204 protein-coding genes, 6 tRNA genes, 1 other RNA gene and 1 pseudogene are annotated in these 209,785 nt (G+C 65.4%); 113 read left to right on the plus strand and 99 right to left on the minus strand.

Annotated elements, in window-relative coordinates:
• The first annotated feature begins 69 nt into the window (after window positions 1–69).
• The 4 genes from bamA to rpmE all read left to right on the plus strand — a co-directional run bounded on the left by bamA (window position 70) and on the right by rpmE (window position 4,204).
• Complete coding sequence (gene bamA / locus SPHI_RS01000) at window positions 70–2,745, plus strand: outer membrane protein assembly factor BamA (protein WP_198927792.1); 2,676 nt, start codon at window positions 70–72, stop codon at window positions 2,743–2,745.
• Window positions 2,745–3,389 (plus strand): OmpH family outer membrane protein, encoded by a 645-nt coding sequence (locus tag SPHI_RS01005; protein WP_076743026.1) that lies wholly within the window; start codon window positions 2,745–2,747, stop codon window positions 3,387–3,389. Before bamA ends, SPHI_RS01005 begins: the two co-directional genes overlap by 1 nt.
• 11 nt (window positions 3,390–3,400) lie before the next feature.
• Complete coding sequence (gene fabZ / locus SPHI_RS01010) at window positions 3,401–3,877, plus strand: 3-hydroxyacyl-ACP dehydratase FabZ (protein ID WP_076743027.1); 477 nt, start codon at window positions 3,401–3,403, stop codon at window positions 3,875–3,877.
• Window positions 3,878–3,976: 99 nt separating this feature from the next.
• Window positions 3,977–4,204 carry a 50S ribosomal protein L31 gene (gene rpmE / locus SPHI_RS01015; protein ID WP_076743028.1) on the plus strand — a complete coding sequence of 76 codons (228 nt, stop codon included), beginning with the start codon at window positions 3,977–3,979 and terminating at the stop codon, window positions 4,202–4,204.
• A gap of 349 nt (window positions 4,205–4,553) precedes the next feature.
• On the opposite strand, the gene SPHI_RS01025 is transcribed toward rpmE, so the two are convergent.
• Window positions 4,554–4,643 (minus strand) — tRNA-Ser (locus tag SPHI_RS01025).
• A gap of 96 nt (window positions 4,644–4,739) precedes the next feature.
• On the opposite strand from SPHI_RS01025, the gene SPHI_RS01030 reads away from it, so the two are divergent.
• The 10 genes from SPHI_RS01030 to mazG all read left to right on the plus strand — a co-directional run bounded on the left by SPHI_RS01030 (window position 4,740) and on the right by mazG (window position 14,032).
• The gene (locus SPHI_RS01030; protein ID WP_076743030.1) at window positions 4,740–5,786 is read left to right on the plus strand and encodes a lytic murein transglycosylase; all 1,047 of its coding nucleotides are present in this window, start codon (window positions 4,740–4,742) and stop codon (window positions 5,784–5,786) included.
• On the plus strand, window positions 5,770–6,633 hold the full coding sequence (locus SPHI_RS01035; RefSeq protein WP_076743031.1) for a septal ring lytic transglycosylase RlpA family protein: 864 nt from the start codon (window positions 5,770–5,772) through the stop codon (window positions 6,631–6,633). The genes SPHI_RS01030 and SPHI_RS01035 overlap by 17 nt, the downstream gene beginning before the upstream one ends.
• Complete coding sequence (locus SPHI_RS01040; RefSeq protein WP_076743032.1) at window positions 6,630–7,805, plus strand: D-alanyl-D-alanine carboxypeptidase family protein; 1,176 nt, start codon at window positions 6,630–6,632, stop codon at window positions 7,803–7,805. Before SPHI_RS01035 ends, SPHI_RS01040 begins: the two co-directional genes overlap by 4 nt.
• Entirely contained in the window at window positions 7,802–8,428 is a 627-nt protein-coding gene (tmk, locus tag SPHI_RS01045; protein WP_076743033.1) for a dTMP kinase, read from the plus strand. Before SPHI_RS01040 ends, tmk begins: the two co-directional genes overlap by 4 nt.
• Complete coding sequence (locus tag SPHI_RS01050) at window positions 8,425–9,372, plus strand: AAA family ATPase (protein ID WP_076743034.1); 948 nt, start codon at window positions 8,425–8,427, stop codon at window positions 9,370–9,372. Before tmk ends, SPHI_RS01050 begins: the two co-directional genes overlap by 4 nt.
• 15 nt (window positions 9,373–9,387) lie before the next feature.
• Window positions 9,388–10,935 (plus strand): methionine--tRNA ligase, encoded by a 1,548-nt coding sequence (gene metG / locus SPHI_RS01055; protein WP_076743035.1) that lies wholly within the window; start codon window positions 9,388–9,390, stop codon window positions 10,933–10,935.
• Entirely contained in the window at window positions 10,935–11,711 is a 777-nt protein-coding gene (locus tag SPHI_RS01060) for a TatD family hydrolase (protein ID WP_076743036.1), read from the plus strand. The genes metG and SPHI_RS01060 overlap by 1 nt, the downstream gene beginning before the upstream one ends.
• Window positions 11,708–12,472: an MBL fold metallo-hydrolase gene (locus SPHI_RS01065; protein WP_076743037.1), complete on the plus strand. Its 765-nt coding sequence runs from the start codon at window positions 11,708–11,710 to the stop codon at window positions 12,470–12,472. Before SPHI_RS01060 ends, SPHI_RS01065 begins: the two co-directional genes overlap by 4 nt.
• Entirely contained in the window at window positions 12,469–12,975 is a 507-nt protein-coding gene (locus SPHI_RS01070) for a retroviral-like aspartic protease family protein (RefSeq protein ID WP_083719566.1), read from the plus strand. Before SPHI_RS01065 ends, SPHI_RS01070 begins: the two co-directional genes overlap by 4 nt.
• A gap of 313 nt (window positions 12,976–13,288) precedes the next feature.
• Complete coding sequence (mazG, locus tag SPHI_RS01075; RefSeq protein WP_198927798.1) at window positions 13,289–14,032, plus strand: nucleoside triphosphate pyrophosphohydrolase; 744 nt, start codon at window positions 13,289–13,291, stop codon at window positions 14,030–14,032.
• Window positions 14,033–14,046: 14 nt separating this feature from the next.
• Here the strand turns inward: mazG and hflX are convergent, their stop codons facing one another.
• The 7 genes from hflX to dusB all read right to left on the minus strand — a co-directional run bounded on the left by hflX (window position 14,047) and on the right by dusB (window position 23,133).
• Window positions 14,047–15,357, minus strand: a complete 1,311-nt coding sequence (hflX, locus tag SPHI_RS01080; protein ID WP_076743039.1) for a GTPase HflX — start codon at window positions 15,355–15,357, stop codon at window positions 14,047–14,049.
• Complete coding sequence (hfq, locus tag SPHI_RS01085; protein WP_408640467.1) at window positions 15,354–15,887, minus strand: RNA chaperone Hfq; 534 nt, start codon at window positions 15,885–15,887, stop codon at window positions 15,354–15,356. The genes hflX and hfq overlap by 4 nt, the downstream gene beginning before the upstream one ends.
• An 83-nt stretch (window positions 15,888–15,970) precedes the next feature.
• Window positions 15,971–17,341, minus strand: coding sequence for a nitrogen assimilation response regulator NtrX (gene ntrX, locus SPHI_RS01090; protein WP_076743041.1), 1,371 nt, complete (start codon window positions 17,339–17,341; stop codon window positions 15,971–15,973).
• Between the two features lie 3 nt (window positions 17,342–17,344).
• On the minus strand, window positions 17,345–19,582 hold the full coding sequence (locus tag SPHI_RS01095) for a sensor histidine kinase (RefSeq protein ID WP_076743042.1): 2,238 nt from the start codon (window positions 19,580–19,582) through the stop codon (window positions 17,345–17,347).
• Window positions 19,583–19,634: 52 nt separating this feature from the next.
• Entirely contained in the window at window positions 19,635–21,077 is a 1,443-nt protein-coding gene (gene ntrC, locus SPHI_RS01100; RefSeq protein WP_076743043.1) for a nitrogen regulation protein NR(I), read from the minus strand.
• Window positions 21,077–22,135 carry a two-component system sensor histidine kinase NtrB gene (locus SPHI_RS01105; protein WP_076743044.1) on the minus strand — a complete coding sequence of 353 codons (1,059 nt, stop codon included), beginning with the start codon at window positions 22,133–22,135 and terminating at the stop codon, window positions 21,077–21,079. The genes ntrC and SPHI_RS01105 overlap by 1 nt, the downstream gene beginning before the upstream one ends.
• Entirely contained in the window at window positions 22,135–23,133 is a 999-nt protein-coding gene (dusB, locus tag SPHI_RS01110; RefSeq protein ID WP_076743045.1) for a tRNA dihydrouridine synthase DusB, read from the minus strand. The genes SPHI_RS01105 and dusB overlap by 1 nt, the downstream gene beginning before the upstream one ends.
• Before the next feature lie 85 nt (window positions 23,134–23,218).
• Between dusB and SPHI_RS01115 the strand changes: the two genes are divergently transcribed.
• Genes SPHI_RS01115 through SPHI_RS01125 form a run of 3 tightly spaced genes read left to right on the plus strand, consistent with a single transcriptional unit; the run spans window position 23,219 to window position 25,406 of the window.
• Window positions 23,219–24,343 (plus strand): bifunctional 2-C-methyl-D-erythritol 4-phosphate cytidylyltransferase/2-C-methyl-D-erythritol 2,4-cyclodiphosphate synthase, encoded by a 1,125-nt coding sequence (locus SPHI_RS01115; RefSeq protein ID WP_076743046.1) that lies wholly within the window; start codon window positions 23,219–23,221, stop codon window positions 24,341–24,343.
• Window positions 24,340–24,870: a hypothetical protein gene (locus SPHI_RS01120; RefSeq protein WP_076743047.1), complete on the plus strand. Its 531-nt coding sequence runs from the start codon at window positions 24,340–24,342 to the stop codon at window positions 24,868–24,870. The genes SPHI_RS01115 and SPHI_RS01120 overlap by 4 nt, the downstream gene beginning before the upstream one ends.
• Window positions 24,867–25,406, plus strand: coding sequence for a CinA family protein (locus tag SPHI_RS01125; RefSeq protein WP_076743048.1), 540 nt, complete (start codon window positions 24,867–24,869; stop codon window positions 25,404–25,406). Before SPHI_RS01120 ends, SPHI_RS01125 begins: the two co-directional genes overlap by 4 nt.
• Here the strand turns inward: SPHI_RS01125 and SPHI_RS01130 are convergent.
• Entirely contained in the window at window positions 25,331–25,825 is a 495-nt protein-coding gene (locus SPHI_RS01130) for a type II toxin-antitoxin system RatA family toxin (protein WP_076743049.1), read from the minus strand. The two genes, SPHI_RS01125 and SPHI_RS01130, sit on opposite strands and share 76 nt — an antisense overlap.
• Window positions 25,812–26,732, minus strand: coding sequence for a lipoyl synthase (lipA, locus tag SPHI_RS01135; RefSeq protein WP_076743228.1), 921 nt, complete (start codon window positions 26,730–26,732; stop codon window positions 25,812–25,814). Before lipA ends, SPHI_RS01130 begins: the two co-directional genes overlap by 14 nt.
• A 57-nt stretch (window positions 26,733–26,789) precedes the next feature.
• Here lipA and SPHI_RS01140 point away from each other — a divergent pair, with 57 nt between their 5' ends.
• Complete coding sequence (locus SPHI_RS01140) at window positions 26,790–27,422, plus strand: carbonic anhydrase (protein ID WP_076743050.1); 633 nt, start codon at window positions 26,790–26,792, stop codon at window positions 27,420–27,422.
• A 125-nt stretch (window positions 27,423–27,547) separates the two neighbouring features.
• Here SPHI_RS01140 and SPHI_RS01145 read toward each other — a convergent pair whose 3' ends face one another.
• Window positions 27,548–29,011 carry a glycosyltransferase family 39 protein gene (locus tag SPHI_RS01145; RefSeq protein WP_076743051.1) on the minus strand — a complete coding sequence of 488 codons (1,464 nt, stop codon included), beginning with the start codon at window positions 29,009–29,011 and terminating at the stop codon, window positions 27,548–27,550.
• 193 nt (window positions 29,012–29,204) lie between these two features.
• Between SPHI_RS01145 and SPHI_RS01150 the strand changes: the two genes are divergently transcribed.
• The 4 genes from SPHI_RS01150 to rplI all read left to right on the plus strand — a co-directional run bounded on the left by SPHI_RS01150 (window position 29,205) and on the right by rplI (window position 30,920).
• A complete protein-coding gene (locus tag SPHI_RS01150; protein WP_076743052.1) occupies window positions 29,205–29,567 on the plus strand; it encodes an RcnB family protein in 363 nt (120 codons plus the stop codon).
• Between the two features lie 145 nt (window positions 29,568–29,712).
• Window positions 29,713–30,081: a 30S ribosomal protein S6 gene (gene rpsF / locus SPHI_RS01155; RefSeq protein WP_076743053.1), complete on the plus strand. Its 369-nt coding sequence runs from the start codon at window positions 29,713–29,715 to the stop codon at window positions 30,079–30,081.
• Window positions 30,081–30,305 carry a 30S ribosomal protein S18 gene (gene rpsR / locus SPHI_RS01160; protein ID WP_007403456.1) on the plus strand — a complete coding sequence of 75 codons (225 nt, stop codon included), beginning with the start codon at window positions 30,081–30,083 and terminating at the stop codon, window positions 30,303–30,305. Before rpsF ends, rpsR begins: the two co-directional genes overlap by 1 nt.
• A gap of 12 nt (window positions 30,306–30,317) precedes the next feature.
• On the plus strand, window positions 30,318–30,920 hold the full coding sequence (gene rplI, locus SPHI_RS01165) for a 50S ribosomal protein L9 (RefSeq protein WP_076743054.1): 603 nt from the start codon (window positions 30,318–30,320) through the stop codon (window positions 30,918–30,920).
• Between the two features lie 790 nt (window positions 30,921–31,710).
• Here rplI and SPHI_RS01170 read toward each other — a convergent pair.
• The 7 genes from SPHI_RS01170 to SPHI_RS01200 form a co-directional block, all read right to left on the minus strand.
• The gene (locus SPHI_RS01170) at window positions 31,711–32,778 is read right to left on the minus strand and encodes an ABC transporter transmembrane domain-containing protein (RefSeq protein ID WP_233130577.1); all 1,068 of its coding nucleotides are present in this window, start codon (window positions 32,776–32,778) and stop codon (window positions 31,711–31,713) included.
• Between the two features lie 245 nt (window positions 32,779–33,023).
• Window positions 33,024–33,500: a MarR family winged helix-turn-helix transcriptional regulator gene (locus SPHI_RS01175; protein ID WP_076743055.1), complete on the minus strand. Its 477-nt coding sequence runs from the start codon at window positions 33,498–33,500 to the stop codon at window positions 33,024–33,026.
• Window positions 33,497–33,922 carry an organic hydroperoxide resistance protein gene (locus SPHI_RS01180; protein WP_076743056.1) on the minus strand — a complete coding sequence of 142 codons (426 nt, stop codon included), beginning with the start codon at window positions 33,920–33,922 and terminating at the stop codon, window positions 33,497–33,499. Before SPHI_RS01180 ends, SPHI_RS01175 begins: the two co-directional genes overlap by 4 nt.
• 337 nt (window positions 33,923–34,259) lie before the next feature.
• The gene (locus tag SPHI_RS01185; protein WP_076743057.1) at window positions 34,260–35,576 is read right to left on the minus strand and encodes a spinster family MFS transporter; all 1,317 of its coding nucleotides are present in this window, start codon (window positions 35,574–35,576) and stop codon (window positions 34,260–34,262) included.
• Window positions 35,577–35,685: 109 nt separating this feature from the next.
• Window positions 35,686–38,742 (minus strand): TonB-dependent receptor plug domain-containing protein, encoded by a 3,057-nt coding sequence (locus SPHI_RS01190; RefSeq protein WP_076743058.1) that lies wholly within the window; start codon window positions 38,740–38,742, stop codon window positions 35,686–35,688.
• 175 nt (window positions 38,743–38,917) lie between these two features.
• Window positions 38,918–39,982, minus strand: a complete 1,065-nt coding sequence (locus tag SPHI_RS01195) for an acyl-CoA dehydrogenase family protein (RefSeq protein WP_076743059.1) — start codon at window positions 39,980–39,982, stop codon at window positions 38,918–38,920.
• A gap of 107 nt (window positions 39,983–40,089) precedes the next feature.
• Complete coding sequence (locus SPHI_RS01200) at window positions 40,090–41,310, minus strand: acyl-CoA dehydrogenase family protein (protein ID WP_076743060.1); 1,221 nt, start codon at window positions 41,308–41,310, stop codon at window positions 40,090–40,092.
• Window positions 41,311–41,553: 243 nt separating this feature from the next.
• Here SPHI_RS01200 and SPHI_RS01205 point away from each other — a divergent pair, with 243 nt between their 5' ends.
• A complete protein-coding gene (locus SPHI_RS01205; RefSeq protein WP_076743061.1) occupies window positions 41,554–42,252 on the plus strand; it encodes a glutathione binding-like protein in 699 nt (232 codons plus the stop codon).
• Between the two features lie 110 nt (window positions 42,253–42,362).
• Here the strand turns inward: SPHI_RS01205 and SPHI_RS01210 are convergent, their stop codons facing one another.
• Entirely contained in the window at window positions 42,363–43,148 is a 786-nt protein-coding gene (locus SPHI_RS01210; RefSeq protein ID WP_076743062.1) for an SDR family NAD(P)-dependent oxidoreductase, read from the minus strand.
• Between the two features lie 69 nt (window positions 43,149–43,217).
• Between SPHI_RS01210 and SPHI_RS01215 the strand changes: the two genes are divergently transcribed.
• The 6 genes from SPHI_RS01215 (at window position 43,218) to dcd (ending at window position 49,075) form a co-directional block, all read left to right on the plus strand.
• On the plus strand, window positions 43,218–44,762 hold the full coding sequence (locus tag SPHI_RS01215) for a class I adenylate-forming enzyme family protein (protein WP_076743063.1): 1,545 nt from the start codon (window positions 43,218–43,220) through the stop codon (window positions 44,760–44,762).
• A complete protein-coding gene (locus SPHI_RS01220) occupies window positions 44,759–45,544 on the plus strand; it encodes a thioesterase family protein (protein WP_076743064.1) in 786 nt (261 codons plus the stop codon). Before SPHI_RS01215 ends, SPHI_RS01220 begins: the two co-directional genes overlap by 4 nt.
• 187 nt (window positions 45,545–45,731) lie before the next feature.
• The gene (locus tag SPHI_RS01225) at window positions 45,732–46,337 is read left to right on the plus strand and encodes an EF-hand domain-containing protein (protein ID WP_076743065.1); all 606 of its coding nucleotides are present in this window, start codon (window positions 45,732–45,734) and stop codon (window positions 46,335–46,337) included.
• 75 nt (window positions 46,338–46,412) lie between these two features.
• On the plus strand, window positions 46,413–47,132 hold the full coding sequence (locus SPHI_RS01230) for a response regulator (RefSeq protein WP_076743229.1): 720 nt from the start codon (window positions 46,413–46,415) through the stop codon (window positions 47,130–47,132).
• Between the two features lie 11 nt (window positions 47,133–47,143).
• Window positions 47,144–48,463: a sensor histidine kinase gene (locus SPHI_RS01235; RefSeq protein ID WP_076743066.1), complete on the plus strand. Its 1,320-nt coding sequence runs from the start codon at window positions 47,144–47,146 to the stop codon at window positions 48,461–48,463.
• A 57-nt stretch (window positions 48,464–48,520) separates the two neighbouring features.
• Window positions 48,521–49,075, plus strand: a complete 555-nt coding sequence (gene dcd, locus SPHI_RS01240; RefSeq protein WP_076743067.1) for a dCTP deaminase — start codon at window positions 48,521–48,523, stop codon at window positions 49,073–49,075.
• A 78-nt stretch (window positions 49,076–49,153) separates the two neighbouring features.
• Here dcd and SPHI_RS01245 read toward each other — a convergent pair whose 3' ends face one another.
• The 5 genes from SPHI_RS01245 to SPHI_RS01265 all read right to left on the minus strand — a co-directional run bounded on the left by SPHI_RS01245 (window position 49,154) and on the right by SPHI_RS01265 (window position 52,382).
• Entirely contained in the window at window positions 49,154–49,501 is a 348-nt protein-coding gene (locus SPHI_RS01245; RefSeq protein ID WP_076743068.1) for a tetratricopeptide repeat protein, read from the minus strand.
• Between the two features lie 333 nt (window positions 49,502–49,834).
• Window positions 49,835–50,263 carry an ExbD/TolR family protein gene (locus SPHI_RS01250; protein WP_076743069.1) on the minus strand — a complete coding sequence of 143 codons (429 nt, stop codon included), beginning with the start codon at window positions 50,261–50,263 and terminating at the stop codon, window positions 49,835–49,837.
• A gap of 24 nt (window positions 50,264–50,287) precedes the next feature.
• Window positions 50,288–50,773 carry an ExbD/TolR family protein gene (locus SPHI_RS01255; RefSeq protein ID WP_076743070.1) on the minus strand — a complete coding sequence of 162 codons (486 nt, stop codon included), beginning with the start codon at window positions 50,771–50,773 and terminating at the stop codon, window positions 50,288–50,290.
• 92 nt (window positions 50,774–50,865) lie between these two features.
• Entirely contained in the window at window positions 50,866–51,666 is an 801-nt protein-coding gene (locus SPHI_RS01260; RefSeq protein WP_076743071.1) for a MotA/TolQ/ExbB proton channel family protein, read from the minus strand.
• Between the two features lie 44 nt (window positions 51,667–51,710).
• Entirely contained in the window at window positions 51,711–52,382 is a 672-nt protein-coding gene (locus SPHI_RS01265) for an energy transducer TonB (protein WP_076743072.1), read from the minus strand.
• Between the two features lie 242 nt (window positions 52,383–52,624).
• Here SPHI_RS01265 and SPHI_RS01270 point away from each other — a divergent pair, with 242 nt between their 5' ends.
• Window positions 52,625–53,500 (plus strand): hypothetical protein, encoded by an 876-nt coding sequence (locus tag SPHI_RS01270; protein WP_083719581.1) that lies wholly within the window; start codon window positions 52,625–52,627, stop codon window positions 53,498–53,500.
• Window positions 53,501–53,506: 6 nt separating this feature from the next.
• Here the strand turns inward: SPHI_RS01270 and SPHI_RS01275 are convergent, their stop codons facing one another.
• A complete protein-coding gene (locus SPHI_RS01275) occupies window positions 53,507–53,878 on the minus strand; it encodes a dihydroneopterin aldolase (RefSeq protein WP_076743073.1) in 372 nt (123 codons plus the stop codon).
• Window positions 53,879–53,978: 100 nt separating this feature from the next.
• Between SPHI_RS01275 and SPHI_RS01280 the strand changes: the two genes are divergently transcribed.
• Genes SPHI_RS01280 through SPHI_RS01295 form a run of 4 tightly spaced genes read left to right on the plus strand, consistent with a single transcriptional unit; the run spans window position 53,979 to window position 56,882 of the window.
• Window positions 53,979–54,479, plus strand: coding sequence for a GNAT family N-acetyltransferase (locus SPHI_RS01280; RefSeq protein WP_076743074.1), 501 nt, complete (start codon window positions 53,979–53,981; stop codon window positions 54,477–54,479).
• Window positions 54,480–54,517: 38 nt separating this feature from the next.
• Window positions 54,518–55,105 carry a DUF1285 domain-containing protein gene (locus tag SPHI_RS01285; protein WP_076743075.1) on the plus strand — a complete coding sequence of 196 codons (588 nt, stop codon included), beginning with the start codon at window positions 54,518–54,520 and terminating at the stop codon, window positions 55,103–55,105.
• Complete coding sequence (locus tag SPHI_RS01290) at window positions 55,102–55,704, plus strand: CoA pyrophosphatase (RefSeq protein WP_076743076.1); 603 nt, start codon at window positions 55,102–55,104, stop codon at window positions 55,702–55,704. Before SPHI_RS01285 ends, SPHI_RS01290 begins: the two co-directional genes overlap by 4 nt.
• A complete protein-coding gene (locus tag SPHI_RS01295; protein WP_408640465.1) occupies window positions 55,704–56,882 on the plus strand; it encodes a CCA tRNA nucleotidyltransferase in 1,179 nt (392 codons plus the stop codon). The genes SPHI_RS01290 and SPHI_RS01295 overlap by 1 nt, the downstream gene beginning before the upstream one ends.
• Here SPHI_RS01295 and SPHI_RS01300 read toward each other — a convergent pair.
• Window positions 56,852–58,531: a putative bifunctional diguanylate cyclase/phosphodiesterase gene (locus SPHI_RS01300; RefSeq protein ID WP_198927793.1), complete on the minus strand. Its 1,680-nt coding sequence runs from the start codon at window positions 58,529–58,531 to the stop codon at window positions 56,852–56,854. The two genes, SPHI_RS01295 and SPHI_RS01300, sit on opposite strands and share 31 nt — an antisense overlap.
• Window positions 58,532–58,611: 80 nt before the next feature.
• Window positions 58,612–60,867, minus strand: a complete 2,256-nt coding sequence (gene parC / locus SPHI_RS01305; RefSeq protein ID WP_076743078.1) for a DNA topoisomerase IV subunit A — start codon at window positions 60,865–60,867, stop codon at window positions 58,612–58,614.
• A gap of 376 nt (window positions 60,868–61,243) precedes the next feature.
• On the opposite strand from parC, the gene purC reads away from it, so the two are divergent.
• From purC to purQ, 3 genes are read left to right on the plus strand one after another with little or no spacing between them, the layout of a single operon-like run.
• Window positions 61,244–62,023, plus strand: a complete 780-nt coding sequence (gene purC, locus SPHI_RS01310) for a phosphoribosylaminoimidazolesuccinocarboxamide synthase (RefSeq protein ID WP_076743079.1) — start codon at window positions 61,244–61,246, stop codon at window positions 62,021–62,023.
• A gap of 51 nt (window positions 62,024–62,074) precedes the next feature.
• Window positions 62,075–62,305 (plus strand): phosphoribosylformylglycinamidine synthase subunit PurS, encoded by a 231-nt coding sequence (gene purS, locus SPHI_RS01315; RefSeq protein ID WP_076743080.1) that lies wholly within the window; start codon window positions 62,075–62,077, stop codon window positions 62,303–62,305.
• Window positions 62,302–62,967 (plus strand): phosphoribosylformylglycinamidine synthase subunit PurQ, encoded by a 666-nt coding sequence (gene purQ, locus SPHI_RS01320; protein ID WP_076743081.1) that lies wholly within the window; start codon window positions 62,302–62,304, stop codon window positions 62,965–62,967. The genes purS and purQ overlap by 4 nt, the downstream gene beginning before the upstream one ends.
• Window positions 62,968–62,971: 4 nt before the next feature.
• On the opposite strand, the gene SPHI_RS01325 is transcribed toward purQ, so the two are convergent.
• Window positions 62,972–63,712, minus strand: a complete 741-nt coding sequence (locus SPHI_RS01325) for a queuosine precursor transporter (RefSeq protein ID WP_076743082.1) — start codon at window positions 63,710–63,712, stop codon at window positions 62,972–62,974.
• A gap of 59 nt (window positions 63,713–63,771) precedes the next feature.
• On the opposite strand from SPHI_RS01325, the gene SPHI_RS01330 reads away from it, so the two are divergent.
• Window positions 63,772–63,848, plus strand: a tRNA-Arg gene (locus SPHI_RS01330).
• A gap of 26 nt (window positions 63,849–63,874) precedes the next feature.
• On the opposite strand, the gene SPHI_RS01335 is transcribed toward SPHI_RS01330, so the two are convergent.
• From SPHI_RS01335 to SPHI_RS15440, 5 genes and pseudogenes are all read right to left on the minus strand, one after another.
• Window positions 63,875–64,303, minus strand: coding sequence for a DUF1178 family protein (locus SPHI_RS01335; RefSeq protein WP_076743083.1), 429 nt, complete (start codon window positions 64,301–64,303; stop codon window positions 63,875–63,877).
• Complete coding sequence (locus SPHI_RS01340; protein ID WP_076743084.1) at window positions 64,300–65,124, minus strand: carbon-nitrogen hydrolase family protein; 825 nt, start codon at window positions 65,122–65,124, stop codon at window positions 64,300–64,302. Before SPHI_RS01340 ends, SPHI_RS01335 begins: the two co-directional genes overlap by 4 nt.
• Window positions 65,121–65,384, minus strand: a complete 264-nt coding sequence (grxC, locus tag SPHI_RS01345) for a glutaredoxin 3 (RefSeq protein WP_076743085.1) — start codon at window positions 65,382–65,384, stop codon at window positions 65,121–65,123. Before grxC ends, SPHI_RS01340 begins: the two co-directional genes overlap by 4 nt.
• Before the next feature lie 31 nt (window positions 65,385–65,415).
• Window positions 65,416–65,925, minus strand: a complete 510-nt coding sequence (locus SPHI_RS01350; RefSeq protein WP_332888898.1) for a ComF family protein — start codon at window positions 65,923–65,925, stop codon at window positions 65,416–65,418.
• 72 nt (window positions 65,926–65,997) lie between these two features.
• Window positions 65,998–66,141: pseudogene (locus SPHI_RS15440) on the minus strand (double zinc ribbon domain-containing protein); the annotation flags it as partial.
• 46 nt (window positions 66,142–66,187) lie between these two features.
• On the opposite strand from SPHI_RS15440, the gene SPHI_RS01355 reads away from it, so the two are divergent.
• Window positions 66,188–67,024, plus strand: coding sequence for a class I SAM-dependent methyltransferase (locus SPHI_RS01355; RefSeq protein ID WP_076743087.1), 837 nt, complete (start codon window positions 66,188–66,190; stop codon window positions 67,022–67,024).
• A 3-nt stretch (window positions 67,025–67,027) separates the two neighbouring features.
• Here SPHI_RS01355 and SPHI_RS01360 read toward each other — a convergent pair whose 3' ends face one another.
• Window positions 67,028–67,417 carry a MerC domain-containing protein gene (locus SPHI_RS01360; protein ID WP_076743088.1) on the minus strand — a complete coding sequence of 130 codons (390 nt, stop codon included), beginning with the start codon at window positions 67,415–67,417 and terminating at the stop codon, window positions 67,028–67,030.
• A gap of 161 nt (window positions 67,418–67,578) precedes the next feature.
• Here SPHI_RS01360 and SPHI_RS01365 point away from each other — a divergent pair, with 161 nt between their 5' ends.
• A complete protein-coding gene (locus SPHI_RS01365) occupies window positions 67,579–68,571 on the plus strand; it encodes a COX15/CtaA family protein (RefSeq protein WP_076743089.1) in 993 nt (330 codons plus the stop codon).
• A gap of 103 nt (window positions 68,572–68,674) precedes the next feature.
• Here SPHI_RS01365 and SPHI_RS01370 read toward each other — a convergent pair whose 3' ends face one another.
• Window positions 68,675–69,325, minus strand: coding sequence for a sulfite oxidase-like oxidoreductase (locus SPHI_RS01370; RefSeq protein WP_076743232.1), 651 nt, complete (start codon window positions 69,323–69,325; stop codon window positions 68,675–68,677).
• An 83-nt stretch (window positions 69,326–69,408) separates the two neighbouring features.
• On the opposite strand from SPHI_RS01370, the gene SPHI_RS01375 reads away from it, so the two are divergent.
• Entirely contained in the window at window positions 69,409–71,685 is a 2,277-nt protein-coding gene (locus tag SPHI_RS01375; protein ID WP_083719584.1) for an FdhF/YdeP family oxidoreductase, read from the plus strand.
• 270 nt (window positions 71,686–71,955) lie between these two features.
• Window positions 71,956–74,337, plus strand: a complete 2,382-nt coding sequence (locus SPHI_RS01380; protein WP_076743091.1) for a TonB-dependent receptor plug domain-containing protein — start codon at window positions 71,956–71,958, stop codon at window positions 74,335–74,337.
• Window positions 74,338–74,347: 10 nt separating this feature from the next.
• Here SPHI_RS01380 and SPHI_RS01385 read toward each other — a convergent pair whose 3' ends face one another.
• The 3 genes from SPHI_RS01385 to SPHI_RS01395 form a co-directional block, all read right to left on the minus strand.
• Window positions 74,348–74,872 carry a CHAP domain-containing protein gene (locus tag SPHI_RS01385; protein ID WP_198927794.1) on the minus strand — a complete coding sequence of 175 codons (525 nt, stop codon included), beginning with the start codon at window positions 74,870–74,872 and terminating at the stop codon, window positions 74,348–74,350.
• Window positions 74,873–75,282: 410 nt separating this feature from the next.
• Window positions 75,283–76,815, minus strand: coding sequence for an MFS transporter (locus tag SPHI_RS01390; protein WP_332888896.1), 1,533 nt, complete (start codon window positions 76,813–76,815; stop codon window positions 75,283–75,285).
• Window positions 76,812–77,630: an SDR family NAD(P)-dependent oxidoreductase gene (locus SPHI_RS01395; protein WP_076743094.1), complete on the minus strand. Its 819-nt coding sequence runs from the start codon at window positions 77,628–77,630 to the stop codon at window positions 76,812–76,814. Before SPHI_RS01395 ends, SPHI_RS01390 begins: the two co-directional genes overlap by 4 nt.
• 138 nt (window positions 77,631–77,768) lie before the next feature.
• On the opposite strand from SPHI_RS01395, the gene SPHI_RS01400 reads away from it, so the two are divergent.
• Window positions 77,769–78,557, plus strand: coding sequence for an SDR family oxidoreductase (locus SPHI_RS01400; protein WP_076743095.1), 789 nt, complete (start codon window positions 77,769–77,771; stop codon window positions 78,555–78,557).
• On the opposite strand, the gene SPHI_RS01405 is transcribed toward SPHI_RS01400, so the two are convergent.
• Window positions 78,554–78,964 (minus strand): DoxX family protein, encoded by a 411-nt coding sequence (locus SPHI_RS01405; RefSeq protein ID WP_076743096.1) that lies wholly within the window; start codon window positions 78,962–78,964, stop codon window positions 78,554–78,556. The genes SPHI_RS01400 and SPHI_RS01405 overlap by 4 nt on opposite strands.
• Window positions 78,965–79,050: 86 nt before the next feature.
• Between SPHI_RS01405 and SPHI_RS01410 the strand changes: the two genes are divergently transcribed.
• Complete coding sequence (locus SPHI_RS01410) at window positions 79,051–79,602, plus strand: glycine zipper 2TM domain-containing protein (RefSeq protein ID WP_233130579.1); 552 nt, start codon at window positions 79,051–79,053, stop codon at window positions 79,600–79,602.
• A 51-nt stretch (window positions 79,603–79,653) separates the two neighbouring features.
• Here the strand turns inward: SPHI_RS01410 and SPHI_RS01415 are convergent, their stop codons facing one another.
• Entirely contained in the window at window positions 79,654–80,007 is a 354-nt protein-coding gene (locus tag SPHI_RS01415; protein WP_076743097.1) for a WYL domain-containing protein, read from the minus strand.
• Between the two features lie 159 nt (window positions 80,008–80,166).
• Here SPHI_RS01415 and SPHI_RS01420 point away from each other — a divergent pair, with 159 nt between their 5' ends.
• Together SPHI_RS01420 and SPHI_RS01425 are read left to right on the plus strand one after the other, a co-directional pair.
• Window positions 80,167–81,561, plus strand: a complete 1,395-nt coding sequence (locus tag SPHI_RS01420; protein ID WP_076743098.1) for an MFS transporter — start codon at window positions 80,167–80,169, stop codon at window positions 81,559–81,561.
• A 55-nt stretch (window positions 81,562–81,616) separates the two neighbouring features.
• On the plus strand, window positions 81,617–82,441 hold the full coding sequence (locus SPHI_RS01425) for an alpha/beta fold hydrolase (protein WP_076743099.1): 825 nt from the start codon (window positions 81,617–81,619) through the stop codon (window positions 82,439–82,441).
• Window positions 82,442–82,631: 190 nt separating this feature from the next.
• Here the strand turns inward: SPHI_RS01425 and SPHI_RS01430 are convergent, their stop codons facing one another.
• From SPHI_RS01430 to SPHI_RS01450, 5 genes are all read right to left on the minus strand, one after another.
• Window positions 82,632–83,393, minus strand: coding sequence for a sulfotransferase-like domain-containing protein (locus tag SPHI_RS01430; protein WP_233130581.1), 762 nt, complete (start codon window positions 83,391–83,393; stop codon window positions 82,632–82,634).
• The gene (locus SPHI_RS01435; RefSeq protein WP_076743100.1) at window positions 83,390–84,310 is read right to left on the minus strand and encodes an aminotransferase class IV; all 921 of its coding nucleotides are present in this window, start codon (window positions 84,308–84,310) and stop codon (window positions 83,390–83,392) included. The genes SPHI_RS01430 and SPHI_RS01435 overlap by 4 nt, the downstream gene beginning before the upstream one ends.
• A gap of 144 nt (window positions 84,311–84,454) precedes the next feature.
• Complete coding sequence (lpdA, locus tag SPHI_RS01440) at window positions 84,455–85,855, minus strand: dihydrolipoyl dehydrogenase (RefSeq protein WP_076743101.1); 1,401 nt, start codon at window positions 85,853–85,855, stop codon at window positions 84,455–84,457.
• 3 nt (window positions 85,856–85,858) lie between these two features.
• On the minus strand, window positions 85,859–86,056 hold the full coding sequence (locus SPHI_RS01445) for a hypothetical protein (protein ID WP_076743102.1): 198 nt from the start codon (window positions 86,054–86,056) through the stop codon (window positions 85,859–85,861).
• 1 nt (window position 86,057) lies between these two features.
• Window positions 86,058–87,383: a pyruvate dehydrogenase complex dihydrolipoamide acetyltransferase gene (locus SPHI_RS01450; protein WP_076743103.1), complete on the minus strand. Its 1,326-nt coding sequence runs from the start codon at window positions 87,381–87,383 to the stop codon at window positions 86,058–86,060.
• Between the two features lie 108 nt (window positions 87,384–87,491).
• On the opposite strand from SPHI_RS01450, the gene SPHI_RS01455 reads away from it, so the two are divergent.
• Window positions 87,492–87,944, plus strand: coding sequence for a universal stress protein (locus SPHI_RS01455; protein ID WP_076743104.1), 453 nt, complete (start codon window positions 87,492–87,494; stop codon window positions 87,942–87,944).
• Window positions 87,945–88,268: 324 nt separating this feature from the next.
• On the opposite strand, the gene SPHI_RS01460 is transcribed toward SPHI_RS01455, so the two are convergent.
• Together SPHI_RS01460 and SPHI_RS01465 are read right to left on the minus strand one after the other, a co-directional pair.
• Window positions 88,269–89,393 (minus strand): RcnB family protein, encoded by a 1,125-nt coding sequence (locus SPHI_RS01460; protein WP_233130583.1) that lies wholly within the window; start codon window positions 89,391–89,393, stop codon window positions 88,269–88,271.
• Between the two features lie 300 nt (window positions 89,394–89,693).
• Window positions 89,694–90,176 carry a GAF domain-containing protein gene (locus SPHI_RS01465; RefSeq protein WP_076743106.1) on the minus strand — a complete coding sequence of 161 codons (483 nt, stop codon included), beginning with the start codon at window positions 90,174–90,176 and terminating at the stop codon, window positions 89,694–89,696.
• An 86-nt stretch (window positions 90,177–90,262) separates the two neighbouring features.
• Here SPHI_RS01465 and SPHI_RS01470 point away from each other — a divergent pair, with 86 nt between their 5' ends.
• Window positions 90,263–91,540 (plus strand): methyltransferase family protein, encoded by a 1,278-nt coding sequence (locus tag SPHI_RS01470; RefSeq protein ID WP_076743107.1) that lies wholly within the window; start codon window positions 90,263–90,265, stop codon window positions 91,538–91,540.
• Window positions 91,541–91,635: 95 nt separating this feature from the next.
• Here SPHI_RS01470 and SPHI_RS01475 read toward each other — a convergent pair whose 3' ends face one another.
• Window positions 91,636–92,895 (minus strand): glutamate-5-semialdehyde dehydrogenase, encoded by a 1,260-nt coding sequence (locus SPHI_RS01475; protein WP_076743108.1) that lies wholly within the window; start codon window positions 92,893–92,895, stop codon window positions 91,636–91,638.
• Between the two features lie 79 nt (window positions 92,896–92,974).
• On the opposite strand from SPHI_RS01475, the gene msrB reads away from it, so the two are divergent.
• From msrB to SPHI_RS01495, 4 genes are all read left to right on the plus strand, one after another.
• Complete coding sequence (gene msrB / locus SPHI_RS01480) at window positions 92,975–93,478, plus strand: peptide-methionine (R)-S-oxide reductase MsrB (RefSeq protein WP_096348703.1); 504 nt, start codon at window positions 92,975–92,977, stop codon at window positions 93,476–93,478.
• 118 nt (window positions 93,479–93,596) lie between these two features.
• Entirely contained in the window at window positions 93,597–94,076 is a 480-nt protein-coding gene (gene rplM / locus SPHI_RS01485) for a 50S ribosomal protein L13 (RefSeq protein WP_076743109.1), read from the plus strand.
• Window positions 94,076–94,639: a 30S ribosomal protein S9 gene (rpsI, locus tag SPHI_RS01490; RefSeq protein ID WP_076743110.1), complete on the plus strand. Its 564-nt coding sequence runs from the start codon at window positions 94,076–94,078 to the stop codon at window positions 94,637–94,639. Before rplM ends, rpsI begins: the two co-directional genes overlap by 1 nt.
• A gap of 276 nt (window positions 94,640–94,915) precedes the next feature.
• Entirely contained in the window at window positions 94,916–95,545 is a 630-nt protein-coding gene (locus SPHI_RS01495; RefSeq protein WP_076743236.1) for a retropepsin-like aspartic protease family protein, read from the plus strand.
• On the opposite strand, the gene SPHI_RS01500 is transcribed toward SPHI_RS01495, so the two are convergent.
• The 3 genes from SPHI_RS01500 to modA are packed head-to-tail and all read right to left on the minus strand — an operon-like array spanning window position 95,532 to window position 97,559.
• Entirely contained in the window at window positions 95,532–96,134 is a 603-nt protein-coding gene (locus SPHI_RS01500; protein WP_076743111.1) for an ATP-binding cassette domain-containing protein, read from the minus strand. The two genes, SPHI_RS01495 and SPHI_RS01500, sit on opposite strands and share 14 nt — an antisense overlap.
• Window positions 96,124–96,810 carry a molybdate ABC transporter permease subunit gene (gene modB, locus SPHI_RS01505; RefSeq protein ID WP_076743112.1) on the minus strand — a complete coding sequence of 229 codons (687 nt, stop codon included), beginning with the start codon at window positions 96,808–96,810 and terminating at the stop codon, window positions 96,124–96,126. Before modB ends, SPHI_RS01500 begins: the two co-directional genes overlap by 11 nt.
• On the minus strand, window positions 96,807–97,559 hold the full coding sequence (gene modA / locus SPHI_RS01510; protein WP_076743113.1) for a molybdate ABC transporter substrate-binding protein: 753 nt from the start codon (window positions 97,557–97,559) through the stop codon (window positions 96,807–96,809). The genes modB and modA overlap by 4 nt, the downstream gene beginning before the upstream one ends.
• Window positions 97,560–97,825: 266 nt before the next feature.
• On the opposite strand from modA, the gene SPHI_RS01515 reads away from it, so the two are divergent.
• The 3 genes from SPHI_RS01515 to SPHI_RS01525 are packed head-to-tail and all read left to right on the plus strand — an operon-like array spanning window position 97,826 to window position 100,749.
• Complete coding sequence (locus SPHI_RS01515; RefSeq protein WP_076743237.1) at window positions 97,826–98,791, plus strand: acyl-CoA dehydrogenase; 966 nt, start codon at window positions 97,826–97,828, stop codon at window positions 98,789–98,791.
• Complete coding sequence (locus SPHI_RS01520) at window positions 98,788–99,939, plus strand: acyl-CoA dehydrogenase family protein (protein WP_076743238.1); 1,152 nt, start codon at window positions 98,788–98,790, stop codon at window positions 99,937–99,939. Before SPHI_RS01515 ends, SPHI_RS01520 begins: the two co-directional genes overlap by 4 nt.
• A 12-nt stretch (window positions 99,940–99,951) precedes the next feature.
• Window positions 99,952–100,749 carry a crotonase/enoyl-CoA hydratase family protein gene (locus tag SPHI_RS01525; protein ID WP_076743114.1) on the plus strand — a complete coding sequence of 266 codons (798 nt, stop codon included), beginning with the start codon at window positions 99,952–99,954 and terminating at the stop codon, window positions 100,747–100,749.
• A 111-nt stretch (window positions 100,750–100,860) separates the two neighbouring features.
• Here the strand turns inward: SPHI_RS01525 and SPHI_RS01530 are convergent, their stop codons facing one another.
• The gene (locus tag SPHI_RS01530) at window positions 100,861–101,472 is read right to left on the minus strand and encodes a DUF924 family protein (RefSeq protein ID WP_076743115.1); all 612 of its coding nucleotides are present in this window, start codon (window positions 101,470–101,472) and stop codon (window positions 100,861–100,863) included.
• On the opposite strand from SPHI_RS01530, the gene SPHI_RS01535 reads away from it, so the two are divergent.
• From SPHI_RS01535 to SPHI_RS01620, 18 genes are all read left to right on the plus strand, one after another.
• On the plus strand, window positions 101,471–102,742 hold the full coding sequence (locus tag SPHI_RS01535; RefSeq protein ID WP_076743116.1) for a MiaB/RimO family radical SAM methylthiotransferase: 1,272 nt from the start codon (window positions 101,471–101,473) through the stop codon (window positions 102,740–102,742). The genes SPHI_RS01530 and SPHI_RS01535 overlap by 2 nt on opposite strands.
• Window positions 102,739–103,671 (plus strand): signal recognition particle-docking protein FtsY, encoded by a 933-nt coding sequence (ftsY, locus tag SPHI_RS01540; protein ID WP_076743117.1) that lies wholly within the window; start codon window positions 102,739–102,741, stop codon window positions 103,669–103,671. The genes SPHI_RS01535 and ftsY overlap by 4 nt, the downstream gene beginning before the upstream one ends.
• A gap of 137 nt (window positions 103,672–103,808) precedes the next feature.
• The gene (locus tag SPHI_RS01545; RefSeq protein WP_076743118.1) at window positions 103,809–104,420 is read left to right on the plus strand and encodes a septation protein A; all 612 of its coding nucleotides are present in this window, start codon (window positions 103,809–103,811) and stop codon (window positions 104,418–104,420) included.
• A 57-nt stretch (window positions 104,421–104,477) separates the two neighbouring features.
• The gene (locus tag SPHI_RS01550) at window positions 104,478–105,800 is read left to right on the plus strand and encodes a replication-associated recombination protein A (RefSeq protein WP_076743119.1); all 1,323 of its coding nucleotides are present in this window, start codon (window positions 104,478–104,480) and stop codon (window positions 105,798–105,800) included.
• Complete coding sequence (locus SPHI_RS01555; RefSeq protein WP_083719593.1) at window positions 105,688–107,145, plus strand: serine hydrolase domain-containing protein; 1,458 nt, start codon at window positions 105,688–105,690, stop codon at window positions 107,143–107,145. Before SPHI_RS01550 ends, SPHI_RS01555 begins: the two co-directional genes overlap by 113 nt.
• Window positions 107,142–107,483, plus strand: a complete 342-nt coding sequence (locus tag SPHI_RS01560; protein ID WP_076743120.1) for an MmcQ/YjbR family DNA-binding protein — start codon at window positions 107,142–107,144, stop codon at window positions 107,481–107,483. Before SPHI_RS01555 ends, SPHI_RS01560 begins: the two co-directional genes overlap by 4 nt.
• On the plus strand, window positions 107,429–108,328 hold the full coding sequence (locus SPHI_RS01565) for a hypothetical protein (RefSeq protein WP_233130585.1): 900 nt from the start codon (window positions 107,429–107,431) through the stop codon (window positions 108,326–108,328). The genes SPHI_RS01560 and SPHI_RS01565 overlap by 55 nt, the downstream gene beginning before the upstream one ends.
• Window positions 108,329–108,348: 20 nt before the next feature.
• Window positions 108,349–108,424, plus strand: a tRNA-Thr gene (locus SPHI_RS01570).
• An 83-nt stretch (window positions 108,425–108,507) separates the two neighbouring features.
• A complete protein-coding gene (locus tag SPHI_RS01575) occupies window positions 108,508–109,179 on the plus strand; it encodes an endonuclease/exonuclease/phosphatase family protein (RefSeq protein WP_233130587.1) in 672 nt (223 codons plus the stop codon).
• On the plus strand, window positions 109,179–111,461 hold the full coding sequence (locus SPHI_RS01580; RefSeq protein ID WP_076743241.1) for a patatin-like protein: 2,283 nt from the start codon (window positions 109,179–109,181) through the stop codon (window positions 111,459–111,461). The genes SPHI_RS01575 and SPHI_RS01580 overlap by 1 nt, the downstream gene beginning before the upstream one ends.
• A 56-nt stretch (window positions 111,462–111,517) precedes the next feature.
• Window positions 111,518–111,853, plus strand: a complete 336-nt coding sequence (locus SPHI_RS01585; RefSeq protein ID WP_076743122.1) for a hypothetical protein — start codon at window positions 111,518–111,520, stop codon at window positions 111,851–111,853.
• A gap of 4 nt (window positions 111,854–111,857) precedes the next feature.
• Window positions 111,858–112,532 (plus strand): orotidine-5'-phosphate decarboxylase, encoded by a 675-nt coding sequence (gene pyrF, locus SPHI_RS01590; RefSeq protein ID WP_076743123.1) that lies wholly within the window; start codon window positions 111,858–111,860, stop codon window positions 112,530–112,532.
• Window positions 112,533–112,625: 93 nt separating this feature from the next.
• Window positions 112,626–113,276 carry a phosphoribosylanthranilate isomerase gene (locus SPHI_RS01595; RefSeq protein WP_076743124.1) on the plus strand — a complete coding sequence of 217 codons (651 nt, stop codon included), beginning with the start codon at window positions 112,626–112,628 and terminating at the stop codon, window positions 113,274–113,276.
• Window positions 113,273–114,502 (plus strand): tryptophan synthase subunit beta, encoded by a 1,230-nt coding sequence (gene trpB / locus SPHI_RS01600; RefSeq protein ID WP_076743125.1) that lies wholly within the window; start codon window positions 113,273–113,275, stop codon window positions 114,500–114,502. The genes SPHI_RS01595 and trpB overlap by 4 nt, the downstream gene beginning before the upstream one ends.
• Complete coding sequence (gene trpA / locus SPHI_RS01605; protein ID WP_076743126.1) at window positions 114,499–115,290, plus strand: tryptophan synthase subunit alpha; 792 nt, start codon at window positions 114,499–114,501, stop codon at window positions 115,288–115,290. Before trpB ends, trpA begins: the two co-directional genes overlap by 4 nt.
• Complete coding sequence (gene accD, locus SPHI_RS01610) at window positions 115,287–116,147, plus strand: acetyl-CoA carboxylase, carboxyltransferase subunit beta (protein WP_076743127.1); 861 nt, start codon at window positions 115,287–115,289, stop codon at window positions 116,145–116,147. Before trpA ends, accD begins: the two co-directional genes overlap by 4 nt.
• Before the next feature lie 106 nt (window positions 116,148–116,253).
• Window positions 116,254–117,591, plus strand: a complete 1,338-nt coding sequence (locus SPHI_RS01615) for a bifunctional folylpolyglutamate synthase/dihydrofolate synthase (protein WP_076743128.1) — start codon at window positions 116,254–116,256, stop codon at window positions 117,589–117,591.
• Between the two features lie 74 nt (window positions 117,592–117,665).
• Window positions 117,666–118,091 carry a DUF6628 family protein gene (locus SPHI_RS01620; RefSeq protein ID WP_076743242.1) on the plus strand — a complete coding sequence of 142 codons (426 nt, stop codon included), beginning with the start codon at window positions 117,666–117,668 and terminating at the stop codon, window positions 118,089–118,091.
• Window positions 118,092–118,094: 3 nt separating this feature from the next.
• Here SPHI_RS01620 and SPHI_RS01625 read toward each other — a convergent pair whose 3' ends face one another.
• The 6 genes from SPHI_RS01625 to SPHI_RS01650 all read right to left on the minus strand — a co-directional run bounded on the left by SPHI_RS01625 (window position 118,095) and on the right by SPHI_RS01650 (window position 123,851).
• On the minus strand, window positions 118,095–119,438 hold the full coding sequence (locus SPHI_RS01625; protein ID WP_076743129.1) for an AmpG family muropeptide MFS transporter: 1,344 nt from the start codon (window positions 119,436–119,438) through the stop codon (window positions 118,095–118,097).
• Window positions 119,439–119,810: 372 nt separating this feature from the next.
• Window positions 119,811–119,887: transfer RNA gene (locus tag SPHI_RS01630), tRNA-Asp, on the minus strand.
• A 51-nt stretch (window positions 119,888–119,938) separates the two neighbouring features.
• Window positions 119,939–120,015, minus strand: a tRNA-Asp gene (locus SPHI_RS01635).
• A 24-nt stretch (window positions 120,016–120,039) separates the two neighbouring features.
• Window positions 120,040–121,284 (minus strand): AI-2E family transporter, encoded by a 1,245-nt coding sequence (locus SPHI_RS01640; RefSeq protein WP_083719596.1) that lies wholly within the window; start codon window positions 121,282–121,284, stop codon window positions 120,040–120,042.
• 78 nt (window positions 121,285–121,362) lie between these two features.
• Window positions 121,363–122,088 (minus strand): Crp/Fnr family transcriptional regulator, encoded by a 726-nt coding sequence (locus SPHI_RS01645; RefSeq protein ID WP_076743244.1) that lies wholly within the window; start codon window positions 122,086–122,088, stop codon window positions 121,363–121,365.
• Between the two features lie 32 nt (window positions 122,089–122,120).
• Entirely contained in the window at window positions 122,121–123,851 is a 1,731-nt protein-coding gene (locus SPHI_RS01650) for a class I adenylate-forming enzyme family protein (protein WP_233130589.1), read from the minus strand.
• A gap of 115 nt (window positions 123,852–123,966) precedes the next feature.
• On the opposite strand from SPHI_RS01650, the gene SPHI_RS01655 reads away from it, so the two are divergent.
• The 7 genes from SPHI_RS01655 to SPHI_RS01685 all read left to right on the plus strand — a co-directional run bounded on the left by SPHI_RS01655 (window position 123,967) and on the right by SPHI_RS01685 (window position 134,278).
• Window positions 123,967–125,190, plus strand: a complete 1,224-nt coding sequence (locus tag SPHI_RS01655) for a serine hydrolase domain-containing protein (RefSeq protein WP_233130591.1) — start codon at window positions 123,967–123,969, stop codon at window positions 125,188–125,190.
• A gap of 117 nt (window positions 125,191–125,307) precedes the next feature.
• Window positions 125,308–127,341 (plus strand): 3-hydroxyacyl-CoA dehydrogenase NAD-binding domain-containing protein, encoded by a 2,034-nt coding sequence (locus SPHI_RS01660; protein WP_076743132.1) that lies wholly within the window; start codon window positions 125,308–125,310, stop codon window positions 127,339–127,341.
• 66 nt (window positions 127,342–127,407) lie between these two features.
• Window positions 127,408–128,778, plus strand: coding sequence for an amidase family protein (locus SPHI_RS01665; RefSeq protein WP_233130593.1), 1,371 nt, complete (start codon window positions 127,408–127,410; stop codon window positions 128,776–128,778).
• Window positions 128,779–129,963 (plus strand): acyl-CoA dehydrogenase family protein, encoded by a 1,185-nt coding sequence (locus tag SPHI_RS01670; RefSeq protein WP_076743133.1) that lies wholly within the window; start codon window positions 128,779–128,781, stop codon window positions 129,961–129,963.
• A 137-nt stretch (window positions 129,964–130,100) separates the two neighbouring features.
• Window positions 130,101–131,228: an acyl-CoA dehydrogenase family protein gene (locus tag SPHI_RS01675; protein ID WP_076743134.1), complete on the plus strand. Its 1,128-nt coding sequence runs from the start codon at window positions 130,101–130,103 to the stop codon at window positions 131,226–131,228.
• 142 nt (window positions 131,229–131,370) lie between these two features.
• A complete protein-coding gene (locus SPHI_RS01680; protein ID WP_233130595.1) occupies window positions 131,371–132,264 on the plus strand; it encodes an acyl-CoA thioesterase in 894 nt (297 codons plus the stop codon).
• 187 nt (window positions 132,265–132,451) lie between these two features.
• The gene (locus SPHI_RS01685; protein WP_076743135.1) at window positions 132,452–134,278 is read left to right on the plus strand and encodes a DUF885 domain-containing protein; all 1,827 of its coding nucleotides are present in this window, start codon (window positions 132,452–132,454) and stop codon (window positions 134,276–134,278) included.
• A gap of 80 nt (window positions 134,279–134,358) precedes the next feature.
• On the opposite strand, the gene SPHI_RS01690 is transcribed toward SPHI_RS01685, so the two are convergent.
• The 5 genes from SPHI_RS01690 to SPHI_RS01710 form a co-directional block, all read right to left on the minus strand.
• Complete coding sequence (locus tag SPHI_RS01690) at window positions 134,359–135,156, minus strand: SDR family NAD(P)-dependent oxidoreductase (protein WP_076743136.1); 798 nt, start codon at window positions 135,154–135,156, stop codon at window positions 134,359–134,361.
• A 117-nt stretch (window positions 135,157–135,273) separates the two neighbouring features.
• Window positions 135,274–136,038, minus strand: a complete 765-nt coding sequence (locus tag SPHI_RS01695; RefSeq protein WP_076743137.1) for an SDR family NAD(P)-dependent oxidoreductase — start codon at window positions 136,036–136,038, stop codon at window positions 135,274–135,276.
• A 120-nt stretch (window positions 136,039–136,158) separates the two neighbouring features.
• Window positions 136,159–137,229, minus strand: a complete 1,071-nt coding sequence (locus SPHI_RS01700; RefSeq protein ID WP_076743247.1) for a phosphotransferase family protein — start codon at window positions 137,227–137,229, stop codon at window positions 136,159–136,161.
• Window positions 137,230–137,240: 11 nt separating this feature from the next.
• Window positions 137,241–138,329 (minus strand): Zn-dependent alcohol dehydrogenase, encoded by a 1,089-nt coding sequence (locus SPHI_RS01705; protein ID WP_076743138.1) that lies wholly within the window; start codon window positions 138,327–138,329, stop codon window positions 137,241–137,243.
• Window positions 138,330–138,446: 117 nt separating this feature from the next.
• Entirely contained in the window at window positions 138,447–139,763 is a 1,317-nt protein-coding gene (locus tag SPHI_RS01710; RefSeq protein ID WP_076743139.1) for an acyl-CoA dehydrogenase family protein, read from the minus strand.
• A 156-nt stretch (window positions 139,764–139,919) separates the two neighbouring features.
• Between SPHI_RS01710 and SPHI_RS01715 the strand changes: the two genes are divergently transcribed.
• On the plus strand, window positions 139,920–141,167 hold the full coding sequence (locus SPHI_RS01715; protein ID WP_076743140.1) for a TetR/AcrR family transcriptional regulator: 1,248 nt from the start codon (window positions 139,920–139,922) through the stop codon (window positions 141,165–141,167).
• Between the two features lie 24 nt (window positions 141,168–141,191).
• Here the strand turns inward: SPHI_RS01715 and mutL are convergent, their stop codons facing one another.
• Window positions 141,192–143,000: a DNA mismatch repair endonuclease MutL gene (gene mutL / locus SPHI_RS01720; protein ID WP_076743248.1), complete on the minus strand. Its 1,809-nt coding sequence runs from the start codon at window positions 142,998–143,000 to the stop codon at window positions 141,192–141,194.
• A gap of 140 nt (window positions 143,001–143,140) precedes the next feature.
• On the opposite strand from mutL, the gene SPHI_RS01725 reads away from it, so the two are divergent.
• The 10 genes from SPHI_RS01725 to SPHI_RS01770 all read left to right on the plus strand — a co-directional run bounded on the left by SPHI_RS01725 (window position 143,141) and on the right by SPHI_RS01770 (window position 153,350).
• The gene (locus SPHI_RS01725) at window positions 143,141–144,181 is read left to right on the plus strand and encodes a rod shape-determining protein (protein WP_076743141.1); all 1,041 of its coding nucleotides are present in this window, start codon (window positions 143,141–143,143) and stop codon (window positions 144,179–144,181) included.
• A gap of 16 nt (window positions 144,182–144,197) precedes the next feature.
• Window positions 144,198–145,148: a rod shape-determining protein MreC gene (mreC, locus tag SPHI_RS01730; RefSeq protein ID WP_076743142.1), complete on the plus strand. Its 951-nt coding sequence runs from the start codon at window positions 144,198–144,200 to the stop codon at window positions 145,146–145,148.
• A 71-nt stretch (window positions 145,149–145,219) separates the two neighbouring features.
• Window positions 145,220–145,654 carry a rod shape-determining protein MreD gene (gene mreD / locus SPHI_RS01735; protein ID WP_233130597.1) on the plus strand — a complete coding sequence of 145 codons (435 nt, stop codon included), beginning with the start codon at window positions 145,220–145,222 and terminating at the stop codon, window positions 145,652–145,654.
• Window positions 145,651–147,744, plus strand: coding sequence for a penicillin-binding protein 2 (mrdA, locus tag SPHI_RS01740; RefSeq protein ID WP_076743144.1), 2,094 nt, complete (start codon window positions 145,651–145,653; stop codon window positions 147,742–147,744). The genes mreD and mrdA overlap by 4 nt, the downstream gene beginning before the upstream one ends.
• The gene (gene rodA / locus SPHI_RS01745) at window positions 147,741–148,853 is read left to right on the plus strand and encodes a rod shape-determining protein RodA (protein WP_076743145.1); all 1,113 of its coding nucleotides are present in this window, start codon (window positions 147,741–147,743) and stop codon (window positions 148,851–148,853) included. The genes mrdA and rodA overlap by 4 nt, the downstream gene beginning before the upstream one ends.
• Window positions 148,854–148,937: 84 nt before the next feature.
• A tRNA-Lys gene (locus SPHI_RS01750) sits at window positions 148,938–149,013 on the plus strand.
• 240 nt (window positions 149,014–149,253) lie between these two features.
• Window positions 149,254–150,483: an NAD(P)/FAD-dependent oxidoreductase gene (locus SPHI_RS01755; RefSeq protein ID WP_076743146.1), complete on the plus strand. Its 1,230-nt coding sequence runs from the start codon at window positions 149,254–149,256 to the stop codon at window positions 150,481–150,483.
• A 3-nt stretch (window positions 150,484–150,486) separates the two neighbouring features.
• A complete protein-coding gene (locus tag SPHI_RS01760; RefSeq protein ID WP_076743147.1) occupies window positions 150,487–150,834 on the plus strand; it encodes a YybH family protein in 348 nt (115 codons plus the stop codon).
• A 14-nt stretch (window positions 150,835–150,848) separates the two neighbouring features.
• A complete protein-coding gene (locus tag SPHI_RS01765; RefSeq protein ID WP_076743148.1) occupies window positions 150,849–151,964 on the plus strand; it encodes an acyl-CoA dehydrogenase family protein in 1,116 nt (371 codons plus the stop codon).
• Between the two features lie 138 nt (window positions 151,965–152,102).
• Window positions 152,103–153,350, plus strand: coding sequence for an acyl-CoA dehydrogenase family protein (locus tag SPHI_RS01770; RefSeq protein WP_076743149.1), 1,248 nt, complete (start codon window positions 152,103–152,105; stop codon window positions 153,348–153,350).
• 46 nt (window positions 153,351–153,396) lie between these two features.
• Here the strand turns inward: SPHI_RS01770 and phaR are convergent, their stop codons facing one another.
• The gene (phaR, locus tag SPHI_RS01775) at window positions 153,397–153,942 is read right to left on the minus strand and encodes a polyhydroxyalkanoate synthesis repressor PhaR (protein WP_076743150.1); all 546 of its coding nucleotides are present in this window, start codon (window positions 153,940–153,942) and stop codon (window positions 153,397–153,399) included.
• Between the two features lie 90 nt (window positions 153,943–154,032).
• Between phaR and SPHI_RS01780 the strand changes: the two genes are divergently transcribed.
• Window positions 154,033–155,010 (plus strand): alpha/beta hydrolase, encoded by a 978-nt coding sequence (locus tag SPHI_RS01780; RefSeq protein WP_076743151.1) that lies wholly within the window; start codon window positions 154,033–154,035, stop codon window positions 155,008–155,010.
• Here the strand turns inward: SPHI_RS01780 and alr are convergent, their stop codons facing one another.
• Window positions 155,011–156,036 (minus strand): alanine racemase, encoded by a 1,026-nt coding sequence (gene alr, locus SPHI_RS01785; RefSeq protein ID WP_076743152.1) that lies wholly within the window; start codon window positions 156,034–156,036, stop codon window positions 155,011–155,013.
• A gap of 70 nt (window positions 156,037–156,106) precedes the next feature.
• Entirely contained in the window at window positions 156,107–156,562 is a 456-nt protein-coding gene (locus tag SPHI_RS01790; protein ID WP_076743153.1) for a DUF3597 domain-containing protein, read from the minus strand.
• A gap of 99 nt (window positions 156,563–156,661) precedes the next feature.
• Here SPHI_RS01790 and SPHI_RS01795 point away from each other — a divergent pair, with 99 nt between their 5' ends.
• Together SPHI_RS01795 and SPHI_RS01800 are read left to right on the plus strand one after the other, a co-directional pair.
• A complete protein-coding gene (locus SPHI_RS01795; protein ID WP_076743154.1) occupies window positions 156,662–157,102 on the plus strand; it encodes a hypothetical protein in 441 nt (146 codons plus the stop codon).
• A complete protein-coding gene (locus SPHI_RS01800; RefSeq protein ID WP_233130599.1) occupies window positions 157,099–158,079 on the plus strand; it encodes a cation transporter in 981 nt (326 codons plus the stop codon). Before SPHI_RS01795 ends, SPHI_RS01800 begins: the two co-directional genes overlap by 4 nt.
• On the opposite strand, the gene SPHI_RS01805 is transcribed toward SPHI_RS01800, so the two are convergent.
• From SPHI_RS01805 to mscL, 9 genes are all read right to left on the minus strand, one after another.
• Window positions 158,030–158,488 (minus strand): GreA/GreB family elongation factor, encoded by a 459-nt coding sequence (locus tag SPHI_RS01805; protein ID WP_076743156.1) that lies wholly within the window; start codon window positions 158,486–158,488, stop codon window positions 158,030–158,032. The two genes, SPHI_RS01800 and SPHI_RS01805, sit on opposite strands and share 50 nt — an antisense overlap.
• Window positions 158,489–158,630: 142 nt before the next feature.
• Window positions 158,631–159,503: a 3-hydroxyisobutyrate dehydrogenase gene (mmsB, locus tag SPHI_RS01810; protein ID WP_076743157.1), complete on the minus strand. Its 873-nt coding sequence runs from the start codon at window positions 159,501–159,503 to the stop codon at window positions 158,631–158,633.
• 210 nt (window positions 159,504–159,713) lie between these two features.
• On the minus strand, window positions 159,714–160,496 hold the full coding sequence (locus tag SPHI_RS01815; RefSeq protein ID WP_076743158.1) for an enoyl-CoA hydratase-related protein: 783 nt from the start codon (window positions 160,494–160,496) through the stop codon (window positions 159,714–159,716).
• 118 nt (window positions 160,497–160,614) lie between these two features.
• On the minus strand, window positions 160,615–161,658 hold the full coding sequence (locus SPHI_RS01820) for an enoyl-CoA hydratase/isomerase family protein (protein ID WP_076743159.1): 1,044 nt from the start codon (window positions 161,656–161,658) through the stop codon (window positions 160,615–160,617).
• A 99-nt stretch (window positions 161,659–161,757) separates the two neighbouring features.
• Window positions 161,758–162,903: an acyl-CoA dehydrogenase family protein gene (locus tag SPHI_RS01825; RefSeq protein ID WP_076743160.1), complete on the minus strand. Its 1,146-nt coding sequence runs from the start codon at window positions 162,901–162,903 to the stop codon at window positions 161,758–161,760.
• Window positions 162,904–162,912: 9 nt separating this feature from the next.
• Window positions 162,913–163,755, minus strand: a complete 843-nt coding sequence (gene purU, locus SPHI_RS01830) for a formyltetrahydrofolate deformylase (protein WP_076743161.1) — start codon at window positions 163,753–163,755, stop codon at window positions 162,913–162,915.
• Window positions 163,755–164,249, minus strand: a complete 495-nt coding sequence (locus SPHI_RS14755) for a hypothetical protein (RefSeq protein ID WP_096348705.1) — start codon at window positions 164,247–164,249, stop codon at window positions 163,755–163,757. The genes purU and SPHI_RS14755 overlap by 1 nt, the downstream gene beginning before the upstream one ends.
• Window positions 164,250–164,256: 7 nt before the next feature.
• Entirely contained in the window at window positions 164,257–165,804 is a 1,548-nt protein-coding gene (locus SPHI_RS01840) for a CoA-acylating methylmalonate-semialdehyde dehydrogenase (RefSeq protein ID WP_076743162.1), read from the minus strand.
• A gap of 87 nt (window positions 165,805–165,891) precedes the next feature.
• Entirely contained in the window at window positions 165,892–166,344 is a 453-nt protein-coding gene (gene mscL / locus SPHI_RS01845) for a large conductance mechanosensitive channel protein MscL (protein WP_076743163.1), read from the minus strand.
• Between the two features lie 106 nt (window positions 166,345–166,450).
• On the opposite strand from mscL, the gene SPHI_RS01850 reads away from it, so the two are divergent.
• The 7 genes from SPHI_RS01850 to SPHI_RS01880 all read left to right on the plus strand — a co-directional run bounded on the left by SPHI_RS01850 (window position 166,451) and on the right by SPHI_RS01880 (window position 172,561).
• Complete coding sequence (locus SPHI_RS01850; RefSeq protein WP_076743164.1) at window positions 166,451–167,029, plus strand: LemA family protein; 579 nt, start codon at window positions 166,451–166,453, stop codon at window positions 167,027–167,029.
• A 102-nt stretch (window positions 167,030–167,131) separates the two neighbouring features.
• On the plus strand, window positions 167,132–167,743 hold the full coding sequence (locus tag SPHI_RS01855; RefSeq protein WP_332888897.1) for a TPM domain-containing protein: 612 nt from the start codon (window positions 167,132–167,134) through the stop codon (window positions 167,741–167,743).
• Entirely contained in the window at window positions 167,743–168,414 is a 672-nt protein-coding gene (locus SPHI_RS01860) for a TPM domain-containing protein (RefSeq protein ID WP_076743165.1), read from the plus strand. Before SPHI_RS01855 ends, SPHI_RS01860 begins: the two co-directional genes overlap by 1 nt.
• Window positions 168,411–168,959 (plus strand): NUDIX hydrolase, encoded by a 549-nt coding sequence (locus tag SPHI_RS01865; RefSeq protein ID WP_076743166.1) that lies wholly within the window; start codon window positions 168,411–168,413, stop codon window positions 168,957–168,959. The genes SPHI_RS01860 and SPHI_RS01865 overlap by 4 nt, the downstream gene beginning before the upstream one ends.
• A gap of 307 nt (window positions 168,960–169,266) precedes the next feature.
• Window positions 169,267–170,622: a PQQ-dependent sugar dehydrogenase gene (locus SPHI_RS01870; RefSeq protein WP_076743167.1), complete on the plus strand. Its 1,356-nt coding sequence runs from the start codon at window positions 169,267–169,269 to the stop codon at window positions 170,620–170,622.
• A gap of 182 nt (window positions 170,623–170,804) precedes the next feature.
• Window positions 170,805–172,103: an alkaline phosphatase family protein gene (locus tag SPHI_RS01875; RefSeq protein ID WP_076743168.1), complete on the plus strand. Its 1,299-nt coding sequence runs from the start codon at window positions 170,805–170,807 to the stop codon at window positions 172,101–172,103.
• Between the two features lie 8 nt (window positions 172,104–172,111).
• Window positions 172,112–172,561 (plus strand): MaoC family dehydratase, encoded by a 450-nt coding sequence (locus tag SPHI_RS01880; protein WP_076743169.1) that lies wholly within the window; start codon window positions 172,112–172,114, stop codon window positions 172,559–172,561.
• A 36-nt stretch (window positions 172,562–172,597) separates the two neighbouring features.
• On the opposite strand, the gene SPHI_RS01885 is transcribed toward SPHI_RS01880, so the two are convergent.
• The 5 genes from SPHI_RS01885 to petA form a co-directional block, all read right to left on the minus strand.
• Window positions 172,598–173,248: a periplasmic heavy metal sensor gene (locus SPHI_RS01885; protein WP_076743170.1), complete on the minus strand. Its 651-nt coding sequence runs from the start codon at window positions 173,246–173,248 to the stop codon at window positions 172,598–172,600.
• A gap of 81 nt (window positions 173,249–173,329) precedes the next feature.
• A complete protein-coding gene (locus SPHI_RS01890; RefSeq protein WP_083719605.1) occupies window positions 173,330–173,941 on the minus strand; it encodes an adenine phosphoribosyltransferase in 612 nt (203 codons plus the stop codon).
• A gap of 121 nt (window positions 173,942–174,062) precedes the next feature.
• Window positions 174,063–174,905 (minus strand): cytochrome c1, encoded by an 843-nt coding sequence (locus SPHI_RS01895; protein WP_076743171.1) that lies wholly within the window; start codon window positions 174,903–174,905, stop codon window positions 174,063–174,065.
• Between the two features lie 24 nt (window positions 174,906–174,929).
• Complete coding sequence (locus SPHI_RS01900) at window positions 174,930–176,216, minus strand: cytochrome b (RefSeq protein WP_076743172.1); 1,287 nt, start codon at window positions 176,214–176,216, stop codon at window positions 174,930–174,932.
• A 13-nt stretch (window positions 176,217–176,229) separates the two neighbouring features.
• Complete coding sequence (gene petA / locus SPHI_RS01905) at window positions 176,230–176,814, minus strand: ubiquinol-cytochrome c reductase iron-sulfur subunit (protein WP_076743173.1); 585 nt, start codon at window positions 176,812–176,814, stop codon at window positions 176,230–176,232.
• A gap of 197 nt (window positions 176,815–177,011) precedes the next feature.
• Here petA and SPHI_RS01910 point away from each other — a divergent pair, with 197 nt between their 5' ends.
• The 3 genes from SPHI_RS01910 to SPHI_RS01920 all read left to right on the plus strand — a co-directional run bounded on the left by SPHI_RS01910 (window position 177,012) and on the right by SPHI_RS01920 (window position 178,961).
• Window positions 177,012–177,458 (plus strand): tRNA (cytidine(34)-2'-O)-methyltransferase, encoded by a 447-nt coding sequence (locus SPHI_RS01910; protein ID WP_076743174.1) that lies wholly within the window; start codon window positions 177,012–177,014, stop codon window positions 177,456–177,458.
• Between the two features lie 62 nt (window positions 177,459–177,520).
• A complete protein-coding gene (gene hemF / locus SPHI_RS01915; protein WP_076743175.1) occupies window positions 177,521–178,363 on the plus strand; it encodes an oxygen-dependent coproporphyrinogen oxidase in 843 nt (280 codons plus the stop codon).
• A gap of 4 nt (window positions 178,364–178,367) precedes the next feature.
• Window positions 178,368–178,961 (plus strand): GNAT family N-acetyltransferase, encoded by a 594-nt coding sequence (locus SPHI_RS01920; RefSeq protein ID WP_076743176.1) that lies wholly within the window; start codon window positions 178,368–178,370, stop codon window positions 178,959–178,961.
• Here the strand turns inward: SPHI_RS01920 and SPHI_RS01925 are convergent.
• Together SPHI_RS01925 and SPHI_RS01930 are read right to left on the minus strand one after the other, a co-directional pair.
• Window positions 178,931–179,677, minus strand: a complete 747-nt coding sequence (locus SPHI_RS01925) for a hypothetical protein (protein WP_076743177.1) — start codon at window positions 179,675–179,677, stop codon at window positions 178,931–178,933. The genes SPHI_RS01920 and SPHI_RS01925 overlap by 31 nt on opposite strands.
• On the minus strand, window positions 179,674–180,486 hold the full coding sequence (locus SPHI_RS01930) for a hypothetical protein (RefSeq protein WP_076743178.1): 813 nt from the start codon (window positions 180,484–180,486) through the stop codon (window positions 179,674–179,676). The genes SPHI_RS01925 and SPHI_RS01930 overlap by 4 nt, the downstream gene beginning before the upstream one ends.
• A 104-nt stretch (window positions 180,487–180,590) precedes the next feature.
• On the opposite strand from SPHI_RS01930, the gene lipB reads away from it, so the two are divergent.
• From lipB to SPHI_RS01945, 3 genes are all read left to right on the plus strand, one after another.
• Complete coding sequence (gene lipB / locus SPHI_RS01935; protein ID WP_076743179.1) at window positions 180,591–181,250, plus strand: lipoyl(octanoyl) transferase LipB; 660 nt, start codon at window positions 180,591–180,593, stop codon at window positions 181,248–181,250.
• 88 nt (window positions 181,251–181,338) lie between these two features.
• The gene (locus SPHI_RS01940; RefSeq protein ID WP_076743180.1) at window positions 181,339–181,590 is read left to right on the plus strand and encodes a hypothetical protein; all 252 of its coding nucleotides are present in this window, start codon (window positions 181,339–181,341) and stop codon (window positions 181,588–181,590) included.
• Window positions 181,591–181,758: 168 nt separating this feature from the next.
• Entirely contained in the window at window positions 181,759–182,457 is a 699-nt protein-coding gene (locus SPHI_RS01945; RefSeq protein ID WP_076743181.1) for a hypothetical protein, read from the plus strand.
• Between the two features lie 45 nt (window positions 182,458–182,502).
• Here the strand turns inward: SPHI_RS01945 and SPHI_RS01950 are convergent, their stop codons facing one another.
• From SPHI_RS01950 to SPHI_RS01970, 5 genes are all read right to left on the minus strand, one after another.
• A complete protein-coding gene (locus tag SPHI_RS01950) occupies window positions 182,503–182,988 on the minus strand; it encodes an asparaginase domain-containing protein (RefSeq protein WP_076743182.1) in 486 nt (161 codons plus the stop codon).
• 52 nt (window positions 182,989–183,040) lie between these two features.
• A complete protein-coding gene (locus SPHI_RS01955; protein ID WP_076743183.1) occupies window positions 183,041–183,523 on the minus strand; it encodes a GNAT family N-acetyltransferase in 483 nt (160 codons plus the stop codon).
• Window positions 183,524–183,572: 49 nt separating this feature from the next.
• Window positions 183,573–185,042 (minus strand): flavin-containing monooxygenase, encoded by a 1,470-nt coding sequence (locus SPHI_RS01960; protein ID WP_076743184.1) that lies wholly within the window; start codon window positions 185,040–185,042, stop codon window positions 183,573–183,575.
• 228 nt (window positions 185,043–185,270) lie between these two features.
• Window positions 185,271–189,494: a translocation/assembly module TamB domain-containing protein gene (locus SPHI_RS01965; RefSeq protein WP_076743185.1), complete on the minus strand. Its 4,224-nt coding sequence runs from the start codon at window positions 189,492–189,494 to the stop codon at window positions 185,271–185,273.
• On the minus strand, window positions 189,494–191,635 hold the full coding sequence (locus SPHI_RS01970) for an autotransporter assembly complex protein TamA (RefSeq protein ID WP_083719607.1): 2,142 nt from the start codon (window positions 191,633–191,635) through the stop codon (window positions 189,494–189,496). Before SPHI_RS01970 ends, SPHI_RS01965 begins: the two co-directional genes overlap by 1 nt.
• Before the next feature lie 580 nt (window positions 191,636–192,215).
• On the opposite strand from SPHI_RS01970, the gene SPHI_RS01975 reads away from it, so the two are divergent.
• The 4 genes from SPHI_RS01975 (at window position 192,216) to SPHI_RS01990 (ending at window position 198,979) form a co-directional block, all read left to right on the plus strand.
• Window positions 192,216–193,418: an efflux RND transporter periplasmic adaptor subunit gene (locus SPHI_RS01975; RefSeq protein ID WP_076743187.1), complete on the plus strand. Its 1,203-nt coding sequence runs from the start codon at window positions 192,216–192,218 to the stop codon at window positions 193,416–193,418.
• Window positions 193,418–196,654 carry an efflux RND transporter permease subunit gene (locus tag SPHI_RS01980; RefSeq protein WP_198927795.1) on the plus strand — a complete coding sequence of 1,079 codons (3,237 nt, stop codon included), beginning with the start codon at window positions 193,418–193,420 and terminating at the stop codon, window positions 196,652–196,654. The genes SPHI_RS01975 and SPHI_RS01980 overlap by 1 nt, the downstream gene beginning before the upstream one ends.
• Window positions 196,651–198,081: an efflux transporter outer membrane subunit gene (locus SPHI_RS01985; protein WP_076743189.1), complete on the plus strand. Its 1,431-nt coding sequence runs from the start codon at window positions 196,651–196,653 to the stop codon at window positions 198,079–198,081. Before SPHI_RS01980 ends, SPHI_RS01985 begins: the two co-directional genes overlap by 4 nt.
• A gap of 106 nt (window positions 198,082–198,187) precedes the next feature.
• Window positions 198,188–198,979, plus strand: coding sequence for an esterase/lipase family protein (locus SPHI_RS01990; protein ID WP_076743190.1), 792 nt, complete (start codon window positions 198,188–198,190; stop codon window positions 198,977–198,979).
• A gap of 96 nt (window positions 198,980–199,075) precedes the next feature.
• Here SPHI_RS01990 and SPHI_RS01995 read toward each other — a convergent pair whose 3' ends face one another.
• From SPHI_RS01995 to cuyA, 3 genes are read right to left on the minus strand one after another with little or no spacing between them, the layout of a single operon-like run.
• Window positions 199,076–200,347: a M20/M25/M40 family metallo-hydrolase gene (locus SPHI_RS01995; protein ID WP_076743191.1), complete on the minus strand. Its 1,272-nt coding sequence runs from the start codon at window positions 200,345–200,347 to the stop codon at window positions 199,076–199,078.
• Between the two features lie 43 nt (window positions 200,348–200,390).
• The gene (gene cuyB, locus SPHI_RS02000) at window positions 200,391–201,146 is read right to left on the minus strand and encodes a cysteate racemase (RefSeq protein ID WP_076743192.1); all 756 of its coding nucleotides are present in this window, start codon (window positions 201,144–201,146) and stop codon (window positions 200,391–200,393) included.
• Window positions 201,146–202,156 carry a D-cysteate sulfo-lyase gene (gene cuyA, locus SPHI_RS02005; protein WP_076743193.1) on the minus strand — a complete coding sequence of 337 codons (1,011 nt, stop codon included), beginning with the start codon at window positions 202,154–202,156 and terminating at the stop codon, window positions 201,146–201,148. Before cuyA ends, cuyB begins: the two co-directional genes overlap by 1 nt.
• 143 nt (window positions 202,157–202,299) lie before the next feature.
• On the opposite strand from cuyA, the gene mtgA reads away from it, so the two are divergent.
• Window positions 202,300–202,977 (plus strand): monofunctional biosynthetic peptidoglycan transglycosylase, encoded by a 678-nt coding sequence (mtgA, locus tag SPHI_RS02010; RefSeq protein WP_076743194.1) that lies wholly within the window; start codon window positions 202,300–202,302, stop codon window positions 202,975–202,977.
• 244 nt (window positions 202,978–203,221) lie between these two features.
• Here mtgA and SPHI_RS02015 read toward each other — a convergent pair whose 3' ends face one another.
• The 8 genes from SPHI_RS02015 to SPHI_RS02050 all read right to left on the minus strand — a co-directional run bounded on the left by SPHI_RS02015 (window position 203,222) and on the right by SPHI_RS02050 (window position 208,924).
• Window positions 203,222–203,473, minus strand: coding sequence for a hypothetical protein (locus SPHI_RS02015; RefSeq protein ID WP_076743195.1), 252 nt, complete (start codon window positions 203,471–203,473; stop codon window positions 203,222–203,224).
• An 85-nt stretch (window positions 203,474–203,558) separates the two neighbouring features.
• Complete coding sequence (locus tag SPHI_RS02020; RefSeq protein ID WP_076743196.1) at window positions 203,559–203,894, minus strand: YbaB/EbfC family nucleoid-associated protein; 336 nt, start codon at window positions 203,892–203,894, stop codon at window positions 203,559–203,561.
• Complete coding sequence (locus tag SPHI_RS02025) at window positions 203,891–205,540, minus strand: DNA polymerase III subunit gamma/tau (protein ID WP_076743197.1); 1,650 nt, start codon at window positions 205,538–205,540, stop codon at window positions 203,891–203,893. Before SPHI_RS02025 ends, SPHI_RS02020 begins: the two co-directional genes overlap by 4 nt.
• 271 nt (window positions 205,541–205,811) lie before the next feature.
• Window positions 205,812–205,909: signal recognition particle sRNA small type (gene ffs / locus SPHI_RS02030), an RNA gene on the minus strand.
• 40 nt (window positions 205,910–205,949) lie between these two features.
• Window positions 205,950–206,252: a hypothetical protein gene (locus tag SPHI_RS02035; protein WP_076743198.1), complete on the minus strand. Its 303-nt coding sequence runs from the start codon at window positions 206,250–206,252 to the stop codon at window positions 205,950–205,952.
• Between the two features lie 70 nt (window positions 206,253–206,322).
• Window positions 206,323–206,628: a 2Fe-2S iron-sulfur cluster-binding protein gene (locus SPHI_RS02040; protein ID WP_076743199.1), complete on the minus strand. Its 306-nt coding sequence runs from the start codon at window positions 206,626–206,628 to the stop codon at window positions 206,323–206,325.
• Window positions 206,625–207,710 carry a cysteine desulfurase family protein gene (locus tag SPHI_RS02045; RefSeq protein ID WP_076743200.1) on the minus strand — a complete coding sequence of 362 codons (1,086 nt, stop codon included), beginning with the start codon at window positions 207,708–207,710 and terminating at the stop codon, window positions 206,625–206,627. Before SPHI_RS02045 ends, SPHI_RS02040 begins: the two co-directional genes overlap by 4 nt.
• Window positions 207,707–208,924 carry a cysteine desulfurase family protein gene (locus tag SPHI_RS02050; RefSeq protein ID WP_408640466.1) on the minus strand — a complete coding sequence of 406 codons (1,218 nt, stop codon included), beginning with the start codon at window positions 208,922–208,924 and terminating at the stop codon, window positions 207,707–207,709. Before SPHI_RS02050 ends, SPHI_RS02045 begins: the two co-directional genes overlap by 4 nt.
• 84 nt (window positions 208,925–209,008) lie before the next feature.
• On the opposite strand from SPHI_RS02050, the gene SPHI_RS02055 reads away from it, so the two are divergent.
• Window positions 209,009–209,665 carry an alpha/beta hydrolase gene (locus tag SPHI_RS02055; RefSeq protein ID WP_076743202.1) on the plus strand — a complete coding sequence of 219 codons (657 nt, stop codon included), beginning with the start codon at window positions 209,009–209,011 and terminating at the stop codon, window positions 209,663–209,665.
• Window positions 209,666–209,785: the final 120 nt, after the last annotated feature.

Consider the following 209,785-nt stretch of genomic DNA (forward strand, 5'->3'; position numbering starts at 1 on the left):
GTGGAATTGGTGACTGTTTTGAACACTTCGTTTGCTCGGCCGCGCGCGGCTTTCCTTCTGGGCTGCACGATGCTGGCCGGCGTTCCGTCGCTCGCGGCGGCGCAAGCTGGGCCAGGTGTGCAGCCGCAACCCCAGGCTCGGCCGCAGGCGCAAGCGACGCTGCCCGCAGCGGCCCCCGTCGCTCCGCCCGTGGAGCGGACGATCCGCTCACTGCGTGTCGAAGGATCGCAGCGTATCGAGGCCGATACCGCACTCAGCTATACCAAGCTGCGCATTGGGCAGACTTACACCAACGAAACGCTCGATCAGGCGATCAAGGATCTTTACGCCAGCGATTTGTTCGCCGACGTCACCGTCGCGGGTGCGGAGACGGGCGACATCATCCTGCGCGTCCGCGAAAATCCGATCATCAATCGCGTCATCCTTGAGGGCAACAAGCGCCTGAAGGACGACAAGATCACCAAGGAAATCCGGCTCAAGCCGCGGCAGGTCTTCACTCGCTCCGCCGTGCGGCAGGACGTTGCACGCATTGTCGAGCTGTACCGCCGGCAGGGCCGGTTCGCTGCGAGCGTCGATCCCAAGATGGTCTCGCTCGATCAGAACCGCGTCGATGTTGTGTTCGAGATCAGCGAAGGTCCCAAGTCCAAGGTTCGTCAGATCAACATCCTCGGTAACGAGGTGTTCGATGACGACAAGCTGCGCCAGCAGATGGCGACCAAGCAGGCTCGCTTGTTCCGCATCCTGTCATCCAACACCACCTACGACCAGGATCGTCTCGCCTACGATCAGCAGAAGCTGCGGCAGTTCTACCTCACTGAAGGCTATGCCGATTTCCGTGTCACCAGCGCAGTCGCCGAACTGACGCCCGACAAGGAAGACTTCATCATCACCTACGTGGTGGAGGAGGGGCCGCGTTATAAGTTCGGCGACGTGAGCGTCGACAGCGACATCCGCGATTTCGATGACAAGGCGCTCGCCAAGACCCTCGCGGTCAAGAAGGGCGATTGGTACAATGCCAAGCTGGTCGAAGACACGGTCGACAGCCTGAGTCAGACCACCGGCCTGTTCGGCTACGCCTTTACCGAGATCAATCCGGAGTTCCAGCGCGACAAGGACGCGCTGACGATGTCGATCAACTTCCACATCGGCGAGGCCAAGAGGACCTATGTCGAGCGGGTGGAGATCACCGGCAACACCCAGACACAGGACAAGGTAATCCGCCGCGAGATCCGTCTTGCGGAAGGCGACGCGTTCAACAGCTTCCAGGTGCGCCGCTCACAGGATCGCATTAACAGCCTGGGTTATTTCCAGGACAAGTTCGAGATCAAGCAGACGCCGGGCTCTGCGCCCGACCGCGTCGTGCTGGGCGCAAACGTAGAGGAACGCGCGACCGGCGAGTTGCAGCTGTCGGCCGGTTTCTCGAGCCTCGAGCGGTTCATCCTCCAGTTCAACCTAACGCAACGCAACTTTCGCGGTAAAGGCCAGGAACTGCGTCTCGGCGTAAATTACTCTAGTTACTCCAAGTCTATCGAGTTGGGCTTCACCGAGCCATATCTGTTCGACAAGAATATCGCAGTCGGCGTTGATGTGTTCCGCCGCGATTTCAACGCGTTCAATTTTCGCGGCAATGATCGCGAAACGACCTACAGTCAGGTGTCCACCGGCTTTCAGGTCCGCGCTGGTGTGCCGCTGACGGAATATTGGTCGCTGTCCGCGCGCTATGGCCTGACCTATGACGAAGTCAGCCTGGACGAGGATCAATTCTTCCGCAGCGGCAAATGTGATCCGCTGCTGGCTGGCCGCTATCTCTGCGACGCGCTCGGCAATCGCCTCACCTCGTCGCTGGGCTATTCGCTGATCTACGACAGCCTCAACAGCCGCCTGCGTCCATCGGCGGGCCAACGGTTCACCTTCAGCCAGGATTTCGCCGGGCTGGGCGGTGACGTGAAGTACCTGCGCACCCGCGCCGACGCGGCGAAATATTGGGGACTGGGTGGCGGTTTCATCCTGTCGGCCTTGGCCGAAGGTGGCTACATCCACCCGTTGGAGGACAGCCGCGGGCCTGGCATCGACCCGATCCGTATCACGGACCGCTTCTATCTCGGCGAGCCGCAGTTCCGCGGCTTCGACATCCGAGGCGTCGGTCCGCGCGTGTTGCGCCAATATTATACCACCGATACCACCGGCGCGCAGGTGCTGATCACCGATCGTGACCAGATCGTCGATGACGCGTTGGGCGGCACCGCTTACTATCTCGGCCGGATCGAGATGGAGATCCCGCTCGGTTCTGGCGCGCGCGAGCTCGGCTTGCGTCCGTCGGTCTATGTGCAGGCGGGCAGCTTGTTCAATATCACCCGGCCCGAGCTGACGGCCGAGTTCCCGACCACCACCGACGCCAACGGCAACACGATCGTGCTGCCGCTGCCGGTGTACAACAGCGCCGGGCAGCCGCTCTACACCTATACAACACCTGGGCAGGGCATCATCTCGACGACCTGCGCGGCCGGTATCCCGGACGCCAGCGGCAATTGTAACGGGATCATCCCGAACTCGCCGCAGATCGCCTCACAGCCGTTCCAGGAGAGCTTCCTCGGCAATTCCGCCAAGCCGCGCCTGTCGGTCGGCTTCGGTGTCAACTGGACATCGCCGTTCGGGCCGCTGCGCATCGATGTCGCGCGTGCGCTGATCAAGCAGCGTGGCGACGACGACAAGCTTATCACCTTCAACGTAGGGACTCAGTTCTGATGACCAAGTTCAAGCTCATGCTGCTCGCCGCGACGCTCGCTGCGCCGGGCACCTTTGTCGCCGGCAGCGCTGCGGCGCAGGTTTCCGGCATCGCCGTTGCCAATCCTGAGCAGGCCGTCGCCGCTTCCAAGGCATGGACCGCCGCACGCGGTCAGATCCAATCGACCTACAAGACCCAGCTCGATCAGGCGAACACCCGTCGTAACGCGATCCAAGCCGAGCTTCAGCCGTTGGTGACCGCCTACCAGACGGCGGCGCGCGCGCCCGGTGCAAGCGAAGCCTCGCTCCGCCCGCAGGCGCAAGCGATCCAAACCAAGCAGCAGGCTGCCCAGGCGGAGCTTTCGCGCCTGACCCAGCCGGCTCAGCGCGCCGAGGCTTATGCAATCGAGCAGATCAGTGCCAAGCTGAGCGACGCAGTGCAGGCCGCAGTGCGCGCCCGCAACGTGACGTTGCTGCTCCGCCCCGAAGCGGCGCTGTTCGCGCAGCCCGCGGCAGACATCACGTCTGCGATCACTGCCGAGCTCGACAAGTCGGTGCCGAGCGTCGGCATCACCCCGCCTGCCAACTGGCAGCCGGGTGGCGCGGGCCAGCAGGGCGCGGCCGCAGCACCGGCCGCACAGCGCGCGCAGCCGCAGGGCCGCTGAGTCCGATCCCCATGACGGACGCGCAGACCAAAGCCGCCATCGGCCCGCTTGATGTTACGCGGGTGATGGCGGCGCTGCCGCATCGCTATCCGATGCTGCTCGTCGACCGGGTCGAGGCGCTGGTGCCGGACGAATCGATCGCCGCGATCAAAGCCGTGACGATCAATGAGGGCTTCTTCCAGGGCCATTTCCCCGGCCGTCCGATCATGCCCGGCGTGCTGATCGTCGAGGCGCTGGCCCAGGCCGCCGGCGTTCTCGCGGTGGAAAGCCTCGGCCTCGCGGGCACGGGCAAGCTGGTTTATTTCATGTCAATCGATGGCGTGAAGTTCCGCAAGCCGGTGGAACCTGGCGTGCTGCTCCGCCTAGAGGTGTCTTTTGTCCAGAAACGTGCGCGCGTGTGCAAATTTGCCGGCCGTGCGCTAATCGAGGGCGAACTGGCGGCGGAATGCGAATTTACAGCGATGATCGCGGATCCGCCCGCCGCTTGATCGGCTTTTTCAACCACATTGCACCGGCGGCGCGCCTCTGCTAGGCGCGCCGCTTCCTTCCAGGCTGGTCGGAACCAGCCACTTCGGAGTTTGTGAGACGTGAAGAAAGATACCCACCCCGATTATCACATGATCAAGGTGCAGATGACCGACGGCACCGTGTACGAAACTCGCTCCACCTGGGGCAAGGAAGGCGACACGATGACGCTCGAAATCGATCCTCTGGCGCATCCGGCGTGGACCGGCGGCAAGGGCCAGATGCTCGACGCGGGTGGTCAGGTTGCGCGCTTCAACAAGCGTTTTGGCGGTCTCACGCTCCGTAAGTAACGGTTGGCTCACCGAGGCGACGCTCGTTGACGAGTTATGTTCGCTGCGGAAAGTTGAGCCATCGAAAAGAACGACCGGCGCCGCAGCAAGCGTGCGCCGGTCTTTTTTCGCGCCGGTCGGGCCGGGTGGCATCGGTTGCACGCTTTGCTGGGTCGCCGATCTGTCGCTTCGGCGCACGGCCGCAAAGCTGCTTGGCGCACCGCAAGGCATGACTATCTCGCTCACCTTGCGCGAGGTCGGGCCAGTCGCCGCTCAGGTGATGTGGCGACGATTTCCTCGTCAGCTGCCGCTTCCATAAGCTGCTTGACCAGCAAGTGTTCGGGCGGACCGGAAAGCCGATCCAGCTAAGTGGCGGATGGGGTGGGATTCGAACCCACGGTGAGCGTGAACCCACGACGGTTTTCAAGACCGTTGCCTTAAACCACTCGGCCACCCATCCGCACCGGTGCGCTCCTCTGCCGTGCTGCGGCGATACGTGCAAGCCCGTCGATGATTGGCGGTTCCGCCGATCCGCCGCCTGTGTCACACAGCGCGGATGAGGGGCACGCAAACCATCGTCCGTTTTCTTCGTTCTGCGGCGCTCGCGGCCGTTGCGCTGGCGGTGCCCGGCTCGGCGCTCGCGCAGGATGAGGCCGGCTTCCAGGCCTATCTGGCACAGCTGCGTGCCCAAGCGCTTCGCGAAGGCGTGCGCTCCTCGACCGTCGATGCCGTGCTGCCGACGCTCACCTACAACGCTCGCGTGGTAGAGCTCGATCGTGGACAGCCCGGCGGCACGCCGCAATCGAACGCTTTCCCGCCCTTCGCTCCTTATAAGGCGCGCCACGTCGATGCCGCGCGGATCAGCCGCGGCCGCACTGCTTACGTTAACAACCGCAGCCGTCTCGCGCGCGTCGAGGCGGAGACTGGCGTTCCCGAATCGATCATGGTCGCCATTTGGGGCCATGAAACCAATTACGGCAGCTACACCGGCGATTTCGATCTGCTGCGCAGCCTCGCCTCGCTCGCCTATGAAGGCCGTCGCCGCGCGCTTTTCGCGGGCGAGTTTGTCGCCACGCTCAAGATCATGGATCGCGGAATCTCCCGAGACACGCTGAAGGGCAGTTGGGCGGGCGCCACCGGCAATCCGCAATTTCTGCCGTCGATCTACCTGCGCCTTGCCAAGGACGGCGACGGCGACGGCCGTGCGGACATTTGGAACAGCCAGGCCGACACGCTGGCTTCGATCGGCAATTATTTTGTCAGTGCCGGTTGGCGCCCCGGCCAGCCGTGGGGGTTTGCGGTGAGCGTGCCGTCCGGTTTCGACCGCAGCGGCCAGCGCAACCGGCTCGTTTCCCCGCGCTGCCCGCGCGTGTTCGAACGGCATAGCGCATGGCGTACGATGGCCGAATGGCGCGCGCTCGGGGTGGTGCCGCAGGGACGCGCCTGGCCGGCGGACAATGTACTGGCGACGCTGATGGAGCCCGATGGCCCAGGCGCCACCGCTTATCTCCTAACCGGCAATTACCGCGTGATCCTCGACTATAACTGCTCAAACTTCTACGCTTTGTCGGTCGGGCTGCTGGCCGATGCGGTTGAACGCTAAGGCGCTCGCCGCGCTGCTTTGGCTGGCGGGGTGCAGCGGCGGCGGTGATTTGCCCCGTCCGCCAATCGCCGACACCGCGGTACGGAGCCGCGACGCCCCCGCGCCGCTGCCGGCCGAAGCAGGGGACGCGCGTGGCCCGGCCGGCACCTCCGGCATGGGCGCGTCTCGCTATGACACCGTCGGTTATGCCAGCTGGTATGGCGACGAGTTCGCCGGCTCACCCACCGCGAGCGGCACGCCCTTCGCGCCCGACGCGATCACCGCCGCCCATCGCACGCTGCCGCTCGGTTCGCACGCCGAGGTAACCGCGCTCGGCAGCGGCCGAACCATCTTGGTCCTGATCAACGATCGCGGGCCAACGCACGCCGAACGCGAGATCGACTTGTCGCGCGGCGCCGCGGCGCTGCTCGGGCTCGGCGGCGAGCCGACCGCACCGGTGCGCGTCCGTGCGGTGACCGCCACTTCGTCAGATGCTGCCGCGCTCGCCGCCGGTCGCCCGGCCGGCCTGCGCCTCAGTGCACCGCCCTCGCTGTTGGCCGCCCTGCGGGCGCAGTTAAAGCCCGCCGCAAGCACCGCTACTCCCCCACTACCCCGTCGCCGTGCCCCGCCCGGCGCCGCGGGCTATCTCGTCCAGGTCGCCGCTTTCTCCAGCGAGTCGCGCGCCAGGGCACTCGCAACCACGCTTGACGGCTATGTGGAACCCGCGGGTCGCCTCCACCGCGTTCGTCTTGGTCCATTCCCCGACGCCGCCGTCGCTCAACGCGCGCGTGACGACGCCGCACGGCGCGGCTATGGCGATGCCACCATCATTATCCAGCCCGACCAGCCCCGAGTAGAGCGTCCATGACCAAGATTCTGCATTATCTCGCAGCACCCGCGATTGCGCTGTCGATCGCTTATCCATCGGCCGCTTCCGCCCCGCAGTTCCAGACGGAGGCGCCCGTCGCCTTCATGAAGGATCTATCGTCGGGCGCGGTGCTGTTCGAAAAGGACGCCGATCGCCGCATGCCGCCGGCCTCGATGGCGAAAATGATGACAGCCTATGTCGCGTTTGATCTCATCAAGCGCGGCGAGCTGAAATTGAGCACGGAGTTCGAGGTTCGTCCGGAGACTTGGCAAAAATGGCATGGCCCATCAGCGGGTTCCACCATGTTCCTTTCGCCGGGTGAGAAGGTTTCCGTCGAGAACCTGCTCTACGGCATCGTCGTCCTTTCAGGAAATGATGCCTGCGTCGTGCTGGCGGAGGGCATTTCCGGTACCGAGGAAGCCTTTACCCAGCGGATGAACGAAGCGGCGCAGCGGATCGGCCTCACCAACAGCCATTTCGGCACCTCAAACGGATGGCCCGACAATGGTGCCACTTATGTCACCGCGCGCGACCTGGCGAAGCTCGCTGCATCGACGATCGAGGATCACCCGAAGCTCTACAAGCAGTTCTATTCACGCCGTGAATTCACCTGGGGCAAGACGCTAGGGGCGGGCGCTGCCATCACGCAGGCGAACCGCGATCCGCTGCTCGGCCGCGTCGCTGGCGCCGACGGGCTTAAGACCGGTCATACCGAGGAAGCGGGCTATGGCTTCACCGGGTCGGCCGAACAGAACGGCCGCCGCTTGGTGATGGTGCTGGCGGGCCTGACCAGCTTTAGCGGTCGCGCCAACGAATCCGTTCGTTTCATGGAATGGGGCTTCCGCGCCTGGCAGGCCAAGCCCGTGGTGAAACAGGGCCGTAAGGTCACCGATGCCAGTGTGCAGCTTGGTGATGCGTCTACCGTCGGGCTCGTCGCCCCGCGAGATCTCAACGTTGCACTGCCCTCGGGCGCGGTGCCGCAGATGACCGCCAAGGTCGTCTATCAGGGTCCGATCAAGGCGCCGATCAAGGCGGGGGCGCATGTCGCCGATCTCGTCATCACCTCACCGGGTCTGCCCGAACAAACGCTGCCGCTCGTCGCCGAAGCTGATGTCGAGGAAGCGGGCTTCTTCGGCCGCGCCTGGGCCGGCCTCACCGGTCTGTTCGGGTGACCGGGCGCTTCCTCTCGCTGGAAGGCGGGGAGGGGGCGGGCAAGTCGACGCAGGCACGGGCGCTCGCCGCGGCGCTTGAAGCGCGTGGGCTGCCCGTGCTCGTCACGCGCGAGCCCGGCGGCAGCGAGGGTGCGGAGGCGATCCGCGCGCTGTTGATGCAGGGCGACGTAAAGCGTTGGAGCGCCCACGCCGAAACCCTGCTGTTTGCCGCCGCGCGCGCCGATCATGTCGAAAAGGTGATCCGTCCTGCGATCGAGGCGGGGACATGGGTGATCACCGATCGTTTCATCGATTCGACCCGCGCCTATCAGGGCGGCGCCGGCGGGATCGACGATGCCGCGATTTTTGCGCTGCATGGCTTCGGCTCGCGTGGGCTGCTGCCCGATCGCACCTTCGTACTCGACCTGCCGATCGCGGAGGGCGCACGCCGGGCCGCGCTGCGCGACGGCGCGATGGCCGATCGCTTCGCGATGCGTGGCGAACATTTCCATGCCGATGTGGCGCGCGCTTTCCGGACCTTCGCCGCGCGCGAACCGAGCCGCTTCCGCATCGTCGATGCCAATCGCTCACCCGGTGATGTCACCGCCATGTTGCTCGCGCAGATGAGCGATCTGCTGCCGTGACGACGCTGCGCGGCAATGCGCCGGCGGCACGGGCGTTCCAGGCCGCCGCAGCCGGCGGCATCATGCACCACGCCTGGCTGCTCGCCGGTCCGCAAGGCGTGGGCAAGGCGAGCTTCGCGCGCGAGGCGGCGATCGACATGCTGGCGCGGGCCACCGGCGAGCTCGGCCCGGATCGCACCCGCGCGCTGGTCGATGCCGGCTCCCACCCCGATTACCGCGTGCTCGATCGCTTGCCGAAGGACGGCAAGCCTGATGCAGATCTCGCGCGCAGCATCACCATCGCCCAGGTCCGCTCGCTTCAGCCGCTGTTCGCAACCACGCCCTCGCTGGGGCCGCGGCGCGTGGTGCTGATCGATGCCGTCGATGATCTCGAACGCGCCGGCGCCAACGCGCTGCTCAAGAATTTGGAAGAGCCGCCGGCGGGGACGATCTTCCTGTTGATCAGCCACGCCCCCGGCCGGCTTCTGCCGACGATCCGCTCGCGGTGCCGGTTGCTCCGCTTCGAGCCGCTGACTGGCGAGGACATGCTGGCGGCACTGTCCGATCTGCTGCCGGAATCGAGCGGCGACGAACGCGAGGCGCTGGTCCGCGCCGGCGCGGGATCACCTGGGCGCGCGCTTCGCTTCGCGGGGCTGGACCTCGACAAGATCGATGCCGCGCTGGGCCAGATCGCGCGCCACGGCGATCGCGACAATACCGAACGCGTCCGGCTGATGCGCGCATTGTCGCTGAAGGCGGCGCAGCCGCGTTACGAGGCGTTCCTGGATCGCGTGCCGACATTCATTGCCGAACAGGCGCCGTATCGGAACGGACCGGCGCTGCGCACGGCGCTCGACGCTTATGATCAGGCGCGCAGCATCGCCGCCAGCGCGCGGGCGCTGTCGCTCGATGCCGGGGGCACGGTGTTCGAACTGGCGGGGGTGGTCGCGCGGCTCGCACGATAGTAGAGGCGGCTGCCTATGGGCGACCCCTTCTACATCACCACCGCGATCAGCTACCCCAACGGCAAGCCGCACATCGGCCATGCCTATGAAGCCATTGCCGCCGATGCCATCGCGCGTTTCCAGCGCCAGGCGGGGCGCGACGTGCGTTTCCAGACCGGCACCGACGAACACGGGCTGAAAATGGTCCAGACCGCGCGTGACCGCGGCGTGGCAGTTGCGGAACTGGCAGCGGAAATGTCATCGCTTTTCCGCGCGATGTGCGACGCATTGCACATCTCCTATGATCGTTTCATCCGCACCACCGATGCCGATCATTATGCCGCCAGCCAGGCGATCTGGCGGGCGATGGAGGCGGCCGGCGATCTGTACCTCGATCGCTACGAGGGCTGGTATTCGGTGCGGGACGAGGCCTTCTATGACGAGAAGGAACTGGTCGAGGGGGAAGGGGGCGCCAGGCTCTCGCCGCAGGGCACGCCGGTAACCTGGACTGCGGAGGAGACCTGGTTCTTCCGCCTGTCCAAATACCAGCAGCCGTTGCTGGATCTGTACGCGAGCAACCCGGATTTCATCCGCCCGGAATCGCGCCGTAACGAGATCATGCGCTTCGTCGAGGGCGGGCTGTCGGACCTGTCGGTCTCGCGCACCAGCTTCGATTGGGGCGTCCCGGTGCCCGACAGCCCCGGCCACGTCATGTACGTCTGGGTCGATGCGCTGACCAATTATCTCACCGGGGCCGGCTACCCCGATGGCGACATGACCTATTGGCCGGCCGACCTGCACCTGATCGGCAAGGACATCGTTCGCTTCCACGCCGTTTATTGGCCGGCCTTCCTGATGTCCGCCGGCATTGCGCTGCCCAAGTCGGTCTTCGGCCACGGCTTCCTGCTCCATCGCGGCGAGAAGATGTCGAAGAGCCTCGGCAATGTCGTCGATCCCGCCGACCTTGCCGGGGCGTTCGGCGTCGATGCGCTGCGCTACTTCCTGCTCCGCGAAGTCAGCTTCGGACAGGACGGCAGCTATTCCGCGGAAGCCATTGTAACGCGGGTAAATGCGGAGCTTGCCAACGCGTTCGGCAATCTCGCCCAGCGCACCCTCTCGTTCATCGCCAAGAACCTCGGCACCTTGCCCGAAGACGGCCGCGCCGAGGAGGCGGACGGCGTGCTGATCGAGGAGGTGATCGTCGCCGCTGCGGGGCTGAAGGCAGCGTTTGGTGACCTGATGCTGAGCCAGGGCATCGATGCCTGGATGCGAGGCGTGGTGGCCTGCAACCAATATATAGATGTTCAGGCGCCGTGGAGCCTCCGCAAGACCGATCCCGAGCGGATGCATGCGGTACTCCGCACCCTCGTGCGCGCGATCCGAACCCTCGCCATTGCCATTCTGCCGGTGGTGCCGACCGGGGCAGGGGCGATCCTCGATCAGCTCGGCGTCGGGCCTGAAGAACGCGATCACGCCGCGATCGACGATGAGAGCTGGTACGCACGCCGCGCGGAAAGCGGCGAGCCGTTGAGCTCGCCGACCCCGGCCTTCCCGCGGCTCGAGCTGCCGGTGGAGGTCGCCTGATGCTCGCCGACAGCCACTGCCATCTCAACTACAAAGGGTTGGCAGAGGACCAGCAGGCGGTGCTCGAACGCGCCCGCGCGCGCGGCGTCACCGCCATGCTCAACATCGCGACGCGCGAAAGCGAATGGGCCGACGTTCTCGCCACGGCCGAGCGTGAACCCGATGTCTGGGCCACCGTCGGCATCCACCCGCACGAAGCGGATCAGCACCCGCACGTCGATACCGCCAAGCTCGTCGAGCGCGCGCAGCACCCGCGGATCGTCGGCCTCGGCGAGACCGGGCTCGATTATTATTACGATCATTCTGATCGCGCGCGCCAGCAGGCCAGCTTCCGCGCCCATATCGCCGCCGCGCGCGAAGCCGGCGTGCCGATCGTGGTCCACACCCGCGATGCGGAGGATGATACCGCGGCCATCCTGCGCGACGAATTGGGAAAGGGGGCCTTCACCGGCGTCATCCATTGTTTCACCGGTACGGCGGCCTTTGCGCGAATTGCCCTGGATCTTGGCTTTTATGTGTCGATCTCTGGCATCGTGACGTTCAAGAGCGCCAAAGCTCTGCAAGATGTCGCCAAAACTCTGCCGATTGACCGCCTGTTGGTCGAGACAGATGCGCCCTTTCTGGCCCCCGTGCCGCACCGGGGGAAGACCGGCGAGCCTGCCTTCGTCGCCGACACCGCCGCCTTCCTGGCAGAGCTGCGAGGCGATGATCTCGATACGCTGCAAGAGGTTACGGCCCGTAACTTCCATGCGCTCTTCGCCAAGACCGCGGCGTGAAGGTCCGCATCCTCGGCTGCGGCACCTCATCGGGTGTGCCGAGGATCGGCAACGACTGGGGGGATTGCGACCCCACCAACCCCCGCAACCGCCGCACCCGCGTTTCCATCCTGATCGAGCATCAAGACACTCGAATTCTGGTCGATACCGGTCCTGATATGCGTGAACAACTGCTGGCGGCCAACGTCGCCAAGGTTGATGCGGTGCTCTGGACGCACGAACACGCCGATCACGTCTTTGGCATCGATGATCTGCGGCAGATCTATCACCACCGGGGCACGCCCGTGCCTGGCTACGCTCGGCTGGCAACGCGGGGGCGGCTGGAGGACATGTTCGGCTATGTCTTTCAAGGCCGTCACGGCTACCCGCCAACGGTCATGATGAATGATCTGCCGGACGTACTGCAAGTCGGCGCCGTCACGATCCGCGTCGTCGATCAACCACATGGATCGATCAGTTCGGCTGGACTGCGTTTCGAATGCGATGGCAAGTCAATCGGCTATGCAACTGATATCAGCGACATGACTGATGGCATGCGCGCACTATACACCAAGCTCGACGTCTGGATCGTCGATGCGCTTCGGCGCAAGCCGCATCCGACCCATCCGCATCTTGAACAGGCGCTTGGCTGGATCGCGGAACTGGCGCCGAGCCGCGCCGCGCTAACCCACATGGATCAGTCCATGGACTATGCGACGCTTGCGGCTGAACTGCCGCCGAGCGTCGTTCCGGGCTACGACGGGCTGGAATTCGAAGCATGAACGGCGGCGGAAGCGCCTGGCTGCTCGCGCTGATGCTGATCCTGCCGCTGTCCGCACTGGTGGCCCGGCGCGTGCCCTTGGGTCAGGCGACGAGGTTGGCTGCGATCTGGGCTGCGCTCTTCGCCGTAGCTGCCGTGATCGTCACTCAGTTCGATCGCCTGCGTACCGGAAGCGGAGGCGACCCGTCTGTGATGAGCGGCAGCACCACTCGAATCGCGCGCGCCGACGACGGCCATTATCGGGCAACAGCGCAGATCAACGGCCTCGACCGCCGCATGCTGATCGACAGTGGCGCCACCACGACTGCGCTGTCGGCAGCAACCGCAAAAGCGGCCCGCATCGACATCGAAGAAAGCACGTTTCCACGGCTGGTCGAAACCGCCAACGGCCAAGTGCTGGTACGCACCGCGCACGTCGCTCGTCTGACAATCGTCCGATCGAAGCGCGCGATCTGCCGGTGGTGGTTTCCGAAGCGCAGGGCGGACAAGACATCATCGGCATGAACTTTCTGTCTCGTCTGCAGTCATGGCGGGCTGAGCGCAACGAGTTGATCCTCACTCCCTATCCACCTCCCACTTAACATAATATATATTATCGCTTTGGTCCTCTAGTTAGATGAACGCGCCGGCAATTAACGCGCCGGCAATTAACGCGCCGGCAATTCTCGTGTTCGCGGTCTTTCGGTGCGACGTCACCGCTAGACCTCAATCCTACCTTGGCGCATTATGGCGTGTGCCGACGGCGGTTCCCGCTGCGCTCTGATGGAAGTTCGCTCCTAACAAGCCCACCACAACAAACGAGGAAGCAGTGTCCCCGATTGGACGGCTACGCGCAATCATGTCGCAACTGCGTGATCCCGATCACGGCTGCGAGTGGGACAAGGCACAAACATTTGAGACCATCGCACCGTACACCATTGAAGAGGCCTATGAAGTTGCCGATGCCTGCGCCCGCGGAGATGTCGCCGATCTCAAGGATGAACTAGGTGACCTGCTCCTTCAGGTCGTCTTCCACAGCCGGATCGCTGAGGAAGCCGGCGCCTTCGACTTCGACGACGTAGCATCGACGATCTCAGACAAAATGGAACGTCGCCACCCACATATCTTCGGCAACACAGCAGAGGGCGGGCACCACCTCTGGGAAACGATCAAGGCCGAAGAACGCGCGGCCAAGCAAGACAAGGGCGCGCTCGCTGGTGTCGCATTAGGGTTGCCCGCCCTCTTGCGTGCAGAAAAGCTGCAGAAGCGCGCGGCGCGTGTCGGCTTTGACTGGCCCAATGCCGACGGCCCACGCGCAAAGATCGACGAAGAGCTGTCCGAGATTGTCGAGGCATCCGACGCAACTCGCGCCGAAGAGGTCGGCGATCTCCTGTTCGCGGTCGTGAACTGGGCGCGACATCTCCGCATCGATCCGGAAGCCGCGCTGCGCAGCGCTAATGCTAAGTTCGAGCGCCGCTTTCGGGCCATGGAAACGATGGCAGGCGGCTCTGTCGCCGGCCAGGATCTGGTGGCGCAAGAGGCGCTTTGGGCAGCGGCGAAAGAAGACGAGCGACGCCGCTGAGGCGGGCACCGGCATCACCCTGCCGCGTCGTCCGCCTCACGCCGTTCAATAAAGCGGTCATGATCCTTGGGCGACATGCGCACTTCGTAGATCGCCTGCTCGCCCTCGATATGCTGGTCCAAAACTTCACCATGTTGATGAAGCCAAGCGGCACTCGCCCCGTCGGCCGCACCAAGGGTTATCGTATAACGCTGGTGCCCGGCGGTGAGCCGATCGGACAATAGCCGAACAAGGGTGTCCACGCCCTCCCCGCTCAGAGCGGACAGCGCCACCACGTCGCTCCGCCGGGCAGCATCGTCAAGCAGCTCTTCGCGAGAACGCTCGTCCAGCAGATCAAGCTTGTTCCAAGCCTCGATCCGCAGCGTCGTCTCGGAAACGCCGATCTCCGCCAACACCGACTCCACGTCCGCCTTTTGCGCCACGGTATCCGGATGGGCGACGTCACGCACATGCACGAGGATGTCAGCTGAGACCACTTCCTCCAGCGTCGCCTTGAATGCCGCGACAAGCTGGGTCGGCAGTTCGGATACGAACCCCACTGTGTCCGACAGGATCGCCTTGTCGATCCCAGGTAGGCTGATCTGCCGCAGGGTCGGATCAAGTGTCGCGAACAATAGATTTTCCGCCATCACATGCGCGCCCGTCAGCCGGTTGAACAGCGTCGACTTGCCGGCATTGGTGTAGCCCACCAGCGCGATCACCGGCCAAGGCGCACGCTGGCGCCGCTCGCGATGCAGCCCGCGCGTCCGCGTCACCTGATCAAGCTCGCGGCGCAATCGCGCCATACGATCCCGAATCAGGCGGCGGTCGGCCTCGATCTGCGTCTCGCCCGGCCCGCCCAGAAAGCCGAATCCGCCTCGCTGGCGTTCCAGGTGGGTCCAACTGCGCACGAGGCGACCGGCCTGGTAATCAAGGTGGGCGAGTTCGACCTGTAACCGACCTTCCGCGGTGGCGGCACGCTCACCAAAAATTTCCAGAATCAAGCCGGTGCGATCGATCACCTTGGCTTCGAGCTGAGTTTCGAGGTTCCGCTGCTGAATTGGCGAGAGCGCAGCATCAAAGACGAACAACGTCGCTTCTTCCTGCCGCCCCAGCACCGCCAATTGCTCGACTTGGCCTGAGCCGATCAGCGTTGCTGCGCGCGGTGCGCGCACGCGCACCGCCTGCCGCTCGACTACCTCTACGCCGATTGCAGCAGCCAGCCCCGCTGTCTCCTCCAGTCGAGCATCAGCATCGCGTGATGAACTACCGAGGTCCGGATAGACGACGATGGCTCGCGCGCCGCGCGCAAACTCCTGGCGATCGCGGTCAAAACCCGTGCTCAATCCTCGTCCGCTCCCGTCGTTTCGTCGGCCAAGTTGAGCGGTCGCGCTGGTTGAATGGTGGACACCGCATGCTTGTACACCAGCTGCGACGTCCCGTCGCGCTGAAGCAGCATGCAAAACAGATCAAACGCCGCAATCTGGCCCTGCAGCATCACACCGTTAACGAGGAACATGGTTACCGAGTCTTCGGACCTACGCACCGCATTAAGGAAGATTTCCTGAAGTAGGGGCTGCTTCTTGGTCCCTTCACCGAGCTGATCCACGATCGCGTTCACATCGACCTGCGCACCCGGCATGATCGTCGAAATCGCGTGCTTGTAGATCAGCTGGCTTTGCCCATCACGGCGCAGCAGGACCGAGAAATTGTCGAACCAGGTAACGATGCCCTGAAGCTTGACACCCTTGACAAGAAAAAGGGTGACAGGAGTTTTCGACTTCCGGAGTGCGTTGAGAAACAGGTCCTGAAGCGAGCTTTGCTTGTCGGCCATGCGATGATGCCCTTTCATTTTTGGCGGAGTTTGCCCCGCGATGCGCCGGTGCCCGGCGTCGGGTTGCGGCCCTTGCGGCACGCTGACCGCTATCTAGGGAGCCGACCCGGCCCGGTCCAGTTGCATCAATCCTCGCGTGTCTCTGTGATCCCAAGCAGCTTCAGTTTCCGGTGCAGGGCGGAACGCTCCATCCCGATAAAGGTGGCGGTGCGCGATATGTTACCCGAGAAACGGCGGATCTGAACCTTGAGATACTCTCGTTCGAACGTCTCCCGAGCTTCCCGCAGCGGCGCGCCCATGATCGCGTTGGCACCGCCACCGCCGCCTTGGTCGCCGAGCACCTCTGCCGGAAGCAGGTCGATGTCGATCCTCCCGATCCGATCGCCTGGCGCGAGAATGATCGTCCGCTCCACCACGTTGCGCAGCTGACGAACATTGCCCGGCCAATCATAGGATTGCAGCGCCACCATCGCATCGGTTGCTACCTCCGGCGTGGTGACGCGGCGCTCGGCCGCGTAATGCGCCACGAAGTGCTCGACCAGAGCGGGAATGTCCTCGCGGCGTTCGGTGAGGGGCGGAATCGATACCGGCACGACGTTGAGGCGATAGTATAGATCTTCACGGAAACGGCCGTCGGCAATCTCTTGCGTCAGGTCGCGACCTGTCGCCGAAACCACTCTGACATCGACCTTGACGACCCGGGTACCGCCCACCCGGGTGAAGCTCTGGTCCGTCAGCACACGCAAGATCCGACCCTGCGTCGTGATCGGCATATCCGCGATTTCGTCAAGGAACAGCGTGCCGCCATGCGCCTGTTCCAACAAGCCTGGCCGGACGAGGTCCCCCCCCTCCTCTACCCCGAACAGTTCCTCTTCGACACGCTCAGGGGTCATGTTAGCCGCGCTGACCACGACGAACGGCGCGCCTGCGCGCTGGCTCCAGCCGTGCAGCAATCGTGCGGCGACTTCCTTGCCGACCCCTGCCGGCCCGACAATCATCACGCGACTGCCCGTCGCGGCGACCCGCTTGAGCGTCGCGCGAACCGCGTTGATCGCGCCGGAACTGCCCGTGAGGTCCGTATCGCGGCCCGCGGTTGCCCGCAGACTTGCGACTTCGCGCCGCAGCCGCTCGGTCTCGGTGGCACGCTCCACCATCAGCAGCAGGCGTTCGGCCTGGAATGGTTTCTCGATGAAGTCAGCCGCGCCCTGCCGGATCGCGGCAACTGCCGTGTCCAGGTTGCCGTGCCCCGAGATGACCAGCACGGCTATGGACGGATCACGCCGCTTGATCTCGGCGAGCAGATCAAGCCCGTCAAGTCGGGAGCCCTGAAGCCACACGTCGAGCAACACCAGGCTGGGCCGGCGCACCGCAATGGCCTCCAGCGCAGAGTCGCTGTCCGCAGCGGTGCGGGTGTCATATCCCTCATCCTCAAGCACGCCCGAGACGAGTTCGCGGATATCATGTTCGTCGTCGACGACGAGAATGTCTAACGCCATGGTCTATGCCGTCCGGTTGCGGGTCAGGGCGGCAATGCCTCCGCCGTCACCGTCATTTGAATCGTGGTCCCGTCCGGTTACGCCGGCGAGCATCATTGTATCGAACGTCATGGTCACCAGCGTCCCGCCAACGGGACGGTCGGCGAACGAAATCGTTCCGAAATGTTCCTCGACGATCTTCTTAACGATCGCCAGGCCAAGGCCAGTGCCGCGCGCGCGGGTAGTCATGTATGGCTCGACGATCCGGTCGCGCTCCGGCGGCAGCCCCACGCCGTCATCCGCAACGGTGATGATTGCACGATGGTCCTCCTCAAGCACCTCCATCACGATCGCGCCCTCGTTGCGCCCAGTTGCTTCGATGGCTTCGACGGCATTCTTGACGATATTGGTGAGCGCCTGACCGATCTGCCGCCGGTCGCATACCAGCATTGGGCCTGGCTCATCATGGCGGATCTCGAAGCGGATGGCCGCGTGCGCCACCTCGTGGAGGAACATCGTCTGCCGCGCGACATCGACCAGGGACTCCTCGCGAAATACGGGCTTCGGCATGCGTGCGAAAGAGGAGAACTCATCCACCATTCGTCTCAGGTCACCGACCTGGCGAACGATCGTCTCGGTCAGGCGGCTGAAGGTAGTGTCTCCTTCCTCCACCTTCCCGCCATAGCGACGCTGTAGCCGCTCGGCGGCAAGCTGGATCGGGGTCAGCGGGTTCTTGATCTCGTGCGCGATGCGCCGGGCGACGTCGGACCAAGCGGCGCGACGCTGGTCGAGCAACTGCTGCGTGATATCGTCAAAGGTCAGGATCGGCCCGGTGCCATCGCGGGCAATACGCACGGCCAGCGTGCGCGCCTCGCCAGCGGCAGTCAGTTGAATGATTGCCTCACGCGCGGTGCCGTCGAGCAGCCTTTCGAGCTCCGGCGCAATGCTGGCGAGTGGGCGGCCGATCGGAGGATCAGCAAGGCCCAGCAGCATCTGGGCCGAGCTGTTGATTAATCGGATCGTGCGATCGGGCGCGATTGAGACGACGCCCGCCGATACCCCCGACATCACCGCTTCGATCAAGGCGCGCCGATTGTCGAGCTGCGCATTCGCGGTGACAAGGGCGTGATTCTGCTCTTCCAGTCGCTCCGTCATTCTATTGAATGCGTTCGACAAGGTGCCGACCTCGTCGCGGTCACGCGTTTCCTGTACGCGGGCGGCGAGGTCCCCACCCTCCACTCGCCGCGCTGCGTCGACCAGTTCGGCCACAGGCCTGACCAGCCGGTCAGCCACCGCAAGCGCGATCCAGACCGCCACGCCGACGATCAGCAATGACAACAAGAGCAAGGCCGCATTGAAGCGTAGCTGCAAGGTTCGCGCTCGCACCAGCAGCGCGCGATAATTGGCGAGCGCAGCCTCGGCACGCTCTGTCTGTGTCGTCATCTCCTTCGGGTTTGTGACGCGGGCGGCGTAAAGGAAGATCCTGGAAGAACCGGGCAGCCGCGCCACAGTCTGGATCCGATCGCCGGTGACCGTTACCTTGCTCTGCTGTCCCTCGCGCAATGCACCCACTGCTTCCGCGGATACTTGGCGCGCAAGATCGAGGTCGTAGGGGTTGACGAAGGCGAGCGTCTGCAGTTCGCCCTTCGGCGAAACCTGGAACAGCAACGCCTCGGAGAGGCTGCGGAAATACGTCTGCTGGAACAAAAAAGCGCGGAACTGTGGATCCTCGATCGGCCGCTGGTCGAGCTCACTCGCGATATCGCTGGCCATCGTCACGGTCGCCTCCTGCCAGCGCTGAAGGATCTGGTTGTACGATGTGCGAGTAAGCGTGGTCGCATTCTCGAACACGCCGCGAGCGCGATCCGAGTACCAGAATTGCACGCCATATTGGAACAGCAGCGAGGCTGCGATCGTCACCAGCACCATCGGCACGGCAGCGACAATCGAGAAGAGGGCGACCAACCGGACGTGCAGTCGCCCTTCGCCGCCAACCGGCGAGCGAGCCGCGCGCCGCCTGGCGATGCGGCGGCCGAACAGCATCATCAGCGCGACGCCGGGGACCAGGTTGGAAACGAGCAGCAGCGCCACCACGCCGGGAGCGATCAAGCCCTCGGGACGTCCCGTATGAGCAACGACCACATAGGTGCCAGCAGCAATGGCGATCGCGATGGCGAGCACGCCGATCTCGATCACTGGCGTCACTGTCCAGCGGCGCGGCGGGGCAAGCAGGTCGGTGGCGGGTGCCGTACCGGCGATCATCGGCGCAACGCTACAACAAGAGTGTTGCAGAGAAAACACATAATTGCCGCGTTCACCGCAACTCCCGCGCGTGTGGACGGATAGCCGGATCAATTCCGAGCGCGTCGAGCCGCTTACGAAGTGTGTTGCGGTTCAAGCCGATCGCCCGGGCGGCACGTAGCTGGTTGCCACCGTGGCGCGCTAGCATCGCTTCGATCAGCGGCCGCTCGACCTCGGCGATGAGCCGATCGTATAGCGTGCCATCATCAAGCGCTGCCGGTTCATTACGCGCCAGCCGCTCCACAAAGGCGCGAACCGCGGCATCCAGCGCCACGTCGGGATCCGGAAACAACGACGTGCTGCTATGTCCCAGCATAGTGACAAGCTCACTCGCCGAGATGCGATCATCCCGCGACAAAGCCGCCAGCCGCCGCATGAGATTCTCGAGCTGTCGAACGTTGCCCGGCCAATCGTGCTGTTCGAGCAGGTCGACAGCTTCCTTGTCCAAAGTCTTGCGCGGCAAGCCTGAATCCGCCGCCCGCTCAAGAAAATGGCGGGCCAGCACGGCGATATCGCTGCGGCGCTCGCGCAGGGCCGGGAGTGCAATGGGAACGACATTCAACCGGTAGAAAAGGTCTTCGCGGAACTGCCCGTTGGCAACCGCCTGCTGGAGCTCACGATTGGTCGCCGCGACGATCCGCACATCGGCGCGGATCGTGCGAACCCCACCCACCGTGGTGAACTCGCCTGACTGAAGAACGCGCAACAGTCGCGTCTGAGCCTCGATCGGCATGTCGCCAATCTCGTCAAGGAACAACGTCCCTCCAGCGGCTTGCTCAAACCGGCCAGCCGTGCGCTGCGCGGCGCCGGTAAAGGCGCCACGCTCATGCCCGAACAACTCGGCCTCGATCAGCTCGCGCGGGATTGCCGCCATGTTGATCGCCACAAATGGCGCGGCGCGGCGCTGGCCCAGATCGTGGATCGCTCGTGCAACCAACTCCTTGCCGGTGCCCGACTCCCCCGACACCAATACGGTGAGATCGTTTGAGACCACGCGCGCGATGACCCGATAAACTTCCTGCATCGCCGGGGAGCGGCCGATCAGTGGAAGGTTTCGATCTTCGTCGTCGATCTGCAGGGGCAAAGCGGCGCCGCGCCGCTCCAGTGCCGCGGCGATCGTCTTGGTAAGGGTTTCGAGGTCGAACGGCTTAGGCAGATAATCATAGGCGCCCGCTTCGTTGGCGCGGACGGCGGTGGTGAGCGTGTTCCGGGCGGACAGGACGATCACCGGCAGGTCCGGCGCCTCGCGGGCGAGCCGCATCGCAATCTCGATGCCGTCGCCATCAGGCAGGACGACATCGGTCAGCAGCACGTCGGGCACGCCCTGTCGCAGCTCGCGATCGAACTCCGCAACGCTGCCGGCGGTTCGCACCCGGTGCCCCGCACGGCGTAGCGCGTGTGCGACCACCGTGCGGATCGCTTCGTCATCATCGACGAGCAGGATATTGCCCGCCATTACTCAGCCCTCGGCAGGAGAATGCGGAAGACCGTCTCGTTCGGCGTGCCCTCGCGCGAATATTGCACCATTCCCCCCATGTCGCGCACCAGCTTGTCGACCAACGCCAGCCCCAGCCCCTTCCCTTCCGGCCGGCTCGAGACGAACGGATCGAAAAGATGTTCGGCAATGTCCTCCGGGGCCCCCGGCCCCGAATCCACGACGCAGATCTCGATCGGTAAAGGGCGGCGCGGCCGACCTGGCGCCGCTGCGACCGACATGCCGTGGCGGTAAGATGTCGTCAGCGTGATGCGGCGCTCGCCGCGCTGTCCCAGTGCCGTGGCGGCATTTTTCATCAGGTTGATTAGAACCTGCAGCAACGCATCGCGGTTCGCCATAGCTGGCGGCAGCGAGGGATCAAACCGTTCCTCGATCGTGATCTCGCGCGCAAACCCGGCAAGCGCGGCATCGCGCACGCGGGCGAGCAGCGGATAGATGTTGAGCGGCTCCACCGCCAGCGGCCGCGTGTCGGTGAAATCCTCCATCCGGTCGATCAGCGCCGTAATACGATCAACCTCGTCGATGACCAGCTTGGTCATGGTCTGTGCATCAACGCCATCGGCAATCAACTGGGCGGCGCCGCGGATGCTCGACAGAGGGTTCTTGATCTCATGTGCCAGCATCGCCGCCGCGCCGACCGCCGACCGGGCCGCAGCCGCGCGATCCGCCGACACGCCGAGCCGGCGGGAACTCGCCGCATTATGCAGCGTGATGACGCGCCAACCGGGATGTTCGGGCAGCTCGATCGCGGCAAGATCGACCCGCAATCGTTGTCCGCGTGCGGTTTCGAGCGCAAGGTCGAAGGCGGTGAACGCGCGGCCCTTCTGCGCGCCGGCTTCATCCGGGAGCGGCAGGACGTCGCCGATCATGCGCCCGCGCATCGCCCGTTCGGACTGATTGAGCAGCAGCTCGCATTCCGCGTTGGCCTGCGCGACTCGTCCCCCCGCATCGACCACCATCAGCGCGACGGGAAGTGCGCTGAGCAGTTCGGAGGGCTCCGGGCCGCGCGGTGCCAGCATCACGCCGCTGCGCGAGCGCGATAGGGCGCATAGAATCCGGCCAGCATCTGCAACACCACCTTGGCGTCCGGTTCCTTGTTCACCGCGTTGCGGAACTCGGCCGAGCCGTGAATGCCCTTGGTGTACCAGCCGATATGCTTGCGCGCCATGTTGACGCCGGTAAGCGTGCCATAATGGCTAAGCATCGCCTCGTAATGTTCGACGATCGCGTGATATTGTTCGTCGAGCGACGGGTCCGCCTTGGGGGTGCGCCCGGCCAGCGCATCCATCACCTGAGCGAGCAGCCAAGGGCGTCCATAAGCGCCGCGGCCGATCATCACGCCGTCCGCACCTGATTGATCCAGCGCGCTTTCGGCGTCCGCGACCGAGTTGATGTCGCCGTTGACGATCACGGGAACGCTGATTGCCTCCTTTACGCGGCGTACGAACGCCCAGTCTGCCGAGCCCTTGTACATCTGGTTGCGGGTGCGGCCATGGACGGTGATCATCCTGGCGCCGAGATCCTCGGCGATGCGGGCGAGTTCAGGCGCATTGAGGCTGTCATGGCACCAGCCCATGCGCATCTTGACGGTGACCGGTGCCTCTACCGCTTTCACCACCGCATCAATGATCGCCGCGGCATTCTTGAGATCGCGCATTAAGGCCGAACCTGCGTCGCCGCTTGTCACCTTGCGGACCGGGCAGCCCATGTTGATGTCGATGATCGCTGCGCCCTTTTCCTCCGCGAGTTTGGCGGCTTCTGCCATCTCGTGCGGGGTGCAGCCGACCAGCTGCATAGATACAGGCTCTTCCGAAAGATGCCACGCAGCCTTTTGAATTGACTGCCGAGTTTCGCGGATTGCCGCCTGGCTGGCGATCATCTCAGTGACGTTGAGGCCCGAGCCGTAGCGGCGCACGAGAGTGCGGAACGGCTGGTCCGTGACGCCCGTCATCGGCGCGAGCACTACCGGCTCGTCGATCCGTACGGGTCCGATCTGGATAGGGGCGAGCTTGCGCATCCGGGAGTATCTGCCTGAAAAACAGGCAGGTAAGCGATCCACGACGCGCTGGCAAGGTGAGGGATATAACGCTAGGGGCGCGCCGATGAATACCGTCGCGCTGATCGTCGCCGCGGGCAAGGGGGAACGCGCCGGGGGCACGCTGCCGAAGCAGTTTGCGCTCATCGCCGGCCGCCCCATGCTCGCCTGGAGCTACGCCGCTTTCGCGAAGAATCCCCGAATCGAGCGCGTCATTGTGGCGATCGCCGAGGATCAGCAGCGACTTACGGCGGAGCATATGCCCGGCGTCGCAACAATCACCGGCGGAACGACGCGGCGCGCGTCGGTGGCATCGGGGCTCGCGGCGATGGGCGATGCGGAACGCGTGCTGATCCATGATGCGGCGCGCCCGTTCATCACGGACGCGGTGATCGATCGGTTGATCGACGCACTGGATAATGCCGATGGCGCGGTGCCGGTGCTGCCGATAGTCGATACCTTGGTGTCGACAGACGGCACCAGTGTTTCGCGCGAGGGGTTGCACCGGGTGCAGACACCGCAGGCATTCCGCGTCGACAGCATCCGCCGGGCGCATGCGGAATGGCGCGGCGCGGAGCCTACGGACGATGCGCAGATGGTGCGGGCGCTTGGCGGATCGGTCGCGCTGGTGCAGGGCGATCCCATGCTCGAAAAAGTGACCCTGCCCGGCGACTTCGCCGCGGCGGAAGCGCGGATCGGATGGGAGACGCGGACGGCGACGGGGTTCGACGTTCACCGGCTGGCGGACGGCGAGGAATTGTGGCTCGGCGGGGTGAAGATCCCGCACCATAAGGGATTGAGCGGACATAGCGACGCCGATGTGGCGCTGCATGCGCTAACCGACGCGCTGCTCGGTACGATTGCCGCGGGCGACATCGGCCAGCACTTCCCGCCCAGCGATCCGCAATGGCGCGGCGCGGAATCGGGGCAGTTCCTGCGACACGCCGCCAAGCTGATCGCTGATCGCGGCGGGCAGATCACCTTCGTGGACCTGACGATCATGTGCGAGGCGCCCAAGATCGGGCCGCACCGTGTGGCGATCCAGGCACGGATAGCGGAACTTCTGGCGCTTTCGACCGATCGCGTTTCTGTGAAAGCGACGACCACCGAACGCCTGGGCTTCACCGGCCGTGGCGAGGGCATCGCCGCTCAGGCCGCGGCGACCATTCGCCTGCCCGGAGACCCAGCATGAAACGCCTGCTTGCCGCCGCGATGTTGTTCGCCATGCCAACGACCGCCTTTGCGCAGACGCCCTGTCTGACGACGGCGGAGGCCGAGGCGATCACGTTGGTCGCCTTTCCCGACATCATCCGCGAGACCGGCCGGGTGTGCACCACCCTGCCCGCCTCCAGCGTCGTGCGGCGCACATCCGGGCCGTTCCTGGCGCGCTACCAGGTGGAGGCGGATCGCGCTTGGCCGGCGGCGCAAAGCGCGATTGCGAAGCTGAGCGACCCCCGCCTGTCGATGCTGCTGCTCCAGTCAGACTATGCGCGACCGCTGATCACGTCGCTGATCGCGCCGTTGATCGTTGGGCGGGTGCAATCATCGGACTGCGGAACGATCGATCGGATCATGACGCTGCTGGAACCGCTACCGCCGCGCAATTCGGCCGGCATCGTCGTGGCTAGCCTGCAACATCTGAAAGCGGAAAAGGCGCGCGGCACCGCTGCCGTCGCCGACATCCCCGACCTGCCGGTCTGCGCGGCGTCGCGGCGATGAGCGAGAACCTGCTACCCGACAGATTGATCGAGGCCGCGACCAGGGTGGTCGAGGCAAATCGTGCCGCCGGCCGCCGCCTCGCGGTGGCGGAAAGCTGCACCGGCGGGCTGGTCGCAGCGGCGCTGACCGAAGTGCCCGGCTCATCCGACGTGCTCGAAGCCTCGATCGTCAGCTATTCGAATGAGGCAAAGCTGGCGCTGCTCCATGTGTCAAACGACGTGATCGAAACATTCGGTGCCGTTTCGATCGCCACGGCGTGGAGCATGGCCCAGGGTGCGCTGGAAGCGACCCGCGCCGACGTGGCAGTCGCCATTACCGGGATTGCGGGCCCGGGCGGGGGATCGGAGAAGAAGCCGGTCGGCACGGTTGTCTTCGCGCGCGCCGAGCGCGGCGGTGATCCCGCCGACGTTGTCGCGGACAAGAAAACCTTCGGCGACCTGGGCCGCGCCGGTATCCGCCTTCAAGCGGCGCTATGCGCGCTCGACTTGCTGATGCCGCCAGCAGAGGCCCCGTCCGAGGAAGTGCCCGCCCCATAGAGCTTGCGGGCGCGATCCTCGAAGGCGCCGATCATCTTGCGCAGCGCGATGCCGAACACCTGCCCCGCGAGCATCTCGAACATCCGGTTCTTGAACTGGAAGTCGACCGAGAAGTCGACAAGACACCCCTGCCCGTCCGGGCGGAAGCGCCACTCGTTATAGAGATATTTCATCGGACCATCGACATAGTCGACGTAGATCCGGTCGGGCCTCTGCTTTTCAACACGAGACGTGAACGTCTCGCGCAGGCCTTTGAAGCCGACGATCATGTCGGCGACGGTTTCCTCCGGCGCGTCCTTGCGGACGCGCATGGCGATGACCCAGGGCAGGAATTCCTGATAGGATTTCACGTCCGCGACCAGATCGAACATCTGCTCGGGCGTGTAGGGCATTGCCCGCGTCTCGTTATGCTTTGGCAAGCTGTGCCTCGCGCGCCGCCCGTAGCTTCGCGAAATCCTCCCCGGCGTGGTAGCTCGACCGGGTCAATGGCGAGGACGCGACCAGCAGAAAACCCTTGGCGCGCGCAATTGCGGCATAAGCATCAAACGCCTTGGGGGTGACGAAATCCATCACCTTGGCATGTTTGGGCGTGGGCTGAAGATACTGGCCCATCGTCAGGAAATCGATGTCGGCCGAGCGCATGTCGTCCATCACCTGATGAACCTCCAGCCGCTCCTCGCCGAGACCAAGCATCACGCCCGACTTGGTGAAGATCGATGGATCGTGGCGCTTGACGCTCTCCAGCAGCCGCAGCGACGCATAATAACGCGCACCGGGGCGGATCGTCGGGTACAACCGCGGCACGGTTTCGAGATTGTGATTGTAAACGTCGGGCCGTGCGATGACGATCGACTCGACTGCAGCCTGAGTCTTGTTGCGGAAGTCCGGCGTCAGGATCTCGATCGTGGTCGACGGCGTGGTGCGGCGAAGCGCCTCGATCACCTTGACGAACTGATGCGCCCCGCCGTCGGGCAGATCGTCCCGATCAACTGAGGTGATGACGATGTGCTGCAGCCCCATCTCGGCCGCCGCAACCGCGAGATGCTCGGGCTCAAGCGGATCGACCGGGCGCGGCATGCCCGTCTTCACGTTGCAGAAGGCGCAGGCACGGGTGCAGGTATCGCCAAGGATCATCACCGTGGCGTGTTTCTTGGTCCAGCATTCGCCGATGTTCGGGCAAGCCGCTTCCTCGCAAACGGTGGCGAGGTTGAGGCGGCGCATCAGCTGCTTGGTCTCGGCGAACCCGACCGAAGTGGGCGCCTTGACGCGGATCCAATCCGGCTTGCGAGCGCGTTCCGGGCGGGCGAGCGGGGTCATATCAGTCATCTTGCGGGGCGAGATAGCGACTGCCGCCGCGCGAAACAACGCGATATGGGAGGCGGCATGACCGTCTTTACCGATCTTGTCGCCGGCTACGGCCGTTTCCGCGAACATGGCTGGGCCGAGGAGCGTGAGCGATGGGCGACCTTGGCACAGGGCCAATCGCCCAAGGTGATGGTGATCGCCTGCTCCGACAGCCGCACCGATCCTGCGATGGTGTTCGATACCTCGCCGGGCGAGATTTTCGTCGTGCGCAACGTCGCCAATCTGGTGCCGCCTTTCGAAACGGGTGGCGGGCGGCATGGCGTGTCGGCGGCGCTGGAGTTCGCCGTCACGCAACTGAAGGTCGAGGAAATCGTGGTGATGGGCCACGGATCGTGCGGCGGCGTGCATGCCGCGATGACCGGGCGGTTCGCCCAGGCCGACCCCGGCGAGGGCGGGTTCATCGCGCATTGGATCGACCTGCTCGATGCAGCTCGGGATCGGGTGACCGCGGAGCATGGCATTGGGGAGGATGCGGTGCATGCGCTTGAGCTGGAGACGGTGCGGGTGAGCATCACCAATCTGCGCAGCTTTCCGTTCGTGCGCGAAGCAGAGGCCGAGGGGCGGCTGACGCTGCACGGCGCTTGGTTCGCAATCAAGGAAGGCGTGCTGTGGGTGATGGGGGAGGATGGGGAGTTCGCGCCGGCTGTTTAAATCAGCCACCATCCCGTTGTGATTTGCGCGTGGGCGGGAAACCAGCACCGCTAAGGTGGTGTTGAGGCCGAGAACTCTGGACGTACGAATCGCCCTGACCTGGAGGACGGTTGAAGGGCGACGTATTACTCAGCGGGCATCCGCACCAGCACCACTGCGGGACTGGGCGCGAACATGCGTCGGGCGATCGGGGCCGGTACGAGCTGCTCCAGCCCGAGCTGGCGGAGCAACGCACCAAGCCGAGTCGGTGGCGATGGATAAGCGGCAACCACCACGCCAGGTGGCGAAACGTCTGCCGCTATGATCGCAAGCCCGCCGGGCGCTGCGGGTAGCGGCCGGATGTTGCGCTGATTCAGGAAGGCCATCGCGATGTCGGCACGAGCCACGTCGTTCGCAGGCGCCGCGACAGTCTCATTCGGATGAGCTTCAGCCGCGAGTACCAGCGCCTCCATCGACCAGCGCGGGTGGGCGTTGCCGGCGCTCATCAACAAGAGGTTGCCGGCCACCATCGCGGCTAGGATCAGCGACCGCACACGCCAGCCGAGCCGATCAAGCCAGATCGCCAGCACGATCACTGCCGTCAGCGCCGCAAGCATGAAATAGCGCGGGTTGAGCACCAATTTGGTGTAGAGCAGGGATACAAGCAGGAAGCTCGCGCCCGCCATCCAGGCGAGCAGCACCAGCGGCCGGCGCCGCTCCACCGCTATGCTACGCCATCGGTCGAACGCTGCTGCCGCTCCCGCGAACCAGAAGAGCAGGCCGAAATCGTCGTTGATCAGCAGGACGAGCAGCGGATCGATCGGCGCCCACAGCAGGAAATTTCCCTCGTGGTTCGCTGCGCGATCGATATGCTCGTCATGGTGGAAGGCAATGGTGTAGCGGCGTAGCGGGTCGCCCGTGAGCAGGTATTGGAACAACGCTTCGCCCAGCAGCACCGCCGCCGCGCCGATGCCGCAGGCGATTAGCACGCGGCGGGGGATGGGGCGGCCGATCAGCAGCAGGGGGCCGAGCACCGCAAGCGCCAGCACGCTTGTTTCGCGGCACAGCACCGCCACGCCAAACATGACGCCGCCCAGCCCGGCGCGCAGCAGGCCGCGAGGCCCCTCTCCCGCCAGGCCGATCAGCCACGCGCCGCCCACTAGCGCCGCTGCCTCGATCAGATCGACGCTAACGGTGGTGGCATGGCTGACGACGACCGGCAGCGTCGCGGTGAGCAGCGCCGTAATCCATCCGGCGCGCGTGCTCGCCACGCTAGCGGCAAATCGCGCCGCAACCGCCACCAGCAGGACGTAGAACAGGACTGCGGTGATCGCAAAGGACGCGAAGTTCTCCCCCACCAGCGCCAGCACCGTCGCAAAGGTGAGCGTCAGCGGAAAGCGCGTCGACCAGTGATCGGTTCCGGGAAACGGCGGATCGGTCAGCCACCGCACGGCCCCGGCATGATAGAGCGAGTCGTCGGAGGCCATGAACCCCACCCAGCCGACGAACAACGCCGTTGCCATCGTCAGTGCCACCAGTGCGAACCAGCCGACGGTGGTTGCGGAGTTTGCGTTCTCGGCTTGCGGTTCAAGGGTGTGCGGGCTCCTCATGGCACCACGCGATAACGAGGGCGTGTGTAGAAATGCTTGCTTCCTGAACAACGGTTCATCCCGCCGGCCATTTGCGACAAATCGCGACCAAATCGGCGAGCCGTTGGGACAAGGCGGATACAGTGATAGCCCAGATAGGTTCTCGACGCCGCGATAACCGCGCCGCCAGTATCCAGTGAAGAGGAGCAGTCTCATGTTCAAGAAGCTGATCAAGGCAACGGTCGCAGCCTCGCTGATCGCCACCCCAATGATTGCCGCCAATGCACAGGCGCAGCGTCGCGAAGTGACCACCACCACTGTCAAGCATCGCCCCAACGGGACGGTAGTGAAGAAAACAACCGTCCGCCGCGGACCGACGTATCGCACCTGGCGCCAGGGCCAGCGTTTCGACCGCCGCTATGCGCAGAACTACCGCGTGATCGACTATCGTCAATATCGTGCGCAGCGCCTAGGCGCACCGGGCCGTGGGCAGCAGTGGGTCCGCTCGGGTCGCGACGCGGTGCTGGTGGCCGGCAACGGCAACGTCCTGCGCGTCGTCCCGCGCGCCTTCCGGTAAGGCTTGATTTTCACGCGGTTCCGCGTAGAGGAACCATCAGCACGGGCGGGTTGGCTTCGGCCTCCCCGCCCTTTGCTGTTGTGGACGACAGCCGGAGGGGCATGGCACGGGGCCATGTCAGCGATCGGCCAAGGAAGGAAAGCACATGGCTCTGTACGAGCACGTGTTCCTTGCGCGCCAGGATTTGGCACAGGCGCAGGTGGACCAGATGGCGGAAGCCGTCACCAAGATCGTCGAGGATCATCAGGGCAAGGTCGTGAAGACCGAGACTTGGGGGCTGCGTTCGATGGCCTATCGCATGGCCAAGAACCGCAAGGCGCATTACGTCATGATCGAGATCGACGCACCGGGCGACACCGTCGCCGAGATCGAGCGTCAGCATTCGATCAACGAAGACATCATCCGCTACATGACCGTCAAGGTCGACGCGCATGAGGCCGGCCCGTCGGTGATGATGCGCAAGCAGGAGCGGGATCGCGAGCGCGGTCGCCGTCGTGAAGAGGAGAACGCATAATGGCCCGTCCCTTCTTCCGCCGCCGCAAGAGCTGCCCCTTCTCCGCTAAGGATGCTCCCCGGATCGACTATAAGGACGTCCGTCTGCTGCAGGGCTTCGTGTCCGAGCGTGGCAAGATCGTCCCGTCGCGCATCACCTCGGTGAGCGCCAAGAAGCAGCGCGAACTCGCCCAGGCGATTAAGCGCGCCCGTCACCTGGGCCTGCTGCCCTACGTCGTTAAGTAAGGAGAAGAGCAGATGGACGTCATTCTGCTTGAGCGCGTCGAGAAGCTCGGCGCCATCGGCGACGTGGTAAAGGTGAAGGACGGTTTCGCCCGTAACTACCTCTTGCCGAACAAGAAGGCGCTGCGCGCCAACGAGGCCAACCGCAAGGTGTTCGAGGCCAACCGCGCCCGCATCGAAGCCGAGAACGCGAACCGCCGCGGCGAGGCCGAGGTCGAGGCGAAGTCCTTCAAGGACGCATCGGTCACGATCATCCGCCAGGCGTCGAACGTCGGCCAGCTCTACGGCTCGGTCGCGGTGCGCGATCTGGTCGAGGCGCTGAACGACGCCGGCCACAAGGTCGCCAAGTCGGCAATCGTGCTCGACAAGCCGATCAAGGCGATCGGCGTGTACGACGTGAAGGTCGCGCTGCATCCGGAAGTGTCGGTGACGGTCAAGGTCAACGTCGCCCGCTCGCCTGAAGAGGCCGAGATGCAGGCGTCGGGCGTCGACGTCATGGCGCAGGTCTTCGAGGAAGGCCGCGACACCGGCGGCTTCCTGGAGAAGTTCGACCCGAACGCGGAACCCGGCGCCACCGCCGAGGCTCGCGATGAGGGCGAGGAGCCGGCGCAGGGCTGATCGGCTCTCGCAGGCTTGCGACAGAAACGGCCCGCCCGGCAGCAAGCCGGGCGGGCCTTTTACTTTGGCAGCATCACATTTTCGTTCGGCGTCACATCCAGGCATTGCTGCGCCGGTGCGCATTTCCCGCGGGCTGGGTTGAGGCTCTCGCGTTCGGCGGGCTTAAAAGGTTCCTGCTCTCACGGGCGCGACATCGTTCGCCGCTCCATCACCCCACCTCGTCACCCTGAACTTGTTTCAGAGTCCAGCCCTTCCGCTCGCGCAGCCATCGCCCGTGAGCCGGTGAATGCTGAAACGGGTCAGCATGAGGTCATGTTGGCGGAACAACTTGCGCGCAACAGCAGACGGCGGAAAAGGGACGTCTTGTTCTTACCGCATCTGCGACAGGCCATGAATTGTAGCTGTAGCGACGCACATCGCGCAGGGCACCGCCAGAGCGATCAAGGATGATGTGCTGCGATCCCAGCGCCGCCAGAGAGCTACCCCGGCACCGATGCCCGCACATGCTGAACGGAACTGCTAATAGCGATGTCCGCTCGCACCCCTGAACATCGATCCAACCAACGTGCAGGCTATAGTCGCTAACGAAACAGCAAGGGCTTGCGGAAGGACAGGACGCGTACTTCCAGCTGATGTCGGCGTCCGCCTGATCTAACGCACGGAAGGTATCCTTCCTCCGTTGTCCAGCATGCCAGCTTAGCTCTCCCCTGCTAGTGACGCCTAGCACTTCCCGAAACCGCGGGCCGGGCTCATCGCGCCGGTCGCCTCACGACTGCTCCGTCACCCCCTGTCACGCGTTGCGCACCATCCGCTGCACCCGCGCCCGACTCCGTTCCGACAGCGCGCGGATGCGCTCGCCGGCGGCGGATATGCCCACCTTCTGCCCCGCGGGGATATCAAGCGATAGATCGTGCAGGACCGGGTGGCGCGGGTCATATCCGAACGTTACGTGGCTGAACTCCACCCGCCCTTCACCCACCCGCAGCCGCGTCGCACCGGGCGCATCGTTCAGTGTCCGGGATACACCGATGATGTCGAGCGTTTCGCGGAGATAACTGAACTGCTGGCTGACATCGATCAGCGCCATGGCGAGATCGCGCGAGCCGTGCAGAATGCGGAACGTCATGGTGCTGATTACTACCACGTCGCCAGTGGTGATCGCCCCGTTGGACCAGCGCCCGATGGCCCGAATCAACGTACCTGCGACGAAAATCGCCAGCGACAGATCGTGCAGCCCACGCATCCGCTCCACGAAGAACCAGCCGCGCCGCTGCGCCGCTGCCTCATCGTGGAGGAACCCGCGCAGGCGCGACAGCTCGCGCTCGCCCCGGACCATGCCGGCATGTTCGGCAAACGCCTTGTGGTGAACGTGACCGCGGAAGCCTAGCGCCACCAACCCCGCCGTTACGACGACGAAAATCGCGCCGAGCACGATCGCCATTCGCACTTCGATGGTTACGAAAATCAGCATCGCGCCCACAAACACGATCAGCGGCGGCGTCACCTCCTGCAGCAACCGGTGGATGATCGCGCCGAAGATGCCGGCGAGACCGGAGATACGATGCCCCAACGATCCCGCACGCTGGTTCTGGAAAAACGGCATCTGATGGCCGGTGAGATAATCGACCATGTCGAGCCGGATGCCGATCCCGTAGACAACGGTCGCGTGGCCCAGGGTCAGGGCCGCCAGCCGCTGCAACAGACTTTCGAGGATCACCAGGCCGAGGAACAGCGTAACCGCGGCATAGACGACCGAGCGGATGCGATTGCCGTCCGTCATCGAGTCGATCAGCAGCTTCATGGCATATTGCACGCCAATTGAACTGATCGACGCGCCCGCAACTAGCAGGCCGCGCAACGAAAATATCCGAGGACGCGCCGCGACATAGTGCAACAGGAACCGACCCGGGCTGACGAGAAGGCCTGGTTGAATCAGCCCGCCCGTGCGGGGACGGAACCTCGGCCCGCAGCTCGCCGCTCCTCGACGGTGACACCCGCGACAGCGCTTACAATGCGTAAGGGGCGGACACGTTCGGGCCCGGTGCAATGTCGGACGGACAAAGAGGTCAAGCGCATCGAAAGCGACGCTTTGCTAACCTCAAGTCAGTTGTCACCACCTATCTTGTCTGCGCCGTCATGTCGCGCGAGGATCGCGACGAGTGCGCTGACCCCCTCACGCAGTTCCTCCACCCCGGCGGGATCATAGCCCTGCCCCATCGTGGCCGGCACGTGCAGCGCCTTGGCGCGCAGATCCCGACCGTCGGTGGTGAGTGTCACTAGCACTCGGCGCTCATCCCGTGGATCGCGGCGACGTGCAATCAGACCGGCCGCCTCCATGCGCTTCAACAGCGGCGTCAGCGTGCCGCTGTCCAGATGGAGCCGCGCGCCCAAGTCGCCAACCGTCTGCGGCTCCTCCTCCCACAATACAAGCATGACGAGATATTGAGGATAAGTGAGCCGCAGCGGGCGAAGCACCGGCGTGTAGAGCCGATTGATGAGGTTGGTGGCGGCATAAAGGGGAAAACACACCTGCCGGTCGAGGCGCAGGGGATCCTCTTCTGCCGCCACCGAGCCGCTCATCGCACGGTTACGTTCAAGGCGACGTCAACGTTGCCCTTTACGGCGTTGGAATAGGGGCAAACGGCATGCGCTGCCTTGACGATCTCTTCCGCCTTTGTCTGGTCGACGCCGGCGATCGAGACGTCCAGCGTAACCGCCAAGTTGAACCCGCCGCCGGCGCCCGGGAGCAGGCCCACCTCGCCGACCACCTCAATGTCATCGTCGCGCACCTTGTCCGCCGTGCCGCGGGTGACGTGAATGACGGCGTTCTCGAAGCATGCGGCATAGCCGGCGGCGAACAGCTGTTCGGGATTGGTCGCCCCACCCTTGCCGCCGAGTTCTTTGGGCATGGCGAGCGAGAGATCGAGGATGCCGTCCTCGCTCCGCACCGTGCCGCTGCGTCCACCGACTGCCGTCACCTTCGTGGAGTAAAGTGTGCTCATCGTCATTCTCCAGAAAACTGCTCGCACAACTATATTGTGCGCAATAGATGTGCAAGCTGCAGGATTGTTCGAGAGCGCAAGGCAAAACCCCCACCGACCGGGGGCCAGCGGGGGTTCTAAAATAACTGAGACAGATGAGCGCGGTCAGGGCACCGCCACGCAAGCGCCCACAACCGCGGCAAGGGGAATCAACGCGAGGAAAACGGGAACAATTTGCTTCATGGCAGGCAAACTCACTGCGTGGTTCAAGACGCACAATGCCCGGCAGGCGCAAAAGGTTTCCGCATGATGAACGAGCATGCGGACGCGCGCGGATGAGCGCTCGGCCAAAGCTGGTTTAGCCCACGCCGCCTTCACCCAACTGCCGCTTCATCAGCACGCCTGCGCGCCAATAGTGGAAGATGCCCCAGGGCGTCAGCATCGCAACGGAGAACATCGCCCAACGCAGCGATTCCGCCCCATAGGTTGGCTTCAGCATGTCGCTGATCTGCCCCACTGCAAATGGCCCAAGGCCCAGGCCGAGGAGACTGGTCGCAAGCAGCGTCAGCGCCGCCCAGGTCGCCCGCAGCCGCAGCGGCGCCAGGTGCTGGATCATCGCATAGGTCGGGCCGATGTACGCGCCGGCAAACACCGCCGCGACAAAGTACGAACTAAGCGCCAGCGCCAGATTATCGACGAAGTAGAAGCCGAGAGCGAAAGGGAAAGCGACGATCTTCATGATCATCACGACATAGCTTTGCGCGAAGATGCCGCGCCTCTTCGCGGCGCGATCGCACAGCCAGCCGCCGAGCATCGCGGAGAATCCCGCCACGAACGCGGCGGGCAGCGCCACGTACTTCGATACGTCGAGCATCGACATGCCGAGCGACCGCTGCATGTAGCTCGGACCCCAGCCGGTTACCGCGTAGCCGACCAGCGACGTCACGGTGATTGCAGCGACAAGGTGCAGCGCAGCGCGATTGTGCCACAGCGCGGCAATGCCCTTCCACATGCCGATGACGGGCGCGCCGTCTGGGGCCGCGGGCGCCTTGCCGTCCGACAGACCACGGCGCGGTTCAACCACGAACAGCTTCATGATCACCGCCAACGCGATGCCGGGCAGGCCGACGACCATCAGCGCCACCCGCCAGCCATAGGAGTGCGCGACAAACCCGCCGATCACCATGCCCAGACCACCGCCGAGCAGCACGCCCAGCGAATAGATCGCCATGGCGCTGGCGCGCTTCTCCGGCGGATAGAGATCGGCGATGATTGACTGACTGGGCGGACCGAAACCGGCCTCGCCGATGCCGACCCCGATGCGCGCTAGCATCAGATGGGTAAAGTTCTGGGCAAACCCGCACAAAGCGGTCATCGCACTCCAGAACGCTAAGCTGATCGCGATGATGTTGCTGCGGCTCGATCTGTCCGCCAGCCGGGCGATCGGCAAGCCGAGCGTCGCGTAGAACATCGCAAAGATCAGCCCCGAGAGAAGGCCAAGCTGCGTATCGGAGAGCTGCAGATCCGCCTTGATCGCTTCCAGCAGGATGGCAAGGATCTGCCGGTCCATGAAACTGAAAAAGTAAGCGGTCGTCAGCAGGCCCAGCGTCCAGCCACGACGGCGGAGGGCTCGCTGATCCCGCTCGTCCGGCACCCATGTGGTGCTGGCATCCATATCGCTCTCCTAAGCTGTTTTCGCTCGCAGCTTACCGACGATTAAAGATTACGCCAGCAGCATTACGGCGGGCGGAAACGTTTCGATACATCCCCGCCCTCCGCTCATTTTAGAACCGCTGCGACACTCCTGCTTTCAGCGTGAAACCAAGCGGTGAGGCGGTGAAGCTGTCATAATTCGGATCAAGGCGCGCGAAGGGCGGATCGCGATCGAAGATGTTGACCGCCGCCAGCGTGAAGGTGGTGCCGGTATCAAGCGCCAGCCGATAGGTCGCGTCGAACGTCCGCCACGATCCGATCTCCTTGCCACGCGTATTCGCAAACCCGCCAAGCGCACCGAGGTTCGGCCCGTAGATCGCGGGGCCGCGCTGATCGGTATAGCCATCGACATAGTTGAACTGGAGACGCAGCGAGTGTGGGCCGCTGTCACCCTGAACGTACCAGTTCCCGCGCCATTGCGGGATCGGATAGGCCGTAGTCTGGAAGTTCAGCTGTCCCACCGCGTTGAACGCCGGCTGGACCAGAACACCTTCCACCAGCAAATCATCCACCTTGTAGTCGATGACGTAAGTCGCCGCACCCCCAACGGCCAACTCGACTGGCCCAAGCTCGCCGCGATAGCTGGCCGTCGCGTCGAGGCCCGATGTCTTCACATCGGCGCTGTTGAATACCTGCGTACGCAGGCGCGCGACATTGTTTATACCGCAGCCGTTCAGATTGAAGGTGTACCGCGCCTGCAAGGCGGCAAAGGTGGGGTTGCCGCAATTGGCGGTCCCGCTCGCGCCGAACAACGCAGCCGCCAGACCGGACACCGGCTCCGATTCGATCGGCCCGTTGAAGTCGTACCGCCAGTAGTCCAAGCTGGCGTTGAACGGCCCGCTGTCGATCAGCACCCCGGCGTTATAGGTGGTGGCGCTCTCCGGCTCGAGATTGGGGTTGCCGAACACCTCTACCGCGCGGAAGCCGGTGCCGATCACCTGCAGCGAAACGCCAGATCCGGACAGGTTCTGCGGCGGCGGGCCGCGGAAGCTGGTACCGATGCCACCGCGCAGGCCGAGCCAATCGGTGATCTCGACCTTCAGACGCGCCTGCGGGTCGAAGGTGGAACCGACGTTGCCGCGATAATCCTCATACCGCGCCGACAACTGCAGGTTGATCGCGTCGATGATTGGCACCTGAAGCTCGGCAAACAGCGCATAGACATCGGCCTGGGCGTCGCGTTCGGGATTGGTGCCGAGGAAACCGAGTGCGCCGGTGCGCGGGTTGCAGGTCGCCGCAGGGTTCAGCGGCGTGCCAGGACACGGATTAATGGCAATGTTCGCGTCCGCATTCAAACGCGTCTGGAAAGTGTTTTTGCGATATTGTGCGCCAAAGGCGAACCCGATGTCCTGATCGGCCCAGAGCCGAAGGCCAGTTCGCCCCGAAAAGGCCATGTCGGCAACATATTGCTGCGTCCGAACTCGGGTGTTCGAGGTGCGGAAGAACAGATCGATATTCGCGAGGTCGTTGATCAGCCCTGCCCCGGGCGCCAGGCTGAAGCCGGTCGGGCTACGCGTTCCTGCGAAATTCGGATTGGCCACGCCGGTGACCGCATTCGCTGGCACAGCGGTGGAGAACGGGTTGAAGTAGGTGCAGCCGTTGGTGCCGGCGAGGCCGGCGAGTTGCGCAGGCGTCAGCCCGGCGCGCGAGGCGGTGGAGGCGTACGCGCAATTCGGTCCCCCGAACCCGGCCAACGCATTTTGCAGCAAATCGCCGAAGGAATCCGTACCATCATAGTCGCGTAGATATTCGCTGTAGGTAAGGCTGGTCGAGAAATCGATGTTGCTGCTCAGCGCAACGTTCACCTCCGCCGTGAAGCGCATCGCTTCGGTATCGCGTTTCGAAATGGCGGAACCGCGATCGTTGGTCCGATCCTGGAACAAGGGGTTGCCGCCGAGCAGGAAGGGTCGGAACAGCACTGGCAGGCCCACCGCGCTATCCAGCGCACCGCTCGTACCACGGGTACAGCCCGCCTGCGCGCCATAGAGCGCGCAATAATCGCGCAGCGCCGGGGCATAGCCTGGGATCACGAACAGCGAGCCGTTGCCGAAAGCGGCATTGGTCGACGGCGGCAACGTCGGCAGATAGCTCGGCGAACTCGTCACCCGGGTGTTGGTGAAGGAATACAGGCCTGTCAGGCGCAGCGACGCATTGTCCGTGAGATCGATGTCCGTGTCGACATAGGCCTGAAATCGTTCTTCCGGCTCGACGAGATTGTCGAACTGGCCGAACTGAGTGAAGCAGCGATCGGTGTTGGACCCTGGCGCACTGCGAAACCCACCCAGCCCTTCGCAGCCAAGGTCGGTCGTTAGGTTGATCCCGCCGACGGTGCCGTTGAAATCGAAGTTGCCGGGATTGCCGCCGCCCGTCCATGCACCCTGCGGATTGGTGGGGTAAGGCTGCACCGCGAAATCGCGATCGGTGAAGCGCAGCTCCGAGCGCCGTTGATACCCTGCCGCCACGAAGATGCGGAAGCCATCCTGATCATGCCCGAACGAGGCCGACCCGCCGTAGTCGCCCTTCGAGCCATCGATCCAGCGATAATCGCCGGAGACGAGAAAACCCTCCTGATCGGTGCGGGTGATGAAGTTGACGACGCCGGCGATTGCGTCCGAGCCGTAGGTTGCAGCGGCGCCGTCCTTGAGGATCTCGACCCGGCCGATCGCCGCGGCGGGAAACATGTTGACGTCCACGATAGGGATACCAAGTCCCGAGGGGACCATGCGCTTGCCGTTGAGCAGGACGAGCGTCCGCTGAGGGCCGAGGCCGCGCAGGTTGACTGAAGCGACGCCTTCGGATCCTTGTGCGCGATTGTCGAACTGGTTGGCGTCGCCGACTGTGCCGTTGGCGACGGTGAGGTTCTTGAGCAGGTCGACGGCGGTGGGTGCGCCCTGCTTGGCAAGCTCCTCGCCAGAAATGACGTCCACCGGCACCGCGAGATTTTCCGGTGTTCCGCGGATCAGCGTGCCGGTCACCACGATGTCGGGCGCGGAGCTCGCCTCGTCTACTGGCGTTGCTTGCGCAGGCGCTGGGTCACCACCGATCTGCGCCTGCGCCGTACCGGCGGTTGCAAGAGCCCACGCGAGCGCCGCACACGCGGACCCACGGACGAAAAGCGCCTTCGCCATCATCTCTCTCCCAATGTAGGCCAGCCTCTATTCGGGCCGTACCGTACACTCGAATAGACGATGCACGTTCCGTTACGTCAAGCGGAGAATGCCTACACGCGCAGCGCTGAGAAACAAAAAGGCGGCGGGTGTTGCCGAAACACCCGCCGCCATACTCTTCGTTCTGGAACGTGTTTTAATATCCGTTGAGCCGAGCGAATCGGTCACGATGATAGGACGCAGTCCCCCACATCGTTTCCAGCACCGCCGCGCGCTTCAGGTACAGGCCGGCATCAAACTCATCGGTCATGCCGACGCCGCCGTGCAACTGCACCATCTCGCGGCTCACCAGCCGCAGCGTATCATTCGCTACTGCCTTGGCGAGGCTAACCGCCTGGTCGATATCCGATCGCCCGGAGTCGATCGCTTCAAGTGCGCCTTCGACAACAGAGCGCATCAGCTCCAGCTCCGTCTTCATCTTGGCCATGCGATGCTGCAGTGCCTGGAAGGTCGAGAGCACCTGTCCGAACTGCACACGCTGCTTGAGATAGTCGAGCGTCTGATTGAACGCGCTGTCGGCCATGCCGAGCATTTCGGCCGTGATAACCGCCGTCGCGCGATCCACGATCGCCTGTGTCAGGTCAGTGCCGCCCAGCTTCTCGGCCGGCGCCTCGGCGAAGGCGACATCGGCATGGCTGCGATTGTCCGCCATCTCGCGGCTGGTGACGGTCACGCCCTCGCCCTTCGCCACGAGATAGAGACCATCGGTCGCCGCAACGACGAACACGTCGGCGCCATCGCCTTCCGCGACGAACTTCTTGGTCCCGCTCAGCTTGCCCCCCGAAACGCTCGCCGCGATCTTGCCGCTGTGGAGCCCACCTTCGTCGATCGCCAGCGTCGCGACCGCTTCAGCTGAGGCGAGCCGGGCCAACCAATCACGCTTCGCTTTGTCAGAGGTGCCCATCACGATGGCGCTCGCCGCTGCTGTGGTGGACGAGAGCGGACTTGCCGCGAGGTTGCGGCCGAGCTGCTCGACCACCAGGCCAAGCGACAGATAACCGAATTCCGATCCGCCGAACGCTTCGGGAATGACGATGCCCGCCCACCCCATCTGGCCGATCGTGCTCCAAGCCTCCGGGTCGAAGCCGGTCGCCGGCGCAGCGTCGCGCATCTTGCGGAAGGCTGTGGTGGGCAATTCATTGTCGGCCCATTCGCGCGCCATGTCGCGCAGCATCACCTGTTCGTCGTTCAGTGCCGCCATGTCTCGAATTCCCTGATGAAGGACTTGCCGGGGAGGGGGAGCATCTGCGTGCTCGCCCCTCGACCCGGCCCTCTCCGACGCGTGTGCTCCCCGCGCCTAACCGTAACTTACTGGTGATCCAGCATCCCTAGGATGCGCTTGGCGATCACATTGTTCTGGATCTCGGACGAGCCGCCGTAAATCGACACCGCCTTGCCCCACAGCCAAGTGCGCGTGGTCGCCAGTTCCTCGTGGCTGAACCCCTCGCCTTCCCAGCCGAGCCCCTGCATGCCCATGATCTCGATCGCCAGTTCGGCGCGGTCCTGGGTGATGCGCGCGCCGACGTTCTTCATCACGCTGGTCGCCGCCGACGGCCCGGCATTGCCCTTGGCCTCCAACGCGGCACGGCGCAGCGTCAGCGCGAACGCCCGCTGGTCCATCTCGTGCTTGATGATGCGCGTACGCAGGTCGCTGTCGGCGAGCTTCCCACTCTCATCCAGCTCGCGATACTTTTTGGCAATCGACGGGATCGGCTCGCCCTGGTTCATCCGCCCCTGCGAGCCACCACCGCCGGAGAGCGAGTTGCGCTCGTGCTGCAACAGTCGCGTGCCGATTTCCCAACCCTGCCCCTCGCGACCGACGAGGTTCTCCTTGTGGACCTTCACGTTGGTGAAGAAGGTTTCGCAGAAGGGCGACGCCCCCGAGATCAGCTTGATCGGCCGCGTTTCGACGCCTTCGGCGTCCATGTCGATCAGCAGGAAGCTGATGCCGGCGTGCTTCTGCGTCTTGCCGGTGCGCACCAGCGCGAAGCACTTGTCCGCCCACTGTCCACCGCTGGTCCAGGTCTTCTGGCCGTTGACGATGTAGTGATCGCCGTGGTCTTCCGCGAAGGTCTGCAAGCTCGCGAGGTCTGATCCAGCCCCCGGCTCTGAATAGCCCTGACACCAGCGCACTTCGCCGCGAACGATGCCAGGGATGTGCTGCTGCTTCTGCGCCTCGCTGCCATATTCCAGCAGCGTCGGGCCGAACATCATCACGCCCATGCCGCCGATCGGGTTCCAAGCCCCGATCCGCATCATTTCCTCACCCAGCACGCGCGCCTGCTCGCGGGTCAGCCCGCCGCCGCCGAACTCGGTCGGCCAGGTCGGCACGCCCCAGCCCTTGGCGCCCATCGCCTCGCGCCACGCCTTCTGCTCGGCCGTTTCCTCCGTCGGGCCGTCGACGGCGGACATGGCGTTGTCCTTGCCGCGCAGAGCCTGCGGAAAATTGGCCTCCAGCCAGCTGCGCGCTTCCTGGCGGAAGCCCTCCAGCGAATCAGAAGGACGGTCGAGTTCGGCGGCGCTTGCCATCAATCGTGTCTCCGAAGCCGATTCTGAATATCGGGTATGGCGCCTCAATGGCAGGTTTCCACACTAATGCAAAGGGACAAGACCGCGAGTTCAAGACAGGGGAACGCGGGACGGAGGCAGATTGATGTAATTCCTCCACCATGCCGTGCGATCGCGAGGGTGGCTGGCGAGGTCGCGTCGGGTGCCGAAGCTTGCCTCCCTGCTCCTGCCCTCCCATCTGCAGCCAGCATCACGGGAGGTTTCATGATCGACCTGCATTATTGGCCGACGCCGAACGGTCACAAGATCACGCTGTTTCTGGAGGAGGCGGGGCTCGATTACGTCATCAAGCCAGTCAACATCGGCACGGGCGACCAGTTCAAACCCGATTTCCTGAAGATCGCCCCGAATAATCGGATGCCAGCGATCGTCGATCATGCGCCTGCGGATGGCGGTGAACCTGTATCTGTGTTCGAGTCGGGCGCGATCCTGCTCTATCTCGCGGAGAAGACCGGTAAGTTCGGCGGTGGGGACGTGCGGGCCCGCGCCGAGATCAACCAATGGCTGATGTGGCAGATGGGTGGGCTCGGCCCGATGCTCGGCCAGAACCACCACTTCCGTAACTATGCGCCGGAGAAGGTGCCTTATGCGATTGATCGCTATCTGAAGGAAACCAACCGCCTCTACGGCGTGCTCGATCGGCGGCTGGCGGATCGCGCCTTCGTCGCCGGTGCGGAATATTCGATCGCCGACATGGCGAGCTACCCCTGGATCCTTCCGGACGCGCAAGGACAGGATCTCGCCGACTTCCCCAACCTCGCGCGCTGGCACGCCGCGATTAAGGCGCGTCCGGCCACCGAGCACGCCTATGCCAAGGGCAAGGAGATCGTGCCGCAACAAGCGCCGATGAGCGAGGAGGCGAAGAAGGTGCTGTTCGGCCAAACGGCGAGCACGGGTCGCTGAAAGCTCCCCTCAGGCCTGCGCGAGGGGCTGGGATGGGCAGGTCAACGAGCGAAGACCATTGCGAGAACACCCCCCCCAACCCCCTCCCGCAAGCGGGAGGGGAACAAAGATCACCCTTCCCGCCCCGGCCGCCGGCTTCCACCCGTATCCAAGTGGAACCCCGCATCCACCCGCCATGTCTCGCCAGTGATTGCGCGCGCCGCCGGATCGAGCAGCATCACGATCGGTCCGGCGATATCCTCCGCCTGTGGCGCCATCGCCATCGGCGTGCGCTTCGCCACCCCGGCATCCATCTTCTTCTTGCCTTCCACGCCTAGCGAACGCTCGAACCAGCTTGTCCCGACATAGCCCGGCGCTACTGCGTTCACCCGGATCGCGGGCGCCAGCACGCGCGCCAGGCTCTGGGTCATCGTCAGCATCGCACCCTTCGAAGCGGCATAGGCGATCGAGGAGCCGACGCCGTGCAACCCGGCAATCGAGGCGACGTTCACCACCGCGCTCATCGCCCCTTCGCGCATCGCCGACGCACAGGCCCGCACCATCTGGAAGGCGGCGATGGTGTTGAGGCGATAGATGTCGACAAAGTCCGCGGCATCGAGCCCGTCGAGATCCTCATGCTGAACGTGTTTCGTGCGCCCGGCATTGTTGACCAGGAAGTCGAGCCGCCCGAACGTATCCGTCGCCGCCTTCGCCAGCGCCCGGCATGCGGCATCATCGGCAATGTCCGCCTGCACCGCGATCGAGCCGTTCGCCACCTCGGCAGCCAGCGCCTCCGCCTCGTGGCGGCTGTGCGCATAGTTTATCACGCTGCGTACACCGCGCGCCGCAAGCCGCCGCACCACCGCGGCGCCGATCCCCGTGCCACCACCGGTGACGATCGCTACTCCTTCGTCCATTGAACGCTCCTTCAATTTTCGAAGATCGCGTATGGCATTCGTCGGGCGCGGCGGCTAGCGCGTAGAATCATGGAGAGAGTTGAAGACCTGCTTGCCCAACCGTTCGGCACCCTGCCGGACCTGATCCGTCACCATGCGGCGACCCAGCCCGACAAACTCGCGATCACCGATGGCGATGCCGAAGCGACCTATGCCCGGCTCGATGCGGCGATGGACCGCGCCGCAGCGGCCCTGCGGCGCGACGGCACGGTTCAAGGCCAGGCGGTAGCGACGGTCAGCTATCCCAGCGTGGCGCAGGCTATCATCTTCCTCGCGGCGTTGCGCGCCGGCGCGATCGCCGCACCGATCCAGCCCTCCGCCACGGCCGAGCAGATCGCCGGCATGATCGGCGACAGCGGCGCGAACCTGGTGTTCCTAGACGCCGCTAATGCGGCGGCGTTGAAGGACGAAACGCTCGCAGCACGCGTCGTCATGCTGGAGGAGCTCGAGGCATGGCTCCCTCCTGAGGGCGACAAGCCCGAACCCGTCGAGATCGCCCCGCTCGACGGCTTCAACATCATCTATTCCTCGGGCACCACGGGCATCCCCAAGGGCATCGTGCAGAGCCACGCCATGCGTTGGCAGCATCTGTCGCGCAACACCAACGCCGGCTTCGACACCGCCGTCACCCTGCTCGCCACGCCGCTTTATTCCAACACCACATTGGTCAGCTTCCTGCCGACGCTCGCCTGGGGCGGAACGGTGGTGCTGATGAAGAAGTTCGACGCCCACCGCTATCTCGAGCTCGCCGAGCGGTATCGCGCCACCCACACCATGCTCGTGCCGGTGCAATACCAGCGCATCATGGCGCTGCCCGATTTTGACCGCTTCGACCTGTCGGCGTTCCGCTTCAAGACCTGCACCTCCGCGCCGTTCAAGGCCGAGCTGAAGCGCGACATCCTGAACCGCTGGCCGGGCAAGCTGGTCGAATATTACGGCATGACCGAAGGCGGGGCGTCCTTCATCCTCATCGCCGACGAGCACCCAGACAAGCTTCATACGGTTGGCCAGCTCAGCCCGGGGCACGAAGCGCTGTTGCTTGACGAGAACGACCAGCCGGTTGCGCCCGGCGAGATGGGTGAGATCGTCGGCCGTTCGCCGACCATGATGACGGGCTACCACAAGCGTGAAGGCGCCACCCGCGAGGCCGAATATTATGACGCGGAGGGCAATCGCTTCATCCGCCACGGCGACGTCGGCCGGCTGGACGAGGACGGCTTCCTGATCCTGATGGATCGCAAAAAGGACATGATCATCTCGGGCGGGTTCAACATCTACCCGTCCGATCTCGAAGCGGTGCTCGCGCAGCATCCCGCGGTGGCCGACTGCACCGTTGTTGGCGTGCCCAGCGACGAATGGGGCGAGACGCCGGTCGGCTTCTACGTTCCGCGCGGTGGCGCCAGCGCCAGTGCCGAGGAAGTGCGCACGGCCGTCAACGACAAGCTCGGCAAGACGCAGCGCCTGTCGAAGCTCTATGTCGCCGACGAACTGCCGCGCAGCGCGATCGGCAAGGTGCTGAAGCGCGAATTACGCGACCGGCTCGCCGCCGGCGAATTCCAGGGGGAGAGTGCATGACCAGCCTGAAGCAGATCCTCGACGGCCTCGTCCCTCTCGGCGAGGCCCCTGGCTGGCGCGGGGAAATCCCCGACGGCTGGCTTCAGGGCCGCACCGCCTATGGCGGGCTGTCGGCCGCGATCGCGCTCCACTGCGCGATGCAGTCCGACACCGATCTGCCCCCGCTTCGCTCCGCGCAGGTCAGCTTCATCGGCCCGCTCGCCGGCCCGATCATGGTGACTGCGCACCGCCTGCGTCGCGGCAAGAACGCCGCCTTCATCCAGGCTGATATCGAAAGCGAAGCCGGCCTCGGCCTGCGGTGCACCTTTGTCTTCATGAGGGCGATCGACAGCGAGATAGATTACGCCACCACCACCGTGCCCGACTTCGCCAAGCCGGGTCCGGACGAGACCACCTACAAGGGTAACGTGCACGTCGCCTTCACGCAGAATTTCGAGTTCCTCGATCGGCGGGAGGGCCCGAACTTACAGCCCGCCGAATGGCTGCGCTGGACTCGGCTCAACGAACGCGAGGGCGTTGATCCCATGGTGGAGCTGATGGCGGTCGGTGACTGCCTACCGCCCGCCGCGCTCCGCCTGCTCGGCCGCAACGTGCCGATGAGCTCGATGACCTGGATCCTCAACGTGCTCGGCCCGACGCCTTCGACCGAAGACGGCTGGTGGCTACTGCGTTCCAATGCCGATTATGCCCGCTCCGGCAGTTCGTCGCAGCAGATGGGGATCTGGAACAGCAAGGGGGAAATGGTGGCCGAACAGATGCAATCGGTTGCGGTCTTCGCCTGAAGAAGATCGTTACCACCAACATGATGATGAATCCGGCCGGGAGCCGGAATGGCGCCCGTATATCAATCACCGCGCGTGACATTTTGCGACACTTCTGCCCGGCCGCGGCACACGCCTGCGACACGGCCGTTTCATAAGGCATCTCATCCGCGGGGATGATCCCCGGTTCGACAAGGACATGCCACCTATGAAACGCCTGATTATGATCGCTGCGCTTGCCGCCACCGGCATCGCCGGCGTCGCCGGCGTCGCCGCCGCGCAGACCCCGGCCCCCGCTGCAACCGTCAAGCGTGGTCCAGGCGCTGCGGACACGAACGGCGATGGCGTGGTCACGCGGGCCGAAGCAATCGCCGCGGGGGACGCGCTCTTTGCCCGGCTCGATCGCAACAATGACGGCAAGATTTCTGCCGACGAACGCCCCGGCCGCCGTGGTGCGAACAAAACCGACATGACGCGGGAGCAATTCCGCGAAAGCGCGTTGAAGCGTTTCGAGCGGGCGGACGCCAACAAGGATGGCCAGATCGACCGAGCCGAGCGTCAGGCGCTGCGCAGCAAGCGACGCGGGCATCGTGGTGGGCATGGCAGCGGCTTGGGTATGATGATGCGCGCCGATGCGAACCGCGACGGCACCCTCACCAAGGCAGAAGCGACCGCTGCGGCATCCGCCATGTTTGACCGGTTCGATACCAATCGCGATGGCCGCATCGACCCGACCGAGCAAGACGCGGCGCGCGACCAGATGAAGATGCGCCGTGATGCGCGGAAGGTCGCTCCGGCAGGCGGCGTGCGCTGATCCACTGTCGGGCGCCGGGCGGATGTCTCCGCCCGGCGCTTCCCGCGGGAGCCTGACATGCTAGATGCGGATCTTATGTCCGATACGCCTCATCTCCTGCTCGTCGACGACGAGCGTTCTATCCGCGAGCCGTTGGCACAATATCTTACCAAGCAAGGCTTTCGCGTCACGCAAGTCGCCGATGCCGAGGCCGCGCGCACGCGGCTTGGCGCCTATGCAATCGATCTGGTGGTGCTCGACATCATGATGCCCGGCGAGGATGGCCTAAGCCTTTGCCGCTACATCCGGGCGACCAGCGACGTGCCCGTCATCCTGCTCACCGCGCGTACCGAGGAAACCGATCGCATCGTCGGGCTCGAAATGGGCGCTGACGATTATGTAGTGAAGCCCTTTTCACCGCGCGAACTCGCAGCGAGGATCAAGGTCGTGCTGCGCCGGCTTCAAACCGGCGGCGCCCGGCAGCACGCGCCGGAGGCGGGCGCCTATGCCTTCGCGGGCTGGGTGCTGAAAACAGGCGAACGCACACTGGTGGATCGCGAGAGCGTGGCGGTGCCGCTGTCGACTGGCGAGTATAATCTTCTTCATGCGCTGGTGACGCGGCCGCGTCAGGTGCTCACCCGCGACCAGTTGCTCGACCTGACGCAAGGCCGTGAGGCGGCGGCGTTTGATCGCGCGATCGACAATCAGGTCAGCCGCCTGCGCAAGAAGATCGAGCCCGACCCGAAGAACCCCCAACTCATCAAAACGGTGTGGGGCGGCGGCTATACGCTGGCGTCCGAAGTCACCCGGCTCTGAAGACGATTATCATGAGGCTACCCTACCCGAAGAGTCTCACAGGGCAGCTCGCGCTCCTCCTCGCTCTGGCGCTATTCGCCGCTCAGGCGATCAATCTCGCACTGATCCTGCGGGAGCGCGCCGCCTTCCGCGTCGCACAGGCCGCCCGTCCGGCCGCGGTTCGCATCGCCGACGCGCTCGACCATGCCGACGAGCGTCGACTCGGCAGTGAGCGCGGTCGGGTTCGTCGCCGCTCGTCCAATCCCATTCCCACCGATCTTCAGCGTCTGCCGGAGGTTGCTGCGGAACTCCGCAAACAGTTGAGCGAGCTGGGCGTCGCCTCCGGACGGATCGACACCGGCATCCGCCCACTCGAACAGCATCCCCACCGGCGCAAACGCGAACGTGCCGTCCGCCCCGCCGACACGCTGATGATCGCCGTCCAACAGCCAGACGGCAGCTGGATCACCACGAACGGACCGTGGCCGCGGAACGACAACCGCATCTTCTGGGCGCTGTTCGGCCAGACACTGATCATCTACGTTCTGATCCTTCTGCCAGTACTGTGGCTCACCCGTCGCATCTCCCGCCCGCTGCGCGGCCTTGCAGGCGCAGCCCGCGATTTCACTCCGGGAACCGCCCCGCGCGAGCTTCCGGTTGAAGGCCCGAGCGACGTGCGCGACGTGATCGCCGCCTTCAACGCGCTGGTTCGCCGGGTTTCCGTCATGCTGGAGGAGAAGGACCGCATGCTTGGCGCGATCGGACACGATCTGCGCACCCCCCTCGCTGCCCTGCGCGTCCGAATCGAATCGGTCGAGGACGATCACGATCGAGCGCGCATGGCTGACACGATCGAAGAGATGAGCCGTACGCTTGACGACATCCTCTCACTGGCGCGGTTGGGCCGCCCGAGCGAGCCGGCAACCGACGTCGATCTCGCTGCGTTGGTCGATGCAGTGGTGGAGGACTTTCGCGATCTCGGCGCCGACGTCACATTTCACGAAGCCGCGCGGTTGCCGATCCATCTGCGCCCCACGTTGTTCCGGCGCGCGGTGCGTAACCTCATTGAGAACGCCGTCAAATATGCCGGCGGGGCGAACGTCGCCATTGATGCTGGGCCGCATCACGTGCAGGTCTCGGTCGCAGATCGTGGGCCGGGAATCCCGGCAGACCGGCTGGAAGCAGTGTTCGATCCCTTCACTCGCTTGGAAGAATCGCGCAACCGCGACACAGGAGGCATAGGCCTGGGCCTGGCGCTTGCGCGCGCAATCGTCCACGATGCCGGCGGCGATATTGCGCTTACCAACCGCGCCGGCGGCGGCCTGATCGCCACCATCACCTTGCCGCGCTGACGCTGCTGGCGATTGCCGGGCTTGCCAGCCGGTCCCGCTGCGGCGAGGAAGCCTGCCATGTCGATTCTCTCGGACCGCTGGATTCGCGAACACGCCCTGGCCAACGGCATGATCGAGCCGTTTGTCGAAGCACAGCGGCGTGACGGCTGCATCAGCTACGGCCTTAGCTCCTATGGCTATGACGCGCGTGTCGCCGACGAGTTCAAGATCTTCACCAACGTCGATTCGGCGACAGTCGATCCGAAGGATTTCGCCGCGAACAGTTTCGTCGATCGCAAGACGGACGTGTGCATCATTCCGCCCAACAGCTTCGCGCTGGCGCGAACGGTGGAGTATTTCCGAGTCCCCCGCGACGTGCTGGTGATCTGTCTTGGCAAGTCGACCTATGCGCGATGCGGAATCATCGTCAACGTGACCCCGCTCGAACCCGAGTGGGAGGGGCATGTCACGCTGGAATTCTCCAACACCACGCCCCTTCCCGCCAAGATCTACGCCAATGAAGGCGCGTGCCAGTTCCTGTTCCTGCAAGGCAATGAGCCGTGCGAGACCAGCTATGCCGACCGTGCCGGCAAATACATGCGCCAGCGCGGAGTGACCTTACCTCGTCTGTAGCAGTAGCCCGACCGCGGCTAACGCACCTCGCCGCAACGCCATGGCAACGGCGGTAGATCCGGCCGCTGCCTGAGTCGTTCAACGGCCCGCCAACGCTACTGGTGCGAGGCTGTCGAGGCCACGCTGGGCTACGACGTGCGACGATGCCGCTCCCCCATCAGGCAATGCCATTTCAACTGGCTCGCTCGCCAGCGCTGCCCGATAGAGCGAAGCCGCCTCCGAAACGCGGCCGGTCCGCGCATAAACCGTACCCAGGTTGATCATCAGCTCAGGGCGATGCGGGAAGATACGACGCTCGTTGACGAGCGTCTTCTCGGCCGCCGTGTAATCACCCGCCGCAATCGCCTGATAACCCGTGCGATCACCGGCAAGCGCCGGGGCTGCGAAAGTGCCGGCGGCCAAAGCGAACATGATCATGGTGCGCATATCCGTCTCCTATTCATGACAGCGACGTTACTTGGTCATTACCGTTTTGTGACACCGGTATGTCACTTTGGAGACATAGATGCAACCCTGTGTGGGGCGCTGCTCACGGGCACTCCACCTGACTTGCGATCCGTGCTCGGCACCTCAGCGTAGCGACGCCCGAAGTTCATCAATGCGATCACACGATCGCTCGAGTCGCCAGCGCATGAAAACACGCCAGCGGCGTGCGCCGGCCTCCCACAGTCGTACCTGCGCCGGGGCTCTCCGCCAGCGCGGGCAAAAAAAAGGCGGCCCCGAAGGACCGCCTGGCAGACATTCCGCTCGCTCGCGCGATCAGAACTCCTTGTAATATTGCTCGTTGCCGATGAAGCCGAGCTTGGTGATGCTCGACCGCTTGATCACCGCCAGCGTCTTATCGACGGTGTCGTAGCGAACCGTCGGATCGGGCTGAAAGTGCAACTCGGGCTCCGGGTTCATCGCCGCCGCGACGTCGAGGTACTGGCGAAGCCGCACCTCATCTACCGGCGCACCGTTCCAGCTGACGGTGCCATCGGCCGCGATGGTGATCTTGTTCTTCTGCGGATCGACCGGAGGCCGAGTCGCATTCGGATCATTCACCGGCAGATCGACCTTCACCGCGTGGGTTTGGATCGGGATGGTGATGATGAACATGATGAGAAGAACGAGCATGACGTCGATCAACGGCGTCGTGTTCATCTCCATCATCGGCTCGCCATCGTCCTTGCCGCCACTCATTGCCATATCGAATACTCCTGGTGGCTGTGCTTACAGACGCGCGACGCCCGAGCCTGGCGGCGGTTCGGAGATGAAGCCGACGCGTGCGAAGCCCGCCATCTGCATGTTGTAGATCGCACCCGCCACACACTTCCACGGCACGTTCACGTCCCCGCGAACATGGGCTTCGGGCAGTTCGAGGCCGGGGGCGTTGACGCCGCCCTGGCGTTCGATCTCGGTCTTCAGCTTGGCCACCGCGCGATCGAGCAGTTCCTGCTGAGTCACCTGAGTCATTCCCCAGTAAACCGCACAGGCACCGTCCGGCGTGGTGGTGATCGAGAGGGAAACGTTCTCGGGCTTGGTCGTGGTCGGATCGAAGCGTACGCTGGGCAGCTTGACCGGCACCGACTGGATCACGACCGGAATCGCGATCAGGAAGATGATGAGGAGCACCAGCATGACGTCCACGAGAGGCGTCGTGTTGATGTCCGACATCGGGGTTTCAGAGGCGGAGTCTCCACCAACGCTCATCGCCATAAGTCAGGCTATCCTATATCTTCGTCCCCGCCCGGTGATCCGGCCGGGGAAAGGTCACGGGGCCACCACCATGGCAACCCCGTTGTCCCCCATTACGAGCGGGTCTGCACGCCGCCGGTCTGGCCGGCCGTCGTGGTCGCCGCCGGCTTTGCCGCCACCGGCTTCGTGGCCGCGCCAGCCGCGGCCGGACGGACGGCACCGTTCGAGGCGAGATAGCCCAGCACGTCGTTCGAGAAGGCCGACAGGTCTTCCGCGATCGACTTGTTGCGGCGCTGGAGCCAGTTGTAGGCAAGCACCGCCGGCACCGCGACCGCGAGGCCGAGGGCGGTCATGATCAGCGCCTCACCGACCGGACCTGCCACTGCGTCGATCGACGCCTGGCCGGCCGAGCCGATCTTGATGAGTGCGCGGTAGATGCCGATAACCGTGCCGAACAGGCCGATGAACGGTGCGGTCGCGCCGACGGTGGCGAGGAACGCGAGGCCCGTGCCGAGCTTCGAGTTGATCATCGCTTCCGAACGGGCGAGCGAACCGTGCAGCCAGTCATGCGCCTCGACCGGATCGGTCAGCTTGCCGTGCTGGTCCTGCGCCTGCAGGCCGTCGTCGACGATCTGCTTGTAGGCCGAGTTCTTCTCCAGCTTCGCCGAGCCTTCACGCAGCGAGTTCGACGTCCAGAACGAGGAGCGCACGCGCTTCGACTGGTTGATGATCTTCTGCTGTTCGAAGAGCTTGGTGAACATGATGTAGAACGAGACGACCGACATCAGCACGAGGATGCCGAACACGGACTGGGCGATGATGCCGCCCTGCTCGAGTGCAGCACCGAGACCGTACGGGTTCTCGCCGCCGTGCGCAGCCGGATCAGCGGCTGCTGCGAGGATGGTGGTGATCATTCGATGTATTTCCCTCTGAAAAGCGCGATTCTTTTAAGTCTGGATCAGTCCTGAGGCAGGCGCCACACGACTCGCCGCGTTTGGGTGGTCGAGATCGGATTTCCTGCCGCATCCACCGCTGGCGTATACCGGCCACGGCGCGTCAGCGCGCGGCAGGCTGCCTGATCGAGCGCGTTCGAACCGCTCGACTGGGTCACGACACAATTCTCGACGCGGCCCTGCGTGTTGATCGTCCACTTGATCACGCTCGTGCCTTCTTCCTCGGCACGGATCGAGCTGGGCGGATAATCGTCGTTGGTAATCCAGTCAGCAGGATTGCCCTTTGCACCAGCCGCCTTGCTGACCACCGGCGGAGCCGGCGGAGCGGGCGGAGCCGGGGCAGGCGCAGGCGGCGCAACCGGCGTCGGAATGTAAACCGGCGGCGGCGTTGGCACGGTGGCAATCGTCACCGGCGGCGCAGGCGTAGTCACGATGGGCGGCGGCGCCACTACGGGCGGCGGCGTCATCGGAACGTCTGGCGGCGGGGGCGGCGGCTCATCCGGCGGCGGGGGCGGTGGTTCCTCAACGTCGAACGTATTCAGCTTCTCCGACACCTTTTTCACGTATTGGAACGCGAGGCCGGTGACGAAGGCGTAGCCGAGAGCAGCATGGACGAGCGCCACGATCACAATCGCGACGACCTTGCTCCCGCTCATCTTCTGGTCAGAGTAGGCCATTCAGCAAAAGCACTCCCTAATCCCTATGGCCCAAAGGGGCCGGGCGGCCTGCCACGGCTTCCGCAAGGCGGAAATGGGCGTGCCGATCCGTCGGCAGGGGCTAAACGGAACCCCTGCACGGAGCTAGTCCTAACTCGCGCCTTAACGACACGCAAACGCTTTGTCGGACGCAACAAACGTACAATCGACATGCGGCAGATTTATTTCTGTATCAGCAGCAGAGGATCGCATAACGCCACGGCATGGCCGTTCGAACATTTAATACCGCCGCGCTCCTCCTGACGATCGCCGCTCCGGCGCTTCTTTGCCAGCCGCGCGACGCCGCCGCTCAACAGGTGGCCGGGGCTCCCGCGAACAGCGCCGCATCACCATACCCATTTGCCGAAATCGTTGATCTGGTGACGGGCAGCCCGATCGTGCTCGATGCGACGATCACCTCCACCGTGCGGATCAAGGGCGCGGAAGCCGCAAATGTGCCCCCCAACACCGTGCGTTATTATGTCGAGGCGGATGTCACCGCGCTGATCCGCGGACCTGGCGCCATTCCGCCGCGGATCGGCTATGTCCTCGATGCTCCGCTCGGGCCCAACGGCCGCCAGCCCAAGTATCGCAAGGCGCGCGTGCTGCTTTTCGCCCGCCCCGTGCCCGGCAGCGCGACCCAACTCCAGCTGATCGGGCCCGAGGCGCAGCGTGGATGGACGGCCGAGCTCGACGCGTTGACCCGCCGAATCACGGCGGAGGTTCTGGCGCCTGACGCGCCGCCCATCGTCACGGGCGTTGGCAACGCCTTTCACGTGCCCGGCTCCTTACCCGGCGAAGGCGAAACTCAGATATTCCTGACGACGCGCGACAGGCGCCCAGTGTCGCTTTCCATTCTGCGGCGCCCCGGCGAACAACCCCGCTGGGCGGTCGCCTTGTCGGAGATCGTCGACGATGCGGCGGGGCCGCCGCAGCGCGACACGCTCCTCTGGTATCGGCTCGCCTGCGCGCTGCCCCCCGCGCTGCCGGCGCGCGCCACCCAGGCGCTCGAACCCGACAATGCGGCGGTCGCGCAAGAGGATTATCGTTTCGTTCTGGAACAATTGGGGCCGTGCCGGCGCACCGCGCCGGCCGGCTGAGCGCCGTCAGCGACGGTGGCGGACCAGGGTGATCCCGATCGATTCGCCCTGTTCCGCGATCGCCAGCTTGACGATCTTCACCTTGACCCGTCGCACCCGCTCATCCTGCAGAAACAGGGTTTCGGCGATATGATCGGCAACCGCTTCGACCAAGGTGAAGTGGACGCCCGGCGGCAGCGCGTCGGTTGCGGCATGCTTCAGGTGCATGTAGTTCTTTGAGGCGGACAGCGGCGTGTCGGGCGCGAAACGCGCCGGCGCATCCAGCAAAACGGATAGCGAGATTCGCAGCGGCTGCGGCAGGTGCGTTTCTTCTGAATAGATGCCGGTAAGCACCGGCACTTCCAGATCATGCACTTCGAGTTCAAGCATGTCTTCCACGGCGCGCCTTTAGCGCCGACGTGGTTCCCGCGCCATGCCACTTGCGTTCACACAGCCACTCGGTAGAGCGCGCCACCCGATCGGCGGGGCGGAGGTGGCGATGATCCAGATGATCGGGCTGGAACAGGTGGATGGCGCGTTGGTCGAGCAATTGCTCGACCGTGCTTTCGGCCCTGACCGCCACGGCCGCACCGCCTATCGCCTGCGCGAGGGGGTTCCCGCGCTCACCGGCCCAAGTCTCGCCGCCGTAGAGGATGACCGGCTGCTCGGCACGATTCAGCTCTGGCCGGTGCTGTTCAGCGGCGATGACGGGCGACGCGTACCGCTGGTGCTGGTCGGACCGGTCGCTGTGCAGCCGGAGCGGCAAGGCGACGGAATCGGCCGGCTCCTCGTCGCCGAGGCTTTGGCGCGCTTGCCCCGTGAACCTGCGATGTTGATCGGCGACCCTGAATATTACGGCCGCTTTTTCGGGTTCAGCGCGGATCGAACTGCTGCCTGGCGCCTCCCTGGGCCCGTGGAACGCCGTAGGTTGCTGGCCCGTGGCGAAGGCGTGCCCGGAGGCGCCGGCACGATCGGGCCGCGCATCGCCGCGCCCACCTGATCTTTACCACGCGCCTCTCCTTCCCTACCTCTCACATCATGCCAATGGCGCCCCCACCCGATTTCGATACGCTGACGATCGCCGACATCGGCCGCCTTGCGGAGGCCGATCGCCTGCCGCCAGTCGAGCGCTGGCACCCCGATCATTGCGGCCCGAGCGACATGCGGATTGCGCGTGACGGCACCTGGTTCCACCAGGGCACACCGATCGGCCGACCCGCGATGGTGCGTGCGTTCAGCCGAATCCTGCGCCGCGAGCCGGATGGCGGCTATGTGCTCGTCACTCCCGTCGAAAAGCTCGACATCGAGGTCGAGGACGCGCCGTTCGTTGCCGTGGAGCTGAAGGTCGAGGGTGAGGGTCAGAACGCCCGTCTCGCCTTCCGCCTCAACACCGGCGATCTGGTGACCGCCTCGGCCGATCACCCGCTGCGATTCGACGAGCATGACGACGGGCCACGCCCGTATGTTCACGTGCGCGGCGCGATCGGCAATGGTCTGGAGGCCCTGATCGCGCGCTCCGTTTATTACGAGCTCGCCAACCTGGCATTGTCCGCTGACTGCGACACGCCCGGCGTTTGGAGCGCCGGCACTTTCTTCCCGATCGCGCCGTCCCCGGCCGGTACATGACGTCCTTGGCAGACCGGCTCAGCCGGGCGCTGACCGAGGGCATGGCGCAGCAGACGATTCTTCTCGCCGGGGACCATGGCGATGTGGCGCTTGCCGCCGAAGGCAGCCTGAAGCCCGCCGCGGTGCTGGTGCCCGTCACCGATCGTCCCAATCCCGGCGTGATCCTCACCCGGCGTACCGAGACGCTGCGCAACCATGCCGGCCAAGTCGCTTTCCCAGGCGGGCGACTCGACCCAGGCGAGAATAACATCATGGCGGCGCTTCGCGAGGCGAACGAGGAGATCGCCCTGCCCGCTTGCGCCGTTACTGTGGTGGGCGAGGCCGATCGCTATCGCACCGGCACCGGCTACACGGTGACGCCCGTGGTCGGCGTGATCCCGCCGGACCTTGTCCTTCACCCCTCAGAGGCGGAGGTGGCGAGCGTGTTCGAAGTCCCGCTCGACTTCCTGCTGGACCGGGCCAATCACGTCGAGGCGCGCATGCAATGGCAGGGCCGGGAGCGCCGCTACTACGAGATCATGTGGGACGAGTACCGCATCTGGGGCGCAACCGCCGCGATGATCGTCAATCTCGCCCGGCGGCTGCAATGGAGCGCGTAATGCTGCCATTGGCCGCGTGGCGCGATCGTCCCGGCCTCCACCGCCTCGCCGCCGCGCTCGGTGCCGATCAGGGCGAAGCACGCTATGTCGGCGGCGCGGTGCGCGACACGTTGCTCGGGCTCCCGGTCGCCGACATCGACATCGCCACTGGCCATTCGCCGCAGGAGGTGGTCGCACGGCTCGAGGCTGCGGGGATCAAAGCGATCCCGACGGGCATCGCGCACGGCACGATCACCGCCATTTCGTCCGGCACAGTGGTGGAAGTCACCACCTTGCGCCGCGACGTCACCACGGATGGCCGCCATGCCACCGTCGCCTTCACCGACGATTGGCAGGAGGACGCGGCCCGGCGCGACTTTACCATGAACGCGCTCTACGCCGACCCGCTGGACGGCGCGGTGTACGATTGGTTCGGCGGCATGGACGACCTCGCCGCCAGGCGGGTGCGCTTCATCGGCGATCCCTATCGGCGCATCGCCGAGGATCACCTGCGGATCCTGCGCTTCTTCCGTTTCCACGCGCGCTTCGGCGATGCAATCGATGAAGCCGGGCTAGACGCCTGCGCCGATCGCGCCAACGATCTGATGGCGCTTTCACGCGAGCGGATCGCGGCGGAGCTGCTCAAGCTGCTCGTGGCCCGGCGCGCCGTTCCGGTTGTGGCGCTGATGGTCGAGCGCGGCATCCTGCGACCCGTCCTGCCCGAGATCGCCGACGTCCCGGCCTTGGAAGCGCTCGCCGATCGCGAAGCACAAGCCGGCATCCCCCCCGACGCGATCCGCCGCCTTGCCGCGCTGATCCCACGCGCGTCGGCCGAAACGGTCGGCGCGCGGCTCCGCTTGTCCAACACCGATCGCAAGCGCCTGATCGCCGCGACCGAGGGTCCCGGCGATGAGGGCCCGCGCGCGCTCGCCTATCGTGTCGGGCCGCAGATCGCGACCGACCGCCTGCTCATCGCCGGCGCATCACTGCAAGACCTCGAAGGCTGGACTCCACCCCGCCTGCCCATCAGCGGCGGCGATCTGGTCGCGCGCGGCATCGAACGCGGACCGGAAGTCGCCCGTGCGCTGCGAGCCGTTGAAAGCCGCTGGCTCGCAGAGGATTTCCCCGATACCGTCCGCGTCGCTACCATTGCAGACGAGGTTACCGCTCAGCTATTGCGCGCCACCAGCAATTCATAGGCTGCGTCGGCACTGAGCGGGGCGGCATAGGCATAGCCCTGGCCATAGGTACAGCCCAGCGCCGCCAGCGTCTGCGCCACATCGTGCGTCTCGATCCCCTCGGCCACCGTCTCCATGCCCAATGTCGTGGCCAGGCTGAGGATCGCGCGCACGATTGCGATCTTGTCCCGATCCGCCATCATGCCCGTGACGAAGCTGCGATCGATCTTGAGGATGTCGATGGGCAGCTTCTGGAGATAGGCCAGGTTGGAATAGCCGGTGCCGAAATCATCCATCGCGATTGTCGCGCCCGTCGCCTTCAGCGCGCGCAGCGTTTCGGCGTTGCCGTCGGGGTCGGCGATCAGCGCGCTCTCGGTCAGTTCCAGCTTAAGCCGTTCGCCGGCGAGCCCATGTGTTGCCAGCGCGCTGGCAACGATTGGCGCCAGGCAATCTCGTTGCAGCTGGATTGGCGAAATGTTGACCGCCATCTGAACGGTGCTGCTGAAACGCCGGTCCCACACCGCCAACGTCCGCAATGCCTCGTCGATTGCCCAGCGCCCCAGCGGCACGATCAGGCCCGATTCCTCCGCCACTGGGATGAACGCGCTCGGCGGAATATCGCGGCCGTCCTCGCCCACCCAGCGCGCCAGTGCCTCGAACGCGATCACCCGCCCGGTCGCCAGATCGCAGATCGGCTGATAGTGTAGCTGTAATTGCCCCGCGTCGATCGCGCGACGAAGCGCAGTTTCCATCGCGAACTCTTCGCGAGCCCGATCCAACGCCCGCGTTTCATAAGCTTCGGCCTGCCCGGTCTCCTTTGAACGGCGCACCGCGAACTGGGCGTGCCGGATCACATCCTCGGCATCGCCGATCGTGTCGGCGCCAAACGCCATGCCGATGGCGCAGGAGACGCGGATCTCGAAATCGCTCAGCCGGAATGGCGTGGAGAGCACCTTGCGGATGCGCCGTGCAACCTGATCCGCCTCCTCGCGGTCCGAGTCCACCGCCAGCAGCACGCCGAACTCGTCCCCACCGATCCGCCCGAGCACGTCGCTGGCGCGCAGCGATCCCTTGATCCGCCGCGCGACGGTGATCAGCATCTCGTCGCCCGCCATGCTGCCAAGACAGGAATTCACCCTGCCGAAGCGATCGAGATCGATCACCAGCACCGCATAATTCGTCAGCCCGGCGGCGATCCGCGCCTCCAGCCGGTCCCCGAATCCGGCACGGTTGGGCAGCCCGGTGAGGCTGTCGGTGGTCATCTCGCGGCGAAGGCTTGCCTCCGTGCGCATCTCGCCGGTCTGGTCGATCAGGGTCACCAGACAGCGCCGCCGTCCGCGCATGCCGATGCGCGACAATCTTACGTCGAACCAGCGCTGCTCCACCGAATCGCCGACCTGCCATGGCATTTGGTCACGCAGGCTGCTTCCGTCCAGAAAGGCCGCGATTCGCTCACCGAGATCACGGGACAAAGCGGACGTCGTGGCTTCGGTGCCGAGCCTGAGCAGGCGAAACACGGCATTAGGCAGTTCGAAGATCAGCTCGCCATGATCCACGCCGACAACTACCGCCGCGATTGGCAGCAACTCGAGCGCCCCCTCCGCGGCCGTGTGTCCGGCAGCAACAAGGGGAGAGTCATGAACCAGGACAGGTGCGGCGACCGAAGGCATTGCATTGCCGGTAAAGCAAGCCAGGTTAAGTTTGGTTAAACCCGGACCGCCGGTGCCGATCGGCCCATCCGACATGCCCGTCAGGCGAAGCGGTTGTCCCGCGGGAAGCCGGTCGGCGGCATCCGTCCTGCCGCACCGCGCGCCGTGCGCCACGGCGACAGATCGGCCTCGGTCCGTGTTCGTCCGGTGCCCCCGCCCATTGGCCAACTCAGCCCTTCGGCGAACTTGAAGGTGATCGCATCGCTCAGCCCGCCGTCGCGATAGCGCTGGAGCTGCGATCCTTGTCCTCGCGTCATTTCGGGCAGCTCGGCAAGTGGAAATACCACCATTTTGCGATTGTCGCCTATTGCCGCGACATAATCATCCTCGACGGAAACCGGCCGGACCACTGCAAGCTTCGCGCCCGGTCGCGGAGTCACGACATTCTTGCCCTTTCGCGTCTCAGCGATGACTTCGTTCACCGGCACGATGAAACCGCGCCCGTCGCTCGCCGCGACCAGCAACTTGCTATCGCGCTCGGCTTTGAGCAGCCGGACAATGCCGACATTCCCCTCAAGGTCGATGGTCGCGCGCACCGGCTCGCCGAAGCCGCGCCCGCCGGGCAGCTTGTCCGCCCCTAAAGTGTAGAACCGCCCATTCTCGGCCGCGAGCAACAGCTTGTCGGTAGTCTGCGCATGAAAGGCGAACGCCGGCCCATCGCCCTCCTTGAACTTCAGCGTCTCGGCGGAGGCAAGATCGACATGGCCTTTCATCGCGCGCACCCAGCCGCGCTGCGACAGGATCACGGTGATCGGCTCCCGCTCGATCATCGCCTCCAGCGGGATGTCACGCGCGGGCGCCGCTTCCTCCAGCGTTGATCGTCGCTTGCCCAACGTCGTGTCCGGGCCATAGCGATCGCGGATCTTTTCCAGATCCTTCTTCATTCGCGTCCGCTGCCGCTGGTCGGAACCGAGCAGCAGCTGAAGGCTCGCCTGCTCCTTCTCCAGCGCGGCCTGCTCGCGCTTCAGCTCCATTTCCTCCAGCCGCCGCAAGCTGCGAAGCCGCATGTTGAGGATTGCCTCGGCCTGCCGGTCGGTCAGGTCGAACTCGGCCATCATCACCGCCTTGGGTTCATCCTCGGTGCGGATGATCTCGATTACCCGATCGAGGTTGAGAAAGGCGACGATATAGCCCTTCACCAGCTCGAGCCGGTCGGCGATCTTGGCCAGCCGATGCTCGGTGCGCCGGCGAAGCACCACGAACTGATGCTCCACCCACGCGGACAGCGCCTGAGCCAGGCTCATCACCCGCGGCGTGCGCTGCGCGTCGAGCACGTTGAGGTTCAAGGGCACCCGCACTTCCAGGTCGGACAACCGATACAGCCCGTCCATCAACACTTGGGGATCAACCGTGCGGCTGCGCGGCTCCAGCACCAGCCGGATCTCGGCATCGGATTCATCCCGAACATCGGCCAGGATCGGGAACTTCTTGTCGTTCACCAGCCCAGCAATCTGCTCGATCAGCTTGCCCTTCTGCACGCCATAAGGGATCTCGCTGACGACGATCTGCCAGCCACCGCCCTTCTCGCGCTCCACGCTCCAGCGACAGCGCACGCGAAAAGCGCCGCGCCCGGTGGCATAAGCCTCGCGGATGATCGCCGGCGGGTCGACCAGGAGGCCGCCCGTGGGAAAGTCCGGTCCTTGGACGAAGACGAGCGGATCGGCGGCGGGATCATCGACCAATGCGATGGCGGCGTCCAGCAGCTCGGCGGCGTTGTGCGGCGGGATCGACGTCGCCATGCCTACGGCGATGCCGCTGGCGCCGTTCGCCAGCAGATTGGGAAACAGGCCCGGGAACAGCTCAGGCTCCTGCTCCTCGCCATTATAGGTCGGACGGAACGCAACCGCGTCCTCGTCCAGCCCGTCCATCAGGTCGATCGCGACCTGCGTCAGCCGCGCCTCGGTGTACCGGTATGCGGCGGCGTTATCCCCGTCGATGTTGCCGAAATTGCCCTGTCCATCGACCAGCGGATAACGGAGCGCAAAATCCTGTGCGAGCCGCACCATCGCGTCATAGACTGATTGGTCGCCGTGCGGGTGGTATTTGCCAATGACGTCGCCGACAACGCGCGCACACTTCTTATACCCCTGCGTGGGATCGAGCCGCAGCAGCCGCATTGCCCAAAGAAGACGCCGGTGAACGGGCTTAAGGCCATCGCGAACATCGGGCAGCGACCGCGCAGTGATCGTCGAAAGCGCATAGACGAGATACCGTTCCGACAATGCGGAATCGAACGGCGCATCGAACACCCCGATGGGCGGATTGTCGGGCGGCAGCACGGTCGCGTCAGTCGGCATGGGCTGCGTGCTAGCAGGCAGGAGCCATGTTCCACAACCGTTCCGCCCGCTGTCCTACATGCGACGAGCGTGTCACACGCCACACCCGTCGTGCAGCCTTCGAGCCGAAGGTCCTCTTATTCAGCCTGCGTGCGAGACAACGCGGCTTTGGATCAGCCTCGGCTGACGGAGGCGCAGAGTTCCACGCCTCAACATTCGCGCAAAACCGCGCCAGCGTCTCAACTTCCTCAACATTCGATTGCAGAACCTGCAACTCACCGCGTCCGTGGGCATGATTGCACCCCCGTCTCCGTTACCCTATACGCCGTGCCGATTCCCGCCCCGGCCGCGCCGATCTCGTCGCGTCGCCGGGGCTATCCATTTCAGGGGTGATGCGATGGCGCGGCGCCGGCAGATCTACGAAGGCAAGGCAAAGATCCTCTACGAGGGTCCCGAACCCGGCACCTTGATCCAATATTTCAAGGATGATGCCACCGCCTTCAATGCCCAGAAAAAGGGCACGATCAACGGCAAGGGCGTGCTCAACAACCGGATTTCCGAGCATATCTTCACCCTGCTCGGCAACATCGGCGTGCCGACGCACTTCATCCGGCGCCTCAACATGCGCGAGCAGTTGATCCGCCAGGTCGAGATCGTGCCGATCGAGGTGATCGTCCGCAACGTCGCCGCCGGCTCGCTCAGCAAGCGGCTGGGGATCGAGGAAGGCACGCAGCTGCCGCGCACGATCCTCGAATATTGCTACAAGGACGATGCGCTCGGCGATCCGATGATCTCGGACGAGCATATCGCCGCCTTCGGCTGGGCCAGCCAGGAGGAGATGCACGACATCGCCGATCTCGCGATCCGCGTGAACGATTTCCTCTCCGGCCTGTTCGCCGGCATCGGCATCCGCCTGGTCGACTTCAAGCTCGAGTTCGGCCGCATTTGGGACAACGACTACGGCCGCATCATCCTGGCGGACGAGATCAGCCCGGACGGCTGTCGCCTGTGGGACATGCAGACCAACGAGAAGCTCGACAAGGATCGCTTCCGTCGTGACTTAGGCGGCGAGGTCGAGGCCTATCAGGAAGTCGCGCGTCGGCTGGGCCTGTTGCCGGAGGGCGGGGAAACCGCCGTCCTCGACATGGCCGAGCATCGCGAAAAACGCGGCAAGTGACCATCGCCGGATCGGTTGCGATCCGGCCCGGCATCGAATAGCGGACACACCATGAAGCTGCGCATCCATGTCACGCTGAAGCCTGGCGTTCTTGATCCCCAGGGCAAGGCCATCGAACACGCCCTTTCCGGCCTCGGCTTTGCCGGGGTCGAGGGCGCTCGCGTCGGCAAGCTGATCGAACTCGACCTTGCCGACACAGTGGACGATGCCCAGATCGATGCCATGTGCCGTCAGCTCCTCGCCAATACGGTGATCGAAAATTACCGGATCGAGCGCGCATGAAGACGGCCGTTGTCGTCTTCCCCGGCTCCAACTGCGATCGCGACTTGGCCGTCGCGTTGGAAGGCGTGACCGGTACTAAACCGATCATGGTCTGGCACCGCGAGACGGAGCTGCCTGTGGGGCTTGGCCTGATCGCGGTTCCGGGCGGGTTCTCCTATGGCGATTATCTGCGCTCTGGTGCCCTGGCGGCGCGCTCACCGATCATGCGAGCGGTGGCGGACAAGGCTGCCGGTGGGATGCCGGTGTTCGGCGTCTGCAACGGCTTTCAGGTGCTGACCGAAGCCGGTTTGCTGCCGGGGGCGCTGATGCGGAACGCCGGTCTCGATTTCGTCTGCCGCGATGTCGCGCTGACGGTCGATAACAGCCAAAGCGCCTTCACCAGCCGCTATGCTGCCGGTGAGACGATCAAGGTTCCGGTAGCGCACCACGACGGCAATTACGTCGCCGATCAGGAAACGCTCGATCGCCTCGAAGGCGAAGGCCGGGTCGCATTCCGTTACGGCGAGGAGGTCAACGGATCGGCACGTCGAATTGCGGGCATTCTCAACGATGCCGGCAATGTCCTTGGCATGATGCCGCACCCCGAACGCCGGATTGAGGGCGCACACGGCGGCACCGACGGACGCCGGTTGTTCGAAGGGCTGCTGGAGATCGCAGGCTGACGGCTCAGACCTTTGCGCCGAACGGCGTGAAATCCGTGCCGTCGTCGAACACATCCAGCCCCTCGGCGCGCTTCAGCCAGCCCACCACGATATAAGTCACCGGCGTCAACAGCGCTTCCCAGGCCACCTTGAGCGCCCATTGCGTGAACAACACGGTAATAACGAGCCCGGTCGGCCAGCCCTCTGCCCCTAGAAAGGCAAGTGGGTAGAAGATCAAACTGTCGATCCCTTGCCCCGCGATGGTCGATCCAATGGTCCGCATCCACAAATGGCGCCCGCCGGTCGCAAGCTTCATCCGCGCAAGCACATAGGAATTGACGAACTCGCCCGCCCAAAAGGCGCACATGCTCGCGAAGACGATCCGCGGCACCTGCCCGAACACCGATTCGTACGCCTCCTGGTTGGTCCAGTCAGGCGCTGGCGGCAGCGCGACAACCACCCACGCCATCGCCGCCATGAACATCGTGGCACCAAAGCCTGCCCAGATCACCCGCCGCGCCCGTGCGTAGCCATAGACTTCGGTCAGCACGTCACCGATCACGTAACTGACGGGGAAAAACAGAATGCCCGCGCCAAACGGCCAGTACCCAACGCCCGGCAGCCAAATTTGCGCTACCTTACCAGCGCCGAGTACATTCGACAGCAGCAGCACGGCCACGAACGCCGCCATCACGAAATCATAATAGCGCAAACTGTGACCGCGCAGCGCGTTGGCAGCGACGCGGCTCGGCGTAACATCGACCATGCCCTGATCATGGCAACGGTTTCGCTACGCCGCAATCCGCGCTAACGCACCGACTGTGCGCGCCCGTAGCTCAGTTGGATAGAGCACGAGCCTTCTAAGCTTGGGGCCGCTGGTTCGAATCCAGCCGGGCGCGCCATTTGCTACCTTCTGCTGAGCGGCTGGTCAGTTCGCTTCCTCCGGCGGAACAACAGGCAGCGGCAGCGGCGTGATTGGAACGCCCTCTTCAGCCAGCGCCTTGGCTTCAGCGGCGGTGGCTTGACCGTGGATCACCTCCTGCGCCTGTTCCCCGAGGTGCATGGAGCGGGCTTCGGCAGCGAAGCCTCTGCCAACCCAGCGCGATCCTTTCAATGCCCGGCTCTGCGCCGCCGCTAGTGCCTGGAGTGCGGCCTTCACGGTTTCAGGTCCGAGCGCCGGACGGCTGTTGCCCTTCGCGGCGACGTTAGGAGCCATCACCGCCTTCTCGACCGTGGTCGCACCGCACATGGGACAGCCAACCAAGCCACGATCGCGCTGCTCCGCATAGGCAGCGGAAGAGGCGAACCACGATTCGAAGACGTGGCCCTCACCACAACGCAAATCGAAAACGATCATGCTGCGACGCTGATCGGCGGGCTCGGGCGACGATGAGCGATCACGGGGATACGTTGGCGAACCTCTTCAACGCGGGCCGGATCGACTTCGACAAATGATAGCCCGGGGGCCTCCCCCATGTCGCACATGATTTCGCCCCAGGGATCAACAGCGAGCGCGTGACCATAAGTCTCGCGCCCGTCCGCGTGGCGGCCGGTCTGAGCCGCGGCAATCACAAAGGCGGCGCACTCGATTGCGCGGGCACGCAGCAACACGTGCCAGTGCGCCGCGCCGGTCGGCCGCGTGAAGGCCGCGGGAACGGCGAGGATCGTTGCGCCAGCGCTGGTGAGCACGCGGTAAAGATCGGGGAATCGCAGGTCATAGCAGATCGATAAACCGAGCAGGCCAAGTGGCGTTTCTACCACCACCGCCGCCTCGCCGCCGGCATAGGCCCCCGACTCGCGCCAGCTTTCGCCAGTCGGTAAATCGACGTCGAACAGGTGAACCTTGTCGTAGCGCGCGCGGATCGCGCCCGATCCGTCGATCACAAAGCCGCGGTTCGCCAACCGTCCGTCATCACGCCGCAGCGCCAGGCTGCCGAGATGAACCCACAGGCCGGTGCGGGCAGCGGCCTCCCGCACGGCCGCGAGCACTTGATCATTCTCTTCCCGCTGGATGGAAGCTGCACCACGCGTACGATCGCGATCGAGCAGCCCGGACATTTCGGGCGTGAACAGCATCGTCGCCCCGTCGGCCGCGGCAACCCCCACCGCTTCAACGAGCATGCGGGCGTTGACAGCGGGATCGATCCCGCTGGTCATTTGCAGGATCGCCGCCTTCATGGCGTGGCGGCGAGCATCGCGGCGAGTTTGCCCGCACCTTCCAGGGCGGCCAAGTCATCCGAACCGCCGACATGGCGGCCATCAATGAAGATCTGCGGCACGGTGGTGCGACCGCCTGCACGATCGATCATTTCGGCCCGCTTTTCCCCGCCCAGCGTGATGTCAAATTCGGTCGGCTTGACCCCCTTGCTGGCGAGCAATTGCTTGGCGCGCACGCAATAAGGGCACCACGCCTTGGTGTAGATTTCAACCTGTGCCATCGTACTGACGTGTGGACGGAACGCCCGAATGTCAATCGGCTGCACCGTCGATCACGCGCGCCCAGCACAGGAGCGACACGCTTGCGGCGCCGCCTGCCCGCAGCACCGACACGCAGGCTCCGGTGGTTGCGCCGCTGGTGTAAACATCGTCGACCAACACGATACGGCGGCCAGCAATGCGCGCGCAGCCCGCTGATGTCACGGCGAACGCGCCCGCTACTGCGCGGCGACGGCCGTCCTTACCCAACCCTTTCAGTACGGGCGTCGCCCGGCGGCGGACCAGCAAATCGCTGGCCCAAGCCACCCCGCTCGCTCGAGACAGTGACGCGGCGATTAAGCCGGCCTGGTTGTACCCGCGCGACCACAGACGCCACCGGTGGAGTGGCACCGGCAGCAACAGCTCCGCATCGCGGGGCAAGTGACGCATCATCAACCGCGCCGCGGTATCGGCAAAGGCGGCTCGCCCGCCATATTTCAGCCGAAGCACCACGTCGCGTGCGACGCGCCCGTAGGCGACCGCCGCATTTACCCCCGCGTGCATCGGCGGACTCGCAAGACACGCGCCGCAAAGAGAATCATCTTCCCGGTCGTGAGGAAACGGCGTGTGGCAGCCCGGGCACCAAGGCGGCCCGAGAAAGCGGAGCGACGCCCAGCAAGACCCGCAGAAGCGATGATCGCTGTCGGTTATCGCACCGCATGCCGCGCAGCGGGGCGGCAAGGCCAGGCCAATCATCGGTTGGAGCAGCGCCGCGAGCATCGCTTATGCTTGTCGCGCCGACCCGACGCGCGCACAAGCCGCCCTCATGACCGCACCGGAAATTTTCGATCGTGCCGCCCGTCGCCAGCGCCGGAACCGCGCAGTGCCGACCTATGCCGCCCACGACTTCATTCACGAGGCAATGCTCGACGGTATTGCGGAACGACTAGCAAGCGTGAAGCGTAGCTTCGCCGACGTGCTCGACCTCGGCAGTTTCGACGGCCGATTCGCGGCGCCGGAAGGTGCGCGGGTCGCTAGTCTGGATGCAGGCCTTGATTTTGCGCGCGCGGCGGGCGGCGTGCAGGGCGACGAGGATCGCCTGCCGTTTGCCGACGGCTCATTCGACCTTGTCGTAAGCGCCGGCGTGCTTGACCAGGTCAATGACGTGCCCGGTGCGCTCACGCTCGCGCGACGAGTACTACGCCCCGACGGGCTTTTTCTGGGCGCATTCCTTGGCGGAGGATCCCTCTCCTCCCTCCGCAGCGCGCTACGAGAGGCGGAGGGGGATCGGCCGGTGGCGCGCCTTCATCCGCAGATCGACGTGCGATCCGCCGGTGACCTGCTGATGCGTGCCGGCTTCGCGCTGCCGGTGGCGGACGCAGAAACGTTACGAGTTCGCTATGGCAGCATCGGTCGGTTATTCGATGATCTACGCGGCATGGCGGCGAGTAACGTGCTGGCCGAGCGGCGGCCGCTCGCACGCGAGACGCTCGCCCGCCTCGCTGCCGCCTTCGCCGGTGCGGCCGATCCGGACGGCCGAACGACCGAGCGGTTCGAGATCATCTTCCTGACCGGCTGGGCGCCTTCGCCCGATCAACCGCAACCGGCGCGGCGCGGCAGCGCAACTGCCTCGCTGGCGGCAGCATTACGCGAGACAAAATGATCGTCAAGCGTCGGCGCGTCGGTTCAGGTCATGCCCCAGAGCAAGGATGCCGACGCCTACGATCGTCCAGAACGCTTCGCCAGCATGACCCAGCCCCGTGTCATGCGGCAGCGTCATCGCCCCCGCCATGATGCCGAGCCCCAGCGACCCCACCGCGAGAGGCCAGAGATAACCGTGCTGCAACGCGCCGCGGCCCAAGCCCATGGCGCCTAGACCGATCGCGAGAACGAGACCAACTTCGTGGAAGATCGGGTCGACTAGCAGTCCGCTAAAGGCCGACAACACGGCAATCAGCACGGCGCTGGCGACGCAGTGAACCACGCAAAGCCCCGACACGACAATCGCCAGCCGATCGAGTCGCGAGGTGTTGGCGGGGTGGAACAACGTTGCCATCGAAACGGCATGTAGCGACGCACTCGCGAGGATACAACGTTACATATCGATAATCGTTCGACAAGGCTGTCGCTCGGCATTGCCGAGGTGGCGCCGGACTCCTACAGAACCACATGCTCAAGCCCAGCCCCGGCTTTCGTGTTTCTGCGCGCCCACTTGCCATGGCACGGTGGCTCTACCTCGTCGCCGCACTGATCGTCTTGATGGTGGCTGTTGGGGGGATCACGCGCCTGACCGAATCGGGGCTGTCGATCACGCAGTGGAATCCGATCAGCGGGATCATCCCGCCGCTCAACGATGCGCAATGGCAGGCGGAGTTTGCCAATTACCAGCGCATCCCCGAATATCAGCAGATCAATCACGGCATGTCACTCGCCGGGTTCAAGGCTATCTTTTTCTGGGAGTATATTCACCGACTGTTGGGACGGGTCATCGGCCTCGCTTTCGCGCTGCCGCTGCTGTGGTTCGCTGTGAAGCGGCAGATTCCACGCGGTTACGGGCCGCGCCTCCTTGCGCTGCTCGCGCTCGGCGGACTGCAAGGAGCGATCGGCTGGTGGATGGTCGTGTCCGGACTGTCGGTAAGGACAGACGTCAGCCATGTGCGGCTCGCAGTACATCTGTCGGCGGCGCTGCTGATTCTCGTTGGCGTGGTCTGGACTGCGCTCGACCTGGGCAACCTTGCGCGCAGCCCCCTCGCCCGCCCCGCTGCGCTGCCGCCGCTCGGAATGCTGGCGCTGTCCCTGCTCGGATTGCAGATCGTGCTTGGCGCCTTCACCGCGGGGCTTGACGCCGGCTATGCGTTCAGCAGTTGGCCGTTGATGGGGGATACGTTTTTCCCGGCCGAAGCTCCAATGCTCTATCCGGCTTGGCGCAATTTCACAGACAATCCGGTCGTGGTGCAATTCGTCCATCGCTGGTTCGCCTTTGCGGCCGCAAGCGGGGTCGTTTGGCTGGCGTTCGCGGCTCGGCGACGCGGCGCGGTGAACGCGTGGAGCGCGGTAATCCTGCTCACGGGTCTGCAGATTGTGTTGGGCGTCGCGACCCTGCTGACGGGCGTTCAGATCACCATTGCCGTGGCGCATCAGGTGAACGCGGCCATCTTGCTGATTGCGGTGGTCGCCGCGGCGCACGCCCTTGGGCAACGGACGAACTGACCCCCCCCCCCCTCGCTTCGCCTGGAGCCTGTTTGAGGGAGTTGGAAGCGACGCACTGCTGGCCCGTGCTTCGGCCAGCTCGGCAAGAAAGATTAGGTTCGTCTCAGCTATACCGCTCCTCCGCCCAGGGATCGCCGCGCATGTGATAGCCATTTACCTCCCAGAAACCGGGGCGGTCGGCGCCGAGGAACTCGATCGCGCTGATCCACTTGGCGCTTTTCCAGAAGTACAGATGCGGGATCACCAGCCGTGCCGGGCCGCCATGTTCGCGCGTCAGCGGCTTGCCCTGCCACGTCCGGGCGATCAGCGCCTGCGGTGAGCCGAAGTCGGCGAGCGGGACGTTGGTGGTATAGCCATCATAGCCGTGCAGCATGACAAACGCCGCCTCGTCGCGCGGCTCGACCAGATCGAGCAGATCGTGCGTCGAGACCCCCGCCCAGTCATTGTCGTAGCGTGACCAGGTGGTGACGCAGTGGATGTCGCTGCGCAGATCGGTCTGCGGCAGCGCCAGGAACGCCGCCCAGTCGAGCGTCACCGGCCGCGCGACCAGCCCCTTCACCGTCAATCGCCAGCGATCGAGCGACACATCGGGCTGGCGGCCGAGATCGAGCACCGGCCAGTCGCGCACCAGATGCTGTCCCGGCGGCAGCCGGTCGTCCGCGACACGCGCGCCGGTGATGAACTTGCGCTCGCTCGCCCAGCGCTGCTTCGAGCGGGTGAGCTTGGTATCGGCCGGCGGTTGCTCGTCGTCCATGATCCGCATCATACACGTCTTCGGTGATCCAATCACGTCGCCCCGCGTTGTCAGCCTTTAACGGCTGGCGCGGGAGGCAGATTGTGGCCGACGAGAAGGATACCGTTCATTACGAGGGCGCTGCCGGCGGCTGGGGTTCGGTCCGCGGCATGACGGAAGTGCTGGCCCGCGAACGCCCGACGCCGGCCGCGCTGGACACCCTGCGGCGCCAGAACAAGCCCGGCGGCTTCATGTGCGTGTCCTGCGCCTGGACCAAGCCGGCCCATCCGCACACCTTCGAATTCTGCGAGAATGGCGCCAAGGCGACACTGTGGGAAAACACCACCCGACGCTGCACGCCCGAGTTCTTCGCCAAACACACGGTCACCGAACTCAAGGGATGGAAGGATTACGATCTCGAGCAGCAGGGCCGGCTGACCCATCCGCTCCGCTACGATCGCGCCTTCGACAAATATGTGCCGTGCAGCTGGGACGAGGCGTTCGCGGCGATCGGCACGGAGCTGAAGATGCACGATCCCGGGTCGACCGTCTTCTACGCCTCGGGCCGCGCCAGCCTGGAGACGAGTTACCTCTACGCCCTGTTCGCGCGCATGTACGGGCACAACAACCTGCCCGACAGCTCCAACATGTGCCACGAGACGACCTCAGTGGGCCTGAAGAAGGTGATCGGCTCTCCGGTCGGCACCTGCGTGCTCGAAGATCTGCACAAATGCGACGCGATCTTCTTCTTCGGGCACAACACCGGATCGAACGCTCCGCGCCTACTCCATCCATTGCAGGAGGCGGTGCGCCGCGGCGTAAAGATTGTGACCTTCAACCCGATTCGCGAGACGGGGCTGGAGCGGTTCAAGAACCCGCAAAGCCCCGTCGAGATGCTCACCGGCAAGCACACCGACATCTCCTCGCTCTACCTTCAGGTGAAAGCGGGCGGCGATATCGCCGCGCTGATGGGCATGATCAAGCACGTGCTCGCCGCCGAGGAGCGCAAGTGGCGCGAAGAGAAGGTGCATGTCCTGGATGTGGATTTCCTCGCCCAGCACACCAACGGCTTCGAGGAGGTGAAGCGCTACGCCGAGGCGCTGTCGTGGGACGAGATCGAGCGCGAGAGCGGGCTCGCGCGTGCCGATCTGGAGGAAGCGGCGGACGTTTATGTAGACGCCAAGCGAACCGTGTTCATGTACGGCATGGGGCTGACGCAGCACGTCCATGGCTTCGAGAACCTCGCTGCGATGGTGAACCTCGCATTGCTGAAGGGCAATATCGGGCGTGAGGGCGCGGGCATCTCGCCGATCCGCGGGCACAGCAACGTTCAGGGCCAGCGCACCGTCGGTATCTCCGAAAAGCCCGAGCTGGTGCCGCTCGACAAGCTCGCCGAACAATTCGGCTTCGAGCCGCCGCGCGAAAAGGGTCTCAACACCGTCGAAGCGTGCGAGAAGATCATTTCCGGCGAGGTGAAAGCGTTCATCGGCCTGGGCGGCAATTTCGTGCGCGCAATCCCCGAGCAGGTGAAGATGGAAGCGGCTTGGCAGACCATGCGGCTCACCGTGCAGATCGCCACCAAGCTGAACCGCAGCCACCTGATCAACGGGGAGGTCGCCTATCTCCTCCCCTGCCTTGGCCGGTCGGAGCGCGACGCGCAGATCACCGGCGACCAGGCGGTGACGATGGAGGATTCGCTGTCCTGCATCCACGGCTCGCTGGGCAACATCACGCCGGCGAGCGCGCAGCTCAAGTCCGAGGTCGCAATCGTCTGCGGCATGGCAAAGGCGACGCTGCCGCCCAACCCCAACGCGAAATGGGACGATTGGACTGCCGATTATGGCCTGATCCGCGAGCTGATCCAGGAGACCTATCCCGAGATGTTCGCCGACTTCAACGCGCGCGTCTTCACGCCCGGCGGCTTCTACAAGGGGAACAGCGCGCGCGAGCGTATCTGGAAGACGGAGAGCGGCAAGGCGGAGTTCACTGTGCCCAAGACGCTGTCCGCGCTCGGCGTCGGCGACAAGGAGGGGCGCTGGCGGCTGATGACGTTGCGGTCGAACGACCAGTTCAACACCACGATCTACGGCTATTCGGACCGCCTGCGCGGCATCGAGGGCACGCGCGACGTGGTGCTGATGAATCCGGAGGATATCGCCGCGGCGGGCCTCACCGAGGGACAGGTGGTGAGCCTCGCCAGCGATGCCGACGACGGCGAGCACCGGCAAGTCGATGGGCTGACCGTCACCCCCTATCTGCTGCCGCGCGGGTGCATCGGGGCTTATTATCCGGAGACCAATTCGCTGGTGCCCTTGTGGTACCATGACGAGGAGTCGAAGACGCCGGCGTCGAAGGGTGTGCCGGTGCGGATCGTGGCTTAGTGACTGACATTTACCTAATACCCCACTCGTCACCCCGGGCTTGACCCGGGGTCCCGCGTCTTCTTCTGCCGACGGAGCAAGGCAGCGGGACCCCGGCTCGAGGCCGGGGTGACGGGGTTTGAGAGACGGCCGAGGGACAGAGTGTGTGACGCGAAAGCCGCACCGGTTAGGCGTTACACTTCGCGACGATTTCCACCGGCTCCTGCGACAACCCGTCGACACTGTGGCCCCACACCGTGACCATCACCCCACACGCCCCGGAGCCTCACTTTGCCAACCTTCTTCCTCCCTGCCCTGTCGATCGTCGCCGCGGCGGCAGCGCCCGGACAAGCCGCGCCCGAGCCGCAGACCGCTGTCGAGGAGGAGGCCGAGCTGGAGCTGGAGGATGATATCGTCGTCACCGGCAGCCGCCAGCCGCGCGGATCGGTGATCGGCGATATCAAGCCTGAGGTGGTGCTGAGCGGGCGCGACATCCGCGCTTATGGCGCCAGCGACATCGGCGAATTGCTGGAGGAGCTCGCCCCACTCACCGGCAGCATCCAGGGGCGCGGTGGCGAGGGCCGGCCGGTGATCCTGCTGAGCGGCCGGCGGATCAGCGGCTTTCGCGAGATCCGCGACTTGCCACCCGAAGCGATCCAGCGCGTCGACATCTTGCCCGAGGAAGTGGCGCTGAAATACGGCTATCGCGCCGACCAGAAGGTGGTGAACATCGTCCTGCGCCGCCGCTTCAACGCGGTGACGGCGGAGGTGGAAACCAATCTCGCCAGCGATGGCGGGCGGCAGGTGCATGAGGCGGATGTCAATTACCTGCGCCTCGGCAATGGCAGTCGCTTCAGCGTCGACGGCGAATACACTCGCAGCAATCCGTTGTTCGAGACCAAGCGCAACCTCGTCAACGCCGATCCGAACCGAACCCTGCTCGCCGCGAGCGATGCGGCGAAGCTCAACGCCACGTACAAACGCACGATCCTAGGCAGTGTCTCCGCGACGATCAGCGGCGAGCTGGGAGGCGCGAACACGCTTGCCGGCCTTGGCAGCGCCGCCAACGGCCAGCGGTTGCTGCGTGACAATCGCACCCGTACCGGCGTGCTCAACTATGCGCTGACGGGTGATCTCGCCCAATGGCGCTGGTCGCTCAACGGTGGCTATACGCGCGACTGGTCGACCACGATTACCGATCGCGATTACGGCACCGGGGTGCAGCGCGACCGCGCGCAGTCGGTGGCCGAGACGATCGAGACCGAGGGCACGTTCAGCGGCAGCCTGTTCGACCTGCCGGCGGGTGCCGTCACCGCAACGCTGAAGGCGGGCTTCTCGCTGCACGACATCGCCAGCGAATCGCGCCGCGGCGGGCTGTTCACCGCCACCGATCTGTCGCGCGATCAAGGCACGGGCCAAGCCAATATCGACGTGCCGATCTGGCGCGACGGGCCGATCGGCGCGCTCTCCGCCACCGTCAATGGCAGCGTCGATCAGCTGTCGGACTTCGGGACACTCGGCTCGCTGGGCTATGGCTTCAACTGGCGGCCGGTGGATGCCGTGCGGCTGATCGGATCGGTGACGCATGAACAGGGCGCGCCGACGATCCAGCAACTCGGCAATCCGGTGATCGTCACGCCCAACGTGCGCGTGTTCGATCTGACCACCGGGCAGACGGTGGACGCGACGACTGTCACCGGTGGCAACCCGAACCTGCTCGCGGATCGCCGTAGCGTGCTGAAGCTGGGCCTTACGGTAAAGCCGATCTTGGGCACCGATCTCACGGTGCTCGCGAACTACACCGACAGCCGCATTGACCACCCGATTGTGGGGTTCCCGACCGCGACACCGGAAATCGAGGCGGCCTTCCCCGACCGCTTCGATCGCGACAGCGCGGGTACGCTGATCCGCATCGACAACCGACCGGTGAACTTCGACCGCAGCCGGCAGCGGCAAATTCGTTGGGGCCTCAACTGGACAGAAGCGCTCGAAGCTCCACCGCCAACCGGACCTGACGGCCAGCCACTGACCCCCGAACAGATCGCGGAACGCCGCGCCTCCTTTCGTGAGCGATCTCGCGGACGTGACGGCACGAGCGAAAGCGGCGTACGCCCCGCCGGTGGTAGTCGCGCCAGCGGCTTTAGTGGGCGCGGCTCAGGAAGATTCGGCGGCGCACGGCAGGGTCGGGTGCAGCTAAGCGTGTTTCATACCTGGCGCCTTGAGGACACGATCCTAATCCGGCCCGGAGTGCCGGAACTAGACCTGCTGAACGGGTCGGCGACTGGCACGCGCGGCGGACAGCCACGCCACGAGATCGAGTTCAACGCCGGCTATAACCGTCATGGCATCGGCGTGCGACTGACCGGGACATGGGAAGGCGGAACGACGATCCTCGCAAACCCAAGCGGTGCGCCCTCACCCGAGGACCTGTCGTTCGGATCTTTGTTCACCGCCAATCTGCGAGTCTTCGCGGACCTCAGTCAGCAGCGCGCGCTGGTGCGCAATGCGCCATTCTTCCGCGGTTCGCGCGTGACATTGGCGGTAAACAACCTGTTCAATCAGCGGCTCGAAGTACGCGATGCCGCAGGCGTGGTTCCGATCGGCTATCAGCCCGCTTTGCTCGATCCGTTGGGGCGATCGGTGCGCGTAAGTTTCCGAAAGTTGTTCTTCTGATAAGGCGCGATCAGTTGGTGACGGTGATGCCGCCATTGACCGGCACGGCGGCCGCCGCCGCGATCGCCAGGTTGGCGATACGGGTCTCGTCAGCCTGGCCCTCGCCGCCGGTGATCGCTGGAGCAACGCCGGGACGCTGATCGCCATAGATGAAACCGTCAGTCGGGTAGTTGGACGTGCCGAGCCCGCCGTTGGGCGCATACCACACCTTGACGAGGCTCCAGTCGCCCGCGTCAGACACGTCGATCGCCCGAACATTCCGCTCGACGCCTCCGCGGCGCGACCAGTTGGCGTGGGTCAGCAGCACTTCGCGATCGCTGACGATCTGGCTGACCATCGCCACATGGCCGACGCGCATGCGGCTGGTGGATCGGAAGGAAAGCACCGCGCCAACCTTCGGCTCGCGGCCACGCTCGTAGCGGCCGGCGGCCTGACCCCACCAGGTGTTGGCATTGCCATGGATCTGAATGCCCGAAATCTCGCGGGCATAAGGAGCACACTGCCAGAATTGCGCATTGGCAGCGGTGGCCGTCATCAGGCCGCACGAAACAACCAGCGCACAACGCGCTGCAAAAGCTTTGAAATTCACTGCGACCCCCCGGTCAACCCGACGTTCGTTGCAGGCTCGCTACGGGGGGTAGGGAAAAATACCAAGGGCTGCGGGAACCGTTTCCGATGAACGGTGTTGCGGCGCCGACGAAATGGCGTTTCGCCTCAGCGTGACCAGGCGGGAGCGCAGTCGGCAGGAGGCGAATCGTCGCCCGATGCGCCTGTTGCGGTGGCTGAAGCAGCGTCGAAGACCAGCCGCCGAAGCTACCAGATCGCCCCCAAGGATTGCGAAAGAGCTAAGCGGCAGAGCGTTGCGGTTGTTGCGCTCCCCTGCGGTCCTAGCCCTTGCAGCGCGCGCCCCCTCCCCATCGCTGATGGGGAGGATGGAAGAGTGGATCAGGGAACCGGATCGACGCGTTCCAAGTCGAGCGCCTGCATCCTGAGCGCCTCGAGCCGCGCCGTATGCTCCGCGCGCCCGAACGGAAAGGCCCGATAGGCCAGCGCGGCCATCAGGGCGAGCGCCGTGGCGCAAACGATATAGATGACCGTGAGGCGATCGAGCACCTCAACGGACACCTGTCCGGGCACAGCCTTGGCCGGGAACCCTGCCGCCGCGAGGATCAGGCCCGTCACGAAGATGCCAACGCCGCTGGTGCATTTTTGAATAAAGAAGCCGCCAGCGAAGAACACGCCTTCCGAGCGACGCCCGGTACGCTGCTCCGAGTCCTCAACCACATCCGCCATCATCGATGAGCCAAGAATATGCGCGGTCACACTCGCCGCCGTTCCCGCGGCGAGCATCGCAAACAGCAACGGCAGCATCATAGGGCTGCTGGTGTCCGGAAAGTTACCCGACAGCCGCAGCCAGTAAGGCGCCGTCCCGATCGCGATCGCAAGAACGGCGGCGGTTGACGCCGCCTTCGGCTTGCTCGTCACTTGGCCGATTTTGGGGGCTACCACAAACGCCACCAACACGCCGCCGAACAATACTATCGACAGCGGCACGAACGTGGGCACCGTAAGACCCAGGAACGACACGGTCGTGAAGCCCCAGACATAGGTGTAAAGATAGTTGGAGATCGCATAGGTGATCCCCTGGTTCGTGAAGACGAACAGGCCCGCGATCATCAGCACCACGAACGCCTTGTTACGCAGCGTCTGTCCGAGCTCCGCGAAGTTGCGCCCAAGTGACTGTTTCTCGATCACCGGGGCGGGCAGGTTTGGGATCTCGCGATGCGTGCCCATCGCCGAGGTGAGGATCGCGATACCCATGAAGATCGCGCCAGCGATCGCAAAGCCCTTGTAGCCGTTGGGGTTGAGCAGGCCGTTGGGATATTCGGGCGTGGGAGATAGGAATACCCAATAGGCCGCGATCAGCATCACCAGCCCGCCGGCCCAGCCGAACAGATAGCGGTAGGCCATGATCCGCGTGCGCTCGTCGTAGTCGGCGCTGAGTTCCGCCGCCATCGCCTGGCTCGGTACTTCATAGGCGCTGACCGCGCTACGTACGAGCACCGCCACGGCGAACAGCCAGCCCAGCGTCGTTGCCTGCGACGACACCGGCGGATTCCACAACAACACCCAACCAAGCATAATCGGCAGTGCCGAGCCATAGAGCCAAGGGTGCCGCCTTCCCCATTTCGTACGCGTACGATCCGACATGAAGCCGATTGTTGGATCGACAAAGGCATCAATGATCAGCGCCAGCATGATCACGAAGCCGACGGTCGCGGCCGGCACGCCGATCACCTGATTGTAGAACAGCAGAAGAAATGTGCCGAAGCCCGAATCCTTGACGCCATAAGCGGCAGCGCCAAAGCCGTAGCTGGCCATGGTGCGGGAGCGCAGGCGTCGAGCCGGCGGGACGGCGCCTGCGGCGGTGGCGCCTGCACCTGGGATAGCGGCGGTGCTCGCAAGAGTTGCGTTCATTGGAATGCCTCCAGTGCGGCAAACAGCCCGGCTTGATCGGGATCCCAGCTTTGACGCGTGCCGATCGTGATCCCGCCATCGACGACGAGGTGCGTACCCGTGACGAACCCGGCGTCATCGCTGAGCAGAAAGGCAACGGCGGCGGCGATATCCTCCGGCCGCCCGGCGCGCTTCACCGGCTGCGCGCCTGCCGCGACCTGGGCGATCACCTGATTGGCGAGCTCACGCTTGTCGGCAGGCACTTCCAGATGGCGGGTGAAGATGTTCGTGGTGATGAAACCGGGGATCACCGCATTGACGCGGATGTTGCTCTTGGCGAGGTCGGCCGCGGCAAGCTTCGAGAGATGGAGCACGCCGGCCTTGGCAGTGGAATAAGCGATCGGCGCATAGCCGGTGCCCAATGCCGAAACCGAGGAAGTGTTGACGATGGCGCCACCGCCTCGCTTCGCCATCAGCGGCGCGGCATAGCGGATGCCGAGCGCGACCGAGCGGAGCAGCAAAGATTGCGTGCGATCCCAATCGTCAGGCGTCATCTCGTCGATCTTCGCCGGTGAGCCCCCTGCGCCGGCGTTGTTGAACAAGACGTCGAGTTCACCGGGCGCCTCGATCAGCGCCGCGATCTCTTCCGCATCGGTGACGTCGCATCGAATGAAGTGGATCTTGCCGTTGGAGGTGCTCGCCAGCTCCTCACCACCGTCCACATCGATGTCGCCGATCCAGACATCGGCTCCTTCCTCGCCAAGCCGCAGCGCCGTGGCACGCCCGATACCGGACGCGCCGCCCGTTACCACGGCACGCTTTCCCGAAAAGCGCATCCTCTCGTCCTTTATCGTTTTCGGCAGCATAGTATGGCGCCGCCCGCCGTCAATCATAACCTGTTCGAAAATTCGGTAGGCCGCTTGTCGCACGCGCCGGGCGTCGCTAGCCGACCTGCCAAAGAGGAGAGATGTAAGATGAGCTTGAACAATCTATTCAGCTTGGAAGGACGCACCGCGTTGGTGACCGGCGGCAGCCGTGGCATCGGCAAGATCATTGCCAAGGCGTTCATCGAACAGGGCGCGACCGTTTACATCTCTTCACGAAAGACCGCGGCGTGCGAGGAAACCTCGGTGGAGCTTGGCCCGAAATGCATTCCGCTCCCGATGGACGTCTCCACCGTTGAGGGCTGCCGAGCGCTCGCGGCGGCGATTGGCGAGCGCGAGGATCATCTCGACATCCTCGTCAACAATGCCGGTGCGGCGTGGGGCGTGCCGTTCGAGGAGTTCCCCGAGAGCGGCTGGGACAAGGTGATGGACCTTAACGTCAAATCGCCCTTCTTCCTGACGCAGGCGCTGCACGAGCTGTTGAAGACGAAGGCGAGCCACCAAGCGCCGAGCAAGGTGATCAACATCACCTCGATTGACGGCATGCGGCTCAATCCGTGGGACACTTACAGCTATCACGCGTCTAAGGCGGCGCTGATCTATCTCACCAAGCGGATGGCGGCGCGGCTGATCAAGGACGGGATCATCGTCACCAGCCTGGCGCCCGGCGCCTTTGCCAGCGAGATGAACCGTGCAGCGCGTGATCATGGCGATGCGGTGGCGAAGGGCATTCCGATGCAGCGGATCGGGAACTTCGACGACATGGCGGGCGCCGCGATCTTCCTGGCGAGCCGAGCAAGCGACTATGTTGTCGGGGACACGTTGGTGGTCGACGGCGGACTGGTGAATGCATCGTTGGGGACGAGCATCGACGCTTAGCCGATCAGGCATCGGCGGCCGCGTATGGCGCCGCTCGCCCACAAAGACCACCAGATGATCAACGGCTGGAGCAGCAGCCGGGGCGCATGATAGGCGAGCGGCAGGCCCGTGCCGCTCGCCAGATCAAGCGCGGCATGACGCATGTTCGCCGGCCAGACGCACAAGGCATAAGCGGCAAAGGCATAGCCAGCGGCACGTCGCCACCGGACGCTGGCGAGCGCCGCCACGCCGATCAGTTCGAGTACGCCCGTGACGATCACCACCGCGTGCGGTGCGGGAACTTGCGACGGCACGATCCGCGCCATCGCATCTGCGAACACTAAGTGGCCCACACCGCCGAGAGCGTAAAAGAGGATCAGCAGCCAGCGCGCGGTCTGCCGCCAGCGTCCTTCCATGACTATTGCCATTGCACCCCCATCTTCGTTCAGGAACGATACGGGGCCATGCTCGTATCCCCGCCGAGCCCATCTTCGGGCGAAGAGAGGATCGTGACATGACGTTTCGTCACATCGCAGCCATGGCCATGAGCGCCGCCGCCGTAATGTTGGGCACGCCTGCTCCAGCCCAGTCCAATGCCGACGACTCACGTTTTCGCGCCGCGCAGGAGCGTTTCGAGCGCGAGCTGGAGATCTTCCGCGGTGAGTTCGACCGCTATCAAGCCGTCCGACGGGTGCCGGGCGCCGGGTATCGGGATCCGCGCTGGGACGATCGCCGCGAGGTGGCGCCGCCGCCGGTCGGTTATGAGGATGGGCAATGGCGCGACGAGGGCGATTATGATCCCAGCCGCTACTATCGCTCCGGCACGCAATATCAGGAGCGCGCACTCGCATCGACCGACCGCGTCTATTCGGGATCGGACGGCCGTTATTACTGCCGCCGTTCGGACGGCACCACCGGCCTTATCGTCGGTGGCGCATTGGGCGGCGTGCTCGGCAATGTCATTGACGGCGGCCGCAGCCGGATCGTTGGCACATTGTTCGGCGGCGCGGCGGGTGCGCTGGCCGGACGTGCAGTGGATCAGAATAGCCAGGTGCGCTGCCGCTGATCGCGTTTCCAATCGGCGCCGCGTATTCATGCGCGGCGCTGAACGCCTCGGTCAGCCTTCGATGGTCAGGAGCGTCACGCCCTCGTAGCGCTCTTCCTTCGGGTTGAAGAGTTCGCTTGGAGCGAACCTGCGCGGCGTCACCCGCATGCCGCCCAGCCCCGAAATCTTGAAGGCACCGATCTTTGGCTCGCGCGGCGGCTTGCCGTCACGCTCCAGCGTCACCGCGTCGAGGTAGAACTCGCCGTGCTTGGTGTAGACGATGTGCGGCGCCAGCGTCACCTCGCCACGATTATACGTCGCAGCCAGCGCCTGCTGCTTGACGATCGCCTCGAAGACGACGGGCATGGTGGCGGGCGGCAGCGATGGTGGTGCGGCGACCCGATCTTCGTCGGTGTTCAGCTTCATGCTCACCGGCAATACCTGTGCTGTTGCAGTGCAGCAACAACCGTTTTGCGCAACACAGCGTTCCCATAATGCACGCAGCACACGTTCGTTCACAGCGACGACGCCACGACTCGCCTCAGCAACTTGTCGTCGTTCTCCAACAGCCTATGTCCGTCCGCAATGTCCGACGGCCTTCCCCTTCCGCGGCGCCTGTTCGCCATTGCCTCGCTCGGCTGCGGCTCCGCTTTGGTGATCATCGACGGCGGCATCGCCAACGTCGCATTGCCCACGATCGCCAAGGATCTGGGCGTCGCGCCGAGCTCGGTCGTGTCGATCGTCACGGTGTATCAGGTGATGCTGGTCATGCTGCTACTGCCGGTCAGCGGCCTTGGCGAGCGGATCGGGCTGAAGCGAACCTATCAGGCGGGGCAAGTGATCTTCACCCTCGCCACCCTGCTCTGCTTCTTTGCCAAGAGCCTGCCGTTCCTGCTGATCGTTCGCGCCATGCAGGCGATCGGGGCCGCAGGCGTACTCAGCGTCTCGTCCGCGCTGATCCGCCAAACCTATCCGGCCAAGCAGCTCGGCCGCGGGCTGGGTATCAATTCGGTGATCGTCACCAGTTCGGCCGCCGCCGCACCGACGATCGGCGGGCTGGTCCTGGCAGTGGCGCCTTGGCCCTGGGTATTCGCCAGCACAATCCCCTTCGCAATCCTGAGCATCGCGCTGGGCCGCGCCCTCCCCAATCCGGCGCCACGACTGGCGAATTTCGACCTGCTTAGCGCAGTGATGAGCGCCGGCATGTTCGGGCTGGTGATCGGCGGGGCGGAGAGCCTGGTGCATGGCGACAGCCCGGTGGTGAGCCTCGCAGTGGTCGCGACGGGCGCCGTGATCGGCTGGTTCTTCGTGCGGCGCGAGCTGGGCGCACCGGCGCCGATCCTGCCGGTCGATCTGCTCGCCCGGCCAATCATCGCATTGTCGGCTATCGGTAGCCTTACCGCCTTCACCGCATCGATGACGCTGCTGGTGTCGACGCCCTTTCGCCTTTCAGCGCTCGGGTTCAGCGCGACACAGATCGGTGCGTGCATTGCGCCCTGGCCGCTTACAAACATGATCGTCGCGCCTTTGTCGGGGTTCCTGTCCGATCGTGTGCCCGCCGGCATTCTCGGCGGGATCGGCATGGCCGTGACCTTGGTGACGCTGAGCCTGCTGGCGACGATGCCGGCCGATCCCAGCTATGTCGATGTCGCGTGGCGTATGGCGCTATGCGGCTCCGGCTTCGGGCTGTACCTTCCGCCTAACGCGCGGCTGATCGTCGGCTCCGCCCCGCGCGAGCGGGCTGCGGCGGCGGGTGGGCTGGTCTCGACCGTCCGGCTCACCGGGCAGACCATGGGAGCGACGCTTGCCGCCGCCTTGCTCGCGGCCGGCGTGGGGGCTGGCGCGGTGCCGCCGCTTGTCGCCGCGGGGTTGGCGCTGGTGGCGGGCCTGTGCAGCATCGCGCGGCTGCGGCCGTCGATCCATCGCCCGACGCTGACCGAAGTGCGCGATGAGGTTCCGGCGCTGCGGCAGACGCGCTGATCGGAACGGGGCGCGTGACCGCTCGTTTTTCAGGCGTCACCAACCGGAGTACATCATGCCCTACGTCAAGACGCGCGACGGAGCCGACATCTTTGTGAAGGACTGGGGCAGCGGGCGCCCGGTGGTGCTGATCCACGGCTGGCCGCTATCGGCCGACAGCTGGGATCCGCAGGCGGTGGCGTTGGCCGAGGCGGGCTATCGCGTGATTGCCTATGATCGGCGCGGCTTTGGCCGGTCGAGCCAGCCATGGGACGGCTATGATTACGACACGCTGACGGACGATCTCGCCGATGTGATGCAGGCGGCCGGCGTGGAGCGTGACGCAACTCTGGTCGGCTTCTCGATGGGCGGCGGCGAAGTGGCGCGATACATGAGCCGGCATGGCGGCAAGGGCGTGTCCTCGGCGGCGCTGATCGGATCGGTCGTGCCGTACATGCTGAAGACCGACAACAATCCACATGGCGTGTCCGAAGCGCAGCTGCTGCAGATCGCCGAAGGCATCAGGCACGATCGGCCGAACTTCTTCCGCACCTTCTTCAAGGACTTTTTTGGGGTCGGCTATGTCACCAGCCCGGTAAGCGAAGCGACGCTGGACTGGGCGTGGCGGCTGGCGATGCAGGCATCCCTCCGTTCAACGCTGGAATGCGCCAAGAGCTTCGGCTTTACCGACTTCCGCCCCGACCTGGCGGCGTTCCGTGTCCCGACCCTGGTGATCCACGGTACGGGCGACAAGACGGTGCCGATCGATGCCACCGGCCGCGCCGCCGCCACGGGCATCGCGCAGAGCCAGTTGGTGGAATATGATGATGCCCCGCACGGCCTGTTCGCGACAGAAAGCGACCGGCTGACCGAGGACCTGCTGACGTTCCTGAGTCGGTAAGGTGTGGCGCCGGGCGGCCGCCGGTCTTCCAAGGACACCGGTTCGCCACCAACGTCTTCGTCAACCCGGCCTCGTGCCGGAGTCCAGGGTTCCGCGGGTTCAACGGCCTCGATGCGCGGAACCCCGGAATGTCGAGACTAGCCTGGTATGATGAGGCGGTGTGTGCAGTCCCCGCGCGCTTTAATCAGCATCAGGAGGCGTTGAGCCGATGCGCCGCCAACGCCTCATAGTCCGCACGGCACGCATCCGCCACCGCAGCTAACTCGCCTGCCAACGCGGCGGGCTCCTCGTCGGGCGCGCCAAAGCCGGTCGATGCCTCAACGCGCCCATACCAATGCTCCGCCCAGACCCCATCGGCAGGATGCCGCCCGGCCGGCCACGCCAGCATCGACTCATCCCACCCAAGCCCTAACGCCGAACACAAAACCCCAAGGGTGCCCGCAGGATCACGCAAAACATCAGCCGAGTCGATCACCGGCGGCGCCTTGCCCAGGCGATCCGCCTCACGCTCGAAGAATGCGCGTTGTGCGGCCACGCCAAGGTCCGTCGCCGTCACTGCCTCCCGCTTGGCAGCATAGGAGGCCGCCATGCGCGCTGGATCGCGGATCAGAAAGGCGTGGGTGACGCCTTTCAGATCATCGGGCTTGATCGGGCCGGCCATGTGGTGGGGCATGTGTTTCTGGTACCAGACCGCCTCGCCCGAAGGCGCCGGGCCAGCCAATGTTTTCGCCACTGAACGCCAATCGCAATCCATGCTCGCGATCACCGCATCGCGCATCGGATGATCGACGCAGCTTTCCCGCAGAAAACAGCCGTAAAAAGGTTCGTCGCTGACCGCGCAGTCCGCGCGGCTGGAGAAGCTGCGCATCATTGCCGTGGAGATATTGCGCGGCCCGGACCACATGGCGATGCGAAGCGGCTGCTCGCGGCGGGAGTCCATGCGCAGCGTCATGCCAGCTCGCGCTCCACGGCCTGACGATAGAGGCCCTGCAACCGCTCGACCATCGGCCCCCGCTCCGTTCCGATCACGCGTCCATCGATCGTGCCGATCGGCGCGAGGCCCGCGAAGGTGCCGGTGGTGAACGCCTCATCCGCGCCATAGACATCGGTCAGCGAGAAATTGCGTTCATAGGTCGGGATACCCGCTTCGCGTGCCGTCTCGACCACGATGCGCCGGGTGATGCCATCCAGGCAATAGTCGCCTGTGGAAGTCCACACCTCGCCATTGCGGACGATGAAGAAGTGGGTCGAGTTGCACGTCGCGACGAAACCGTGCGGATCGAGCATCAGCGCCTCATCCGCGCCAGCCTGTGCCGCCTGAATGCAGGCCGTGATGCAGTTCAGCTTGGAGTGCGAGTTGAGCTTGGGATCCTGCACATCCGGGTACCCGCGACGAACATGGACGGTGAACAGGTTCAGCATCCGCGTCGCGGTACCCGCCGCCGGAGCCTTCCATTCCGGGATCATGACGATCGTCGCCGGTGAGATCACCACACGCGGATCCTGATACGGCGTGGAACGGATGCCGCGCGTCACCATCAGACGGATATGCACCCCGTCGCCCGTCATCTGATTGGCGTCGAGCACGCGGCGTAGGCGAGCGATCATCTCCTCGCGGCTGATCCCGATGTCGAGCATGATCGCCTTGGCGCCCTGCCACAACCGATCGAGGTGCCGATCGAGGAACGCCATCTTGCCGTTATAGACGCGCAGCCCCTCCCACACGCCATCGCCGAGCATGAAGCCGGAGTCGAATACGGAGATCTTCGCTTCGGGGCGGGGGAAGAGTTCGCCGTTGACGTCGATCAGGACATTGTCGTTGCGGGGATCAGGGGTGAAGACGTGGGTACCGGTGGCGTGATCGGTCATGTGGGTCCTCGTCAGACAGAGCGCCGCCTAAGACCCGTTCGTGCTGAGCTTGTCGAAGCACGTGTCGCAGGCGGACCGCTTGGTAACACGCACCTCGACAGGCTCAGTGCGAACGGAGCGAGAAGGAGGGCGCTCCCCGCATCGTCAGATATGCAGGGCCTTGCCGTAAGCCCCGAGCACCGCCTCGTGCATGGCTTCGCTGATCGTCGGGTGCGGGAACACTGTTTCCATCAGCTCGGCCTCAGTCGTCTCCATCGTCTTGCCGATGGTGTAGCCTTGGATCATCTCGGTCACTTCGGCGCCGATCATGTGGGCGCCGAGCAATTCGCCGGTCTTGGCGTCAAACACGGTTTTCACAAAGCCTTCCGGCTCGCCGAGCGCAATCGCCTTGCCGTTGCCGATGAACGAGAAATTGCCGACCTTTACCTCATAGCCGGCTTCCTTCGCCTTCGCCTCGGTCAGGCCGACGCTGGCGATCTGCGGGCGGCAATAGGTGCAGCCCGGGATGTTGCGCGGGTCCATCGCGTGCGGGTGATTGCCGGCAATCGCCTCGACCGCGATGACGCCCTCGTGGCTTGCCTTGTGCGCCAGCCACGGCGGCGCGGTGATGTCGCCGATTGCCCAGACACCCGGCACGTTGGTGCGGCACACCGGATCGGTCTTCAGGAAGCCGCGATCGTCCATGTCGACGCCCAGTTCCTTTAGCCCGATGTCGGCCGTGTTCGGCACGATGCCGATCGCGACGATGACATGGCTGAACTCGGCAGTGGTCTCCTTGCCGCTCTTGTCCTTCAGCTTGGCGATGACGCCGCTGTCTTTCACCTCAAGGCCGCCGATACTGGCCGAGGTCATGATCGTCATGCCCTGCTTCTTCAGCGCCTTTTCGAGGTGCGCCGACACGTCGGCATCCTCGACCGGTACGAGGCGATCGAGCATCTCGACTACTGTTACGTCGACACCCATGTCGTTGTAGAAGCTAGCGAATTCGATGCCGATCGCGCCCGAGCCGATCACCAGCAGCTTTTTGGGCATTTCCGGCGGCGTCATTGCGTGGCGATAGGTCCAGATGCGCTTGCCGTCGGCCTTGGCGAACGGCAGGTCGCGAGCGCGCGCACCGGTCGCGACGATGACGTTCTTGTATTGGAGCTCGGTTGCCTTGCCGTCCTGGCCAGTGATGGTGAGCTTGTTCTTACCCGTCAGCTTGCCGACGCCCATGTGCACGGCAATCTTGTTCTTCTTCATCAGGTGCGTGACGCCCTGATTGAGCTGCTTCGCCACCCCGCGCGAGCGCTTCACCACTGCTTCCAGATCGGCGGCGATGCCCTGCGCGGCGAGGCCGTAATCCTTGGCGTGGCTCATCAGATGGAACACCTCGGCCGAGCGCAGCAGCGCCTTGGTCGGGATACATCCCCAGTTGAGGCAGATGCCGCCGAGCAGTTCGCGCTCGACGATCGCCACCTTCAGCCCGAGCTGCGAGGCACGGATCGCCGCGACATAGCCCCCCGGCCCCGAGCCGAGGACGACGAGATCATAGGTATCAGCCACGTATCAGTTCCTTGGTTTGCGCGCCGCTTTCACCAGTTCCGGCACGCTCATCGCCAGCACCGCCAGCATCACCGCCCAGCGCACCGGCTCGATCGAGCCGGCGCCCTGCGGGTAGGACCAGATGGCCGCGCGGAAGAACACCTGAGTCACCAGCAGGCCGGCGACCAAGTGGATCAGCTCAACGGCCACCGCGCGGGCCATATTAGGCCAGCATGCCCAATGGGTTCTCGCACAACGCCTTGAACGCCTGCATCAATTCGGCACCGTCTGCGCCGTCAATGGCGCGGTGGTCGAAGCTGCCCGTCGCGCTCATCACCGTGGCGATTCCCAGCGCATCATCAATGACATAGGGGCGCTTCTCGCCCGCACCGACGGCGAGGATCATGCCCTGCGGCGGATTGATGACTGCTTCGAACTGCTTGATGCCGAACATGCCCATGTTGCTGATCGATGCGGTGCCCCCGGTAAATTCTTCCGGCTTCAGCTTCTTGTCGCGGGCACGTGCCGCCAGATCCTTCATGCGGGTCGAAATAGACGAAAGCGACGCCGTATCTGCCTCGGTGATCACCGGCGTGATCAGGCCCTCCGCAGTCGACACCGCGACGGAGATGTCGGCGCGCTTGAACGTGACCAGTTCATTTGGCGTGTACATCACGTTGCACTTGGGCACCTGCACCAAAGCAACGGCCAGTGCCTTGATCATCAGATCGTTGACCGAAAGCTTGACGCCGCGCGCTCCGAGACTGTCGTTCAGCTCGGCACGCAGCCTCAGCAACTTGTCGAGACGCACGTCGATGGTGAGGTAGATATGCGGCACTTGCTGCTTCGACTCGGTCAGACGGCGCGCGATCGTCTTGCGCATGTTGCTGAGCTTGGTCGTTTCGTGGGGAATATTCGGGATCTGAGCCGGCGTCACCGGGGCCGGCGCGGGTACTGCCGGGGCCGTAGTGGACGGTTGCGTGGCAGTGGCGGACGCGGGTTGCGCTGCGTCGGCCTTCGCGCCCTCGACATCCGCCTTGACGATGCGGCCGTTCGGGCCGGAGCCGGTGAGACTCGACAGCGCGACGCCTTTCTCGGCGGCCATACGACGCGCGAGCGGGCTGGCCTTCACGCGATCGCCTTCGGCGCGCGGCTCCGCCTTCTGCGAAGCGGCGGGCTGCTTGATTTCAGGATTGTCCTGCGAAACCGGCTCGCTCGTCTCGCGATCGACAGGGGCATCGACCTGCTTGGGCGCGTCCTTTGCCGGTGCAGGCTCGGGCTTCTTGGCGACTGGCGCGCTTTCCTCGCCTTCTGCGTCAAGCAGCATGATCACCGTGCCGACCTTCACGCCGTCGGTGCCCTCGGCCACGACAATCTTGCCGACCACGCCCTCATCAACGGCTTCGAACTCCATGGTGGCCTTGTCGGTCTCGATCTCGGCCATCAGATCGCCGGCCTTTACCGTATCGCCCTCCTTGACCAGCCATTTCGCCAGCGTCCCTTCCTCCATCGTGGGGGAGAGTGCAGGCATCTTGATTTCGATCGACATGAAGGTCCTCAGCGGTTCCCGGGGGTGGGCCGTCTCTTGCGCCGCGCCCTTGCGCGGTCAACCCCGCAGGCGGATAAGGTGGGTTCTGACAGGGGCAATTGACGACTTATGCGTATCTATCTGACCGTGATTGACGATGCGCCGGAAACGGAGATCGCGCTCCGCTTCGCCGCTCGGCGCGCGGTAAAGACGGGCGGCGGGGTGGAGATACTGGCGCTGGTCGAACAGGGCGAGTTCATCGCGTTCGGCGGCGTGCAGGCTACGATCGAGGACGAAGCGCGGCGGCGCGCCGAGGGGCTGGTCGCCAAGGCCGCGGGCACGCTTATCGAGGAATCAGGGCTGCGGCCGTCAATCACCGTGCGCCAGGGTGACGGGCCGAAGATCATCCGCGAGTTGATCGCCGCCAATCCGCAAGTGGCGGCGCTGGTGCTGGGCGCGGCGGCAGACGGGACGCCGGGGCCGCTGGTCACTCATTTCGCGGGGCAAGCGGGAACGCTGCCGGTGCCGCTGATGATCATTCCGGGAAGTCTCGATCGCGAGGCGATTGATCGGTTGAGCTGAGGAGTGATGCGCCTCGGTTCGCTCGCGGCGAGCGAGGCCGGGGCTACGGGGCGGGCAAGTGCTTCCTTTTTGCGGTGACCACGACGCGCTGTGCTGAGGGTAGTTGTTGGCGCGAGCCGGGCTGTTGGCGCCGAAGACTTACTACCGACACACCGTCACCCCGGCCTTGTGCCGGGGTCCAGAGTTCCGCGTACTCCACAGCTACAGGACTGCGGAGCCCCGGGTACCGGCACGAGGCCGGCATGACGGGGGTAACCCGGATGGAGGCTTCACCCCCGTGTCGTCGCCGGCGGCAGCGGCGCGCCGATCAGCCTGCCGGCGCGCTTACTTGCAAATGCACTTGGGCGCGGCGCGATAGGACTTCTTCTTCCACACCTTCTTTGCGGCAGGGCGCGAATAGGTGACTTCGTCATCCCAGATTTCGGTGGTGGTGGTGGTCACCACCGGCTGGCTCTGGACGGTGACGGTGGTGACGCTGGCACCGGGATGATAATAGCCGTTGCTGTAATAGCCGCCCGCACCATAGCCGCCGCTGGTGGTCACCACCGTGTGGCCGACGCCGCTGCCCGTGACGACCGGCGGTGCGTAGTGGACGACCGGCGGCGCGGCGCGGGTTGCGACAGCGGGCGGATAGCCATGGGCGGGCGGCGGCGGGTAGCCGGCGCCGTAACCGGGGCCGCGACCGCGATCTTCGGCCTTGTCGATCGCATAGCCGGTCAGCGCGCCGACGCCGCCGCCGATCAGCGCCCCACCCAAGCGATCCCCGCGGCCGGCGATCGCCGCACCAGCTACGCCGCCAGCAGCCGCACCGATCGCGGCGCCGCCGACGCCGTTGTCGCGTTGGGGATAAGGCTGGGGCGGATAGGCGTAAGGCGCGCCCGGGTTCTGACCGGCATAGGCATGGCCATCATAGCCTGCCGCATCATCATGATAGGTATAGTCGACACCACCGGCATCATATTGATCCCAATCGACCCCGCCGATCGTGTCGTACACCGAGCCGCGGCCATCGATCAGCACGGCATCGTCATAATAGCGGGACCAATTATACCCCTGCGGCGGCTGCGGGAGGCCGTAGCCCGACCAATCGGTGATGTACCAATTCGGGGCCGCCCAATAGGTCGGCAGCACCCAGCCACGCACGGGGCGCTGATACGCGCCCCAGCCACCCGGGGCGCGGTACCCCGCCCACCAGCGACCCTGAATACGGCCGCCCCAGCGCGGGCGGTTCTGGCCGCCGTTGTGCCAGCCGGGCTTGCCGGGATGCGGGCGGTTCCAGCCACCGTGCTTCACGGGCATGGGACGGTTCCAGCCGCCGGGCTTCACCGGCATCGGGCGGTTCCAACCGCCATGGGTGCCGGGGCTGCGCACCACGACGCGGTCACTGGCTTCCGCCGACGTCGCCATCGGAACGGACAGGATCGCCGCCGCCGCCAATAGTGCCCGCATTGTTCTTTCTCCCCGAACTCGCATTTCAGGGGGCGCAACGCCCGCCTTGGTTAACGGGTTGCTTACCATTTTGCGCGGGCGCTCGCTACTGTGGGGTCTGTCCCGGAATGATGCAGGGTCTGGGTGGGTGTGTCCCTCGACGATGCTCGGGACGAGCGGGTGGATGACGGCCCTCATCGTCATGCCGGGCTTGTCCCGGCATCCGGGGTGCCGCGCACCTTTAGCTATGGAGTTTGCGGAACAGTGGCCCCCGGCACAGGGCCGGGGTGACGGAGTGCGGGTGGTGAGTGGTCGCCCCGCTCAGGCGATGCGCGGTGCCAGCAGCGCGGCGATGGCTTCGCAGCCGCGGGCGTCGTCGGCGTCGAAACGGCCGGGCCGCGGGCTGTCGAGATCGAGCACGCCGATCAGCCGGCCGTCATGGACGATCGGCACGACCAATTCGGACGCGCTCGCGGCGTCGCAGGCGATGTGGCCGGGGAAAGCGTGAACGTCGGCGACCAGCTGAGTCTCGCGCGTCTGCGCTGCCGTGCCGCAGACGCCGCTGCCGATCGCGATGCGGATGCAGGCGGGCTTGCCTTGGAACGGGCCGAGCACGAGCTCGTCGGCGACCAGCCGGTAGAAGCCGGACCAGTTGAGATCGGGCAGATATTGCCACAGCAGTGCCGCGGCATTGGCCATGTTGGCGACGGCATCGGGCTCGTCGGCGGTCAGCGCGTCGAGTGCGGAAAGGATGTCGCGATACAGCTCGGCCTTGTCGCCGGCGGTGATGTCGAACTGGTACATGGCGCGCGATGTAGGCGGCGACGCGGACGGGTGCGAGAGGCTTCCTTCACGCGGCGCTTACCATTTGGCGGCTAGGCCCCTGCCCCATGTCTCACCAATCCGCGCTTGCCACCGCCAGCCGCGCCGATCCGCGCCCCGCCTCCGCCGTCTCGCACGGCGTCGGCATCGCCGGGCTGGTCGGCGTGATCGCCTGGATCGCAGTGGCGCGGACCTATGGCATGGACGGGCCTTATGCGGCGCTGGTCAACCTGCTGGCGTGTGGCGTGCCGATGGTTTTGTGGTCGGTGCTGGTCGACAAGGTGCATCGGCGACCCTCGACCGGAATCGATTGGGCGAAGGCGAAGCCGTGGCGCGAGACGTTCGACGTCAGCCTGGTCAAGCTGGTCGGGCTATGGGCCACCTGGGCGGGGATCGCGCTGATCTATGCCACCGGGCGGTTCTATTGGGAGGGCAATTTCAGCTTTGCCATGTGGTGTTTCGGCGTCGCGGCGCCGGCATTGTTCGTGCTGTCGATCCCTTATGTGCTGTGGCTGGATCGTCGGCTGGTTGAGCCACGCGATGGCGCTTGGTCGTTCGGTGTCTGGCTGACGCATACCGGCAGCGCCGAGCCGGAGGCGATCTACAACCACCTGCGAGCCTGGGCGGTGAAGGCGTTCTTTCTCGCTTTCATGCTGGCGATCGTGCCGCCGGGGTTCGGGGAGTTCGTGCGCACGCCGAGCTTCGGCATCTTCGCCGATCCGGTGCGGCTCGCGAATTGGCTGATCACCTTCATGTTCGTGATCGACGTGGCGTTTGCGACGGTTGGCTATGTGCTGACGATGCGGCCGCTGGATTCGCATATCCGAAGCGCCACGCCCTATGCGGCCGGCTGGGCGGCCGCGCTGATCTGCTATCCGCCGTTCCTGTTGATGGAGGATGGCGGGCCGCTCGATTACCATCCCGGCACGGCGGACTGGACCTATTGGCTGCAAGGACACCCGTTGTTGCTGGCGACCGTGGGGGCGGTGCTGGTGGTGCTGACCGCAATCTATGCCTGGGCAACGGTGGCGTTCGGCGTGCGCTTTTCCAACCTGACGCACCGCGGCATTCTGACGCATGGCCCCTATGCCTGGTCGCGGCACCCGGCATATCTGAGCAAGAATCTGTTCTGGTGGATTTCGACGGTGCCGCTGCTGTCGACGGGGTCGCTGGTGGATGCTGCGCGTTCCACGCTGATCCTGAGCATGGTGAGCGGCGTTTATTATTGGCGCGCGCGGACTGAGGAGCGGCATCTGCTCAGCGACCCCGTGTATCGGGAGTATAGCGGCTGGATGAGCCGCCATGCCCCGGTGCCGCGGTTCTTCCGATGGGTTGGCGGGCGGTAGCCAGTTCCCGTTCGTGCTGAGCTTGTCGAAGAGCGCTGGCGCTGGAAGTACGATTTTCGGCAAGCTCGGGCGAACAATAGTGCGAAGGTGAACGCTTATCCCCGAACCTGCCCGGTGCCGCGGCCGATCCATTTGTAAGTGGTGAGCCCTTCCAGCGCGACCGGCCCACGGGCATGGAGACGGCCGGTGGCGATGCCGATCTCGGCCCCAAGGCCAAACTCGCCGCCGTCGGCGAATTGAGTGGAGGCGTTCCACAGGACGATCGCCGAATCGACCTCGGCGAGGAAGCGGTCGGCAATCGCTTCGTCAGCGGCAACGATCGCGTCAGTGTGACCCGAGCTGTGCCGGGCGATGTGGGCGAGCGCCCCATCAAGGCCTTCGACCAACGCGACCGAGCAGATGGCATCCAAATATTCGGTGTCCCAATCGGAGTCATCCGCCGGGGCGACACTGATCAGCGCGCGGGTACGCTCGTCGCCGCGCACTGCGCAGCCGGCCGCTTGCAGCGCCTCGATCAACGCGAGGGGGTCGGGATAGGCCGTGTCGATCAGCAAGGTCTCCATCGCGCCGCACACGCCGGTGCGGCGCATCTTGGCGTTGACCACGATGCGGGTCGCCATTGTGGGATCGGCCGAGGCGTGGACGAAGATGTGGTTGATGCCATCGAGATGCGCGAGCACGGGCACGCGTGCCTCGGCCTGAACACGTGCCACCAGGCCCTTGCCGCCGCGCGGCACGATCATGTCGATGGCACCCTCCGCCGCGAGCATCGCGCCCACCGCGGCGCGATCTGTGGTGGCGACACGCTGGACGGCCTGCGGCGGAACACCGGCCGCGGCGAGACCGGCGGTGAAGGCGCGGTGGATGGCCGCGTTGCTTTCCACCGCTTCGGAGCCGCCGCGCAGGATCGCGGCATTGCCCGACATGACGCAGAGCGCAGCGGCGTCGGCGGAAACATTAGGCCGGCTTTCGTAGATAATGCCGATCACGCCGATCGGTACGCGGACGCGCGTCAAGACAAGGCCGTTGGGGCGCGTGGCGGTGTCGATTACTTGCCCGACCGGATCGGCGAGGGTCGCCACCGTGGCGACTCCGTCTGCCATGGCGGCGACGCGCTGGTCGTCTAGGTGGAGGCGATCGAGCAAGGCGGGCGAAAGGCCGTTCGCCTGCCCGCGCGCCATGTCTGCGACATTGGCAGCGAGGATTTCGGTGGTCGCGGCGCGCAGCGCATCCGCGGCGGCGCGCAGCCCTGCCCGGCGCTGCTCGGTGGACAGGCGCGCGAGCTGACCGGCGGCGCGGCGCGCCTCGGCCGCCATGGTCGCGATCATCAGCGGGGGGGTTTGCGTGTCGAGCATGGCGTATCCGCTACCACGAAGCCGGGCAATCGCCGAATCGTCCGATGCGCGGGGAAAGGACGGCACCTAAATGCCGGGCATGGATCCTTTGTTCGATCGTCGGAACATGCTGATGGCGCTGGGTGCGGGCGGCGCGGCGGCCTTACTCGCTGCGTGTCGCGCCTCGCCGGCCGAGGCTGAGACCTTTCCCGTCCGCTTCAGCGATGCGCAGTGGCGGGCGAAGCTGTCGCCGGCGGCATATCAGGTGTTGCGGCGCGAGGCGACCGAACGACCATTCTCCAGCCCGCTCGACAAGGAGAAACGCAGCGGCACCTTCGTGTGCGGCGGATGCGGCAATGCGTTGTTCGCCTCGCGCACCAAGTTCGACAGCGGGACGGGCTGGCCGAGCTTCTGGGCGCCGCTGAAGAATGCTGTCGGCACGCGGCGCGACTTCAGCCTCGGCCTGCCGCGGGTCGAGGTGCATTGCGCGCGATGCGGCGGGCATCTGGGGCATGTGTTCGATGATGGCCCGCGGCCGACGGGCAAGCGTTACTGCATGAACGGGGCCGCCATGACGTTCCGGCCAGCCGCCAAGGTATCATAATACCCGTCATGAGAGCCGCGGAATCGTTGACTTTCCGCGGCCACTTCCGCAAAGGCCCCTCATCGCGCCGCACCTTCACGGGAGCGGCGTTACTGTTTCTTGCAAAGGTCCATAGCCCATGAAGGCGCTGATGAAGACCACCAAGGCGGCCAAGCCCGCCGAAGTGGAAAAGAAGTGGCACATTGTTGACGCCACCGATCTGGTGGTCGGTCGCGCTGCGGTGGTGATCGCCAACGTGCTGCGCGGCAAGCACAAGACCTCGTTCACCCCGCACGTCGATTGCGGTGACAATGTCATCGTGATCAACGCCGACAAGGTGCGCTTCACCGGCAACAAGCTGGCCGACAAGATCTATTACAAGCACACCGGCTATGCCGGCGGCATCAAGGGCGTCACCGCCGAGAAGGTGCTGGAAGGTCGCTTCCCGGAGCGCGTGCTTGAGAAGGCTGTTGAGCGCATGATCCCGCGCGGGCCGCTGGGTCGCCAGCAGATGCGCAACCTGCGCATCTTCAAGGGCGCCGAGCATCCGCACGCAGCGCAGAACCCCGAAGTCCTCGACATCGCCGGCATGAGCCGCAAGAACAAGGTGGGCGCATAATGTCCGACAACCGCCAGTCGCTTTCCGATCTCGCCGCGCTGACCCAGCAGGGCGAGCAGCAGCCCGCGGCCGCCGCCGCTTCGTCGACCGACGCGCAGGCCGACGCTTATCTCTCCGGCCAGATCGATGCGCCGACGCAGCCGACCACGCCGCTGCGCGCGCAGGAGCTGGACAAGTACGGCCGCGCCTATGCCACCGGTCGCCGCAAGGACGCGGTTGCCCGCGTCTGGCTGAAGCCGGGTTCGGGCAAGATCACGATCAACGGCCGCGACCAGGAAGTCTATTTCGCGCGTCCGACGCTGCGCCTCGTCATCAACCAGGTGTTCGGCATCACCGAGCGCGACGGCCAGTATGACGTGATCTGCACCGTCAAGGGCGGCGGGCTTTCGGGCCAGGCCGGCGCAGTGAAGCACGGCATCAGCCAGGCGCTGACCAAGTATGAGCCGGCGCTGCGTAGCCCGGTGAAGGCCGCAGGCTTCCTGACCCGCGACAGCCGTACCGTTGAGCGTAAGAAGTACGGCCGCGCCAAGGCACGCCGCAGCTTCCAGTTCTCGAAGCGCTAAGATTTTGGCGACCTCGGATTGCGCGAGCGATCCGAAGGCTTGCCGCGGCGGATCGCGGAGACAGCAAGGCTGGCTTCGTGGGATGGCGTGGCGGAACACCGACGAGACAAGGGGCGGTCCAGCGATGGGCCGCCCTTTTTGTTTGTGGGTTGGAAAGGCGTGGTGGCCGGCGCCGAGCGAAGCTTTGTGCATTCCCGGATGGCCGCGTCCAATGCCGGCGGCAGTAAGCGGGGCACAGCCATCGCAGCGCAAGCTCGTGCGCCCTATATACATTTTATGCCCGCTCTTGCCGATCTTGCCCCGCATCTTCCGCTGATCCTGACAGTCTTAGCCGTGGTGGTCATCGCCGGCTTCCTGCGGCGCATCCCAGTGATCGGGCGGATCGTCGGCGCTTTGACGTGGTTGATCCTGCTCGGCGCGCTGGCGATGGTGCTTGTACAACGCGAGCGGTTCGATCCTTATGTCGGGCGGGTTGCCGAGATGCTCAATCTTTCGGGCCAGCAAGTAGCGGGTGACGAGACGCGCATCCGGATGAGCCCCGATGGACATTTCTGGGCGAATGTTCGCTTCGGCGGGGTGAACCGGCGAATGCTGATCGACAGCGGCGCCACGGTCACTGCCTTGTCGCTCGACACCGCCAATGCCGCTGGATTGGAGGTGCGCGACGCCTTGTTCCCGATGCTGCTGCGCACCGCCAATGGCACGATCCGCGCGCAGACCGCGGCGATCGACGAATTGTCGATGGGCAATATCGTCGCGCGCGACGTGCCGGTGGTCGTCTCCCCCGCGTTCGGCGATACCGACGTGCTCGGCATGAATTTCCTGTCGCGGCTCAAATCCTGGCGGGTGGAAGGGCGGACGTTGGTGCTGGTGCCGAACCACCCGCAGGACGTCACATCCGGATGATCTGCTGACCGAGCCGCTCGGCCTCCACCGAATCGTGGGTGACGATCAGCATCGGCAGACGCACCTCGTCGCGCACCCGCTCGATCGCGCGGGTCGCCTCCTCATGGCGGGCTCGATCGAGCGAAGACAAGGGTTCGTCGAGCAGTAGGAAATCGGGGGCGCTGAGCAGCGCCCGGCCGATCGCCACCCGACGCGCCTCACCGCCCGACAAGGTGCGCGGCCAGCGATCGAGCAGCGGCGCGATGTCGAGGGTAGCGGCGATATCCGGCAGTGCCGCCGCATCGCGCGCGCCGTAGAGCAGGTTCTTGCGCACGGAGAGATGCGGAAAGAGGCGCGGTTCCTGGAACACCATGCCGACACGGCGATGCTGCGGGGCTACGTCGATGCGCGCGGCATCGTCGAACAAGGTGCGGCCAGCGACCCGGACATGGCCGCGATCGGGGCGAAGCAGCCCGGCGATCATCAGGAGCACGCTGGTCTTGCCGGCGCCCGATGGGCCGACCAGCACCGTGCTGCCGGCTCCGGCATGGAAGGCGGTGCCGATCACCGCCCTGCCCCGCCGCACCGTTACATCCACGTCAAAGGACATGGAGCCTGCGCCCCTGACGCCGCGCGAGCAATTCGGACACGATTAAGGCGGCCAGGCTGAGCGCCACGGAGATCGCCGCCAGCTGCCACACCAGCGCCTCTCCGCCGGGCCGCTGGAGCGCGGCATAGATGGCGAGCGGCAACGTCTGCGTTTCGCCGGGAACGTTGGAGACAAAGGTGATCGTCGCGCCGAATTCCCCCAGCGAGCGCGCGAAGCCGAGCATGGCGCCGGCGAGCACGCCGGGGAGCGCGAGCGGCAGGGTGATGGTGGCAAAGGTGCGCCACGGCCCGGCACCAAGCGTGCGCGCGGCTTGCTCCAGGCGTTGATCGATCGCCTCGATCGACAGCCGGATCGCGCGCACCATCAGCGGCAGCGCCATGATCCCGGCGGCAATCGCCGCGCCGGTCCAGCGGAACAGCACGGTGGTACCGAACCAGCGATCGAGCGCCGCGCCCAACGGACCGGCGGGAGCGAAAGCGATCAGCAGCAGCCAGCCCGTCACGACCGGCGGCACAACGAGCGGCAAGTGAACAAGGCCGTCGAGCAGGATCTTGCCGGGAAATCGCCCGCGCGCGAGCAGCCAGGCGAGCGCAAAGGCGACCGGCAGCGTGCCCGCCGTCGCCACGCCGCCGACCAGGAGCGACAGGCGGACAATTGTCAAGAGTTCGTCGTTCACCGCGCGACGAAGCCGTGACGGCGCATGATCGCCTTGCCCGCCGATGATAGGAGAAAGCGGCGAAAACCTTCTGCCTCGGGATCGCGCGAGGTCGTGAGACGGGCGATCGGATAAACGATGGGTGGGTGGCTACCCGGCGGGAAGATGCCGGCAACTCGAAGGTTGGGCGCGATACGCGCGTCGGTGGCATAAACGATCCCGTAGGGCGCGGCGCCGCGCTCCACGAGCGAGAGTGCCGCGCGCACGCTTTCACTGCGGACCACGCGCGGCGCGACATAAGACCAGGCGCCGAGCCGCTCGAGCGCGGCCTTGCCGTATTTACCCGCGGGCACCGCGGCGGGATCGCCCATGGCGAGCGCGCCTGCGCCGAGCAGCTTGCCGAGCGCCGAGCCGCGCTTGCTGCCCACCGACGGCTGGCCGGAGCGGGCGACGACCACCAGCCGGTTGCCGGCGAGCACCGCGCGCGTTCCCGTGACCAACAGCTTGCGGCTGGAAAGATCGTCCATCCAGTCCTGATCGGCGGAAACGAACAGGTCGGCCGGGGCACCCGCCGCGACCTGTCGGGCGAGTGCGGACGAAGCGGCGAACGACAGGGTCGGGCGAGCGTGGCCCTGCCGTGCCCAGGCGTCGGCGGCATCGCCAAGCGCTTCCTGCATGCTGGCCGCGGCGAGCACCAACGGGCCGCGCTTCTGTGCCGAGGCGGGGGCCACCAGCGTTAAGAACAGCAACACGGACGAGATCAGGCGCATCAACGTCTCCAACGATCCCGCACGTGCGGCACCTTCGCACAAAGCACCCACTACCCCGGGGCGTAATCCGGGCCCTCGCTTCTCCCGCGGCCTATCAGAGGCGGCGGGACCCCGGGTCAAGCCCCGGGGTGCAGGGTGAAAAGCCGTTTGAGCGAACACCGCGGCCAGAGTGTCAGGTGGACAAGCCCGCCGCGCTTGCCTTACCGACGGAGCGATAAACGGAGAGGAACGGCCATGCACAAGCAGGACCGGCTCGGATGACGAGCATGAGCGAGATCGGAACGATGCTCGCCGATACGGCCGAGCGGCTGTTCGCCAGCCATGCCGACGCGATCGATGACGCGGCGCGCGACGGCCGCTGGCCGGCAGCAGCGTGGGCGGCGGTGGAGGAAAGCGGGCTGCCGCTGGCGTTGGTGCCGGAAGAGCAAGGTGGGTTCGGCGTGCCTGCAGGTGAGGCGATGGCCTTGATTCGCCTCACTGGGCGTCATGCGCTGGCATTGCCGCTGGCCGAGACCATCATCGGCAATGCCTTGCTCGCTGCGGCCGGCTTGCCGCTGGCCGAAGGCCCGATCGGACTGGCAGATGGTGCGCAGGCACGCGTGCCCTGGGGCCGGTTCGCGCAGACACTGGTGTACGCCTCAGGTGCTGATCTGCACCGCTGTTCGTCGCGCGGGATGGCGACGGAAGGGAGCAACCTTGCCGGCGCGCCGCGCGACATTTTGTCATTCTCCGGTGGCGAGTCGCGTGCGGCGGCTGGCGCCTCGCTGCTTGAGCTCGGCGCATTGGCGCGGGCGTTGCAGATGGCCGGCGCGCTGGAGCGGGTGCTGGAACTGACCGTCGAGCATGTTTCCACGCGGGTCCAGTTCGGGCGCCCGCTGGCGAAGTTCCAGGCGATCCAGCAGGAACTCGCGAAGCTCGCCGGCGAAGTGGCGGCGGCCTCGGCAGCCGCGGACCAGGCGGCGGACGCTTATGTCGGTGGCGGCGATCTGGGCTTTGCGGTGGCGGTAGCACGGGCGCGGATCGGCGAAGCCGCGGGCAAGGCAAATGGTATCGCGCACCAATTGCATGGCGCGATCGGCTTCACCCGCGAACATGCGTTGCATCGCCTCACGACCGCGCTGTGGGCGTGGCGCGATGAGTTTGGCACGCAGCGCTATTGGACGCTGGCGATCGGCAAGCGCGCGCTGGAAGCCGGACGTGACGGCTATTGGCCGATGGTGGTGGCGGCATGACAACGCTTCGTTTCCCCTCGCCGCCCCAGCATGACGCCGCTGAAGCGCTCCGCGGCGAAGTTCGCGCGTTTCTGGCCGAGACGCTGGCCGAGCGCTCGCCGCTCCATCGCGCCGATAGCTGGAACGGGTTCGATCGCGATTTCAGCCGCAAGCTGGGGCAGCGCGGCTGGCTCGGCATGACCTGGCCCAAGCGCTATGGCGGGCACGAGCGCAGCGCGTTCGAGCGCTATGTGGTGGTCGAGGAAACGCTCGCCGCCGGTGCGCCGGTGGCGGCGCATTGGATCGCCGATCGCCAGAGCGGGCCAAGCCTACTCAAATATGGCACCGAGGAGCAGAAGCAGAGCGTGCTTCCCGGCATCGCCGCGGGTGAGACGGTGTTCTGCATCGGCATGAGCGAGCCCGATTCGGGATCGGACCTCGCGGCGACCCGCACGCGCGCAGTGCCGGTCGATGGCGGCTGGCGGGTGACGGGCACCAAGCTGTGGACCACCGGCGCGCATCACGCCGATTACATGATCCTGTTCTGCCGCACGAGTGGCACGCCGGCGGACCGGCAGGCGGGGACCAGCCAGTTGCTGGTCGATCTCAAGGCGACCGAAGGGCTGACCATTCGCCCGATCATCGATCTCGCCGGGCAGCACCATTTCAACGAAGTGCATTTCGAGGACGCGTTCCTCCCGGCCACCGCGCTGATCGGCACGGAGGGCGCGGGCTGGGAACAGGTGATGAGCGAGTTGGCGTTCGAGCGCAGTGGGCCGGAACGGTTCCTGTCGTCGATGCAGCTGCTGATCGAGCTGGTCGGCGTGCTGCAGGGCGCGCCTGGCGAAGCGGCGCAATTGGCGCTGGGGCGGCTGACCGCGCATCTCGTCACGCTGCGGCGGCTGTCGCGCGGCGTGGCGGCGATGCTGGAGGCCGGCGAAAACCCCGGCACGCACGCCGCGATCGTCAAGGATCTCGGGGCCACGTTCGAACAGGATTTGCCAGACATAGCGCGCGGGCTGATCGATGCCGAGCCGGATGCCGCTTCGACTTCGGATCTCGTCGCAGTGCTGGCGCATATCACATTGAACGCGCCCAGTTTCTCGCTGCGTGGCGGCACGCGCGAGATTTTACGCGGCATTATTGCACGCGGCCTGGGCCTGCGCTGAAGGAGATACCCGATGACCGTCGTCACTACCGAGATCCTCGGGCCAATTGCGATCCTGCGTCTGAACCGTCCCGATGCGATGAACGCGCTTGGCGCCGACGGCGACGGCGAGGCAGTGCGGGCGGCGTGCGACGCGCTCAATGCCGACCTTTCGATCCGCTGCGTCATCCTTACCGGTGAGGGCCGCGCCTTCTCCGCCGGCGGCGACATCAAGAAGATGGCCGACCCGGAGGGGCCGTTCTCCGGCGGCGGCCTGCCGATCCGCAGCCATTATCAGCGTAACATCCACCGCATCGCGCGGGCGCTGTTCTCGCTCGACATGCCGGTGATCGCGGCGGTGAACGGCGCAGCAATCGGCCTCGGCTGCGACTTGGCGTGCATGGCCGACATCCGCATCGCGAGCGACAAAGCGAAGTTCGGCGTGACCTTCCTGAAGCTGGGGCTGGTGCCGGGCGATGGCGGATCGTGGCTGCTGCCGCGCACGATCGGGATGAGCCGGGCGGCGGAGCTGTTCTTTACCGGGGACCTGATCGATGCGGCGACGGCCGCTGATTGGGGGCTTGTGAGCCGCGTTGTGCCGCACGACACACTGATGAACGAGGCGCTGGCCATGGCAGGCAAGATCGCGGCGCTTCCCCCGCACTCGCTGCGGCTTACCAAATCGCTGCTGCGGCAGGGGCAGACGAGCAGTTACGACCAGGCGCTCGATTCGGCCTCAACCGCGCAGGCGGTGAGCCATGCGACCGAGGATCACCGCGAAGGGGTGATGGCGTTGCTGGAGAAGCGCGAGGCAGTGTTTCGGGGCCAGTAGCCAATCACTCGTTCGTGCTGAGCCTGTCGAAGCACGTGTCGTGAGCGGGACGCCTTGCGACATGCACTTCGACAAGCTCAGTGCGAACGGCCGTTCGGTGAACCGAACATCTCAGCCCTTCGGCGGTCCCTTGCCATTGTCGGGCGCTTCCAGGAACGCTCGCTCTTCAGGCGTCGTATCGCGCTCCAGCGCTGCGTTTCGCGTCGGGAAGCGGCCGAATCGCTCGATCACCTCGCGATGCCCGATCGCGAACGGAAGGTTCGGCCCGCCCATCGCGGCGAACCTGTCGACGCACAGATCCTGGAGCGCCGGATCCTCGGCATGCATCAGCGGCATGTACAGGAAGGCGCGTTCTTCTTCGGCGTAGCGTCCCTCCCAGCCGCGCTCGATCGCCAGCAGCGTCAGTTCGACGGCGAGGTCGTCCGCCTCATAGGCGCGCGGCGAATCGCGGTGGATGTTGCGGGAGAATTGATCGAGCAGCACGATTGCGGCGAGCAGTTCGTCCGGGCCGTCGCGCCAGCCCTCCGCCCGATGCGCGAACACCTTATCGCGCAAGGCGCCGAACCGCCGGGTGATGTCCGTGTCGAGCGCCGGGTCGCGTGCGAATTGCTTCTCCATCGAGAGCGCGAACCAGAAGTCGAGCACCTCGCGCGCCGCCTCTTCAACATCGGCACCAGCCGCATCGTGGACTATCGCGCCATGTGTCCCTAGATCGCCGGCCATGCTCGCCTCCCGTTTGCCCGACGTGATTACCCTGGGCTGTCGATTGAACCTTGCCGAGAGCGAAACGATCCGCTCGCTCGCGGGATCGCGAGATATGGTCGTGATCAATGGCTGTGGTGTGACAAACGAAGCGGTGCGCCAGACGCGCGTCGCGGTACGCCGGGCGAGGCGCGACCGGCCGAATGCGGAGATCGTCGTCACCGGATGTGCATCCGAGATGGATCGGAATGCGTTCGCGGCGATGCCCGAGGTGGATCGCATCATCCCCAATGCCGCCAAGCTGCTGCCCGCGACCTGGGGCGGCTTTCCGAACCACCAGCCGCCGCGCCGCCATGCCCGCGCGTTTGTTGGTGTTCAGAACGGCTGCGATCACGCCTGCACCTTTTGCGCGATCCCGCAGGGGCGCGGGGCGAGCCGATCCGAACCGATCGGCGCGGTGGTGACGCGCATTGCAGCACTAGTGGAGGATGGCACCAATGAAGTGGTGCTGACCGGCGTCGATCTGACGAGCTATGCTGGCGGGTTGGGTGCGCTGGTCGAGGCGATCTTAATCGGCGTGCCGGGCTTGCCGCGGCTGCGGCTGTCGTCGTTGGACACGATCGAGATCGACGGCCGGCTGTTCGATCTGGTCACGGGTGAGCCGCGGGTATTGCCGCACCTCCATCTGTCGTTGCAGGCCGGGGACGATCTGATCCTGAAACGCATGAAGCGCCGGCATTTGCGTCAGGATGCCGTGACGATGATCGAGCGGTTGAAGGCCAAACGTGACATCGCGATCGGCGCTGACCTGATCGCCGGGTTTCCGACGGAAAGTGAGGCGGCGTTCGCCAATACGCTCGCGCTGCTGGACGATTGCGATATCGTCCATGCGCATGTTTTTCCCTTCTCGCCGCGCGCGGGCACGCCCGCGGCGCGGATGCCGCAGCTTCGGCCGGAGATCGTGAAGGAGCGCGCGGCGAGGCTGCGCGCGGCGGCGGCGGCACGGAAAACGGCGTGGCTGAAGACGCTGCTTGGTTCGACGCAGCAAATCGTCGTCGAGAAGCCGGGCGATCGCGGCCATGCGCCGAACTTTGCGGAAGTCCACCTTCCCTCCATTCACCCTGAGCTTGTCGAACCGCCGTCCTTTTCTTCGCCGTCGGAGAGGAAGGGCATTGCTTCAACAGGCTCAGCACGAATGGGCGACACAAGCTCAGCACCAACGGTTGGAAGCGTAATCACGACGACCATCACGGCCGCCACCGACGACCATCTCATGGGAACCATTGCATGACTGACGATCGCTCCTGGCACGACAAGCTTCTTGGCGGGTTTCGCCGTACCTCCGATCGGCTGGTCGGCAACCTCGCGGGGCTCGGCACCGCTCGACTCGACGAGCAGACGCTCGACGACGTCGAGGAAGCGCTGATCGCCTCGGATCTCGGCCCGCAAACTGCGGGGCGCATCCGCACGCGGCTGGCGGAGGGTAGCTTCGAGCGCAACATGGAGGAGCTGGGCATCCGCCTCGTCGTCGCCGAAGAGGTGGAGAAAGTGCTGGCGCAGGTCGCCAAGCCGCTCGAGATCGATGCGTTTCCGCGCCCGCAGGTGGTGCTGGTGATCGGCGTCAACGGATCCGGCAAGACGACAACCATCGCCAAGCTGGCGCACCTGTTCCTCGAACAGGATTATGGCGTCATGCTGGCGGCAGGCGACACGTTCCGCGCCGCCGCGATCGGCCAGCTCGCCACCTGGGCGGAGCGGATCGGCGTGCCGATCGTCACCGGCCCGGAGGGCGGCGATGCAGCCGGCGTGGTCTGGGATGCGGTGAAGAAGGCGACCGAAACCGGCATCGACGTGCTGATCGTGGACACCGCCGGTCGTTTGCAGAACAAGCGTGAGCTGATGGATGAGCTTGCCAAGATCCGCCGCGTTCTCGGCCGCATAAATCCCGCTTCGCCGCACGACGTGGTCCTCGTGCTCGATGCGACCACCGGGCAGAATGCGCTGAGCCAGATCGAGGTGTTCAAGGAAGTTGCGGGCGTCACCGGTCTGGTGATGACCAAGCTGGACGGCACCGCCCGCGGCGGCGTGCTGGTGGCGGCGGCGGAACGCTACGGCCTGCCGATCCATGCCATTGGGGTGGGAGAGTCGATGAACGACCTGCGTCCGTTCGATGCCAATGAGGTAAGCCGCGTCATCGCCGGCGTGGAGCGGGCGAAGTGAACCAGCGGAAAGGTTCGGACCGTTCGGGCTGAGCTTGTCGAAGCCCTGCCCTTCCCCTCAAGGTGAAATCAGCCCTTCGATAGGCTCAGGGCGAACGGAAGAGCCAGACGATCGTTGCCCGTACAACGGAGTATGAGTTGACCGAACCGACCAAATCCCCCCCTGGCCTGCGCCTTGCGCTCGACTATGGCCCGCTGCTCGTCTTCTTTGCCGTGAACTTCCTCACGCCCGGGCCGGCGATTGCACGGATCATCGCGGCGACCGGCGCCTTCATGGTGGCGATGGTGGTGGCGCTGGGTGTGTCATGGTGGAAGACGCGGCACATTCCGCCGATGCTGCTGATCTCGGGTGCGTTGGTGATCGTGTTCGGCGGTCTGACCATCTGGTTCCAGGACGAACGCTTCATCAAGATGAAGCCGACATTGGTGTACGCGATCTTTGCCGCTACGCTGGGGTTCGGACTCGCCACTGGGCGCCCGTTGCTCCAGATGCTGCTGGAAAGTGCTTATCCCGGGCTGACGGCGGCGGGGTGGCGCAAGCTGACGCGCAACTGGGCGCTGTTCTTCGTCTTCATGGCCGTCCTGAACGAAAGCGTGTGGCGCTCCACCACCACCGATTTCTGGGTCGGCTTCAAACTGTGGGGGGCGATCCCGCTGACCATGATCTTCGCGATCGCGAACGTGCCGATGCTGATGCGGCACGGCTTGCAGGCAGGCGACGTGGGCAAGACCGTCCCGCCGCAGGAATAACGGCGGGAGCGGCGGCAAGCGCTGGGCAAGAAACCCGTGGCTTCCTATGTCGCGTGAATGGCCGATCTCTTCGCCGGGCTGGCGCCGCAGGAACCCGCCCCTTCCCCGCCCATCGATGCGCCGCTTGCCGATCGGTTGCGGCCGGCGCAGCTTGGCGACGTTGTCGGGCAGGATCACCTGACCGGGCCGGAAGGCGCGATCGGGCGGATGGTTGCGGCGGGCCGCCTGTCATCGATGATCCTGTGGGGGCCGCCGGGCACCGGCAAGACCACCATTGCGCGCTTGTTGGCGGATGCGGTTGGGCTTCGCTTTGTTGCGATTTCCGCCGTGTTTTCCGGCGTGGCGGACCTCAAGAAAGCCTTTGCCGAGGCACGCGACCATGCGCGGCTGGGCCGTCGCACCTTGTTGTTCGTGGACGAAATTCACCGCTTCAATCGCGCGCAGCAGGACGGTTTCCTGCCCTATGTCGAGGACGGCACCGTTACCCTGGTCGGGGCGACGACCGAGAACCCGAGCTTCGAGATCAACGCCGCGCTGCTGAGCCGGGCGCAGGTGTTGATCCTTCAACGGCTAGATGCGCGTGCGCTGGGCGAGCTCATCACGCGGGCCGAAGCGATCATGGAACAGCCGCTGCCCGTGGATGCGGCAGCGCGCGATGCACTTATCGCCAGCGCGGATGGCGACGGTCGGTTCCTGCTCAACCAGGTCGAGACGCTGTTCTCGGTGGCGCTGGATGCACCGCTCGACCCGGCGGGGTTGTCGGCATTTCTTCAGCGCCGCGTCGCGGTGTACGACAAGGATCGCGAGGGGCATTACAACCTCATCAGCGCCCTGCACAAATCGCTGCGCGGATCGGACCCGCAGGCGGCGCTCTATTATCTCGCGCGGATGCTCACCGCGGGCGAGGAGCCGCTCTACGTGCTGCGGCGGATCACGCGGTTCGCCAGCGAGGACATCGGGCTCGCCGATCCACAAGCGCTGGTGCAATGCCTTGCCGCCAAGGACGCTTATGAGTTCCTGGGTTCGCCCGAAGGGGAGTTGGCGATCGTGCAGGCGTGCCTTTACTGCGCCACCGCGCCCAAATCGAATGCCGCGTACATGGCGATGAAGTCGGCATGGCGGAGCGCACGCGAAACCGGGTCGCTGATGCCGCCGGCCTCGATCCTCAACGCGCCGACGCGGCTGATGAAAGACATCGGCTATGGCAAAGGCTATGCCTATGATCATGATACGGCAGAAGGATTTTCCGGTGCGGATTACTGGCCCGATGACATGGACCCGCAGCCTTTCTACCGGCCGACCGGCCGCGGCTTCGAACAGCGGATCGCCGAGCGGATGGCGCATTGGGACTCGCTTCGGCAGCGCCGCGGCGGCGCTTAGCATCGTCCTGGCGCCGCCACCGCTAGCGGCGCAGGTCATCGGGGCCCAGACATCCACCGCCTATGAACATGCCGTCGCCGCCGGATACAAGGCGATCACGCTTTGCGAAGGCGTGATTGCAGCGGGACGCACCGAGGCGCAGGTTGAGGCGCTGGAACTACGCGGCATCTATTCCGAATACCAGCCGCTGCTGCCTAAGCTGCGTGCAACGATCGACCGGGCCAAGCGCAACGTCAGCGTGACCTTCCCCGGCGATCTGCCGCCGCGCCTTGCGCAATGGGCGCCGCGCACGGGCTGCGTTCTGCAACCGATCGGGCGTGCGATCGCGCCGTGGCCCGCGTCATCTTCGAACACGCCCCTTCCCGCGCCGGGCGATCGGCGCCCTTGGCCGATGGGCGACGGCGGGATCGCGCCACGCCCCTCGCCTGCGCTGGCGGGTACGATCGGCCGTGCGTTCGATCGCACCACCTATAAGGGTGAGACGGTCGGCGTGGTGGTGGTGCGCGACGGACGGATCATCGCGGAGCGCTACGCCGACGGCTTCGGGCCGTTTGTCTCGAACCGCACCTGGTCCGTCGCGAAGAGCATTGCGGGAACGCTGGTGGGCGTGGCGGCCCGCGATCTTCGCATCGACCCGATGAAGCCGGCGAACATTCCCGAATGGGACCATTCCGCTGACCCGCGCCGCGCGATCACGTTGGACAATCTCCTGCGCATGGCGTCCGGGTTGCACAGCGATCATTACGGCAATCGCACCGATGCGATCTATTTCGGCGGCACGACCGTGACCGAGCAAGTGCCGGGCTGGCCGATCGAGGTGCGGCCGGGCACGCGCTTTCGTTACGCCAACAACGACATCATGCTTGCCGCCCGCGCCGTTCGCGCGACGATGAAGAACGACACGCGCTACGCCGCCTGGCCCTCGCGATTGTTCGAACCGCTCGGGATGCAGCACACCACCGCCGGCACCGACTGGCAGGGTAATTTCATCCTTTCGAGCCAGGTCTATACCACCGCTCGGGACCTCGCTCGCCTCGGGCAATTCTGGCTGCAGGATGGCGTGTGGCAGGGCAAGCGCCTGCTGCCGGCGGGCTGGATGCGCTACATGACCACGCCCAGCGGGCCGCAGCCTGCGGATGGCCCAGGCTATGGCGCGACGATGTGGCTGTTCGGCGCGAAGCAGGGCCTGCCCGCCGGCAGCTATTCCGCGCAGGGCAATCGCGGGCAGTATGTGATGGTGGTCCCGTCCGAGCGGTTGGTGATCGTTCGCCGAGGCGAGGATCATGGCTCGGGGCGGTTCGACATCGCCCGCTTCACCGCGGACGTAATCCGCGACCTGAAATGAACGATTGGGAAGACGTCGTCGCCTTCGCCTGCGCGTTGCCGGAGGTGACGATGGCGCCTTATTATGGCGTGCCCTGCCCCAAGGTGAACAACAAGGCGTTCGTCTCGCCCGGGCGCGAAGCAGGCAGCTTTCACGTGGCGAGCCCGCATGACGAGAAAGCGGTATTGTTGGAGACCGATCCGGACACCTTCTGGCAGACGCCGCATTACCAGAACTGGCCGGGGGTGCTGGTCCGCTTCGGCTCGGCCGATCCGGAACGGGTACGTACGGTGATCCGGCGCGCGTGGTGGGACCGCGCGACCAAGGCGCAGCGCAACAGCTTCGGGCCGCGGCCCTGACGCACTTCCGGCAGTTTGCCGCCATCGATTGGTCCGGCGCCAAGGGGCGGCGGCACAAGGGCATCGCAGTTGCCTTGTGCCATGCCGGTACGCAGGCACCGGAACTGGTGAGCGCGCCGAATGGCGTCTGGTCGCGCCAGGCGGTGCTCGACTGGCTGGTCGCCCGCGCCGACGTGCCGCTGCTGGTTGGGATCGATTGTAGCTTCGCCGCGCCCTTTGTCGCACGCGGAGCACATCTTCCGGGCGAGACGGAGACCCAGACTGCGCGCGACTTATGGGCTTATGTCGATCGGCATAGCGACGACGACGATCTAGGAGCAGCGTCGTTTCTTGAGGCGCGGCGCGGGCGGCACTTCTACCTTGGCGCGGCGGACGGGCAGAAGCGTGACTTCCTGCATTGGCGGGCATGCGAAATGGTAGGCGGCCATTCGACCAAGCCAACCACCGTCTATGATGCAATTGGCGCCGCGCAGGTCGCCAAGGCGAGCTTTGCCGGCATGCGGATGCTCCATCACCTTGCCGAGCGGATGGCGGTGTGGCCGTTTGATCCGGTGCCGGCGCACGGCGCGGTGCTCGTCGAGATCTATACCGCCATCGCGGCGCGTGCCGCCGGCATGCCGCGCGGGCGGAGCAAGATGCGCGACGCGACCTCGCTCGACACCGCGCTTGCCGCCATCGGCAGCGCGCCGCACATCCCGCTTTCGCGCTACGACGATCATTCAACGGATGCGATCCTTGCCGCTGCCTGGCTGCGCGCCAATGCAACGCGCGCCAGTCTGTGGCACCCGCCCGGCCTGACCGAGCAAGTTCGGCAAAGCGAAGGCTGGACCTTCGGCGTTACCTGACGCATGAGCGCGTCTGATGTGCCGGTTTAGCTCAGCTGGTAGAGCAGCGGTTTTGTAAACCGAAGGTCGCGGGTTCGATTCCTGCAACCGGCACCACCTTCCCCGGTCCCCGCCGGGTAGCAACCAGCCGAAGCGCGAGGCGTTTCACCACCGCAATGATTCGTGTCGCGAGCTATAATATGCGCAAGGCGATCGGCACCGACCGCCGGCGCAGCCCGGAACGCGTGCTGGAAGTGCTTCGCGAGGTCGATGCGGACATTATCGCCCTGCAAGAGGCGGATCGCCGCTTCGGCGCACGCATGGCGGTCATCGCCCCGCACCTCCTCGAGGAGCATAGCGACTGGAAATCCGTGGGCTTTGGCGTGCGCGCGGGATCGATGGGGTGGCACGGTAACGCCCTGCTCGTTCGCAAGCACTGCCACATCGTGGATTGCGAGGTGATCCACCTGCCCGCGCTGGAGCCGCGCGGCGCCGTGATGGCGGACGTGCAACTGGGGGACACGGTGCTGCGCGTGATCGGAATGCACCTCGACCTGTCGGGCTTGTGGCGCCGGCGTCAGGCGGCGGCGATCCTGAGCCATGTCGAGGCCAGCAGCGTGCGCCGCCCCACCGTGATGATGGGCGACCTAAACGAATGGACGCGCGCGGCCGGGTGCCTGCGCGATTTCGGTCGCGCCTTTGCATTCGCGGAGACCGGACCGAGCTACCATGCCCGCCGACCCGTGGGGCGGCTGGACCGGATCATGGTGTCGGGCGATCTGAAGGTACAGGATTGCGGCGTTCACACCAGCGCCGCAGCGCGCAAGGCGAGCGATCATTTGCCGATCTGGGCCGATGTGAAGCCGGCATGATGCGCGACGCGGAACTGCGGCTGGCGCTGGTCTGCTACGGCGGGGTGAGCCTGGCCGTCTATATGCACGGCATCACCAAGGAGATCTGGCACGTCGCGCGCGCCAGCCGGGCGAGTCATGAAGGCGAGACGCTCGACGGCAGCGCGGGTGCTTATGCCGGGCTTTTTGATGAAATCGCCCGCACTACGGGCACGCGGCTGCGCGTGCTGCCAGACATCATCGCCGGGGCGAGTGCCGGCGGGATCAACGGCGTCTTCCTGGCGCAGGCGCTGAGTGCCGGCCAATCGCTCGATCCCCTGACCGACCTGTGGCTCGACAATGCCGATGTGGAGGCACTGATCGCGCCCAGCGCCGCTCCGGCCTCGCGCTTTTCCAAGGCCTGGGCGCTGCCGATCGCATGGATGGCTGCGGGGCGCAGCGCCGATCAACTGGAGGAACTGGACGAGGATACGCGGGAAGAAGTGCGCGCGAAATTGTCGCACTTCATCCGCTCGCGCTGGTTCGAGCCGCCGTTCGACGGGCCGGGCTTCACCGCGATGCTGCTCGACGCGTTCGAGGCGATGAGTGCCGCGCCGCGTGGCCCGCGGCTGCTGCCGGAAGGCCAGCCGCTCGACCTGTTCGTCACCGTTACCGATTTCACCGGCCATCCCGAACGGTTGCAGCTCCATTCCCCGGCGGAAGTGGTCGAGACCGAGCATCGCCTGGTGCTGTCGTTCACCGATCATGGCACCGCGTGCGAAACGCTGGCGCCGGCGCCCGAACTGGCCTTTGCGGCGCGTGCGACGTCGAGCTTCCCGGGCGCGTTTCCGGCGTTCACCGTGGCGGAACTCGACGGCGTGCTGAAGGAACGGCGCGGGCGCTGGCCGGGCCGGGGCGCGTTCCTCGCGCGGGCGATGCCGCGGCATGCCGCAGCGAATGCGGCGGAAAAAGCTGCGTTGATCGACGGATCGGTGCTCGCCAACGCACCGTTCCGACCAGCGATCGATGCATTGGATGAGCGGCCCGCCCGGCGGCAGGTCGATCGGCGCTTCGTCTATATCGACCCCTCCCCCGGGATGACGTTTCGCGTCACCAGCGATGGGGAGGGGCCGCCCGGCTTCTTCCAGACGATTCTGGGCGCAGTCAGCGAATTGCCGCGCAAGCAGCCGATCCGGGACAATCTGGAGGCGCTTGCCGCGCGATCGCGGCGGATCGAGCGGATGCGCGCGATCACCGATGCGATGCGGCCAGGGATCGAGGCGGATGTGGAGACGCTGTTCGGGCGCACCTTTTTCCTCAACAGCCCCACACCCGCACGCCTTGCAGCGTGGCGCCGCCGCGCACAGCTCGCCGCCGCCGAACGCGCCGGCTTCAGCTATGCCGCTTATGCGCACCTCAAGATCAGCGGTGTGATCGAGACGATCACCGCCCTGCTGCACGCCGCTGGCGGCGAACCCGGACCACAGCGCTGGCAGCGGATCCGCAGCCGGATCGAGGAAGCGCTCCGCAGCCGCGGCTATGATTCGGCGACCCCGTCGAACGTGGCCGGTGACGCCTCGATCGCGTTCCTGCGCACCTTCGACATTGGTTTTCGTATTCGCCGGCTGCGGCTGCTGGCACGGCGGCTGGTCGAGCTGGAAGGCGAGCATGACGAGCACACCCTGCAGCCGGTGCGCGACGCGCTGTACGATTCGCTGGCCGCCTATCTCGAACGCAAGCTGCCGGGCCTGCATCGTGGTTTGCGCGGCGCAGTGCGAACGCTGAGCGGCGACGCTGAGCCTCTGCTCGACAGCCTGGCGGAATCACTCGATCTCAGCCGGCTGGATGCCGAAACGGACGAGCGGATCGCCGCTGCGCTAGCCACGCTGCCGCGCCAGCCACGGCGCACGCTGCTGTTGCACTATCTCGGCTTCCCTTATGTCGATCTCGCGACGCTGCCGCTCCTGCAGGGCGAGGGGATCGATGAGTTTGATCCGGTAAAGGTCGATCGCATCTCGCCGGACGATTGCACCGCAATCCGCGAGGGTGGTGCGGAGGCGACGCTGAAAGGCATACAGTTCAGCAACTTCGGCGCCTTCTTCAGCCGTTCCTATCGCGAGAACGATTACCTCTGGGGCCGGCTGCATGGCGCCGAGCGGATGATCGACATCATCGTGTCCGCCCTGCCGAGCGATGCCCGGTTGAAGGCCGGCAAGGTGGCCGCGGCCAAGCGCGCCGCCTTTCACGCGATCCTTGACCAGGAGGAGCCCCGACTGGGTACCGCGCGCGCGTTGATCGCTTCGCTGCGTGCGGAGATCGGGTGAGACTGGTCAAAGCGCCGCTTCCGTAATAGCGTCGCCGGCATGCCGGAGCCCCGTACATGCAGTTCCTGAGAATCCTGTTCTGGGCCTTGGTCGCCTTCGTTTCGGCGGTATTCACTTTCGGCAATTGGAAATGGGTGCCGATCTGGCTGTTCGGCAATCTGGTGGCAGAGGTTAATTTGCCGCTGCTGCTGTTCGTCACGTTCCTTGCCGGCTTCCTGCCGACCTTTCTGTATCAGCGAACAATCCGTTGGCGGTTGGGGCAGCGGCTTGCCGCCGCGGAGCGGGCGGTGGCCGATCTGCGCGCCGCCTCGATTGCCGAGCCGGCGTCCCCTGCGCCCGTTTCGCCTGCTCCGGCCATCGCGCCCGCTTCTGTTCCGCCCGAGGCTGTCTGACCCCATGTCCAACCGTATCTTCGTTGCGCTCGACACCCCTGATCTGGAACGCGCCAAAGCGATCGCCACGCGGGTCCGCCACCATGTCGGCGGGATCAAGCTGGGGCTCGAGTTCTTCGCCGCCAACGGACGCCACGGGGTGCGCGAGATGGGCGAGCTTGGCCTGCCAATCTTCCTCGATCTCAAGCTGCACGACATCCCCAACACTGTGGCCAAGGCAGTGCAAGCGCTGCGCGGGCTTGAGCCGGTGATCCTTACAGTCCATGCGTCGGGCGGCCAGGCGATGCTGGAAGATGCCAAGGCGGCGGCGCCGACCGGGACCAAGGTGGTGGCGGTGACGATGCTGACCAGCCTCGACGACCGTGATCTCGCGGCGACCGGCGTGACGGGCGCCGCGCACGAACAGGTGCTGCGCCTCACCGAACTGGCGATGAAATCCGGCGTCGACGGCATTGTCTGCTCGGGCGAGGAAGTGAAGGCTGCGCACCAGCTTTGGCCCAAGGGGTTTTTCGTCGTGCCTGGCGTTCGTCCCGCCAACGGCGTGGTCGGTGACCAGAAGCGGGTCGTGACCCCCCGTCAGGCGCTCAACCATGGTGCATCGATCCTGGTCGTCGGCCGCCCGATCACCCAGGCCGAGGACCCCGACGCCGCCGCCCGCGCGATCAACGCGACGTTGTAGCCCGCCCACCGTCACTCCCGTCCACTCACGGGAGGGCGCCCATTCTCCCCTCCCGCTTGCGGGAGGGACTGAGGGAGGGCATGTCGCAACACGATGCGCCCAAGATCTTCAAAGACTACCGCCAAGACCTGCGGGCTATCGACCCCCGAGACGGTTGACGCCGCCATCGGGGGCGGTGCGAGTCACATCGGCTTCGTCTTCTTCCCGCGATCGCCTCGCAACCTTTCGTTCGATCAGGCTGCCGGCCTTGCCGTGCGCGTGCCGAGCCATGTCAAGCGCGTAGGTGTCTTCGTCGATCCTGACGACGCGCTGATCGAACAGGCGATCGGTGCGGCGAGGCTCGATGCGGTCCAGCTCCATAAGACCGCGCCCGACAGGATCGCGCATCTGCGCAGTGCTTTTCACACCGAAATCTGGGCCGCGATCGCCGTAAAGACACGCGCGGACCTCGATGCCGCGCACCACTATGCCGGTGTCGCCGAGCGCATCCTGTATGATGCGAAGACGCCGGAAGGGGCGCTCCCGGGCGGCATGGGTGTGCGGTTCGACTGGACGCTGCTCGACGGCTTCCGCCACCCGCTACCCTGGGCGCTGTCGGGCGGGCTCCACACCGACAATGTCGGGGAAGCGATCCGACGTACGGGTGCTTCGCTGGTCGATGCCTCGTCCGGGCTGGAAACGGAGCCGGGCGTCAAGAGCGTGGACAAGATCACCAGCTTCCTGCAAGCGGTCGCCGCATCATGAATGCACCCAATTCCTTCCGCGCCCAGCCTGACGAGCGCGGCCATTTCGGCGATTACGGCGGCCGCTATGTCGCTGAAACGCTGATGCCGCTGATCCTAGAGCTTGAGCGCGAATATCGTGCCGCGAAGAGCGATCCGGCGTTCCAGGCGCAGTTCGACGATTTGCTCGAACATTATGTCGGCCGTCCCTCCCCCCTCTATTATGCCGAGCGGCTGACCGACGCGCTGCGCGAGAACGCAACGGATGGCATGGGCGCGGAGATCTGGTTTAAGCGCGACGAGCTGAACCACACTGGCGCGCACAAGATCAACAATTGCATTGGCCAGATCCTGCTCGCGATTCGTATGGGCAAGACGCGGATCATCGCTGAGACCGGCGCCGGCCAGCACGGCGTAGCGACGGCGACTGTGTGCGCGCGCTTCGGCCTGCCTTGCGTCATCTACATGGGCGCGAAAGACGTCGAGCGGCAGGCGCCAAACGTGTTCCGCATGAAGCTGCTGGGCGCCGAGGTCCGCGCGGTGCAATCGGGCGCGCACACGCTCAAAGATGCGATGAACGAGGCGATGCGCGACTGGGTCGCCAACGTTCACGACACCTTCTACATTATCGGCACCGCGGCCGGCCCGCATCCCTATCCGGAGCTGGTGCGCGACTTCCAAAGCGTTATCGGCCGCGAGGCGCGCGCGCAGATGATGGCGCGCATTGGCCGCTTGCCCGACCTGCTGGTGGCCGCGATCGGCGGTGGGTCGAACGCGATCGGCCTGTTCCATCCGTTCCTCGACGATCCCGACGTTCAGATGCTCGGCGTGGAAGCCGCAGGCGAAGGGCTGGAGAAGAAGCATGCTGCGAGTCTAGCGGGCGGCTTCCCCGGCGTGCTCCATGGCAACAAGACGTATTTGTTGCAGGACGAGGATGGGCAGATCGCGGAAGCGCATTCGATCTCGGCCGGGCTCGATTACCCCGGAATCGGGCCGGAGCATGCATGGCTGAAAGATATCGGTCGCGTCGAATATACCGCGGTGACTGATGACGAGGCGCTCGACGCTTTCCAGCTGCTGTGCCGGACTGAAGGGATCATTCCCGCGCTCGAACCTTCGCACGCGATTGCAGCTGTAAGCCGCAAGGCACGGGAGATGCGGCAGGATCAAGTAATCCTGGCCAATCTATGCGGGCGCGGGGACAAGGACATCTTCACCGTCGCGCATGCGCTGGGGGTGGCGATATGAGCCGCCTTTCCCAGGCCTTCACGAAGGGACACGCGGCGCTCGTCACCTTCGTGACTGCCGGCGATGGCGACACGCCCGCAGTGTTAGACGCGCTGGTGGCAGCAGGTGCCGACGTGATCGAGCTCGGCATGCCGTTCACCGATCCGATGGCGGACGGACCGGCTATCCAGGCCGCCAATATCCGCAGCCTCGTAGCCGGCACAACAACCGCCGATATCCTGCGGATCGCACGCGATTTTCGTGCGCGCCATGCCGACGTGCCGCTAGTGTTGATGGGCTATGCCAACCCGATGGTCCGCCGCGGCGCCGACTGGTTCGCCAGCGCTGCCAAGGAAGCGGGCGTGGACGGCGTGATCTGCGTCGATATTCCCCCGGAGGAGGACGAGGCGCTTGGGCCGGCGCTCCGACGTAGCGGCATCGATCTCGTGCGGTTGGCCACCCCCACCACTGATGTGGCGCGTCTGCCGCAGGTGCTCGATGGTGCGTCGGGCTTCGTCTATTACGTCTCGGTTGCCGGCATCACCGGCCTGCAACAGGCCGCGCAGGGATCGATCGAGGATGCGGTCGCGCGGCTGAAGGCGGCAACGGATCTGCCGATCGCAGTGGGCTTCGGCGTGCGCACACCCGATCAGGCGCGGGAAATTGCGCGCGTGGCGGATGGCGTGGTGGTCGGCTCGGCGATCGTCGAGCTGGTAGCGGCGCACGGCAGGGATGCGCCCGCGCATGTGCGCACTTATGTTGAAGGATTGGCGGCCGCTGTTCGCGCCGCTCGGAAGGAACTCGCATGAGCTGGTTGTCCAGCGTTCGCAACGCTTTATCGTTCGTTGTTCCGGCGAAGAAGGAAACACCCGACAACCTTTGGCACAAGTGCAAGGGGTGCGGGACGATGGTGTTCACCAAGGAATGGGAGGAGAACCTTTCCGTCTGCCCGACGTGCGACCATCACGGGCGGATCGGCCCTGCCGCGCGCTTCGCGCACCTGCTCGACGAGGGCAGCGCCGACCTCCTGCCGTCGCCGCACGCGCCTGAGGATCCACTCAAGTTCCGCGACTCGAAACGCTATGCCGATCGACTGAAGGCCGCCCGTGCGGATACGGGCGAGCAGGACGCGTTCATCAACGCGCGCGGCACCATTCACGGGCACCGGGTGGTGATCGGCGTGCAGGATTTCGCCTTCATGGGCGGATCGATGGGTCAGGCCGTTGGCGAGGCGTTCATCCAGGGCGTCGAGACGGCGATCAAGGACAAGGCGCCGTTCGTGGTGTTTACCGCGAGCGGCGGGGCGCGCATGCAGGAGGGCATCCTCAGCCTGATGCAGATGCCGCGCAGCACCGTGGCGATCCAGATGCTCCACGACGCTGGCCTGCCCTATATCGTCGTGCTGACCGATCCCACCTCCGGCGGCGTGATGGCGGCTTATGCGATGCTGGGAGATATCCACATCGCCGAGCCGCGCGCGACCTTGGCCTTCACCGGCCGTCGCGTGATCGAGAATACGATCCGCGAGAAGTTGCCCGACGATTTCCAGACCAGCGAATATTATCTGGAGCACGGGCTGATCGACATGGTCGTCCATCGCAAGGAGCTGCGCGATCGCCTGGCGACGGTGATCGGCTATCTCTGCGAGGGCCGCAAGGCGGCCTAATCTCCCCTCCCGCCTGCGGAGGGGTCGGGGGAGGGCCTGTCCCCGACCGTCATGGGCTAGAGGACAGGCCCTCCCCTAGCCCCTCCCGCAAGCGGGAGGGGGATTGATGCCCGATCACGCCATTTCCACCGATCCCGCCGTGCAGGCACAGCTCGACCGCTTGTGGTCGCTGTCGCCGGGCGCCGACGTGCTCGGCCTCTCGCGCATCACCGTGCTGCTCGCGCGCGTCGGCAATCCGCATCTGCGCCTGCCGCCGGTGTTCCATGTCGCCGGCACCAACGGGAAGGGCTCCACCTGCGCTTTCCTTCGCGCGATGCTGGAAGCGGACGGCAAGCGCGTTCACGTCTATTCCAGCCCGCACCTCGTCCGGTTCAATGAACGTATCCGGGTCGCCGGAAGTTTGATCGAGGACGCCGCGCTTGCGCCGCTGCTGAAGGAAGTGCTCGACGCCGGCGGCGATATCGGCGCCAGTTTCTTCGAGGTCACGACGGCGGCAGCGTTCCTTGCCTTCGCCCGCACGCCAGCCGACGCCTGCGTGATTGAGGTGGGGCTTGGCGGGCGGCTTGACGCGACCAACGTGGTCCAGCCGATGGTGTGCGGGATCGCGGGTCTCGGCATCGATCATGAGGCGTTCCTGCTGGCGGAAGAGGCGGGCACGCCCGCCGAGCCGATCGCGCGCGTTGCCTTCGAAAAGGCGGGCATCGCCAAACCCGGCGTGCCGCTGGTCACGCAAGCCTATCCTGTACCGGCGGCCCAGGCGGTCGCGGCGGTGGCGCGCACGAATGGCGCGACGCTGCTGGCGCGAGGCGAAAAGTGGAATGCGGCTGTCGGCGAAACCCTGACCTATCGGGATCAGACGGGAACGCTTGACCTGCCGCTGCCGACACTCCCCGGCGTACATCAGGCGGACAATGCCGCACTCGCGCTTGCCATGCTCCGGCACCAGCAAACCATCGCCGTCGCGCCCCAGGCGATGCAGGCCGGGGTTCGCGACGCGTTCTGGCCGGCGCGCATGCAACGGCTGTCAGATGGTCCACTGACCCGGCTGCTCGGCACCCCGCCAGCGCACGGGATCTGGTTGGACGGCGCGCATAACGAGTCAGCCGCCATGGCGATTGCCGACAACTGGCCCCGTCACGTGCCAACGGCGATCGTCATCGGCATCCTCGCCAACAAGCGCGCTGGGGAGGTGCTTCGGCGCCTGATCGGCATGGCGAACAAGGTTCAGGTCATCGCCGTGCCAGTTCCGGGTCATGCCAGTCACTCACCCGCGGCCCTCGCGGCCGAGGCGCAGGTGCTGGGAGCGGTTAGTGCGGCCACTGCGGAAACGGTGCAGGAGGCCTTCACGGCGCTCGCCGGCGCTGGGGCTGAGCGCGTGCTTGTCGCTGGCTCACTCTATCTAGCCGGCAAGGTGCTCGACGCGAACGACGAACTGCCCAGTTGAGGCTCAACGTTGCGATTGACTTGCAATAGCGGATTAGGGAGACTGTTCGCGAAGAGGAGTCGTCCCCCATGACCATGTCCGCCATCGCTACCCTGGCCGCCTTGCCCCACGCGCTGCCCGACTGCCCGAACGGTCGCACCGCGCTATTCGCCATGCGTCGCATCGGAGGTCACGGCCTCACCGATGCACGCGCCGCGCATGCGCTGTTCACCGCTTTCGGGGAGGGGTTCCGCCGCCCGCTGACGCTGGTCCGCGGGTTGATGGCGGACATGGCCGCCGCCGCCGCCGGGCCGATCTCGATCGCGCCCTGCTGTTGCGCCCGGATGACGCATGCCGAAGCGGCGCTGCTGACTATCCTGGCGCGGGTGGAGGTGTATCCCGAAACCGCGCGGCTGTTGCTGGCCGACCTCCTCGGCATCCGCGCGGTCGATGGCGTTCTCGCCAGCGCGGCGGCAGTGGCGGTCGCCTTTGCTGACGAGGGCCGGCCGATCACGGCCTAAGGATCACGGCGTCAGCTTCTGCGGGGGCGATGTCCCCTCCTCGGCGGTCGGCTGGCGCGCCTGCTCGACCACAAAGCCGCGGCGCCACAGCACCCAAAGCAGGATCAACCCGGGCAGCGCGACGATCATGGTGACGATCCAGAAGCCGACCCAGCCGAACTCCTCGGCGACATAACCGGACGGCGTCGACAGCCACGTCCGCCCGACCACTGCGAAGGATGACAGAAGTGCGAATTGCGTCGCCGTATAGGCGAGGTTCGCGAGGCCGGAGAGATAGGTCGCGAACACGGTCAGGCCGATGCCGCTCGTCACCTGCTCGGTGGCGACAGCGATGAACAGCCAAGTCGGAGAATGGCCTTGCATGGCAAGGATCGCGAAGGTCGCGTTGGACAGCATCATCAACACGCCCGACACGAACAACGCACGCCCCATGCCGAGCCATGCAAGGAAAGGCGCCCCCAATGCGGTGCCGATCAGCAAGCCCCACAGCCCGACCACCTTGTTGATCGCAAGGAATTCGGTGTCGGAGAAGCCAAGCTCGACGATCATCGGATTGAGCATCCCCTGCCCCATCGCGTCGCCCAGCTTATAGACGAGCACGAACAGCAGGATCAGCAGCGCGCCGCGGCGACGGAAGAACTCGCGGAATGGGCTGACCACCGTATCGGTGAACCAACCACGCCCGCCGCGCCGCACCGTCTGCTCGTGTAGCCCCGGGCCCATCCACAAGGCCGCGATCGCCGCCGGGATCAGGCACAGCGAGGTCAGGCCGTAGCCAAGACCCCAGCCGAGCCCCAGCCCTTCGCTCGACGCAACCGCGATCGTGCCGACGCCGGCGATGAAATTGCCGGTGCGATAGCCGAACTGGTTGGTCGCGGTGCCGTGTGCCAGCTCGTCGTCAGGCAGGATTTCGATGCGATATGCGTCGATGACGATATCCTGCGTCGCCGACAGGAACGCCGTCACGATCGCCCAGAACGCAAAGACGCCGAGGTGCAGCTCCGGCTGGCTCGCGCCCAGCATCCATACCGAGACGAACAGCAACGCCTGCACGAGGAACAGCCAGGCGCGTCGCTGCCCCACCAGGTTGGCCAGCACCGGCAGGCGAATGCGGTCGATCAGCGGCGCCCAGAGGAACTTCAGCGTATAGGGGGTGGTGAGGCCGATCGCGAAGCCGATCGTCTTCTTGTCGATGCCGACCTTGGCAAGCCAGAAGGTCATCGTGCCAAGAAGCAATGTCAGCGGGAAACCGCTGGAGATCCCCAGCAGAAAGGCGGCAAACGGTCGCGGCCGCAGATAGGGAGCCATCGCCGCGCCAAACCCGCGCCGCGCCACTGCTTCGGACATTATACGCTTCACTCCCCACGCACTTCTCGCGGGGGCTTAGCGGATCGTCACGCGATCGTCATCCCGGCGTGAGGCGGCGCGGCGTGCTCGTCATCCCGAGAGCACGAGTCCGCTGCGCAACCCACGCCGTCATGCCGGGCTTGTCCCGGCATCCACCGGGCCGCACCCTCACCACTGTGGAGTTTGCGGAACAGTGGACCCCGGCACAGGGCAAGGGTGACGGGGGCGGGGGTGACGGGGTCGCATGTGACGGGAGCGCGACCTGGACGCCGCTAGGGCGCGCGACTGGGGCTGTGCCCGGTGATCTGGGAATTTCAGCTTCGCCAGACGACGGCAACTGTCAGGATGTCTCGTGGAACCGCCACCATCCGGTGGCGCGAGTGACGGGGCTCGAACCCGCGACCTCCGGCGTGACAGGCCGGCGCTCTAACCAACTGAGCTACACCCGCTCGGACCAGCCGTGTCGGACTTCCACGTGGATCAGCACCATCCGTGAAGGATGGCGCGAGTGACGGGGCTCGAACCCGCGACCTCCGGCGTGACAGGCCGGCGCTCTAACCAACTGAGCTACACCCGCTTGGATCAGCGTGGAGGCGCGCCACTATGCCACCGGCGCGTGGCTGTCAACGACCGGGCCGTCACTTTTTTCCGCCCGGCGTGATCGCCGGCGCGGCTGGCGCACCAAGGTGCCGTGTTCGAACAGGAAGCCGGCGATATCGGGCTTGCCCGCACCGTTGATGATCGTCTGAATGATGATCAGCAGCGGCACCGCGAGCAGTGCGCCGATTGTGCCCCACACCCAACCCCAGAAGCTCAGCGAGACGAGGATCAGCACCGGGTTGATCGTAAGGCGATGCCCGACGATCAGCGGCGTCACGACGTTCGCCTCGACCAGATGAAGGCCGTACATGATCGCCGGGGCTGCAAGCGCGGTTGCAACGTCGCTGAAGGTCATCAATCCACCGACCGCGACCAGCAGCGCCGCGATCACCGGGCCGAAATAGGGGATGTAGTTGAACAAGGCGACGATCCCCCCCCACATCAGCGGAAAGGGCATGCCGAGCAGGTGCAAAGCGCCCGCCGTGACCAAGCCGAGCACGATGTTGATGAGGGTGATCGTGCCGAGATAGCTCGACACGTCGTCCACCACGTCCTGGATCACCCGCGCTGTCGCCATGGCGCCGCCGAAGCTTTCGCGATTGGTGATCATCTTGGCGCGGAGCCTCGTCCAGCCGGACAGGAAGAAGAAGCTCACCAGCACCGCATAAAGAACCTGGATGATGACGGCCGGGGCGGACGTGGCCGCCAGCTCGAGAATGGAGCTGGGCGGTGCGACGGCGGCGGTGGGTGACTGACGCACCGGCGTACTCGCCAACCGCCGCAACGTGCGGTTCACATAGCGTTCGAGGTTTGAATAAAGATCGAGCAGCGGCGCCAGGTTTTCCTGAATGCGGTCGATGCGACGCGGGAGCAGCTGAAAGAAATCCACCGCCGGCACCACGATCGCGGCCAGCGCGACATTTGCCGCAATCAGGAACAGCAGGACGCAGAACAGCGCCGCAATCGCTGGTGGCACCCGCCGCGCCTCCAGCCATTCCAGCAGCGGAATAAGCGCGATCGCCACCACCATCGCCGCGGCGGTAGGCATGAAGAATTCCGCGCCCGCCTTCAATGCAAAGGGCACGCCGACCACCAGCCCCATGCCCGCGGTAAGGGTCAGCGCCGCGAGCAACCGATCGCGGCGCAGCGCGACTCGCGGATCTTCCGCCGACAGCAGCCCGCCTGTCCCGAACGCCTGTTCCGGTAGTGCCGACGAGGCGCCAGGATCGTCAGAGGAATGGGGCATGACAAACAACCCTAGCGCGACGGATTGCCGCTCGCCAGCGGGTGCATCGTCGTGGATCAAGACGGGATGTGAACGGGATCACGCCTTCCAGGGCCCGTCCTCCAGATACAGATAATCGGAGTCGAACTCGCCAACCCGCGCGAGTTGTCCAAAGTCCAGAATCCGCGCCTTGCCGCGGCCGACGATCGCCAGGCCGTCTTCGCGCAGGCGCCGCACGATGCGATTGACGTGAACGCTGGTCAGCCCGGTCGCCTCGCCCAAATCCTGCTGGGTGAGCGGCAGATCGTAACCGTTGTCCGACACTCGCCCAACGGCGCTCATCCGGCAGAAGGTTTCGCAAAGAAAATGCGCCAGCCGCCCCGCCGCGTCTAGGCGGCCGATGCGGAAGATCCACTCACGGTGGAGCGCGGCGTCCAGCAAGGTGCTGAACCACAGCATGGCGGCAAGGTGCGGACGATCGACCATGATCCGGTCAATCTGTTCGTGCGGGATGAAGGCGAACTTCGCCTCGCTGATGGTGCCCACGTCATGATCGATGAAACGGGACGGATAGCCGTGCAGGTCAACGAAGTCGCCTGGCACATGATAGGACAATAGCTGCCGATAGCCATCGCGCGCGTCCATGTAGCGGCAAGCGTAGCCCTCCACCAGCAAGGTGCTGTAGCGCATCCGCTCCCCGCGGCGCGACATGACCTTGCGGGCCGGCACGGTCTCGACCCGCTCGATCGCGGTCTCGAGCGCGGCAATCTCCGCCTCGGTCAATTCCGAGCGCCGCCGCCCGCGCAGGAAGTCCCTTGTTTCCACCGACGATCCTTTTGTTTCGCCGATGCAACGCTTCACGCAGCGACACGATCCTCAAAGTAGCTTTTCAGATCGCGCTTCAAAATCTTCCCGTTGGCATTCCGTGGCAGCATCTCTTGGCAGAAGCGGATCGCCACCGGCACCTTGAACGCCGCCAGCCGCTCTCGCACCCAGGCCTGAAGCTCCGCCTCTGTTGCCGTGCTGCCGGGCACAAGATGCACCACCGCCGCCGGCTCCTCGCCCAAGATACGATGCGGTATGCCGACCAGCGCGCAATCGGTCACGGCCGGATGCTCGTAGAGGACGTTTTCCACCTCGCTCGAATAGATGTTCTCGCCGCCGCGGATCACCATGTCCTTGGCGCGATCGACGATGAAGCAGAACCCTTCCTCATCCACCCGCGCGAGATCGCCGGTGCGCACCCATCCATCGACGAACGTCGCGGCGGTCGCCTCTGGCTTGTTCCAATAGCCCTTCACGATCATCGGCCCGCGCGCCCACAGCTCGCCCACTTCGCCCGCGGGCAGCTCGCGCCCGTCAGCGTCGGTCACCTTAAGGTCCGCCACAGCCACCGCCGGGCCGCAGCTTTCGGGACGGTGGAGGTAATCCTCGCCGGAATGCGTGGTCACCGTCGCGGTCGTCTCGGTCATGCCCCAGCCGTTGCCGGGCGAGGTCTTCAGCTCGCCCGCAATCTTGCGGACCAGCTCGGGCGCGGAGGGGGCGCCGCCATAGCCGATCGCCTCTAGGCTGGAGAGATCGTAGCGGTGCCGCTCGGGATGCTCCAGCAGCTGCCACGCGATGGTCGGCACTCCGCCGGTTGAGTTTACCTTCTCGCGCTCGATGATCTCCATCGCGCGGACAGCGTCGAACTTGCGCATGTAGATGATCGTGTGCCCCGCCGCCATCGCGCCCATCAGCCCGGCGGAAAGCGCGGTGGCGTGGAACAGCGGAATCACCGTCAGCGCCACCTTTTGCGCCGGCTCGGGCAGCGGATCGCCGCGCCGCAGGATCGTGCGCGCCACGGCATAGCCAGTCGACAGGATATTGGTCATGAAGTTGCGGTGCGTGCCCAGCGCGCCCTTCGGCTTGCCCGTCGTGCCGCTGGTGTAAAGGATCGTCGCCTCGTCCTCCGGCATCAGCGCAACGCCCGGCAGCTCCCCGGCCGGCAGCGACGGCCAATCATGCGGCGTGCCGATCACATCCTCCAGCCGCTCCGCCCCGTCCAGAGGATGCGTCGCCCGGCTGACCAGCACGCGCTTCACTCCCGGCGCCTCGGCCAGCAGTGGGGCGACTCGCTCCCACCGCTCGTCGTCCACGATCAGCACCTTCGCGCCCGAGTCCGTCAGACCATAAACAAGCTCTTCGCCCGTCCACCAGGCGTTGAGCGGCACTGCAATCGCACCAAGCGTCGTCACCGCAAAGAAGGCGACGATCCATTCGGGCAGGTTGCGCATCGCAAGCGCCACGCGATCGCCCTTCCCCACCCCGCCCAAGGCCAGATCCGCCGCCAGCGCCGCAATGGCGCGGAACTGCGCGTCATAGCTGACCCGCTCATCCTCGTAGATCGTCGCCAGCCGCTCGCCATGGGTGCGCGACAACGCGACCAAGGCGGCCATGTGCGGCGGCGCATTCTTCCATACCCGCGTCGGCACGCCGTGGATCGTCACCGTCTCCATCTCGAATTTCGCGCCCGGCGCAGTCAGCAGCGCCTCCGCTTCCTTCACCGTCACGGCAGGCCAGGATGCGGCTAATGGTTGCGTCGCCACGACAAATTCTCCCAGCGTTAAATTTCGCGTCCGATTGGCGCCACGTTAGGATTGATTCCGTGCCCGCTCAAGCGATAGGAGGGAGCGAATTAGAAACGGGGGTATGGAGGGGGCCATGAAACTCGCATCGCCTGATAAACACGGCTTTGACGGCCAGCGACTGGCCGCAATCGACACGTTCCTGAAGGAACGGTACCTCGATTCAGGAGAATTCCCGCATGCCCAGCTGCTGATCGCGCGAGATGGCGAGATCGTGCACTTCTCCTCTCAAGGTGCGGCGCGCGAAGACGGCGCGCAGACGATCGATGAGGGGAGCCTGTTCCGCATCGCATCGATGACGAAGCCGATCACCTCCGTCGCGTTCATGATCCTGGTGGAGGAGTGCAAGGTCGCGCTCGACACGCCGGTCCACCACGTCCTGCCTGAGTTCAAGAAGCTCGGCGTTTATGCCGGTGGCGGCGCGGGCGTGCCGTTCATGACCCGCTCGACCGACGAGCCGATGCGGATGGTGGACCTGCTCCGCCACACCTCGGGCCTAACCTACGGCTTCCAGAACCGCTCCAACATCGACGCCGCGCACCGCGAGCTGAAGCTGGAGAATTGGCACGGCAACCACGATCTCGACAGCTTCGTCGCCGAACTGGGCAAGCTGCCGCTCGAATTCTCCCCCGGCACCCAGTGGAATTATTCGGTCTCTACCGACGTGCTCGGTGCTGTTGTGCAGCGCGTGTCGGGCATGCCGCTCGCCGACTTCTTCGAACAGCGCATCTTCAAGCCGCTGGGCATGAACGATACCGGCTTCACCGTGCCGGCTGACAAGCTCAACCGTCTCGTCGATTGCTACACCCTTGTCCCCGGCAAGGGGAAGGTGATGTTCGATCGCGCGGCCGAGAGCATGTGGTCGCAGCCGTTCAAGCTCGTCTCGGGCGGCGGCGGGCTGATCTCCACCGCGCTCGATTACAACAAATTCTGCCAGATGTGCTTGCAAGGCGGCACGCTGGACGGCGCGCGCATCCTCGGCCGCAAGACGATCGAATTGATGACGCAGAACCACCTGCCCGGCGGCGCGGACCTTTCCGCCATGTCCCGCTCGCTGTTCAGCGAGACGCAGAATGCCGGCACTGGCTTTGGCCTCGGCTTTGCGGTGACGATCGACACCGCGCGCTCGATGATGCCCGGCAGCGTCGGCGAATATTATTGGGGCGGCATGTTCTCGACCGCCTTCTTCATCGATCCGGTCGAGCGCGTCTCGATGGTGTTCATGACTCAGCTGTCGCCCAGCATGATCTACCCCATCCGCCGCGAGCTCAAGACGATGATCTATTCGGCGATGACGTAACGCCCGTCATTCCCGCGAAGGCGGGAATCCAGACTGGCTGACTTATCGATCGAGCCGCGACTTTCGAGTTTATGGGTCCCCGCCTGCGCGGGGATGACGATACGGAGAACGAAAAGAATGACTTCCCCCGTCCGCTTCGAACGCCACGACGATGTCCTCGTCATCATTTCCGATTCGCCTCCGGTAAACGCGCTCGGCGCGGGCGTGCGTGACGGGCTCAACGAAGGCGTCAGCCAGGGCATCGCCGATCCCGCGATCAAGGCAATGGTGATCCGTTGTGACGGCAAGACCTTCTTCGCCGGGGCCGACATCACTGAATTCGGCAAACCGCCGAAGGGCGCGTCGCTGCAAGACGTCATCATCATGATGGATTCGAGCGAGAAGCCGATCGTTGCCGCGATCCACGGCACCGCATTGGGCGGCGGCTGCGAAGTCGCGCTCGCTTGCCATTATCGCGTCGCGGTGCCCTCGGCAGTGATGGGGCTTCCGGAAGTGAAGCTCGGACTGCTCCCGGGCGCGGGCGGCACGCAGCGCCTGCCGCGCATCGTCGGCGTGAAGGCAGCGATTGAGATGGTTGCGATCGGCGATCCGATCCCGGCCAAGAAGGCGAACGAAGTCGGCCTGGTCGACCGCGTCGTCGGCGAGGATTCGCTGGAGGCCGACGCGATCGCCTTCGCGCGTGAAATCGCCGATAAGAAGCCGATTCCGCGCGTCCGCGACAAGACGGTCGCGCCCGATCCCGACGCGGTTGAGGCGTTCAAGCAGAAGCACGGCAAGCGCATGCGCGGCTTCGACGCGCCAGCCGCCAACATCGCCTGCGTCGTCGCCGCCAGCGAGCTGCCGTTCGACGAAGGCCTCAAGTTCGAGCGCACTGAGTTCATGAAGCTGATGAGCGGCACCCAGTCTGCCGCCCAGCGCCACCTGTTCTTCGCCGAACGCCAGGCCGCCAAGATCGACGACGTCGATCCCAAGACGACGCAGCTGCGCCCGATCAACAAGGTCGGCGTGATCGGCGCCGGCACGATGGGCGGCGGCATCTCCATGAATTTCCTGTCGGCCGGCGTGCCGGTCACGATCGTCGAGATGCAGCAGGACGCGCTCGATCGCGGCACCGGCGTGATGCGCAAGAATTATGAGGCGTCGGCCGCAAAGGGCCGCATCAAGCCCGACGCGCCCGAAAAGGCGATGGGCCTCGTCACGCCGACGCTCAACCTCGAGGATCTCGCCGACTGCGACCTCATCATCGAGGCGGTCTATGAGAATATGGACGTCAAGAAGGAGCTGTTCACCAAGCTCGACGCCATCGCCAAGCCCGGCGCGATCCTCGCCACCAACACGAGCTACCTCAACGTCGACGAGATCGCCGCGGTGACCAAGCGTCCCGAAGACGTCGTCGGCATGCACTTCTTCTCGCCGGCCAACGTCATGCGCCTGCTCGAAGTGGTGCGCGGCGAGAAGACCGCCAAGGACGTGCTCGCCACCGTCATGGCGCTGGCCAAGAAGATCAAGAAGGTCGCGGTGGTCGCCGGCGTCTGCCACGGCTTCATCGGCAACCGCATGCTCTCGCCGCGGCAGATCGAGGCCAACAAGCTGCTGATGGAAGGCGCCACCCCGGCGCAGATCGACAAGGTCCATGTCGAGTTCGGCATGCCGATGGGCCCGTTCCAGATGGCCGATCTTGCCGGCGTCGACATCGGCTGGCACCGCGACCCGAACCGGATCGAGAGCATCCGCGACGCGCTCGCCGCCGAGGGCCGCTGGGGCCAGAAGAAGAGCGCCGGCTATTACGATTATGACGAGAAGCGCAACGCGACGCCCAGCCCGCGCGCGCTCGAGATTATCGAGGAGTTCCGCGCCAAGTCGAACCTGCCCAAGCGCGAGATCACCGATCAGGAGATCGTCGAGCGCACGCTCTACACGATGGTCAACGAAGGCGCGCTGATCCTCGAAGAAGGCAAGGCGCAGCGCGCCAGCGACATCGATGTCGTCTGGATCATGGGCTACGGCTGGCCGGTCTATCGCGGCGGCCCGATGTTCTGGGCACAGAACGAAGTCGGCCTGAAGAAGGTCGTCGAGGGCCTGGAGAAGCACGGCTTCACTGTCGCCGAGAGCCTCAAGACCGCTGCCGAAAGCGGCACCGCGCTGAAGTGATGAAGTCTCCCTCTCCCCGCTTGCGGGGAGAGGGCAAGCGAGCGGAGCGAAGCGAGGGAGAGGGGCATGACTGAAACGATGACGCATCACACTGCCCCTCTCCCCGCACGCAGGGAGAGGGAGAAGAGCGCTCTCGAAACCGCCGCCGCCATCCGCAGCGGCGCCACCACCGTGCTCGCCGAAACCGAAGCCGCCATCGCGCGCATCGAGGCACGCGACGGCGCGCTCAACGCGGTAATCGTCCGCGATTTCGACAACGCTCGCCAAGCCGCGGCGGCGCTGGACGCGCGCATCCGATCCTGCTTCGACGCGCCGCTGCTCGGCGTGCCGATGACGATCAAGGAAAGCTACGATATCGCCGGCCTGCCGACGACCTATGGCTTCGCCGAACACGCCGGCTTCATCGCACAGGAAGACGCCGTCGTCGTAAAGCGCCTCAAGGCCGCCGGCGCGATCTTCCTCGGCAAGACCAACGTGCCCCCTGCCCTGTCCGATTTGCAATCGAACAATCCGGTGTACGGCCGCACCAACAATGCCGTGAACCCCGACCGCGTCGCGGGTGGCTCGTCCGGCGGCTCGGCGGTGGCGCTCGGCGCGGACATGGTGCCGCTTGAATTCGGCTCCGACATCGGCGGCTCGATCCGCGTCCCTGCCGCGTTCAACGGCGTCTGGGGCCACAAGCCGACATGGGGCGTGATCCCCACCGAAGGTCATTATTTCCCCGGCACCGACAGCGCCCGCAGCGTCCTGTCGGTTCTCGGCCCGATGGCGCGCGACGCCGACGATCTCGAAACCGCGCTTGACGTCGTCGCCGATCACCCGCTCGCCCCCGCCAACCGCCACGGCCATAGCTGGCGCGTCCTCATTCTCACCAGCCATCCGATGGCGAAGGTACAGGGTTCGATCGTCGCCGCACTCGAGTCACTCGGCGAAGCATTCTCCGCTGACGGCGCCACCGTCGATCGTACCAGCGACCTGCTCCCCGATCTCGAACGCCAGCACGCCGGCTATTGGCAAATGCTCAACATCGCCATGTCGCGTAGAGGCCCGCTGTCGGAAGGGCAGCAACCGCCCGCGCTCGAGACCTGGCTCCACCTCCACGACGAACAGGCCCGCATCCAGCGCCAGTGGCGCCGCCTGTTCGAGACTTACGACGCGGTGATCGCCCCCGCCGTCGGCATGACCGCCTTTGGGCACGACGACACGCCCCTCGCTACCCGCCGCCTGTCGATCGACGGCGAGGACACGCAATTCTTCCACCAGTTCGCCTTCCCCGGCCTCGCCACTTTTCCGATGCTGCCCGCCACCAGCGTGCCGATCGGCAAGGATGCGGACGGCCTGCCGATCGGCGTTCAGGTCATCGCCGATCTCTACGCCGACCGAACCGCCATCGCTGCGGCCGCAGCGGCCCACGACCTTGCATGGAGTGCCCGATAGATGCCCGACCTTGATCAGTTCCGGTCCGAAACACGCACGTGGCTGGAGGCAAATTGCCCACCCGAAATGCGCGAACCGATCCGTTCGGAGAAGGATTCGGTTTGGGGCGGCCGCGACCAGAGCGCGATGACGCCCGCGCAAAAACAGTGGATGGACGCGATGGGCGCCAAGGGGTGGACCGTTCCCGATTGGCCGAAGGAATATGGCGGCGGCGGTCTCTCGCCGGCCGAAACCAAGATCCTGCGCGAGGAAATGGCGGCAATCCGTGCGCGCAACCCGCTGTCCTCCTTCGGCATTTCGATGCTCGGGCCGGCGCTGCTGAAATACGGCACCGAAGAGCAGAAGAAGGAGCATCTGCCCAAGATCGCGCGCGGTGAGATCCGCTGGTGCCAGGGCTATTCCGAACCCAACGCTGGCTCCGACCTCGCCAGCCTTGCCACCTCGGCAGAGGACAAGGGCGATCACTTCCTGGTCAACGGCCAAAAGGTTTGGACCAGCTACGCCAATTACGCCGACTGGATCTTCTGTCTCGTCCGCACCGACAAGACAAACAAGCACAATGGCATCAGCTTCGTTCTGTTCGACATGCAAACGCCGGGGGTTTCCACCAAGCCGATCCTGCTGATCAGCGGGTACTCGCCCTTCTGCGAGACCTTCTTTGACAATGTGAAGGTGCCTAAGGAGAATCTGGTCGGCGAGCTCAACAAGGGTTGGGACGTGGCCAAATACCTGCTTGGCCATGAACGCGAGATGATTTCGGGCATGGGCCTTGGCGGTGGCGGCAAGAACCCGCTGATCACCGGCGCGATCGCCACGATCGGCCTCGACCACGACGGCCGCCTCGCGGATCCGCTGCTACGCGCCAAGATTGCCGAGTTCGAGGTCCGCTCCAAGGCATTTGCGGCGCAATCTGAACGCTTTATCGATGAGCTAAAGGCTGGTCGCGCACACCCGGCCCAGCCGTCAATGATGAAATATTACGGCACCGAGCTGAACAAGTCGCGCCACGAACTGATGATGGCGAGCGGCGGTTCGGACACTCTCGAATGGGACAGCGAGCGCTCGCGTGGCGGCGCGCCCGCACGCGACTGGCTGCGCACCAAGGCGAACTCGATCGAGGGTGGCACCAGCGAAGTGCAGCTCAACATCATCGCCAAGCGCATCCTGGAGCTGCCGGGAGCGTAAGCCACAATCGCCCTCTCTTCGTCCGGAGAGAGGGTTGGGAGAGGGGCAGTCTGAAGTTTCATATAACAGGGCCGGATGCGAGAGACTGCCCCTCTCCCCGGCCCTCTCCCCACAAGCGGGGAGAGGGAGATAGATCAATGCCTCTCTACCTCAACGAAGATCAGACGATGCTCCGTGATACGGCGCGCGATTTCGTCGCTGATGCCGCGCCCGTCAGCCACATGCGCAAGCTGCGCGACGACAAGGACGCGACCGGCTTCTCCCGCGATCTGTGGAAGCAATTTGCGGACATGGGCTTCACCGGCATATTGATCGACGAGGAGCAGGGCGGCCTTGGCCTCGGCCATGTTGAGGCAGGTGTGATACTGGAGGAGATCGGCCGCAACCTTTCGCCGTCGCCGTTCCTCCAGACCGCCGTGGCTGCCGTCGAGGCGCTGAAGGGCACGCCGCACGCCGAGCGTTGGTTCCCCGGTATCATCGCCGGGGAGACGGTTGCAGCACTCGCGATCGACGAGAGCGCCAAGTTCCGCGCGTCCGTTGGCATGATCGCCGAACGCTCCGGCAACGGCTTCAAGCTCAGCGGTGCAAAGCAGTTCGTCCACCACGGCCATGTCGCTGATCTCCTGATCGTCGCCGCGCGCACGGCCGGCTCCGCCGATGACCAGGAAGGCGTCACCCTGTTCGCCGTGCCCAAGGATGCCGCTGGCATGACCGCCACGGCCGAACGCCTCACGGACGCTAGTCTCGCCGCACGCCTCCAGTTCGACGGGGTCGAGGTGGATTCGGACGCCGTGATCGGGGAGGTCGACGCCGGCCGCGCCCCGCTCGATCGCCTGCTCCGCGCCGGCCGCGCGGGCGCTGCGGCCGAGATGCTCGGCGTGGGCGCAGGCGCAATGGACATGACGGTCGGCTACCTGAAGGAGCGCAAGCAGTTCGGCACGCTGATCGGCAGCTTTCAGGCGCTCCAGCACCGCGCCGCGCATCTCTACAGCGAGATGGAAGTCGCACGCGCCGCCGTGCTGAAGGCGCAGCAATTGCTCGACGCTGGTGACGAGAAGGCGGATGCGGCAGTCTCCGTCGCCAAGGCGATGACTGGGCTTGCCACGATGCTCAGCGTTCAGGAGGGCATCCAGATGCACGGCGGCATCGGCATGACCGACGAATATGACATCGGCTTTTACATGAAGCGTCAGCGCGTCCTCGCCGAACTGTTCGGCGATGCCAATTATCACGCCGATCGACTCGCGCAGGCGGCGGGGTATTGATTGAGTCGCTCCTCCCCAGCACGGGGAGGAGGACCGTGACCAAGGGCACGGTGGAGGGGCTTTTCCCCACGCGATCCGCTCGTGGAGGCGCCCCTCCACCATGCTTCGCATGGTCCCCCTCCCCGTTCCGGGGAGGATTTGTTTGACCAACGCACCACCATCGCCAGAAGCCCTCGCCGCCGATCTCGTCAACCTGCTGGACGTGGAGGAGATCGACACCGATCTCTACCGCGGTCGTCGCGCCAAGGGCGGCGTCGGGCGCGTGTTCGGCGGGCAGGTGATCGCGCAGGCGCTCCAGGCGGCGCAACGCTCAACCGACGAGCCCAAGATCGCCCATTCGCTCCACGCCTATTTCATGCGTCCGGGGGACGAGAATTTTCCCATCATCTACCGCGTGGTACGTGACTTCGAAGGGCGCAGTTTCGCCACCCGCCGAGTCATCGCCATGCAGCGCGGCGCGCCGATCCTTAATCTCGCCTGCTCCCTTCAAATGCCGGAAGAAGGCTTCCACCATCAGGACGCGATGCCGGACGTGCCCGCGCCGGAAACGCTGCCCACCGAGGCGGAGCTACGCGCCAAAGATGCGGTTAATTTGCCCGAGCGGCAGCGCCGGATGGTCACGCGGCCGCGCCCGATCGAGATTCGCCCCGTTTACCCGCGCAAATGGTTCAACCCGACCCCCACCGAGCCGATCCAGCATAGCTGGTTTCGGGTGGTCGCCCCGATCGGCGATGATCCCGCCATGCACCGGGCAATCCTGTCCTATGCGTCGGACATGGCCCTGCTGGGCACCTGCATGCTCCCGCACGGCGTCAACTGGACCACGCCCGGCTTTCAGAGCGCCAGCCTCGACCACTCGATCTGGCTGCACGAGGATTTCCGCGCCGATCAGTGGCTGCTCTACGCTACGGACAGCCCGTGGGCCGGCCACGCGCGCGGCATGAACCGGGGGCAGATCTTCACGCAGGATGGCCGGCTGGTGGCAAGCGTTGCGCAGGAAGGCCTGATTCGTCAGCGCACGCCCCGCGCGGAGTAACCGCCGGTTTCTTAGCGCGGAGCGCGACGTCACCTGCCTTGTGCCGGGTCCAGTGACCCGCGAGCCCAACAAGCAGATGATGTGCGACACGGTGAATGCCGGAACCAGGCCGGCAGAACGGATCGGACGGTGACGCATTGGCTGGCCCGCGGTAGCAATTACCAACGATTCTATCGAAAGCCGAAACATGACCATCGCCCGCCGCGGTTTCCTTACCGGCACAGCCGCCCTTGCCGCCACCTCGGCCTTTCCCGTCCGCGCCGCGGCGAGCAGCGACCAAGCGACACTCGCCATTCTTAATCGCCATGCCGAGGCCCTGCTCCAGGCCTATCCCGAGAGCGCCGCCTACCTCGGCCTTGACAATGGCAAGCGCGCGAGCCTGAAAGCGCGATTGACCGATCGCAGCGCCGCTGCCGAGTCCGCCCGCCGCGACGCGGCGGCGCAGCGGTTCGCGGAATTGAAGCGGATCAATCAGGCGGCGCTTTCGTCGGCCGTCGCCACGCATGTCGAAACAGTCGCGGCCGCGCATGAGATCGGCCTGGACGGCTGGCGCCGGATGCCGGTCGGCGACATGGCCTTCCTGTCTAACAACAATTACCGCTCGACGCCCTATGTCGTCACGCAGGGCAATGGCGCGTTTGTCGACACGCCCGACCTGCTCGAGAACAAGCACGGTGTTGCCAGCAGCGCCGACGCCGACGCCTATCTCGCGCGCATGGAAGATTATGCGCGGCAGCTCGGCAACGAGACCGAGCGGCTGCGCGCCGATGCTGCCGCGGGCGTGCTGCTGCCAGCCGTGTTCAACGACATCACCGTGGCGCAGCTGCGCGCCGGCGCAGCTCAACCCGCACGCGAACAGGGCATGATCCGCAGCTTCGCCGAGAAAACCGCGAAGGCGGGTTTGCCTGGCGACTGGGAAGCGCGCGCGGCTTCAATCGTCGATCGCCGCATCGCCCCCGCCCTTGCGGAGCAGGCCGATACTCTCGCCAGCTTTCGCGCTCGGGCGCCGCACGATGGTGGCATGTGGCACTTGCCTGATGCGGCCGATCGTTATGCCTGGTTGGCCGAGGCGAGCACTACCACCAAGCGCACGCCCGACGAGATCCACGAAGCCGGCGTCGAGCAATGCCGCGCTTATGCCGCGGAACTCGATCCGCTACTCCGCGCGCAGGGTTTGACGCAGGGCACCGCGGGTGAACGGCTCGCCGCGCTAGGCAAGCGGCCCGACCTTCTGTTCGCGGATAGCGACGCGGGCCGGGCCGAGCTGCTGGCCTATCTCAATACGATCGTTGCCAAGCTCCGCCCGCGACTTGGCCAGGCATTCGGTAAGCTCGTCCGCGGCAATCTTGTCATCAAGCGCGTGCCGCCCGCGATCCAGAACGGCGCGCCGAATGGATATGCGGGCCCGGGCGCGCTTGATGGCTCGACCCCCGGTATCTACTTCATCAACCTGCGCGACATGGGCAATTGGCCGCGCTTCGGCCTGCCGACGCTCACCTTCCACGAGGGAATTCCCGGCCATATCTGGCAGGGCGAATATACGTTCGACCTGCCGCTGGTACGCACACTGCTCGGCTTCAATGCCTATTCCGAAGGCTGGGGATTGTATGCGGAGCAGATCGGCGACGAACTCGGCTATTACGAGGACGACTCGCTCGGCCGCATCGGCTATCTCCAGTCGATGAACTTCCGCGCCGCGCGGCTGGTGGTCGATACCGGGCTCCACCACAAACGCTGGAGCATCGACCAGGCCACGCGCTGGATGATGGCTGCAACCGGCTATACCGAAAGCCACGCGCGATCGGAGATCAATCGTTATTGCATCTGGCCGGGGCAGGCGCTCGGTTACAAGACCGGGCACAACGAGATCAATCGCTTGCGGGAAGCGGCAAAGGCGAAGCTTGGCGCACGCTTCGACGTGCGCGGCTTCAACGATGCGGTGGTGCAGGCGGGAGGGATGCCGCTCGGCGTACTTGGCAAGGTGGTCGATCGCTGGACGGCGAGCGTGGCGTAACTTCTTACCACTGCCTCTCAGGGGCGGGGCTGGAGATTCCCCTGCCCCACTCTCTTCCCTAACCCCCGGGACTTGAAGGATTACGCCGAAGTCCGCCCATACTCCTGCTTGGTCACCGGATGGCTGGAAGACAGGCCGCCATCGACTGCGATCGCCTGACCATTGACGTAGCTCGCGTCGTCGGAGGCGAGGAACAGCGCCACCTTCGCCAGTTCATCCGGTTGCGCACCGCGACGAAGCGGATTGAGGCGACCGACGCGGTCGATTTTGCCAGCATCGCGTGCGTAGTCGAAGACAGACTGGGTCATGCCCGTCTCGGTTAGTCCGGGACAGATCGCGTTGACGCGTACATTGGAGCCGGACAATTGCTGCGCCGACACCTGGGCCAAGTTGATCACGCCTGCCTTCGATGCGGAATAGGCCGGCGATCCCGCCCCCGAACGGATGCCAGCAACGCTGGCGGTGAGGATGATCGCACCGTGGCCCCTTTCTGCGATGCGCGGCGCGGCGTGCTTGATCGCCAGGAAGGGACCGATCAAGTTCACGCGCAAGACGTCAGTGATCAGCGCCACATCGGTATCGAAGATGTTCGCCATGCCGCCGGAGATGCCCGCATTGGCGAACATCACGTCGAGCCCGCCAAAGGTGTCGCACGCCAGCGCGACGGTTCGGACCACGTCTTCCTCGCTGCCTGCGTCCATGTCGATCGCATGCGCTGTCCCCCCGACGGCGCGGATTGCCTCCGCCGTCACCTCGGCGCCCTTCTTGTCCGCGACGATCACCTGGCCGCCCTCCGCTGCGAACAGCGTCGCTGCGGCACGACCGATGCCCGATCCGGCACCGGTGACGATGATCGATTTGCCCGTGAACCTTGCCATCTAAAACTCCGTTCGGGCTGAGCCTGTCAGAGCCCTGTTCCTCTTCTCCGCCCGTGAGGAGAAGTGCAGCCCGTCGACATGCTCGGGGCGAACGGGGTGCTTGCATCTGCGCGGGGGTTAGATCGTCACGCCGCCATCGATCACCATCGTCTGGCCGGTCATAAACCCGCTCGCCTTGGACGCGAGATACACCACTGCGCCCGCAATTTCTTCCGGCTCACCGATGCGGCGCAGCGGCGTACCCTTGTTGCGCTCGGCGACGGCGGCCTCGTCCTCCCACAGCGCCTTGGCGAAATCGGTCTTGATCAGCCCCGGCGCGATGCAATTCACGCGGATACCGTGCTTGCCATATTCATGCGCCAGGTTGCGCGCGAGCTGCATGTCGGCCGCCTTGGAGATGCAATAAGCGCCGATCACCGTGGATCCGCGGAGGCCGCCGATCGAGGAGACGATGACGATCGAGCCTTCGCCGCGCTCCTTCATCTCCGGCGCGACCATCGTGATTAGCCAGTGATTGGAAAGGATGTTGTTGTCGAGGATCTTGCGGAACTGTTCGTCCGCGATCCCCTCCTGCGGCCCATAATACGGGTTCGACGCGGCATTGCAGACCAGGCAGTCGATGCGCCCGAACTCGCGCCGGCTCTGATCGATCAGATGCTGCAGCGCCGCCTTGTCGGAGATGTTGGCGGCGATTGCCACGGCGGTGCCCGCACCGAAACGCTCGTTGATCTCGGTCGCGACCTCGTCGCACGCATCCTGCTTACGGCTCGAGATGACGACTTTGGCGCCTTGTTCGGCGCAAGCAATGGCGCTCGCCTTGCCGATCCCGCGCGTCGATCCGGTGATCACGACGACCTTGCCGGTCAGATCGAATAGACTCATGCGTTGTAAACTCCCCTCCCGCTTGCGGGAGGGGCCGGGGGAGGGCCTGTCCGCAAACATGATGTTGTGGGGAGGACAGCCCCTCCCCTTACCCCTCCCGCGAGCGGGAGGGGAATAGTCTCAAGCCCCCGCCTTCACCGCGAAGTCCCATGCGGCATCGGCCAGCATCGGCACCCGAGCGCTGGTTGCCTCGGCATTGGCGCTCGACGCCGTCCCGATCAGGAACCGCTTGCGAATACCCTGGACGATCGATGCCAGCCGGAACAGGTTGAACGCCAACAGCCAGTTGAGATCGGGCACGCCATCGCGCCCGGTCTTCTCGCAATAGCGTGCGACCACTTCCTCGACGGTCGGAATGCCCGTTTCCGGACCGGTTAGCCCCATCACGCCAGATCGACCCTCGGGCTCAGTCACCCAGCTAATCAGGAAATAGCTGAGATCCGCGAGCGGATCGCCCGTCGTGCACAGCTCCCAATCGAGCACCGCCGCCACGCGTGGCTCCAGCCCCGGCGCGAACTTCATGTTGTCGCAGCGATAGTCGCCATGGACGATGGTGGTGCGAGTCTGCTCAGGAATGGTCTTGGGCAGCCATTCGATCAGCCGCTCCATGGCTGGCATATGCTCGGTCTCGGCGCCGCGATATTGCTTCGTCCAGCGGCTCACCTGCCGTTCGAAGTAATTGCCCGGACGGCCGAAATCCTCCAGCCCCGTCGCGACCAGATCGACGTTATGCAATGCCGCCAGCGTGTCGATCATTGCATGGTAGTGCGCGCGCCGCGTGTCGACATCCATGCCGGGGAACGACCCGTCCCAGATCGTCCGCCCTTCCACCATCTCCATGACGTAGAAGGCCGATCCGATGACACTGTCGTCCTCGCACAGTCCATATTGCCGCGGCACCGGGAAGCCGGTCGGGTGAAGGCCCGCCATCACCCGGTGCTCGCGATCGACCTGGTGCGCGGACGGTAGCAATTCACCCATCGGCTTGCGACGGAGCACGTAATTGCGCCCCGGTGTCGTCAGCTTGTAGGTCGGGTTGGACTGCCCGCCCGCGAACTTCGCATAGCTCAACGGACCCGCAAAGTCGGGCACATGCGCCTTCATCCAGTCAGACAGCCGATCGGTGTCGAGCCGATCGCGCTCCGCCACCTCCGTCTGGAGGCTGGTATCTTCCGTTGCCTTGGCAGTCATTGGGGCCGTGCTCATTGATCGAACACGATCACGCTGCGGGTCGCATCGCCCTTGCGGAGCTCGTCGAACGCATGGTTGATCTGCGACAGCGGCAGACGCTCGGCGATGATCGTGTCGAGATCGAGCAGCCCGCGCATGTAGAAATCAACCAACCGCGGAATATCGACCGGGAAGCGGTTAGATCCCATAATGCCGCCCTGCAGCTTCTTGCCTGAGAGCAATTCCATCGCGGAGAGCCCGACCTTAGCGTCCAGCGGCATCATGCCCAGGATAGTCGCGGTGCCGCCGCGGCGCAGCACGTCCACCGTGGTCTGCGCCGACTGCGTGCGTCCCACTGCTTCAATCGCGTGGTGGACACCGCCCTTGGTGAGTTCCACCACCTCGCCAACAACGCCTTCCTTTAGCGGATCATAGGTGTGCGTCGCGCCCAGCTTCTCCGCGACCGCGCGCTTCTCCGGCACCGGGTCGAGCGCAATGATCTTGCCCGCGCCGGCGATCTTTGCAGCATTGACCGCCGCCAGCCCGATGCCGCCGCAGCCAACCACGCAAACTGTCTCGCCCGGCGTCACATCGGTGGTGTTGAACACTGCACCTGCGCCCGTCGTCACTGCGCAGCCAATCAGCGCAGCGCGATCGAGCGGCATTTCCGGATCGATGGCGACACAGGCATGCTCGTGCACCAGCATCTGTTCAGCATAGGCTGACAGGTTGAGCATCTGATTGACGTTGCCGCCGCTCGCCAGCTTCAGCCGTGCTTCGGCCTTGGGTCCGCGCCGCGTCTCGGCACTGACGCACAGGAACATGCGGCCTGTGATGCAGAATTCGCAATGGCCGCAGAAGGCCGACAGGCAAGTCACGACCGCATCGCCCACCTTCACGGTCCGCACTTCGCTGCCCACGGCCTCAACGATGCCGGCCGCTTCGTGGCCGGGGATGGCGGGCAGCGGATGCGGATAGGCGCCATCAACGAAATGAAGGTCCGACCGGCACACGCCGCACGCCACCGTGCGGATCAGCACTTCGTGCGGGCCGGGGTTGGAAACGACGACGTCCTCGATCTGGAGCGGCGCCTTGGTTTCGAAAATAACTGCGGCTTTCACGTTCTATCTCCCTCCCGCCCGTTCGGGCTGAGCCTGTTGAAGTTCGTGTCACAAGCGCGGTCGCTCGTAACACGCCCTTCGACAGGCGCAGGGCGAACGGATGATCTTACCTACGGCTCAGCGCGAAACGCCGATGTCCCCGCTCGAAACCTCGGTTGTGCGCGCGCTCCCGCGATCGTTCGCGATCTCGGCCTTCCAGTCGCCGTACTTGCCGAATTCGTTGCGCGCGATCGCACGGGCGTGAACCTCGTCCGGGCCATCCGCGAGCCGCAGCGTACGCTGCGAAGCCCAGGCATGCGCCAGGCCAAAATCCTCCGACACGCCGCCCCCTCCATGCGCCTGCACCGCATCGTCCAGGATGCGCAGCGCCATGTTAGGCGCGAAGACCTTGATCATCGCGATTTCCTGCGACGCGGCCTTGTTGCCCGCCGCATCCATCGTCTGCGCCGCTTTGAGGCACAGCAGGCGAGTCATCTCGATCTCGATACGACCCTGCGCGATCCGCTGCTCCCACACCGAATGGTCGGAAATACGCTTCCCGAACGCGACGCGGCTCAGCAGCCGCTTGGCCATCTTCTCCAGCCCTACTTCCGCGACGCCAATGGTGCGCATGCAATGGTGGATACGGCCAGGCCCGAGCCGGCCTTGCGCGATCTCGAAGCCTCGGCCCTCGCCCAGGATCACGTTTTCCACCGGCACGCGCACGTTCGTGAACGTAACGTCGCCGTGACCATGGGGCGCATGGTTGTAGCCATAGACGGAGAGCATCCGCTCGATCTTGATGCCCGGCGTGTCCATCGGCACCAGCACTTGGCTTTGCTGCTGGTGGCGCGAACCTTCGAAGCTCGTCTTGCCCATCAGAATGCCGACCTTGCAGCGGGGATCGCCCACGCCCGACGACCACCATTTGCGCCCGTTGATCACATAATGATCGCCGTCGCGCTCGATCCGCGTCTCGATGTTGGTCGCGTCGGACGAGGCAACTGCCGGCTCGGTCATCAGGAACACCGAGCGGATCTCGCCATTCATCAGCGGACGAAGCCACTTCTCCTTCTGCTCCAGCGTACCGTAGCGGTGCAGCACTTCCATGTTGCCGGTGTCCGGCGCGGAGCAGTTGAAGCATTCGCTCGCCCAGCCGATCTTGCCCATTTCCTCGGCGCAAAGAGCATATTCGAGGTTGGTGAGCTGGGTACCTTCGAATTCGAAGGTGTCATCGACATGCTGCTGGCCGGAATGGGGCGGCATGAAGAAGTTCCACAGACCGGCGGCCCTGGCCTTGGCCTTTACCTCCTCAATCACGGGCAGAACCTTCCAAGGCTCGCCATGGTGCGCCTGCTCGTGATATTCGGCTTGGCGCGGCGCGATTTCGGCCTCGATGAAGGCCCTCACACGATCCCGGAAATAGGTTTCGCGCTCGGTCAGGGTGAAGTCCATCGCATCCCTCCGCTTATGCTGTTTGAATCGTCGTGTAGAGCGTACCGCATGTTCGGTAAAGCGCTTGATTTAGTCGTCGCCGCCTGACGAACTGCTTTGTCGTGCTGCCGCGCAAAAGGGACTGTTTCTTCGAAAAATCGCTGCTATCAGTATTCGATGCAAGCTCAGGGGGAACCGGGCGGCGACGGAGAGGAGATCGGCACGCGCCGCTTTCGGGCGAAGCGCGAAGCCATTCTCGCCGCCGCAGCCGACGCCATCAACGAACAGAGCGCGAAGGGCATGACCTTTGCGGACGTGGCGCGACGCGTGGGGCTCAATACGACCAGCGTTACCTATTATTTCAAACGCAAGGAGGACCTCGCCGCCGCAGCGTTCGAGCATACGCTCGATTATTTGCTGGTGATGCTCGACACAGCGGCCGAGGCGCCGACGCCTGAGGCGCGCGTAGAACGGTATTTGGCGCTCAACATGGCGCGGCTGGCGCGGGTGCAGCGTGGCGAGGAACGGCAAATCGCTGGCCTGTCGGACCTGCGCGCCATGGAGGATCCGGTCCGTGGACGTCTCATGGCGGGCTGGCGTGAAGTGTTCCGCCGCGCACGCGGGCTGTGGGGGGCTGCCGGAACACGCGCGCAGACCGATCTCAACGGCGCACGTGCCCATGTGCTTATGGAGAACACCTTCTGGCTCCCGGTCTGGCTACCGCGCTACGACATGGACCAGCTCGGCCGTGTCGAAGCCAGAGTGATGGATGTATTCCGCCACGGTCTGGCCGTGCCCGGTGCCCGTTGGGCACCCGAGCCGGTCGAGTTGCCGCACGATCCGGTCGACGGGCGTGAGGCGTTCCTGCTCGCCGCGACCCGGCTGATCAACGAACTCGGCTATCGCGGCGCATCGGTGCAGCGCATCGCCGGTGAGCTCAACGTCACCAAGGGCAGCTTCTACCACCATCTCGACGCCAAGGACGATCTGGTCGCCGCCTGCTACCGCCGCAGCTTCGACACGATTTCCGCAACTCAGCGGCGCGCCGATGAACAGGGCGGCACCGAGTGGGATCGCCTCACCGCGATGATCGCCACCTTGCTTGGCGTGCAATTCTCCGAGCTCGGCCCACTGCTCCGCACAACCGCCCTAAGCGGTCTGCCGACGGGCGTGCGCGCGACAATGGTCGACCGCTCGAATCGCATCGCCCGTCGCTTTGCAGGCACGATCTCGGATGGCACCGCTGAAGGCACGATTCGCGCTGTCGATCCGCTGGTGGCGAGCCAGCTGGTGATGGCGTTTCTCAACGCTGCCTTCGACATGCGCAAATGGGCCTGGGCCATGCCGCAGGACCGTGCCGTCGCGCTCTATGCCTCGACGCTGGCGTTCGGGATGTTCGACGACCGGGTGATCGATCAGGCGTGAGGGGATGAGGCGTCGCGCGCCTTCTCACCGCCGCCCGAACAGCTTCTCGACGTCCTTAAGGTCCAGCTTCACCCACGTCGGGCGGCCGTGGTTGCATTGCCCCGAATGCGGGGTCGCCTCCATCTCGCGCAGCAGTGCGTTCATCTCGGCGACCGACAGCACGCGCCCCGCCCGCACCGAGCCATGGCACGCCATGGTACCCGCCACTGCATCGAGCCGCTCGCGCAAGCTCAACGCCTCGTCGTACGCGGCCAACTCGTCGGCAAGGTCACGTACCAGCCCGGCCGGATCGCCGCGCCCGAGCAGCGCGGGCGTTGCCCGAACCAGCATTGCGCGCGGTCCGAAGCGCTCGAGCTCCAGCCCCAGTTCGGCAAGTTCGCCGGCACGCCCCTCCAACCGGTCGCACGCCGGCTCGTCCAGCTCCACCACTTCGGGGATCAGCAGCGCCTGGGCCGCCAGCCGCCCGCCAGCGAGCGCGGCACGCATGCGTTCGAGCACCAGCCGTTCGTGAGCGGCATGCTGATCGACGATGACCAGGCCGTCATCCGCCTCGGCAACGATATAGGTCTTGGCGACCTGCCCGCGCGCCACGCCCAGCGGATGCGCGCTCGACTCAGGCGGCGGCGCCCAGGCCGGCTCGGCCCGCGCCTGCGGCGGCGGCGCGAAGAAGGCTGGGCGGCGGTCGTGGACGCCACCGACCATCCCCGTCAGTCCTGCCGGCATGGGGCTCTCGTGCCACGAGGGTGCCGCTTGTGGAGCGATATTCAAGCCCTCGTCCGTATAACCGGGCACAGCCGGTTCTGCCCGGAACAATGCCAGTGCATCCTCCGGCGCACGATGCGCCACGCGGTGCCCGGCCGCATCGAGCGCGCGCCGCAAGCCAGAGACGATCAGCCCACGTACCATCGCAGGATCGCGAAATCGCACCTCGGTCTTCGCCGGATGGACATTGACGTCCACCTGATCGGCGGGCACGTCGAGGAACAACGCCACCACGGCATGGCGATCGCGCGGCATCATTTCCGCATAGGCACCGCGGATTGCGCCGATCAGCAGCCGGTCCTTCACCGGTCGCCCGTTGACGAACAAATATTGGTGATCCGCCACGCCGCGGTGGAAGGTCGGCAGGCCCGCCACACCACCAAGCACCAGCCCGTCGCGCTCCATGTCGATAGCAACCGAATTCTCGCGCAGGTTGCGATCAGTCAGCGCCGCGACTCGCCCTGGCCGGTCCTCGGGCTGAAGCGCAGCAAGTACTCGCCGGCCGTCATGTTCCAGCGTGAAAACGATGTCGGGCCGGGCCATCGCCAGCCGCCGCACCGCATCAAGGCAGGCGGCATATTCGCTCCGACCGGAACGCAGGAACTTGCGCCGCGCTGGGACCCGCTCGAACAGCCCTTCAACCAGCACGCGCGTGCCTGGCGGCAGCGCTGCGGGTCCATCGCCGACCAGCGCGCCATTGTCGGTCACCCGCGACCAGCCATCGCCGCCGCGCACCCGGCTCTCCAGCGTCAGCCTTGCGACGCTGGCGATCGAGGGCAGCGCCTCGCCGCGAAAACCCATGGTGGCGACCTGGTCGATGTCGTCGCCCGGCAGCTTCGAAGTGGCGTGCCGCTCCAGCGCCAGCGCCATGTCGGCGGGGCTCATACCGCACCCGTCGTCGACCACTTCGATCCGGCCAATCCCGCCATTCGCCAGCCGGATCGCGATCCGGGTCGCCCCTGCGTCGATGGCGTTCTCGACCAGTTCCTTCAACGCGCTGGCTGGTCTTTCCACCACTTCACCGGCGGCGATACGATTGACCAGATGTTCGGGGAGACGACGTATTGACACCATCACTCCCCTAGCCCAATCGGCGCCATCCCGCGACCCCGTGACAGCACGATCGATGCCCCAGAAGCGACTTGCGGCCGCGGCGGCGGGATGATTGATGCACCTCGCTCCGGCGACTCGCGGACGGAATTTAGCTGAACATGGCCTTTTCGCGTTTCTTCAAGTTCATGTCCCACGACATGGCGATCGATCTCGGTACGGCAAACACCGTCGTCTATCTACGCGGCCGCGGCATCGTGCTCAACGAACCGTCAGTGGTAGCGGTAGAGACGATCAACGGCATCAAGAAGGTGAAGGCCGTTGGCGAAGACGCCAAGCTGATGATGGGCAAGACGCCCGGTAACATCGAGGCGATCCGCCCCTTGCGCGATGGCGTGATCGCCGACATCGATGTCGCCGAGCAGATGATCAAAAGCTTTATCTACAAGGTGCATGGGCAGCGCAAGTTCATGCGCTGGCCAGAGATCGTGATCTGCGTGCCATCGGGCTCAACCAAGGTGGAGCGCCGCGCGATCCGCGATGCCGCGTCCAACGCTGGTGCCAGCCAGGTGTGGCTGATCGAGGAGCCGATGGCCGCCGCGATCGGCGCTGACATGCCCGTCACGGAGCCGATCGGATCCATGGTCGTCGATATTGGCGGCGGCACCACCGAAGTTGCGGTGCTATCGTTGCGCGGTCTCGCCTACACCACCTCGGTGCGCGTCGGCGGCGACAAGATGGACGAAGCGATCGTCAGCTACGTGCGCCGCAATCACAATCTGCTGATCGGCGAATCGACGGCCGAGCGGATCAAGCAGGAAGTCGGCATCGCCAAACCGCCGGCAGATGGCATCGGCGTCACGATCCACATCAAGGGCCGCGATCTCGTCAATGGCGTGCCGAAGGAGATCCAGATCAACCAGGGCCAGATCGCCGAAGCACTGAGCGAACCGGTCGCCACGATCGTGGAGGGCGTGCGCGTCGCGCTGGAGAATACCGCGCCCGAACTGGCGGCCGACATCGTCGATCAGGGCATCGTGCTGACCGGCGGCGGCGCGCTGCTCCAGGGGCTGGACGAGGTACTGCGCGATGAGACCGGCCTGCCGGTGACGGTGGCGGAGGATCCGCTGACCTGCGTGGCACTGGGCACCGGCCGCGCGCTGGAGGATCCGATGTACCGCGGCGTGCTCTCCAACGGCTGATCGAAGGACATAGCGCATGGCGCCGCCGCGGGACCGGCGCCCGGGTTTTTCGCGACGGGCGCAATATACGCTCTTCTTGAGCTACATTCTGGCCATCGCGGGTGCGCTGGTCGGCGCGGTATTGCTCGTCCTCTCGCAATTCAACCCGCCCGCTTTCGCCGCCCTGCGCTCCGCCGCGAGCGAGATCACTGCGCCAGTCTCTGGCGGAGCATCAGCGGTGGTGCGCGGCATCGCCGCGATTCCCGACACGGTCGCGACCTATTTTCGCGTCCATGGCGAGAACGAGGCGCTGCGAGCAGAAGTCGCGCGGACCCATGCGGCTCTAGTCCAAGCGCGGATCATCATCCGCGACAATCGTCGACTTCGCGGTTTGCTTAAGTTGCGCGAGGCGACACCGGAAACGGTCGCCACGGCACGGATCGTAAGCTCCACCGCGTCGAGCACGCGTCGCTTCGGCATCTTGAACGCTGGCCGCTGGCAAGGTGTCCGGCCCGGCATGCCGGTGCGTGGCCCGGATGGACTAATCGGCAGGGTGATAGAAACCGGGCCGAACACCGCCCGCGTCCTGCTGGCAATCGATCCTGAGAGCGTGATCCCGGTGCGGCGAATCGGCGACGGATTGCCGGCGCTCGCTGCCGGGCGCGGCGACGGCCTGGTCGATATCCGCTCGGTCGGCACCACTAATGCGCAGCTGAAGCCTGGGGATCGCTTCGTCACCTCCGGGATCGGCGGCCTCTATACACCCGGCGTGCTGGTCGCTCGCGTGCTGAAGGCCGGGTCGGATACCGCACCTGCCGTGCCCTTTGCGCAGGCGGATATTTTTGATTTCGCGATCGTGAGCGCGCCATTCCTGCCTCCGCCGCCACGCGCGGCGATCTCTGGCGCCACGCCGCCTGCGGCAGCACCGTCGGTCACGCCGGTCGAACCGGTGCCGACGTCCACTCCAGCGGAAACACCGCGGCCGTGATGCCCACGCTCAAGCCATTCGAGGCACCGCTTCAGCAATCACCAGCGCGTGCGCTGCCGTGGGTCACCGTCATGGCCGGCTCGTTGATGACGATCGCGCCGGTCGCCGCAACGCTGCCGCTGCTGCCGCCGTTCGGGTTGCTGATGCTGCTGGCGTGGCGGCTGCTGGCCCCGCTTGCGTTACGTCGCTGGGCCCCAGCGCTGCTCGGCCTTTTCGACGATTGTCTCAGCGGCCAACCGATGGGCAGTGCGATGATGCTGTGGACCTTGTCCTTCTTTCTCATCGACCTGTTCGATCAAAGAACGATCTTCCGCGACTTCAAACAGGATTGGTTGATCGCCGCCGTGGCGATCGCCTTCTCCCTGGTAGCGGGACGCTTGCTCGCCAGCCCCATCGGCGGCCACGTCGATTCCCTGCTATTGGCCCAGATCGCCGTGTCTGTTCTGCTGTTCCCGTTCGCCGCCCGGGTTGTCGCCTGGGTCGACCGCCGGCGCATCGCTGCATGAGCCGCACGCCGCGGATCGCCACGGAGGCGCAGCAAGGATATACCTTCTCCCGACGCGCTTGGCTGCTTGGTGCAGCGCAGATCGGGGTCGGCGCGGTGCTCGCCGGCCGCATGGCCTGGCTCTCTGTGGCGCAGAACGAGCATTACAACCTCCTGAGCGAAAGCAACCGCGTCAACATGACGCTGGTGCCGCCGCGTCGCGGCTGGCTGGTCGATCGTCACGGTCAGCCAATCGCTGACAATCGCACCGACTTCCGCGTCGATTTGATCCCGGACCGGATCGTTGACGAGGAACGCACGCTCGCCGCGCTCCGCCAGTTGCTCGCGCTGACCGACGAAGACCTGCTGCGCATTCGTGCCGATCTGAAGCGTGCGGCCGGGTTTCAGCCAGTCAAGGTCGCCGAGAATGTCGGCTGGGAACGGTTCGCCGCCGTTCAGGTGCGCCAGCCCGAACTGCCCGGCGTAGCGCCCACCCGCGGCTTTGCCCGGAATTATCCCGCCGGCGCGGCGGTGGCACACCTCACCGGCTACGTCGGCTCCGCCAACGCCGAGCAATATAGGAAGACCAAGGATCCGCTGCTGCTGACCCCCGGTTTCAAGCTGGGCAAGGACGGACTCGAAAAGACCCTTGAGCCCGAACTTCGCGGCCAGCCCGGTGCGAGGCGCATTGAGGTCACGGCACGCGGCAAGCTCGTCGCGGAACTCGCCACCCGCCCCGACGTGCCAGGCAAGACGCAGAAGCTGACGATCGATGCCGGGCTTCAGGAATATGCCGCGCGCCGCCTCGGTACCAACTCTGGCTCGGCCGTGGTGTTCGACTGCCTCACTGGCGAGATGCTGTGCATGGTTTCCATGCCCGCCTACGATCCTAACAGCTTCTCCGACGGGATTAGCCACCTCGAATGGAAGATGTTGTCGGCGGACGACCACGTGCCCTTGATGAACAAGGTGACGCAAGGCCTTTACCCGCCGGGCTCCACGGTTAAGCCGATGAACGGCCTTGCCTTGCTCGAGGCCGGCGTCGACCCAAACGAGCGGGTATTCTGCGGCGGCGCGCTCCGCGTCGGCACCGGGCTGTTCCACTGCCACAAACGCCGCGGCCATGGCGCCATCGACCTGCGCGGCGCGATCGCCCAGAGTTGCGACATCTACTTCTACGAAATGGTCCGGCGCCTCGGCTACGACAAGGTGGCGCCGGTCGCCCGTGCGGTCGGCCTGGGCGAGAAATATGATCTGCCCTTTTCCACCCAGCGCTATGGCACCGTCCCCGACAGCGCGTGGAAGCAGCGTAAGTACAATACCAGATGGACGGTGGCCGACTCGCTTAACGCCTCGATCGGCCAGGGCTATGTGCTCGCCAACCCCATGCAGCTGGCCGTCATGGCGATGCGCATCGCTTCGGGCCGAATGATCAAGCCAAGCCTGCTCATGAATCAAGTTCACGGTGACGCCCCGCCGCTGCCCTTCAGCGCGGAACACCTCCAGGTCGTCCGTGAAGGTATGTGGAAGGTGGTGAACGGCGGTGGCACGGGCGGGGCCTCCCGCCTCTTTATTCCGGGCGTCGAACTCGCCGCCAAGACCGGAACCGCTCAGGTGCGCCGGATCACTATGGCGGAACGCCGCTCAGGCGTGCTTGGCAATGCGCAGCTTCCCTTCAAACTGCGGGATCACGCCTTGTTCGTCTGCTTCGCGCCGGCGGACAAACCGCGCTACGCCGCCGCAATCGTGCTCGAGCATAACGGCCACACGATCCGCAACCTCGATACGCCGATGATCGGCCGCGATATCATGACCTACCTGTTCGACAAGGAACGCGCCCTTAAGGCACTCGCAGACGTGGAGCCGACCTGGGGTGGCGACATCCGCACCCGCATGGCCGCGCAGGAGGCCGCTTATCGCGCCGCCGCGACTGCTCCGCCGCCGCCACAGGCCGCAGCGACCGAGACGGACGCGCCAGCCCCGACCAGCGCACCCGCCGTCGAACGGGCCACCGACGCCTCCAATGCCTCGCAGGAGGCGACCGTCAGCGACATCGCCAACGGCGCGGGCCCGGCCAGCATCGGCACCACCGAACCTTCGGACATGCAATGATCGGCTCGTCCATCATTCCCGCCCCGCTCGCCCGCTTGCCATGGCGGATGCTCTCACTCGTGATTGCCATCGCGAGCTTCGGGCTGGTGGTCCTTTATTCGGCAGCCGACGGCAATCTGCGCCCTTGGGCCCTTTCGCAGGGTCTTCGATTGGTGGTGTTCCTATGCGGCGCCATCGTGCTCTCGCGCGTGCCGGAGGAGGTGTGGCAGCGCGGCGCCCTGCCCGGCTATGCCGTAATCGTTGTGCTGCTTTTCCTGGTGGAACTGCTCGGGGCGGTCCGTGGTGGCAGCCAGCGCTGGCTCGATCTAGGCTTCATCCGGCTCCAACCATCGGAACTGATGAAACCGGCCATCGTCCTCGCCTGCGCACGCTTCTACGACATGCTGCCGCCGAACGAAACGCGGCGTTTCGGCGCGATTTGGCCGGCCGCGTTGCTGATCGGCCTGCCCGCCGGGCTGGTGATGCTCCAGCCCGATCTCGGCACCGGGCTGATGATCACCGGTGGCGGGATCGTCATCATGTTCCTTGCCGGCGTGCCCTTGCGGCTGTTCGTCGGCGGCGCGCTTGCCTTGGCCGTTGCGGCACCGCTCGCAGTCAATTTCCTGCTCCACGAATATCAGCGCAATCGCGTGCTTATCTTCATGGACCCGGAAAGCGACCCGCTGGGCACCGGCTATCATATCAGCCAATCAAAAATCGCGATCGGTTCGGGCGGCATCACCGGCAAGGGCTTCCTCAACGGCACGCAAAGCCACCTCGACTATTTGCCCGAGGGGCACACCGACTTCGTCTTCGCCACCATGGCCGAGGAATGGGGTTTGCTCGGGGGCTTGTTCATCATCGTCGCTTATTTGATGGTGGTCCGCTGGGGGGTGAACGTCGGCACGCGCGCACGCACCCGTTTCGGGAAGCTCACCGCGGCCGGCCTAGCGACGACGATCTTCTTCTACATCGCAATTAACCTTGCGATGGTGATGGGCCTTGCGCCGGTGGTCGGCATCCCGCTGCCGCTCGTCAGCTTTGGCGGCTCCGCACAAATGACCGTGTTTCTGTGCCTAGGCATCCTGATGTCGATCGATCGGAGCAGCCGCGGCGAACAAAATTGGTGATCTTCTAAAAAAAGAGGTTGCGCTGCAGCGACGCGATGCTAATGACGCGCCTCCCGATCGCGGGCAACAGCCCGATCCGATCATGGACGCATAGCTCAGTTGGTAGAGCAGCTGACTCTTAATCAGCGGGTCCTTGGTTCGAGCCCAAGTGCGTCCACCATCTTTTCAAAGACTTAGAAGGGTGCGCTGCTCCGTTGGAGTGCGCGCCCTTCTGCGTTTCAGACCTGTTGGCGCGACCTGCCCACGCCTTGCCATCGATACGCTCACGGCCTGGGCACGCCTCTCACGCATGCCCCATTGACTTGTCGCGCGTGCGCCTCCTACCTGTCGCTGTTAGGTCGATCGACTTAATCGTTCCGATTGCCAGCCCACGATGGCTGACGACGGCAGGAGAGCGGGCATGACATACGATCTCATCGTCGTCGGTGGCGGCATCGGCGGGTCGGCGTTATCGGCGGTGATGGCGCAGGCGGGCCGATCGGTGCTGCTGCTCGAGAAGACGACCGTTTATGAGGACAAGGTGCGCGGCGAGTGGATCGCGCCTTGGGGTGTCACCGAGACCAAACGGTTGGGTCTCTACGACACACTCGTCGGCGCTGGCGGCCACCACCTCACCAGCCATGTTACGTACGACGAGACGCGCGATCCCGCGGAGGCGGAGGCACGCGCGCTGCCGCTCGGCATGTTCGCGGCCGATGTGCCGGGCCCGCTCTGCATCCGCCACCCGGTACATTGCCAGACGCTGTTCGACACCGCTGCAGCCGCTGGCGGCACCGTGTTGCGTGGCGTGGATGTCAAATCAATTACAGTCGGGGACGCGCCGAGTGTCACCTATGTCCACGACGGCAATGAGTACGTCGCACGTGCGCCCCTCATCGTCGGTGCCGAAGGCCGCCAATCAACCGTGCGGCGCGCCGCCGGCCTGACGCTGCACCAGGACAAACCGCACCATTGGTTTGCGGGTTTGCTGGTGGATGGCGTGGCGGCGTGGGACGATACGCGCCAGGCGATCGGCACCGAGGACGATTTCGCGTTCCTCGCCTTTCCCCAGGGTAGAGGCCGGATGCGCGTTTATGGCGGATGGTCGCTGGCCGATACCAAACGCTTCGCCGGCAACGAGGGGCCAAGACGTTTTCTTGAAGCGTTCCGCATGAAATCCGCCCCGCACAACGAGGCGATCGCTGGCGGCACGCCTGCCAGCCCGCTCTACGCCTATTACAACAATTGTAGCGCGGCCGAGCAACCTTATGCCCCGGGCGCGGTGCTGGTCGGCGATGCAGCAGGCTGGAACGATCCGATCCTCGGCCTCGGGCTGTCGATCACCTATCGCGACGTGCGCCTCGTCAGCGACATACTCAGGGACACCGCGGCGGGCACCACCCCCGATTTCCGCCCCTATGCCGAAGAGCGCGCCGAGCGCATGCGCCGACTGCGAATAGCATCTGAGCTTCAGGCAACGCTCGACATGGAGTTCGGCGAAGAGGCCCGTGCCCGCCGCCGCCGCTATCACGAAGGCAGCGCCGCCGATCCGATGCTTGGTCTCCACGGCGTCGCTGTGATGGCAGGTCCGGACGCAGTACCGGCGGAGATCTTCGAGCCGGCGCATGTCGCGCGAGTCGTGGGAGCCTGATTGATGGACATCGCCCGCTACAATGCCGATTGGCTCGCCGCCTGGACCGCCAAGGACGTGCCAGCGCTGCTCGGCTTCTACGCCGAAGATTGCCGCTATTTCGATCCGCAGACCGCCGCCGGTATCACCGGCCATGACGCGCTCCGCGCCTATTTGACCGGCCTGTTCGCCGCCACACCGGCGATGACCTACACCCCCGACGAGACCTGGCCGATTGCCGGCGGCTTCTGCGGCCGCTGGTACTGCGATGTGGCGGGCGGCGGGCGTTTGCGCGGGTTCGACATGGTGCTGCTCGACGGAAACCGGATCGGGCACAACGAGGTGTACGTGCACCAGATACCACAGGAATAAGAGGGAGGGGATCGATGCAGTTCGATTTCAACGAACAACAAAATGAATTCCGGCAGGAGGCACGCCGCTTCCTTGCCGCCGAATGCTCCACCGAGCGCGTGCGCAAGGCGTTGGAAGGCGGTGGATTCGACCGCCAGCTGTGGCAAGGGGTTGCCGAGATGGGCTTCCTCGGCATCGCCATTCCGGAGGAACATGGCGGGCTGGGACTCGGCTATCTCGAACTATGCGCCGTCGCGGAGGAATTCGGGCGCGCGCTCGCGCCTTTGCCGATCGTCTCCTCGATTTATCTCGCAGCCGAGGCGATCAAGTCGTTCGGTACACCCGAGCAGCAGGCTGCCTGGCTCCCCCGGATCGCCGCTGGTGCTGCGATTGGTTGCCTCGCCAGCGTTGAAGGCGAGCGGCTGACCGAAAAGAGCACCCGCGCGACCTTTGCCAATGGTACGCTCAACGGTGCGAAGCTGCCGGTCCTGGACGGCGACATCGCCGATGTTGCGATCGTGCTCGCCAAGGAAGGCGATAGCTTGAGCCTCGTCCTTGTCGATCTCGCGCAGGATGGCATCGCGCGCCGCACACTCGACACGCTCGACCCGACGCGCGGACAGGCCGAACTCACCTTCACCAATGCCGCCGCCGAAAGGCTTGGCGATCGCGGCGAAGGTTGGGCGATGCTCCAGACCCTGCTCGATCGCGCCGCGGTGCTCGTCGCCTTCGAACAGATCGGCGGGGCGGACCGTGCACTGGAGATGGGCCGCGACTATGCGCTGGAGCGCATGGCGTTCGGCCGCCAGATCGGTAGCTTTCAGGCGATCAAGCACATGCTCGCCGACATGTATGTGTCTGCGACCCTCGCCCGCTCCAACGCTTATTACGGCGCTTGGGCGCTCTCGACCGGTGCTGCCGAGCTGCCCCGCGCCGCCGCAACGGCGCGAGTCTCCGCCACCAACGCCTTCCGCCATTGCGCGAAGAACAACGTGCAGGTGCACGGCGGCATGGGTTTCACCTGGCAGATGGACTGCCACCTCTTCTACCGCCGATCGAACCAGCTAGCGCTCGCGCTCGGCAGTCAGCCCGACTGGGAAGAAAAGCTCGTCACCCGCCTCGCCGCCGCCAATGAGCCGCTGGCGGCTTGAGCCCGAACTGATGCTGATCCGCCCCTCCCCCGTTCGGCCTGAGCCTGCCGAAGGGCGTGCCAAAAGCGTTTTCGCCTGTGGCACGTGCTTCGACAAGCTCAGCACGAACGGGAAAGGGCGCTAAGAGGAACTCTCGTCATGAACTTCGACGACACCCCCGAAGAAGCCGCCTTCCGCGCCGAAGCGCGCGCCTGGATCGACGCCAACGCCCCCAAGCACCTCCACCCGATCTTGTCGGGTTCGGGCTTCGGCACCTCGGCGGAGGCCGGCGAGATCGACATGCTCGCCGAGGCCAAGAAGTGGCAGAAGGCAAAACGCGACGCCGGCTGGGCATGCCTTCATTGGCCAAAGGAATATGGCGGCCGTGGCGCGTCGCCGATGGAGCGCGTGATCTGGAACCAGGAGGAGGGTGTGTATGCGCAACTCTCCTTCACCTTCATCATCGGCCAGGGCATGTGCGGCCCCACTGTGATGGCCTGGGGCAGCGAGGAGGACAAGCAGCGCCTCCTGCCGCCACTCGCCGCGGGCGAGGACATCTGGTGCCAGATGTTCTCCGAACCCGCCGCCGGCTCCGACCTCGCGGGGCTGCGCACCCGAGCGGTACAGGATGGGGACGAATGGGTCGTGAACGGCTCCAAGATCTGGACGTCGGGCGCGCACATCTCGCAATATGGCATCCTGCTCACCCGCACCGATCCGACCGTCGCCAAGCACAAGGGGCTGACGATGTTCTGGGTGGACATGCGCTCACCTGGTATTGAGGTCCGCCCGATCCTCCAGGCGCACGGTCAAAGCGGGTTCAACGAGGTGTTCTTCACTGACCTGCGCATTCCCGATTCCCAGCGTCTCGGCGCGGTGGGTAACGGCTGGAACGTGTCGCTGACCACACTGATGAACGAGCGGTTGTCGATCGGCTCGGGCATGTCGACCGGCTTCGAGCCGTTGCTCGATTACGCCACCCGCGCGCCTGGCCCGAGCGGCGGCCGCTTGGTGGACGATCCCTCGATCCGCTCCAAGCTCGCGGATTGGGCGACCAAGGCCAGTGGGCTGAAATACACCAGCATGCGCGCGCTGACTGCGCTATCAAAGGGCGAGCAGCCCGGACCGGAAAATTCAATCGGCAAGCTGGTCGCCGGCTCGACCATGCAGGACATTGCGATGTTCGCACTCGACCAGCAGGGCGAGATGGGCGTGCTGACCGATCCCGAACTCGCCGCGCACGCGGCGCGTTTTCAGCAAACTCTGATGCGTTCACCTGCGACCCGGATCGAGGGCGGTACGGACGAGATCCTGCGCAACATCATTGCCGAACGCGTGCTCGGCCTTCCTGGCGACGTTCGTGTCGACAAGGACGTGCCGTTCGAGAAGATCCCGACGCGCGCGTGACCTGACACCCTCCCCATGCCAAACATGGGGAGGGCACGTTGGCAGATCAGCCGAGCTTGTTGACCTTGTCCTGCAATCGGGACAGTTCGGCCTTGAGCGCGGCGATCTCGTCATCCTTGCTGGCACCTGCGGCGGGGGCGGTGCCTTCCGGCTTGAACGCGCTCGTCGCGGCCTCGAACATCGCCATGTTGCGCTTTGCCATTTCGGCGAAGGGCGATCCGGCGAAGGCACCTTCGACCGCAGACTTGAACTGCGCCTGATTGCGGCGGAAGCTGTCCATTGACGCCTCCAGATAGCCGGGCACCATCGCCTGCATCGAATCGCCGTACATCGCGATCAGCTGGCGCAGAAAATTGACGGGGAGCATCGGCTGCTCGCCGCGACCTTCCTCCTCCATGATGATCTGGGTGAGGATATTGTGGGTAATGTCCTCGTCGGTCTTCGCGTCGACGACTTTAAACTCGCGCCCTTCACGCGTCATCGCGGCAAGGTGTTCCAGCGTGATGTATGATGAACTTTCGGTATTGTAGAGACGCCGGTTGGCGTACTTCTTGATGATGACCGCGCCCTCTCCGTTATGCTGTTTTTTCATCGCGATGCCCCGCTTATGACTATTTACCGCGCTACAGCATCCGTTACGGCGCCGCAACACGGCCCCCGCCCTTTGCCCCTGTTCCTCGACATGTTGCGCGAACAAACCGCAGCATCGCCCGAGCGGACGGCTGCCGCCCTCGCGGGGTTGCGCCACTATCAGGAGGCGCCACGCACGCTGCGCCGAATGGCGCGCGCGGCACGGCGGCAAGGCCGCGCGCGGCTGCGCGACTATGGCGGCGACGGTCGCCCCGTGGTATTCGTCCCGTCGCTGATCAACCCGCCCCACATCCTCGACCTGGTGCCCAGCCGTTCGCTGCTGCGGTGGATGGCAGCGCAGGGCGTCCAAGCCTGGCTGCTCGACTGGGGCGAACCGACGCCCGCCGAGCGCGCGATGGACGTTGCCGCCCATGTCGAACGCCTGCTGTTGCCGATGCTCCGCCGGCTCGACCAACCACCGATACTCGTCGGCTATTGCCTGGGCGGCACGATGAGCATCGCCGCCGCTGCCACGGGCGCCTGTGCTGGACTGGCGACGATCGCCGCGCCGTGGCATTTCGAGGGCTATGGCCCAGCTGCCCGCGCCGAGATCGCGACGCTCTGGGAGGGCGCCCGACCGACCTGCGAGCAGCTAGGATTGGTGCCAATGGAGGTGCTGCAAGCCGGCTTCTGGAAGCTCGATCCCGCGCGCACCATCGCCAAATACGAAAGCTTCGCGGCGCTCTCCGGTAACGAAGCCGCGATGTTCGTCGCCATGGAGGATTGGGCGAACGGCGGCGCACCGCTCACTTTTGCCGCGGGTGCGGACCTGTTCGAAACCTTCCTCGCCGCCGATTGCCCTGGCCGCGGCGACTGGCTGGTCGCCGGCCGAACGGTCGATCCGCTCGCCTTGCCCTGCCCCACGATCGAATTCGTCTCGCTCAGCGACCGTATCGTTCCCGCCGCCACCGCGATCGGCTTGCCCGAGCGGCGTGATCTCGGCGCCGGTCATGTCGGCATGATCGTCGGCAGCCGCGCACGCGCACAACTGTGGGAACCGCTGCGCGACTGGATCGCCGCGCTGCCCTGATCAGCGCCACACGCGATCGAAGCGACGGCCCAGACCGGTCAGCAGCTCATATTGCGACACGCGCGACGCCGCCGAGGCATGCGGCAGATCGGCGTCGAAGGCGATCCAGTCTCCTTCGCCCACATCAACGCTCGTGGCGTCAAGCGCCGTCAAATCCATCGACACGCGCCCGATCACCGGCAGCGCGCGATCACCGGCGTAGGCGGCGCCGGCATTGGAAAAAGCGCGCTTATACCCATCGGCATAGCCAAGATTGACGATCACCACGTCGCTGTCGCGCGCCGCCGTCCAGGTCAGGTTATACCCCACCTGCTGCCCCGCCGGCACGCGCCGCCGCTGCAACACCTCCGCCTCGACTGTCACCACCGGCCGGATCACGCCGGCAAGTGCGTCGCACGGCACGCCGCCATAAAGCGCCAGCCCCGGCCGCGTGAGATCGAAGGCATAATCCTTACCCAGGGCGATGCCCGCGGAATTGGCGAGGCTCAGCCGCCGCGCATTTGTGCGCCCCGCAAGCGCTGTCATCGCCAACCGCTGCCGTTCGTTAACCGGCGACGCTTCATCGGCGCAGGCTAGATGGCTCATCAGCGTCTCCACCTCGAGCCCATCGAGCAACCCGTTGCCGATCTCCTCGGGCGATACGCCCAGCCGGTTCATGCCCGTGTCTACCATCACATCGCACGCGCCCACCCCGGCCTCGCGCCAGCGACGCACCTGCGCTGCGGTGTTGAGTACTGGCCGCGCGAATTGCTGCGCAGCAAACGTCATGTCGTCGTCGCGGACGCCATGCAGCACCGAGAACGAGACGCCGAAGTCAGCCAGCGCAGCCGCCTCCGCCCAGGTCGCTACGAAAAAGTCTCGGCATCCCGCACCAGCGAGACGCTGCACCACCTCGCGCGCGCCAAGGCCATAGCCGTCTGCCTTCACCGCCGCGCCGCACGCCGCCGTGCCGCTCATCCGCGCCAGTGCGCGCCAATTGTCCACGAGCGCGCCACCGTCCAGGCGCAGGCGATTGGGTCCCGTCATGCACGCGCCGATAACGGCCGCGACGCGCACAGGCCAGTGCGCCGCCGCCGTGGTAGGTATAACCGGCCGCTCAGTCCTTCAGGCCGGCGGGCACGAGCCCGCCGTTCTTCTCCAGCTCGCGCATCACCGCCTTGTGGAGCCAGATGTTCATCTCCGCCGACCCGTCCTTGGCGCCGGTATAGCCGAGCTCTGTCGCCAGCTCCTTGCGGTTGGCAAGGCTCGAATCAATGTCGAGCAGCTTCATCAGGTCGACGATCGACGTGCGCCAGTTGAGATCCGGCCCGCCCTTTTTGGCGGCGAGATTGATCAGCACCTTCTCGACATCGACCGGTGCGGCTGGGGCGGCTTGCGGCGCTGGCGTGGGTGCGGCCGGCGTTGGCGCTGCGGTTGGCGCTGGCGTAGGACGCGGCGCGGCAGTCGGGGTGGGCGTTGGGGCCGGTGTCGGCGCCGGCTTGCCCGAGAACTGCCCACCCAGCGGCCCGCGGTCGCCGAAGATCGCCTTCTTGATCGCGCCAAAAATGCTCATGCCAATAACTCCGTTGATCGGGGGAATGACGGCAGAACGCGGACGACGCCCCTTGGTGCCGCCGGAACGGCGCGCCCGCGCGGACGTTCAGCCCCCGAAATGAAGAAGCGGGTCGCCGTCCTATCGCTGCTGTTGTCGCTCGCCGGATGCGATGCCTTGCCGCGCGACCCCGGCGGCACACTCGACCGGGTTCGCCAGTCACACACCATCCGTGTCGGTCTGGCCGACGATGCCATGCCGCAGCAAGCGCGCGCGCTCCTCGCAGCATTGGCGCAGCAGGAAGGCGCGCGTATCGAGCTGCGACGGGGATCGCTTGAGCCACTGATCGTCGACCTCGACGCGGACCGTCTGGATCTCGTGATCGCCGAGGTGGCGAAGCGCACGCCGTGGAAGAAGCTCGTCGCCCCCGGCCCAACGCTCCTTGTCCACGGCGAGGGAAGCGAGCGCACCGAATGGCGCGCGCTGATGAAGAACGGCGAGAACCGCTGGATCATGCAGGTCGAGCAGACGTCGCGCGCCGTCGCCCCGGAGGCGTCTTGAGCGCGCCCCGCCAGCCTGACGAGGCGATGAACCGGGCGATGCGGCTGTGCTGGTGGCAGATCGGCTGGTTCGTCACCGTGGTCGCGGTGATGGGCGTCGTCATGGGCCAGAGCCAGACGATGAAGACGGCATGGATCGAGGACATGCTCGGCTTCGTGCCTCCGATTGCCTTCCTGGTTGCGGCCCGGATGGAGCGCCGCCCGCGAAGCGCGCGCTTTCCGTTCGGCTTCGCGCGGGCGAACGGCCTCGGCTTCTTCGTCTCCGCGGTGGCGCTCACCGCCGTCGGCGCCCTGCTGCTCGTCAACGCGCTGATGACGCTCGCAATGGCCGAACATGCCACCGTCGGCTCGATGCGGCTGTTCGGGCACGACGTGTGGCTCGGCTGGCTGATGCTCGCGGCGCAGGGCTATGCGCTGATCCCGCCACTGGTGATCGGGACCAAGCTGCTGCCGCTTGCAAGGACGCTCAACGACAAACTGCTCCACACCAACGCCATGATGAACAAGGCGAACTGGCTGACGGGCGCAGCCGGGATCGCCGGTGTCGTGGGCCTCGGCCTCGGCTGGTGGTGGGCCGACGCGGTCGCGGCCGGGCTGATCTCGATCGACATCATCAACGATGGCTGGAAAGCGCTGCGCTCCTCCGCCGCCGAGTTGATCGACGGCGCGCCGCGCGCGCTCGACAAGCCGGAGGTATCGCCGGACGCTCGCACGCTCCACGCGACGCTCGACGGCCGTTTCCCCGGTGCGACGATCCTGATGCGCGAGACCGGTCGGCTGATCCATGTCGAGATCCACGGCGTGGATGCGCCCGATCCGGTGCCTGCGCGCGAGGAGCTATGGCCGTGCGGCGGGGACAGCGCGTGGCGGCTGGCGCAAGTGACCTTCACCGATCGCCCGCTGGAGCGCGATCGCTACCAGGAACTGTTCAGTCCGGGCGAACGCCAAGCACCTCGACAGCATCGGCCCGGCCGTTGAACGCGACCGCCTCGCCTGCCATCGCGCCCATCATCGCCCGCGCGAGCGGCGCGGAGAAGGCTATCTTCCCTGCCGCGGGATCGGCCTCGTCGTCGCCGACGATGGTCAGTTCCTGCTCCTTGCCGTTGAGGCGAAAGCGCACGCGACTGCCGAATGCCACCTCATCCGCGGGCGGTACGGGAGCGAGCACCGCGGTGATGCGCCGCGTGTTCCAATAACGCAGCTCACGCGCGATCTGCGTACGGCGATCCTCGTCGGCGTTCGGCTGCTCGGCTTCCAACGCGGCGATACGCTCGTCGATCAGCGTCTTGCCGCGCGCGGTAACGAGATTGGGACCGGACGGCAGCGGGAGCTCGAACTTGGGCTCGAGATGCTCCTCATCACTGTCGCGGCGAAAGGCGACGCTCATGGCGGGGTTACTCGCACTATATCACTCAATCTAGCTGCTACTTCTTCGTCACGTCCGTCTCGAGCCGGCTCCCGCTTTCTCATCAAGGTAAGAAGAAGCGGGACCCCGGCTGAAGGCCGGGGTGACGTGTGAGTAACAACGCTTAGAGCGTCTTGATGATGCCGGAGAAATCCACGCTGCCGTGGCCGGCATCGGTGAACGCCGCGTAGCGATCGGTCGCATGCGTGCCAAGCGGCACCGCGGCCCCGGCCTCCGCCGCGGCCGCCATGGCGAGCCGCAAATCCTTCAGCATCAGCGCCGCGGCGAACCCACCTTCGTACCCTCGGTCCGCCGGGCTTTCCGGACCGACGCCGGGCACCGGACAATAGGTGTTGAGCGACCAGCTTTGCGCCGTCGCCTTGCTGGCAATGTCGAAGAACACCTGGAGGTCCAGCCCCAGTTTCTCGGCGAGCGCGAGCCCCTCGCACGTCGCCAGCATCGTGCCGGCCAGGATCAGGTTGTTGCACATTTTTACCGCCTGCCCCGCGCCGCTCGCGCCAGCGTGGATCACGGCCTTGCCCATTTCCTCCAGGAACGGCTGCGCCTGGGCAAAGCCCGCCTCGGTCCCGCCGACCATGAAGGTCAGCGTGCCGCCGTTCGCCGCGGCGATCCCGCCCGACACCGGCGCGTCGACCGCCGCCAGCCCCTTCGCCGCGGCGTCGGCCGACAGCTGGCGCGCGGTGGCGACATCGATGGTCGAACAGTCGATCAGGATCGCCGACGGGGCGGCATGGCCGAACACCGCCTCGGCATAAGTAGATGCAACGTGCGCGCCGGCGGGCAGCATGGTGATGATCGCCTCCGCGCCCTCCACCGCCTCCGCGGCGCTGGCGGCCGGCAGGCACCCGGCCTTTTTCGCGCGATCGAGCGCCTCCGCGCTGAGATCGAATGCGCGAACGTCATGCCCCGCCCTGGCGAGGTTCGCGGCCATCCCGCCGCCCATGTTGCCCAATCCGATGAATGCGACGCGTGCCATGTGTATCTCTCCTCGCCCTCGCCCCTGGACAGGAGAGAGGGATACCGTAGCTTGCCGGTTCACCGGCTAGCGAAGGTTGGGAGAGGGGTCGAGCGAGCCGCAGGCTCGCGCGGTTCGTGCCGACCCGCCTCACCCTCTCCCAGCTACGACTAGGCAGCAAGCTGCCAAGTCTTCGCAACCCTCTCCCTCAAGGGAGAGGGAGCGTTGCGCTCAGCGCCCCTTCCACACCCCTTGGCGCTTCTCGACGAACGCGGCCATTCCTTCCGCCTTGTCCTCGGTAGCGGTCAGGATCTGGAACAGCCGCCGCTCGGTTAGGATGCCCTGCGCGAGGCCAGTCTCGAAGGCGGTGTTGACCATTTCCTTGTTCACCATCGCGGCCATCGGCGGCATTGAGGCGATCAGCTCAGCGGTCTTGAGCGTTTCCTCCAGCAGCGACGCCAGCGGCACCACCTTCGCCACAAGGCCGCTACGCTCCGCCTCGGTGGCGTCCATCATCCGGCCGGTGAGGCACATTTCCATTGCCTTGGCCTTGCCGATCGCACGCGTCAGCCGCTGCGAGCCGCCCATCCCCGGCGCGACGCCGAGCTTGATCTCGGGTTGGCCGAACCTGGCCGTGTCCGCCGCGTAGATGAAGTCCGCCATCATCGCGAGCTCGCACCCGCCGCCCAGCGCGAAGCCGTTGACCGCCGCGATCCACGGTTTGCGGGTCGCGACGACGCCAGTCTGCCACCCGGCGAAGAAATCCTGGAGGAAGAAATCGGCCGCCGCCATGTCGGCCATCTGCTTGATATCGGCGCCGGCGGCGAACGCCTTCTCGCCCGCGCCGGTGAGGACGAGGCAGCGCTGGCCAGGGTCCTTGTCATAAGCGCCGAACGCGGCGGAGAGGTCGGCGAGGACATCGGTGTTGAGCGCGTTCAGCGCTTGCGGGCGGTTGAGCGTGACGAGGGTCACGGCGCCGCGCTGTTCGACGAGGATGTTGGTGTATTCGGTCATGCTTGTCATTCCCGCGAAGGCGGGAATCCATACTTCCCGCAGAGGTTATGGATCCCCGCCTTGGGCCCCATCAGAGTATTACTTTGATGGGAACCCTGCGCGGGGATGACGGATGTGCTTAAGCCGGCGTCCACGCCTCCGCGTCGGGCAGCGGCGCGAAGATCTGATCGATGACGTGGTCGCTCACCCCCTCCGGCGTGGCGGGGTCCCACTTGGGTGCGTTGTCCTTGTCGACGATCACCGCGCGCACGCCTTCGAGGAAATCGTGCCGCTGCACGACGCGGGCGCCAACGGCATATTCCTGGCGCATCTCATCCTCGAACGTCGGCATCGTCTTGCCGTCGAGCAGCAGCTTGAGGCTGACCTTCATCGTCTGCGGCGACTTGGACTGGAGCGTGGCCAGTGTCTCGCGCGCGAAGTCGCTGTCGTCGGCTTCCAGCGCGGCGTAGATGTCCTCCAGCCGGTCGGAGGCGAAGAGGCGATCGATGTCGGCACGGTGATCGAGCAGTTTGGCGGGACCAGCCTCGATCGAAAGTTCAGCGAGGATCGTCTCGATCGCGGCAGGGTCCTCGGCAATGCGGCGCTTCGCTTCTTCCAGCTTCTCGGCAGGAAGATAATGGGTGGCGAGCCCGAGCGCGTGGGTTTCGGCACCGTCGAGCCGGTGCCCGGTCAGCGCCAGATACTGCCCGACTCGCGCCGGCAAGCGCGACAGGAACCAGCCGCCGCCGACGTCGGGGAACAGGCCGATGCCGGTTTCGGGCATCGCAAACTTGGTGTTCTCGGTTGCCACGCGGAAGCGGCACGGTTGCGACAGGCCGACGCCACCGCCCATGGTGATGCCGTCCATGAACGCCACGATGTCTTTGGTGTAGGTGAACAGGCGGTGGTTCATGCGATATTCGGTGTGGAAGAATTCGCGCGCCTCCGCGCCGTCCTTCGCGCCGCTTTCGGCGAGCATGCGGATGTCGCCGCCGGCGCAGAAGCCGCGACCCTCGGCGTGATCGATCACGATGGCGCGCACGCCATCGTCGCCGCGCCATGCTTCCAGCGCTTCCAGCACGCCCTCGCACATCGCGGTGGTGAGCGCGTGGATCGCCTTGGGGCGGTTCAATCGAATGCGGCCGATCGGGCCTTCGACGCTGGTCAGAACTTCACTGGTCATCCGCAAACTTTCCGAAGTTTGTCCACATGGGAGAGAAGATAAACCGGTTCGTCTCGTTGCCGATATGATCTTCTCTCACGATTGCGGCGTGTAGGACAGTTACTGGCGCGTCAGTTCGCGGCCGACGATCATGCGCATCACCTGGTTGGTGCCTTCCAGGATCGAATGCACGCGCAGGTCGCGCCAGAAGCGTTCGATCGGGTAATCCATCAGATAGCCGTAACCGCCGTGCAGCTGGAGCGCGCGATCGACCACCGACGATCCGGTGTCGGTCGCAAGCCGTTTGGCCATCGCCGCGAAGCGCGTCTTTTCGGGCGCGCCGGCGGTAACCTTGGCCGCTGCGACGTAGAGCAGATAGCGTGCGGCCTGGAGCTCGGTATCCATGTCGGCCAGCGTGAACTGCGTGTTCTGGAAGTCGGCGATGGGCTTGCCGAACTGCTGGCGGTCCTTGGTGTAGGCGATCGCCTCGTCGAGGCAGCGCTGCGCGCCACCGAGCGAGCAGGCGCCGATGTTGAGCCGGCCGCCGTCGAGACCCATCATCGCGAAGCGGAAGCCCTCGCCTTCCTGTCCGACGCGGTTGGCGACGGGCACCTTCACGTTATCGAACAAAACCTGCCGCGTCGGCTGCGCGTGCCAGCCGAGCTTGCGCTCGTTGGCGCCGAACGACACGCCGGGCATGTCCTTGTCGATCACCAGGCAGGAAATGCCCTTGGGGCCTTCCGCGCCGGTGCGGACCATGGTGACGTACACCTCGTTCTCGCCGGCGCCCGAGATGAACTGCTTGGTGCCGTTGACGATGTAATGGTCGCCTTCGAGGCGCGCGGTGGTCTTGAGCGCCGCGGCGTCCGAGCCCGAGCCCGGCTCGGTCAGGCAATAACTCGCCATCTTGTCCATGGTGACGAGGTCGGGGAGGTAGCGGCCCTTGAGATCGGCCGAGCCGAAGGTGTCGATCATCCACGACGCCATGTTGTGGATCGAGATGAACGCGCTGGTGGCGGGGCAGCCGTACGCCATTGCCTCCATGATCAGCGCGGCTTCGAGCCGGCCGAGATTGATGCCCCCGCTCTCCTCGGAGACATAGATCGCCGCGAAGCCGAGTTCGGCCGCCGCCTTGATCGTGTCGCGCGGGAAGATGTGCTTTTCGTCCCACTCCGCCGCGAACGGCGTGATGCGGTCGGCGGTGAAGCGGCGCGCGAGCTCCTGGATCTCACGCTGGTCGTCAGTAAGGTCGAATTGATCGGTCATGGCTCGGCTCTAACGGAAGACAACGGTGCGCGCACCATTGGCGAGCACGCGGCGCTCGGCGATCCAACGCACCGCGCGCGCCAGCACCTGCGCCTCGATGTCGCGCCCGATGGCGATGAACTCGTCGGCGGTCGCGCGGTGGTCGACGCGCTCGGCGGCCTGTTCGATGATCGGCCCTTCGTCGAGCGCGGTGGTGACGAAGTGCGCGGTGGCACCGATCAGCTTCACCCCGCGCGCATGCGCCTGGTGATAGGGCTTGGCACCCTTGAAGCTCGGCAGGAAGCTGTGGTGGATGTTGACGCACCGGCCCTCCACTGCCGCGACCAGATCGGGCGAGAGCACCTGCATGTAGCGGGCGAGGACCAGCAGCTCCGCACCGCTCGCGTCGAACAGCTGCAGCATCGCCCGCTCCTGCTCGGCGCGATTGGCGGCGGACACGGGCAGATGGTGGAAGGGCACGCCGTGCCACTCAGCCAGCCCACGCAAGGTCTCGTGGTTGGATACGACCGCCACCGGATCGATCGGCAGCGCGCCAATCGACCAGCGGTGCAGCAGGTCGTTGAGGCAATGCGAGGTGGTGGAACAGGCGATCACCACCTTGGGCCGATGATCCGCCGGCACCAGCGTCCAGTCGAACCCGAACCGCGCCGCCACTTCGGCGAGCGCTTCGTGCATGTCGCCGCCGGTGAACACCAGCCGCATGAAAAAGCGGCCCGTCTCCAAATCGGCATATTGCTGGCTGTCGAGGATGAACCCGTCCGCCTGCGCCACGCAGCCGGTGACCGCCGCGACGATGCCGCTGCGATCCTGGCAGGAGAAGGTCAGGATCCAGCTATGCTCCGCCACGGCCATCAGGCGCCACAGCGCGTGTAGCGGAGCGTCTGACCATCGGCGACGCGGGTCAGCGCCGCGCCGTCATTCTCCAGAATCAACGGCGTCTCCTGCGTCCATTCCTGCCCCTCGCCGGTAAAAGCGAGCGTCGCGCGCAGCTCGGTGGGCGAGATGCCCTCCAGCTTGGCGATGGTGGCGCGCGATTCGTAAAAAGTCAGTCGGTCGGGCTCGACCGTCATCAGCCCCTTGTTGTTGCCCGCCGTGGAGGTGCAATCCCCCGGCACCAGCCCCCAGCGACCAAGGAACGCGGCGGGGATGCGCCCGTCCAGCACGATCGCGCCCGCGCCCGCGCCGCCGGAGCCGGAATCGGCCGACTGCACGACATCGGCGGCGTTGCTTTCGTTGAACAAGGCGCCATTGCCGTAATCGATCTCATTCTCCTTTTCAGGAATGGGGATCGTACAGCCGCCAAGCAGCGCCAGCGCCGCCGCGGTTACGATGACGTGTCTCACCATTACGCCCTCACCCCATCGTCGGGATGACGAAGGCGTCCTGGATGCGCGACGGGCCGCCATCCTCGCTGCCGCGCGGCAGATCGCCACCTGACATGCCGCTGCCGTCGGGCCAGCGCTGGGTGATCGTCTTCACCTTGGTCCAGAATTTCACGCCTTCCATGCCGTGCTGGTTGGTGTCGCCGAAGGCGGAGCGCTTCCAGCCGCCGAAGGTATGATAGGCCACCGGCACCGGGATCGGCACATTGATGCCGACCATCCCGACATTGACCCGCGCGGCGAACTCGCGCGCGGCATGGCCGTTACGGGTGAAGATCGCGACGCCATTGCCATATTGATGCTCGCTGGGCAGCCGCACCGCATCCTCAAAGCTTTGGGCGCGAACGATCTGGAGGACGGGGCCGAAAACCTCCTCCTGATAGCTCTTCATCTGCGGCGTTACGCGATCGAACAGCGACGGGCCGACGAAGAACCCTTCCTCATGCCCCTGCAGCGTGAAGCCGCGGCCATCGACCACCAGCTCGGCGCCCTCGTCGACGCCGGTCTGGATCCACTGTTCCACGCGGGCTTTGTGCGCGGCGTTGATGACGGGGCCGTAATGCGCCTCCGCATCGGTCGATACGCCGACGCGCAACGCCTCGATCGCCGGGAGCAGCTTCTCGCGCAAGGCGTCGGCGGTCTTGTCGCCGACCGGCACCACGACGGGCAGCGCCATGCAGCGTTCGCCCGCAGAGCCGAAGGCGGCGCCCGACAGATCGGCCACCACTTGGTCGAGATCGGCGTCGGGCATGACGATGCCGTGGTTCTTCGCGCCGCCCATCGCCTGCACGCGCTTGCCCGCCGCCACGCCGCGGCGGTAAACGTAATGCGCAATGTCGGACGAACCGACGAAGCTCACCGCGCCGATCGCCGGATGATCAAGGATCGCGTCGACCATCTCCTTGTCGCCATTGACGACCTGGAAGATGCCTTCCGGCATGCCAGCCTCGCGCATCAGCTCGGCGAGGCGCACGGGCACGCTGGGATCGCGCTCGGAGGGCTTGAGGATGAAGGCGTTCCCGCACGCCGTCGCCACCGCGCCCATCCACAAGGGGATCATGGCGGGGAAGTTGAACGGCGTGATGCCCGCGCCGATGCCGATCGGCTGGCGCATTGAGTAAACGTCGATGCCGGGACCGGCGCCTTGAGTGTATTCGCCCTTTAGCACATGCGGGATGCCGCAGGCGAACTCGACCACCTCAAGCCCGCGCTGTATATCGCCCTTGGCGTCGGCGATCACCTTGCCATGCTCGGACGATAGCAGGCGCGCCAGCTCGTCCATGTGCGCTTCGACCAACGCCTTGAACGCGAACATGACGCGGGCGCGGCGCTGGGGATTGGTCGCCGCCCAGCCGGGCTGCGCCGCCTCGGCCGCCGCCACCGCGTGATCGAGATCGGCCTGCGTGCCGAGTGTCACCTGCGCCTGCACGCGCCCGGTGTTAGGATCGAAGACATCGGACGTACGCCCGCCCGCGCCGCCGCCCTGAAGGCCGACGATATGATGGTCGATGACGCGCATGATGCCTCTCCGTTGTTCAGGAAAGGCCTTTAGACCGTGGAGCTTGGCGCCCACAACCCATGGGCGCCCCCGCTGCACCTCGGCGGTTCAGACCTTTGGCCGCGCTTTCAGCTCGTCACGAATCTCGCGCAGCAGCGCGACATCCGCCGGTTCAGCCTTGGGCTCATCTGCGGTTTTCGCCTTCTCTTTCTCGAACAACGTCACCATGCGATTGACCGTGCGCACCAGCATGAAGATGATGAACGCCACGATGATGAAATTCACCGCCTGGGTGATGAACGCGCCATAGCCGAACAGCGGCACGCCGGCTTTCTTGAGCGCAACATAGTCGGTCGATCCAGCGAGGTTGGCCGGCACGTCGCCCAGCACAACGAAGTAGCTTGAGAAATCCAGCCCGCCGAAGATCATGCCGATCACCGGCATCAGCACGTCCTCGGTCAGCGAGGTGACGATCTTGCCGAATGCGGCACCGATGATCACCGCAACCGCCAGATCGAGCACGTTGCCGCGTGCGATAAACGCCCTGAATTCCTTGAGCATGTTTCCCCCGAGAAGCAGTTGCGATCGCCGTTAATCGCGGATTACCCCTTCGCCAAGCGGCTCCGCTGTCCTATATGGCTGATACAGCAATTGGAGACCCACGCCCATGACGTTCCGTCCCCTTCTTCTTGTCGCGCTTTCTGCCAGCCTTGCCGGCTGCGGCATCAACAGCGTGCCCACGGCGGAGGAGAATGCGAAAGCGCGCTGGGCCGACGTGCAGAACCAGTATCAGCGCCGCGCCGATCTGATCCCCAATCTCGTGTCGACGGTGAAGGCCGCCGGGGCGCAGGAAAAGGAAGTCCTCACCGAAGTGACGCAGGCGCGCGCCTCGGCGACTCAGGTGCAGGTGTCGGGCGACGATCTCGCCGATCCGGCCAAGATGGCGGCCTATCAGCGCGCGCAGGCTGGGGTAACGCTGTCGCTGCAGCGCTTGCAGGAGGCCTATCCGGAGCTGAAGAGTCAGGCAAACTACACGACGTTGATGAGCCAGCTTGAAGGCACGGAGAACCGCATCACCATCGCGCGCAACGACTACAACACCGCGGTGCAGCAGTATAACACCCGCATCCGCACCTTCCCCGACGCGGTCGGCGCGAAGATCTTCTACGGCGCGAAGCCAATGGTGCCGTTCCAGGCGACGACGCCGGGTGCCGAGACCGCCCCGAAGGTGGATTTCGGCGCCTGATCCTTGGAGGGGCTCATCGTCTCTCAGCCGGACGGGCTGATCGCCCCTCCCGTCCGAGCTGAGCCTGTCGACGCCCTGCCCTTGTTGTCTCGGGAGTAGATAGTGCAGCGCTTCGACAAGCTCCGCGCGAACGGTTGGCGGGCCCTTTTCGTGATCGTCATGATGGCGGTGCTGGCGGTCGCCACCCCCACCTCGGCGCAGACCTTTCCCAAATTCACCGGCTTTGTCGTGGACGCCGCCAACGTGCTGCCACCGCAGGTCGAGGCAGAGCTTACGCAGAAGCTCGAGGCGCTTCAGCGCGACACCAAGCGCCAGCTCGTTGTGGCAACGGTCCCGAGCCTCGAAAACTATCCCATCGAGGAATATGGCTACAAGCTCGGTCGCGCCTGGCAGGTCGGCCTGAAGGATGTGAACAACGGCGCGATTCTGCTGGTCGCGCCGAACGAGCGCAAGGTGCGGATCGAGGTCGGCTACGGCCTCGAACCCTTCATCACCGACGCTTTTTCCAGCGTGATCATCAACCAGCAGATTTTGCCCCGCTTCAAGGCTGGCGATCTGCCCGGGGGCGTCGCTGCGGGCACCGATGCGCTGATCGGGCAGCTGCGCGCATCACCGGAAGAGGCGCAGGCGCGGCTCGACGCGGCGGTCAAGCAATTCGATGCGACTCACAAGGCGCAACGCTCGGGCGGCGGCGGCGCCTCGGGGAGTTGGTGATGCGCCTCAGCCGGGATGATCATGCACGGGTCACCGAAGCGGTGGCGCGCGCCGAACGGGAGACGGACGGCGAGATCGTCACAATCGTCGCCCGTACCTCCGATCCCTATCACGATGTCGGGCTTCACTATGCGCTACTCGCCGCCTTGCTGGTGCTGGCGCTGCTCGCGGCCTTTCCAGGCTGGGTCGATGCGCTGCATGCACTGGTGCGCGACCCCTGGACCGATCACGTCACGACCAGCGCGGCGCTGACGATCGCGACCTTCCTTGCCGCCCTGACGTTTCTGATCGCGCGGTACATCTTCGCCATCAGGCCGCTGCGCATGGCGCTGACGCCAGGGTCGACCAAGACCCGCCGGGTACATGCGCGCGCGTTGGCGCTGTTCCGCGCCTCCGCCGAGCACCGCACGGTCGCGGCCACGGGCGTCCTCCTCTATCTCAGCCTTGACGAACACCGCGCCGAGATCATCGCTGATGCCGGCATCCATGATCGCGTCGCATCCGACGTGTGGGGCCACGCGATGGCCGTGCTGATCGAGGCGGTGAAGGACGGCCGCGTTGCCGACGGCATGGCCGCGGCGGTGGAAGAAATCGGTGTCGTGCTGGCGGAACATTTCCCGCGCACCGGCAGCAATCCCAACGAACTGCCGGATCGCCTGATCGAACTATGACCGATACCTCAGCCACTGCCGACACCGACACCGACACGCCCGAGACGATGTGGGAAGGCCGCTTCATCAAGATGGTGAAGCAGGGCAAGTGGGAATATGCCTCGCGCTGCCGCGGCATCGGAGCGGCAGTGATCGTCGCGATCACCGATGCCGATGAGGTGATCCTGGTCGAGCAATATCGCGTTCCCATCGGCCGCACCTGCCTGGAGCTTCCCGCCGGACTGATCGGCGACGTGGACGAAGGCGAACCACTGATCGAAGCGGCCGCGCGCGAGCTGGAGGAAGAGACCGGCTACCGTCCCGGTTCGATCGAGCCGCTTGGCGTGTTCCATTCGTCGCCGGGCATGGTCAGCGAAGGCTTCACCCTGGTCCGCGCCCGCGATCTGGTGAAGGTGGGTGATGGTGGCGGCGACGAGCATGAGGATATCACCGTGCACCTCGTCCCTCGCCGGGAAGTGGCGGCGTTCGTCGCGCGCAAGCGGAACGAAGGGCTGGCGATGGATGTGAAGCTGCTGCTGGTGCTGGCGGATACGCTACTCGGCTGAGCACTTCTGCCCTTTTGATGAATGACGGCGCCCGTGGCAGAAAACTCTATCTTGCCCAGATCACTCCGTCATCCCGGCCTTGAGCCGGGATCCATGGTGCCACTGACGTCGAGGTTGAAAGAACGAGCGACAGCACCTGCGGACGCTTGGATCCCGGCACAAGGCCGGGATGACGGCGGGTAAGAGGCGCCGTACGATAATCGGTCACATTCTGCAGTTGCTCAGGCAGTCAAATAGAACAGCCAAGCAGCCGGTCGTTCTCCAACCACCCTTCCCCCACCCCTCCCCACGGTCTATCTCTAGCACCATGCGCAAACACATCCTGATCGTGCTCGGCCTGCTTGTCCTCGCCGGCGTCGGTATCTTCGTGTGGCTCGGCTGGCCCGACAAGGCCCAGCTCGACGTAGCGGCCGTCACCGGTCAGCGCCCGACGATCAGCGAGCCACGCAGCCAGATCATTCCCACGGTAAAGGTCGCCGAAGCGGTCGGATGGCCGGCCGGTGCCAAGCCCACCCCCGCGGCCGGGTTGACCGTCGAGCGCTTTGCAGACGGGCTCGATCACCCACGCTGGCTGTATCGCCTGCCCAACGGCGACGTGCTGGTGGCGGAAAGCAACTCGCCGCCGCGTGGGCACAGCTTTGTCGATCGAGTGATGCGCTACCTCATGGGCCGCGCCGGGGCCGGCGTACCATCGGCCAACCGCATCACCTTGCTGCGTGATGCCAACGGGGACGGCAAGGTCGATCTCAAGTCCGTATTCATGAGCGGCCTCAACTCGCCGCATGGCATGGCGCTGTTCGAGGGCCAACTCTACATCGCCAATACCGACGCGCTGGTCCGTGTGCCCTATACCGAAGGCGCAACCAAGATCAGCGCCAAGCCCGAGCTCGTCATCAAGCTGCCCGGCGGCGAGAACCATTGGGCCCGCAATGTCATCCCCGCGGAGGATGGCCGCACGCTCTATGTCTCGGTCGGTTCAGCGTCGAACATCGGCGAAAAGGGCCTCGATCTCGAGCACCGGCGCGCGACGATCCTCCAGGTCTGGCCAAAGGAGAAGAGGTCGCGGATCTACGCCGCCGGCCTGCGCAACGCCAACGGCATGGCGATCAACCCACAGTCGAACCAGCTATGGACGGTGGTCAACGAACGCGACATGCTCGGCTCGGATATCGTGCCGGATTATTTGACCGCGGTTGAGCTTGGCGATCACTTCGGCTGGCCCTGGTATTATTGGGGCGGCTATCCCGACAAACGGGTCGAACCCGCCAATCCGCAGCTCCAGCAATATTCGAAACGCCCTGATTATGCGCTAGGGCCGCACGTCGCGGCGCTCGGCCTCACCTTCGCCGGCGACGTGAAGCTGGGGCAGCGTTTTGCGACCGGTGCCTTCATCGGCGAGCATGGCTCCTGGAACCGGGTCCCGCCATCGGGCTACAAGGTGGTCTTCGTGCCATTCGGCCCACGGGGCTGGCCGGTGGCAGGCGCCAAGCCCGTCGATGTGCTGACCGGCTTCCTCAACGCTGATGGCGAAGCACAGGGTCGCCCTGTCGGCGTTATCGGGGACCGCACTGGCGCGCTGCTGGTGGCGGACGATGTCGGCAACGTGATCTGGCGCGTGACCGCCGCTGGGCAGGGCGGCGCGCGGCAAACCGCCGCTCGCTGAGCTCCCTGCTCCGGGCGAACTCGAGGCATTTGCCGCGAAGCTCTCCTAGAAGTTGAAGTACGGCCCCATCACCCACGTCATGCCGGGCTGGTCCCGGCATGACATAGGGGCGAGCGGTAACTGCCGGGCATTGTAACATTACCGCGCAAGACAGGACGCGCAGCGCCCGCTACCGGAGCGCCATGTTCCGCCGACTCATCCCCTCGCTCGCCGCGCTGACCGCCCTCGCCGGATGCGCTTACCCCTGGACGCCGCCAGCGCTCCCCGCCGCGACTGCGCCGGCGCCGCTTGCCTCAACGCCATCGGAGGCACGCGAACCGGTCACCATTCTCGTCTCGATTGACGGCTTCCGCCCCGACTATCTCAACCGCGGGATCACGCCCAACCTTTCGCGGCTTGCCGCAGGTGGCGCCACTGGCCAGATGCGGCCGTCCTTCCCGTCCAAAACCTTCCCGAACCACTGGACGCTCGTCACCGGCGTGCGTCCCGATCGCCACGGCATCACCGCCAACATGATCGAGGATCCGAGCCGTCCTGGCGAAGTCTTCACCATGGCCACCGACGATCCCTTCTGGTGGAATGCTGCCCCGCCGATCTGGGTCGCGGCGGAAAAGGCCGGCATCCGCACCGCTTCCATGTTCTGGCCCGGTTCCGTCGTCGCCTGGGGCGGCGCTCGCGCCGCGCAATGGCCGCACGAGATCACCGGCGGCATGCGCCCGAGCGACTGGCAGGCCTTCAGCCAGCAGTTGCCCGGCGACAATCGCGTGCGTCAGGTGATCGACTGGCTTCGTCGCCCCGCCGCCACTCGCCCGCGCCTCATCACCACTTACTTCGACGTGGTCGATACTGCTGGCCACGGCGGCGGCCCGAACTCGGAACGCGTGAACGCCGCGGTCGCCGAAGTGGATCGCCAGATCGGGGACATGGTTTCCGAACTCGCAGCCTTGGGCCAGCCCGCCAACCTCATCGTCGTGTCCGACCATGGCATGGCCGCAACTTCCAGTGAACGCGTGGTCGCGCTTGACCGGATCGTTCCCGCCACGGACGCGCGTATCGTGGAGGGAGGCCCCTACGCCACCTTCGCGCCGCTGCCAGGGCGCGAGGCGGCAACCGCGGCCGCCCTGCTGAAATCGCATCCGCACATGCAGTGCTGGCGCAAAGCTGAAATTCCGGCGCGCTTCCATTATGGCCGCAATCCGCGCATTCCGGCGTTCCTGTGCCTCGCGCAGGATGGATGGGAATTGATGAAGACCGCGCCGAGCGCACCCTTCTCGCGCGGCAATCATGGCTTCGATCCGACGTCGGAGAGCATGAGATCGCTGTTCATCGCTAACGGCCCCGCCTTTATCGCCGGAAGCACAGTGAAGGCCTTCGACAATGTCGCAATAACGCCGCTGCTGCGGACGTTGCTCGGCCTGCCGGCTGACCCTAGGCTGGACGGGACGGATGCGGTGTTCCGCCCCGTCCTGCGACGCGAATAGGAGAGGCCATGCAATATTTCGAGGACATCGCCATCGGCGCCAAGGCGAGCTTCGGCAGCTATCGGGTGACCCGCGAGGAGGTGATCGACTTCGCCTCGCGCTACGACCCGCAGCCGTTCCACCTGTCAGACGAAGCCGCCGCGCAGACGCATTTCGGGCGGCTCTCGGCGAGCGGCTGGCACACCTGCGCAATGGTGATGTCGATGATCGTCGCCAATTTGAAGAACAACAAGCAGGCCGGCCTCGGCTCGCCCGGCGTGGACGAGCTGCGCTGGCTGAAACCGGTCTATCCCGGCGATACGCTGCGCTGCGAAACCGAAGTGATCGAAAAACGCCAGTCGCAGTCACGACCCGAAATGGGCATCTTCAAAAGCCGCATGACCGTCTTCAATCAGGATGGCGTCGCCGTGATGTCGATGGTGTCAAACGGCCTGATCGCGACTCGTCCCAAGCAATAACAGACCGGCGGCGACAGCGCGCCGCCGGCTGACCGCTCACCGCGGCCCGTTGTTCCGGCGCGCCTCGCCACCACGCCCGCCGCCTCTGTTGAAGCCGGGGCCACGCTGATAACCGGGGTTACGATTGACGCCGGGGTTCCGGTTGAAGCGGGGCGTGCGCACGCCATCGGCGCGATTCTCTTGCCTCAACTCACGATAATCGCGGCGAACGTCACGGCGGAACTCGCGTTGCGCATCCCGGCGCCCCGCGCGAAACTGATCGCGATTGATCGTCCCGTCGCGGTAAGCACGACGATTGTCCCTCAGGTCACCACGAAGATCGCGGCGCTCGGCGCGGTAATCGCGGCGGAAATCGTTCCAATTGGCGCGCGCCCCCGGCTGGTTCCAGCCCGGTCGCGATTGCCAGTAGCGACGCTGCCCATCGTCCCAGCGATGTGGCCGCCGATAGCGGTCGTATACGTAGACGCCGGTGCCGGGGTAATAAAAGTTGTCATACCACCCGAACGCCCCCCCAGCGCCGGCCCAGCCGCCGCCGGCATAATAGGGATCGCCGTAGTAGGGATCCGCGTAATAGCCGGAACTATAGCCCAGGCCGACCCCGCTATAACCATAGCCATCGGTGCACGCCGCGGTCCCGAAGCCGATCGCGCCCAACAACGCAACTAGGCCAAAACGCTTCCATTTCATGATCTCACTCCCACTACGCTGGAGAACCGGCCGGTACGCGCCGCACTTCATCGGAGAACGAGGGCTATCGACCGAGGTTCCTTAATGGCCTGGGAACGAAACCAGCGCGTGCACCACCACGCCATCGTCGCGCAGCAGCGCGGCCCCCCCAAGATCGGGAAGGTCGACCAGGAACTGCGCTTGGGCGACGCTCGCACCCGCTTTGCGCAGCAGCCGGACCGCCGCCCGCGCCGTGCCGCCGGTCGCGATCAGGTCGTCGATCAACAACACGCGTGCGCCCGGCGCGCAGGCGTCCGCATGCATCGCGATGCGATCCTGCCCATATTCAAGCGCATAATCCTCCGCGATGGTCGCGCCGGGCAACTTTCCATCCTTGCGGATCAGCAACACGCCAGCCTTCAGGGGAACGGCGAGCGCCGCAGCAAACAGAAAGCCGCGAGCCTCGATACCCGCAACCAGGTCGATCGGTCCTTCGGTCGCAGCCACCATCCGCTCCACGCACCGCGCGAGGCCGACTGGGTCGAGCAGCAGGGTGGTGATGTCCCGAAACTGGATACCTGGTTTGGGGAAGTCCGGAATCGTCCGAATCAGTGCCTTGAGGTCACCATTGTCGTCAACGCGAGCAGCGGAGCGACTGTCACTCCCCACCGGCTGGCGGGAGACGTCGAGGGAAGAACTGTCGGAGATGCTCATGCGCGTGACATGCCCTCCCCCAGCCCCTCCCGCAAGCGTGAGGGGAACAGGTCCCGTCAACGAAAAAGGGTCTCTCTCGCGCTGCGAGAGAAACCCTTTTGTTACCGCCGGAATGCTCGGCTCAGTGCTTAACGCCGCGCCAGACGTTCTTATACGCGCCCCAAGTCAGGAAGACGAAGATCAGCAGGAAGATGACGGTCGCGAAGCCGGCAGCATGGCGCCGTTCGAGGTTCGGCTCTGCCGTCCAGGCCAGGAAGGCCGCTACGTCCTTCGCCATCTGGTCACGCGTTGGCTGCGTTCCGTCCTCATAGGTCACCTGACCGTCCGACGTAATCGGCGGCGGCATGGCGATGTTGAGGTTTGCGAAATACGGGTTGTAGTGCAGCCCCTGCGGCGTCTTGGCGTCCGGGAACTTGCGCAGCAGCTCGGCCGGCTGGTTCTGATAGCCGGTCAGCAGCGACGCGACATAGTTTGCGCCATCATGCCGCGCCTTGGCCATCAGCGACAGATCGGGCGGCAGCGCATTGTTGTTTGCAGCGCGCGCTGCGACTTCGTTCGCGTACGGGCTCGGGAAGCGGTCCGATGGAATGTTCTTGCGCGTCGCGGCTTCACCCGTGTCCGGGTTCACGCTCGGCTGCTCGATCGGCCAGGCCTGCGCCAGCGCCTTTACCTGGCCTTCGCTGTAGCCGATCTGCTCGAGATCGCGGAACGAGACATACTTCAGGCTATGGCAGGCGGCGCAAACCTCCTGATAAACCTTGAGGCCGCGCTGAAGCTGCTGCTTGTCGAAGGTGCCGAACAGGCCGGCCGACGAAAGGCCGGCGTCCTTGGGATGATGATGGAACTCATGTTCCGCCGTTTCCGGCGCCGGATCGGTGATCGCGGTCGAGATCGTGCCGAACAGCGCGATGCCGAGCACGAACACGAAACCCGCGCCGATCAGGAGTGCGATGGTACGAACCATTGTCTTTTTATTCCCCGTATCGGCTCAGTGCGCCAGCGCGGTTTCGGCAGGCGACGTTCCGCCATGCTTGGCGAGCACCGCTTCGGTGATCGAGTTGGGCAGCGGGCGCGGACGCTCCGAGCGCGACACGATCGGCAGGATGATCAGGAAATGCGCGAAGTAATAAGCCGTCGCGATCTGACCGATGATGACGTTGCGCGCCGTTGCCTCCGCGCCGCCGATATAGCCCAGCACCAGGACGTCGAGCGCGAGCACGATCAGGAACCAGCGGTACGTCGGCCGATAATTGGACGAACGCACCGGCGAACTGTCGAGCCATGGCAGGAAGAACAGCAGCAGGATCGAGCCGAACATTGCCAGCACGCCCCACAGCTTGCCCGTCAGGATGAAGTCCGCGGTGAAGCTCTTGAGGATCGCGTAGAACGGCAGGAAGTACCATTCGGGAACGATGTGCGCTGGGGTCGAGAGCGGGTTCGCCTCGATGTAATTGTCCGGGTGGCCGAGCAGGTTCGGCGAGAAGAAGATCAGCGCCGCGAAGATCAGGAAGAATACCGCCACACCGACGCCGTCCTTGGCCGTGTAATACGGATGGAACGGCACCGTGTCCTGCTCGCCCTTCACGTCCACGCCGGTCGGGTTGCTCGACCCCGGAATGTGCAGCGCCCAGATGTGCAGGATGATGACGCCCGCGATCACGAACGGCAGCAGATAGTGGAGCGAGAAGAAGCGGTTGAGCGCGGCATTGTCCGGCGCATAGCCGCCGAGCAGCAGCACGCGGATCGGCTCGCCGACCAGCGGGATCGCCGAGAAGAAGCCGGTGATGACCTGCGCGCCCCAGAAGCTCATCTGGCCCCACGGCAGCACGTAACCCATGAAGGCGGTCGCCATCATGAGCAGGAAGATCACCACGCCCAGCAGCCACACCATCTCGCGTGGCGCCTTGTACGAGCCGTAATAAAGGCCACGCGCAATGTGGATATAGACCACCGCGAGGAACATCGACGCACCGTTGGCGTGCGCATAGCGCAGGAACCAGCCGCCGTTGACGTCGCGCATGATGCTTTCAACCGACTGGAAAGCGACCAGCGAGTTCGCGCCATAGTGCATCGCCAGAACGATGCCGGTAACGATCTGCACCACCAAGGCCAGACCGGCGAGCACGCCGAAGTTCCAGAAGTAATTGAGGTTGCGCGGCACGGGATAGCCGGCGCCGATCGCGTTATAGACGAGGCGCGGCAGCGGCAGCTTCTCGTCCATCCACCGCATCAGCGGCTGCTTTGGCTCATAATGATTGGCCCAGGGAAAGCTCATCTTGCGTGCTACCTCAACCGACCGTCACGACGGTGTCGGACGTGAATGCATATTCGGGAACGACCAGGTTGGTCGGCGCCGGCCCCTGCCGGATGCGGCCCGCAGTGTCATAGGCCGAACCGTGGCACGGGCAGAAATAGCCGCCGAACGGCCCCTTGTTCTCGCCCTCGCCAGCGCCGAGCGGCACGCAGCCCAGGTGCGTGCAGACGCCCAGCGTGATCAGCCAGTTCTTCTTGCCCGCCTTTGTGCGCTCTTCGAGCGACTGGGGATCGCGCAAGTCGCTGATCGCGACCGCATCGGCCTCCGCAATTTCCTTCGGCGTCAGGTTGCGCACGAACAAAGGCTGCTTGCGGAACGTCGACTTGATCGATTGGCCCGGCTCGATCTTGCTGATGTCGATCTCCGTCGTCGACAGCGCGAGCACGTCGGCCGACGGGTTCATCTGGTTGATCAGCGGCAGGACGATGACGCCCGCGCCGACACCGGCCCAGGCGACCGCGGCAATGTTGATGAAATCGCGGCGACGGGGATCGTGCCCGTCCCCATCATGATGGGCGGGATGATCGCCCGGAGTAATCGTGCTGTCGACCGTCGCCATTCACCAACCCTTGTCCAACCGACCCGGTGCAGGGCGCGTGTGGAAAGAGCCCCCCCGACGCCCGCCTGAAAACCCCCATCGATCCGCGGGGTGCCGGGTTGATAGCTGCGTGCCTACGCCCTGCCAACAGTCATTTTTGCGTTCGTTCATCCACGCTTCATCGTGGCAGCCCCCCGCTCCGGCGCTAAGGCTCGGCGATGCGCATCGCCCTGTACGAACCCGATATCGCCGGCAATGTCGGCACCATTCTGCGTACCGCGTCATGCTTCGGCATCGCGGTTGACCTGATCGAACCCATGGGTTTTCCGTGGGGCGACCGCGCCTTGCGCCGCGCAGGCATGGATTATGCCGGCGCAGCCGAGGTCTTGCGTCACGCTGATTGGCAAAGCTTTGATGCGCAAAGAACGGGCCGGCTTGTTCTCGCCACAACGCGGGGCGCGACCGATCTCTGGGATGCGCGCTTCCGCATCGACGACGTGTTGCTGTTCGGCAGCGAAAGCGCCGGGGTTCCCGACTGCGTCCACGCACGCGCCGATCTGGCGGTGCGAATCCCCCTGCAATCCGGCTTCAGATCATTGAATGTTGCGGTTAGTGCCGGGATCGTCCTGGCAGAGGCGCTGCGGCAAACACGCCAGTCGGCGTAACACCTGCGCTGGGACATTCTGTCACCTCGACATCGCCAACCTGCCGCCGGTAGGGTTCATGCATGATCACCCTCGACACCGAACAATCCGCCGCCCGCACCTGGTTCGAACAGCTACGCGACCTGATCTGCGCCGAGTTCGAGGCGATCGAGCGCGAGGCGGGATCGGATGCCGCCTTCGCCTACACTGCGTGGGATCGCGCCGATCCTTCCGGCGCACCCGGGGGCGGCGGCGTTCGCGGCGTGATGAAGGGTCGCGTGTTCGAGAAAGTCGGCGTCAACGTGTCCACAGTCGGCGGCACGTTCGAGGGAGAATTCGGCAAGACCATTCACGGCGCGGCAGAAGACCCGAGCTTCTTCGCCACCGGCATCAGCCTGGTTGCGCATATGGCAAACCCGCACGTGCCCGCCGTGCACATGAACACCCGCTTCCTGGTCACCACCAAGCGCTGGTTCGGCGGCGGGGCCGATCTCAACCCGCCGCTCCCGATCGAAGAAGACACCGCCGATTTCCACGCCACGTTGAAAGCGGCATGCGACTCCCACGATCCCGCGCATTATCCGCGCTTCAAGCAATGGGCCGACGATTACTTCTACATCCCGCATCGCAAGGTGCATCGCGGCGTTGGTGGTATTTTCTACGATCACCTCGAAGGTGATTTCGCCGCCAACTTCGCCTTTACCCAGGATGTCGGCCGTGCCTTTCTGGACGCCTTCCCGCGGATCGTCCGCCGGCGCATGAACCTGCCCTTCACCGAAACAGACATGGCGCAGCGTAATGAATGGCGCGGTCGCTACGCTGAGTTCAACCTCGTTCATGATCGGGGTACGTTGTTTGGTCTCAAGACCGGCGGCAATATCGATGCGATCCTGATGAGCCTGCCGCCGGTCGCCACCTGGGGATGATACGATGGGGCTGACTGCTGTTCCCGACGATCAACTGGCGACGATCGTTACCACGCTGGAGATGCAGAAGCGCCCGCCGCTCCGCCCGACGCCCTCTTCGCCGCTGCGGCTTACGCGCTGGGCAAAGCCGAGCGCGGAAGCCTACCGCACCTTGTTTCGCCGCATCGGTGGGCCGTGGCTGTGGTTCTCGCGATTGGCCATGGAGGAGGCGGCGCTGCTGGCGATCATTCACGATCCCGCGATCGAGGTTTATGCCGTGCTCGATCCCGTCGGCATCGAGGTTGGCATGCTTGAGCTCGATTTCCGCCACACCGACGCATGCGAATTGTCCTATTTTGGCCTTGTCCCCGAGCTCGCCGGGCGCGGACACGGCCGCTGGCTGATGGCAGAGGCATTGGGTCGCGCGTGGCGTCCCGGTGTTTCCCGCGTCTGGGTGCATACCTGCACGCTCGACCACCCCTCGGCGCTAAACTTCTACCGCGCGCAAGGCTTCACCGCGGTGAAACGGACGATCGAGACCTTTGCCGATCCGCGCGTCGCCGGGCTCCTTCCCGACGACATCGCGCCTCACGTGCCGCTTCTGGCGAAACGGCGGTAAACGACGATTCCGACCAGCAGGAGCGCGACATTGTAGATCGCGCCAGCCGCGGTCAGCAGCATCGTGACAAGCGCGATCAGGAAAGGATTGTCGTGCGCTGGCTGCCGCAGCCAGCCGTCGGCGGAGAATAAGGGGCTGACAAAGAACCATTGCGCCAGGAACAGCGCCACGACCGCCCCCAGGATGCCCCAGCTCGCCGGCGCCGTCATCCGCCAGCTGCGCGCCAGCGCACGCCCCGCGCTTTGCTGCGGCTCGGAGGCGACCACCGGCAGCGCAGCGATGAAGCGCGCCTGCAGATAAAGCCCCGGTAGCACGAACATCCAAAGCCCCAGCCCGACCGGAATGGCGACCAGCAGGTTGAGCAGCACGAACCGTCCCAGCCGGCGCAGCGCGATGTGCAGGCTCTCGCCCACGGTTAGCCGCCCGCCGGACAGCAGCAGCAGCGCGATCCCGGCAAGCCCGACCATGCCGATGAGGTCCGCCAGCAAATACCACAGGGCATTCCCCTGCCCCCACACGGACACGGCGTTCATCCACGCCTCCATCGACGCTTCGTTGCCGGGTTCGGCCGGCAATGGCGGCATGGGATCGGCCAGCAACTGAACGGCGAGCGCCGGCAGAAACACCAACGGCCCCGCAATGCGCAGGATCAGGTCCGCCTCGCGCCGGAAGATGCCCCAGGCATCCGCCAGCAGGCGCGCGAAGTTCGGCGTCATGCGGGGTCGCGCACCTCCCGGGCGGCAAGATAGAATTGCCCGGAGAAGACCGACTGGAGCACACTGAACACCGCCGTGACCGCGGCAGTGACCAGGCCGACCGCAAAGGTGACCACAGCCGCCCCGTCCGCACCCGCAGCGAGTCGAACGGCGAGGCCAACGATGGAGGTCGCCGCCATCAGCACTACCACGAACACGATCGAATAAAGGATCAACACGCCGATCAACTTGAACGTCGACCCACGCGTCAGTGCGAACGAACGGCGGATTGCGCCGAGTCCCCGTCGTTCGTTCACCACCACGCCGACCAGCGGCACCAGCTTCGCACCGATCCACAAGACGGCAAAGGTGAGCAGCACCAGATAGAGCATTCCGAAGCCGAACCGGGCAAGGTTCAACCCGTCCTGCGTCAACCCGGCCTGCGCGCGCTGGATGTCGAAGCCGGCCATGCCGATCAGGATCACGCCCGGCAGCATCGCAACGAACGCCGCCACAATCAGCACGATGATGATGCCCAGCATCGGCCCGATCCGCGCGCCGGCGATGGCGAAGGCCCGGCCCTGATCGACCGACGGGTCGGTCGCTACTGCGGTTAGCGCCAGCGCACCGGCCGTCCCCGCCAGCGCCACGAGGATTGCGACAAGGGCGCCCACCGGCTTCATGCCCGGCGAGGTTTCTGAAACCATGTCCACCGCAGCTTGCACGAGCGTCGGCACGAACAAGGTGAGCAATGCGATCATCGCCAGGATGCCGAAGCGACCCGCAATCACTGCGGTCGCCCGGTCCCAGATTGTTCCCATGCTGATCATCGCCCGCCCTTGCTATTCCGGGCACCCCGATGCCCCACGGCGTCTGCTACTCCAAACGCCCGCTCCTTGCCAATCACCTCCCCCGATCGCATCTGCCGCTCGCAATGGATGACACGATCGAATGGCGCACGACGCCAGGCCTGACAGACTATGCCGCCGCACTGGCGGAAATGGAGGCACGCGCCGCCGCCGTTGCCGCCGGGGAGGCGCGCGAACTCGTCTGGCTGCTCGAACACCCGCCGGTCTATACCGCTGGCACCAGCGCGGACCCCGTCGAGCTGGTCGATCCGCGCTTTCCGGTGGTCAATGCCGGGCGTGGCGGTCGGTACACCTATCATGGACCCGGACAGCGCATCGGCTATCTCGTCCTCGACCTGGCGAGACGCGGCCGGGACGTGCGTTGTTTCGTACACGGCGTGGAGGGCTGGGTGATCGCCGTATTGGGCGAAATGGGCATCGAGGCGTTCCGTGCGCCCGGACGGATCGGCATCTGGACCCATGACGCGCAAGGACGCGAGGCGAAGATCGGCGCAATCGGGGTGCGCGTGCGCCGCTGGATCACGATGCACGGCTTTTCGGTGAACCTTTCGCCGGACTTGTCGCACTTCGGCGGGATTGTGCCTTGCGGCATTGCCGATTACCCCGTCACCAGCGCAGCCGAACTCGGCGGCGTTCATGCGCTTGCAACTTTTGACGACGCGCTGGCGTTGTCGGCGGGCGCTTTCCTCGAAAGCCTTAATTGTGGGCGTGAAAACGAGGCTTGAGGGGTCGGCGTTCTGTGACTAATATCCACTCTGATTTGGGTATTAAGGATCCGTCCGCCGTCCAAATCCACTATCTAGGGAGCTATCCATGCGTGCATTCTCGAAGATCCTGACCGGCTCGGCCATTGCTGCCGCTGCGCTCGCCGTGTCGGCTTGCGGTTCGCAGACCGAAAACACCGTCGACAACACCACCATCACCGACATGAACGCGACCGAGGGTCTCGACACGATGACCGACAACATGACCGCCGTTGACGGCGCCATGAATGGCGGCATGATGGCGAACGACACCATGATGTCGAACGACATGATGATGATGAACGGCACGAACGCGATGTAATCATCGCGTCCTTGACGTGATTTCGAGGGCCGCCCAGGCAACTGGGCGGCCCTTCTGATTCCAGGCCCCGGGCGTCGGGATGTTTGTTGAGCCCAAACAAACAGTGTTGGAGGATGGAACAAAAAGGCTTATGAATCCCGCGCCTTGCGTGTTGGGGGAGTGACGGGAATGATGGGGTTGCGGGTCATTGGGGCGGGTGCTGCAGCCGCAGTGCTTATGGCGGCGGCGCCGGCATCGGCGCAATTCTTCATGAAGTCCAAGGACCTGTCGGGTCAGGCGGTACGCGGGGACGAGCCCGGCATTGCTCAGCCTCTGCCCGGCGCCACCGACAAGGAGATCAAGGCCGGCCTGACCTGGACGCTGCGTGCCGCGTTGAACGTCGCCGCGCTGCAATGCCAGTTCGAACCGACGCTGCTGACGGTGGATAACTACAATGCGGTGCTGACCGACCATCAGGCGGAGTTGAAAGACTCTTATGATGCCCTCACTGCCTATTTCAAGCGCATGAACAAGACGCCGAAGGGCGGCCAGGCGGCACTCGATCAGTTCGGCACGCGCACCTATTCGAGTTTCAATGCAGTGTCGTCGCAGTATAACTTCTGCCAGACCGCCGGCTCGATCGGCCGCGCGGCAATTTACGCGCCGCGCGGCAGCTTCGGCGCCATCGCGCAGGAACGCATGCGTGAGCTGCGCAACAGCCTGTCACCCTGGGGTGAGCAGCTATTCCCGCGCTGGTTCCATGTGGAATCGCGCGTGCCGCGGCTGGAGAAGGCTTGCTGGTCCAAGAAGGGTGAATGGCAGACCAAAAAGTGTGGCGTGCTCGATTTCCCGCCGCCAGTCGCGACGGTGAACCTCGCCCAGCGTTGATCCGCTTCTCCGCTCCGGCGCTCATGCCGGAGCGGAGCCTAGCCGTTACACTGCCACGAAGGCGTTGACGGTGCGATCCTTGCGCACCTTGGTGCCGTCGAATACCCGGCCGTTCATCGCGATCCACACGCCCGGCACCGCAACCTGCGCCACCGCGAACGCCATGCCCAGGTTGAACGTAGCGTCACTTTCCGCGAAGCGCGCCGGCGCCAATGCCCCAACCAACACGATCGTCTTGCCCGACACTTCGGCCAGCGCCCGTGCGGTCTCCGTCATCGTGTCGGTGCCATGGGTGATGACGATGCGCCGCTCTGGCGCCGCTGCCGCTGCCGCGACGATCGCCGCGCGATCGGCATCGGTCAGCTCCAGGCTGTCCTTTCGCATCAGCTCGCTGATCCGGTAGGGCAGCTTGACTCGTGCGGTCTGCAACAGCCGATCCACGACACTATCGCCGATCTGATACGTGCTGAGCGCGTCGAAGTAGAGCTTGTCGATCGTCCCACCGGTGGTGAGGATCAGCACGTCATCCATGGCACCTCCCTAATTGCGCCACCGCACGCCCGCGCCGGTGGTGTCGGCCGCGTCACAGCGCGCGGTGCATCACCAGCGCATCGACATAGCCAGCATCCGGATGGCGGAACGCGCCCGGCAGCCGCCCGACAATCGAGAAGCCCAGCGACTGCCACAGCAGCACCGCGCGCTCGTTCGTGCTGACGACGAAGTTGAACTGCATCGCCCGATATCCCGCCGCGCGCGCCACGTCGAGCGAGTGAGCGCACATCGCCCGCGCCACGCCCTTGCCCACAGACGCCGCGCCGGTCATATAGCCGCAATTGCACACATGCGCGCCGCCGCCGTCCTGATTGCGCCGCAAATAATAGGTGCCGACGACTGCGCCATCCGCCACCGCGACGAACGTCTGCTTGTCCTTGCCCAGCCAGTAAGCGAGCGCATCGCCCTCGTCCATGTCCGGATCAAGCGCATAGGTGGTGCCGGCGCGGATCGTCGGCACGATGATCGCCGCAATCGCCCGCGCGTCGCCCGGCTCGGCCTGTCGGATCAGCATGCCCCCCTCTTACGGAGCAGCCCAGCCGGATACCAGCCGCGCCAGCCGATCAGGCGGCGCGCTGCTGCGCCGGCGCCGGGTTGGAGAATTCCATACTGTCGTCGACCGATCCGAAGCGCAGCGCCATCACGTCGAGCGCATAATTCTGGTTGAGTCGCCACGGCTTGCGATTGCCCTGCTTGGGCAGTTGATCGGCCACGCGCTGGATATAACCTGAGGAGAAATCGACGAACGGCTCGGGTGTCACCACCTCCGCGCCGATCCGCGGCACCGCCTGGCGCAGCTCGCGCTTCTTCATCGTGTTGAGCAGCCGGCACAGATACATGGCGACGAGATCCGCCTTCAGCGTCCAGGAAGCATTGGTATAGCCGAAGGTAAAGGCAAGGTTCGGCACGTCCGAGAACATCATTCCCTTATATTGCAGGGCCTTGGACAGGTCTCTTGCGACCCCGTCAACGATCGGCGTGATCCCGCTGAGCAGCTTCACCTCCAGCCCTGTGGCGGTGACGATCACATCCGCCGGCAGTTCGCGACCAGAGGCGAGCAGGATGCCATCCCGCGTGAACCGCTCGATCGTGTCGGTGACGACCTCTGCGCGCCCGGCCTTGATCGTGTCGAACAGATCGGCATCGGGGACCAGGCACAGCCGCTGGTCCCACGGATTGTAGCGCGGCGTGAAATGCGTCGCGACGTCGTAATCCGGGCCGAGTTGCGCCCGCACGCCATCAAGCAGCTTCTGCTTGACCTTTTCCGGCTGCCGCCGCGTCATGCGATAGAAGACCATGCCCATCAGCACGTTCTTCCATCGCGTCATGCCGTAAGCGGCTTTGCTGGGCAGCTTGGAGCGCAGCCAGTTGGCCAGCGCGTCCTGCCCAGGCCGGGACACGACATAGGTGGGCGATCGCTGGAGCATGGTGACGCTGGCCGCTTGCTTCGCCAGTTCCGGCACCAAAGTCACGGCGGTCGCGCCGCTGCCAATCACGACGACCCGCTTGCCGGCGTAATCCAGGTCTTCCGGCCACAGCTGGGGGTGGACGATCGTGCCGCCAAAATCCTCCTGCCCGGCGAAGTGCGGCGCATGGCCGCGCGCATAATCGTAGTAGCCCGAGCACATGTGGAGGAAATTGCAGGTGAAGCGCGCCGCGCCGTCTGCTCCTTCCGTCGTCACCGTCCAGCGTGCATCGGGCGTGGACCATTCGATCGCCGTCACGCGATGCCCGAAGCGGATGTGCTGATCGATCCCGCCATCACGCGCTGTATCCTCGATATATTCGCGGATCGACGGGCCATCGGCGATCGCCTTCGCCTTGGTCCAGGGCCGAAAATTATAGCCCAACGTGTGCATGTCGCTGTCGGAGCGGATGCCGGGGTAGCGGAACAGATCCCACGTCCCGCCCATCGCCTGGCGCGCCTCGAGGATCAAATAGCGCCGGTCCGGGCATCTTTGCTGCAAATGATGCGCCGCGCCGATCCCGGACAATCCCGCGCCCACGATGATGACATCGACATGCTCGGCCATAAGCGATCCTCTCTTTGACGAAGATCGTACCGCAATGGTTCGCAACGGGAAAGGGCTTAACTTACCGCGGTGTCAGTAACCCATGATCCTCGCCCGTCAGGGGGAGGAGGCAGCGCGCAGCGCTGACGGAGGGGGAGGACACGAAGCTCCCCTAGAGAGCACCGCCGCCCTACCCCCTCCAACATCTGCCGGCGCCACCTCCCCCTGGCGGGCGAGCACAAAGCACCCTCAATAGTCCTTGGAGTAACGCAGCTGCGCGTTTGATCCGCCGAACGACCCCGCTTGGGTCAGCAGGCTCAGCGACTTGGTCAGCGCAATGGTGAGCTGAGTCGCGGTGAAGCCGCGGGCATCGGTGACGATCTCGATATAGATATCGTCGGTCAGATACTTGCCTGCAGCGAGCGCCGTTCCGCGCCCGCTCGCATCGTCCGCACCAAGCACGCGCAGCCGATCGAACCCGGTCGCCGAGCGAAGCTTGCCCAGTGGGTTTAGCCCACCGCCCGATCCGCGCAGCGAGTTAACCGCCGACGCCAACTGCAACGCTTCCATTGCCGACAGATTCTCCGGGTTCGTTCCGAAGAGCAGGCGGCTCAGCACCTCGTCCTGCGGCAGTGCGGGCGTGGAGGTGAAGGCGATTTGCGGCCGCTGCCCGGTGCCGGTGATGTTGATGACGAAGGTGATGCCATCGTTCACCGTCGTTGCGCGGATGTCGATATCCGGGTCGGTCAGCGCGCCACCGCGGAAGCGGATGCGGCCACGTTCGACCTCGAAATTCTTGCCGGCGAACGAATAGGTACCGCGAACCAGATCGAGTCCGCCGGTGATGACCGGCGCCGCCGAGGTGCCGCCGATCCGCATGTCGGCCTCCCATTCGCTTTCCAGCCCCATGCCGGAAACGTAGAGCTGGTTCTCGGCGCGTACGCGCATGTCGAGCTTGAACAGCCCCATGGAGGGCGCCTTCTCCTGCGCCGGCCGGTCGGTGATGCGCGGTTCGCGAATGTCGCTCTTGCGCCGCACGCCGGTCAGCTCAGGCACTTCGGCCGCGCCCTGGCGGATGATCTGGTAACGCGCCTCCGGAATGGTGATGTCGGCGCGGATCAGCCCGCCGCCGCGCCCGTTCGTCACCTGCACGGTCCCGCTCGCCGTCGCGCCAATCGAATCGGAGCGCGCAAGGCGTGCATTGTCCAGCCGCGCGTTGATCTGCATCGGATAGCCCTGGTCCGCCGCCAGGCCGACATAGCCTTGCGCCTGCACCGAACCATCACCCGCCTTGGCGCTCATGCTGTCGAGCTGGAGCCGATCGTTGGTAAAGCGCGCGCGGATCGCCATGTTCGACAGCCGCGTGCCATAGGTCTCGTTGTCATAGGTCAGCGCATCGGCGCGGATTACGCCGTTGAGCTGCGGCGCCGAGACGCGGCCGGCGAAATCGGCAGCGACCACGATCGGACCGGTGAGCTGCTGCTCCGCGAGACCTGCCAGGCTGAACAGCACGCCCGAGGGACCATTGTAGCGGATGCCGCCGGAAAGCGGCGCCGCCATCAGGCGCGACGCCCAGGAGCTGCCGCTGCCGACCGGGCGGAGGAAGGCCTGCATCCGCCCGACGGTGGTGGCGCCACGCTTCACCAGCGCACGCGCTTCCGCCCCGTTTGACACCAGTCGTCCGGCGAACACCACATCGACCGGCTGCGACACCGCCGCCAGGCTGGAACGCTGGAAGCCGGTGATCGTCATGCGCGCATCGGCCTGCGGGAAGGCATTGGCATTCGCCTGTGCGAAATCGAGGCTGCCGGTCGCTTTACCGCTCAGCCCAAGGTTCGGGATCAGCGCATTGGCGATCGACAGGTCGAGGCTGTCGAGCCGCAACTGCGCGTTGATCCCGCTGCCATAGCTGCCGGCGACGCGCATCCGGCCCCGATCGAACACGATCTGCGTTGGCGCCAGGCGATAGGTGCCACCCGCCGTGGTGATGCGCGCCGGATTGCCGGTGCGGAAGTTGATGTTGTTTGCCTGGCCCTGGAGTGCGACGAGATATTCGCTCGGCGACAGCTTGGCGTTGGCCGCCAGGCGGAAGGGCACGCTGTTTGATCCGGTCAGCAGTGCCTGCGCCGTACCGTTGCCACCGGCATAGTTCACCTTCACCCGGCCCGACTGGATGACGGTCGGCCCGTAGCGCAGATCGGCGACCTGCGCATCGGCGACCACTTGCGGCTGATCGTACAGCACGACATTGGCCTTCACGATAGCGCGGCCGATTACGAAATCGACCTGGCCGGGAATGCGCGCGGCGTTGGCGCGCGCATCGACATTCGCCGTCTGGTACTTGCCTCGGGCGCCGAGTGCCACGGCACCTGACAGGCCCGATCCAGCGAAGTTCAGCCGTCCGGTGAACGGCCCGGCCGCTGACTGTACGATGCGGCCTGCAAAGTTGACGCCGGCAAACACCACCCTGCGGACATCCACCGCAAGCTGCTTGCCCATCGAAACGACCACGTCGGCGTTGAATGGGCCATAGGTCGTGCCGCCGGTCGCGGTGACGGCATAGGCGCCGTTGCGGCCGACCACGCGTGCGTTGAGATTTGCCAAGCCGATGCCGACGCCTGGTCGCGGCGCACGCAAGGTCACCACTGGTGACGCAGCACTGCCGCTCACCCGCGCGAACAGCGGGCCATATTTGCTGGAATAGGCATCGGCCGATACTGCCACGGCGCCGGTGTTGAGGTCGTACCGTCCTTCGCCGCGCGTTACGCGGAACAAGGGCGCGGTCACCCGCATGTTGCGGAAGGTAATGATCCCGTCGGTGTCATAGCCGAAGTTGGTGACGGCCACCGCATTGCCGCCCAGGAACGTCCGCGCACCCTCGTTGAAGATCTCGCGCGTTTGCACGCCCACCCGGCCGACGATGCCGAACCCACCGTTGGGCTTGGTCACCAATTCGGCATCCGTGTTGAGATTGAGGATGCCCACGCTTTCGACGCGGAAGTTGTTGACCCGCCCCTTCAGCGCGCCGGTGTAGCGCCCCGTCTCCATGTTCGCCGCGATGATCGCGGTGGCGTCAATCGTGTCTGAACGGACGCGGAGGTTGTCGGACAGGATCGTCGGCATGTCGATCGCAATGTCGCCGTCAATCCGCACGTTGGTGGTAAGGCCGCCCAGCGCCGGGTTGAGCCCCGAAATGCGCCGTGCGCGGGCATGCAGCGGCACCATGATGCGGTCGGCATCCACGCGCGCCAGCCCTTCGGCATAGACATTCTCTACCGTGGTTTCCGCAAAACCCAGCGCGGTCGCGCGGACCTTATAGTCCACTGCCGGCGTCGCAAAGGCGCCGTTCAGCACAACGCGCGCCAGCACGTCGCGACCGCGCAGGTTGGGCGCGATCGCGCCCGGGGTCAGCAGCTTCGCATCGACCGCGAAATTGCCAAACTGGCTGTTCGCCATGTCGATGATGCCGCCGGCATCCACCGCCAGCGCGCTCGACCGCAGCTTGACCCGGGTATCGGCGCGGCGCTCCTGCAACGTCGTATCGATCGCCACATCGAGCTGCGGCGCGGTGAGCCGTTCGACGGGCCCTTCAAGATAAAGGCCTGGCCGCGTCGCGCCGCGCACCTCGATATGCCCGTCGCGGGCGGAAAGATCGAGGTTGGCAAGCTGCCCGCCGCCGAGGGTGGCGACGGCCTTGCCCTTCCATGAGGCCCAGCTGCCCTGCCCGCCGATGGTCGCCCGCAGTGGCGCCTTGGTCCCCGCCATCGACGACACCAGGCCACCGGCCGGCGCGAACAGCCGCGCGTCGATTTCAAGCTTGTTGTCGTCGGGCACTGCATCCAGTCGCAGCTTCAGCGTGTCGCCGCCCGCCACGCCGGCCGCGCGCAGCGCAGCGCCGTCCACCGTCAGCTGCGCGCGGCGGTCGGCGATGTGCGCCGCGCCGTCGATGCGCGCGATATGCCGCTGCCCGGCGACCGGCGCCTCCATTACGAAGCGTGCGACGCGCAGCCGATCGATGTCGATGTCCAGATCCGGCAGCAGCGGCGCATTTGGGTCGCTGGGCTGCGGGATCAGCGCGGGATTGCGCGCCATGGTGATGAGCTCGCTGTTGAGGCTCTTCACGTTGACGTGATTGTTGATGAAAGCGAACGGCCGCCAGTCGACATCGAGGCGCGGCGAGGTGATGAACACGCCCTTGGGATCGCTGACCCGCACGTCGGTCAGCGTCATGCGGCCATATAGCGAACCGTCGATCCGCCCGACCTTGATATTGAGCCCGCCCGCGGTGGAGTAATTGCCCAGCTGGTCGGCGACGAAGCGCCTGCCCGGATCGGTGTTGATCCCGAACACGATCGCCAGCAACAGAAAGGCGCATGCCGCAATGGCTACGGCGATCCACTTCAGGATGCGTTGCCACAGCGGACGATGCACGACGAGGACTTCGGTGTCGGCGGAGGCGGTGGTTTCGACCATCAGAATGCCTGCCCGATCGAGACGTAGAGCGCGATCCGCCCGTCGCCCTCACGCGGATTCAGCGGTGTCGCGATGTCAACGCGCATCGGGCCGAAATTGGTGTAGAAGCGTCCCCCGATACCCGCGCCGAAGCGCAGGTCCGATCCCGTCGGAAAAGTGCTCTCATAGGCGTTGCCGGCGTCGATGAAGGGCACGATCCCGAAATTCCCGAAGCGGTAGCGCGCTTCAAGCGCGAATTCGTTGATGCTGCGTCCGCCAACGGGCCGCAGATCGCCGATGTCGATGTTGCCATCCTCGTCAGGCCGCAGCGACGATACCGGCTCGAACGGCCCAAGCCGCTGGAAGCCGTAGCCGCGCACCGACCCACCGCCGCCGCCGTAATAGCGCCGCGAGGGCGACAGGTCGTCGCGATCGATGCCGAAGATCGAACCGGCGCGCGCGCGCCCCGCGATCACCAGGCTGTCGCTGACCGGGTAATATAGCGTGCCTTCCACCATCGTGCGCGCATAGGGCCGAACCGACCCCTGCACCGAGGTTTCCGGGCTGAGATTGAGTTTCAGGCGGAAGCCCTTGGTGGGATTGAGCAGATCGTCGGACTTGTCCCACACCGCCTGCAACGGGATGGCGGCGATGCCATAGGTCCGCCGCACGCGCTCGTTCCGACCGAAGTCGAACACGCTTTCGTTGGTGCCGGTCAGCTCGGCGCCGAAAGCATAGGTGAACGGCTTCTGCCAGATGGGCGTCGAATCATACGCCCAGCGCGCGAAGATCGTGCCGGTGAAGGCGTCAAAGGCGTCGTAATTCGCGTGATTAGCCGCAACGCCCGCAGAGAAGGTACGGTCGCGCTTGCCCGCGTTGTTGCGCCGGAAGGTCGCCGATGCACCCTGCTGCTGCGTGCCGCCGACCGCAGTGAGGATCAGCGCGCCTTCGGGCGGGAACAGGTTGCGGTGGGTCCAGCTACCCTCGAGCTTGACGCCCTCGCCCGTGCCATAGCCGCCGCTGCCCGCAAGGCTGCGCCACGGCCCCTTGGTCTGGCGCACCATCAGATCGACCTGTTCGGTCCCGTCCGGTCCTGCCTTGCCTGTCCGCACCGGCTCCACGCCGACGCTGTCAAACAGTCCCGTTGCGACCAGCGCCTCGCGCAGGTCGTCACGCTTGCGCGTGTCGTACAATTCGCCCTGCTTGAACCGGGGGAATATGCTGAGATGGTCGGGGTCGAACACCGCATCGCCCTCGGTACGCACCACCCCGAACGAGGATCGCGGCCCGGTTTCCACCGGCAGCGTGTAATCGCCGGTCAGGGTTGTATCGTCGAGCAGGATGTCGCGATCGCCCACCTCGACAAAGGGATAGCCGCGCTGCGGCAGCACCAACGCGACATTCGCCTCTGCGCCCTGCACCCGCGCCGCCTCGATCGGATCACCCGTCTTCAGCGGCAGTTGTTCGCGCACCAGGTTCGGCGGCACCGTCTCGTTGGCGGTGACGTTGATCGCGCCCAGCTTGTAGATGGCGCCCGGCGTTGCGGTCAGCACCGCGCGCAACCGGCCCTTTCGGTCGGGCACCGTCTCCAGCGCCACCGACGCGACGCCATCATAATAGCCCAGCGACTTCATCAGCCGAACGGCGAGCTGCTCGTCTTCCTTGCCGCGCGCGTTGACCTGGGTTGCGTTTGCTGCCTTGCCATCGCCCTCCTCGAGCGCGGATAGCGACTTGAACTCATCCTCCAGCCCGATCTCATCTAGCCCCCGCACCACCGTCACGTAGCGGATTTCCGGTGCATCCGCTTCTGCAACATCGGCGGCGGTTTGCAGCGGCACCGTCTCGGTGCTGCCGAGCGGCGTCAGTGGTTGGGCAAGCTCGGGATCAACCGGCGCCTCGGGCGGCAGTGTGCCCGCGGGCACATCGGCGAGCGGAGGAGCAGGTGGCACTTGCAGCCCCGCCTGCGGCGGCGCGGCCTGCGGCATCGACGCCTGGGGCATCGGCTCGAGCGGCGCATTGAGATCGCTGGAAAGCGAGGGCAGCGCGGCATCGAACGTCGCGTCGGGCACGATCGGCGCGTTGCCCTGCGGGTCAGCCGCGGGCGTCGTCGCAGAGCGCGGTGCATCGGGACCTGTCGCCGGCGCCGTACCCGGTTTCGTCATCTGTGCCCCAACCGGGGTAGATGCTGCGATCAGCGCAACCGCGAGCCAGCGATGACACCCCGAACTGAAACTCACGATTGCCCCTTTTCGACGCGGACCGCTCGAACTTTCGATGCGTTCCCGTATCTTGCAACGCCCGCCCTAAGGATAAGTTTCCTTAACGCGCGGCCGCCTTCCTCGTCATCCCGCACGTGATCCCGGATCCAAGCCGCCGCGCACGTTGCTGCAATCGGGGAGCGACATGTCTCTAATAACCACGTCAGCCCCACCTTGTACCGGGTTTAAAGCCCCGAACTTCATGGTTTCAAGGCGCGGACCGCTGAATGCCGGGATCGAGCCCGGCATCGCGGGAGAAACATGGGAAGCTCGATCGCTTCACCCTCATCCCCTAATCAACCTGCGACACATTGCGACATGTTTGAGGGTGGCCTCCCCCGTTGAAACCGATTACCCGGGCCTCAGCAGTCACGCTGCCCCATCCCGTGTAATCGCTTGGCGGAGATCAAGACATAATGCATCACCCGCACGGTCGTGCGCCTGCATTCTGTGGGGCCGGCGCCTTCATGAGCAAGCAGGATTGATGCCGTTGATCGACGCACGAAAGCTCGCCGTGCTCGCCGCGCTGGCGCTGACCGCATGTGGTGACGGCGCGGAGCAGGCCAACAAAAAGGAACAACGCCGCGGTCCCGCGCAGGTCGGCTATGTCGTGGTGCAGCAAACGCGCGTGCCGCTTGTCACGGAGCTTGCTGGTCGGACGTTCGCGTATCGCAGTTCTGAGGTCCGCCCGCAGGTCAGCGGCGTGATCCAGAAGATGTTCTTCAACGAAGGCACGGTCGTGCGCCGGGGCCAGCCGCTCTACCAGATTGATCCCAGCCTTTATCGCGCGGCGGTCAATGAGGCGCGCGCCAATGTCGCCAGCGCGCAGGCCACCGCCCAGGCCGCGCGCGTCCGCGCCGACCGGCTCCGTCCGCTTGCCGAGATCGAGGCAGTCAGCAAACAGGATTATACCGATGCCGTCGCGACGCAGCGGCAGGCGGAGGCGAGCATTGCGCAAGGGCGCGCGCAGCTGGAAACCGCGCGTACCAACCTACGCTTCGCCACCGTACCGGCGCCGATCACCGGGCGGATCGGCCGCACGCTGTTCACCGTCGGTGCGCTCGTCACAGCCAGCCAAACCGAACCGCTGACCACCATTCAGCAGCTCGACCCGATCTATGTCGATATCCAGCAATCGGCAGCCGCGCTGCTGAACCTCAGGCGCCGCATGGCCGCCGGCGGCGTGCTGCCGGCCAGCGCCTCCGTCCGGCTGAAGCTGGAAGACGGCAGCGATTACGGCCAGACCGGCACCGTTGAATTCGCCGAAGTGGTGGTCGATCAGCAGACCGGCACGGTCACGCTGCGCGCCCGCTTCCCCAATCCCGGCGGCCTCCTTCTGCCGGGCATGTTCGTCCGCGCCGTCTTCGCGCAAGCGATCGAGACCAACGCCTTTCTCGTGCCGCAGCAGGCCGTGTCGCGCGACCCCCAAGGAAACGCCACCGTCTGGCTGGTCGGCGCGAACAACAAGGTGCAGCAGCGTACCGTGCAGACCGTGCGCGCCGAAGGTGCCAATTGGGTCGTCACCGGCGGGCTCCGTCCTGGTGATCGTGTGATCACACAAGGCACCGCCAACCTCAGCGACAATGCCACCGTCCGGCCCGTCCCCGCAAACACGCCGCAACAGCCCAAGCCCCCCTCACCCGAGCAGCTGGAACAGCAGCAAAAAGCCAAGGGCAAGGGCGACTGATGTCGCGCGTCTTTATTGATCGGCCGATCTTTGCCTGGGTGCTCGCCATCATCGTCATGATGGCCGGCACGGGCGCGATCCTGAGCCTGCCCATTGCGCAATATCCCGACGTCGCGCCGCCGCAGGTGTCGATCAACGCGACTTATCCGGGCGCCAATGCGCAGACGATCGAGAATTCGGTCACTCAGGTGCTGGAGCAGCAGCTGACCGGCATCGACGGCCTGCTGTATTTCAGCTCCTCGTCCACCTCGCGCGGCTCGGTGTCGATCACCGCAACCTTCGAGAAGGGCACCGATGCCGACATCGCTCAGGTGCAGGTGCAGAACCAGCTTCAGCAGGCGATCACCCGCCTGCCGACGCAGGTTCAGCAGCAAGGGCTTCGCGTTCGCAAGTCCAACCCGGACTTTCTGCTGATCGCCGGCGTCTATGACATTAGCGACAAGATGACGAACCGGGACGTGTCGGATCTCATGTCCTCCACGCTCCAGGATCCGCTCGGCCGCGTGCAGGGCGTCGGCGACACCAACGTGTTCGGCTCGCAATATGCCATGCGCATCTGGCTCGATCCGGCGCGGCTCGCGAGTTTTCAGCTGATGCCCGGCGACGTAGTGTCGGCGATCCAGACGCAGAATACCGAAGTCGCGGCGGGCGAGATCGGCGGCCAGCCGATGCCCGACGCGCAGATGCTCAATGCCACGGTGACCGCGCAGTCACGGCTGCAGACGCCGCAGCAGTTTCGCGACATCCTCCTGAAGACCTTGCCTTCGGGCGCGACGGTGCGTGTCGGCGACGTCGCGCGCGTTGAGCTCGGCTCGGAAAACTACAGCGTCGCCAGCCGCATCAACGGCCATCCCGGCGCCGGCATCGCTGTGCTCCTCGCGCCCGGTGCCGACGCGCTGGCGACGGCGGAGCTGGTCAAGGCGGAGATCGCGCGTGTCGCCAAGACCTATCCGCCCAATATTCGCATAGCCTACGCCAACGACTCCACCGACTTCATCAAACTGTCGATTGACGAGGTGGTGAAGACGCTGATCGAGGCGATCATCCTCGTCGTGATCGTCATGTTCGTGTTCCTGCAAAGCTGGCGCGCGACTTTGATCCCGACGATCGCGGTGCCGGTGGTGCTGCTCGGCACCTTCGCGGTCTTCTATCTCGCCGGCTTCTCGATCAACACGCTGACGTTGTTCGGCCTCGTGCTCGCCATCGGCCTGCTGGTCGATGACGCGATCGTCGTGGTCGAGAATGTCGAGCGGCTGCTCGAAGAAAATCCCGACATGACGCCGCGCGAAGCGACGATCGAATCGATGCGCGAGATCACCGTCGCGCTGGTCGCGATCGCACTCGTCCTGTCGGCGGTGTTCCTGCCGATGGCCTTTTTCGGCGGGTCGACCGGCGTGATCTACCGTCAGTTCTCGCTCACCGTTATCTCCGCGATGATCCTGTCCGTCGCGGTCGCGGTCGTCCTCTCCCCCGCCCTCACCGCCACCCTGCTCAAGCAGCGGCACAAGAAGGACGAGGAAGAAAAGCAGGGCTGGTTCGACCGGCGCTTCGGCTGGGTTTCGCAAAAGCTCGGCCGCGCCAGCGACTGGTTCAACCGCAATTTCGAACGGGGAACCGAGCGCTACGTCGGCTGGGTGCAGCGGGTGGTCGATCGCAAATGGCTGTTCCTGGGCGTCTATCTGGTCGTGGTCGCGTTGCTCGCGGTGCTGTTCCTGCGCCTCCCCACCGGCTTCCTGCCGACCGAGGATCAGGGCGGCGCGCAGATCCAGTTCCGCCTGCCCGCCGGCGCCACGCGCAGCCGCACCGAAGAGGTGCAGCAGTCGGTTGAGCGCTATTTCCAGACCTATGAAAAGGCGAACGTTCGCACGATGCTCACCGTCGCTGGCGGCGGCGGCGGCGCGTCGGGCCAGAACACCGGCCGCGGCTTCATCTCGCTGACTGATTGGGCCAAGCGCAAGGGCGCGGAGAATACCGCCGACGCGATCGTCGCGCGCGCCGCCGCGGCCTTCCGCGCCTTCCGCGATGCGCAGGTGTTCGCGCTCGTCCCGCCCGCGATCCGCGGCCTCGGTCAGTCCGAAGGCTTCACCATGGAGCTGCTCAACACCGGCGGCCTCAGCACCGAGAAGTTCGCCGCCGCGCGCGACAGGCTGCTCGCACTGGCGAACAATGATTCGCAGCTCACCGGCGTGCGCCTCAGCGAATTGCCCGACATCGGCACCTTGCGGGTCGATACCGATGCGCAGCGCATCGCCGCGCTCGGCATCTCGCAGACCGACGTCAACACGACATTGTCGACCGCCTGGGGTGGCCGCTACGTCAACGACTTCATCGATCGTGGCCGCGTGAAGCGCGTCTATGTTCAGGGCGACGCAGAATATCGCGACGATCCCGACTCGCTCTATCAATGGTTCGTGCGCGGATCGAACGGGCAGATGGCGCCCTTCTCCAGCTTTGCGACGACCAGCTGGTCGCAGGCGCCGACCACCATCTCGCGCTTCAACGGCGTTCAGTCGTTCGAGTTCGAGGGCTCCGCCGCGGGCGGCGGCAGTTCGGGCGACGCGATGGCGCGGATCGAGCAGCTCGCCTCGCAGATCCCGGGCACCAGCGTCGCCTGGGCGGGCATATCCTATCAGGAACGGCTGTCCTCCGGCCAGGCGCCGTTGCTCTACGGCCTGTCGATCATTGTCGTCTTCCTGTGCCTCGCGGCCCTGTACGAAAGCTGGTCGATCCCGCTCGCCGTGCTGCTCGTCATCCCCCTGGGGCTGATCGGCGCCGTCGCCTTCGTCACGCTGCGCGGCCTTACGAACGACGTGTACCTCCAGATCGGCCTGCTCACGACCATGGGGCTGGCGGCGAAGAACGCCATCCTGATGATCGAGTTCGCCGAGCAGGAGGAAAGAAAGGGCGCACGCGTCATCGACGCCGCATTGACGGCGGCGCGCATCCGCCTGCGGCCGATCCTGATGACCAGCCTCGCCTTCATTTTCGGCGTGCTGCCGTTGGCGATCTCGACCGGCGCCGGCGCGAACAGCCGCATCGCGATCGGCACCGCGGTGATCGGCGGCATGTTCACCGCGACCGTGCTGGCGATTTTCTACATCCCCTTGTTCTTCGTCCTCGTCCGCCGCGGCTTCCGCGATGGCATCGCCAAACTCCGCGGCAATGAGCCCGGCTTCCATCCGCCTGCGGACCTGAATGAGCCGCCCGGCGGTACGCCGCACCTGGAGCAACGATGATGCGCGCGCTGGCCCCGCTCCTGCTCGTTTCGGCCCTGGGGGCGTGCTCCATGGCCCCGAAGTACGTGCGTCCGGACCCGCCGATACCTCCCTCCTGGCCCAGCGGTGATGCCTATCTGGCCCAGTCGGAGGCGACGCTCCCCAGCGTCACCTATCGCGACATCTTCCGCGATCCGCGGCTCCAGAAACTGATCGACCAGGCACTGGCGAACAATCGTGACCTACGGGCAAGCGTGGAAAATATCGCTGCCGCCCGCGCCCAATATCGCATCCAGCGCGCCGAACTCTTCCCCCAGATCGACGTCGGTGGGGCAGTCACTCGCCGCGAGATCGGCGCCGGTTCGGCCGGCGGGAATTTCGCCGTCGGCGGAACCACTTACCAGGCGAATGCCGGCGTCAACGCCTTCGAACTCGACCTGTTCGGCCGCGTCCGCTCGCTCAGCGTCGCCGCCCTGAACCGCTACTTCGGCCAGGAGGCCGCCACGCGGGCCGTCCGCCTGACGCTTACCGGCGACGTCGCCGGCGCCTGGCTGACTTACGCCGCCGACCAGAGTCTGTTGAAACTGGCTGAGGACACCGCCGCCGCCGCACGTCGCTCCGTTACCCTGACGCGCGCGCGGGTTTCCGGCGGCATCGCGCCGCGTACGGATCTTCGTCAAGCCGAACAGATCCTCGCGACATCCGAGGCAAACATTGCCAGCCAGCGCACCGCGCTCGCTCAAGATATCAATGCCTTACAGCTGTTAGTTGGCGCGCCCGTTGCGCCATCTTTGTTGCCGCGGTCGATCGAAGAAGCGGCCGGAACGGTGGCTGAGCTACCCGCCGGCCTCGACAGTCGCGTGTTGCTGCGCCGCCCGGACGTGGTGCAGGCAGAGTATGAGCTGCGCGCCGCCAATGCCGAGATCGGCGCCGCTCGTGCCGCATTATTCCCGAGCATCTCGCTTACCGGCCTGTTCGGTTTCGCCAGCACCGCCTTGTCCTCCCTGCTGAGCGCTGACTCACTGACGAAAACTGCAACGGCCAACATCGGCTATCCGATCTTCCGCGCGGGAGCGGGCCGTGCGGGCGTCGAGCAGACGCAGGCGCTGCAGCGCGCGGCGCTTGCGACGTACGAAGGCACGATCCAGACAGCCTTCCGCGAAGTGGCCGATGCCCTTGCGCGGCGTGGCACGGTGACCGATGAACTGGCAGCCAATGAACGCTTCGAAGCCGCCGCCGCCGACACCTATCGATTGTCGGAAGCGCGCTATCGCGGCGGAATCGATACGTTCCTGACGACGCTGGACGCGCAACGTTCGTTGTACGCGGCACAGCAATCCGTTGTGCAGACGCGGCTGGTGCGGGCAACCAATCTGGTGACGCTCTATCGTACGCTGGGCGGTGACTCACAGCTCAGCACCGGGATCGGGATGGTACAACAGCCATAACGGCGTAATACAATCGTCACCGTGCGGTAACGATTAAGGCATGCTACGGCAGAACCTTGTGCTCCGCGGCACGTTGTCGCGCGGACTTCAAGGAGACGTATTCAACATGGCCACTGCCGCGGCGACCTGTTCCAAGCCGCCTTCCGCTATTCTCGCTCTGACGGAATTGCCGCGTGCCCTGCTTGAATTCGGGTTGCTGCCGATGGCGGCACCAGCGCTTGCCAGCCTGCCGCGCGGCGATGGACATCCCGTGCTCGTCATTCCGGGGTTCAACGCCTCCGATCGATCGACCCGCATTCTCCGCTTCTACCTTCGCCACATGGGATATGAGGCGCACAGCTGGGATCTTGGCCGCAACCGCGGGCCGCGATCCATCGGCGATGCCGGCGAGAAACTGATCGAGCGGATCGAGACGATTTATGCGCGAGACAGCCGCCGCATCAGCATCGTCGGCTGGAGCCTGGGCGGCATCATGGCGCGCGTGATCAGCCGACGGCTACCCGACAAGGTGCGACAAGTGATCACGCTTGGTGCGCCCTTTGCCGGCACCCCGCGCGCCACTCGGGTGTGGCGCCTGTATGAGTATCTGTCGGGGCACCAGATCGATGATGAGCGCGCGCTTTCTTATCTGAGCGAGGGCGAAATGCCGCTACCCTTCCCGTCGACGGCGATCTGGAGCCGCGACGACGGCATCGTGCCTTGGGCAAGTTGCGTGGAGCCCCATTGCGACACCAGCGACAACATCGAGGTATTCGGCAGTCACTTCGGCCTGCCGATCAATGCGGCGGTAATGTACGCGATCGCGGATCGGCTCGCCCAGCCTGAGGATGCGTGGAAGCCGTTCGATCGCCGCGGATTGTGGCGCGCCATGGCTTATCCCAGCGCCGGGCACGCGTAGCGCCTTCCCAACTCCGGCAAAAACGGAGTTGGGAAGGCACGTCAGCGGTGGTCATTAGGCTAACAAGATCAGGGCGCAACCTGCTGTATTCGCGGTCTATTTTGCGGCGGCCAGCATCAGCAGTGTGGCAAGGCTCACCGCCATGCTGTCGACGTCCTTGGCCTTGTCGATCACCATGGCTTCTTCCAGCGAGTGTGCACGCATCGTCTGGAAGCCAGAGCCGAGCGTCACCGCGGGGATGCCGAGGCTCATCGGGAGGTTGGAGTCGGTCGAGCTGGCGCCGTATTTCGGCTCGAAGCCAGCCGCCTTGGTGACGGCGGTGGCGATCTGGACAATGTCGGTGTCCAACGCAGTTGCGCCAACCGGACGATCCCCGACCTTTTGGGCATCAAAGGAAACCTTGCCCTTAGCCGTTGATCGTGCGGCGTTTTCCATTTCGGCAGCGCGTGGCAGAAGGGCGAGGAAAGCCTGCTCCTCCGCATCAAGCGCGGCCTTTCCGGCGGAGCGCATGTCGATCGTCATCGCCGTCGAAAAGGGGATCGAGTTGACGGACGTGCCGCCTTCCAGCAGCCCCACATTATAGACGGTGCGGGGTTCGGCGGGCACCTTCATCTTGCCGAATTCAACCATCGCGTTGGCCATGGCATAGGCCGGATTGACGAGACCAAAGTCGCCGAAGGAGTGACCGCCGGGACCTTTGAACGTCACCTTGTAGCGCCTCGAGCCGACGCCGCCATTGGTGATGCGGCCGGCACGACCTGGCTCGAGGGATATAAAATAGTCGATTTTATTCTTCAGCGGTCCCTTGGTGAACAGGTAGCGGACGCCGCGGAGGTCGCCTGGACCTTCCTCGCCGACGTTGCCCATGAAGATGATGTCGGCCTTGGTGGAATAGTTCGCAGCCTTCATCGCGCGGATGAAGGCGAGAAGTACCGGCAGGCTTGAGGTATCGTCGCCAACCCCCGGCGCATAAAGCATATTTCCTTCGCGACGCACCTTTACGTTGGTGCCCTCGGGGAAGACGGTGTCGAGATGGGCGGTGATGACGATCAGTGGGCCGCCACCGGTGCCCTTGCGGGTGCCATAGACATTTCCCTCGGCGTCGGTGGTAAGGTCGCTAAGCCCTTCTGCGCGCAGCAGTTCCAGAAAGGCCGCAGCACGGTTCGCTTCCTTGAAGGGCGGCGCTTCAATCTCCGTCAGCGTGATCACGTCTGCGACAATTCTTGGGTGATCTTCGGCGATTTTCGCCTTCGCCGCGGCGAATTTCGGAGAGGAAAGCAGCGCTTTGGCGGCAGAGTTCACACTTTGCGCCGCCGAAACCGCAGGTGCGGCGACAGCGGCGAGCAGCGCCAGCATCGTCTTCTTCATTTCTGCGTTCCCCCTTCAACAAACCCCCATTGATGCCGATGCATCATGGATGCGTCGAGACCCATTCGTTGGAGACGCCGGCTCCTCGCGCAACTTCGACCGTGCGGCGGGCGAGCACGTCCACCGTATCGATCAGCGGCACGGCGAGATCGGCAGGCCCGAGCACCAGCGGCACTTCGGTGCATCCCGCCACCACGACCTCTGCCCCCTGCTCGACCAGCCGCATCGCCGCAGCGAGCACGCCATCTCGCCCAGCCGCCAAGTCGCTGGCCTTGATCTGCCAGATTGCCGCCATGAATGCCGCGCGAGCGGTGGGATCAGGAACGACCGGCAGCAAGGACCGGGCGGCGAGCGCGCGTTCGTACAATTGCGCCTCCACCGCGCCCGCGACCGCGAGGACGCCGATCCGGCGCGCGGCCGGGTGAGACCGGGCGACCGTGTCCACCGCCTCCTCGATCAGATGGAGGAACGGCAGCGGGGTGGCGGCGATCACCGCATCGGCGAAGGCATGGGCGGCATTGCAGGGCATCACCAGAACGTCCGCCCCCGCCGCCGCCAAGCCGCGCGCCATCTCTGCCAGCATCGGCGCTGGCGACGGGCCGGTTCCGGCGATGGCGGCATTGCGATCGGGCAAAGCGGGGTTGCTGTCGACGATCAGCCGGACATTGTCCTGCTCCCGCGCGGCGCCCGCCTGCGAATGGCGCAGCACCTTGGCCATGAAGTCGATCGTCGCGGCGGGCCCCATGCCGCCGAGCACGCCGACCGTCAGCGGCGCAGCGCGCGCAGGGTCGTCCGACATCAGACCGGCACCGCCCCCGTCAGGATCGGCTGATAGGCGTAGAGCGCCGGCGCGCCCCCCGTGTGTACGAAGAGCACGCGTTCGCCCGCAGCGATCTCGCCCGAACGGACGAGGCCGACCAGCCCGGCCGCCGCCTTGCCGGTATAGACTGGATCGAGCAGCACGCCTTCGTGAGCGGCGAACAGGCGAACCGCCTCGATCATCTCCGCTGTGGGCAGCGAATAGCCCGGGCCGACCCATTCGTCGCGGCATTCGATTGCTTCGCGTGGGATCGCCGGGCCGACGCCGGCCAGCTCAGCGGCGGCGACCGCGAGCTTGTGGACGTTGCCCTCCTGCTCCGCGCGCGGCCTGCGCACGTTGATGCCGGTAACGGGAATGCCGGCGCTGTTGCCGATCAGACCGGCGACCAGCCCCGAATGGGTGCCCGCGCTGCCGCTTGCCACGACGATGCGATCGAAGGCGATGCCCATGGCGAAAGATTGCGCCAGGATTTCCTCGGCACAGGCAACATAGCCAAGCGCGCCAAGGGCATTCGAGCCGCCACCGGGAATGATATAGCCCTGGCGCCCCTCCGCCACGAGATCGGCCGCGACCTTCTCCATCGTCGCCTGCAGATCATCGCCGGCGTTGACCACCGTTACCGATTCCACGCCGAGCAGATCGAACAGGAAGTTGTTGCCCGAGGCGGCCTTGTCATAGCTGCCCGCAACACGCTGTTCGAGCACGAGGCGGCACTTCAGCCCTTCCCGTATCGCGGCCGCGAGCGTCAGGCGGCAATGGTTGCTCTGCACCGCGCCGACCGTGATCAGCGTGTCCGCCCCACGCGCCAGTGCCTCGGCGACGAGGAATTCGAGCTTGCGCGTCTTGTTACCGCCGGCGGTGAGGCCGAGCTGATCGTCTCGCTTGATGAAGAGTTCCGCGCCGCCCAGCACCTTGCTGAGGTGCGGCATGGGTTCGATCGCAGTGGCGCCTGCCGTATAGCGGCGGCGCGCGAAACGCGCGAGGTTCATGGTGATAACTCCTGTTACGGCGCGAGGGCCGGTCTTGCCGGGCGGGTGTAACCGCGGCTGTCGTTGCTAGTCGAGCATCGCCGGCGATTGTCGGCATCGCGACAGCGTTGCGCGGCCGCGCGTTTCGCGCTTAGCGTTTCGGCATGGCCCGCCGTGCTCTTCGCCTGTCGCTCAAGCTGCTGATCTGGTTCGTTGCTCTGTCGCTGCTGCTGGTCGTCGCCTTCCGCTTCGTACCGCCGCCCTTCACGCTGACGATGCTGGGCGACCTGATGAGCGGGCGGTCGATCACCAAGGAATGGACGCCGCTGGACCAGATCGATCCCGACATGGCGCGGGCGGCGATCGCGGGCGAGGATGCGAAATTCTGTTCGCACAATGGCTTTGACTTCAAGGCGCTGGCCAATGCGGCATACCGTAACGCGCAGGGCGGGCGGCTCCGGGGCGGATCGACGATCAGCCAGCAGACGGCGAAGAACGTCTTTCTGTGGCAAGGCGGCGGTTACGTCCGCAAGGCGTTCGAGGCGTGGTTCACCGTGCTGATCGAGGCGGTGTGGGGCAAGCGCCGAATCATGGAAGTGTATCTGAACGTCGCGGAGACCGGGATCGGCACCTACGGCGCAGAAGCCGGGGCGATCCGATACTTCAACCATTCCGCGGCGAAGCTGACGCCCACCGAGGCGGGGCGGATCGCGGCGGTGTTGCCACTCCCCAAGAAGCGCGAGGCGGTGGATCCGCGCGGGTTCGTGCGGCGGCATGGCAATGCGATTGCGCGGCATGTGGGCGTGGTGCGGCGCGAGGGGCTGGATGCGTGCGTGCGGTGATGGTTTTGCCGGATGCGACGTTCCGGCCTTCAGCCGGGTTACCGCTCGCTATCGTGAACGAAGAGAGAAGAAGCGGGAGCCCGGATCAAGTCCGGGGTTACGTCTGAGTGGTTTCTCCGCCTCGCCATTCCGACCAGGGTTAGTCTGTTTCGATTACCCTGATCCGTTCGCCCTGAGCCTGTCGATGGCTGTGGTCCAGGCACGTACTTCGACAGGCTCGGTACGAACGGAGTGTTGAGTGAAGTTACTTGGCGGCGCCGTCAATTGCGCCCCCAGCCTTTTCGGCGGTGTCGCCGACGCTCTTGGCCGCGGAAGTGATCGCCGATGTTTCCAGCGATTCGTTCTTCGACTGGTTGAACAGGAAGAAGGCGGCGATCACCACCGCGAGCAGTACCGCCAGGCCGATCAACATGCCGCTGCCACCGCCGCGACGCTCAATAACCGTCGTGTGCGTGGTGTGCGGGGTAGTCGTTTCCGTGACCCGTTCGTCGACCATGATACGCTCTCCTTTATAACTGAAGAGCGCAACGCGGCCGACGCGGACCTTGTTCCTTGACCGTAACGGCCCCGGTCACCTCACATCAGAAGGGCAGCTTGAAGCCCGGCGGCAGCTGGAGCCCGCTGGTCATCTTGCCCATCTCCTGCGACGAGGCGGCATCGGCCTTGGTGCGCGCGTCGTTGAAGGCGGCGGCGACCAAGTCTTCCAGCATCTGCTTTTCGCTCGGCACGATCAGCGAATCGTCGATCGAGACGGACAGGATACGGCCCTTGGCGGTGGCCTTGATCTTCACCAGCCCGCCGCCAGCGGCGCCTTCGATCTCGATCTTGTCGAGCGTCGCCTGCGCCTCGTCCATCTGCTTTTGGACGTTCTGCGCCGCGCTCTGAGCTGCGGCGAGCAGTTCGTTGATATCCTTCACGAAACGTTCCTCTTCTTGGGCCAGTCGATCAGTTCGGCTTCCGGGAAAGCCTCCAGCGCCGCTTTCACCAGCGGCGAGGCGAGCACCGCCTGGCGCTCGGCCTCAGCGGCGGCATCCTGCGCTTCCTTGAGCGTCGGTTCGCCCGGCGCGTCGAGCAGCGTGAGTTTCCACGCCGTATCGGTCAAACCACGCAGCGCCGCGGTGGTTTCCGCCAGCGTGTCCGCGGCGATCGGGCGAGCGCCGCTGAAGACGATCTCGGGCGGCTGGTAGCTGACGACGCGTGCGCCATGCGCCAGGCGGACGGCGAGCAGATGGTGGCCGCCCTCCTCCATCCGCTCGACCAGTTCGGCGAAGCTTTCAGGTAGAATCGCCCGGGCCGGCGCGGGCGGCGGCGGTGTGGCAGCGGGCGGTTGATTGGTAACGCTGGGCGTTGAACCCGTGCCCGCGGGCATCTGGCGTACAAGTTCGGCCGGATCGGGCATCGAACGGGCATGGACAACGCGCAGCAGCGCCATTTCCGCCGTTTCGATCGGCATGGCGGCGCGCGCGACCTCGTCATGGCCCTTCAGCAGCAACTGCCACAGGCGATGAAGCAGCGGGAAGGACAGCTGGGTGGCCCATTCGCGATACGCCTCGCGCTCCTCGGCAGGCTGCGCAGGATCTTCCGCGGTGCCGACCTTGGACAAGGTGACGCCGTGCACCGCCTCCAGCAACGCGCGCAGCACGCCTTGGGGATCGACGCCGAAATCGTACTGGCGGCGCAACGCGGCGAGTGCGCCGGGGGCGTCGCCGGCGAGCAGCAAGCCAAGCAGATCACGCACCGCGCTGCGATCCGACAGGCCGAGCATGTCGCGCACCGCCGCCGCGGTGACACCGCTGCCCTCCAGATCGGCATGGGCGATCGCTTGATCCAGGATCGACAAGCCGTCGCGTGCGGAGCCTTCCGCCGCACGGGCGATCAACGCGAGCGCTTCCGGTTCGGCGGTGACGCCTTCCTTGTCGCTGACCAATGCGAAATGCTCGGCGAGCTTTTCGGCGGGGATGCGGCGCAGGTCGAAGCGCTGGCAGCGCGACAGCACCGTTACCGGCACCTTGTTCACCTCGGTGGTGGCGAACAGGAACTTCACATGACCGGGCGGCTCCTCCAGCGTCTTCAGCAGGCCGTTGAAGGCCGCCTTGGACAGCATGTGGACCTCGTCGATGATGTACACTTTGTAGCGCGCGGACACCGCGGCGTAGCGCGAGGCCTCGATGATCTCGCGGATGTCGTCGATACCGGTATGGCTCGCGGCGTCCATCTCGATCACGTCGATGTGGCGGCCCTCGGCGATCGCGCGGCACGGCTCGCACTGCCCACAGGGGTCGATCGTCGGGCCGCCGGTGCCGTCGGGGCCGATGCAATTCAGCGCCTTGGCGATGAGGCGGGCGGTGGAGGTCTTGCCGACGCCGCGGACGCCGGTGAGGAGGAAGGCGTGGGCAATGCGATCGCGCTTGATCGCATTTTCCAGCGTGCGGACCATCGCCTCCTGCCCGATCAGCGCCTGGAAGGTCTGCGGGCGGTATTTGCGGGCGAGGACGCGGTAGGCCTCACCGCCGCTGCGGGGCGGCTGGGCGGGTTCGTCCAGGCCGAGGAGGGTGTCGGTCATTGCCGGCCGTGGGGGATGGTGAGGGTGTCGCGCACGGGTTTGCCATAGGGGGTTGGCGGCGATGAGTCAGGGAAAAATGAGGGTGCGCCATCCTCTTCACCGTTCGTGCCGAGCGCAGTCGAGGCATGGGCCGCAGGCGGTGGCGCGTGTGGCTTGTCCCTCGACGTTGCTCGGGACGAACGGAGGAGAGGAAATCGGGTGGCGCCGCGGCCGAGCCGCGTCGTCAGACGGCGCTTTGCGCCGCTGGCCGCGCTCACCTGCTCAGCAGGGTCGCGGTGGGAGCCGGAACGACCCGTGGCGAAATCGTTGTGGCTGCTTCCTTCCGGACCTGACCAAGTTGGCGACGACCACGCCCGCCCGACTCCCGGCGCGGCATATGGCCGAGCCGGGGCGTCTGTTCAAGAGCGTGTCAGCGCCAGACGTTGAAGCAGCGCCGCACCGGGCCGTAATAGCCGCGTACGATGTTGCAGACGACGCGCTGCCGGGGGCGATAGCGATAGCCGTAGCGCCGGCCGTCACCGCGCCAGTGGCGGCCTCGCCCACGATCCCAACGGCGGTCGTCGCGGCCACGCCAGCGCCGTTCGCCACGCCACCCACGGTCGCCGTTCCAGCCACGATCGTCATGCCAGCCACGGCGTTGCGCCTCGGCCGGAGCCGGTGTGAGCGCACTGGCAGCGAGCAGGCCAGCAGCGGTGAAAGCGATGAGCTTCATCTCGATACTCCTTTACACGTTCGCACCAGCGGAACGCTAAGGGGCGCCAGATGAACTCAAGATGTGGCGGTCATTCAGGTAAGCGCAGGGTCAAGCCGTCAAGTGATTGATCAAGCTTGATCTGGCACGACAGGCGGCTGGTGCGCGTGGCGCCATGTGCGAGGTCGAGCATGTCTTCCTCTTCCTCGCTGGCCGGTGCGAGGCGGCCGAAATCCTCGGCCGCGACAATGACGTGGCAGGTGGCACAGGCGAGATCGCCCTCGCACGTTCCCTCCAGCGGCAGTCCATAACGCTGGCCGACGTCGAGCAGGCGCTCGCCCGGTTCGGCATCGGCGACGATCGCGGGCTCCCCGGCCTGGAGGAAGCGGATCTTCACGCGGGCACCGCTTGCGCGTTGGCGGCGGCGGTGATTTTGTCGAGACCCTCGCGCAGTTCCGCCTCGGTCGTATAGCGGCCAAAGCCGAGCCGGACGGAGGCGCGTGCATCGGCATCGAGCAGGCCGATAGCCTTCAGCACATGGCTGGTCCGTCCCGATCCGCTGGCGCAGGCCGAACCGGCGGAGAAAGCGACGTCACGGCAATCGCTCATCAGCCGGTTCACGTCGAGGCCGCCGCGGCGTATGTTGATATTGCCGTGGTAGCGATCGGTGGCGGAGCCGTTGAGCGTCCAGCCGGCGAGGCGCTCGGCGGCCATGTCCCAGAGCCGCCCCACATGGGCGGCATCCGCCTCGCGCCGCTCGGCCATCAATCGTGCCGCAACGCCGAAGCCAACACAGAGCGCGGGGCTAAGCGTGCCGGAGCGGCCGCCCTCCTGATCACCGCCGTGGAGCAGCGGTTCGAGCGACACGCCGTCGCGGATCCACAGCGCGCCGATGCCCTTAGGACCGTGAACCTTGTGCGCGGAAATGGCGACCAGATCGCATTCGGCCGGGATCGGCACGCGGCCGTAGCCCTGCACCGCATCGCACAGCACGATCGTGCCATGGCGCTTGGCGGCGCGGACCAATTCGGGGAGCGGCTGCACGACGCCAATCTCGTTGTTGACCAGCATCGCGGCGAGCAGCCCCGCCCCCTGCCCCAGCACGCGATGCGCCACCCACAGGTCGAGCCGGCCGTCGGGGCGGACGGGGAGCACCGTCGCCTCGCGGCCGCCGGCCTGTTCGGCGCGGACGGTGTCGAGCACGGCGGCATGTTCGCTGGCGATCGTGACGATCGAGCCGGTGCTGCCCTTCAGCGCCCAGTTGAGCGCCTCGGTCGCGCCGCTGGTGAACACCACGCGGCCGCCGGGCGGCAGCAGCGCGGCGACCTGCTCGCGCGCGACCTCGATCGCGGCGCGCGCGGCGCGGCCTGGGCGGCTGGGCGAATGCGGGTTGGCGAACTGGTCGCGCAGCCACGGGACCATGGCGTCGAACGCTTCGGGCGCGAGCGGCGTGGTGGCCTGGTAATCGAGATAGATCATGCAGCAAGCGTCCTGGCGCCGCGCGCCATCGCGCGCCAGGCCTGAATGAAACGATCCACGTCGGCCGCGGTGGTGGTGCGGCCGAAGCTGACGCGGATCACCTCGCGCGTCGACTCTTCGCTCCAGCCCATCGCGCGCAGAACGTGGCTTGGCTTGAGACTCCCGCTGGCGCAGGCGCTGCCGGCGGAAACCGAGATGCCGGCGAGATCGAGGCGGATCAGCTGCGCGTTGGCGGCCATGCCGGGCAAGCGATAGCTGCCAATCGCGGAATGGCGCGGGGCGCTCTCGCCAACGACGATGCCGCCGGAGCGGCGGATTGCGTCGTCGAGGTGGGCGCGAAGGCCGGCGTGGTCCGGTTCGGGTTCGGCCAGCGCGGCGGCATAGCCGAGCGCAGCGGGAAGGTTTTCCGTGCCGGGGCGATAGCCGCGCTCCTGCCCGCCGGTGGGCGTGAGCGTGGCGAGATCGCGGACCAGCAGCGCACCGATACCTGGCGGGCCGCCACGCTTGTGGGCCGAGATGGCGACGAAGTCGGCATGGTCCGCGAGTTCGGGTGATGGCGGCATCTGGGCGGCATCGACGAGGAGGAGACCGCCGGCTTCGTGGACGATCTGCGCGACGGCGTCGATCGGCTGGCGAACGCCGGTTTCGCTGTTGCACCACTGAATGCAAAGGACCGGGCGGCTTGGGCGCTGGTTCGCGCCGGAATGCTCCCGCACCCGGTTGGTATCGGGACGCTCCCCTTCCCCGTTCGTGCCGAGCGAAGTCGAGGTGCGAGCCACAAGCGGCGCGTTCTCGGCACGTCCTTCGACTTCGCTCAGGACGAACGGGGTGGGTGTGGCTGTCAGGGCCTCGCGTAACGCGCCGAGGCTCACCGATCCGTCCGCATCGACTGGCACCGTTACCGCGCCCTCGCCGGCCGCGCGCAGCACCGCGTCATGCTCCACGGCGGAGATCACCCGCCACCCCGCGATCGCCCGCCCCAGCGCGATCCCCAGCGACTCGCTCGCCCCGCTGGTCAGCAGCACCTCGCCGCGCCAGCCGTATGCCGCGCCGATCGCCGCGCGCGCCTCTTCCAGCGCGGCGCGGGCGGCGCGTCCCTCCGCGTGCGGGGAGGATGGATTGGCCCACATCTCCATGCCGCACAGCATTGCTTCGCGCGCAGCGGCGGTCATCGGGGTAGTCGCAGCATGGTCCAGATAGAGGCGGTCGGGCAAAACTCGTTCCATAATCGGGCGCACGTCCTATATAGTGCCGCGTTCATGACGCCACCCGGCGCCACCAGCCAGACAAGAGTATCGATGCCCGAAGTCATCTTCCCCGGCCCCGAAGGTCGCCTCGAAGGGCGTTTCGCCCCCGCCCCCAAGCCGCGGGCGCCCGTTGCCATGATCCTGCATCCGCACCCGACGGCGGGCGGCACGATGAACAACCATATCGTGCAGGCGCTCTACAAGACGTTCCAGCGGCGTGGGTTCGCGACCTTGCGCTTCAACTTTCGCGGCGTGGGCAAGAGCCAGGGCACGTTCGACAATGGCGTGGGTGAGCTTTCGGATGCGGCGAGTGCGCTCGACTGGGTGCAGAGCTTCCACCCCGAGGCGCAAACGACGTGGATCGCAGGCTTCAGCTTCGGCGCGTGGATCGGCATGCAGTTGCTGATGCGCCGCCCGGAGATCCGCGGCTTTATCTCGGTGGCGCCGCCGGCGAACCTCTACGATTTCACCTTCCTGGCGCCCTGCCCCTCGTCCGGCATCATCATCCAGGGCGCCGAGGATGAAGTGGCGACCCCGCCCGCGACGCAGAAGCTCGTCGACAAGCTGCGCACGCAAAAGCATATCACTATCCACCACGACACCATCCCGCGCGCGAACCACTTCTTCGAGCATGAGATGAGCGAGCTGATGACGTCGGTGGACAATTATCTCGACATGCGGCTGGACCCGAACAGCCCGATCAAGTGACGCTCGTCGCCGCGGATTAACATGCGCTAATCCGCGTTTCAGCGACGAGCGTCACTTGATCGGGCTGTTCGGGTCCAGCCGCATGTCGAGATAATTGTCCACCGACGTCATCAGCTCGCT

This window comes from Sphingomonas jeddahensis (genome assembly GCF_001981525.1).
Lineage (GTDB): Bacteria > Pseudomonadota > Alphaproteobacteria > Sphingomonadales > Sphingomonadaceae > Sphingomonas > Sphingomonas jeddahensis.

Excerpts from the sequence above, each read along its gene's own strand:
- bamA (WP_198927792.1), top strand. The coding sequence starts at position 70 with ATGCTGGCCGGCGTTCCGTCGCTCGCGGCGGCGCAAGCTGGGCCAGGT.
- SPHI_RS01005 (WP_076743026.1), top strand. The coding sequence starts at position 2,745 with ATGACCAAGTTCAAGCTCATGCTGCTCGCCGCGACGCTCGCTGCGCCG.
- fabZ (WP_076743027.1), top strand. The coding sequence starts at position 3,401 with ATGACGGACGCGCAGACCAAAGCCGCCATCGGCCCGCTTGATGTTACG.
- SPHI_RS01030 (WP_076743030.1), top strand. The coding sequence starts at position 4,740 with ATGAGGGGCACGCAAACCATCGTCCGTTTTCTTCGTTCTGCGGCGCTC.
- SPHI_RS01035 (WP_076743031.1), top strand. The coding sequence starts at position 5,770 with ATGCGGTTGAACGCTAAGGCGCTCGCCGCGCTGCTTTGGCTGGCGGGG.
- SPHI_RS01040 (WP_076743032.1), top strand. The coding sequence starts at position 6,630 with ATGACCAAGATTCTGCATTATCTCGCAGCACCCGCGATTGCGCTGTCG.
- metG (WP_076743035.1), top strand. The coding sequence starts at position 9,388 with ATGGGCGACCCCTTCTACATCACCACCGCGATCAGCTACCCCAACGGC.
- SPHI_RS01060 (WP_076743036.1), top strand. The coding sequence starts at position 10,935 with ATGCTCGCCGACAGCCACTGCCATCTCAACTACAAAGGGTTGGCAGAG.
- SPHI_RS01070 (WP_083719566.1), top strand. The coding sequence starts at position 12,469 with ATGAACGGCGGCGGAAGCGCCTGGCTGCTCGCGCTGATGCTGATCCTG.
- ntrX (WP_076743041.1), bottom strand. The coding sequence starts at position 17,341 with ATGGCGTTAGACATTCTCGTCGTCGACGACGAACATGATATCCGCGAA.
- SPHI_RS01095 (WP_076743042.1), bottom strand. The coding sequence starts at position 19,582 with ATGATCGCCGGTACGGCACCCGCCACCGACCTGCTTGCCCCGCCGCGC.
- ntrC (WP_076743043.1), bottom strand. The coding sequence starts at position 21,077 with ATGGCGGGCAATATCCTGCTCGTCGATGATGACGAAGCGATCCGCACG.
- SPHI_RS01105 (WP_076743044.1), bottom strand. The coding sequence starts at position 22,135 with ATGCTGGCACCGCGCGGCCCGGAGCCCTCCGAACTGCTCAGCGCACTT.
- dusB (WP_076743045.1), bottom strand. The coding sequence starts at position 23,133 with ATGCGCAAGCTCGCCCCTATCCAGATCGGACCCGTACGGATCGACGAG.
- SPHI_RS01115 (WP_076743046.1), top strand. The coding sequence starts at position 23,219 with ATGAATACCGTCGCGCTGATCGTCGCCGCGGGCAAGGGGGAACGCGCC.
- SPHI_RS01120 (WP_076743047.1), top strand. The coding sequence starts at position 24,340 with ATGAAACGCCTGCTTGCCGCCGCGATGTTGTTCGCCATGCCAACGACC.
- SPHI_RS01125 (WP_076743048.1), top strand. The coding sequence starts at position 24,867 with ATGAGCGAGAACCTGCTACCCGACAGATTGATCGAGGCCGCGACCAGG.
- lipA (WP_076743228.1), bottom strand. The coding sequence starts at position 26,732 with ATGACTGATATGACCCCGCTCGCCCGCCCGGAACGCGCTCGCAAGCCG.
- SPHI_RS01140 (WP_076743050.1), top strand. The coding sequence starts at position 26,790 with ATGACCGTCTTTACCGATCTTGTCGCCGGCTACGGCCGTTTCCGCGAA.
- SPHI_RS01145 (WP_076743051.1), bottom strand. The coding sequence starts at position 29,011 with ATGAGGAGCCCGCACACCCTTGAACCGCAAGCCGAGAACGCAAACTCC.
- SPHI_RS01150 (WP_076743052.1), top strand. The coding sequence starts at position 29,205 with ATGTTCAAGAAGCTGATCAAGGCAACGGTCGCAGCCTCGCTGATCGCC.
- rpsF (WP_076743053.1), top strand. The coding sequence starts at position 29,713 with ATGGCTCTGTACGAGCACGTGTTCCTTGCGCGCCAGGATTTGGCACAG.
- rpsR (WP_007403456.1), top strand. The coding sequence starts at position 30,081 with ATGGCCCGTCCCTTCTTCCGCCGCCGCAAGAGCTGCCCCTTCTCCGCT.
- rplI (WP_076743054.1), top strand. The coding sequence starts at position 30,318 with ATGGACGTCATTCTGCTTGAGCGCGTCGAGAAGCTCGGCGCCATCGGC.
- SPHI_RS01175 (WP_076743055.1), bottom strand. The coding sequence starts at position 33,500 with ATGAGCGGCTCGGTGGCGGCAGAAGAGGATCCCCTGCGCCTCGACCGG.
- SPHI_RS01180 (WP_076743056.1), bottom strand. The coding sequence starts at position 33,922 with ATGAGCACACTTTACTCCACGAAGGTGACGGCAGTCGGTGGACGCAGC.
- SPHI_RS01185 (WP_076743057.1), bottom strand. The coding sequence starts at position 35,576 with ATGGATGCCAGCACCACATGGGTGCCGGACGAGCGGGATCAGCGAGCC.
- SPHI_RS01190 (WP_076743058.1), bottom strand. The coding sequence starts at position 38,742 with ATGGCGAAGGCGCTTTTCGTCCGTGGGTCCGCGTGTGCGGCGCTCGCG.
- SPHI_RS01195 (WP_076743059.1), bottom strand. The coding sequence starts at position 39,982 with ATGGCGGCACTGAACGACGAACAGGTGATGCTGCGCGACATGGCGCGC.
- SPHI_RS01200 (WP_076743060.1), bottom strand. The coding sequence starts at position 41,310 with ATGGCAAGCGCCGCCGAACTCGACCGTCCTTCTGATTCGCTGGAGGGC.
- SPHI_RS01205 (WP_076743061.1), top strand. The coding sequence starts at position 41,554 with ATGATCGACCTGCATTATTGGCCGACGCCGAACGGTCACAAGATCACG.
- SPHI_RS01210 (WP_076743062.1), bottom strand. The coding sequence starts at position 43,148 with ATGGACGAAGGAGTAGCGATCGTCACCGGTGGTGGCACGGGGATCGGC.
- SPHI_RS01215 (WP_076743063.1), top strand. The coding sequence starts at position 43,218 with ATGGAGAGAGTTGAAGACCTGCTTGCCCAACCGTTCGGCACCCTGCCG.
- SPHI_RS01220 (WP_076743064.1), top strand. The coding sequence starts at position 44,759 with ATGACCAGCCTGAAGCAGATCCTCGACGGCCTCGTCCCTCTCGGCGAG.
- SPHI_RS01225 (WP_076743065.1), top strand. The coding sequence starts at position 45,732 with ATGAAACGCCTGATTATGATCGCTGCGCTTGCCGCCACCGGCATCGCC.
- SPHI_RS01230 (WP_076743229.1), top strand. The coding sequence starts at position 46,413 with ATGTCCGATACGCCTCATCTCCTGCTCGTCGACGACGAGCGTTCTATC.
- SPHI_RS01235 (WP_076743066.1), top strand. The coding sequence starts at position 47,144 with ATGAGGCTACCCTACCCGAAGAGTCTCACAGGGCAGCTCGCGCTCCTC.
- dcd (WP_076743067.1), top strand. The coding sequence starts at position 48,521 with ATGTCGATTCTCTCGGACCGCTGGATTCGCGAACACGCCCTGGCCAAC.
- SPHI_RS01245 (WP_076743068.1), bottom strand. The coding sequence starts at position 49,501 with ATGCGCACCATGATCATGTTCGCTTTGGCCGCCGGCACTTTCGCAGCC.
- SPHI_RS01250 (WP_076743069.1), bottom strand. The coding sequence starts at position 50,263 with ATGGCAATGAGTGGCGGCAAGGACGATGGCGAGCCGATGATGGAGATG.
- SPHI_RS01255 (WP_076743070.1), bottom strand. The coding sequence starts at position 50,773 with ATGGCGATGAGCGTTGGTGGAGACTCCGCCTCTGAAACCCCGATGTCG.
- SPHI_RS01260 (WP_076743071.1), bottom strand. The coding sequence starts at position 51,666 with ATGATCACCACCATCCTCGCAGCAGCCGCTGATCCGGCTGCGCACGGC.
- SPHI_RS01265 (WP_076743072.1), bottom strand. The coding sequence starts at position 52,382 with ATGGCCTACTCTGACCAGAAGATGAGCGGGAGCAAGGTCGTCGCGATT.
- SPHI_RS01270 (WP_083719581.1), top strand. The coding sequence starts at position 52,625 with ATGGCCGTTCGAACATTTAATACCGCCGCGCTCCTCCTGACGATCGCC.
- SPHI_RS01280 (WP_076743074.1), top strand. The coding sequence starts at position 53,979 with ATGATCCAGATGATCGGGCTGGAACAGGTGGATGGCGCGTTGGTCGAG.
- SPHI_RS01285 (WP_076743075.1), top strand. The coding sequence starts at position 54,518 with ATGCCAATGGCGCCCCCACCCGATTTCGATACGCTGACGATCGCCGAC.
- SPHI_RS01290 (WP_076743076.1), top strand. The coding sequence starts at position 55,102 with ATGACGTCCTTGGCAGACCGGCTCAGCCGGGCGCTGACCGAGGGCATG.
- SPHI_RS01295 (WP_408640465.1), top strand. The coding sequence starts at position 55,704 with ATGCTGCCATTGGCCGCGTGGCGCGATCGTCCCGGCCTCCACCGCCTC.
- SPHI_RS01300 (WP_198927793.1), bottom strand. The coding sequence starts at position 58,531 with ATGCCTTCGGTCGCCGCACCTGTCCTGGTTCATGACTCTCCCCTTGTT.
- parC (WP_076743078.1), bottom strand. The coding sequence starts at position 60,867 with ATGCCGACTGACGCGACCGTGCTGCCGCCCGACAATCCGCCCATCGGG.
- purC (WP_076743079.1), top strand. The coding sequence starts at position 61,244 with ATGGCGCGGCGCCGGCAGATCTACGAAGGCAAGGCAAAGATCCTCTAC.
- purS (WP_076743080.1), top strand. The coding sequence starts at position 62,075 with ATGAAGCTGCGCATCCATGTCACGCTGAAGCCTGGCGTTCTTGATCCC.
- purQ (WP_076743081.1), top strand. The coding sequence starts at position 62,302 with ATGAAGACGGCCGTTGTCGTCTTCCCCGGCTCCAACTGCGATCGCGAC.
- SPHI_RS01325 (WP_076743082.1), bottom strand. The coding sequence starts at position 63,712 with ATGGTCGATGTTACGCCGAGCCGCGTCGCTGCCAACGCGCTGCGCGGT.
- SPHI_RS01335 (WP_076743083.1), bottom strand. The coding sequence starts at position 64,303 with ATGATCGTTTTCGATTTGCGTTGTGGTGAGGGCCACGTCTTCGAATCG.
- SPHI_RS01340 (WP_076743084.1), bottom strand. The coding sequence starts at position 65,124 with ATGAAGGCGGCGATCCTGCAAATGACCAGCGGGATCGATCCCGCTGTC.
- grxC (WP_076743085.1), bottom strand. The coding sequence starts at position 65,384 with ATGGCACAGGTTGAAATCTACACCAAGGCGTGGTGCCCTTATTGCGTG.
- SPHI_RS01350 (WP_332888898.1), bottom strand. The coding sequence starts at position 65,925 with ATGCACGCGGGGGTAAATGCGGCGGTCGCCTACGGGCGCGTCGCACGC.
- SPHI_RS01355 (WP_076743087.1), top strand. The coding sequence starts at position 66,188 with ATGACCGCACCGGAAATTTTCGATCGTGCCGCCCGTCGCCAGCGCCGG.
- SPHI_RS01360 (WP_076743088.1), bottom strand. The coding sequence starts at position 67,417 with ATGGCAACGTTGTTCCACCCCGCCAACACCTCGCGACTCGATCGGCTG.
- SPHI_RS01365 (WP_076743089.1), top strand. The coding sequence starts at position 67,579 with ATGGCACGGTGGCTCTACCTCGTCGCCGCACTGATCGTCTTGATGGTG.
- SPHI_RS01370 (WP_076743232.1), bottom strand. The coding sequence starts at position 69,325 with ATGGACGACGAGCAACCGCCGGCCGATACCAAGCTCACCCGCTCGAAG.
- SPHI_RS01385 (WP_198927794.1), bottom strand. The coding sequence starts at position 74,872 with ATGACGGCCACCGCTGCCAATGCGCAATTCTGGCAGTGTGCTCCTTAT.
- SPHI_RS01390 (WP_332888896.1), bottom strand. The coding sequence starts at position 76,815 with ATGAACGCAACTCTTGCGAGCACCGCCGCTATCCCAGGTGCAGGCGCC.
- SPHI_RS01395 (WP_076743094.1), bottom strand. The coding sequence starts at position 77,630 with ATGCGCTTTTCGGGAAAGCGTGCCGTGGTAACGGGCGGCGCGTCCGGT.
- SPHI_RS01400 (WP_076743095.1), top strand. The coding sequence starts at position 77,769 with ATGAGCTTGAACAATCTATTCAGCTTGGAAGGACGCACCGCGTTGGTG.
- SPHI_RS01405 (WP_076743096.1), bottom strand. The coding sequence starts at position 78,964 with ATGGCAATAGTCATGGAAGGACGCTGGCGGCAGACCGCGCGCTGGCTG.
- SPHI_RS01410 (WP_233130579.1), top strand. The coding sequence starts at position 79,051 with ATGACGTTTCGTCACATCGCAGCCATGGCCATGAGCGCCGCCGCCGTA.
- SPHI_RS01415 (WP_076743097.1), bottom strand. The coding sequence starts at position 80,007 with ATGAAGCTGAACACCGACGAAGATCGGGTCGCCGCACCACCATCGCTG.
- SPHI_RS01420 (WP_076743098.1), top strand. The coding sequence starts at position 80,167 with ATGTCCGACGGCCTTCCCCTTCCGCGGCGCCTGTTCGCCATTGCCTCG.
- SPHI_RS01425 (WP_076743099.1), top strand. The coding sequence starts at position 81,617 with ATGCCCTACGTCAAGACGCGCGACGGAGCCGACATCTTTGTGAAGGAC.
- SPHI_RS01430 (WP_233130581.1), bottom strand. The coding sequence starts at position 83,393 with ATGACGCTGCGCATGGACTCCCGCCGCGAGCAGCCGCTTCGCATCGCC.
- SPHI_RS01435 (WP_076743100.1), bottom strand. The coding sequence starts at position 84,310 with ATGACCGATCACGCCACCGGTACCCACGTCTTCACCCCTGATCCCCGC.
- SPHI_RS01445 (WP_076743102.1), bottom strand. The coding sequence starts at position 86,056 with ATGGCCCGCGCGGTGGCCGTTGAGCTGATCCACTTGGTCGCCGGCCTG.
- SPHI_RS01450 (WP_076743103.1), bottom strand. The coding sequence starts at position 87,383 with ATGTCGATCGAAATCAAGATGCCTGCACTCTCCCCCACGATGGAGGAA.
- SPHI_RS01455 (WP_076743104.1), top strand. The coding sequence starts at position 87,492 with ATGCGTATCTATCTGACCGTGATTGACGATGCGCCGGAAACGGAGATC.
- SPHI_RS01460 (WP_233130583.1), bottom strand. The coding sequence starts at position 89,393 with ATGCGGGCACTATTGGCGGCGGCGGCGATCCTGTCCGTTCCGATGGCG.
- SPHI_RS01465 (WP_076743106.1), bottom strand. The coding sequence starts at position 90,176 with ATGTACCAGTTCGACATCACCGCCGGCGACAAGGCCGAGCTGTATCGC.
- SPHI_RS01470 (WP_076743107.1), top strand. The coding sequence starts at position 90,263 with ATGTCTCACCAATCCGCGCTTGCCACCGCCAGCCGCGCCGATCCGCGC.
- SPHI_RS01475 (WP_076743108.1), bottom strand. The coding sequence starts at position 92,895 with ATGCTCGACACGCAAACCCCCCCGCTGATGATCGCGACCATGGCGGCC.
- msrB (WP_096348703.1), top strand. The coding sequence starts at position 92,975 with ATGGATCCTTTGTTCGATCGTCGGAACATGCTGATGGCGCTGGGTGCG.
- rplM (WP_076743109.1), top strand. The coding sequence starts at position 93,597 with ATGAAGGCGCTGATGAAGACCACCAAGGCGGCCAAGCCCGCCGAAGTG.
- rpsI (WP_076743110.1), top strand. The coding sequence starts at position 94,076 with ATGTCCGACAACCGCCAGTCGCTTTCCGATCTCGCCGCGCTGACCCAG.
- SPHI_RS01495 (WP_076743236.1), top strand. The coding sequence starts at position 94,916 with ATGCCCGCTCTTGCCGATCTTGCCCCGCATCTTCCGCTGATCCTGACA.
- SPHI_RS01500 (WP_076743111.1), bottom strand. The coding sequence starts at position 96,134 with ATGTCCTTTGACGTGGATGTAACGGTGCGGCGGGGCAGGGCGGTGATC.
- modA (WP_076743113.1), bottom strand. The coding sequence starts at position 97,559 with ATGCGCCTGATCTCGTCCGTGTTGCTGTTCTTAACGCTGGTGGCCCCC.
- SPHI_RS01515 (WP_076743237.1), top strand. The coding sequence starts at position 97,826 with ATGAGCGAGATCGGAACGATGCTCGCCGATACGGCCGAGCGGCTGTTC.
- SPHI_RS01520 (WP_076743238.1), top strand. The coding sequence starts at position 98,788 with ATGACAACGCTTCGTTTCCCCTCGCCGCCCCAGCATGACGCCGCTGAA.
- SPHI_RS01525 (WP_076743114.1), top strand. The coding sequence starts at position 99,952 with ATGACCGTCGTCACTACCGAGATCCTCGGGCCAATTGCGATCCTGCGT.
- SPHI_RS01535 (WP_076743116.1), top strand. The coding sequence starts at position 101,471 with ATGCTCGCCTCCCGTTTGCCCGACGTGATTACCCTGGGCTGTCGATTG.
- SPHI_RS01530 (WP_076743115.1), bottom strand. The coding sequence starts at position 101,472 with ATGGCCGGCGATCTAGGGACACATGGCGCGATAGTCCACGATGCGGCT.
- ftsY (WP_076743117.1), top strand. The coding sequence starts at position 102,739 with ATGACTGACGATCGCTCCTGGCACGACAAGCTTCTTGGCGGGTTTCGC.
- SPHI_RS01550 (WP_076743119.1), top strand. The coding sequence starts at position 104,478 with ATGGCCGATCTCTTCGCCGGGCTGGCGCCGCAGGAACCCGCCCCTTCC.
- SPHI_RS01555 (WP_083719593.1), top strand. The coding sequence starts at position 105,688 with ATGACATGGACCCGCAGCCTTTCTACCGGCCGACCGGCCGCGGCTTCG.
- SPHI_RS01560 (WP_076743120.1), top strand. The coding sequence starts at position 107,142 with ATGAACGATTGGGAAGACGTCGTCGCCTTCGCCTGCGCGTTGCCGGAG.
- SPHI_RS01575 (WP_233130587.1), top strand. The coding sequence starts at position 108,508 with ATGCGCAAGGCGATCGGCACCGACCGCCGGCGCAGCCCGGAACGCGTG.
- SPHI_RS01580 (WP_076743241.1), top strand. The coding sequence starts at position 109,179 with ATGCGCGACGCGGAACTGCGGCTGGCGCTGGTCTGCTACGGCGGGGTG.
- SPHI_RS01585 (WP_076743122.1), top strand. The coding sequence starts at position 111,518 with ATGCAGTTCCTGAGAATCCTGTTCTGGGCCTTGGTCGCCTTCGTTTCG.
- pyrF (WP_076743123.1), top strand. The coding sequence starts at position 111,858 with ATGTCCAACCGTATCTTCGTTGCGCTCGACACCCCTGATCTGGAACGC.
- SPHI_RS01595 (WP_076743124.1), top strand. The coding sequence starts at position 112,626 with ATGCGCCCAAGATCTTCAAAGACTACCGCCAAGACCTGCGGGCTATCG.
- trpB (WP_076743125.1), top strand. The coding sequence starts at position 113,273 with ATGAATGCACCCAATTCCTTCCGCGCCCAGCCTGACGAGCGCGGCCAT.
- trpA (WP_076743126.1), top strand. The coding sequence starts at position 114,499 with ATGAGCCGCCTTTCCCAGGCCTTCACGAAGGGACACGCGGCGCTCGTC.
- accD (WP_076743127.1), top strand. The coding sequence starts at position 115,287 with ATGAGCTGGTTGTCCAGCGTTCGCAACGCTTTATCGTTCGTTGTTCCG.
- SPHI_RS01615 (WP_076743128.1), top strand. The coding sequence starts at position 116,254 with ATGCCCGATCACGCCATTTCCACCGATCCCGCCGTGCAGGCACAGCTC.
- SPHI_RS01620 (WP_076743242.1), top strand. The coding sequence starts at position 117,666 with ATGTCCGCCATCGCTACCCTGGCCGCCTTGCCCCACGCGCTGCCCGAC.
- SPHI_RS01625 (WP_076743129.1), bottom strand. The coding sequence starts at position 119,438 with ATGTCCGAAGCAGTGGCGCGGCGCGGGTTTGGCGCGGCGATGGCTCCC.
- SPHI_RS01640 (WP_083719596.1), bottom strand. The coding sequence starts at position 121,284 with ATGCCCCATTCCTCTGACGATCCTGGCGCCTCGTCGGCACTACCGGAA.
- SPHI_RS01655 (WP_233130591.1), top strand. The coding sequence starts at position 123,967 with ATGAAACTCGCATCGCCTGATAAACACGGCTTTGACGGCCAGCGACTG.
- SPHI_RS01660 (WP_076743132.1), top strand. The coding sequence starts at position 125,308 with ATGACTTCCCCCGTCCGCTTCGAACGCCACGACGATGTCCTCGTCATC.
- SPHI_RS01665 (WP_233130593.1), top strand. The coding sequence starts at position 127,408 with ATGACTGAAACGATGACGCATCACACTGCCCCTCTCCCCGCACGCAGG.
- SPHI_RS01670 (WP_076743133.1), top strand. The coding sequence starts at position 128,779 with ATGCCCGACCTTGATCAGTTCCGGTCCGAAACACGCACGTGGCTGGAG.
- SPHI_RS01675 (WP_076743134.1), top strand. The coding sequence starts at position 130,101 with ATGCCTCTCTACCTCAACGAAGATCAGACGATGCTCCGTGATACGGCG.
- SPHI_RS01685 (WP_076743135.1), top strand. The coding sequence starts at position 132,452 with ATGACCATCGCCCGCCGCGGTTTCCTTACCGGCACAGCCGCCCTTGCC.
- SPHI_RS01690 (WP_076743136.1), bottom strand. The coding sequence starts at position 135,156 with ATGGCAAGGTTCACGGGCAAATCGATCATCGTCACCGGTGCCGGATCG.
- SPHI_RS01695 (WP_076743137.1), bottom strand. The coding sequence starts at position 136,038 with ATGAGTCTATTCGATCTGACCGGCAAGGTCGTCGTGATCACCGGATCG.
- SPHI_RS01700 (WP_076743247.1), bottom strand. The coding sequence starts at position 137,229 with ATGACTGCCAAGGCAACGGAAGATACCAGCCTCCAGACGGAGGTGGCG.
- SPHI_RS01710 (WP_076743139.1), bottom strand. The coding sequence starts at position 139,763 with ATGGACTTCACCCTGACCGAGCGCGAAACCTATTTCCGGGATCGTGTG.
- SPHI_RS01715 (WP_076743140.1), top strand. The coding sequence starts at position 139,920 with ATGCAAGCTCAGGGGGAACCGGGCGGCGACGGAGAGGAGATCGGCACG.
- SPHI_RS01725 (WP_076743141.1), top strand. The coding sequence starts at position 143,141 with ATGGCCTTTTCGCGTTTCTTCAAGTTCATGTCCCACGACATGGCGATC.
- mreC (WP_076743142.1), top strand. The coding sequence starts at position 144,198 with ATGGCGCCGCCGCGGGACCGGCGCCCGGGTTTTTCGCGACGGGCGCAA.
- mreD (WP_233130597.1), top strand. The coding sequence starts at position 145,220 with ATGGCCGGCTCGTTGATGACGATCGCGCCGGTCGCCGCAACGCTGCCG.
- mrdA (WP_076743144.1), top strand. The coding sequence starts at position 145,651 with ATGAGCCGCACGCCGCGGATCGCCACGGAGGCGCAGCAAGGATATACC.
- rodA (WP_076743145.1), top strand. The coding sequence starts at position 147,741 with ATGATCGGCTCGTCCATCATTCCCGCCCCGCTCGCCCGCTTGCCATGG.
- SPHI_RS01755 (WP_076743146.1), top strand. The coding sequence starts at position 149,254 with ATGACATACGATCTCATCGTCGTCGGTGGCGGCATCGGCGGGTCGGCG.
- SPHI_RS01760 (WP_076743147.1), top strand. The coding sequence starts at position 150,487 with ATGGACATCGCCCGCTACAATGCCGATTGGCTCGCCGCCTGGACCGCC.
- SPHI_RS01765 (WP_076743148.1), top strand. The coding sequence starts at position 150,849 with ATGCAGTTCGATTTCAACGAACAACAAAATGAATTCCGGCAGGAGGCA.
- SPHI_RS01770 (WP_076743149.1), top strand. The coding sequence starts at position 152,103 with ATGAACTTCGACGACACCCCCGAAGAAGCCGCCTTCCGCGCCGAAGCG.
- phaR (WP_076743150.1), bottom strand. The coding sequence starts at position 153,942 with ATGAAAAAACAGCATAACGGAGAGGGCGCGGTCATCATCAAGAAGTAC.
- SPHI_RS01780 (WP_076743151.1), top strand. The coding sequence starts at position 154,033 with ATGTTGCGCGAACAAACCGCAGCATCGCCCGAGCGGACGGCTGCCGCC.
- alr (WP_076743152.1), bottom strand. The coding sequence starts at position 156,036 with ATGACGGGACCCAATCGCCTGCGCCTGGACGGTGGCGCGCTCGTGGAC.
- SPHI_RS01790 (WP_076743153.1), bottom strand. The coding sequence starts at position 156,562 with ATGAGCATTTTTGGCGCGATCAAGAAGGCGATCTTCGGCGACCGCGGG.
- SPHI_RS01795 (WP_076743154.1), top strand. The coding sequence starts at position 156,662 with ATGAAGAAGCGGGTCGCCGTCCTATCGCTGCTGTTGTCGCTCGCCGGA.
- SPHI_RS01805 (WP_076743156.1), bottom strand. The coding sequence starts at position 158,488 with ATGAGCGTCGCCTTTCGCCGCGACAGTGATGAGGAGCATCTCGAGCCC.
- mmsB (WP_076743157.1), bottom strand. The coding sequence starts at position 159,503 with ATGGCACGCGTCGCATTCATCGGATTGGGCAACATGGGCGGCGGGATG.
- SPHI_RS01815 (WP_076743158.1), bottom strand. The coding sequence starts at position 160,496 with ATGACCGAATACACCAACATCCTCGTCGAACAGCGCGGCGCCGTGACC.
- SPHI_RS01820 (WP_076743159.1), bottom strand. The coding sequence starts at position 161,658 with ATGACCAGTGAAGTTCTGACCAGCGTCGAAGGCCCGATCGGCCGCATT.
- SPHI_RS01825 (WP_076743160.1), bottom strand. The coding sequence starts at position 162,903 with ATGACCGATCAATTCGACCTTACTGACGACCAGCGTGAGATCCAGGAG.
- purU (WP_076743161.1), bottom strand. The coding sequence starts at position 163,755 with ATGGCCGTGGCGGAGCATAGCTGGATCCTGACCTTCTCCTGCCAGGAT.
- SPHI_RS14755 (WP_096348705.1), bottom strand. The coding sequence starts at position 164,249 with ATGGTGAGACACGTCATCGTAACCGCGGCGGCGCTGGCGCTGCTTGGC.
- SPHI_RS01840 (WP_076743162.1), bottom strand. The coding sequence starts at position 165,804 with ATGCGCGTCATCGACCATCATATCGTCGGCCTTCAGGGCGGCGGCGCG.
- mscL (WP_076743163.1), bottom strand. The coding sequence starts at position 166,344 with ATGCTCAAGGAATTCAGGGCGTTTATCGCACGCGGCAACGTGCTCGAT.
- SPHI_RS01850 (WP_076743164.1), top strand. The coding sequence starts at position 166,451 with ATGACGTTCCGTCCCCTTCTTCTTGTCGCGCTTTCTGCCAGCCTTGCC.
- SPHI_RS01860 (WP_076743165.1), top strand. The coding sequence starts at position 167,743 with ATGCGCCTCAGCCGGGATGATCATGCACGGGTCACCGAAGCGGTGGCG.
- SPHI_RS01865 (WP_076743166.1), top strand. The coding sequence starts at position 168,411 with ATGACCGATACCTCAGCCACTGCCGACACCGACACCGACACGCCCGAG.
- SPHI_RS01870 (WP_076743167.1), top strand. The coding sequence starts at position 169,267 with ATGCGCAAACACATCCTGATCGTGCTCGGCCTGCTTGTCCTCGCCGGC.
- SPHI_RS01875 (WP_076743168.1), top strand. The coding sequence starts at position 170,805 with ATGTTCCGCCGACTCATCCCCTCGCTCGCCGCGCTGACCGCCCTCGCC.
- SPHI_RS01880 (WP_076743169.1), top strand. The coding sequence starts at position 172,112 with ATGCAATATTTCGAGGACATCGCCATCGGCGCCAAGGCGAGCTTCGGC.
- SPHI_RS01885 (WP_076743170.1), bottom strand. The coding sequence starts at position 173,248 with ATGAAATGGAAGCGTTTTGGCCTAGTTGCGTTGTTGGGCGCGATCGGC.
- SPHI_RS01890 (WP_083719605.1), bottom strand. The coding sequence starts at position 173,941 with ATGAGCATCTCCGACAGTTCTTCCCTCGACGTCTCCCGCCAGCCGGTG.
- SPHI_RS01895 (WP_076743171.1), bottom strand. The coding sequence starts at position 174,905 with ATGGTTCGTACCATCGCACTCCTGATCGGCGCGGGTTTCGTGTTCGTG.
- SPHI_RS01900 (WP_076743172.1), bottom strand. The coding sequence starts at position 176,216 with ATGAGCTTTCCCTGGGCCAATCATTATGAGCCAAAGCAGCCGCTGATG.
- petA (WP_076743173.1), bottom strand. The coding sequence starts at position 176,814 with ATGGCGACGGTCGACAGCACGATTACTCCGGGCGATCATCCCGCCCAT.
- SPHI_RS01910 (WP_076743174.1), top strand. The coding sequence starts at position 177,012 with ATGCGCATCGCCCTGTACGAACCCGATATCGCCGGCAATGTCGGCACC.
- hemF (WP_076743175.1), top strand. The coding sequence starts at position 177,521 with ATGATCACCCTCGACACCGAACAATCCGCCGCCCGCACCTGGTTCGAA.
- SPHI_RS01920 (WP_076743176.1), top strand. The coding sequence starts at position 178,368 with ATGGGGCTGACTGCTGTTCCCGACGATCAACTGGCGACGATCGTTACC.
- SPHI_RS01925 (WP_076743177.1), bottom strand. The coding sequence starts at position 179,677 with ATGACGCCGAACTTCGCGCGCCTGCTGGCGGATGCCTGGGGCATCTTC.
- SPHI_RS01930 (WP_076743178.1), bottom strand. The coding sequence starts at position 180,486 with ATGATCAGCATGGGAACAATCTGGGACCGGGCGACCGCAGTGATTGCG.
- lipB (WP_076743179.1), top strand. The coding sequence starts at position 180,591 with ATGGATGACACGATCGAATGGCGCACGACGCCAGGCCTGACAGACTAT.
- SPHI_RS01940 (WP_076743180.1), top strand. The coding sequence starts at position 181,339 with ATGCGTGCATTCTCGAAGATCCTGACCGGCTCGGCCATTGCTGCCGCT.
- SPHI_RS01945 (WP_076743181.1), top strand. The coding sequence starts at position 181,759 with ATGATGGGGTTGCGGGTCATTGGGGCGGGTGCTGCAGCCGCAGTGCTT.
- SPHI_RS01950 (WP_076743182.1), bottom strand. The coding sequence starts at position 182,988 with ATGGATGACGTGCTGATCCTCACCACCGGTGGGACGATCGACAAGCTC.
- SPHI_RS01955 (WP_076743183.1), bottom strand. The coding sequence starts at position 183,523 with ATGCTGATCCGACAGGCCGAGCCGGGCGACGCGCGGGCGATTGCGGCG.
- SPHI_RS01960 (WP_076743184.1), bottom strand. The coding sequence starts at position 185,042 with ATGGCCGAGCATGTCGATGTCATCATCGTGGGCGCGGGATTGTCCGGG.
- SPHI_RS01965 (WP_076743185.1), bottom strand. The coding sequence starts at position 189,494 with ATGGTCGAAACCACCGCCTCCGCCGACACCGAAGTCCTCGTCGTGCAT.
- SPHI_RS01970 (WP_083719607.1), bottom strand. The coding sequence starts at position 191,635 with ATGACGAAACCGGGTACGGCGCCGGCGACAGGTCCCGATGCACCGCGC.
- SPHI_RS01975 (WP_076743187.1), top strand. The coding sequence starts at position 192,216 with ATGCCGTTGATCGACGCACGAAAGCTCGCCGTGCTCGCCGCGCTGGCG.
- SPHI_RS01980 (WP_198927795.1), top strand. The coding sequence starts at position 193,418 with ATGTCGCGCGTCTTTATTGATCGGCCGATCTTTGCCTGGGTGCTCGCC.
- SPHI_RS01985 (WP_076743189.1), top strand. The coding sequence starts at position 196,651 with ATGATGCGCGCGCTGGCCCCGCTCCTGCTCGTTTCGGCCCTGGGGGCG.
- SPHI_RS01990 (WP_076743190.1), top strand. The coding sequence starts at position 198,188 with ATGGCCACTGCCGCGGCGACCTGTTCCAAGCCGCCTTCCGCTATTCTC.
- SPHI_RS01995 (WP_076743191.1), bottom strand. The coding sequence starts at position 200,347 with ATGAAGAAGACGATGCTGGCGCTGCTCGCCGCTGTCGCCGCACCTGCG.
- cuyB (WP_076743192.1), bottom strand. The coding sequence starts at position 201,146 with ATGTCGGACGACCCTGCGCGCGCTGCGCCGCTGACGGTCGGCGTGCTC.
- cuyA (WP_076743193.1), bottom strand. The coding sequence starts at position 202,156 with ATGAACCTCGCGCGTTTCGCGCGCCGCCGCTATACGGCAGGCGCCACT.
- mtgA (WP_076743194.1), top strand. The coding sequence starts at position 202,300 with ATGGCCCGCCGTGCTCTTCGCCTGTCGCTCAAGCTGCTGATCTGGTTC.
- SPHI_RS02015 (WP_076743195.1), bottom strand. The coding sequence starts at position 203,473 with ATGGTCGACGAACGGGTCACGGAAACGACTACCCCGCACACCACGCAC.
- SPHI_RS02025 (WP_076743197.1), bottom strand. The coding sequence starts at position 205,540 with ATGACCGACACCCTCCTCGGCCTGGACGAACCCGCCCAGCCGCCCCGC.
- SPHI_RS02035 (WP_076743198.1), bottom strand. The coding sequence starts at position 206,252 with ATGAAGCTCATCGCTTTCACCGCTGCTGGCCTGCTCGCTGCCAGTGCG.
- SPHI_RS02045 (WP_076743200.1), bottom strand. The coding sequence starts at position 207,710 with ATGATCTATCTCGATTACCAGGCCACCACGCCGCTCGCGCCCGAAGCG.
- SPHI_RS02055 (WP_076743202.1), top strand. The coding sequence starts at position 209,009 with ATGCCCGAAGTCATCTTCCCCGGCCCCGAAGGTCGCCTCGAAGGGCGT.